207 protein-coding genes, 2 tRNA genes, 1 rRNA gene and 20 pseudogenes (2 of these 230 running past the window's edge) are annotated in these 224,233 nt (G+C 70.2%); 137 read left to right on the top strand and 93 right to left on the bottom strand.

The window, feature by feature from the left end; translation table 11 throughout:
• A protein-coding gene (locus MU852_RS05815; protein WP_249751398.1) for an HlyD family type I secretion periplasmic adaptor subunit crosses the window boundary here: on the top strand, positions 1-317 show its 3' end. The gene continues 1,015 nt to the left of window position 1, outside the view; the window shows 317 of its 1,332 coding nt (coding positions 1,016-1,332); its start codon lies off the left edge, out of view; its stop codon occupies positions 315-317.
• Between the two features lie 73 nt (positions 318-390).
• Here MU852_RS05815 and MU852_RS05810 read toward each other — a convergent pair whose 3' ends face one another.
• Positions 391-873, bottom strand: a complete 483-nt coding sequence (locus MU852_RS05810; protein WP_249751397.1) for an OmpA family protein — start codon at positions 871-873, stop codon at positions 391-393.
• 416 nt (positions 874-1,289) lie between these two features.
• Between MU852_RS05810 and MU852_RS05805 the strand changes: the two genes are divergently transcribed.
• The gene (locus tag MU852_RS05805) at positions 1,290-2,120 is read left to right on the top strand and encodes a hypothetical protein (RefSeq protein WP_249752012.1); all 831 of its coding nucleotides are present in this window, start codon (positions 1,290-1,292) and stop codon (positions 2,118-2,120) included.
• 22 nt (positions 2,121-2,142) lie between these two features.
• Here the strand turns inward: MU852_RS05805 and MU852_RS05800 are convergent, their stop codons facing one another.
• The 4 genes from MU852_RS05800 to MU852_RS05785 form a co-directional block, all read right to left on the bottom strand.
• Positions 2,143-2,466 carry a YnfA family protein gene (locus tag MU852_RS05800; protein WP_249751396.1) on the bottom strand — a complete coding sequence of 108 codons (324 nt, stop codon included), beginning with the start codon at positions 2,464-2,466 and terminating at the stop codon, positions 2,143-2,145.
• Between the two features lie 177 nt (positions 2,467-2,643).
• The gene (locus MU852_RS05795; RefSeq protein WP_249751395.1) at positions 2,644-2,955 is read right to left on the bottom strand and encodes a GIY-YIG nuclease family protein; all 312 of its coding nucleotides are present in this window, start codon (positions 2,953-2,955) and stop codon (positions 2,644-2,646) included.
• 87 nt (positions 2,956-3,042) lie between these two features.
• A complete protein-coding gene (locus tag MU852_RS05790) occupies positions 3,043-3,819 on the bottom strand; it encodes an RNA methyltransferase (RefSeq protein WP_249751394.1) in 777 nt (258 codons plus the stop codon).
• Positions 3,820-3,836: 17 nt separating this feature from the next.
• Positions 3,837-5,393: a carboxylesterase/lipase family protein gene (locus tag MU852_RS05785; RefSeq protein ID WP_249751393.1), complete on the bottom strand. Its 1,557-nt coding sequence runs from the start codon at positions 5,391-5,393 to the stop codon at positions 3,837-3,839.
• Positions 5,394-5,546: 153 nt separating this feature from the next.
• On the opposite strand from MU852_RS05785, the gene MU852_RS05780 reads away from it, so the two are divergent.
• Entirely contained in the window at positions 5,547-7,409 is a 1,863-nt protein-coding gene (locus MU852_RS05780) for a monovalent cation:proton antiporter-2 (CPA2) family protein (protein WP_249751392.1), read from the top strand.
• Between the two features lie 4 nt (positions 7,410-7,413).
• Here the strand turns inward: MU852_RS05780 and MU852_RS05775 are convergent, their stop codons facing one another.
• Positions 7,414-8,061, bottom strand: coding sequence for a DUF4168 domain-containing protein (locus MU852_RS05775; RefSeq protein WP_249751391.1), 648 nt, complete (start codon positions 8,059-8,061; stop codon positions 7,414-7,416).
• 220 nt (positions 8,062-8,281) lie between these two features.
• On the opposite strand from MU852_RS05775, the pseudogene MU852_RS05770 reads away from it, so the two are divergent.
• Together MU852_RS05770 and MU852_RS05765 are read left to right on the top strand one after the other, a co-directional pair.
• Positions 8,282-9,312: pseudogene (locus MU852_RS05770) on the top strand (phospholipase C/P1 nuclease family protein).
• Between the two features lie 136 nt (positions 9,313-9,448).
• Positions 9,449-9,976 carry a DUF1345 domain-containing protein gene (locus MU852_RS05765; RefSeq protein ID WP_249751390.1) on the top strand — a complete coding sequence of 176 codons (528 nt, stop codon included), beginning with the start codon at positions 9,449-9,451 and terminating at the stop codon, positions 9,974-9,976.
• A gap of 9 nt (positions 9,977-9,985) precedes the next feature.
• Here the strand turns inward: MU852_RS05765 and MU852_RS05760 are convergent, their stop codons facing one another.
• Positions 9,986-10,330 (bottom strand): DUF1491 family protein, encoded by a 345-nt coding sequence (locus MU852_RS05760; RefSeq protein ID WP_249751389.1) that lies wholly within the window; start codon positions 10,328-10,330, stop codon positions 9,986-9,988.
• 55 nt (positions 10,331-10,385) lie between these two features.
• Here MU852_RS05760 and MU852_RS05755 point away from each other — a divergent pair, with 55 nt between their 5' ends.
• Positions 10,386-11,258, top strand: a complete 873-nt coding sequence (locus MU852_RS05755) for a hypothetical protein (RefSeq protein WP_249751388.1) — start codon at positions 10,386-10,388, stop codon at positions 11,256-11,258.
• Between the two features lie 60 nt (positions 11,259-11,318).
• On the opposite strand, the gene MU852_RS05750 is transcribed toward MU852_RS05755, so the two are convergent.
• Positions 11,319-12,338 (bottom strand): sensor histidine kinase, encoded by a 1,020-nt coding sequence (locus tag MU852_RS05750; protein WP_249751387.1) that lies wholly within the window; start codon positions 12,336-12,338, stop codon positions 11,319-11,321.
• A 92-nt stretch (positions 12,339-12,430) separates the two neighbouring features.
• Between MU852_RS05750 and MU852_RS05745 the strand changes: the two genes are divergently transcribed.
• The 3 genes from MU852_RS05745 (at position 12,431) to MU852_RS05735 (ending at position 14,815) form a co-directional block, all read left to right on the top strand.
• Entirely contained in the window at positions 12,431-12,946 is a 516-nt protein-coding gene (locus MU852_RS05745; RefSeq protein ID WP_249751386.1) for a hypothetical protein, read from the top strand.
• A gap of 193 nt (positions 12,947-13,139) precedes the next feature.
• On the top strand, positions 13,140-13,580 hold the full coding sequence (locus tag MU852_RS05740) for a SufE family protein (RefSeq protein WP_249751872.1): 441 nt from the start codon (positions 13,140-13,142) through the stop codon (positions 13,578-13,580).
• Between the two features lie 566 nt (positions 13,581-14,146).
• Positions 14,147-14,815, top strand: coding sequence for a hypothetical protein (locus MU852_RS05735; protein ID WP_249751385.1), 669 nt, complete (start codon positions 14,147-14,149; stop codon positions 14,813-14,815).
• A gap of 3 nt (positions 14,816-14,818) precedes the next feature.
• Here MU852_RS05735 and MU852_RS05730 read toward each other — a convergent pair whose 3' ends face one another.
• The 3 genes from MU852_RS05730 to MU852_RS05720 form a co-directional block, all read right to left on the bottom strand.
• On the bottom strand, positions 14,819-15,565 hold the full coding sequence (locus tag MU852_RS05730) for a hypothetical protein (RefSeq protein WP_249751384.1): 747 nt from the start codon (positions 15,563-15,565) through the stop codon (positions 14,819-14,821).
• Between the two features lie 84 nt (positions 15,566-15,649).
• Complete coding sequence (locus tag MU852_RS05725; protein ID WP_249751383.1) at positions 15,650-16,381, bottom strand: DUF6456 domain-containing protein; 732 nt, start codon at positions 16,379-16,381, stop codon at positions 15,650-15,652.
• Entirely contained in the window at positions 16,378-16,716 is a 339-nt protein-coding gene (locus MU852_RS05720; protein WP_249751382.1) for a chromosomal replication initiator DnaA, read from the bottom strand. The genes MU852_RS05725 and MU852_RS05720 overlap by 4 nt, the downstream gene beginning before the upstream one ends.
• A 362-nt stretch (positions 16,717-17,078) precedes the next feature.
• On the opposite strand from MU852_RS05720, the gene ctrA reads away from it, so the two are divergent.
• Positions 17,079-17,780, top strand: coding sequence for a response regulator transcription factor CtrA (ctrA, locus tag MU852_RS05715; RefSeq protein ID WP_249751381.1), 702 nt, complete (start codon positions 17,079-17,081; stop codon positions 17,778-17,780).
• Positions 17,781-18,032: 252 nt separating this feature from the next.
• Here ctrA and MU852_RS05710 read toward each other — a convergent pair.
• The 4 genes and pseudogenes from MU852_RS05710 to fliI all read right to left on the bottom strand — a co-directional run.
• Positions 18,033-18,749 (bottom strand): annotated as a pseudogene (locus MU852_RS05710) (oxygenase MpaB family protein); the annotation flags it as partial.
• A 41-nt stretch (positions 18,750-18,790) separates the two neighbouring features.
• Positions 18,791-19,849 (bottom strand): endo-1,4-beta-xylanase, encoded by a 1,059-nt coding sequence (locus MU852_RS05705; RefSeq protein WP_249751380.1) that lies wholly within the window; start codon positions 19,847-19,849, stop codon positions 18,791-18,793.
• 165 nt (positions 19,850-20,014) lie between these two features.
• Entirely contained in the window at positions 20,015-20,425 is a 411-nt protein-coding gene (locus MU852_RS05700; RefSeq protein WP_249751379.1) for a flagellar export protein FliJ, read from the bottom strand.
• 6 nt (positions 20,426-20,431) lie between these two features.
• Positions 20,432-21,777: pseudogene (gene fliI / locus MU852_RS05695) on the bottom strand (flagellar protein export ATPase FliI).
• A 175-nt stretch (positions 21,778-21,952) separates the two neighbouring features.
• On the opposite strand from fliI, the gene MU852_RS05690 reads away from it, so the two are divergent.
• Positions 21,953-23,188 (top strand): methyl-accepting chemotaxis protein, encoded by a 1,236-nt coding sequence (locus MU852_RS05690; protein ID WP_347342352.1) that lies wholly within the window; start codon positions 21,953-21,955, stop codon positions 23,186-23,188.
• Positions 23,189-23,416 (top strand): hypothetical protein, encoded by a 228-nt coding sequence (locus MU852_RS17775; RefSeq protein WP_347342351.1) that lies wholly within the window; start codon positions 23,189-23,191, stop codon positions 23,414-23,416.
• A gap of 24 nt (positions 23,417-23,440) precedes the next feature.
• Here MU852_RS17775 and MU852_RS05685 read toward each other — a convergent pair whose 3' ends face one another.
• On the bottom strand, positions 23,441-24,328 hold the full coding sequence (locus MU852_RS05685; protein ID WP_249751378.1) for an EamA family transporter: 888 nt from the start codon (positions 24,326-24,328) through the stop codon (positions 23,441-23,443).
• Between the two features lie 85 nt (positions 24,329-24,413).
• On the opposite strand from MU852_RS05685, the gene MU852_RS05680 reads away from it, so the two are divergent.
• The 4 genes from MU852_RS05680 to MU852_RS05665 all read left to right on the top strand — a co-directional run bounded on the left by MU852_RS05680 (position 24,414) and on the right by MU852_RS05665 (position 27,847).
• A complete protein-coding gene (locus MU852_RS05680) occupies positions 24,414-24,896 on the top strand; it encodes an Lrp/AsnC family transcriptional regulator (protein ID WP_249751377.1) in 483 nt (160 codons plus the stop codon).
• A gap of 101 nt (positions 24,897-24,997) precedes the next feature.
• Complete coding sequence (cysK, locus tag MU852_RS05675) at positions 24,998-25,978, top strand: cysteine synthase A (protein ID WP_249751376.1); 981 nt, start codon at positions 24,998-25,000, stop codon at positions 25,976-25,978.
• Positions 25,979-26,033: 55 nt separating this feature from the next.
• Positions 26,034-27,254 carry a DUF2336 domain-containing protein gene (locus MU852_RS05670; protein WP_249751375.1) on the top strand — a complete coding sequence of 407 codons (1,221 nt, stop codon included), beginning with the start codon at positions 26,034-26,036 and terminating at the stop codon, positions 27,252-27,254.
• 161 nt (positions 27,255-27,415) lie between these two features.
• The gene (locus MU852_RS05665; RefSeq protein WP_249751374.1) at positions 27,416-27,847 is read left to right on the top strand and encodes a Ros/MucR family transcriptional regulator; all 432 of its coding nucleotides are present in this window, start codon (positions 27,416-27,418) and stop codon (positions 27,845-27,847) included.
• A 97-nt stretch (positions 27,848-27,944) separates the two neighbouring features.
• On the opposite strand, the gene MU852_RS05660 is transcribed toward MU852_RS05665, so the two are convergent.
• From MU852_RS05660 to MU852_RS05625, 9 genes and pseudogenes are all read right to left on the bottom strand, one after another.
• Positions 27,945-29,066: a DUF2336 domain-containing protein gene (locus tag MU852_RS05660; RefSeq protein WP_249751373.1), complete on the bottom strand. Its 1,122-nt coding sequence runs from the start codon at positions 29,064-29,066 to the stop codon at positions 27,945-27,947.
• Positions 29,063-29,896: a hypothetical protein gene (locus MU852_RS05655; RefSeq protein ID WP_249751372.1), complete on the bottom strand. Its 834-nt coding sequence runs from the start codon at positions 29,894-29,896 to the stop codon at positions 29,063-29,065. Before MU852_RS05655 ends, MU852_RS05660 begins: the two co-directional genes overlap by 4 nt.
• A gap of 78 nt (positions 29,897-29,974) precedes the next feature.
• Entirely contained in the window at positions 29,975-31,030 is a 1,056-nt protein-coding gene (locus tag MU852_RS05650) for an ABC transporter substrate-binding protein (protein ID WP_249751371.1), read from the bottom strand.
• A gap of 58 nt (positions 31,031-31,088) precedes the next feature.
• Positions 31,089-32,237, bottom strand: a complete 1,149-nt coding sequence (locus MU852_RS05645; RefSeq protein ID WP_249751370.1) for a TonB family protein — start codon at positions 32,235-32,237, stop codon at positions 31,089-31,091.
• A 621-nt stretch (positions 32,238-32,858) separates the two neighbouring features.
• Positions 32,859-34,165, bottom strand: a pseudogene (locus MU852_RS05640) (PQQ-dependent sugar dehydrogenase).
• Positions 34,162-34,416: a hypothetical protein gene (locus MU852_RS05635; RefSeq protein ID WP_249751369.1), complete on the bottom strand. Its 255-nt coding sequence runs from the start codon at positions 34,414-34,416 to the stop codon at positions 34,162-34,164. The pseudogene MU852_RS05640 and the gene MU852_RS05635 overlap by 4 nt, the downstream one beginning before the upstream one ends.
• Positions 34,417-34,483: 67 nt before the next feature.
• A pseudogene (locus MU852_RS17765) lies at positions 34,484-34,597 on the bottom strand (hypothetical protein); the annotation flags it as partial.
• A 139-nt stretch (positions 34,598-34,736) separates the two neighbouring features.
• The gene (locus MU852_RS05630; protein WP_249751368.1) at positions 34,737-35,720 is read right to left on the bottom strand and encodes an alpha/beta hydrolase; all 984 of its coding nucleotides are present in this window, start codon (positions 35,718-35,720) and stop codon (positions 34,737-34,739) included.
• A 6-nt stretch (positions 35,721-35,726) separates the two neighbouring features.
• Positions 35,727-35,867: a hypothetical protein gene (locus MU852_RS05625; protein WP_249751367.1), complete on the bottom strand. Its 141-nt coding sequence runs from the start codon at positions 35,865-35,867 to the stop codon at positions 35,727-35,729.
• 282 nt (positions 35,868-36,149) lie between these two features.
• Between MU852_RS05625 and MU852_RS05620 the strand changes: the two genes are divergently transcribed.
• Positions 36,150-36,326: a hypothetical protein gene (locus MU852_RS05620; protein ID WP_249751366.1), complete on the top strand. Its 177-nt coding sequence runs from the start codon at positions 36,150-36,152 to the stop codon at positions 36,324-36,326.
• Positions 36,327-36,329: 3 nt separating this feature from the next.
• Here MU852_RS05620 and MU852_RS05615 read toward each other — a convergent pair.
• A pseudogene (locus MU852_RS05615) lies at positions 36,330-37,288 on the bottom strand (ATP-binding cassette domain-containing protein); the annotation flags it as partial.
• Positions 37,289-37,350: 62 nt separating this feature from the next.
• Positions 37,351-38,313 (bottom strand): ATP-binding cassette domain-containing protein, encoded by a 963-nt coding sequence (locus MU852_RS05610; RefSeq protein ID WP_430641197.1) that lies wholly within the window; start codon positions 38,311-38,313, stop codon positions 37,351-37,353.
• A gap of 83 nt (positions 38,314-38,396) precedes the next feature.
• On the opposite strand from MU852_RS05610, the gene MU852_RS05605 reads away from it, so the two are divergent.
• Together MU852_RS05605 and MU852_RS05600 are read left to right on the top strand one after the other, a co-directional pair.
• The gene (locus tag MU852_RS05605) at positions 38,397-38,975 is read left to right on the top strand and encodes a TetR/AcrR family transcriptional regulator (protein WP_249751365.1); all 579 of its coding nucleotides are present in this window, start codon (positions 38,397-38,399) and stop codon (positions 38,973-38,975) included.
• On the top strand, positions 38,972-39,310 hold the full coding sequence (locus MU852_RS05600; protein WP_249751364.1) for a DMT family transporter: 339 nt from the start codon (positions 38,972-38,974) through the stop codon (positions 39,308-39,310). Before MU852_RS05605 ends, MU852_RS05600 begins: the two co-directional genes overlap by 4 nt.
• A gap of 181 nt (positions 39,311-39,491) precedes the next feature.
• On the opposite strand, the gene MU852_RS05595 is transcribed toward MU852_RS05600, so the two are convergent.
• Positions 39,492-39,806 carry an endonuclease domain-containing protein gene (locus MU852_RS05595; protein WP_283843797.1) on the bottom strand — a complete coding sequence of 105 codons (315 nt, stop codon included), beginning with the start codon at positions 39,804-39,806 and terminating at the stop codon, positions 39,492-39,494.
• A 118-nt stretch (positions 39,807-39,924) separates the two neighbouring features.
• On the opposite strand from MU852_RS05595, the gene MU852_RS05590 reads away from it, so the two are divergent.
• From MU852_RS05590 to MU852_RS05565, 7 genes are all read left to right on the top strand, one after another.
• Positions 39,925-40,365, top strand: a complete 441-nt coding sequence (locus MU852_RS05590; protein ID WP_283843852.1) for a YcgN family cysteine cluster protein — start codon at positions 39,925-39,927, stop codon at positions 40,363-40,365.
• Positions 40,366-40,489: 124 nt separating this feature from the next.
• The gene (locus MU852_RS05585) at positions 40,490-40,915 is read left to right on the top strand and encodes a hypothetical protein (protein ID WP_249751361.1); all 426 of its coding nucleotides are present in this window, start codon (positions 40,490-40,492) and stop codon (positions 40,913-40,915) included.
• The gene (locus MU852_RS05580) at positions 40,881-42,005 is read left to right on the top strand and encodes a DNA-packaging protein (protein ID WP_249751360.1); all 1,125 of its coding nucleotides are present in this window, start codon (positions 40,881-40,883) and stop codon (positions 42,003-42,005) included. Before MU852_RS05585 ends, MU852_RS05580 begins: the two co-directional genes overlap by 35 nt.
• 229 nt (positions 42,006-42,234) lie before the next feature.
• Positions 42,235-42,939 (top strand): phage portal protein, encoded by a 705-nt coding sequence (locus MU852_RS18150; RefSeq protein ID WP_430641196.1) that lies wholly within the window; start codon positions 42,235-42,237, stop codon positions 42,937-42,939.
• Positions 42,834-43,406 carry a phage portal protein gene (locus tag MU852_RS18145; protein WP_430641195.1) on the top strand — a complete coding sequence of 191 codons (573 nt, stop codon included), beginning with the start codon at positions 42,834-42,836 and terminating at the stop codon, positions 43,404-43,406. The genes MU852_RS18150 and MU852_RS18145 overlap by 106 nt, the downstream gene beginning before the upstream one ends.
• Positions 43,406-43,630, top strand: coding sequence for a hypothetical protein (locus MU852_RS05570; RefSeq protein ID WP_249751871.1), 225 nt, complete (start codon positions 43,406-43,408; stop codon positions 43,628-43,630). Before MU852_RS18145 ends, MU852_RS05570 begins: the two co-directional genes overlap by 1 nt.
• 184 nt (positions 43,631-43,814) lie before the next feature.
• On the top strand, positions 43,815-44,225 hold the full coding sequence (locus MU852_RS05565; RefSeq protein WP_249751359.1) for an HK97 family phage prohead protease: 411 nt from the start codon (positions 43,815-43,817) through the stop codon (positions 44,223-44,225).
• Here MU852_RS05565 and MU852_RS05560 read toward each other — a convergent pair.
• The gene (locus MU852_RS05560; protein WP_249751358.1) at positions 44,117-45,019 is read right to left on the bottom strand and encodes a hypothetical protein; all 903 of its coding nucleotides are present in this window, start codon (positions 45,017-45,019) and stop codon (positions 44,117-44,119) included. The genes MU852_RS05565 and MU852_RS05560 overlap by 109 nt on opposite strands.
• Before the next feature lie 71 nt (positions 45,020-45,090).
• On the opposite strand from MU852_RS05560, the gene MU852_RS05555 reads away from it, so the two are divergent.
• The 8 genes from MU852_RS05555 (at position 45,091) to MU852_RS05520 (ending at position 49,212) form a co-directional block, all read left to right on the top strand.
• The gene (locus tag MU852_RS05555) at positions 45,091-46,317 is read left to right on the top strand and encodes a phage major capsid protein (protein WP_249751357.1); all 1,227 of its coding nucleotides are present in this window, start codon (positions 45,091-45,093) and stop codon (positions 46,315-46,317) included.
• A gap of 242 nt (positions 46,318-46,559) precedes the next feature.
• Complete coding sequence (locus tag MU852_RS05550; RefSeq protein ID WP_249751356.1) at positions 46,560-46,826, top strand: head-tail connector protein; 267 nt, start codon at positions 46,560-46,562, stop codon at positions 46,824-46,826.
• Positions 46,823-47,119 (top strand): phage head-tail adapter protein, encoded by a 297-nt coding sequence (locus MU852_RS05545; protein WP_249751355.1) that lies wholly within the window; start codon positions 46,823-46,825, stop codon positions 47,117-47,119. Before MU852_RS05550 ends, MU852_RS05545 begins: the two co-directional genes overlap by 4 nt.
• A complete protein-coding gene (locus tag MU852_RS05540; protein ID WP_249751354.1) occupies positions 47,116-47,523 on the top strand; it encodes a DUF3168 domain-containing protein in 408 nt (135 codons plus the stop codon). Before MU852_RS05545 ends, MU852_RS05540 begins: the two co-directional genes overlap by 4 nt.
• 157 nt (positions 47,524-47,680) lie before the next feature.
• Entirely contained in the window at positions 47,681-48,091 is a 411-nt protein-coding gene (locus tag MU852_RS05535; RefSeq protein ID WP_249751353.1) for a phage major tail protein, TP901-1 family, read from the top strand.
• A gap of 155 nt (positions 48,092-48,246) precedes the next feature.
• A complete protein-coding gene (locus tag MU852_RS05530) occupies positions 48,247-48,528 on the top strand; it encodes a GTA-gp10 family protein (RefSeq protein ID WP_347342349.1) in 282 nt (93 codons plus the stop codon).
• Positions 48,525-48,701, top strand: a complete 177-nt coding sequence (locus MU852_RS05525) for a phage tail assembly chaperone (RefSeq protein ID WP_249751352.1) — start codon at positions 48,525-48,527, stop codon at positions 48,699-48,701. Before MU852_RS05530 ends, MU852_RS05525 begins: the two co-directional genes overlap by 4 nt.
• A complete protein-coding gene (locus MU852_RS05520; protein WP_249751351.1) occupies positions 48,691-49,212 on the top strand; it encodes a phage tail tape measure protein in 522 nt (173 codons plus the stop codon). The genes MU852_RS05525 and MU852_RS05520 overlap by 11 nt, the downstream gene beginning before the upstream one ends.
• A 161-nt stretch (positions 49,213-49,373) precedes the next feature.
• Here MU852_RS05520 and MU852_RS05515 read toward each other — a convergent pair whose 3' ends face one another.
• Complete coding sequence (locus MU852_RS05515; protein ID WP_249751350.1) at positions 49,374-50,069, bottom strand: DUF805 domain-containing protein; 696 nt, start codon at positions 50,067-50,069, stop codon at positions 49,374-49,376.
• Positions 50,070-50,164: 95 nt separating this feature from the next.
• On the opposite strand from MU852_RS05515, the gene MU852_RS05510 reads away from it, so the two are divergent.
• The 8 genes from MU852_RS05510 (at position 50,165) to MU852_RS05470 (ending at position 60,408) form a co-directional block, all read left to right on the top strand.
• Positions 50,165-50,782, top strand: a complete 618-nt coding sequence (locus MU852_RS05510) for a DUF2460 domain-containing protein (protein ID WP_249751349.1) — start codon at positions 50,165-50,167, stop codon at positions 50,780-50,782.
• Between the two features lie 173 nt (positions 50,783-50,955).
• Positions 50,956-51,999: a baseplate hub domain-containing protein gene (locus MU852_RS17760; RefSeq protein ID WP_347342348.1), complete on the top strand. Its 1,044-nt coding sequence runs from the start codon at positions 50,956-50,958 to the stop codon at positions 51,997-51,999.
• Complete coding sequence (locus MU852_RS05495) at positions 51,945-52,226, top strand: C40 family peptidase (RefSeq protein ID WP_249751348.1); 282 nt, start codon at positions 51,945-51,947, stop codon at positions 52,224-52,226. Before MU852_RS17760 ends, MU852_RS05495 begins: the two co-directional genes overlap by 55 nt.
• Entirely contained in the window at positions 52,127-55,822 is a 3,696-nt protein-coding gene (locus tag MU852_RS05490; protein ID WP_249751347.1) for a baseplate multidomain protein megatron, read from the top strand. The genes MU852_RS05495 and MU852_RS05490 overlap by 100 nt, the downstream gene beginning before the upstream one ends.
• A gap of 82 nt (positions 55,823-55,904) precedes the next feature.
• The gene (locus tag MU852_RS05485) at positions 55,905-56,849 is read left to right on the top strand and encodes a DnaJ C-terminal domain-containing protein (protein ID WP_249751346.1); all 945 of its coding nucleotides are present in this window, start codon (positions 55,905-55,907) and stop codon (positions 56,847-56,849) included.
• Between the two features lie 5 nt (positions 56,850-56,854).
• Complete coding sequence (locus MU852_RS05480; protein ID WP_249751345.1) at positions 56,855-58,021, top strand: phosphoserine transaminase; 1,167 nt, start codon at positions 56,855-56,857, stop codon at positions 58,019-58,021.
• A 222-nt stretch (positions 58,022-58,243) separates the two neighbouring features.
• Positions 58,244-59,539: an adenylosuccinate synthase gene (locus MU852_RS05475; RefSeq protein ID WP_249751344.1), complete on the top strand. Its 1,296-nt coding sequence runs from the start codon at positions 58,244-58,246 to the stop codon at positions 59,537-59,539.
• A gap of 65 nt (positions 59,540-59,604) precedes the next feature.
• A complete protein-coding gene (locus tag MU852_RS05470; RefSeq protein ID WP_249751343.1) occupies positions 59,605-60,408 on the top strand; it encodes a response regulator in 804 nt (267 codons plus the stop codon).
• A 25-nt stretch (positions 60,409-60,433) separates the two neighbouring features.
• Here the strand turns inward: MU852_RS05470 and rpoH are convergent.
• The 6 genes and pseudogenes from rpoH to gap all read right to left on the bottom strand — a co-directional run.
• Positions 60,434-61,306: pseudogene (gene rpoH, locus MU852_RS05465) on the bottom strand (RNA polymerase sigma factor RpoH); the annotation flags it as partial.
• 222 nt (positions 61,307-61,528) lie between these two features.
• Complete coding sequence (locus tag MU852_RS05460; RefSeq protein WP_249751342.1) at positions 61,529-61,834, bottom strand: GNAT family N-acetyltransferase; 306 nt, start codon at positions 61,832-61,834, stop codon at positions 61,529-61,531.
• Positions 61,835-61,844: 10 nt separating this feature from the next.
• Positions 61,845-62,832, bottom strand: a pseudogene (locus MU852_RS05455) (RluA family pseudouridine synthase).
• 67 nt (positions 62,833-62,899) lie between these two features.
• Positions 62,900-63,985, bottom strand: coding sequence for a class II fructose-bisphosphate aldolase (fba, locus tag MU852_RS05450; RefSeq protein WP_249751341.1), 1,086 nt, complete (start codon positions 63,983-63,985; stop codon positions 62,900-62,902).
• Positions 63,986-64,144: 159 nt separating this feature from the next.
• Entirely contained in the window at positions 64,145-65,341 is a 1,197-nt protein-coding gene (locus tag MU852_RS05445; RefSeq protein WP_249751340.1) for a phosphoglycerate kinase, read from the bottom strand.
• A gap of 153 nt (positions 65,342-65,494) precedes the next feature.
• Positions 65,495-66,502, bottom strand: a complete 1,008-nt coding sequence (gene gap / locus MU852_RS05440; RefSeq protein ID WP_249751339.1) for a type I glyceraldehyde-3-phosphate dehydrogenase — start codon at positions 66,500-66,502, stop codon at positions 65,495-65,497.
• Between the two features lie 234 nt (positions 66,503-66,736).
• Here gap and MU852_RS05435 point away from each other — a divergent pair, with 234 nt between their 5' ends.
• The 12 genes and pseudogenes from MU852_RS05435 to MU852_RS05380 all read left to right on the top strand — a co-directional run bounded on the left by MU852_RS05435 (position 66,737) and on the right by MU852_RS05380 (position 79,502).
• Positions 66,737-66,886: a hypothetical protein gene (locus tag MU852_RS05435; protein WP_249751338.1), complete on the top strand. Its 150-nt coding sequence runs from the start codon at positions 66,737-66,739 to the stop codon at positions 66,884-66,886.
• Between the two features lie 90 nt (positions 66,887-66,976).
• Entirely contained in the window at positions 66,977-68,716 is a 1,740-nt protein-coding gene (ilvD, locus tag MU852_RS05430) for a dihydroxy-acid dehydratase (RefSeq protein ID WP_249751337.1), read from the top strand.
• Between the two features lie 3 nt (positions 68,717-68,719).
• Positions 68,720-69,733, top strand: a complete 1,014-nt coding sequence (gene ilvC / locus MU852_RS05425) for a ketol-acid reductoisomerase (protein WP_249751336.1) — start codon at positions 68,720-68,722, stop codon at positions 69,731-69,733.
• A 3-nt stretch (positions 69,734-69,736) separates the two neighbouring features.
• A pseudogene (ilvG, locus tag MU852_RS05420) lies at positions 69,737-71,439 on the top strand (acetolactate synthase 2 catalytic subunit).
• A 1-nt stretch (position 71,440) separates the two neighbouring features.
• Complete coding sequence (locus MU852_RS05415) at positions 71,441-71,692, top strand: ACT domain-containing protein (RefSeq protein ID WP_249751335.1); 252 nt, start codon at positions 71,441-71,443, stop codon at positions 71,690-71,692.
• Entirely contained in the window at positions 71,692-72,939 is a 1,248-nt protein-coding gene (locus MU852_RS05410; RefSeq protein ID WP_249751334.1) for a 2-isopropylmalate synthase, read from the top strand. Before MU852_RS05415 ends, MU852_RS05410 begins: the two co-directional genes overlap by 1 nt.
• A complete protein-coding gene (locus tag MU852_RS05405) occupies positions 72,923-73,882 on the top strand; it encodes a branched-chain amino acid transaminase (RefSeq protein WP_249751333.1) in 960 nt (319 codons plus the stop codon). Before MU852_RS05410 ends, MU852_RS05405 begins: the two co-directional genes overlap by 17 nt.
• Positions 73,883-74,063: 181 nt before the next feature.
• Positions 74,064-75,470 carry a 3-isopropylmalate dehydratase large subunit gene (gene leuC / locus MU852_RS05400; protein WP_249751332.1) on the top strand — a complete coding sequence of 469 codons (1,407 nt, stop codon included), beginning with the start codon at positions 74,064-74,066 and terminating at the stop codon, positions 75,468-75,470.
• On the top strand, positions 75,463-76,047 hold the full coding sequence (leuD, locus tag MU852_RS05395) for a 3-isopropylmalate dehydratase small subunit (RefSeq protein WP_249751331.1): 585 nt from the start codon (positions 75,463-75,465) through the stop codon (positions 76,045-76,047). Before leuC ends, leuD begins: the two co-directional genes overlap by 8 nt.
• Positions 76,047-77,153, top strand: coding sequence for a 3-isopropylmalate dehydrogenase (gene leuB, locus MU852_RS05390; protein ID WP_249751330.1), 1,107 nt, complete (start codon positions 76,047-76,049; stop codon positions 77,151-77,153). Before leuD ends, leuB begins: the two co-directional genes overlap by 1 nt.
• Positions 77,154-77,369: 216 nt before the next feature.
• Positions 77,370-78,716 carry an ammonium transporter gene (locus MU852_RS05385; RefSeq protein WP_283843796.1) on the top strand — a complete coding sequence of 449 codons (1,347 nt, stop codon included), beginning with the start codon at positions 77,370-77,372 and terminating at the stop codon, positions 78,714-78,716.
• 93 nt (positions 78,717-78,809) lie between these two features.
• Positions 78,810-79,502, top strand: coding sequence for a TorF family putative porin (locus tag MU852_RS05380; RefSeq protein WP_249751329.1), 693 nt, complete (start codon positions 78,810-78,812; stop codon positions 79,500-79,502).
• A 58-nt stretch (positions 79,503-79,560) separates the two neighbouring features.
• Here the strand turns inward: MU852_RS05380 and MU852_RS05375 are convergent, their stop codons facing one another.
• From MU852_RS05375 to MU852_RS05360, 4 genes are all read right to left on the bottom strand, one after another.
• Complete coding sequence (locus MU852_RS05375; RefSeq protein WP_249751328.1) at positions 79,561-81,933, bottom strand: glucan 1,4-alpha-glucosidase; 2,373 nt, start codon at positions 81,931-81,933, stop codon at positions 79,561-79,563.
• Positions 81,926-82,879, bottom strand: coding sequence for an alpha/beta hydrolase (locus tag MU852_RS05370; RefSeq protein WP_249751327.1), 954 nt, complete (start codon positions 82,877-82,879; stop codon positions 81,926-81,928). Before MU852_RS05370 ends, MU852_RS05375 begins: the two co-directional genes overlap by 8 nt.
• A complete protein-coding gene (locus tag MU852_RS05365) occupies positions 82,876-84,408 on the bottom strand; it encodes an MFS transporter (RefSeq protein WP_249751326.1) in 1,533 nt (510 codons plus the stop codon). Before MU852_RS05365 ends, MU852_RS05370 begins: the two co-directional genes overlap by 4 nt.
• 148 nt (positions 84,409-84,556) lie before the next feature.
• On the bottom strand, positions 84,557-86,620 hold the full coding sequence (locus MU852_RS05360) for a glycoside hydrolase family 97 protein (protein WP_249751325.1): 2,064 nt from the start codon (positions 86,618-86,620) through the stop codon (positions 84,557-84,559).
• A 104-nt stretch (positions 86,621-86,724) separates the two neighbouring features.
• Between MU852_RS05360 and MU852_RS05355 the strand changes: the two genes are divergently transcribed.
• A complete protein-coding gene (locus tag MU852_RS05355; protein WP_249751324.1) occupies positions 86,725-87,738 on the top strand; it encodes a LacI family DNA-binding transcriptional regulator in 1,014 nt (337 codons plus the stop codon).
• Positions 87,739-87,746: 8 nt separating this feature from the next.
• On the opposite strand, the gene MU852_RS05350 is transcribed toward MU852_RS05355, so the two are convergent.
• Entirely contained in the window at positions 87,747-89,384 is a 1,638-nt protein-coding gene (locus MU852_RS05350; RefSeq protein ID WP_249751323.1) for an alpha-amylase family glycosyl hydrolase, read from the bottom strand.
• Positions 89,338-91,218: an alpha-amylase family glycosyl hydrolase gene (locus tag MU852_RS05345; protein WP_249751322.1), complete on the bottom strand. Its 1,881-nt coding sequence runs from the start codon at positions 91,216-91,218 to the stop codon at positions 89,338-89,340. The genes MU852_RS05350 and MU852_RS05345 overlap by 47 nt, the downstream gene beginning before the upstream one ends.
• Before the next feature lie 287 nt (positions 91,219-91,505).
• Between MU852_RS05345 and MU852_RS05340 the strand changes: the two are divergent.
• The 3 genes and pseudogenes from MU852_RS05340 to MU852_RS05330 all read left to right on the top strand — a co-directional run.
• Positions 91,506-91,970 (top strand): annotated as a pseudogene (locus MU852_RS05340) (TonB-dependent receptor plug domain-containing protein); the annotation flags it as partial.
• A gap of 979 nt (positions 91,971-92,949) precedes the next feature.
• Positions 92,950-94,359, top strand: coding sequence for a TonB-dependent receptor (locus MU852_RS05335; protein WP_249752011.1), 1,410 nt, complete (start codon positions 92,950-92,952; stop codon positions 94,357-94,359).
• A gap of 186 nt (positions 94,360-94,545) precedes the next feature.
• The gene (locus tag MU852_RS05330; RefSeq protein ID WP_249751321.1) at positions 94,546-95,754 is read left to right on the top strand and encodes a sugar MFS transporter; all 1,209 of its coding nucleotides are present in this window, start codon (positions 94,546-94,548) and stop codon (positions 95,752-95,754) included.
• Positions 95,755-95,897: 143 nt separating this feature from the next.
• On the opposite strand, the gene MU852_RS05325 is transcribed toward MU852_RS05330, so the two are convergent.
• Positions 95,898-96,464: a TetR/AcrR family transcriptional regulator gene (locus MU852_RS05325; RefSeq protein WP_283843851.1), complete on the bottom strand. Its 567-nt coding sequence runs from the start codon at positions 96,462-96,464 to the stop codon at positions 95,898-95,900.
• A gap of 173 nt (positions 96,465-96,637) precedes the next feature.
• Between MU852_RS05325 and MU852_RS05320 the strand changes: the two genes are divergently transcribed.
• From MU852_RS05320 to MU852_RS05310, 3 genes are read left to right on the top strand one after another with little or no spacing between them, the layout of a single operon-like run.
• Entirely contained in the window at positions 96,638-97,849 is a 1,212-nt protein-coding gene (locus tag MU852_RS05320; protein ID WP_249751319.1) for an efflux RND transporter periplasmic adaptor subunit, read from the top strand.
• A gap of 3 nt (positions 97,850-97,852) precedes the next feature.
• Entirely contained in the window at positions 97,853-101,116 is a 3,264-nt protein-coding gene (locus MU852_RS05315) for an efflux RND transporter permease subunit (RefSeq protein ID WP_249751318.1), read from the top strand.
• Complete coding sequence (locus MU852_RS05310; RefSeq protein WP_249751317.1) at positions 101,113-102,546, top strand: efflux transporter outer membrane subunit; 1,434 nt, start codon at positions 101,113-101,115, stop codon at positions 102,544-102,546. The genes MU852_RS05315 and MU852_RS05310 overlap by 4 nt, the downstream gene beginning before the upstream one ends.
• A gap of 28 nt (positions 102,547-102,574) precedes the next feature.
• Here MU852_RS05310 and MU852_RS05305 read toward each other — a convergent pair whose 3' ends face one another.
• The 4 genes from MU852_RS05305 to MU852_RS05290 all read right to left on the bottom strand — a co-directional run bounded on the left by MU852_RS05305 (position 102,575) and on the right by MU852_RS05290 (position 105,954).
• Positions 102,575-103,477 (bottom strand): cobalamin biosynthesis protein CbiG, encoded by a 903-nt coding sequence (locus MU852_RS05305; protein ID WP_249751316.1) that lies wholly within the window; start codon positions 103,475-103,477, stop codon positions 102,575-102,577.
• 91 nt (positions 103,478-103,568) lie between these two features.
• Positions 103,569-104,084 carry a hypothetical protein gene (locus MU852_RS05300; protein ID WP_249751315.1) on the bottom strand — a complete coding sequence of 172 codons (516 nt, stop codon included), beginning with the start codon at positions 104,082-104,084 and terminating at the stop codon, positions 103,569-103,571.
• A gap of 5 nt (positions 104,085-104,089) precedes the next feature.
• Positions 104,090-104,875 carry an exodeoxyribonuclease III gene (gene xth, locus MU852_RS05295; protein WP_249751314.1) on the bottom strand — a complete coding sequence of 262 codons (786 nt, stop codon included), beginning with the start codon at positions 104,873-104,875 and terminating at the stop codon, positions 104,090-104,092.
• Between the two features lie 104 nt (positions 104,876-104,979).
• Complete coding sequence (locus MU852_RS05290) at positions 104,980-105,954, bottom strand: hypothetical protein (RefSeq protein ID WP_249751313.1); 975 nt, start codon at positions 105,952-105,954, stop codon at positions 104,980-104,982.
• Positions 105,955-106,144: 190 nt separating this feature from the next.
• On the opposite strand from MU852_RS05290, the gene MU852_RS05285 reads away from it, so the two are divergent.
• From MU852_RS05285 to MU852_RS05255, 7 genes are all read left to right on the top strand, one after another.
• Positions 106,145-106,474 (top strand): MBL fold metallo-hydrolase, encoded by a 330-nt coding sequence (locus tag MU852_RS05285; protein WP_249751868.1) that lies wholly within the window; start codon positions 106,145-106,147, stop codon positions 106,472-106,474.
• Positions 106,453-107,178, top strand: coding sequence for an MBL fold metallo-hydrolase (locus MU852_RS05280; protein WP_249751312.1), 726 nt, complete (start codon positions 106,453-106,455; stop codon positions 107,176-107,178). Before MU852_RS05285 ends, MU852_RS05280 begins: the two co-directional genes overlap by 22 nt.
• Entirely contained in the window at positions 107,178-107,951 is a 774-nt protein-coding gene (locus MU852_RS05275; RefSeq protein ID WP_249751311.1) for an enoyl-CoA hydratase-related protein, read from the top strand. Before MU852_RS05280 ends, MU852_RS05275 begins: the two co-directional genes overlap by 1 nt.
• Positions 107,952-108,018: 67 nt before the next feature.
• Entirely contained in the window at positions 108,019-108,513 is a 495-nt protein-coding gene (locus MU852_RS05270; RefSeq protein ID WP_249751310.1) for a GNAT family N-acetyltransferase, read from the top strand.
• A gap of 43 nt (positions 108,514-108,556) precedes the next feature.
• Positions 108,557-109,114, top strand: a complete 558-nt coding sequence (locus MU852_RS05265) for a DUF1285 domain-containing protein (RefSeq protein ID WP_249751309.1) — start codon at positions 108,557-108,559, stop codon at positions 109,112-109,114.
• Entirely contained in the window at positions 109,111-109,773 is a 663-nt protein-coding gene (locus MU852_RS05260; protein ID WP_249751308.1) for a CoA pyrophosphatase, read from the top strand. Before MU852_RS05265 ends, MU852_RS05260 begins: the two co-directional genes overlap by 4 nt.
• Positions 109,770-110,978: a CCA tRNA nucleotidyltransferase gene (locus MU852_RS05255; RefSeq protein ID WP_249751307.1), complete on the top strand. Its 1,209-nt coding sequence runs from the start codon at positions 109,770-109,772 to the stop codon at positions 110,976-110,978. Before MU852_RS05260 ends, MU852_RS05255 begins: the two co-directional genes overlap by 4 nt.
• Here MU852_RS05255 and MU852_RS05250 read toward each other — a convergent pair.
• Together MU852_RS05250 and MU852_RS05245 are read right to left on the bottom strand one after the other, a co-directional pair.
• The gene (locus MU852_RS05250) at positions 110,959-111,666 is read right to left on the bottom strand and encodes an endonuclease/exonuclease/phosphatase family protein (RefSeq protein ID WP_249751306.1); all 708 of its coding nucleotides are present in this window, start codon (positions 111,664-111,666) and stop codon (positions 110,959-110,961) included. The two genes, MU852_RS05255 and MU852_RS05250, sit on opposite strands and share 20 nt — an antisense overlap.
• Positions 111,591-111,944, bottom strand: coding sequence for a hypothetical protein (locus tag MU852_RS05245; protein WP_249751305.1), 354 nt, complete (start codon positions 111,942-111,944; stop codon positions 111,591-111,593). Before MU852_RS05245 ends, MU852_RS05250 begins: the two co-directional genes overlap by 76 nt.
• Positions 111,945-111,976: 32 nt before the next feature.
• Here MU852_RS05245 and MU852_RS05240 point away from each other — a divergent pair, with 32 nt between their 5' ends.
• From MU852_RS05240 to ssb, 16 genes and pseudogenes are all read left to right on the top strand, one after another.
• Positions 111,977-112,438 (top strand): DUF4112 domain-containing protein, encoded by a 462-nt coding sequence (locus MU852_RS05240; protein WP_249751304.1) that lies wholly within the window; start codon positions 111,977-111,979, stop codon positions 112,436-112,438.
• Positions 112,439-112,580: 142 nt separating this feature from the next.
• Positions 112,581-114,086 (top strand): DUF2793 domain-containing protein, encoded by a 1,506-nt coding sequence (locus tag MU852_RS05235; RefSeq protein ID WP_249751303.1) that lies wholly within the window; start codon positions 112,581-112,583, stop codon positions 114,084-114,086.
• Between the two features lie 5 nt (positions 114,087-114,091).
• A complete protein-coding gene (locus tag MU852_RS05230) occupies positions 114,092-114,238 on the top strand; it encodes a hypothetical protein (RefSeq protein WP_249751302.1) in 147 nt (48 codons plus the stop codon).
• The gene (locus MU852_RS05225) at positions 114,232-114,513 is read left to right on the top strand and encodes a hypothetical protein (protein ID WP_249751301.1); all 282 of its coding nucleotides are present in this window, start codon (positions 114,232-114,234) and stop codon (positions 114,511-114,513) included. The genes MU852_RS05230 and MU852_RS05225 overlap by 7 nt, the downstream gene beginning before the upstream one ends.
• On the top strand, positions 114,510-114,893 hold the full coding sequence (locus tag MU852_RS05220) for a M15 family metallopeptidase (RefSeq protein ID WP_249751300.1): 384 nt from the start codon (positions 114,510-114,512) through the stop codon (positions 114,891-114,893). The genes MU852_RS05225 and MU852_RS05220 overlap by 4 nt, the downstream gene beginning before the upstream one ends.
• On the top strand, positions 114,890-115,348 hold the full coding sequence (locus MU852_RS05215) for a hypothetical protein (RefSeq protein WP_249751299.1): 459 nt from the start codon (positions 114,890-114,892) through the stop codon (positions 115,346-115,348). Before MU852_RS05220 ends, MU852_RS05215 begins: the two co-directional genes overlap by 4 nt.
• A 7-nt stretch (positions 115,349-115,355) precedes the next feature.
• On the top strand, positions 115,356-115,487 hold the full coding sequence (locus MU852_RS17280; protein ID WP_283843790.1) for a hypothetical protein: 132 nt from the start codon (positions 115,356-115,358) through the stop codon (positions 115,485-115,487).
• Between the two features lie 224 nt (positions 115,488-115,711).
• Positions 115,712-116,490: pseudogene (locus tag MU852_RS05210) on the top strand (flagellin).
• A 314-nt stretch (positions 116,491-116,804) separates the two neighbouring features.
• The gene (locus MU852_RS05205; RefSeq protein WP_249751298.1) at positions 116,805-117,572 is read left to right on the top strand and encodes a flagellin; all 768 of its coding nucleotides are present in this window, start codon (positions 116,805-116,807) and stop codon (positions 117,570-117,572) included.
• 83 nt (positions 117,573-117,655) lie between these two features.
• On the top strand, positions 117,656-117,943 hold the full coding sequence (locus tag MU852_RS05200) for a flagellar protein FlaG (protein WP_249751297.1): 288 nt from the start codon (positions 117,656-117,658) through the stop codon (positions 117,941-117,943).
• Positions 117,944-118,076: 133 nt separating this feature from the next.
• Positions 118,077-118,901: a flagellin gene (locus tag MU852_RS05195; protein ID WP_249751296.1), complete on the top strand. Its 825-nt coding sequence runs from the start codon at positions 118,077-118,079 to the stop codon at positions 118,899-118,901.
• A 57-nt stretch (positions 118,902-118,958) separates the two neighbouring features.
• A complete protein-coding gene (locus MU852_RS05190; RefSeq protein ID WP_249751295.1) occupies positions 118,959-120,500 on the top strand; it encodes an NHL repeat-containing protein in 1,542 nt (513 codons plus the stop codon).
• Positions 120,473-121,654 (top strand): hypothetical protein, encoded by a 1,182-nt coding sequence (locus MU852_RS05185; RefSeq protein WP_249751294.1) that lies wholly within the window; start codon positions 120,473-120,475, stop codon positions 121,652-121,654. Before MU852_RS05190 ends, MU852_RS05185 begins: the two co-directional genes overlap by 28 nt.
• 342 nt (positions 121,655-121,996) lie before the next feature.
• Positions 121,997-122,395, top strand: a complete 399-nt coding sequence (locus MU852_RS17755) for a hypothetical protein (RefSeq protein WP_347342347.1) — start codon at positions 121,997-121,999, stop codon at positions 122,393-122,395.
• Positions 122,395-122,820 (top strand): hypothetical protein, encoded by a 426-nt coding sequence (locus MU852_RS05175; protein ID WP_249751293.1) that lies wholly within the window; start codon positions 122,395-122,397, stop codon positions 122,818-122,820. The genes MU852_RS17755 and MU852_RS05175 overlap by 1 nt, the downstream gene beginning before the upstream one ends.
• Positions 122,821-122,983: 163 nt before the next feature.
• A pseudogene (gene ssb, locus MU852_RS05170) lies at positions 122,984-123,474 on the top strand (single-stranded DNA-binding protein).
• 29 nt (positions 123,475-123,503) lie between these two features.
• Here the strand turns inward: ssb and MU852_RS05165 are convergent.
• Positions 123,504-123,725, bottom strand: a complete 222-nt coding sequence (locus tag MU852_RS05165) for a hypothetical protein (protein ID WP_249752010.1) — start codon at positions 123,723-123,725, stop codon at positions 123,504-123,506.
• Here MU852_RS05165 and MU852_RS18370 point away from each other — a divergent pair.
• The 4 genes and pseudogenes from MU852_RS18370 to MU852_RS05155 all read left to right on the top strand — a co-directional run.
• Positions 123,673-123,780 (top strand): annotated as a pseudogene (locus MU852_RS18370) (DMT family transporter); the annotation flags it as partial. The gene MU852_RS05165 and the pseudogene MU852_RS18370 sit on opposite strands and share 53 nt — an antisense overlap.
• A gap of 124 nt (positions 123,781-123,904) precedes the next feature.
• Complete coding sequence (locus MU852_RS17745) at positions 123,905-124,081, top strand: hypothetical protein (protein WP_347342346.1); 177 nt, start codon at positions 123,905-123,907, stop codon at positions 124,079-124,081.
• 15 nt (positions 124,082-124,096) lie between these two features.
• The gene (locus MU852_RS17740; protein WP_347342345.1) at positions 124,097-124,462 is read left to right on the top strand and encodes an EamA family transporter; all 366 of its coding nucleotides are present in this window, start codon (positions 124,097-124,099) and stop codon (positions 124,460-124,462) included.
• Positions 124,463-124,491: 29 nt separating this feature from the next.
• Positions 124,492-125,043 carry a DUF1003 domain-containing protein gene (locus MU852_RS05155; RefSeq protein ID WP_249751292.1) on the top strand — a complete coding sequence of 184 codons (552 nt, stop codon included), beginning with the start codon at positions 124,492-124,494 and terminating at the stop codon, positions 125,041-125,043.
• A gap of 40 nt (positions 125,044-125,083) precedes the next feature.
• Here MU852_RS05155 and MU852_RS05150 read toward each other — a convergent pair whose 3' ends face one another.
• On the bottom strand, positions 125,084-125,659 hold the full coding sequence (locus MU852_RS05150) for a superoxide dismutase family protein (RefSeq protein WP_249751291.1): 576 nt from the start codon (positions 125,657-125,659) through the stop codon (positions 125,084-125,086).
• Positions 125,660-125,781: 122 nt separating this feature from the next.
• Here MU852_RS05150 and gyrA point away from each other — a divergent pair, with 122 nt between their 5' ends.
• Entirely contained in the window at positions 125,782-128,550 is a 2,769-nt protein-coding gene (gene gyrA / locus MU852_RS05145) for a DNA gyrase subunit A (protein WP_249751290.1), read from the top strand.
• A gap of 1 nt (position 128,551) precedes the next feature.
• Here the strand turns inward: gyrA and MU852_RS05140 are convergent, their stop codons facing one another.
• Both MU852_RS05140 and MU852_RS05135 read right to left on the bottom strand, forming a co-directional pair.
• Positions 128,552-128,971, bottom strand: a complete 420-nt coding sequence (locus tag MU852_RS05140) for a type II toxin-antitoxin system VapC family toxin (protein ID WP_249751289.1) — start codon at positions 128,969-128,971, stop codon at positions 128,552-128,554.
• The gene (locus MU852_RS05135; protein WP_249751288.1) at positions 128,961-129,464 is read right to left on the bottom strand and encodes a DUF7662 domain-containing protein; all 504 of its coding nucleotides are present in this window, start codon (positions 129,462-129,464) and stop codon (positions 128,961-128,963) included. Before MU852_RS05135 ends, MU852_RS05140 begins: the two co-directional genes overlap by 11 nt.
• Before the next feature lie 47 nt (positions 129,465-129,511).
• Between MU852_RS05135 and MU852_RS05130 the strand changes: the two genes are divergently transcribed.
• The 5 genes from MU852_RS05130 (at position 129,512) to MU852_RS05110 (ending at position 132,648) form a co-directional block, all read left to right on the top strand.
• On the top strand, positions 129,512-130,090 hold the full coding sequence (locus tag MU852_RS05130; protein ID WP_249751287.1) for an aminotransferase class IV: 579 nt from the start codon (positions 129,512-129,514) through the stop codon (positions 130,088-130,090).
• Positions 130,075-130,320: an aminotransferase class IV gene (locus tag MU852_RS05125; protein WP_249751286.1), complete on the top strand. Its 246-nt coding sequence runs from the start codon at positions 130,075-130,077 to the stop codon at positions 130,318-130,320. The genes MU852_RS05130 and MU852_RS05125 overlap by 16 nt, the downstream gene beginning before the upstream one ends.
• 81 nt (positions 130,321-130,401) lie before the next feature.
• Positions 130,402-130,890: a pantetheine-phosphate adenylyltransferase gene (gene coaD / locus MU852_RS05120; RefSeq protein ID WP_249751285.1), complete on the top strand. Its 489-nt coding sequence runs from the start codon at positions 130,402-130,404 to the stop codon at positions 130,888-130,890.
• Positions 130,887-131,732: a peptidylprolyl isomerase gene (locus MU852_RS05115; protein WP_283843789.1), complete on the top strand. Its 846-nt coding sequence runs from the start codon at positions 130,887-130,889 to the stop codon at positions 131,730-131,732. The genes coaD and MU852_RS05115 overlap by 4 nt, the downstream gene beginning before the upstream one ends.
• 19 nt (positions 131,733-131,751) lie before the next feature.
• A complete protein-coding gene (locus MU852_RS05110; RefSeq protein ID WP_249751284.1) occupies positions 131,752-132,648 on the top strand; it encodes a peptidylprolyl isomerase in 897 nt (298 codons plus the stop codon).
• On the opposite strand, the gene MU852_RS05105 is transcribed toward MU852_RS05110, so the two are convergent.
• Positions 132,617-133,726 carry a Ppx/GppA phosphatase family protein gene (locus tag MU852_RS05105; protein ID WP_249751283.1) on the bottom strand — a complete coding sequence of 370 codons (1,110 nt, stop codon included), beginning with the start codon at positions 133,724-133,726 and terminating at the stop codon, positions 132,617-132,619. The genes MU852_RS05110 and MU852_RS05105 overlap by 32 nt on opposite strands.
• A 146-nt stretch (positions 133,727-133,872) precedes the next feature.
• Here MU852_RS05105 and hspQ point away from each other — a divergent pair, with 146 nt between their 5' ends.
• Both hspQ and phhA read left to right on the top strand, forming a co-directional pair.
• Positions 133,873-134,181 (top strand): heat shock protein HspQ, encoded by a 309-nt coding sequence (hspQ, locus tag MU852_RS05100; RefSeq protein WP_249751282.1) that lies wholly within the window; start codon positions 133,873-133,875, stop codon positions 134,179-134,181.
• Between the two features lie 57 nt (positions 134,182-134,238).
• A pseudogene (gene phhA, locus MU852_RS05095) lies at positions 134,239-135,113 on the top strand (phenylalanine 4-monooxygenase).
• A gap of 102 nt (positions 135,114-135,215) precedes the next feature.
• Here the strand turns inward: phhA and katG are convergent.
• The 5 genes and pseudogenes from katG to MU852_RS05070 form a co-directional block, all read right to left on the bottom strand.
• Positions 135,216-137,441 (bottom strand): annotated as a pseudogene (katG, locus tag MU852_RS05090) (catalase/peroxidase HPI).
• Positions 137,442-137,567: 126 nt separating this feature from the next.
• Complete coding sequence (astB, locus tag MU852_RS05085; protein ID WP_249751281.1) at positions 137,568-138,902, bottom strand: N-succinylarginine dihydrolase; 1,335 nt, start codon at positions 138,900-138,902, stop codon at positions 137,568-137,570.
• A 180-nt stretch (positions 138,903-139,082) separates the two neighbouring features.
• Positions 139,083-140,501, bottom strand: a complete 1,419-nt coding sequence (gene astD, locus MU852_RS05080; RefSeq protein WP_249751280.1) for a succinylglutamate-semialdehyde dehydrogenase — start codon at positions 140,499-140,501, stop codon at positions 139,083-139,085.
• Between the two features lie 207 nt (positions 140,502-140,708).
• Positions 140,709-141,718, bottom strand: a pseudogene (locus MU852_RS05075) (arginine N-succinyltransferase).
• A gap of 173 nt (positions 141,719-141,891) precedes the next feature.
• Positions 141,892-143,145, bottom strand: coding sequence for a hydrolase (locus tag MU852_RS05070; protein WP_249751279.1), 1,254 nt, complete (start codon positions 143,143-143,145; stop codon positions 141,892-141,894).
• Between the two features lie 162 nt (positions 143,146-143,307).
• On the opposite strand from MU852_RS05070, the gene arsC reads away from it, so the two are divergent.
• Positions 143,308-143,649, top strand: coding sequence for an arsenate reductase (glutaredoxin) (gene arsC / locus MU852_RS05065; protein ID WP_249751278.1), 342 nt, complete (start codon positions 143,308-143,310; stop codon positions 143,647-143,649).
• On the opposite strand, the pseudogene MU852_RS05060 reads toward arsC, so the two are convergent.
• The 4 genes and pseudogenes from MU852_RS05060 to MU852_RS05045 all read right to left on the bottom strand — a co-directional run bounded on the left by MU852_RS05060 (position 143,646) and on the right by MU852_RS05045 (position 151,125).
• Positions 143,646-144,960 (bottom strand): annotated as a pseudogene (locus tag MU852_RS05060) (translocation/assembly module TamB domain-containing protein). The gene arsC and the pseudogene MU852_RS05060 overlap by 4 nt on opposite strands.
• 2,905 nt (positions 144,961-147,865) lie before the next feature.
• Positions 147,866-149,692, bottom strand: a complete 1,827-nt coding sequence (locus MU852_RS05055) for an autotransporter assembly complex protein TamA (RefSeq protein WP_249751277.1) — start codon at positions 149,690-149,692, stop codon at positions 147,866-147,868.
• A gap of 79 nt (positions 149,693-149,771) precedes the next feature.
• Positions 149,772-150,038, bottom strand: a complete 267-nt coding sequence (locus MU852_RS05050) for a hypothetical protein (RefSeq protein ID WP_249751276.1) — start codon at positions 150,036-150,038, stop codon at positions 149,772-149,774.
• 74 nt (positions 150,039-150,112) lie between these two features.
• Positions 150,113-151,125 (bottom strand): annotated as a pseudogene (locus tag MU852_RS05045) (CaiB/BaiF CoA transferase family protein).
• A 152-nt stretch (positions 151,126-151,277) separates the two neighbouring features.
• On the opposite strand from MU852_RS05045, the gene MU852_RS05040 reads away from it, so the two are divergent.
• The 3 genes from MU852_RS05040 to MU852_RS05030 all read left to right on the top strand — a co-directional run bounded on the left by MU852_RS05040 (position 151,278) and on the right by MU852_RS05030 (position 152,824).
• Positions 151,278-151,354: transfer RNA gene (locus MU852_RS05040), tRNA-Lys, on the top strand.
• Positions 151,355-151,377: 23 nt separating this feature from the next.
• Entirely contained in the window at positions 151,378-152,247 is an 870-nt protein-coding gene (locus MU852_RS05035) for an ROK family protein (RefSeq protein WP_249751275.1), read from the top strand.
• A gap of 31 nt (positions 152,248-152,278) precedes the next feature.
• Complete coding sequence (locus MU852_RS05030) at positions 152,279-152,824, top strand: hypothetical protein (RefSeq protein WP_249751274.1); 546 nt, start codon at positions 152,279-152,281, stop codon at positions 152,822-152,824.
• A gap of 689 nt (positions 152,825-153,513) precedes the next feature.
• Here the strand turns inward: MU852_RS05030 and tgt are convergent.
• Entirely contained in the window at positions 153,514-154,665 is a 1,152-nt protein-coding gene (gene tgt / locus MU852_RS05025) for a tRNA guanosine(34) transglycosylase Tgt (protein ID WP_430641193.1), read from the bottom strand.
• A 237-nt stretch (positions 154,666-154,902) separates the two neighbouring features.
• Here tgt and MU852_RS05020 point away from each other — a divergent pair, with 237 nt between their 5' ends.
• From MU852_RS05020 to MU852_RS05010, 3 genes are all read left to right on the top strand, one after another.
• Positions 154,903-156,957 (top strand): capsule polysaccharide biogenesis protein, encoded by a 2,055-nt coding sequence (locus MU852_RS05020; protein WP_249751272.1) that lies wholly within the window; start codon positions 154,903-154,905, stop codon positions 156,955-156,957.
• Between the two features lie 109 nt (positions 156,958-157,066).
• Complete coding sequence (locus tag MU852_RS05015; protein WP_249751271.1) at positions 157,067-158,218, top strand: beta-ketoacyl-ACP synthase III; 1,152 nt, start codon at positions 157,067-157,069, stop codon at positions 158,216-158,218.
• A gap of 247 nt (positions 158,219-158,465) precedes the next feature.
• Positions 158,466-158,633: a hypothetical protein gene (locus tag MU852_RS05010; protein WP_249751270.1), complete on the top strand. Its 168-nt coding sequence runs from the start codon at positions 158,466-158,468 to the stop codon at positions 158,631-158,633.
• A 71-nt stretch (positions 158,634-158,704) separates the two neighbouring features.
• Here MU852_RS05010 and MU852_RS05005 read toward each other — a convergent pair whose 3' ends face one another.
• The 4 genes from MU852_RS05005 to MU852_RS04990 all read right to left on the bottom strand — a co-directional run bounded on the left by MU852_RS05005 (position 158,705) and on the right by MU852_RS04990 (position 163,377).
• Positions 158,705-159,232, bottom strand: coding sequence for a porin family protein (locus MU852_RS05005; protein WP_249751269.1), 528 nt, complete (start codon positions 159,230-159,232; stop codon positions 158,705-158,707).
• Positions 159,233-159,365: 133 nt separating this feature from the next.
• Entirely contained in the window at positions 159,366-159,893 is a 528-nt protein-coding gene (locus MU852_RS05000) for a porin family protein (RefSeq protein ID WP_249751268.1), read from the bottom strand.
• Between the two features lie 220 nt (positions 159,894-160,113).
• A complete protein-coding gene (gene ppdK / locus MU852_RS04995; RefSeq protein ID WP_249751267.1) occupies positions 160,114-162,792 on the bottom strand; it encodes a pyruvate, phosphate dikinase in 2,679 nt (892 codons plus the stop codon).
• A 138-nt stretch (positions 162,793-162,930) separates the two neighbouring features.
• A complete protein-coding gene (locus MU852_RS04990) occupies positions 162,931-163,377 on the bottom strand; it encodes a DMT family transporter (protein ID WP_249751266.1) in 447 nt (148 codons plus the stop codon).
• 122 nt (positions 163,378-163,499) lie between these two features.
• Here MU852_RS04990 and MU852_RS04985 point away from each other — a divergent pair, with 122 nt between their 5' ends.
• The 9 genes from MU852_RS04985 to MU852_RS04950 all read left to right on the top strand — a co-directional run bounded on the left by MU852_RS04985 (position 163,500) and on the right by MU852_RS04950 (position 168,911).
• Complete coding sequence (locus MU852_RS04985; RefSeq protein WP_249751265.1) at positions 163,500-164,660, top strand: SGNH/GDSL hydrolase family protein; 1,161 nt, start codon at positions 163,500-163,502, stop codon at positions 164,658-164,660.
• On the top strand, positions 164,657-165,490 hold the full coding sequence (locus MU852_RS04980; RefSeq protein WP_283843784.1) for an NAD(P)H-dependent flavin oxidoreductase: 834 nt from the start codon (positions 164,657-164,659) through the stop codon (positions 165,488-165,490). The genes MU852_RS04985 and MU852_RS04980 overlap by 4 nt, the downstream gene beginning before the upstream one ends.
• Positions 165,382-165,705, top strand: coding sequence for a nitronate monooxygenase (locus MU852_RS17735; protein WP_347342371.1), 324 nt, complete (start codon positions 165,382-165,384; stop codon positions 165,703-165,705). The genes MU852_RS04980 and MU852_RS17735 overlap by 109 nt, the downstream gene beginning before the upstream one ends.
• A gap of 122 nt (positions 165,706-165,827) precedes the next feature.
• Entirely contained in the window at positions 165,828-166,607 is a 780-nt protein-coding gene (locus MU852_RS04975) for an SDR family oxidoreductase (protein ID WP_249751264.1), read from the top strand.
• A gap of 22 nt (positions 166,608-166,629) precedes the next feature.
• A complete protein-coding gene (gene folB / locus MU852_RS04970) occupies positions 166,630-167,010 on the top strand; it encodes a dihydroneopterin aldolase (protein ID WP_249751866.1) in 381 nt (126 codons plus the stop codon).
• Between the two features lie 93 nt (positions 167,011-167,103).
• The gene (locus tag MU852_RS04965; protein ID WP_249751263.1) at positions 167,104-167,706 is read left to right on the top strand and encodes a hypothetical protein; all 603 of its coding nucleotides are present in this window, start codon (positions 167,104-167,106) and stop codon (positions 167,704-167,706) included.
• 11 nt (positions 167,707-167,717) lie between these two features.
• Complete coding sequence (locus MU852_RS04960) at positions 167,718-168,098, top strand: hypothetical protein (protein WP_249751262.1); 381 nt, start codon at positions 167,718-167,720, stop codon at positions 168,096-168,098.
• A 65-nt stretch (positions 168,099-168,163) separates the two neighbouring features.
• Entirely contained in the window at positions 168,164-168,448 is a 285-nt protein-coding gene (locus MU852_RS04955) for a GNAT family N-acetyltransferase (protein WP_249751261.1), read from the top strand.
• A gap of 79 nt (positions 168,449-168,527) precedes the next feature.
• A complete protein-coding gene (locus MU852_RS04950; RefSeq protein ID WP_249751260.1) occupies positions 168,528-168,911 on the top strand; it encodes a hypothetical protein in 384 nt (127 codons plus the stop codon).
• Here MU852_RS04950 and MU852_RS04945 read toward each other — a convergent pair.
• From MU852_RS04945 to msrA, 6 genes are all read right to left on the bottom strand, one after another.
• The gene (locus MU852_RS04945; protein ID WP_249751259.1) at positions 168,889-169,905 is read right to left on the bottom strand and encodes an SDR family oxidoreductase; all 1,017 of its coding nucleotides are present in this window, start codon (positions 169,903-169,905) and stop codon (positions 168,889-168,891) included. The genes MU852_RS04950 and MU852_RS04945 overlap by 23 nt on opposite strands.
• 78 nt (positions 169,906-169,983) lie before the next feature.
• Entirely contained in the window at positions 169,984-170,301 is a 318-nt protein-coding gene (locus MU852_RS04940; RefSeq protein WP_249751258.1) for a hypothetical protein, read from the bottom strand.
• A 113-nt stretch (positions 170,302-170,414) separates the two neighbouring features.
• Complete coding sequence (gene mdoH, locus MU852_RS04935; protein WP_249751865.1) at positions 170,415-172,379, bottom strand: glucans biosynthesis glucosyltransferase MdoH; 1,965 nt, start codon at positions 172,377-172,379, stop codon at positions 170,415-170,417.
• A gap of 160 nt (positions 172,380-172,539) precedes the next feature.
• Positions 172,540-174,378, bottom strand: coding sequence for an acyltransferase family protein (locus tag MU852_RS04930; protein ID WP_249751257.1), 1,839 nt, complete (start codon positions 174,376-174,378; stop codon positions 172,540-172,542).
• 59 nt (positions 174,379-174,437) lie between these two features.
• Positions 174,438-175,766, bottom strand: coding sequence for a VOC family protein (locus tag MU852_RS04925; RefSeq protein WP_249751256.1), 1,329 nt, complete (start codon positions 175,764-175,766; stop codon positions 174,438-174,440).
• Positions 175,767-175,843: 77 nt separating this feature from the next.
• Complete coding sequence (gene msrA / locus MU852_RS04920; RefSeq protein WP_249751255.1) at positions 175,844-176,491, bottom strand: peptide-methionine (S)-S-oxide reductase MsrA; 648 nt, start codon at positions 176,489-176,491, stop codon at positions 175,844-175,846.
• Positions 176,492-176,628: 137 nt separating this feature from the next.
• On the opposite strand from msrA, the gene MU852_RS04915 reads away from it, so the two are divergent.
• Positions 176,629-176,718: transfer RNA gene (locus tag MU852_RS04915), tRNA-Ser, on the top strand.
• A gap of 2,113 nt (positions 176,719-178,831) precedes the next feature.
• Here MU852_RS04915 and MU852_RS04910 read toward each other — a convergent pair.
• The 6 genes and pseudogenes from MU852_RS04910 to MU852_RS04885 form a co-directional block, all read right to left on the bottom strand.
• Positions 178,832-179,236, bottom strand: a complete 405-nt coding sequence (locus MU852_RS04910) for a helix-turn-helix domain-containing protein (RefSeq protein WP_249751254.1) — start codon at positions 179,234-179,236, stop codon at positions 178,832-178,834.
• A 19-nt stretch (positions 179,237-179,255) separates the two neighbouring features.
• Positions 179,256-180,444, bottom strand: a protein-coding gene (locus MU852_RS04905) for an IS3 family transposase (RefSeq protein WP_430641187.1) whose coding sequence is annotated in 2 segments (ribosomal slippage) — positions 179,256-180,192 and positions 180,191-180,444 — 1,191 coding nt in all. Because the reading frame shifts where the segments join, the coding sequence is not laid out codon by codon here.
• 69 nt (positions 180,445-180,513) lie between these two features.
• Positions 180,514-182,439: a TonB-dependent receptor gene (locus MU852_RS04900; protein WP_249751253.1), complete on the bottom strand. Its 1,926-nt coding sequence runs from the start codon at positions 182,437-182,439 to the stop codon at positions 180,514-180,516.
• A 131-nt stretch (positions 182,440-182,570) separates the two neighbouring features.
• Complete coding sequence (locus tag MU852_RS04895; protein ID WP_249751864.1) at positions 182,571-184,163, bottom strand: Ca2+-dependent phosphoinositide-specific phospholipase C; 1,593 nt, start codon at positions 184,161-184,163, stop codon at positions 182,571-182,573.
• A complete protein-coding gene (locus MU852_RS04890; RefSeq protein WP_249752009.1) occupies positions 184,124-184,417 on the bottom strand; it encodes a phosphatidylinositol-specific phospholipase C1-like protein in 294 nt (97 codons plus the stop codon). The genes MU852_RS04895 and MU852_RS04890 overlap by 40 nt, the downstream gene beginning before the upstream one ends.
• Before the next feature lie 114 nt (positions 184,418-184,531).
• Positions 184,532-185,787: pseudogene (locus tag MU852_RS04885) on the bottom strand (DUF5690 family protein).
• Between the two features lie 184 nt (positions 185,788-185,971).
• Between MU852_RS04885 and MU852_RS04880 the strand changes: the two are divergent.
• Together MU852_RS04880 and phnX are read left to right on the top strand one after the other, a co-directional pair.
• Positions 185,972-187,105 carry a TIGR03364 family FAD-dependent oxidoreductase gene (locus MU852_RS04880; protein ID WP_249751252.1) on the top strand — a complete coding sequence of 378 codons (1,134 nt, stop codon included), beginning with the start codon at positions 185,972-185,974 and terminating at the stop codon, positions 187,103-187,105.
• Positions 187,102-187,902 (top strand): phosphonoacetaldehyde hydrolase, encoded by an 801-nt coding sequence (phnX, locus tag MU852_RS04875; RefSeq protein ID WP_249751251.1) that lies wholly within the window; start codon positions 187,102-187,104, stop codon positions 187,900-187,902. Before MU852_RS04880 ends, phnX begins: the two co-directional genes overlap by 4 nt.
• Here the strand turns inward: phnX and MU852_RS04870 are convergent, their stop codons facing one another.
• Together MU852_RS04870 and MU852_RS04865 are read right to left on the bottom strand one after the other, a co-directional pair.
• Positions 187,903-188,469 carry a phosphonate degradation HD-domain oxygenase gene (locus MU852_RS04870; RefSeq protein ID WP_249751250.1) on the bottom strand — a complete coding sequence of 189 codons (567 nt, stop codon included), beginning with the start codon at positions 188,467-188,469 and terminating at the stop codon, positions 187,903-187,905.
• Between the two features lie 32 nt (positions 188,470-188,501).
• On the bottom strand, positions 188,502-190,163 hold the full coding sequence (locus MU852_RS04865) for an alkaline phosphatase family protein (RefSeq protein WP_249751249.1): 1,662 nt from the start codon (positions 190,161-190,163) through the stop codon (positions 188,502-188,504).
• A gap of 173 nt (positions 190,164-190,336) precedes the next feature.
• Here MU852_RS04865 and MU852_RS04860 point away from each other — a divergent pair, with 173 nt between their 5' ends.
• Positions 190,337-191,074, top strand: a complete 738-nt coding sequence (locus tag MU852_RS04860; RefSeq protein WP_249751248.1) for a UTRA domain-containing protein — start codon at positions 190,337-190,339, stop codon at positions 191,072-191,074.
• Here MU852_RS04860 and MU852_RS17730 read toward each other — a convergent pair.
• From MU852_RS17730 to MU852_RS04840, 4 genes are read right to left on the bottom strand one after another with little or no spacing between them, the layout of a single operon-like run.
• Positions 191,071-192,051, bottom strand: a complete 981-nt coding sequence (locus tag MU852_RS17730; protein WP_347342344.1) for a phospholipase domain-containing protein — start codon at positions 192,049-192,051, stop codon at positions 191,071-191,073. The two genes, MU852_RS04860 and MU852_RS17730, sit on opposite strands and share 4 nt — an antisense overlap.
• Positions 192,048-193,163, bottom strand: a complete 1,116-nt coding sequence (locus tag MU852_RS17725) for an alkaline phosphatase family protein (RefSeq protein WP_347342343.1) — start codon at positions 193,161-193,163, stop codon at positions 192,048-192,050. Before MU852_RS17725 ends, MU852_RS17730 begins: the two co-directional genes overlap by 4 nt.
• Before the next feature lie 40 nt (positions 193,164-193,203).
• Positions 193,204-193,722 (bottom strand): DeoR/GlpR family DNA-binding transcription regulator, encoded by a 519-nt coding sequence (locus tag MU852_RS04845; RefSeq protein WP_249751247.1) that lies wholly within the window; start codon positions 193,720-193,722, stop codon positions 193,204-193,206.
• A complete protein-coding gene (locus MU852_RS04840; protein ID WP_249751246.1) occupies positions 193,719-194,006 on the bottom strand; it encodes a DeoR family transcriptional regulator in 288 nt (95 codons plus the stop codon). The genes MU852_RS04845 and MU852_RS04840 overlap by 4 nt, the downstream gene beginning before the upstream one ends.
• A gap of 276 nt (positions 194,007-194,282) precedes the next feature.
• Here MU852_RS04840 and MU852_RS04835 point away from each other — a divergent pair, with 276 nt between their 5' ends.
• The 10 genes from MU852_RS04835 to MU852_RS04790 all read left to right on the top strand — a co-directional run bounded on the left by MU852_RS04835 (position 194,283) and on the right by MU852_RS04790 (position 207,934).
• Positions 194,283-197,069 carry a TonB-dependent receptor gene (locus MU852_RS04835; protein WP_249751245.1) on the top strand — a complete coding sequence of 929 codons (2,787 nt, stop codon included), beginning with the start codon at positions 194,283-194,285 and terminating at the stop codon, positions 197,067-197,069.
• A 65-nt stretch (positions 197,070-197,134) separates the two neighbouring features.
• Positions 197,135-197,773: a sulfotransferase family 2 domain-containing protein gene (locus MU852_RS04830; protein ID WP_249751244.1), complete on the top strand. Its 639-nt coding sequence runs from the start codon at positions 197,135-197,137 to the stop codon at positions 197,771-197,773.
• Complete coding sequence (locus MU852_RS04825; protein WP_249751243.1) at positions 197,770-198,393, top strand: aspartyl/asparaginyl beta-hydroxylase domain-containing protein; 624 nt, start codon at positions 197,770-197,772, stop codon at positions 198,391-198,393. The genes MU852_RS04830 and MU852_RS04825 overlap by 4 nt, the downstream gene beginning before the upstream one ends.
• Positions 198,394-198,463: 70 nt before the next feature.
• Positions 198,464-200,308, top strand: coding sequence for a tetratricopeptide repeat-containing sulfotransferase family protein (locus MU852_RS04820; RefSeq protein WP_249751242.1), 1,845 nt, complete (start codon positions 198,464-198,466; stop codon positions 200,306-200,308).
• Between the two features lie 3 nt (positions 200,309-200,311).
• Positions 200,312-201,265 (top strand): aspartyl/asparaginyl beta-hydroxylase domain-containing protein, encoded by a 954-nt coding sequence (locus tag MU852_RS04815; RefSeq protein ID WP_249751241.1) that lies wholly within the window; start codon positions 200,312-200,314, stop codon positions 201,263-201,265.
• 129 nt (positions 201,266-201,394) lie between these two features.
• The gene (locus MU852_RS04810) at positions 201,395-202,477 is read left to right on the top strand and encodes an alkaline phosphatase (RefSeq protein WP_249751240.1); all 1,083 of its coding nucleotides are present in this window, start codon (positions 201,395-201,397) and stop codon (positions 202,475-202,477) included.
• 457 nt (positions 202,478-202,934) lie between these two features.
• Positions 202,935-203,099 carry an MFS transporter gene (locus MU852_RS04805; RefSeq protein WP_249751239.1) on the top strand — a complete coding sequence of 55 codons (165 nt, stop codon included), beginning with the start codon at positions 202,935-202,937 and terminating at the stop codon, positions 203,097-203,099.
• Positions 203,093-204,061, top strand: a complete 969-nt coding sequence (locus tag MU852_RS04800) for an MFS transporter (protein ID WP_249751238.1) — start codon at positions 203,093-203,095, stop codon at positions 204,059-204,061. Before MU852_RS04805 ends, MU852_RS04800 begins: the two co-directional genes overlap by 7 nt.
• Positions 204,062-204,114: 53 nt before the next feature.
• Entirely contained in the window at positions 204,115-205,194 is a 1,080-nt protein-coding gene (locus MU852_RS04795; RefSeq protein WP_249751237.1) for a LacI family DNA-binding transcriptional regulator, read from the top strand.
• Between the two features lie 196 nt (positions 205,195-205,390).
• Entirely contained in the window at positions 205,391-207,934 is a 2,544-nt protein-coding gene (locus tag MU852_RS04790) for a glycoside hydrolase family 3 protein (RefSeq protein ID WP_249751862.1), read from the top strand.
• Positions 207,935-208,057: 123 nt separating this feature from the next.
• Here MU852_RS04790 and MU852_RS04785 read toward each other — a convergent pair whose 3' ends face one another.
• Positions 208,058-208,537 (bottom strand): MarR family winged helix-turn-helix transcriptional regulator, encoded by a 480-nt coding sequence (locus tag MU852_RS04785; protein ID WP_249751236.1) that lies wholly within the window; start codon positions 208,535-208,537, stop codon positions 208,058-208,060.
• A gap of 64 nt (positions 208,538-208,601) precedes the next feature.
• Between MU852_RS04785 and MU852_RS04780 the strand changes: the two are divergent.
• The 3 genes and pseudogenes from MU852_RS04780 to MU852_RS04765 all read left to right on the top strand — a co-directional run bounded on the left by MU852_RS04780 (position 208,602) and on the right by MU852_RS04765 (position 213,306).
• Positions 208,602-210,376 (top strand): annotated as a pseudogene (locus MU852_RS04780) (N-acetylglutaminylglutamine amidotransferase).
• Positions 210,366-212,135 (top strand): N-acetylglutaminylglutamine synthetase, encoded by a 1,770-nt coding sequence (gene ngg, locus MU852_RS04770; RefSeq protein ID WP_249751235.1) that lies wholly within the window; start codon positions 210,366-210,368, stop codon positions 212,133-212,135. The pseudogene MU852_RS04780 and the gene ngg overlap by 11 nt, the downstream one beginning before the upstream one ends.
• 46 nt (positions 212,136-212,181) lie before the next feature.
• Positions 212,182-213,306 carry an osmoprotectant NAGGN system M42 family peptidase gene (locus tag MU852_RS04765; protein ID WP_249751234.1) on the top strand — a complete coding sequence of 375 codons (1,125 nt, stop codon included), beginning with the start codon at positions 212,182-212,184 and terminating at the stop codon, positions 213,304-213,306.
• Between the two features lie 4 nt (positions 213,307-213,310).
• Here MU852_RS04765 and MU852_RS04760 read toward each other — a convergent pair whose 3' ends face one another.
• A complete protein-coding gene (locus MU852_RS04760) occupies positions 213,311-213,709 on the bottom strand; it encodes a hypothetical protein (protein WP_249751233.1) in 399 nt (132 codons plus the stop codon).
• Positions 213,710-213,810: 101 nt separating this feature from the next.
• On the opposite strand from MU852_RS04760, the gene MU852_RS04755 reads away from it, so the two are divergent.
• Positions 213,811-213,981 (top strand): hypothetical protein, encoded by a 171-nt coding sequence (locus MU852_RS04755; protein WP_249751232.1) that lies wholly within the window; start codon positions 213,811-213,813, stop codon positions 213,979-213,981.
• Positions 213,982-214,007: 26 nt separating this feature from the next.
• Positions 214,008-214,544 carry a helix-turn-helix domain-containing protein gene (locus MU852_RS04750; RefSeq protein ID WP_249751231.1) on the top strand — a complete coding sequence of 179 codons (537 nt, stop codon included), beginning with the start codon at positions 214,008-214,010 and terminating at the stop codon, positions 214,542-214,544.
• Here the strand turns inward: MU852_RS04750 and MU852_RS04745 are convergent.
• From MU852_RS04745 to MU852_RS04735, 4 genes are all read right to left on the bottom strand, one after another.
• Positions 214,479-214,925, bottom strand: coding sequence for an ATP-binding cassette domain-containing protein (locus MU852_RS04745; RefSeq protein WP_249751230.1), 447 nt, complete (start codon positions 214,923-214,925; stop codon positions 214,479-214,481). The two genes, MU852_RS04750 and MU852_RS04745, sit on opposite strands and share 66 nt — an antisense overlap.
• A gap of 115 nt (positions 214,926-215,040) precedes the next feature.
• The gene (locus tag MU852_RS04740; RefSeq protein ID WP_249751229.1) at positions 215,041-216,015 is read right to left on the bottom strand and encodes a 6TM ABC transporter family protein; all 975 of its coding nucleotides are present in this window, start codon (positions 216,013-216,015) and stop codon (positions 215,041-215,043) included.
• 118 nt (positions 216,016-216,133) lie between these two features.
• The gene (locus tag MU852_RS17720; protein WP_347342342.1) at positions 216,134-216,646 is read right to left on the bottom strand and encodes an ATP-binding cassette domain-containing protein; all 513 of its coding nucleotides are present in this window, start codon (positions 216,644-216,646) and stop codon (positions 216,134-216,136) included.
• On the bottom strand, positions 216,538-217,743 hold the full coding sequence (locus tag MU852_RS04735) for an ABC transporter transmembrane domain-containing protein (RefSeq protein WP_347342341.1): 1,206 nt from the start codon (positions 217,741-217,743) through the stop codon (positions 216,538-216,540). Before MU852_RS04735 ends, MU852_RS17720 begins: the two co-directional genes overlap by 109 nt.
• A gap of 196 nt (positions 217,744-217,939) precedes the next feature.
• Here MU852_RS04735 and MU852_RS04730 point away from each other — a divergent pair, with 196 nt between their 5' ends.
• From MU852_RS04730 to MU852_RS04710, 5 genes are all read left to right on the top strand, one after another.
• Positions 217,940-219,532 (top strand): cytochrome ubiquinol oxidase subunit I, encoded by a 1,593-nt coding sequence (locus MU852_RS04730; RefSeq protein WP_249751860.1) that lies wholly within the window; start codon positions 217,940-217,942, stop codon positions 219,530-219,532.
• A gap of 23 nt (positions 219,533-219,555) precedes the next feature.
• Positions 219,556-220,704 (top strand): cytochrome d ubiquinol oxidase subunit II, encoded by a 1,149-nt coding sequence (gene cydB, locus MU852_RS04725; RefSeq protein WP_249751228.1) that lies wholly within the window; start codon positions 219,556-219,558, stop codon positions 220,702-220,704.
• A 20-nt stretch (positions 220,705-220,724) separates the two neighbouring features.
• Positions 220,725-220,874 carry a cytochrome bd-I oxidase subunit CydX gene (gene cydX, locus MU852_RS04720; protein ID WP_249751227.1) on the top strand — a complete coding sequence of 50 codons (150 nt, stop codon included), beginning with the start codon at positions 220,725-220,727 and terminating at the stop codon, positions 220,872-220,874.
• A gap of 90 nt (positions 220,875-220,964) precedes the next feature.
• Positions 220,965-222,344 carry an oxygen-independent coproporphyrinogen III oxidase gene (hemN, locus tag MU852_RS04715; protein WP_249751226.1) on the top strand — a complete coding sequence of 460 codons (1,380 nt, stop codon included), beginning with the start codon at positions 220,965-220,967 and terminating at the stop codon, positions 222,342-222,344.
• Between the two features lie 133 nt (positions 222,345-222,477).
• Positions 222,478-223,131 carry an OmpW/AlkL family protein gene (locus MU852_RS04710; protein WP_249751225.1) on the top strand — a complete coding sequence of 218 codons (654 nt, stop codon included), beginning with the start codon at positions 222,478-222,480 and terminating at the stop codon, positions 223,129-223,131.
• 332 nt (positions 223,132-223,463) lie between these two features.
• Here the strand turns inward: MU852_RS04710 and MU852_RS04705 are convergent, their stop codons facing one another.
• Positions 223,464-223,628 (bottom strand): hypothetical protein, encoded by a 165-nt coding sequence (locus MU852_RS04705; RefSeq protein WP_249751224.1) that lies wholly within the window; start codon positions 223,626-223,628, stop codon positions 223,464-223,466.
• A 203-nt stretch (positions 223,629-223,831) separates the two neighbouring features.
• Between MU852_RS04705 and MU852_RS04700 the strand changes: the two genes are divergently transcribed.
• Positions 223,832-224,233, top strand: a 16S ribosomal RNA gene (locus tag MU852_RS04700) (it continues 1,061 nt past the right edge of the window).

Below are 224,233 nucleotides of genomic sequence, written 5' to 3'. Positions count from 1 at the left end.
ACATCGACAACCTGCGCGTCGGCCTGACGTCGGAGATCAAATTCCCCGGCCTGCACGAGCGCAATCCGCCCCTGCTGCACGGGCGGGTGACGCTGATCTCGCCCGACGCCATCGCCGATCCCCAGACCGGCCGCACCCACTATCGCGTCGAGATCGTGGCGCCGCCGTCCGAACTGGCCAAGCTGGGGCCCGCCGCCGACCAGATCCGCGCGGGGATGCCGGCTGAGGTCGTGATCCTGACGCGCAAGCGCACCGCCCTGGCCTATCTGACCGAGCCGCTGACCCGCAGCCTGTGGCGCTCGGGCGCCGAGCAGTAGCGAAAACGGAAACGGCCGCCCCGGTGTCGGGGCGGCCGTCCTGGTCCGGTTCTGGTCCGGCGCCGGGGGTCGATTACGTCAGGACGACGATGGCGACCCGGCGGTTCTGCGCCCGACCCTCGCGGGTGTTGTTCGGGGCGACCGGCTGGGCCTCGCCATACGAGATGGTGGCCATCCGGTTCAGGGCGATGCCCTGCATGCTCATGTAGCGACGCACCGCCTCGGCGCGCTGGGCGCCCAGGTCCTCGTTGTACTTCTCGTCGCCTTCCGCATCGGTGTAGCCCTGGATTTCCAGATAGACGTTGCGGTTCTCGGCCTTCAGGCGCTGGGCCAGTTCGCCAAGACGCTGCTCGGCCTCGGGCGAGAGGGCCGAGGCGTCGGTCGGGAACTTCACCGAGTCGTCGGACAGCACGACCTGATAGAGGAACTTGCCTTCCGCCAGCTTGTGGGCGGCGTTGGCGCGCTCCAGCGCCTGGCCGGCCGTGCCTTCGACCTGGGTGACGCGGCCGTCGACCTCCATCACGCGGTTGTCCACCACCTCCACCTGATCACGCACGAAACGATGGCTGGCGCAGCCGCTGGCCGCAAAGCCGAGGGCGATGAGGGCCGCCGACGACCGCCGTCCTGAGTTTCGATTTGCTGCTCAAGTCCTGTCTCCTTCTTGCCGGGGCGCCACTCCCAGGATCGCGCCATTACAGCTACGAGGGCGGACGAGGCGGAGTAATGGCGTGCTTTGGGCGAGAATCGTTCAGCTTGGCCATATGATGACCGGCGCGGCCGCAAGAATATTGTTCTAGATGGAACCGTCCTGCGGACCCAGGCGTTGAGCCGCGCCAGAGGGCGTAGCTTGGCGCGGTCTCGCCTGATCTATCGCCGGTACGAAGTTCCTGAGGTTGCAGGCCGACATCGCCATTATACTGACGCGCAGCGCTGATTTTCATCACGACATCGAGATTCTTTTTCGGAGTCGGGATGCGGGAGCCTTCCACAGGGCGCGCGGGTCGGAAAACCGGCGCGGGCCGGGTCGCCGGATGGACGGCCGCCGGCGGTCTGGTCGTCGGGCTGGAGGCGGCGCTGATCCTGGGCCTGGCCTGGGTCCCGGCCGAGACCTTCGATCCGCCCGTCGACCCGCCCATTGTCGTCAGCCTGGTCGACCCGCCGCCGCCGCCGCCGCCGGCCCCGCAGCCCCAGCCGGCCGAGGCCCCCGCGCCCGCCGAGGCCGCGCCCCCGGCGCCGGCGCCGCGCGTCGCCCCGCCCGCGCGCCCGGCCTCGCCCCCGCGTCCGACGCGTCGCCCCCCGCCGCCCGAGGTCAAGCCCCTGCCGATCCCCGCGTCCGTCGCGCCGCCCGGACCGCCGCTGCCCCTGATCGGGGCGACGGCGCTGGCGGGGGCGACCCGCGTCGGCGCGGGGCCGGGCGGCGGGGGCGGCGGCCAGGGAACCGGCGGCGGCGGGGGCGGCGCGGGCGGCGGCTGCGACATGCTCAAGCGGCTGCAGGAGGCGCTGCGCGACGACGTCGAGGTGCGCGCGGCGATCCAGACCGCCCATCGCGAGATGAGCGCCCAGGGCAGGGCCATCCAGGTCTGGGACGGCGACTGGCTGCAGAGCCGGGGTCAGGAAGGCAAGGGCCTGGCCGGCGTGCGCCAGGCCATCTCGGTCGAGGTCGCCTTCGCCCCCGCCGAATGCCGCGCCCAGGCCATGCGCGGCCTGGCGGTCCTGGCCCTGGACGACCGGGCCGACGGCGCCAAGCTGGCGCTGGGCCGGGCCGCCTGGCGCTGGTCCGACCTGCTGGACCTGCGGCGCTAGGATAACCTTGGACGCCTGTCGATCAGCCTCTGGGGCCGAACAGGATCAAGGCCGCGCCCGCCAGGCAGACGGCGCCGCCGATCAGGTCCCAGCGGTCGGGAAGGGTTTTCTCGACCACCGCCATCCAGACCAGCGAGGCGCAGATATAGACCCCGCCATAGGCCGCGAACGCCCGGCCCGCCGCCTCGGTCGGAACCAGGGTCAGCAGCCAGGCGAAGGCGATCAGGCAGACCACGCCCGGCGCCAGCCATAACGGCGCCCGATCCAGCTTCAGCCACGCCCAGAAGGCGAAGCAGCCGGCGATCTCGGCCAGGGCGGCGAGGGGGTAGATGAGGAGAAGCTTCATTGCCCTTCGTATCCCGTTGCCGACGGCATCGTGAGCCCTGCAATAGACGTCACTCCGGGGCCGCGTAGCGGAACCCGGAGCCCAGGACGGCCCCCGGCCAGGTGATGCGGTCCTGGGTTCCGGGTTCTTCGCTGCGCGAAGCCCCGGAAGGACGAGCTTGAGGCTTTTTACCGCGACTCAGTCGACCGTCGCGCTGAACCAGTCCGCCCCCAAATCCTTCCACTGGGGATTGCCCCTTTCGATCAGGGCCAGCTTCCAGCCGCGCCGCCATTTCTTGATCGCCTTCTCGCGAACGATCGCCTCGATCATGCTTTCGTGTTGTTCGTACCAAACGAGTGCTTTGCAGCCATGCTCTTGGGCGAAGCCCGGCGTGACGCCCGTTCGATGCTGCCACACGCGCTGGAACAGATCACTGGTGACGCCGGTGTAGATCGTGCCGTTGCGGCCGTTGGCCATGATGTAGACGGCGATGACCGTGTCGGCTTTCATAGTGAAACAGGATCACGATGGCCGAATCCTTGCAACAGACGTCACTCCGGGCTGCACAGCGGAGCCCGGACCTGGAGCTCAGGACGGCTAGTCCTTCTTGCCCGCCCGCTCCGCCGCCAGCTTGGCCAGAACCCGGCCGCGGCCGCGGGCCAGGGCGTGGATGGCGCCGCGCATGGTGGCGACCTCCTGCTCGGTGAAGGCGGCGCGGCCCAGCATGACGCGCAGGTTCTGGCTCATCGAACGCTTCTTCTCGGGCGGATAGAAGAAGCCGCCGTTCTCCAGCTCCTCCTCCAGATGCTCGTACATCCCGACCAGCAGGGCGTTCGAGGCCGGCGGCTCGCCCTCGCGGAAGCGGGGCGGAGGGGCGTCCAGGATCAGGGTGCGCCATTCATAGGCGTTAATCGCCACCGCCTGGGCCAGGTTCAGCGAATGGTGCTTCGGGTCGATCGGAATGGTGACGATGCCGGCGCACAGGGCGATGTCGGTGGTCTCCAGCCCGGCCCGCTCGCCGCCGAACAGCAGGCCGGTCTTCAGGCCCGAGGCGGTGTCGTCGTACAGGACGCGCGTCGCCTCGCGCGGGGTGCGCACCGGCTGGCGCGTCTCGCGCGGGCGGGCGGTGGTGGCGAAGACGGTGTTCAGGTCGGCGATCGCCTCGGCCACGCTGTCGAAGACGCGCACGCCCTCCAGCACCCAGTCGGCGCCCGAGGCCGTGGCCCAGGCCCGGTCCTGGGGCCAGCCGTCGCGCGGACTGACCAGCCGCAGGTCCGTCAGGCCGAAATTGGCCATCACCCGCGCCACCGCGCCGATGTTGTCGGCCAGTTGCGGCTTGTCGAGGATGACGGCGGGCGGCGTGAGATCGGACATGGCGGTTGCTTAGAGCCTCAGGCGACGGGAGAGAAGCCGTCAGCCCTCCCCGCGATCCATGATCCACGGCATCGACCGCCACAGGTCGCAGCGGTGGGCCTGGGCCAGGCCTGGGTCGGCGCGACGGCGTCGCCCGTCGGCTGGAACACCAAGGCGGTCGGCGCCGCGTCCAGCGGACGCCAGTCCGCCAGCCCCGGCGCGTTCGGCGACAGGGTGCGAACGAAGGCGCCCCAGCGCCGCCGCATGCGCAGGGCCAGGGCCAGCTGATCCTCGTCGAACCGGGCGGACTGCCCGGCGAAGGCGCCGCCGTCGGGCCACAGATAGGCCAGTTCCGCGCTGTGGGCGGCCCCCAGCCGCCACGGCCCCGCGTCCCACATCGGGGGATCGACATCGGCGAACTCGTACAGCCATGTCGGGCCGTGCGCGGCGGCGGCCTGCGCCAGGGCCAGGGTCGCGCAGCCGCCGAAGCCGCGCATGCCGCTGTCGGTCAGGATGCGGCTGATCACCTCGGCGGCGGCCTGCGATCCGACCTCCGCCGGATAGGGATAGGCCGCCTCGATGCGGGCCGCCGACGCCTCGTCCACCAGCCGCCGCAGCCAGGCGCGATAGCCGGCGTGGTCGTAGCCCAGGAAGGCGGGGCCGCCGATGCGGCCTTCCTCGCGCGTCGCGCCGACGATGACGGGGATGGGCGCGCGGCCGCCGCGGACGATCCGGTCCAGCGCCGCCGCGTCGGGCGCGCCGCGGCCGCCGAAATGCGGCGCCGCGAACCCGCCGGCCGCCAGGATCGCCTCGACCGGCCGGTCGCGCAGGCAGGCGACGGGGTCCGCCGCGCCCTCGCAGCCCAGGGCGCGCGCCGTCTCCAGCCCCCGGCCGACGGCGGTCGTCAGGTCGTCGACATCGTGCAGGCAGTCGTCGCTGGACACGATGGCGGCCCGGAACAGCCGCCCGGCCTCCGGGCCCGCCAGCAGGGAGCAGATGACGGTGCCGCCGGCGGATTCGCCCGCCAGCGTCACCCTGGCCGGATCGCCGCCGAAGGCCGCGATGTTGTCGCGAACCCAGCCCAGGGCGGCGGCCACGTCCATCACGCCGTAGTTCCCCGCCCGACCGCCCGCGTCTTCCGCGGCGAAGGCGGGATGCGTCATGAAGCCCAGGGCGCCCAGGCGATAGTTGACGCTGACCACCACGATGTCGCCGTCGCGGGCCAGGGCGGCGCCGTCGTGGTCGTTGGCCGCGCCGCTGACCGCCGCGCCGCCATGGACATAGACCAGGACCGCGCGAGGCGCCGACGCCGGCGCCGAAGGCCGCGCGATGTTCAGGGTCAGGCAGTCCTCGGTCGTCGAGCGGGTGTCGGGCCGGCCGGTCTGGGGGCAGCGCGGCCCCGCGGCCGAGGCGTCGCGCACGCCGTCCCAGGCGACGGGCGGGGCCGGCGCGGCCCAGCGGCGGGCGCCGGTCGGCGGCGCGGCATAGGGCAGGCCCTGGAACCGATCGACGCCGTCGCGGCGGACGCCCCGCACGACGCCCTGCGCCGCCGCCGCCGTGGGCGCCTCGCCCGCCGACGCCTGCGCGGCGGGCAAAGACAGGGCGTTCAGCAGCAGGATCGTGAGGCGCGGGTCAGGCGTCGCATCATCGGTCGGGCATCGGCCAAACGCGCGCGGGGCGCAAGCGGGGCGCGATGGCAATTCGATCGCTTCGTCCCCACTATCGGGTCGAAGCTTGAGGGGACGCGGATGGCCGAGGCGGCGACGGGACTGGATCTGGGCGCCGCGGCGGCCTTGCTGGCGGCGGGCGTGTTCGCCGTGCCGATCTTTCGCAGGATCGGCCTGGGGTCGGTGCTGGGCTATCTGGCCGCCGGCCTGGCCATCGGCCCGTTCGGCCTGGGCCTGTTCCAGCAGCCCGAGACCATCCTGCACGTGGCCGAATTCGGCGTGGTCATCTTCCTGTTCATCATCGGGCTGGAGATGCGGCCCAAGCGATTGTGGGGGCTCAGGAAGGAGATCTTCGGCTTGGGCGCGGCCCAGGTCATGGCCTGCGGCCTGACGATGACCCTGGCGGCGATGGCGGTGGGCGTTTCGGCGCCGGTCGCCTTCGTCGGCGCGATGGGCTTCGTCCTGTCCTCCACCGCCGTCATCATGCAGATGCTGGAGGAGCGGGGCGAGATCGCCGGCGCCTCGGGCCAGCGGGCGGTGTCCATCCTGTTGCTGGAGGACCTGGCCATCGTGCCCCTGCTGGCCGTGGTGGCGATCCTGGCCTCGGTCACGGGCGTGGCCCAGGAGCACGCCCCGCCGCTGTGGCGGACCGTGGGCTTCGCCGTCCTGGCCGTGGCGGGGGTGCTGGCGGCCGGGCGCTGGGCGGTCAATCCGGTGTTCCGCCTGTTGGCGCGCTATGGCGGGCGCGAGGTGATGACCGCCGGCGCCCTGCTGGTGGTGGTCGGCGCCGCCTGGGCCATGTCGCTGGGCGGTCTGTCGATGGCGATGGGGGCCTTCCTGGCCGGGGTGCTGCTGTCGGAATCGACCTTCCGCCACCAGCTGGAGGCGGACGTGGAGCCGTTCCGCGCCATCCTGCTGGGCCTGTTCTTCCTCAGCGTCGGCATGTCGCTGGACGTGTCGGTGGTGATCGACCAGTGGCGCATCGTCCTGGGCGGGGTGGTCGGCTTCATGGTCGTCAAGGCGGTCGGCATCTATGTCGTGGCGCGCCTGTTCAAATCCACGCACCACGAGGCGATCGAGCGCGCGGCCCTGTTCGCGCAAGGGGGCGAGTTCGCCTTCGTCCTGTATGGCGCGGCGGTGGCGGCGGGCCTGTTCTCGCCGGTCGTGGCGGCCATGCTGACGGCCATCGTCATCCTGTCGATGGCGCTGACGCCCCTGACCACCCTGTTGCTGGGACGGTTCCTGCCCAAGGAAAGCCTTTCGGCCGAGGACGCCGAGGGCGTGGACTTCGCCAAGGACCTGCGCGGCCAGGTGTTGATCATCGGCTTCGGCCGCTTCGCCCAGGTGGTGTCCCAACCCCTGCTGGCGCGCGACGTCGACGTCTCTATCATCGAGAACGACGTGGAGATGATCCAGGCCGCCTCTCAGTTCGGGTTCAAGGTCTATTACGGCGACGGCGCGCAACTGCCGACGCTGCGCGCCTCGGGGGCCGAGGAGGCCGAACTGGTGCTGGTCTGCGTCGACAAGCCCGAGGCGACCGACCGCATCGTCGAACTGGTCAAGCACGAGTTCCCGACCACAAAGGTCATGGCCCGCGCCTTCGACCGGGGCCATTCGATGCGGCTGATCCAGGCGGGGGTCGACTATCAGATCCGCGAGACGTTCGAATCGGCGCTGAAGTTCGGCGAGCGCGCCCTGGTCGAACTGGGGCTTGAGGAGCACGAGGCCGCCGAGACCATCGGCGACGTGCGCCGCCGCGACGACGCGCGGCTGGACCTGCAGCTGACCGGCGGGCTGAAGGCGGGACGCCAGCTGATGCGCGGCAACCTGCCCACGCCGCAGCCGGCCCCCTACATCAAGCCCAAGCGCGAGGGCCGTCTGCTGAACGAGGACGAGGCGGGCCCGCTGGCGCCGGACGCCCGGAGCGAGCCCGCCGAGGCCTGACGCCTTACTGGCTGACGCCCTTTTCGGCGCGCGCGCCGATCAGCTGGGCCTTGGCCTGCAGATAGTCGTCCTGCGACACGACCTGGGCGATGGCGTTGAAGCGTTCGACCTCCAGGCCCGAACCCTGCACGGCGGCGGTCAGCTGGGCGCTCTGTTCGGGCGTGGCCCGGCCGTTCTCGACCTCGGCGGTGACCGCGCGGATCTGGGTCATGGCGGTGACGTAGCGGGTCAGCTCGTCATCGGTGACGCTGGCGGCGGGGGTGCCCGGCGCGGGCGGCGCGGTGTTCAGCACGGCGATGCGGGCCGCCAGTTCGGGGTCGGCGGAAACGGCGGTGGAGATGGCGTTGAAGCGCGTCACCTCCAGGCCCGAACCCTGGATGGCCGCCGCCATCTGGGCCTGCTGCTCCGGCGTCGGCTGGGCGCCGTTCAGGGTGTCGCTGACCGCGCGGACCTGGGCCATGGCGTCGTCGAACTTCTTCAGTTCCTGATCGGTGAAGCCGCCGGGGGCGGGGGTCATGGCGGCGCCGGGCGCGGCGGGAGACGCGGCCGGAGAGGCGGCCGGGGCCGGCGCGGGGGCGTCCTGGGCCTGGGCGGCGCCGGCGGCGACCAGCAGAGAGGCGGAAGCGAGAAGGGCGAGACGGGGGGCGCGCATGGGCGTGTCCTTTTCGGTCTAGCATCCACAGGGCGTCCGACGGACGCCGACGACGCAATCACGTCGTCGCTCCCCGCAGGATGTGGAGCCTTGGATGAACGAAAGAGGGCGGGGAACCCTTCTAACGTAGTTGGCCGAGACGAAATGGCAACGCCGGCGCTCTGGAGGGCGGATCACCTATGCGTTAGATCAGGGTGATCTTTTCCCGGGGTTGCCTTGCATGAAACGTCTCGCCCTCGCCGTCCTGGCGTCCGCCGCCGTGATCGTCGCCGTGGCGGCGCCGGCCGTCACCGTGACCGCCTGGGGCAATACGGGCCACCGGCTGATCGGGGTGGCGGCCATGCGCGCCCTGCCGGACGACCTGCCCGGCTTCCTGCGGACGCCCGGCGCCGTCGCCGACGTGGGCGAGCTGGCGCGCGAGCCCGACCGCTGGAAGGGTGCCGGCCAGCCGCATGACCGCGAGCGCGACACCGCCCACTTCGTCGACATGGACGACCAGGGTCGGGTGATGGACCAACGCGGCATGACCCTGGCCGAACTGCCCCGGCTGAAGTCCGAATACGACGCCGCACTGGCCAAGGCCGGGTTGGATGTGAACGACGCCGGCTGGCTGCCCTACGCCATGATGGACGCCTGGCAGAACCTGGAGCGCGACTTCGCCTACTGGCGCGTGCTGACCGCCGCCGAGGCGCGTGAGACCGACCTGGAGCGCCAGGCCTGGTACCGCGCCGACCGTCTTCGCCGCGAAGCCTTGATCCTGCGCGACATCGGCGTGATGGGCCACTACGTCGGCGACGGCTCCCAGCCGCATCACACCAGCATCCACTACAACGGCTGGGGCGATTATCCGAACCCGGAAGGCTCACCAACTCGCGCCGCACCCATGCGGTGTTCGAGGGCGAGTTCACCAGCCGGGTCGCGCGCCTGGACGCGGTGGAGGCGGCCATGCCGGCGGCGAACCTGGACGGCTTCGACGTCCGCGCCCGCACCACGGCCTATCTGACCACCACCCTGGGCACGGTTGTTCCCTTCTACCGCCTGGAGAAGGCCGGCGCCTTCGCCGAGGCCGACCCGCGCGGCGGCGCCTTCGTGACCGAGCGCCTGGCCGCCGGCGCGGCCGAACTGCGCGACTGGATCACCGCCGCCTGGCGCGCCTCGGCGTCGTCCTCGATCGGCTGGCCCGCCGTCAAGGTCGCCGAGGTCGAGGCCGGAACGGTCGATCCCTGGCTGTCGATGGTCGGCGAGGACTGACCCTGGTGGCCGGCCGCGCCGCCCTGCTGCGCCTCCACTGGCCGCTGGCGGCGCTGCTGGCCGTCGCCGTCTCCAGTCCGCTGTGGCCCGTGGGCGGCGACCTGCTGATGCGCTGGCGCTGGGGTGGGACGCGGGCGTGGCGGTCTTTCTGGCGGGGACGCTCGTCCACGTCGGGCGCCACAACACCGCCGCCCAAATCCGGGCGCGAGCGGCGTCGCTGGACCAGGCCGGGCCCGCCATCCTGCCGCTGGCGCTGCTCTCCGCCGGGGCCAGCCTGGCGGTGGTGGCCGGCGAGGGGGTCCGTTCCGGCGGCGCGGCGGGCGCGGCGCTGGCCCTTGCGACGGTGGCGCTGTCGTGGACCTTCGTTCAGGTGATCTTCGCCCTTCACTACGCGCACCGCTTCTACAGCGCCGATGCGAAGGGCGGGGATCGGAAAGGGCTGATGTTTCCCGGCGAACGGACGCCGGACTACTGGGATTTCCTGCACTTCGCCGTCATCATCGGCGTGGCCAACCAGACCGCCGACGTCCAGATCGCCGAGCGCGGGCTGCGGCGGCTGTCGACCCTGCACAGTCTGACGGCCTTCGTCTTCAACACCGTCATCCTGGCCCTGGCGGTCAATCTGGCGGTCAGCCTGCTCAGCGGATCGTCGTCGGCCGGATAGGCCGCCGCGCTAGGGGCGCGGGCCCTGATCGTCCACCTTCTCGGTGATGAAGTGGCGGCCCTGGCGGTCTTCGATCTCGACGACCCACAGGTCCGGATCGTAGCCGCGCTGGCGGGCGATGTAGGCGTCCAGCTCGCTCTCGCTGTCGCTGACGACCGGCTGGATCCACAGCCGGTCGCCGTCGGCGCCGAAGGCTTCGGTGAACAGGCGCGCGGTGCGGGCCGAGGTGTCGTAGGCCTTGACGATGACCGAGCCGGCGCGGTCGTCGCCCTTCTTCACCACGGTGGCGAAGGCGCCGCCGATCTCGGCGCGGCGGATCAGGGCGCTTACCCAAAGGTCGCTGTTCAGAAGCAATTCGCTAACCCTGCTCGGAAACGGAACCCACAGCAGGCGGCGCTAGGGTCGGGGCATGAGGATAGGCCTTTCCCCGCGCGGCGCCAGCCGCCTGATCGCCAGGATTCTGGTCGGCGCGCTGGCCGCGGCCGCGCCGGTCGCGGCCCAGGCCGCGCCGCAGGACCGCTATTACGAGCGCAGCTTCGTGCTGGCGGCCAACCAGCGCTGCGGCCTGTTCCAGCCCCAGGTCTCGGCCGCCCTGAACGCCGCCGCCTGGCAGGCGCGGGGCGCCGCCCTGCGCGCCGGCGCCAACGAGCGCGAACTGTCCGAGACCGCCCGTCGCGCCCGCGCGCGCGCCGCCTCGACCCCGTGCGATTCCGGCGACCTGAAACTGGTCGGCGGACGGGTCCAGCACGCCTTCGCCGGCTGGTCGCGCACCGCGCGCATGACCTTTCCGGGCGATCGGTCCGACTGGGTCGCCAACCGCGGCGCCTACGCCCGCCCGACCTGGCGGCTGATGCAGCAGTCCTCGGTCGGCGCCTCGCCGGTGCGGCTGGGCGTCGTAGGCGGCATGGACCGGGCGGACGTCATGACGGCGGTGGTGTCCTGGCACGGGCGGCCCCGTCCGACGGGCGCGCGCATCGTGCTGCGCGACGCCGCGGTGGCGCCCCAGCCCTGGCTGGCCCGCGACCTGCCGCCCGAGGTCCAGCGCAAGGCCGTCTGGGCCTCCAGCGTCGTCGCCGCCGAGACCGGTCTGCTGCCCGAGGGGCGCGAGGCGGGTCAGGCCTGGCGCTTCCCCGCCGCGGCCGCCGACGCCATCGGCCGGCTGGACCCGCGCGAGGCGGTGGCGGTGGAGTTCGTCTTCCGCGACGGCAGCGTGGCCCGTTCGGTGTTCGAGGCGGGCGACTTCGCCGCCGGCCGCGCCTTCCTGGCGATGGGGCCGGTGTAATTCTCCCTCCCCTTCATAGGGAGGATGATCGAGCCGAAGGCGAGACCGGGTGGGGCGGGGTCAGTCGGTTCGGGCGTTCGGCAGGCGCACGCTGATGGCCGTGCCCTCGCCCAGGGTGCTGTCGATCACGGTGCGGCCGCCGTGCAGTTCGGTCAGGGATCGCACCAGCGACAGCCCCAGGCCCGTCCCCTGCGCCCGCTGGTCGGCGCCGCCGGCCTGTTCGAACGGGCGGCCCAGCCGCTGCAGGTCCTCCGGCGCGATGCCGACGCCCGTGTCGGCCACCGACAGCTCCACCGCGTCGTCCAGCCCCTCCAAGGTGACCGTGACCGATCCGCCCGCGGGCGTGAACTTCACCGCATTGGACATCAGGTTCAGGGCGATCTGCTTGACCGCGCGCCGGTCGGCGACGACGGGCAGCGGCGCCTCGGGCAGGACGCCGGCCAGTTCCACCCCCTTGTCGGCCGCCTGCAGCCGCATCAGGGCGATGGCTTCCGACACCGGATCGCGGGCGTCGAACTCCTCAAGCGCCAGCTGGTAACGGGCGGCGTCGATCTTGGACAGGTCCAGCACGTCGTTGATCAGCGCCAGCAGGTGGCCGCCCGCCTGATGGATGGACTCGGCGTAGTCGGCGTATCGCTCGGGCAGGGGGCCGAACAGGCCCTGGCGCATGATGTCGGAAAAGCCGATCACGGCGTTCAGCGGCGTGCGCAGTTCGTGGCTCATGGTCGCCAGAAAGCGGGTCTTGCCGGCGTTCTGGGCTTCGGCCTCGGCGCGGGCGGCCTCCAGGCGCAGCTCGCGGGCGTATTGGGCGGCGGCGTCGAACGCCTGGGCGGCCAGGCGTGGCGGATCGCCGGGAAGGCGGCGCAGCACCAGGCCGACCCGCCGGTCCAGCGCCTGGCGCGGGGCGAACACCACCTCCGCGTCCTGGCCGCCGGCGGCGCGGGCCAGGGCGGCGGCGACGGCGGGCCGGTCCGGGCCGTGGACGGCCGCCACCAGCCCCTGTTCGACCAGGTCGCGCACCGACAGGGCGGGCGGCGCGGCGCCGTAGGCGGCCAGCACCCGGCCGTCGGCCTCGATCATCAGGGCCAGGCTGGGCTGGCCGTGCAGGAAGGCCTGGGTCTCGGCGGCGGCGGCCAGGGCCTGCCTCTCGCGCTCGGCGCGCGCGCCCGGCGATGCGCACCGCCGTGGCCAGGGCGACCAGCGACAGCAGCACCGACAGGGCGGTCAGCGCCGCCATCGGCGGCTGGGGCGGGTTCAGGCCGTTGGAGATCAGTCCGCACACCACCGCCAGGGCCGAGGCCAATCCGCCGACGTGCGTCAGCCGGTCCTCGCCGAAACGCGGATGGTCCAGCGCGATCCCCGCCGCCAGCGGCAGGGCGACCAGGCCGGGCGCGGCCCCGCCGACCCCGCCGGTCAGGCCGGCCGCCGCCCCCGTGGCCAGGGCCCAGAAGCACAGCAGGCCCAGCCGCACGGGCGGATCGTCGCGCCACATCAGCAGCAGGCCCGCCACCCCCGGCGCGGCCATGATCAGCAGGGCCGCCGGCGTCGCGCCTTCCGCCACGGGCTGGGCCCACTGGCTCAGCATGGCCAGAAGCGCCGACCCCACCGCCCAGGCCGCGTGCCACAGGGCCAGGGCCTGGGGCCCCGTCAGCCATCCGCCCCCGCGCGCGCGGGCGGCGCGGGCCTGAAGGTCGGTGGAAGGGCTGGCGACGTGGGTCAATCAGGAATCCGGCGCATGAGGTTCGGCCAGATTACGCCTGCGGGTGCGGCGAGGCGAGGGCGCTCGCCCGTGGGGCGACCACCCTGGGGTGCGGCCGGGGCGGAAAGCTGGGGATGGCCGGCCCGGTTGTCGTTAACGCGCGCCCGGCCTATCTGGCCCGGATGACCCAGAGCGCCCGCACCGTGCCGACCGATTCGCTGGATCAGGTCCTGTCCGATCTGGCTGAGGACTTCGACCTGCTGGGCGACTGGGAACAGCGGATCGAATACGTCATCGAACTGGGCAAGGGGCTGGCCCCCCTGCCCGAGGCCGCGCGGACCGAGGCCAACAAGGTGCCGGGCTGCGCCGCCCAGGTGTGGCTGGCCGCCACGCGCGATCAGGACCGGCTGTGGTTTGACGCCGATTCCGACAGCGCCCTGTCCAAGGGCAACATCGCCCTGCTGTTGAAACTCTATTCCGGCCGCACGCCCGCCGAGATCCTCGCCTTCGACGCCCGCGCCGCCCTGGACCGGCTAGGGCTGCCGTCCGCCCTGACGCGCCAGCGCGCCAACGGCCTGAACAGCATGGTCGGCCGCATCAGAGAGGCGGCGCTGGCGGGGTGAGGCGGCGATTAGACGGGCCGATTTCGATCCGTCGCGCGGGCCGCCCCCAAGCGTACCCGGTCACGCCCCCGCTGATGGCCCCTAGCAACCCGAGCCAATGACCGTGCGACACCTGCGTTAGAGCCAGGAGCAGTAAAGGAATGATAGCGCCAGCTGCCGCGCCGATCACGCTGTAGGCATTTTGGTTCTCCCACCCTAGCCGCCTAAGCAGCGCGGCGACTGGCAACCCAATGATAGTCGCCGAGACCAACACGATAAGAAGCGATACCAGGAAGGGCAGGACAATCAGGCTGGTCGCTTGCCACGGCCCGTAGGCGCCCTGCACCACCTCCGGAAGCATCATCGTTGCTAGCCCAATGGTGAAAAGCGAGGGGAGAGCCGCGCCTGCAAGCGCGCCGAGGAAAACTGCCTTCGCGAACCGTCGCATGTCCTAGCTAGATCACGGCGCTCCGGCCGCGGCAAGGCGGTGTTGCGTGCGGGCAGGCAGCACCTTGGCGGGGTGACCCGGCGTTGAAACCAGTGTGAAGGTCTGCGAGGCTGACGTCGCGCATCCGCCGGAGGACGCCTTGGACCTGCTCAAGATCCTGCGCTCCTTCGAGGAGTTCATCTTCGAGGCCACCAGCTGGCTGATCTTCTATCCGATGACGCTGTGGCGCGTGGTGCGCGATCCGCTGGCGGCCATGGAATATTCGGATCGCGAGCAGGGCGATCCCGAAGAGCGCCGCTACGACGACGCCCTCAGCCCGCCGTTGTTCCTGCTGGCGACCCTGGTGCTGGTCAACCTGGTCGCCCTGGCGGCCCATGTGCCGCCCCCGCCCGAAGCCTCCGAGGCGATGAAGGCGGTGGCGGCGTCGCCGCAGAATCTGATCCTGTTCCGCTCGCTGGCGTTCAGCCTGATCCCCCTGGTCGCCGCCGCCAGCCTGCTGCACCGGCAGGGGCGACGGATCAGCCGCGAAACCCTGCGCGCGCCCTTCTACGCCCAGTGCTACCTGGCGGCCCTGTGCGCCGCCAGCGTCTCGATCGGCACGGTGGTCTTCCAGAGGCCGGAACTGCCCAACGCCGTGGGCGCCGCCATCATCGCCGGCGGCTTCCTCTGGTTCCAGGCGGTCCAGACCGCCTGGTTCCGCAGGCGGCTGGCCGTCGGCTGGGTGAAGGCCGCCCTGCTGGGCCTGTGGGCGACGGTCCGGGCGCTGGCCTATCTGCTGGCGCTGCTGATCCCGATCGCGATGCTGTAGGCGTCAGTTGTAGGGGTTCATCTCCCGCACCTGGCCGGACGCCGAAACCGTGCACAGCGACCGGTATGAGCCCGTCGCCATGGTCAGTTCGAACTCGCCCCGGCCCAGGTCGCGCACGCCGATCGGCACGCTGGAGCCGTAGGGGCGGTTCTGGAACTCATCGGCGCGACGCGCGCAGGCCTGGCGGGCGGCGTCCGGGGCGCCCCGCACCCAGCTGCTGTTGGAATGGCGACGGTTGCTCGCCTCGGCCTCGCCCGCCAGATAGCCCTCGTGATAGCCCTCGGTCTCGTGACGATCGTCATAGTCGGCGCCGTAGAGGGCCGCCTGGTAGCCGCGCTCATATTCGCTGTCGTGCTGATCGCTGCGATCGTGGCGGCGGCTGTTGTGGGCGGCCAGGGCGGCGGCCAGGCCGACCAGGGCGACGCCCGCGACGACCGCGCCCGTGTTGGAACCGGAAGAGCGGCCGGACCCGCACTCGCCTCGTCCCGCCTGGTTGATCGAGGCGTAGCGGCCGTCGCGGGTCATGATGGCGACGCACTCGTCGCCGCGCCGCCAATAGGTCAGGCGGCCGCCCGCCACCACCTCCGATCGGTCCGTGGCCTGGTATCCGCGTCGGTTCAGCTCCGCCTCGGCCTGTCCCGCGCGGGCGTCGACCAGGTCGCTGAGCGCCGACGGGGTCTGGGCGACCGCGGGCAGGGCGGCGCACAAGGTGACGGCGGCGACGCCGGCGGTGAGGAAGCGCGAAGGCATGGCGAAGGCTCCGGGGCCGGTCCGGCCCCAGCGACCGGTCCTCAGGCGAACGCCGGCCAGCCTATTTGGTTTCGCAAAGCATTGTTAGGCTTCATCCTTCACCCCTCCGATCCCGTAATGCTCGGCCAGGGCCTGAAGGCCCTGCTTCAGCAGCGTCTTGCCCTGGCGGCGGCGCAGGCCCAGGCCCGTCTCGGCCAGCTTCAGGCTGTCGCCGTGGACGCAGATGCGGCTGACGATGGGGCGCAGGCGCGGGCCGACGGCGGTCAGGGCCTGGTCCACCCGGCGCGCCGCCGACAGGACCCGCTCGCCCGGCTCGATCCGCGCGGCCGTGCCCGAGGCGGCCCGGGGCAGGGCGTCCCAGCGCATGGTCAGCGAGGCGCCGCCCGCCGCCCGTTCGGCGTCCTGGCGCAGCCGCTCGCCGGCGGCCGCCTCGGCCGGGGTCAGCCACGGCCGCCCGGCCGCATCCTTCCTGCGGGCCAGCCAGGCGACGGGGCTTTCGCCCAGATTGGCGGGCAGGGACGCCAACCGGCCGTCGGCCTGGATCACCGCGCGCGTCCCCGCGATCACGCCGGGACGCCCCGGCGGGGGCGGGGCGGCGTCCGCTTCACCGGCGGGGCGCGCCGTCCAGCCGCCCTCGGGCCGGGCGCGCAGGCCGGGCCGATCGACCAGGGCGAGGAACTCGGCCTCGGTCAGGCTCAGATTGACCCGCGCGCGCCGGTCCGGCCCCAGCCGCAGGCCGTAGCCGGCGCCCTCCACGCCCAGCCAGGCGCCCGGCCGCGCCAGCAGGCGGCGCGCCCGCTCCACCGCGCGGCTCATTGCGCCAGCTCGCAGCGCGGGGCCTGGTAGAGCGCCTGGATGCAGGTCTCCAGTTCGTTCAGCAGGTCGTCGATGGCCAGGCTGTCGCGCGCGTCCTCGGCCCAGCGACAGGCCGCGCCCGCCGTCGCCCGGTTCAGGCCGAACACATGACCGACCCTCTCCAGCGTCCAGCCGAAGGCGACGTGCGACAGGTACATGGCCAGCCAGCGCGCCTTGGACGTGCGCGGATCCAGCCGCCCGCCGCCGATCATCCGGTCCGGTCGCGCCCCCGTGCGCGCCGCCACCAGATGCATGGCCACCCCGGCCCGCACCCGGTCCTCGGCGCTGACCGGCACCCTGTATTCCTCCATCGCAAAACGCCTCCGTCTCGAACATCCAGGGCGCCATCTTACCGGGGCCGGCGCCTGTAATAGGAAAATCATCCTATCTCGCGTCAATATCGGACGTGGAGCCTTGCGTGACTTGGGGTTGCGATCGGGGCGAAAGGCGGCCTGGGCGGCGGGGGTTCGAAATCATGGTTAATAAATTTCGAATCGTTGACTCGCGACTCTCGACGCCGATTCGCAAATCAGCCTAGGATTCGACTCAATCGGATGGCGTTAACCCTTCTTAAGGTTTTCCTATCTTAACCTGCGAACAAGGTTACCCGGCCGTTGGTGCGGGTGCTTAACGTCAAGCTTTGCCTGGAGGGGCACGAATGCGCGTCCTGTTGATTGAAGACGATCACGCGACGGCCCAGAGCATCGAGTTGATGCTGAAGTCGGAAGGCTTCAATGTCTACACGACCGATCTCGGCGAAGAAGGCATCGATCTGGGCAAGATCTACGACTACGACCTGATCCTGCTTGATCTGAACCTGCCGGACATGAGCGGCCTGGAGGTCCTGCGCCAGCTTCGGAACGGCAAGATCAACACCCCGGTCATGATCCTGTCGGGCAGCCACGAGATCGAGACCAAGGTCAAGACCTTCGGCGGCGGCGCCGACGACTATCTGACCAAGCCCTTCCACAAGGACGAGCTGATCGCCCGCACTCACGCCGTGGTCCGTCGCTCCAAGGGCCATGCCCAGGCGATCATCCACACCGGCGACATCGCCGTGAACCTGGACGCCAAGACGGTCGAGGTGAACGGGCACCGCGTGCACCTGACGGGCAAGGAATACCAGATGCTGGAGCTGCTCTCGCTCCGCAAGGGCACGACCCTGACCAAGGAAATGTTCCTGAACCACCTGTACGGCGGCATGGACGAGCCCGAGCTGAAGATCATCGACGTCTTCATCTGCAAGCTGCGCAAGAAGCTGGCCACCGCCGCCGACGGCAAGCATTACATCGAAACCGTCTGGGGCCGCGGCTACGTCCTGCGCGACCCGGCCGAGGGCTCGGCCAGCGCCGCCGCCTGATCCATCCGGGTCGAGACCACGAAGCGCCCGCCGGAAACGGCGGGCGTTTTCCTTTCCGCCGTCAGCGGTAGAGCCAGTCCGGCGGCAATCCCAGGCGGACACACGCCCGCGCGGGCGGCGCGTCGCGCAGCGGCAGCCGATCGGCGCGCGGGCGGCGGCGCGCACCGCGCCCGCCTGCCAGCCGTTCAGTCCGTGGCGCGCCTCCAGCCCCACGATCCGCGCGACCGGCGCAGGCGTCAGGTCCACGGCGGCCCGGATCAGCAGGTGCTGCAGCGGGCGGCCAAGGCGGGGCAGGGCCGGCGCGCGCCGCATGATGTCCAGGAATTCGAACACCACGGGCGAGGCGCTCAGGCGCGGCGTCATGGCCGCCAGCTGCGCCTGCCATTCGGCCTGCGATGTCGGGGCGCCGGTCGCGCCATACAGCCGGGCGGCCGGCGCGGCCTCGGCCCAGGCGCGGTCCCGCTCGGCCGGGCTCAGCGGGCGCACGAAGCGGTGATAGGCCTCGCCGAAGCCGTAGCCGGCGGTCGCCTGCACCCAGTCCAGAAGATCGGTGTCGTCGGCGGCGTAGGCGCGGCCGTCGTCGGCCTGGCCGGTGACGCGGGCGTGGCGGCGGTTGACGCCCGCGATCATCGCCTCGGCCTGGGACCGGGCGGCGTACACGGTGACCATGGCGGCCAGGCCGGTGCGTTGCAGGCGCGGAACCGGATCGGTGCGGAAGCTGGTGTGGTCCCAGACCCCGGCCCGCACGCGCGGCTCGGCCAGTTCCAGGATCACCGCCGCCACGCCGCCGATGAACAGGCTGACCGGGTTCTTGAACACCTGCCAGGAGACGGAGTCGGCCGGAACCAGCGCCGGTTCGCCAGCCGGCTGGGCGAAGTCGATCTCGGGCAGGCCTGCGGGCCGCAGGAAGGCGCCGGCGGCGGCCTCCACGCGGCGCTGGATCGGAGAGGGCAGGGCCAGGGCGGTCATGACGCCAAAGCGGGCGGGGGCGGCGGGCGGTTCCCGCTCCCTTAGGCGCCGAACCCCTGGACCAAGGCCGCCGCCATCGGGTTCGGCCGGCCGAAACTGTCGAACGGCAGGGGCTTGTCCTTGCCGTCGTCCTTCTCGCCCTGGCGGTACCAGCTGTCGGTGTCGCGCAGGCCCCAGACGGTGAAGGCGTAGCGCTGGGCCTCCGGCAGGGCGGCGAAGGCGGCGGCCAGTTCCGTCACCCGCGCCGTCTGGCGCGCGATCCGTTCGGACTGGGACCGCAGGTCCAGCCGCTTGTCGGTGCGCAGGGTGCAGTCCAGTTCGGACACGTGGAGCGGCAGGCCGAACCCCGCGACCTCGCCCATGAGGCGGGCGATGGCGCCCTCCTCGACGTCGATCCACAGGTGCGACTGCAGGCCCAGGCCGGTCAGCGGACAGCCCGCCTTCAGCAGCCGCTCGACCAGCCGCAGGAACTGCGCGCCCTTGGCCGGGATGCTTTCCTGGTTGTATTCGTTCAGGAACAGGACCGCCTCGGGGTCCGCCTCCCGCGCCTTCTCGAACGCCCGCAGGATGTAGCCGTCGTGGCCGTAGCGGGCCGACCAGTGGCAGTCGCGCAGGCCCGAACCGTCGTCCAGGATCGGCTCGTTGACCACGTCCCAGCCCCGCGCCCGGCCGCGATACCGGCCGGCGACCGAGGCGATATAGCCGTCGAAGGCGCGGTCGAAGGCGGCGCCGCTCAGTCCCGCGAACGCCTGCTCGCCCTGGGCGTACCAGATCAGGGCGTGGCCGTGCAGGGCCATGCCGTTGGCGGCGGCGAAGGCGGCGATGCGGTCGGACCGGTCGAAGTTCGGGCGCTTCAGGCCGTCGGCCAGGACGTATTCCATCTTCATCTCCCACTCGGGCGTCAGCTGGGAGACCTGCGTACGCGCCAGGGCGACCCAGTCGGGATCGTCCAGCAGATAGGCCTTCACCGCCGCGCCGAACGGGGCGGGGCAGGCGGACTTCAGCGGGGGGATTGCCACCGGCGCCGGCTCGGCCGAGGCGAACCGGTCGCAGGCGGCGAGGGCGAAGGTCGAGGCCAGAACGGTGCGGCGGTCGATCACAGGCTTTCTCCCTCCCCGTCCCGGGGAGGGTGGTCGCGCAGCGACCGGGTGGGGGCGGCCCGACGATGCGGGATGAACGGAGAACGCGGCGCGCGGCCCTCCCCACCCGGCTTCGCCTGGCGGCTCAGCCACCCTCCCCCGCAGGGGGAGGGAGAAATCGTGCGCCTACACCGCACGCCTTCTCAGGCCCATTTCGTCGAACGCCGCCGTCTCGCGCTTGGCCCGGGCGACCAGCCTCTCCAGCCGCGTCGCCTCGGCGACGTGCTCGAACTTCTTCAGCGCCTCGAAGGCGCCGGTCAGGGCGTCGCGGGCGCCGGCCTCTTCGGCCTCGATCTCGGTCAGGGCGCCCTCGGCGGCGGCGCGGCGGTTCTTCCAGCCGGCCAGATAGGCGCCCAGCATCATGCCGGCCTCGGCGTCGGCGCGGGCGCGGGCGCGTTCGCCCTCGGCCTCGGCGTCCAGCACGGCCAGCTTCATCTCGGCGCCGCCGCGGCGTTCGGCGATCTCGGCCAGGCGCTTCTGCAGCGTCTCGACCTCGTAGTTGGAGATTCGGATCAGGGATTGGGCCCAGGCGGTCATGTGTACTTACTCCCTGATCATGCCTTGGTTCAGGATTGCCTCCAGCCGGGTAAAGGAATCGGTAAGACGCGTGACGTCGTCCTTGTCCTGTCCCAGGAAATCCTCCAGCGCCGGGTTCAGCGCTATGGCGCGGTCGACGATGGGGTCGGCGCCGGCGCGATAGGCGCCGATCTTGATCAGCTCTTCCATGTTCGCATAGGCGCTCAGGCACTGGCGGGCGCGCTTGTTCAACTCGCGCTCGGGCGGCGTCTGACAACCCGGCAGGGTGCGGCTGACCGACTTCAGCACGTCGATGGCGGGAAAGCGCCCGCGCTCGGCGATCTTGCGGTCCATGACGATGTGGCCGTCCAGGATGCCGCGCACCGCGTCGGCGATCGGCTCGTCATGGTCGCCGCCGTCCACCAGCACGGTGAACAGGGCGGTGATCGGCCCGGCCGTCGTGCCGTCCGGCCGGATCGGCCCCGGCCCGGCCCGTTCCAGCAGCTTGGGCAGTTCGGTGGTGAAGACGGTGGGGGTGTAGCCCTTGGTCGTCGGCGGCTCGCCCGCCGCCAGGCCGATCTCGCGCTGGGCCATGGCGAAGCGGGTGACGCTGTCCATCAGGCACAGGACCTCCAGGTCCTGGTCGCGGAAGAACTCGGCCACGGCCATGGTCATATAGGCGGCCTGGCGCCGTTTCAGCGCCGGCTCGTCCGAGGTGGCGACCACCACCACGGCGCGTTTCAGCCCCTCTTCGCCCAGGGTCTCCTCGATGAACTCGCGCACCTCGCGGCCGCGTTCGCCGATCAGGCCGACCACCACCACGTCGCAGGTCGCCTGGCGCGCCAGCATCGACAGCAGCACCGACTTGCCCACGCCGGACCCGGCGAAGATGCCCAAGCGCTGGCCCCGGCAGGTGGTGGTGAAGACGTCCATCGAGCGCACGCCCAGATCCAGCCGTTCGCCCACCCGGCCGCGCGAATGGGCCGGCGGGGGCGGGGCCTTCAGCGGATAGGGCGCCGGCCCTGGGGCAGCGGACCCTTGCCGTCGATCGGTTCGCCGAAGGCGTCGACGATCCGGCCCAGCCAGGCGGTGGTGGGGCGCACGCTGGCGGCGGCGTCGATGATCTTGATGTCGGCGCCGGGGGCCACGCCCTCGACCGGGCCGAAGGGCATCAGCAGCGCCTTGGCGTCGCGGAAGCCCACGACCTCGGCGGGCAGGGGGGCGTGGCCGCGCCGGCCGATCTCGGCCCGGGCGCCGACGGCCAGGCGCGACAGGCCGCCGCGCGACTCGATCAGCAGGCCGTTCACGCCCGCGACCTTGCCGGTCACGACCAGCGGATCGATCGCTTCGACGGCGGCGACGAGATTGCGCAAACGGGACCCCACAACAGCCCCCGAGCGTTTGCGCCATCGTGGTTAATGCGCCGTGAAGATCGGCGCGGCCGACCGCGGGTACGCACATTCACCTGCAACCTGGGCGAGAAACGATTTGTCAAGGATTGGGTGCGACCATCCGTCGCTCATCATCCAACGGTCTGGGGAGGCCAGGATGTTCTCACGGCGTCGCGTACCGGGTCCCAACGACGGCCGGCTGGCCGATCTGGAAGGCAAGATGGCCGCCATCGAGCGGTCGCAGGCGGTGATCGAATTCAATCTCGACGGCACGATCATCGACGCCAACACCAATCTGCTGTCGACCCTGGGCTATACGCTGGACGAGATCCGCGGCGGCCACCACCGGATGTTCATGGACCCGGCCGAGGCGGCCTCGCCCGACTACGCCGCCTTCTGGCGCGAGCTGAACGAGGGGCGCTTCCTGGCCCGCAAGTTCCGCCGCCTGGCCAAGGGCGGGCGCGAGGTCTGGCTGCAGGCCTCCTACAATCCCGTGTTCGGCCCGGACGGACGCCCGACCAAGGTCATCAAGCTGGCCGTCGACATCACCGAGGCCGAGCAGCAGGCGGCGCGCAACGAGGCGGACCGCCTGGCCGCCGAACAGGCCCAGAGCTCCCTGGTGGAGGCCCTGGCCGGGGTGCTGGATCGACTGTCCCACGGCGACCTGACCGCGCGCATCGACCAGCCGATGGCCGGCGCCCACCAGCGCATCAAGGACGACTACAACGGCGCGGTCGACAGTCTGCGCCAGGCGCTGGACCAGGTGCTGCAGGCGGTCGCGGCCCTGCGCGGCGGGGCCGACGAAATCTCCAGCGCGTCGGACGACCTGTCGCGCCGCACCGAACAGCAGGCCGCCTCCCTGGAGGAAACGGCTGCGGCCCTGGACCAGATCACCGCCACGGTGGGCCGCAGCGCCGAGGGCGCGCGCCAGGCCTCGGCCGCCGCCGCCGGCGCGCGCCAGCAGGCCGATCGCTCCGGCGAGGTGGTGCGCCAGGCCGTGGCGGCGATGGACGGCGTGCGCCGGACGTCGGGCCAGATCGGCGAAATCATCGGCGTGATCGACGAGATCGCCTTCCAGACCAATCTTCTGGCCCTGAACGCGGGGGTCGAGGCGGCCCGCGCGGGCGAGGCCGGACGCGGCTTCGCCGTGGTGGCGTCCGAGGTCCGGGCCCTGGCCCAGCGCTCGGCCGAGGCGGCCAAGGAGATCAAGGCCCTGATCGGCGCCTCCACGACCGCCGTGGCCGACGGCGTTCGACTGGTCGACGAAACGGGGGCGGCGCTTCAGGACATCGTCGTCAAGGTGGCCGAGATGGACGCCCTGGTGTCCGAGATCGCCGCCTCGGCCCAGGAGCAGGCGACGGGCCTGGCCCAGGTCAACACCGCGGTCAACTAGATGGACCAGGTCACCCAGCAGAATGCGGCGATGGTCGAACAGACCACCGCCGCCTGCGCCAATCTGAAGGCCGAGGCCAGCCAGCTGGCCGATCAGGTCGGCCGGTTCCAGACGGGCGCGGCCGAGACGGCGCCCGTTCCGCGGCCGTCGCGCGAACCCGCCCGTCTTCGGGCCGTGGCCGGGGGCCGCGCCGCCGCCGCCGCGACATCCGACTGGGAAGAGTTCTAGGGCCCGATCGCCGGTCGTCGCCGGTCACTCCGGCAGGGCGGGCGGCGCCCGACGCGTGGTCAGGACCGCGCCGGCCGAGGCGGCGACGATGGCGGCGATGGCCAGGGCCTGCTGGCCGCTGAGATGTTCGTGCAGCAGCACCAGGCCGGCCAGGGCGCCGACCGCCGGCTCGGCGCTGAGCAGCACGCCGAAGGTCCGCCTGGGGATGTGGCGCATGGCGTACAGGTCCAGCGAATAGGGGATGGCGCTGGAGGCCACCGCCACGGCCAGTCCCGCCAGCAGGATCGACGGCGACAGCAGGGCCGCGCCGGCGTGCGCCACCCCGAACGGCAGCACGACCAGGGCCGCCACGCTCATCCCCATCGCCACCGACGGGCCAGGATGGATGTGCGACAGCCGCTTGCCGAAGACGATGTAGAGCGCCCAGAACACCCCGGCTACGGCCGCCAGGGCCACGCCGGTCGGGTCCAGCGCCTGGCCGGCGCCGGACAGGGGCAACAGCAGGCCCAGGCCCAGCACCGCCAGCCCCACCCAGACGAAATGGATCAGCTTGCGCGAAGAGATCAGCGCCAGGCTGAGGGGCCCGGCGAATTCGATGGCGAAGGCCACGCCCAGGGGGATGGTCTTCAAAGACAGGTAGAAGCACAGGTTCAGCCCGCCGATCGCCGCGCCGTAGAGCGCCAGGCCGACCAGGTCCGCGCGGCTGAAGCGCAGCCGCCAGGGCCGCCACACCGCCAGCAGCAGGATCGCCGCCAGGCCGACGCGATAGGCGGTGGCGCCCTCGGCCCCCACGGCCGGGAACAGACCCTTGGCGAAGGTGGTGCCGATGCTGAGCGACAGCATGCCGACGACCAGGGCGACATAGGGCAGGACGGGGGCGGGCGGGGACTGGCGCAGGGGCAGGGCGGTCATGCCCCGACAGGTAGCGGAATCCCGCTTGCGCTTCCCGGCGATTTCCGCTTCGTCAGCGACTGATTTCGTCACGAAAGGTCGCGAAATGACGGGTTTCGTCACCCTGGACGCGTTCGACCACCGGCTGATCGAACGGGTCCGCCGCAACAACCTGGAGCCGGCGCGGGTGACGGCCGAGGCGGTCGGCCTGTCGGAATCGGCGGTGCTGCGTCGCCTGCGCCGTTTGCGGGCCCAGGGCGTCATCGTCGCCGACGTGGCGGTGATCGACCCCGCGCGGGTCGAGCCGCGCATCGTGCTGCACGTCCAGGTCGAGATGAACACCCAGGAGCGCAAGACGGCCGAGGCCTTCAAACGCGCCCTCAAGGCCAGCCCGGAGATCCAGGCCGCCTGGGACGTGACCGGAGAGACCGACTATCTGCTGACCGTGGCCGTCCCCTCGATGGAGGATTACGAGGCCTTCTGCCTGCGCGAACTGACGACCGAGGCGGGGGTGCGGTCGTTCCAGAGCATGATCGTGATCCGCGAAGTGGTCGGCTTCGACCCCGCGCGCCGCGCCTTGCGGCGCTGAGCCCGGCTGAAAGGGCCGCGCAGAAATCATCGACGGCGCGCTCTTGCGCGTTACATCCAGGGCTTATCTGTATAGGCCGCCCAGATCACGGAGACCCGACCATGTCCGACTTCAGCTACGACGCCTCCCGCCACCTGAAGAAGGGGCGCGGCAAGGTCTATGAGTCCATCGTCGACACCCTGGGCGACACGCCCGTCGTTCGCCTGCCCAAGCTGTCGGCCGAATACGGCGCCAAGGCGACGGTCCTGGCCAAGCTGGAGTTCTTCAATCCCATCGCCTCGGTCAAGGACCGGATCGGCGTGGCCATGGTCGAGGCGCTGGAACAGGCGGGCAGGATCGACAAGGACACGGTCCTGATCGAGCCGACCAGCGGCAACACCGGCATCGCCCTGGCCTTCGTGGCCGCCGCCAAGGGGCTGAAGCTGATCCTGTGCATGCCCGAGAGCATGTCGATCGAACGCCGCAAGATGCTGGCCCTGCTGGGCGCGCAGCTGGAGCTGACCCCGGCCGAGAAGGGCATGAAGGGCGCCATCGCCCGCGCGGACGAGCTTCTGGCCTCGACGCCGAACGCCGTCAGCCCGTCGCAGTTCGAGAACCTGGCCAATCCGGCGATCCACCGGGTCACCACCGCCGAGGAGATCTGGAACGACACCGACGGCGCGGTCGACATCGTGGTGGCCGGCGTCGGCACCGGCGGCACCATCTCGGGCGTCGGCCAGGCGCTGAAGGCCAGGAAGCCCTCGGTCAGGATGATCGCGGTGGAGCCCGAGGCCTCTCCGGTCCTGTCGGGCGGCCAGCCCGGCCCGCACAAGATCCAGGGCATCGGCGCGGGCTTCGTGCCCGCCATCTACGACGCCTCGGTGGTGGACGGGGTGGAGCAGGTCTCCAACGACGACAGCTTCGACATGGCCCGCAAGGTCGCCCGCGTCGAAGGCATCCCCGTCGGCATCAGTTCGGGCGCGGCCCTGACCGCCGCCTTCCGCCTGGCGGCGCGGGAAGAGAACGCCGGCAAGACCATCGTGGTCATCATCCCCTCCTTCGCCGAACGCTATCTGTCGACCGCCCTGTTCGAGGGGCTCTGATCGCCCTTCTTCCGCTCTCACACCCGGTTAACGGTTCGCCTCTAGGTTGGAGGCGATGAGCGACGCTTCGGCCCTGTTCGGAGAGGAGACGGCCAGCCCCGCGCCGCTGCGGGCCCGCCATGCCCTGCTCAAGCGGCTGGCCGACGTCGTTTCGCTGCCGGCCAGCCGGGTCAACGCCTTCGAGCGCGCCGTCACCGGCGACCTGCTGGTCGAGATGCTGCGCCTGGCCACGCCCGAGGAGCGCCGCCGCGTGGCCGCGCGCCTGGCGCCCCTGGCCGAGCTGCCCAACAGCGTCAGCCGCCTGCTGCTGCGCGACGAGCCGGCCATCGCCGGCCTGCTGATCGAACAGTGCGCCTCGCTGACCGACGCGGATCTGATCGGCTGCGCGCGCGACGCCGGGCCCGAGCACCGGCTGATGATGGCCTCGCGCCGCGGCCTGTCGGAGATCGTCACCGAGACCCTGTTCAGCTTCGGCGAGATGGAGGTGATCGAGGCGGTGCTGCGCAACGCCACGGCGCGCCTGTCGCAGGTCGGGCTGGAGGCCGTGGTGGCCCTGACCCGCCAGCATCCGGCCCTCAGCGCGCCCCTGCTCAAGCGCCCCGAGCTGCGTCCTGCCGGCGCCTATGTGATGTTCTGGTGGTGCGGGCCCGAGGATCGGCGCACCATCCTGCAGCGGTTCGCCGTCTCGCGCGAAGTGATGCAGGAGGTGTCCGAGGACGTCTTCGCCCTGGCCGCGGAAGAGGGCTGGGCCGACCCGGTGGCGCGCAAGGCCCTGCAGTTCATCGAGCGCCGCCAGCGCAACCGCGCCGCGATCGGCAAGAGCCCGTTCGACGACCTGGAGCAGGCGGTCGCCGTGGCCGCGCGCGACGGCCTGTCGCGCCAGACCGCCACCGAGATCGCCTATCTGTCCGGCATCAAGCCTCTGTCCGGCGCCAAGATCCTGGGCGATCCGGGCGGCGAGCCCCTGGCCATATTGTGCAAGGCCACCGGCCTGTCGCGCACCGACCTGCACCACCTGTGGCGCTCGATGCGGCGGCCCGAGCGGCTGGCCGACGGCGCCGCCCACCCCGACTGGGAGCGGGTGCAGATCACCTATGAGATGCTGGCGGTGGATCGCGCCCAGACTGTATTGCGATACTGGAACTGGTCGCTGTCCTCGGCCCTGACGCCCGAACTGATGCGCGCCATACGCGAGGGCGAGGAGGATGCGGTCGACGAATATTCCGCACCCGAATGGGCCGCGATGATGATCCTGGGCGAAGACTTGGGACGATAAGGTTAGCGGCCGAAGACGCACTTTCTCGTCAGCAGCCTGTCAAATGACGCAGTCGATCCGGGCCCGCGATTGCTTTTGTCCGCAAACCTGCCTAAGCACCGCAAAGAAGTTCGACGGGGGCGGCCGGTCGAGCGCGTTGAATCACGGAAGAGATCGGACGAATGGAAGAAGAAAAGCCTGAACTGCTCGAAATGACGGCGGACATCGTGTCGGCCTATGTCGGCAACAACACCGTTTCGGCCGAGACCCTGCCGACCCTGATCGCCAGCATCCACGCCGCCCTGTCGGGCGTGTCGGCCGGCCCGGTCGAGCCGGAGCCCGAGCCCAAGGAACCGGCGGTGCCGATCCGCAAGTCGATCAACCCGGACTTCCTGATCTGCCTGGAAGACGGCCGCAAGTTCAAGTCGCTGAAGCGCCACCTGCGCACCAAGTACGACATGAGCCCGGAAGAGTATCGGGCCAAGTGGGGCCTGCCCAAGGACTATCCGATGGTCGCGCCGAACTACGCCAAGGCGCGCTCGGAACTGGCCAAGCAGATGGGCCTGGGCCAGGGCGGCCGCAAACCCGCCCGCGCCGCCCGCGTCAAGAAGTAAGTCGGAACATTTCCGGCGACGGACGCCCGCTTCCGCCAGGAGGCGGGCGTTTCCAATCGCCCTCACCTGCAGGGCGGCGAGGCGCATCCGGTTTGGTTCAGGCGGCCGCCTGGGCGCCGCGGCGCATGCGCCAGAAGCGCAGGGTGCGCAGGGCGGCGTCGCGGCTCAGTTCGCCATACAGCCGGCCGTAGGCGCCGGCCTTGCCCATCGGATTGTCCTCGGACCCCAGCAGCACGACGGCGTAGGTTAGGAAGATGGCCCGGTCCATGTCGGCCGCCTTGCAGATGACCGCCAGGGCGTCCAGCTCCTTGCGCTCGACGATGCGCCGGGCGGTGTGGAAGTCCACGTCGGCCAGCTGCGACAGGGCCACCAGGAAGGGGGTGCGGCCGTTCGAGCGCAGGAAGCGCGCCAGCACCTGGGGCGTCAGCTGGCCGGCGGCGCGCAGCTCGTTCACATAGGCGACGCTCTCGGCGTAGTCGGCCGGCAGGGCGCCGTCGTCGGTCGCGACCCGGGTGCGGCCGGCGGCCAGGGCGGCCTCCAGCAGGTCGGGATCCATGCGCGCGTTCTGCTCCAGGATATGCTGGCGCAGCCGGGCCTCGACGACGAAATACATCTCGTTCAGCAGGTCGGCGGGCAGGCTCTTGCGCTCGACCGTGGCGGCGTGAAGGGCCGGATTGACCTTGGCCCGCTCCACCGCCGTTTCGGACGCCGCGCGCGACAGCCGGGCGCCGTCGTTTCTCAGCAGGGCGCCCAGGGCCTCGTCGTCGCCGTGTTCGACGATGGCGTCCGACAGGGCCTCGGACACCTCGGCCCGGCCGGAGACGGCGCGGATATGGCCCTGGCCCCGGCTGCGGATGACGGTGATCAGGTCCGCGTCGGTCAGCACCGGCGAGGCGCGCAGGACCTTGTCGGCGACCTCGACCTCGTCATTGGCCAGGCGCTGGATCAGGCGATGGGGCGCATGGGGCGCCTCGGCGAAACGGCTGGCCAGTTCGGCGCGGACCGCCGTCTCCATCTCGTCGGACAGCTGGGCCAGGACGTCGCCGTACAGGGCGGTCTCGGCGGCGGTGTGGACCGGGGGTTCGCCGAAGAAGTGGTCGGTCAGCTCGCGCAGCAGCAGGCGGCGCTTGTCGCTGGACGTTTCCCCGGCCAGGGCGATCAGGTGCGGCAGGCGCGAGCCTTCGACGGCGGCCTCCGCGGCGGCGGCTGCAGCGGTCATGGCAGGTCGTCGGCCTGGGTCTGGGGCAGGGCGCGGACCGAGCCGTCGGTGTTGCGCACCAGAGCCGGCGGGCCGTCGGGCTGGGCCAGGTCTGCGCTGGTCGGCGTCTGGGCCATCTGCACCGGCAGGGCGTCCAGATAGACCGGCGCCGGGGTGCGGATGGCGTCCGGCTCGTGCCCCGCCTGGCGGTGGACCGAATAGTAGCGGGCGCTCTGGGCGGAAGGGGCGGCGCCGGCCTCGGGCGCGGCCGCCGTCGCGCCGTCGGGCCGCTGCAGGCGGAAGATCGGGGCGTCGCGGCGGGGCGCCATCGGGTCGGCGACGGCCGCCTGAACCGGGGCCGGTTCGGCGGGCGCGGGTTCGGGCGCGGGCTGGGGCTGGACGCGGGCCTGCGGCGCGGGGACGGGTGCGGACGGCGCGGCGGCCTCCGGCTGGCGGGGCGTCGGCTCGGCCAGGGCGTGAGGCTGGGTCTGAGGTTGCGGCTGGGGCTGGGGCTGGGGCTGGGGCTCGGGGGCGCGCGGCGCGGGCGCCAGCCAGGCGCTGGCCGGGGTCAGGCCGCGAGAGGTCGAGGTCGGGATCGGCGCGGGGGCGATCCGGGCCAGCGGCAGGGAGGCGGTCGATGCGGCGGCGCGGGTCGGAACCGGGCGGGCGCCCTCGGTCGCGGCGTCGAGGGCAGGGGCGGGGGCGGTCGCCGGCCGCGCGGCGACGGCCGCCTTGCCCGGCCAGGACAGATAGCGCAGGCCGGCGCCGTTGGTCGGCTGCTGCTGGGCCAGGGCGACGCCCGGCGCGAGGCCGGCGCCGAGCAGAACGGTGGTGAGCAGGATGCGGCGCAAGACGGCGCTCCGATTGAGGGTCGCATCCACCCCAGCCGGCAGCGCTTAATCGCGCGCTAACGCGCCGTGCTGCGGTTGTCAGCCGCGGCCGGGCAGGTAGGCGTTGGTGAAGGCGTCGCGCCAGTTCAGGCCCGTGTCATAGACATCGCCCCGGCTGGCGACCTCGAAGAAGGCGCGCCAGCGCTCCTCGGTCATGGCGCCCAGGCCGAACAGGGCCGCATCGCCGCCGTCGACCACGGCGTTGTCGCGAAGCCGCGCGCGGGCCTGGTCAAGCAGGGCCTGGCTCATCTCAGGGTTGTCGCGCCGGATCAGGGCGTCGGCCGCCGACGGGTCGCCCCGGATATAGTCGCGCCACCCCTCGGCGGAGGCGGCGATGAAGCTGCGCAGGGCGCCGGCGTTGTCGCGCGCGAAGGCGTTGGGCGCCAGCACCAGGCCGCCGTAGGAGGGATAGCCCGCGTCCGCCGGCAGGAAGACCTGGGGCGTGAAGTCCGCCGCCTGCTCCACCGCGTGGGGGTCCACGGTCAGGTCGCCTTCCAGCACGGCGCGCGGCTCGGCCAGGAAGGCGGCGGCGCGGTCGGGGACGACGCGCGCCTGGTCGTCGGCCAGGCCGTAGGTCGCCTTCAGCCAGACCCAGAGGCCGGCGGCCTGCGGCTCGGCCAGCAGGAAGCGGCGGCCCCGAAGCTGGGCCAGGGCGGCCAGGTCCTCGACCGCCGGCTCGGCGTGGGCGATCAGGACCCGCGGGTCCTTCTGGAAGAAGGCGGCGACGGCGCGCACGGGGGCGCCGGAGGCGACCAGGTTCATCGGCGTGAAGCTGCTGGCGCCCAGGCCCAGCTCGACCGCGCCCGAGGCCAGCAACTGGGGCACGTTCACCCCCGGTCCGCCCTGGACGATCTGGACGTTCAGCCCGCGCTTCTCATAGGCCCCGCCGGCCACGGCCTGATAGAAGCCGCCGTGTTCGGCCCCGGCGCGGGCGTCGGTGGCGAAGCGCAGCCGCACCCGCCCCTGGTCGTCCACCGGCGCCTCGGTCCGCCCGCAGGCGCGCAAGGCCAGCGCGCCCGCGCCGACGACGGCCGCGCCGCCCGCAAGCAGGGCGCGACGCCGGGTCAGGAGGGGGCGATTCCCGCGCTGGATCATGGCGCTGGTTTAGGGGCGGATGGCGGCGTTGGGAAGGCGGGCGTCAGAAGGGCGTGCGTCAGTCGGGGGCGGACGTGTCGTCTCCCGCCTCGATGCGGTAACGGACCGGAACGACGCAGCGGACGCCGGCCTCGAAGCCGGGCGTGGCCTGGCTGGCGCGGACCAGGCGAAGGGCGTCCTCGCCGAACAGGGCGGCCGGCTGGGCCTCGATCACGGCCGCATTGCCGATCGCGCCCCACGGCGCGACGTCGAACCGCACCAGCGCCCATCCCTCGATCGCCCGCTGTCGGAAGACCTCGGGAAAGACCAGGCGGGGTCGAACCCGGAACCGCTCGTCCATGGCCTCGGGGCAGGCGGCCAACGGGTCCGGCCGATCCTCTTGCGCCGGCATCGGCGGGGCGGGCAGGGTCTCGCCCGTCCGGTAGAAGTTATAGACGCAGCCGGTGCGCGCCGGTCCGGGGCGCATTCGGGTTTCCGACACCGCGCGCAGACCCTCGGCGTCCAGGTCGGCGTCGCCGGAGGAGCCCAGGATTTCGACCTGGGACGCCTGGCCGTCCGCCGCGATGTTCCAGCGCACCACCGTCCAGCTGCTGCCGCCGGGCGGCGGTCGGCGGCCGCGCAGGAAGTCGGGATAGGCCGCCACCGCCGGACGACGCCCGCCCCAGCGCTCGCCGCAGTCGGCGCCGTCCCCACCCAGCCGGCGGGCCACGGCGTCGCGCAGCCTTCCCGTTCGGCGGTCGACCGCGAAATAGTTGAGCAGGTCGGGGGTTTCCGCCTCGGCCAGGGCGACGGTGCGCCAGGTCACGGTCAGGCGGCAGTCGGCGCGCGCCCTGGGCTCGAACCGCCAGGCGGCGAAGGCGGCCTGAAGCTTGGCCTCCGTGGCGGGAGGGGCGCCGACGGGCCGCAAATCCGTCACCCGGCCATCGGGCGCGGTGGCGAAGGCCAGGACCAGGTCCGGGCCGGCCAGGCGCATCCCCTCCCGCGCGGGCAGGATCTCGCTGTAGGCGGGGGTCACGGCTTCGCCGTCGCAGGCGGCCTGGGCGTCGGGAACCTGGAAGGTCATGGGCTCGACCGGATCGGCGCCATCGGGGCCGGGCCCCGGGATGATGACGGGCGCGTGCTGCGGCGGCCGCTCTCCGCCGGCTTGCGCCCAGGCCGGGATCACGGCCGAAGCCGCCGTCAGGACGACCAGGGGGACGACACGCATGAAGACCTCCATCTGCCCGCCATGGCTGCAGAAGGAAGCGGCGGCTGTCTAGCGCCTTGTCGTGAAATCGCCGCCGGAATTGAGCGAGGGGACGAAGCGTCCGGGGCGAACCCGTGCTCTTCGTCCCCTCGCCAAGTCCGGGTTGGACTTGGCCGTTCGGGTCTGGACCTCGGCCTGGGCGCCGTCGCAGGCGAACCTGAAAGGGCGGTCGGCTGTATCCTGTCGCGCTCCTGGTCTCCGGCGTTTGCGCAAACCCTGGGGTCCGCGCCGTCCATCGATCCCGATCCGGTTCCCCGTCCTGTCCGATCCGAAGACCGGGAAGGTCGGAGCCTGGATCCCGCCTGTCACCCGTTACGGTCCGAAGACCGCCCGAAGCGCCAGGTCGGAGAGCCGGGCCGGTTCGCTTGATTTCCAAGGTCTCCCCTGGTTTTCCGCGCCGCCGTGTCCCTCTGGCCCGTTGACGTTCCGACGAAACCCGCTATGAGGCAAGCGCCCGATCCCGCCCCGATGTGCACCACTGGCCCGGCGGCGGGGACAACCCTGTGCATATCCGTGGACGGATCGAAATCGCTGTTTTCGATCAGCGGCTTGCGTTGTCCACAGAAAGCGAGGGCCGCGGCCTCACCCGCCCGGCGCGATGCGCCAGACGGTGTTCGACACGTCGTCGGCGACCAGCAGGACGCGCTTGGCGGGGTCGAAGGCGACGCCGACCGGGCGGCCGCGCGCCTTGCCGTCCTTCAGGAAGCCGGTGGCGAAGTCGACGGGCGGGCCCGACGGGCGGCCGTTGGCGAAGGGGACGAAGACCACCTTGTAGCCGGACGGATCCTGGCGGTTCCAGCTGCCGTGCATGCCCACGAAGGCGCCGGTCGAGAAGGCGCCGCCGAAGCCGCCGCCACGCGCGAAGTCCAGGCCCAGCGCCGCCACGTGCGAGCCCAGGGCGTAATCGGGGCGGATAGCGCGGGCGACCAGGTCGGGCTTCTGCGGATGGGCGCGCGGATCGGTGGTCTGGCCCCAGTAGCTGTAGGGCCAGCCGTAGAAGGCGCCGTCGCGCACCTGGGTCAGATAGTCGGGCACCAGCTGCGGGCCCAGTTCGTCGCGCTCGTTGACCACGGACCACAGCAGGTTGGTGGCCGGCTCGACAGCCAGGGCGGTGGGGTTGCGGATGCCCTCGGCGATGGTGCGGTGGGCGCCCGTCTGGCGATCGACCTCCCACACCACGGCGCGGTCCTGCTCGACCTCCATGCCGCGCTCGCCGACGTTGGAGTTGGAGCCGATGCCGACATAGAGGAAGCGGCCGTCGGCGCTGGCGGTCAGGGCCTTGGTCCAGTGGTGGTTGATGTGCGAGGGCAGGTCCGTGACCCGCTGGCCGGGCGCGGAGATGCCGGTCTGGCCCGGCTGGAACGGGAAGCGGGTCAGGGCGTCCTGTTCGGCGACGTAGAGGGCGCCGTCGACATAGGCCAGGCCGTAGGGGGCGTTCAGGTTCTGGACCAGGACGGCGCGCAGCTCGGGCCGGCCGTCGTTGTCGGCGTCGCGCAGCAGGGTGATGCGGTCGCCGCCCTTCACGCTGCTCTTGCCGCGGGCCTTGATGACGCCGGCGATGACGTCCTTGGGCCGCAGCTTGGGGGCCTCCTTGCCGCCCGATCCCTCGGCCACCAGCACGTCGCCGTTCGGCAGGACCAGCATCTGGCGCGGGATCTTCAGGTCGGTGGCGAAGGGGGTGACGGTGAAGCCGGCGGGCACGGTCGGCAGTTCGCCGTTCCAGGGACCGGGGGCGAGACCTTCATCGGCGGGATCAGGGTCTGGTCCTGGCGCGGCAGGTCGGGCTGGGCGCCCGTCTGGTTCAGCGACGGGTCGCTGGAGCCGCCGCAGGCGGCCAGGGCGAGAACCAGGGCCGAGGCGGCCGGAGCGGCGAGAAGACGACGGATCATCGGGCGATCTCCCGCACGGTCGGGGTGGAATAGGCGAACCAGCCGGCCGCCAGGGCCAGCAGGGCGGACAGGATCGACAGGGTCAGGCCGAAGGCGCCGACCGAGCTCCAGGCGTCCTGGCTGTGCTTGAAGGCGTTGACCAAGCCGACGACCCAGGCCAGCGCCAGGGCGCCGACATAGACGGCGCTGTCGCGCCGGGCGGGGCCGCGCCAGTCCAGCGCCAGCCGCACCAGGGCCCAGACGCCGATCACGCCGCCGAACCAGGGCGCCCACGATCAGCCAGGCCGAGAAGTTCGACCACTGCATCTCGGCGGTCTTCAGATAGGCGATGTCGGTGAAGACGGTGAAGACGAACAGCACGATCGGAAAGCCCAGCAGAATGTCGTGCAAGGGGCGAAGTCGGGCGCGTATGTCCCCTGTCGTGGAAAGCATGGGCTCTGTTCCTCCTCGATCCCGAACCTGTGAGCCAGGGTCCAATCCCCAGCGTGGCTTTTGGTTTCGCGAGATCGGCCGATGCGGCGGTTTCACGCGCCAGGCCGGGCCTCAGCCGGCGGAGGCGGCCAGCCGGGCCTCAGCCGGCGGAGCCGGCCAGCCGGGCTTCGAGCCAGCGCCGCACGGCGATGCGGGCGCCGCGCGCGGCCGGGCCGCCGAAATGCAGGAAGCCGTGCGGGGTCTCGGGCACGCGGATCAGGTCGACCTCCGCGTCCTGGGCCCACCCGCGCGCCATCAAGAGGCTGTCCTGGAACAGGGGATCGTACTCGCCCGCTAGGAACAGGGCCGGCGGCAGGCCCGACAGATCGGCGTAGAGGGGCGAGACGTCGGGCGCCCGAAGCGCCGCCTCGTCGCGGTCGGGCGCAAGCCGGGCCAGGTCCGCCCGCATCGTCGGGCCGTTGAACAGCAGCGTGTCGCGCCCGGCCGCGCGGACGCTCTCCGTGCCGGAAAGGTCATAGACGCCGTAGGCCAGGACGCAGCCCCGCACCAGGTCGACCAGCCCCCGGTCGCGCAACGCCAGCACGGTCAGGGCCGCCAGGTGGGCGCCGGCCGATTCCCCGGCGACGAACAGATCGGCGGCGCCCAGCTGGTCGACGTTGCCGACGGTCCAGTAGGCGGCCTGAAGACAGTCCTCTATGGCCGCCTCGATGAAGACGCCGCGCCGTTCCGACAGCAGGCGATAGTCGATCGAGACGACGCAGAAGCCGCGCCGCGCCAGATGGGCGTTCAGCCGGTCGTTCAGGCTGGCGCTGCCCAGCACCCAGCCGCCCCCGTGAATGTCCAGGACGACGGCGCGGGGCGGGCCCTCGGGCCGCAGGATGCGCAGGGGAACCGACAGGTCCTCGTCCGGGGCGCGGACCTCGACCGTGACGCCGCGCTTCTTCAGGCGGGGGCCGTGAAGCCGGCCGGCGGCCGCGTCCAGCCAGGTCGAGAGCCGCTGGCCCGCCTCGATCCGCCAGGGGTCGGTGCGCAGGCGCGGCGCGCGGGCCAGGACGGCGTTGATGCGCCGCTGGGCCGCCAACTGCGGCGGCGGGAAGTCGACGGTATGGACGCGCAGGGGCATGGGGGCCTAGCGGGCCTTGGCGTCGTGCTCTTCGATCTCGCGGGACAGGCGGTCGGAGCGCCGCTTCAACTGAACGGCCCAGGCGGTCAGCGGCGTCGTGATCGCCAGAATCGCGATCAGGCCAGCCAGAATGTCGCCGTCAGTCATCGTCGGGAGCCTCCGCTACGACAGGCGCAAGATAGATGGTCGCGGCGTGCAGCGCCAGTGCGACGACCAGTCCGACCCACGCCCAGATCGTGTCGTTCGGCCCCCGGGTCACGATCAGGGCGACAGCGCCTCCGCCCGCGGCGATGGCGTAGGTGTGAAGCGTCCGGCGCAGCTGGACGATCCGGGCGTCGGCGTCCCGCTTCGCCTCCCGGAGAGCATCCTAGGGTCGCGAAATCGATGTCGCTCTGGACGACTCGCGGCCTGTCGGCCTAGCCTGGCGGGATGAAACGCCTGACGCCCTTCGCCGTGCTCTTGATCTTCGGCCTGATCGGCCTGCTGACCGGCAAGTTCGGGCTGTGGTTCCCGTTCGGCCTGGTGGCGGCCATCGTCGTGGGCGTGGTGCAGGATCGGCGCGCCAGGGCGGCGGCCCCGAAGGACCCGGCGCCGACGGACGGCTGAGGCTCAGCCCGCCAGGGCCGCCTTCTTCTCTTCCAGCTCCAGCCATTCCAGTTCGGCGGATTCCAGCTCGGCGCGGGCCTTTTCGGCGGCCTTCATGGCGACGTCGAAGGCCTTGGGGTCGCGGGCGTACAGGTCGGGATCGGCCAGGGTCGCGTCGTGCCGGGCGATGGCCGCGGGCAGGGTTTCGAGCAGCTTCTCCAGCTCCTCCAGCCGGCGCGCGTCCTTGTAGGAGAGCTTCTTCCTGGGAGGGGCGAGGGGCGAGGGGCGGGGGCGACGGGTTCGTCGCTTGTCGCCGCCGCGCCCGACTTCTTCTTCTCGCTGCTCGCCACCCGCGACTCGCCGCTCAGGAACCCCGGGTTCTGGCGCAGGAAGTCGGTCCAGCCGCCGGGGGTCTCGACGATGTCGCCGCGGCCGTTCAGGGCCAGGGTCGAGGTGGCCAGGCGGTCGATGAAGTCGCGGTCGTGGGAGACCAGGATCAGGGTGCCGTCGTAGCCCTCCAGCAGCTCCTCCAGCTTGTCCAGCGTGTCCATGTCCAGGTCGTTGGTCGGCTCGTCCAGGACCAGCAGATTGGCCGGCTTGGCCAGGGCGCGGGCCAGCAGCAGGCGGTTGCGTTCGCCGCCCGACAGGGTCGAGATGGGCTGCTTCAGTTGGGCCTCCTGGAACAGGAAGTCCTTGGCGTAGGCGGCGACGTGCATCGAGCGGCCGCGCACCAGGATGCTGTCGCCGCCGCCCGGCGTCAGGGCGTCCCACAGGGTCATGTCGGACTTCAGCCCCTCGCGCGACTGGTCCAGATAGACGGGCTCCAGGTTGGCGCCCATGCGGACGGTTCCCTCGTCGGGGGCCAGTTCGCCCAGCAGCACCTTGACCAGGGTGGTCTTGCCCGCGCCGTTGGGGCCGACGATGCCCAGGCGGTCGCCGCGCAGGATGCGGGTGGTGAGGTTCTTGAACAGGGTGCGGCGTGATCCTCCCCGCTTGCGGGGAGGGGGACCCCGAAGGGGTGGAGGGGGCGGACGTCGCACCGGCGTCAGAAGCGTCGAGAGCGAGTCCGGTTCCGCCCCCTCCACCACGCTGCGCGCGGTCCCCCTCCCCGCGTCGCGGGGAGGATCGAGGTGGCGAACCCTTTGCTGACCCCCTTCACATCCGCCACCAGCTTGCCGGAGACGGCGCCGGAATCGACGCCGAGGTTCAGTTCGCGCGGCAGGTCGCGGACCCGTTCGGCGCGGTCGGCGCGCATGGCCTGAAGGGCGCGGGCGCGGCCTTCGTTCCTGGTGCGCTGGGCGGTGATGGAGCGGTAGAAGGTGTAGGTCTCGGCCTCGATCTTCTTGGTCAGGCGGCGCAGGGATTCGGCCTCCTCCTCCATGACCTTGGCGGACCAGTCGTCGAACTCGACGAAGCCCTTGTTCAGGGTGCGGACGCGGCGGCCCTCCAGCCAGTGGACGGTGTCGGTGACGCGGTTCAGGAAGGCGCGGTCGTGGCTGACGACCAGGACGGCGAAGCGGGCCTGGAGAAGCTCGGTCTCCAGCAGTTCGATGGCCAGGATGTCGAGGTGGTTGGTCGGTTCGTCCAGCAGCAGCAGGTCCGGCTCCTCGGCGAAGGCCTTGGCCAGGGCGGCGCGGCGGGTCTCGCCGCCGGACAGGCCTTGCGTGGACTTGGCGGGGTCCAGGCCGAAGGTGGTCAGCCAGGCCTCGGCCGTCCAGGGCTCGGCCTCGCCGGAGGCGGCGTAGTCGAGGAGCGTGTCGCCCACGATCAGGGGCTCCTGCGGCACATAGGCGAAGCGCGTGCCGGCCTGGACCGAGCGGTCGCCGCTGTCGGGCTCGATCAGGCCCATGACGACCTTCATCAGGGTGGACTTGCCGGCGCCGTTGCGGCCGACCAGGGCGGCGCGGCTGCGCGGTTCGACCGCGAGGTCGACGCCGTCGAACAGGGGGCGGGGTCCGTCCTGGAGACGGACGTCCTTGAGGGCGACTAAGGGGGGTCTGGCGGCCATTGGCGGCCATATAGAGGAGGGGGCGGCGAACCGCCACGGGCTTCGGAAATTGACTGTTACCGTCCGGCCGGTATGTAGGGCAAATGGACACCGCCACTCGCCGCCGCGCGCCCGACGACACCCGAACCGAGATCATCGACAAGGCCCTGGAGGTCGCGGCCGAACTGGGGGCGTCGGGCTTCACCCTGGATGCCGTGGCGGCGCGGACGACGGTCAGCAAGGGGGCGGTTCTGCACCACTTCCCGACCAAGATCGCCCTGCTGGAGGGGATGATCGACCATCTGGGCCAACTGCACACGGACGGCATCCTGGCCGAGGCGGCGCGGGACCCGGAACCCTATGGCCGCAATGCGCGCGCCTATCTGAGGGCGACGGTGACCGAGCCGGTGACGCCGCAGGACGTCAGCATCGGCCGGGTCGTCATGGCCGCCTGCGCCATAGAGCCGGCGCTGGCCCTGCGCTGGAAGGGCTGGATCGACCGGGTGAAGGCCGACGATCCCAGCGACCCCGTCGGGGCGGACGACGCCCTGATGCTGAGGCTGATCGCCGATGGGCTGTGGATGTCGGACCTGTTCGGCCTCCATCAGGTTTCGGCCGAGCAGCGGCAGGCGCTGCTGTCGCTGCTGACCCCCGGCCACCCGATCACGGGGAACGACGCATGAGCCCGGCGACATGGGCGGCGCTGCTGGGCGCCATCGGGCTGGAGGTGGCGGGCACGACCCTGCTGCAGAAGTCCGAGCAGTTCAGCCGGCTGTGGCCGACGCTGGGGATGGCGGCCTGCTATCTGGTCGCCTTCTACCTGCTGAGCCTGGCGCTGCGGCAGATGCCGGTGGGGATCGCCTATGCGATCTGGAGCGGGCTGGGCGTGGTGGCGATCTCGGCGATCGGCGTGGTGCTGTTCAGGCAGAGGCTGGACCCGCCGGCGGTGGTCGGCCTGGCGATGATCGTGGGCGGGGTGGTGGTCATCAACCTGTTCTCCAAGGCCGTTTCGCACTGATTGATCCTCCCCGTGGAGCGCAGCGGAACGGGGAGGGGGACCGCGCGAAGCGTGGTGGAGGGGGCGGACAGCGCGCTGATGTCGGGCGTTAGTTCTGCGAGTCTGATCATCGAATATCGAGTCCGCGTCCGCCCCCTCCACCACTTCGTGGTCCCCCTCCCCGCTTTGCGGGGGAGGATCTTTAGAGGGAGAGGATGAAGTCGGCGACGGCGTCGGGGTCGCGGAGGACGGCCGTGGCGGGGACGCGGAGGGTGCGGATGCCGGCGTCCGCGAAATAGGCGTCGCGGCGGGCGTCGTGGGCCGCGTCGTGCTGCTGGCCGTCGATCTCGATGCAGAGGCGGTCGCGCAAGCGATAGAAGTCGAGGATGTAGGGGCCGAGGGCGTGCTGGCGGCGGAAGCCGCGGCCGCGGATGCGCGCCCAGATCAGAACTTCGGGCAAAGACAGGGTTCGGCGGAGACTTCTGGCGCGTTTTTGGGTAAGGACCGGCGCTCTCATGGCACGCATCACAATCATAAGCTGCGCCGTTGGCAAGTCTGGTCCGGCAGGGTGCGTCGTCCGCCCCCTCCACCGCTTCGCGGTCCCCCTCCCCCGCGGGCGGGGAGGACCTGATGTTCTGCGGACCAAGACCCTGGCCGAGATGAACCCCGTGGAGTGGGAGAGCCTGTGCGACGGGTGCGGGCTGTGCTGCGTGGTGCGGTTCGAGGACGAGGACACCGGCGAGGTGATTCCGACGCGGGTGCACTGCAAGCTGTTCGATCCGGAGGCGTGCGCCTGTTCGGACTATGCGAACCGCAAGAAGCACGTGCCGGACTGCATCAAGCTGACGCCCGGAAACATCGAGGCGCTGGAGTGGATGCCGAAGTCCTGCGCCTATCGCCGGATCCACGAGGGGCGGGACCTGGCGTGGTGGCATCCGCTGGTGTCGGGCGACCGGGAGACGGTGCATGCGGCGGGGGTGTCGGTGCGGGGGCAGACGATCTCGGAACTGTCGCTGGCCGAGCCGGAGGACGCGCTGGACTTCGAGGCGCCGGAATGGGCGCTGGAGCGGGGCTGAGGGCGCCAGGTCGAGCCGGCGAACCATCATAATGACGCTGGTCTGAATTCAACGAAATCATGGGCTTGTGCTTTTCTCGAGGCGATCGACGCGCCTGAGGACGCTGGTGCGCTATGGTTGGTTCATGGCGAGACATGGGGACGAGACGGGGGCCGGGGGCGAGAGCGCCGGCTGGCTGGGGCATGTCTGCGCGCGGCTGAAGGCCAAGGTGGACGAGGCGCTGGACGCCGTCTGCGACGCGCCGAAGGTCGAGGGCGTGGCCGAGGCCGAGAAGCTGGCCCGCGCGGTCGGCGTGATCGCGCGGGCGGCCAGGGCGGTGGCCGCGCTGGAACCCCGTCTGGCCGCCGACAGCGAAGAGGACGAGATGGGTGGACGGATCTACGACCCCGAGGAAGACGAGCGGCTGCGACGCGAGTTGGCCGCTCACTGCGATCGGCTCGACGGCATCATCGAGGCAAAGCGAGCTCGAGACGCTGAAGGGAGCGCCGCTGAGGCGGGAGCTCCGCAAGGCGCGGGTGAACGATCACCAGGTTCCGCCGACGAGACCTGACTGGCGCACCTGGCTGCTGCTGGGCGGCCGGGGGTCGGGCAAGACGTTCGCCGGGGCGGTGTGGATCGACACCCTGGCGCGTCGGAGCCTGGTGAATCTGGCTCTGGTCGGGCCCGCCCTGCACGACGTGCGCGAGGTGATGGTCGAGGGGGCGTCGGGGATCAAGGCGCTGGCCGAGCCGGGCGATCGGCCGCGCTGGGAGGCGGGGCGGCGCCGGCTGCTGTGGAAGAACGGCTCGGCCGCCTACGCCTTTTCGGCGGAGGATCCGGACAGCCTGCGCGGGCCGCAGTTTCATGGGGCGTGGGCCGACGAGTTCTGCGCCTGGCGCGAGCCGGAGGCGGTGCTGTCCAACCTGAGGTTTGGGCTGAGGCTGGGGGACGATCCGAAGCTGGCGGTGACGACGACGCCCCGGCCGATCCCGGCGCTGAGGCGGCTGATGGCCGAGGCGGGGACGGTGACGGAGCGGGCGGGGACGGCGGCCAACGCCAAGAACCTGGCGCCGGGGTTCCTGGCGCATCTGACGGCGCTGTACGGCGGGACGCGGCTGGAGGCGCAGGAGTTGGAAGGCCTGGTGGTCGAGGGCGAGGGCGCCCTGTTCCGCATCGAGGACCTGAAGCGGGCGAAGGGCGCGCGGCCGGCCGAGCTGGACCGGGTGGTCGTGGCGGTCGATCCGCCGGCGACCGCGCACGGCGACGCCTGCGGCATTGTCGTGGTGGGACGGAAGGAGCGCCGGGCCTTCGTGCTGGCGGACCGGACGGTGCGGGGGATGTCGCCGCACGGGTGGGCCGGGGCGGTGGCGGAGGCGGTGGCGGATTTCGGCGCGCGGGAGATCGTGGCCGAGGGCAACCAGGGCGGCGAGATGGTGCGGTCGGTGCTGGCGCAGGCGGACTGCGCCGCGCCGGTGAAGCTGGTCCATGCGTCGCGGTCCAAGGCGGCGCGGGCCGAGCCGGTGGCGCTGCTGTACGAACAGGGGCGGGTGGTCCACTGCGGGGACTTTCCGGCGCTGGAAGAGAGATGCTGGCGCTGGGGTGCGGGGGCGGGAAGAGCCCGGACCGGGCCGACGCGCTGGTGTGGGGGATCACGCGGCTGATGCTGGAAGAACGGTCGGAAGGGCCGAGGATACGGGTGATCTGATCCTCCCCCGCAAAGCGGGGAGGGGGACCGCCCGAAGGGTGGGGGAGGGGGCGGATAGCGCACGAGCGTTGAACGTCTGCTCTCAGAATTTCCACGGTGAAGACCGAGTCTGCGTCCGCCCCCTCCACCACTTCGTGGTCCCCCTCCCCGCCTCGCGGGGGAGGATTGGTTTCAGGGAGATTTCGATGGTTTCGATGCGATGGCCGTTCGGCCAGCGGGGGCGGGCGGCTGCGCCCGAGGCGAAGGCCAGCCGGGCGGGGGCGGTGGCGGCCTTCTCGTCCGTGGGAAGGCCCAGGTGGACGCCGAACGACTACGCCAGCCTGGCGCGCGAGGGGTATCAGCGGAACGCGGTGGCCTATCGCTGCGTGCGGATGATCGCCGAGGCCGCCGCGTCCGCGCCGTTCGCGGTGTTCGTGGACGGGGCGCGGGACGACGCCCATCCGCTGGCGAAGCTGATCCGGCGGCCCAATCCCGAGCAATCGGGGGCCGAGCTGATGGAGGCGCTGTACGGGGCGCTGCAGGTGTCGGGCAACGCCTATGTCGAGGCGACCGGGGACGCGGACGGGGACGGGGCGCCGGACGAGCTGTGGGCGCTGCGGTCCGACCGGGTGAAGGTGGTGCCGGGGCGGTCAGGCTGGCCCGAGGCGTGGGACTATTGCGTCGATGGGCGGTCGGTGCGGATCGGCCGGGCGGCGGACGGCTGGGCGCCGGTGATGCACCTGAAGCTGTGGCACCCGCTGGACGACTGGTACGGGCTGTCGCCGCTGGAGGCGGCGGCGCGGGGGTGGACGCGCACAATGCGGCCGGGGCCTGGAACAAGGCCCTGCTGGACAATGCGGCGCGGCCCAGCGGCGCGCTGGTCTATGGCGCGCGCGACGGCGAGCGGCTGACGAACGACCAGTTCGAGGCGCTGAAGGCGCAGCTGGACGAGAACTATGCGGGCGCGGCGAACGCGGGGCGGCCGGTGCTGCTGGAAGGCGGCATGGACTGGAAGCCGCTGAGCCTGACGCCGGCGGAGATGGATTTCACGGCCGGCAAGCACGCCGCGGCGCGCGAGATCGCCCTGGCCTTCGGGGTTCCGCCGCAGCTGCTGGGGATACCGGGGGATGCGACCTACGCCAACTATCGCGAGGCGAACGCGGCGTTCTGGAGGCAGACGGTGATCCCGCTGGTCAGGAAGGCGGCGGGGGCGCTGACGGGGTGGCTGGGCGAGCGGTTCGCGGGCTGCGAGGTGCGGGCCGACCTGGACGCGGTGGCGGCGCTGCAGCCCGAGCGGGACGCGCTGTGGGCGCGGCTGGAGGGCGCGAGCTTCCTGACGGACGAGGAGCGGCGGCGAATGGCGGGGGTCGGGCAATGATGGAGCAGTTGAGGAAGGCGCCGGCGGCGCTGATCGCGGCGTTGGCGGTGCAGACGATCGCGGGTCTGCTGTGGGCCGGCGGGGCGGCGGCGCGGATCGCGACGCTGGAGCAGCGGGTGGGCGAGCAGAGGCTGGTGGCCGAGCGGCTGGCGCGGCTGGAGGCGCAGGGCGAGGCGACGGCGGCGGCCGTGGAGCGGATCGAACGGAGGCTGGAGGAGAAGTGAGGACGTCTGGAACGATCCTCCCTCGCGAAGCGGGGGAGGGGGACCGCCCGAAGGGTGGTGGAGGGGGCGAAAACGGGCTGGATCTTGGCCGCCAGGAAATGAAAGCGACCTGGGCCGGCGTTCGTGCGGCGTCCGCCCCCTCCACCACTTCGTGGTCCCCCTCCCCGCAGGCGGGGGAGGAGCTTTGGTCATCCAAGGCTACGCCTCCCTGTGGGGCGCGGCCGATCTGAACGGCGACGTGGTGCAGGCGGGGGCGTTCGCCGACAGCCTGGCCAAGACCGGCGCCGAGGGGGTGCGCATGCTGCACGGCCACGACGGCCGGGCGGTGGTCGGGGTGTGGGACGCGATCGCCGAGGACGCGCGCGGCCTGTTCGTGCGGGGGCGGATCATGGACTGGTCGCCCGAGGCGCGGCTGGCCCAGGCGCTGAGCCGGGCCGGGGCGCTGGACGGCCTGTCGATCGGCTATCGCACCGCGCGGGCGCGGCGTCAGGGCCGGCTGCGGGTCCTGAGCGGGGTCGATCTGTGGGAGGTGTCGCTGGTGACCTTCCCCATGCTGCCGGGGGCGCGGTTCAGCCTGTCGAGGACGCCGGCCTGACGCAGGCGCTCGGTCAGGTCGCGGACGGCGGCGCGGCCCTTCTTGCCGTTGATGGCGCGCACCGCCCACAGGCCGACGAGGAAGACGAAGACCAGGGAGAAGCGAAAGGCGAAGACCAGGATCAGGCCGACGACGACGAGCAGCAGGTGAAGGCCGGTCGTGACCAGGGCGACCGGGCCGGTGGCCACGGGCGGCGGCGTCGGTTCGTCGGGCGACGGCAGGCCGAAGGTCTTGGCGTTGGACTCCGGCGTCGGCTCCAACTGGACCCGCTGGAGGGCCGAGAGCTTTCGGTCGGGAACCGGGGCGACGGAGCCGTCGGCCGGGCCGGGCGGGACGATGTCCGGGTGGTCGTGCAGGCGGTGAAGCGGGCTTTCGCGGCGGTGGGCGGCGGGCTCGTAGAGGACGGACTCGCCGGTTTCGTCGATCGTGAAGACCTCGTCGAAGGGCGTAGTCGCAAAGTCGATGGCGCGGGTGTCTTGGCCGTAGCTCTGGCCGTGCAGGGCGATCAGCCGGCCCTGGCGCAGCTCGACCTGGAAGCCGATGGGATCCTCAAGGTCGCCGACCATGACGTGGACCGTGCCGAAAAGGCCGGTGATCCGGCGCTGGGCCTCGGCGCGGGGCGGCGGGCGATGGCGGTCGACGATCAGTTCCGAATAGAGGCCGGCGCCGGTGTTGCGGCGTCGGCCCGGCAGGCTTTCCTCCACCTGGCCGGCCAGGTCGGGGACGACATCGCGCAACTCCCACGCCAGGGCGTCCAGGACGGCGCTTTCGAGACGGGTGAGGCGGGCGGCCATCAGACGATTTCAAGAGGACGGTTCACGTCCCGACACTAGCCGCAAGACGCGGTTCTTCAACCGGAGACATCATGAAAGAGACCAAACAGGCCCCGGCTTCGCCGGAGGCGCGCGACGCCGTGCGCGAGGTGATGGCGGCGTTCCAGGCGTTCAAGGGGGCGAACGACGCCCGGCTGGACGAGATCGAGAGGAAGGCGGCGGCCGACGTGCTGCTGGAGGAGAAGGTGGCGCGCATCGACCAGGCGGTCGCGGCGGCTCAGGCGCGGCTGGACCGGGCGATGAGCCAGAACCGGCGGCCCGTCATCGGCGGGGAGGCGGCCGAGCCGGCGTCGGCGCCGGAGGCGAAGGCGGCGTGGGACGGCTATCTGAAGACCGGCCAATCCGTCGGCCTGGAGACCAAGGCGGGGCTGAGCACCGGCGCGACCTCGGGCGGCTATGTCGTGCCGTATGAGACCGAGCGGGCCATCGAGCGCCGGCTGATGGCGGTGTCGCCGATGCGCGAGATCGCCACGGTGCGCACGGTGGCGGCCGGCGTGTTCAGGAAGCCGGTGTCGACGGCGGGCGTGGCCTCGGGCTGGGTGGCCGAGACGGCGGCGCGGCCCGAGACGGACCCGGCGACGCTGGCGCTGCTGGAGTTTCCGTCGGCCGATCTGTACGCCAGTCCGGCGGCGACGCAGGCGTTGCTGGACGACGCCCTGGTGGACCTGGACGAATGGCTGGCGGGCGAGGTCGAGGACGCCTTCGCCGCCCAGGAGACCCAGGCCTTCGTCACCGGCGACGGGACGAACAAGCCCAAGGGGTTCCTGAGCTATGCCGCCGTGGCGGACGCGGACCAGGCGTGGGGCCAGATCGGCTATGTGGCGTCGGGCGCGGCGGGCGGTTTCGCCGCGACCAATCCGACCGACCGGCTGATCGACCTGATCTATGCGCCCAAGGCCCAGTACCGGCCGAACGGGCGGTTCGTGATGAACCGGCGCACGGTCTCGACGGTGCGCAAGTTCAAGGACGCGGACGGGAACTACATCTGGCAGCCGGCGGCGCGGCTGGGCGAGAACGCCAGCCTGCTGGGCTATCCGATCACCGAGATCGAGACCATGCCGGACGTGGCGGCGAACAGCCTGTCGATCGCGTTCGGCGACTTCCAGCGCGGCTATCTGATCGTGGACCGGGCGGGGGTCAGGGTGCTGCGCGACCCGTTCACGGCCAAGCCCTATGTGCTGTTCTACACCACCAAGCGCGTCGGCGGCGGGGTGCAGAACTTCGACGCGATCAAGGTGATGAAGTTCGCCGCGACGTAGTCGCCGAGAGGCAAGGTGATGAAGCTCGCGGCGAGCTGAGGCGATCCTTCCCCGTGAAGCGCAGCGGAACGGGGAGGGGGACCGCGCGCAGCGTGGTGGAGGGGAAGCGGACTCGGTTTTGGCCGGCATATTCGTGACTCCGGTTTCCAAGCCGGTGCGGCGTCCGCCCCCTCCACCGCTTCGCGGTCCCCCTCCCCGCCTTGCGGGGGAGGATCTGATTTTTCTGAACATTGGAGGTTTGCATGGCGCAGCCGGTGACGGTGGCGGAGGCGAAGCTGTTCCTGCGGGTCGAGCATGAGGCCGAGGACGGGCTGATCCAGACGCTGGTCGAGGCGGCCCAGGCGCGGGTGGAGGGGGACGTGGGCTTGAGCCTGACGTCGACCTCGCCGGCGCCGCTCAGGCTGGCGGTGCTGATGCTGGCGCTCAGGGCCTATGAGCGGGGCGAGGCGGAAATGAGCGTCGCGCCGGTCGAGGGGTGGATCGCGCCCTATCGCGTGGTGCGGCTGTGACGGTTCTGGCGGGGCTGTACCGGGCGGTGGAGGCGCAGACGCCGTATGGCGGGCGGAGCGTGACGTTCGAGCCCGCGGGCTCGGCCTGGCTGAAATGCGGGGCGCGACGGCGCCAGGAGCGCGGGTCCGGCGACGAGCGCCATGCGGTGGAGACGATGACGGCGGAGGCGCGGGCCGATGCGCGGCTGGCGGTCGGGCGACGCCTGCGCCTCGGCGGGGCGGACTGGGCCATCGTGACGGTCGAGCCGACGCGGCCAGGGCGGGCGAAGCTGGGGCTGGAGCGGGTGCGATGACCGATCACGAGAGCGCGCTGCAGAAGGCCCTGGTCGCGGCGATGAAGGCCGATGCGGCGGTGGACGCCCTGCTGGGCGGGCGGGTGTGGGATCAGGCGCCGGAGGGGGCGGGGTTTCCGCATCTGCTGGTCGGACGGTGCGAGAGCCGGCCGCTGGACGCCGACGGCGGCGGGGTCGAGCAGGCGCTGACCCTGACGGCGGTGTCGCGCTTCGCCGGGACCGAGGAAGCCAAGGCGATCTCGGCGGCGGTGCGGGCGCGGCTGCATGAGGCGACGCTGGAGGCGGACGGGGTGCGGACGGTGTCGCTGCGGGTCGTCTGGTCGGACGTGGCCCGTTCGGGCGACGGACGGCGGACCTGGGCGGTGGTGCGGCTGAGGGCGGTGACTGAGGGCGTGGCGGCGTGACTTCTCCCTCCCTGGCCGGGGAGGGACGCCGATGCGGAGCATCGGCGGGGTGGGAAGGGCCGGCGGCCGAGGCGTATCGCCTTGCCGCCCCCACCCGGTCGCTGCGCGACCACCCTCCCCGGACGGGGAGGGAGAATTCGGGGATGGAGAAACAGACATGACGGCACAAGCCGGCAAGGACATGCTGCTGAAGATCGAGGGCGCGCCGGGCGTGTTCACGACGGTGGCGGGGCTGAGGGCGCGGACGATCTCGCTGAATGCGCGCACGGTCGATGCGACCGACGGCGACAGCGCCGGGCGGTGGCGCGAGCTGCTGGCGGGGGCGGGGGTGAAGTCGGCGGCGGTGTCGGGGCAGGGCATCTTTCGCGACGCGGCGTCGGATGCGCTGGTCAGGGAGGCCTTCTTCGAGCAGGCGGCCAAGACCTGGCGGCTGGTGGTGCCGGACTTCGGCGTGCTGGAGGGGCCGTTCCTGGTGGCGGCGCTGGAATACGCCGGCGACCACGGCGGCGAGGCGACCTTCGCCATCAGCCTGGCCAGCGCCGGGGCGGTGGCGTTCAGCGCGATTTGATCCTCCCCCGCGTCAGCGGGGAGGGGGACCATGCGCAGCATGGTGGAGGGGGCGGAAGCGAGCTGGGTGTGGAATGTGGAGACCGAGTCTGCGTCCGCCCCCTCCACCGCTTCGCGGTCCCCCTCCCCCGTTACGCTGCGCTTCACGGGGAGGATTTGAATGAATGGCGTCAGGGGCGAGGTCGTCGTCAGGCTGGCGGGGGCGAGCGGAGGCTGTGCCTGACGCTGGGCTCTCTGGCGGAGATCGAGACGGGGCTGGGGGTCGAGGGGCTGGGCGGCGTCGCCGAGCGGATGCGGGCGCTGTCGGGCAGGGATCTGATGGTGGTGCTGGCGGCGCTGTTGCGGGGCGGGGGCGAGGATGGTTCGGCGGCAGAGGCGGTCCAGCCGCGCGAAGCGGCGGAGGCCGTCGCGCGGGCGTTCGCCGCCGCCGCCGGATGACGCCCTGGGCCGAGATGTTGCGGACGGCGGCGGCGCTGGGGATCGCGCCCGAGGCGTTCTGGCGGCTGTCGCTGCGGGAATGGCGGATGCTGGTCCAGGCGCCGGCGGGCGCGGGACCTCTGGGGCGGACGGCGCTGGAGCGGATGATGGAGGAGTGGCCGGATGGCGGATGAGTTCGAGCCGGGCGGGCTGGACGGCGTGCCGCGTCAGGCGGCCGAGGCGGCGGCCGCCCTGGAGGCGCTGAAGGCGCCGGCGCGGGAGGCGGCCGACGCCATCGAGGACGCCTTCGGACGCGCGGGCGACAGCCTGACGCGGTCGCTGGCGCGGGCGGCGGCGGACGGGGAGGTGAGCCTGGGCGAGCTGGCGCGGGCGGTGCTGAACGCGGTCAATGCGGCGGCGGCCGGGTCGGGCGGTCTGGGCGCGGCGGTTCAGGCGGCGCTGGGCGCGTTCGGCGGGGCGCGGGCGGACGGCGGGCCGGTGTCGGCCGGCGGCGCCTATCTGGTCGGCGAGCGCGGTCCGGAGGTGTTCCGGCCGGCGACGGGCGGCGTGGTCGAGCCGGTCCCGGGCGGCGGGGTGACGGTGAACGTGACGGTGGACGGCGGGGCGCCGGCGCTGCTGCGGTCCGAGGCGCAGATCGCCCAGATGCTGGCGCGGGCCGTCAGCCTGGGCGCGCGGCGGATTTGAGCGATCCTCCCCCGTGAAGCGTAGCGTAACGGGGGAGGGGGACCGCGCGAAGCGTGGTGGAGGGGGCGAAACGGACTGGGTTTGGACGGTTGGCGTCGTGCGGCGTCCGCCCCCTCCACCGCTACGCGGTCCCCCTCCCCGCAACGCGGGGAGGATCTAGGTCAGAGGCCCTTCGGATTGGGGCCGAAGCGGTTGTCGCCGGGCTGGCTGTCGGTCAGGCCGACCCACAGCAGGAAGGCGACGCCGACCAAGAAGGACAGGGCGAAGACGCCGAAGGCCGGGCCCATGACGGCCAGGGCCGCGGCCGGATTGTCCTCGTAGTAGTCCGAGGTCATGCCCGTGGCCGCCATGCCGCCGAACATGATGACCATGCCGGCGATCAGCAGGGCGAAGCCGATCAGATAGGGGGCGACGACCAGCCAGCCGGTCCGGCCCATGTCGTGCAGGCGCTTCACCGCGATCGCCAGGTTCGGCCAGATCAGGGCGAGCGAGATCAGCCAGCCGAGGATCGGGATCCAGCCCAGCACGACGTTGGCGCCGAAGATGATCAGGAAGCCGATCCAAAAGTGCGAGCGGCGCAGGCGGCCCTCGAAGGAGAACATGGCCGACTGGAAGTCGAAGCCCGAGCCCGCGGCGAGCGGCGCGGCGCCGGCGACGCCGACCGTCGAGGGCGAGCCGGCCAGGATCAGGATCTGGGTCGCCTGGTCGCCGTCGGCCACGAAATCGACCCGCACGCCCGGCGCAGGCGTGGCCGGGGACTGCAGGGCGGCGGCGTCGAAGCCGTAGCGCACGCCGTCGTCGCCGCTGATGAGGCCGGTTCCGGCCGTGCTGTCGTAGCTGAGGACTTCTCCGCGCACGCGTCTCGCTCCTGGGTGAAGCGGCCCCTCCGGCCGCGCGCGGAGCATGGACGAGCACGGATTTTCGAACAAGCGAAACGAGGGAAAGGTTGGGGATGGCCTTCCATGAGGTGCGCCTGCCGGCGCGGCTGGCGTTCGGCTCGACCGGCGGGGTGGAGCGACGGACCGAGATCGCGACCCTGGCGTCGGGACACGAGCGGCGATCGACGCCCTGGGCGATGGGGCGCAGGCGCTATCTGATCGGGGCCAATCTGCGGTCGCTGGACGACATGGCCGAGCTGGTCGCCTTCTTCGAGGCGCGGCGGGGGCGGCTGCACGGGTTCCGGTTCAAGGATTTCGCCGACCACAGGTCGTGCGCGCCGGGCGCGACGCCCGGGCCGCTGGACCAGATGTTGGGCGTCGGGACGGGGGCGCGGCGGACGTTTTCGCTGGTCAAGCTGTACGGCGACGTGGCGCGGCCGATCGCCAAGCCGGTCGAAGGGACGGTGCGGGCGGCGGTGGCGGGGGTGGAACTGGCCCCCGACGCCTTCGCGGTGGAGACGACGACGGGGGTGGTGACGCTGGAGGCGGCGCCGGGGGCGGGCCAGGCGGTGACGGCGGGGTTCCACTTCGACACGCCGGTGCGGTTCGACAGCGACCGGATCGAGGCGACGCTGGAGACCTTCGAGGCCGGGCGGATGGCGGCGGTCCCGCTGATCGAGGTGAGGGTCTGAGGATGGCGGCGTGTCGCCTGGCCCGCCCCACCCGGTCGCTGCGCGACCACCCTCCCCGGCGCGGGGAGGGAGAGGATTGAGATGAGAGACATATCCGAGGAACTGGCCGCCCGCATCGAAAGCGGGGCGGCGACGCTGTGCCATGCGGGGCGCTGGCGCGGGCGGACGGGGTCGTGACGGGGTTCACAGACCATGACCGCGACCTGACGATGGACGGGCTGACGTGCCGGGCGGCCAGCGGCTGGACGGCGGGGGCCGAGGAGACCGCGGTCGGGCTGGCGGCGGGGTCGATGACGGCGGCCGGGGTGCTGGACGACGCGGTCCTGAGCGAGGCGGACATCGAGGCGGGCCTGTACGACCAGGCGTCGGTCGAACTGTGGCGGGTCGACTGGAGCCGGCCGGACCTGAGGGTGCGGCTGTGGGCCGGGCGGCTGGCGCGGATCAGCCGCGAGGACGGTCGGTTCACCGCCGAGCTGGAAGGGCCGCTGGCGCAGCTGGAGCGGGTCGTGGGGCGGACCTACGGGCGGATGTGCGACGCGCGCCTGGGCGACGGGCGGTGCGGGGCGGACCGAGCGCTGTTCCCGGGCGCGACCTGCGACAAGCGCTGGGAGACCTGCGTGGAGACGTTCGGAAACGGGCGAAATTTCCGGGGCTTTCCCGACGTGCCCGGCGACGACTTCCTGACGGCCTATCCGGCGAGCGGCGGGCGCAACGACGGGGGAGCCGGCGATGAGGGACGCGGACGAGGTTTCTCCCTCCCCCGCGGGGGAGGGTCGTCGCGGAGCGACGGGGTGGGGACGGCAAGGCAAAGCCTCACGATTGGGTCAGGTCCGAAAGGGCGGAGGTGTGTCGCCTGGCCCTCCCCACCCGGTCTCGCTGCGCTCGACCCTCCCCCGCAGGGGGAGGGAGAGGGCTGTGCGGTCGTCGCCGCCGCGCGGGGGTGGCTGGGGACGCCGTATCGGCATCAGGCCAGCGTGAAGGGGGCGGGGGCGGACTGCCTGGGCCTGGTGCGGGGGGTGTGGCGCGAGGTGGTGGGCGAGGAGCCTGAGCGCGCGCCCGCCTATGCCGCCGACTGGGCCGAGGTCGGGGGCGAGGAGACGCTGCTGGCGGCGGCGGGGCGGTGGCTGGAGGCGGTTCCGGTCGGAGAGATGCGGCGGGGGACGTGCTGCTGTTCCGCATGGCGGAGGGGGCGGCGGTCAAGCACTGCGCGATCCTGAGCGATCTGGAAGGGCCGGAGCCGCGGATGATCCACGCCTATTGGGGCCGGTCGGTGGTCGAGAGCTGGATGGGGCCGTGGTGGCGGCGGCGTCTGGCGGCGGTGTTTCGGTTTCCGGGGAGTAGCGAATGGCGCAGGTGGTTCTGGGCGGGCTGGGGGGACTGGTCGGCGGCGGGCTCGGGCGGATCGTCGGCGGGGCGCTGGGGCGGGTCGTCGACAACGGCCTGATCGGCGCGCTGGAGCCGGCGCGAGAGGGGCCGAGGCTGGAGGGGCTGAAGGTCCAGGGGACGGCCGAGGGGGCGCCGATGGCCTGCGTCTTCGGCCGGGCGCGCGTGACGGGGCAGATCGTCTGGGCCGCGCGGTTCCTGGAGCGGAGAAACGAGAGCGGCGGGGGCAAGGGCGGGCCCAGGTCGGTCGACTACGACTATTCGCTGAGCTTCGCCGTGGCCCTGTGCGAGGGGCCGATCGACGGGATCGGGCGGGTGTGGGCCGACGGCAAGCCGCTGGCCACGGCCGGGATCGCCATGCGGCTGTATCGCGGGACCGAGGACCAGACGCCCGATCCGCTGATCGAGGCGGTGGAGGGTGCGGGCGCCGCGCCGGCTTATCGCGGGACGGCCTATGTGGTGTTCGAGGACCTGCCGCTGGGGCCGTTCGGGAACCGGCCGCCGCAGCTGAGCTTTGAGGTGTTCCGCCGCGCGCCGGGCCTGACGCCGGGGCTGGAGGAGCTGATGGAGGGGGTCTGCCTGATCCCTGGCGCCGGCGAGTTCGTACTGGCGACCGAGCCGGTGACGCGACGCGAGGGGCTGACGCGCACGGCCAGCGAGAACGTGCACCATTCGGAGGGGCGGCCGGACCTGGCGGTGTCGCTGGACCAGCTGCTGGCCCAAGCGCCGAACCTGAAGCGGGTCAGCCTGGTGGTCGGCTGGTTCGGGACCAGCCTGCGCGCCGGAGAGTGCGAGGTCAGGCCCGGTGTGGAGCGGCGCGACAAGCCGACCGAGCCGCTGAGCTGGTCGGTGGCGGGGCTGGACCGAAGCAACGCGCATCTGATCAGCACGGTGGACGGCCGGCCGGCCTATGGCGGCACGCCGTCGGACGAGACGGTGCGCCAGGCGATCCGACTGCTGAAGTCGCGGGGGCTGGAGGTGACGCTGTATCCGTTCGTCTTCATGGACGCGCCCGGCTATCCGTGGCGGGGGCGGATCGCGGGTGACGACGGGGCCGAGGCGGCCGGGCAGATCGAGGCCCTGTTCGGGGCGGCCGACGGCTGGGGCCTGAGGCGGATGGCGCGCCACTATGCGACGCTGGCGGCCCAGACGGGGGCGCACGGCCTGCTGATCGGATCGGAGATGCGGGGCGTGACCTGGACGCGCGATCAGGACGGCGGGTTTCCGGCGGTGGCGCAGTTCAAGGCGCTGGCGGGCGAGTGCCGGGGGATCGTCGGGCCGGGGGTCAAGCTGTCCTATGCGGCGGATTGGTCGGAATATTTCGGGCGACAGGCGGGCGGTGAGGCGATCTTCCACCTGGACCCGCTGTGGGCCGATGCGAACATCGATTACGTCGGCATCGACTGGTATCCGCCGCTGAGCGACTGGCGCGAGGGCGCGGGCGGGCTGGACGGCGAGACCTGGGCCGGGAAGAACGACCCCGCCTATCTGGCGGCCGGCGTCGCGGGCGGCGAAGGCTTCGACTGGTTCTACGCCGACGCGGCGGACCGGGCGGCGCAGGTCCGGACCCCCATCCTCGACACGGCGCACGGCGAGCACTGGCTGTTCCGGCCCAAGGACCTGTTCGGCTGGTGGTCCAATCCGCATCACGACCGGCCGGGCGGGGTGCGGGCGGCGACGCCGACGGCCTGGGTTCCCCGGATGAAGCCGATCCGGCTGACGGAAGTCGGCTGCGCGGCGGTGGACCGGGGGCCGAACGCGCCCAACCTGTTCCAGGACCCCAAGAGCAGCGAGAACGCCCTGCCGCCGCACTCGGACGGCGGGCGCGACGACACGGCCCAGCGGCGGGCGCTGGAGGCGATCCTGGGACACTACGCCCGGGCGGAGAACAATCCGGAGTCGGGCCTTTACGACGGGCGGATGCTGGAGGCGGCGGACCTGTGGTGCTGGGACGCGCGGCCCTATCCGGCGTTTCCGGCGCTGGACGCGGTGTGGGCCGACGCCTCGGCCTGGAATGCGGGCCACTGGCTGAACGGGCGGCTGGTCGGGGCGGGGGCGGACCTGATCGCGGCGGTGCTGAGGCGCGGCGGGGTGGAGGACTTCACCGTGACCGGCGTGGAGGGGGCGGCGTCAGGCTATGTCATCGACCGGCCCATGCGGGCGCGCGAGGCGCTGGCGCCCCTGCTGACCGCCTTCGATGTGATCGCGGCCGAGCGGGACGGGCGGGTGGCCGTGGTCGGGCGCGAGGCGGCGGGCGCGGAGATCGCGCTGGAGGACCTGGCCCTGCCTGACGACGGGGCGTCGATGCGGGCCGAGCGGCGGCTGGAGCCCCGGGCGACGGCGGCGCGGGTGCGCTTCATCGACGAGACGGCGGACTATCAGACCGGGACGGCGACCGTGCGGACCGACGACGACGGCGAGGAGGGCGGGCGCGACCTGGACCTGCCCGTCGTCTGCGCGGGGGATCTGGCGCAGGCGGTCGCGACGCGGCTGCTGCAGGCGGAAGGCGAGGACGCGCTGGCGCTGGCGCTGGACCCGCTGGGGCGGATGCGGCTGGAGCCGGGGGACGTGGTGGCGGTGGAGGGCCGCGCGGGCGTCTGGCGGGTGGAGCGGATCGGCGCCGACGAGACGCCGACCGCGCGGCTGGTCCGGCTGGGGGACGGCGCGGCGCCGGGCGGAGCGCCGGGAGGCTGGACGCCGGGCGAGCCGCCGGCCGTGGCGGGCGCGCCGTTCGTGCGCCTGCTGGACCTGCCGCCCCTGGTCGGGTTCGAGGACGACGACCGGCCGCTGGCCGCCGTGGCGGTCGAGCCTTGGCGGCCGATGCGGCTGCACGCGGGGCCCTCCGTCACGGCGCTGACGGTGCGGGCGACCGTGGAGACGCCGGTCGCGGTCGGGCGCCTGGTCGAGCCGCTGGCGCCGGGCGTGGTCTATCGCTGGGACGAGGCCAACAGCCTGCGGGTCGCGGTGGAGGGCGCGGCGCCCGAAAGCGCGGCGGAGGCTGCGGTCCTGGCCGGGGCGAACCTGGTCGCGGTCGAGGCGGGGGAAGGCTGGGAGCTGATCCAGTTCCGGCAGGCGACGCTGGAGGGCGCGACGCTGGAGGGGGCGGGGCTGTGGCGGCTGTGCGGCCTGCTGCGGGGGCAGCAGGGCACGGAGGCCGAGCGGGCGGCCGGCGCGGCGCGGGGCGCGATCGTGGTGTTTCTGAACGCCGGCGTCGCGCGGGCGCGGTTCGGCCGCGAGGAGCGGGGCCTGCCGCTGGTCTGCCGCACGGGGCCGAGCGGCCAGCCGCCGGGCGAGGCCGGGTTCGCACAGACCCTGTTCATGCCGCGTGGACTGCATCACCGGCCGTGGCGGCCCGCCGGCCTGACGGCGCGCGACGACGGGGCCGGCGGGCAGAGCCTGGCCTGGACGGCGCGGGCGAGACGCTATGGCGACAGCTGGGAGGGCGAGGTCGGGGCGCCGGACGCCGCGCGCTGGCGCGTCGACATCCTGAAGGCGGGCGAGACGGCCCGGTCGTTCGAGACGATGCAGCCGCAGGCGGCCTATACGGCGGCGATGCGGGCCGAGGATTTCGCGGGCGGCGGCGGGGCGCGCGCGCGGGTGCGCCAATGGGGCGAGGGCTTCGGCTGGGGCCAGCCCGCCGAAATCGCGCTGGACTGACGATTATGCCGGCGCCCGCCCTTTGCGCCGGGCGGTGCATGGACTAACTGAACAGGCGGATTTTCATGGAGCGGAAGACGACGTGGCGAGCGATCCCTACAAGGAACTGGGCGTTTCGAGAGGGGCGAGCGCGGACGAGATCAAGAAGGCCTTCCGCAAGCTGGCCAAGGAACTGCATCCCGACAAGAACCCCGGCGACAAGATCACCGAGGAAAAGTTCAAGCGGGTGACGGCGGCGTTCGACATCCTGGGCGACGCCGAGAAGCGCAAGAAGTTCGACGCGGGCCAGATCGACGCCGAGGGCAACGAACAGTTCCGCGGCTTCGGCGGCGGGCGCGGCGGCAATCCGTTCGGGCAAGGCATGGGCGGCGGCATGGGCGGGGGACCCGGCGGCTTCAGCCACACCGGCGGGCCGGGCGGGCGCGCCAACTTCGAGGGCATCGACCTGGACGAACTGTTCGGGATGTTCGGCGGGGCGGGGCGTCAGCGCGGGGCGCGCGACTTCACCGCGCGCGGGCAGGACGTGAAGGCCACGCTGGAGATCAGCCTGGAGGACGCCATCGCGGGCGCGACGCGGCGCATCCAGTTCTCGGACGGGCGGACGCTGGACGTGACCATCCCCAAGGGCGCGTCCGACGGGCAGGTGATCCGTCTGCGCGGCCAGGGCGCGCCGGGGCGCGGGGCCGAGAATGGCGACGCCCTGATCGAGCTGAAGATCGAGGCGCACCCCGTCTATCGGCGCGAGGGCGCCGACCTGACGATGGACCTGCCGGTGTCGGTCCCCGATGCGGTTCTGGGCGGCAAGGTCCGGGTGCCGACGCCCGAGGGCGTGGTGCAGATGACCGTGCCCAAGGGCTCGAACTCGGGCCAGGTGCTGCGGCTGAAGGGACGCGGGGCGTTCGCGGGCGGCAAGCGCGGCGACCTGCTGGCCAAGCTGGTGGTCACACTGCCGGACGAGCAGGACGAGACGCTGAGGGCCTTCGCCGAGGACTGGCGGGCCAAGCGGCCCTATACGCCCGGACGCTGAACCCCATGACGATCCAGAAACCCGATGTCCGGCCCCAGCGGCCGTGGTTCTCGTCCGGGCCGACGGCGAAGCGGCCGGGGTACAGCCTGGCGGGCCTGCCGCATGGGTTGCTGGGGCGCGGCATCCGCGCGCCGGAAGTGGTGGAGCGGTTCGCGCACGGGCTGCGGCTGACGCGCGAGGTGCTGGAAGTGCCTGAGAGCCATGTGATGCTCTATACGCCGGGGTCCGACACGGGGGCGGTCGAGGCGGCCCTGTGGGGGATGCTGGGCGCGCGGCCGGCGCAGGTGGTCGCGTTCGAGAACTTCGGCCTGACCTGGCTGGCGGACGTGAAGGACCACCTGGGGCTGGAGCCCGAGGCCCTGACGGCGCCGTGGGGCGAGCTGCCGGACCTGTCGAAGGTCGACTGGTCCAGGGACGTGGTGTTTCCGTGGAACGGCACGACCTCGGGCGTGCGCGTGCCGGACGGGGACTGGATCGCGGACGACCGTCAGGGGCTGGCGATCTGCGACGCGACCTCGGCGGCCTTCGCCATGCCGCTGCCGTGGGATAAGCTGGATGTCGTGACCTTCAGCTTCCAGAAGGCGCTGGGCGGCGAGGCGGGGATCGGGGTGATGGCGCTGTCGCCGCGCGCGGTGGAGCGGCTGGACAGCTACCGGCCCGAGCGGGCGATCCCCAAGGTGCTGCGGATCACCGACGGCAAGGGCCGGTTCGACCGGTCGCTGGCGGACGGCGCAGCGATCAACACCTTCTCGATCCTGACCATCGAGGACTGGATCGACGCGCTGGAGTGGGCGCGGTCGGTTGGAGGCTTGGCGGAATTGATCCGGCGGACGGACGCCAACTCCGCGGCGCTGGCCGAATGGGTGGAGAGGACCGACTGGATCGACTTCCTGCCCGAGCGTCCGGAAATCCGGTCGACGACGTCGGTGTGCCTGAAGTTCGTCGATCCGCGCCTGACGGCGCTGGACGAGAAGGCGCAGAAGGCCTTCGTGACGCGGTTCAAGGCCCTGCTGGAAGGCGAGGGGGCGGTGTTCGACATGGAGCCGCACCGCAACGCCCCGCCGGGCCTGAGGCTGTGGTGCGGATGCACGGTCGAGACGTCGGACGTGGTCGCCGCGACGCCCTGGCTGGAATGGGCGTTCGAGACGGCGCTTCAATCCTCCCCCGAGTAGCGGAGCGGAACGGGGAGGGGGACCGCCCGAAGGGTGGTGGAGGGGGCGGAACCGGACCCGGTTTGACCGACAGGTCCGTGACACCCATTCCGACGCCCGTGCGGCGTCCGCCCCCTCCACCACTTCGTGGTCCCCCTCCCCGCCTTGCGGGGGAGGATCTTACGGAGACACCGGACGATTCCCCGGCTATAGGCTGCGCCCGCATTCAGCGGAGAGACGGCTTTGGCGAACGTGGCGGTGGTCGGCGCCCAGTGGGGCGACGAGGGCAAGGGCAAGATCGTGGACTGGCTGTCCAACCGCGCCGACATGGTCGTGCGGTTCCAGGGCGGGCACAATGCGGGCCATACGCTGGTCGTGGACGGCAAGGTCTATAAGCTGGCGCTGCTGCCCAGCGGCGTCGTGCAGGGCAAGCCGTCGATCATCGGCAACGGGGTGGTGGTCGATCCCTGGCATCTGGTCGGCGAGATCGAGAAGATCGAGGCCCAGGGCGTGACGATCAGCCCCGACATCCTGACCGTCGCCGACAACGCCTGCCTGATCCTGCCCATTCATCCGGCGCTGGACGTGGCGCGCGAGGCCGCAGCCAGCGCGCCGGGCGCCAAGATCGGCACGACCGGGCGCGGCATCGGCCCGGCCTATGAGGACAAGGTGGGCCGCCGCGCCATCCGCGTCTGCGACCTGGCCAATGAAGACGATCTGAAGGTCAAGATCGAGCGGCTGCGCTCGCACCACGATCCGCTGCGCGCGGGGCTGGCGCTGGAGCCGATCGATCCGGAGGCGCTGCTGGCGTCGCTGCTGGAGATCGCGCCGAAGATCCTGCCCTATGTGAAGCCGGGCTGGCGGGTGCTGGATGAGGCGCAGAAGGCGGGCAAGCGCGTGCTGTTCGAGGGGGCGCAGGGCGCCTTCCTGGACGTGGACCACGGCACCTATCCGTATGTGACCAGCTCCAACACCGTGGCCGGTCAGGCGGCGGCGGGGTCGGGCGTCGGGCCCAAGGGCGTCGGCTACGTTCTGGGGATCGTCAAGGCCTATACGACCCGCGTGGGCGAGGGGCCGTTCGCCTGCGAACTGAACGACGCGGTGGGCGAGCATCTGGCGACGGTGGGTCGCGAGGTGGGGGTCAACACCGGGCGGGCGCGGCGCTGCGGCTGGTTCGACGCGGTGCTGGTGCGCCAGTCGGTGGCGATCAACGGCATCGACGGGATCGCCTTGACGAAACTGGACGTGCTGGACGGGCTGGAGACGCTGAAGATCTGCGTCGGCTATCGGGTCAACGGCGAGGTGCTGGACTATCTGCCGTCCAGCTTGAAGGACCAGGCGGCGGCCGAGCCGGTGTTCGAGGAGCTGGAGGGCTGGAGCGAAAGCACCGCAAGCTCGCGCAGCTTCAAGGACATCAACGCCAACGCCATCAAATACGTGCGGCGGATCGAGGAGCTGATCGGAGCGCCGGTCGCCCTGCTGTCGACCAGCCCGGAGCGGGACGACACCATCCTGATGCGCGACCCCTTCCAGGGGTAAGGGGCGTTCAACCGGTCTTAACGGTGTTGCGGTTAAGGAGAATCCCCTAGCCAGGGAGCCACACCGTGTTCACCGCCGACTCCAAGACCCTGAGTCGTATCGCGCCCGTCGTCCGGCGGGTGGTCGTCGTCGATCCCAACGCTTCGGCCGCGCGCCTGATGACCGACATCATCAAGGGCTTCGGCGCGCGCGAGGTCTATGTCGAGGGCGACGAGGACCTGGCGATGGAACTGATCCGCGACGTGGAGCCCGGCGTCATCTTCACCGAATATTCGGGCCAGACGCTGAGCGGTGAAAGCCTGGCGCGCAAGGTGCGCCGCTCGCACATGACGTGCCGCACCGCGCCGATCATCATGGTCACGGCCGAGGCCACCGCCGCGACGATCCGGGGCGCGCGCGATGCGGGCGTGCACGAGTTCCTGAGAAAGCCCTTCACGACCGGCGACCTGTTCAAGCGGGTCGAGAACGTCGCCCTGAAGCCGCGCCCGTGGGTGGAGGCGGTCGGCTACGTCGGGCCGGACCGGCGCCGGTTCAACTCGGGCGAATACAGCGGGGCCAAGAAGCGGCGGGGCGACACCGACGGCGGCAGCGTGGTGGACGTGCGCGACCAGGCGACGCGCATCCTGGTTGCGGCTATGACCCAGTTCGACCAGGACCCGATGCAGGCCGTCAGGGCCGTTCGCCAACAGGCGGCGACGCTGAAAGGCCTGGCGGTTCGGACCGCCGACGCCAAGCTGGCCATCGCCGCCGCGGCGCTGGAGAGCTATCTGGCGTCCGGAACGCCCAGCAAGGCCGGACTGGCCCAGCCCGTCGGCGCGATCCTGTCGCTGAATCCAAGCACGCAGGCGCCGGCCCAGCAGGCCGGCTGACCCGCGCGCCGTCAGGCGTCGACCAGTTCCGTTCCTCGGCCGCCGCGCGCATGGCCTTCTGCAGCTTTTCGAAGGCGCGGACCTCGATCTGACGCACGCGCTCGCGGCTGACGCCGTACTGGCCGGCCAGTTCCTCCAGCGTGACGGGGTCGTCCTTGAGGCGGCGCTCGGTCAGGATGTGCTTCTCGCGGTCGGTCAGTTCTTCCATGGCTTCCTGGAGCAGGCCCATGCGGATGCCCTTTTCCTCGTCCTCGGCGAGCTGGGTTTCCTGCGAGACGGCCGTGTCGTCGGCCAGCCAGTCCTGCCATTCGCTTTCGCCGTCGGCGCGCAGCGGCGCGTTCAGCGAGGCGTCGCCGCCCAGGCGGCGGTTCATGTCGGTGACCTCCTGCTCCGACACGCCCAGCTTGGTGGCGATGGCCGACAGGTGTTCGGGATGCAGGTCGCCTTCCTCGAAGGCCGAGATCTGGCTCTTGGCCTTGCGCAGGTTGAAGAACAGCTTCTTCTGCGCCGCCGTGGTGCCCATCTTCACCAGCGACCAGGAGCGAAGGATGTATTCCTGGATCGAGGCGCGGATCCACCACATGGCGTAGGTGGCCAGGCGGAAGCCCTTGTCCGGATCGAATTTCTTGACGGCCTGCATCAGGCCGACGTTGCCCTCGGAGATCACCTCGCCGATCGGCAGGCCGTAGCCGCGATAACCCATGGCGATCTTGGCCACCAGGCGCAGGTGGGAGGTGACGAGACGGTGGGCGGCCTCGGGGTCCTGATGCTCGGACCAGCGCTTGGCGAGCATGAACTCCTCGTCCTTGGTCAGCATCGGAAACTTGCGGATTTCCGTCAGATAGCGCGACAGGCCCTGTTCGGGCGACATGATCGCGAGCGTGTTGTTGGCAGCCATATGGTCCCTCCGACCGTCTTGAACGAGCGGGCGCTTCGCCGTCGACCACGCGCGTGCATCGACGCCTCTCCCCTCAACCGGACAAGTGGCGATGGGTTGCCGCCTTTTTTAGGGGCGGTTTGTCACGAAAGCGTGACCGTTGCCCGGGCGCCACTCGCGCCGGTCGACGCTGAATATAGAACTTCGACTGTTGCCGTTCAAGGCGGGCGGAGGAACGGCGGGTTAAAGCCCCAGGATGCCGCGGTAGGTGGGATGGACCACGTCGGCCTGGTCGGGGTGTTTCTGGAACCAGGCGGAGAAGAAGGGGCAGACCGGCAGGATCAGCAGGTCGCGCGCGCGGGCGTCGTCCACGACGTGGCGGGCCAGGCGGCTGGCGATGCCGCGCCCTTCCAGTCGCTGGGGCACCAGGGTCTCGGTGATCATCAGATTGGGCGGCGACAGGTTGTAGGTGACGACGGCCAGGTCACCATCGACGGGCAGTTCGTACTGGTGGCGGTCGGGGTTGTCGCGGATTTCCGGGTCTGTCATCGACGGCTCCTCAAAGCTCGGACAGCAGCTGCTCCAGCCGGATCATATCAGGGGGCGGCGCGGTTTCGAAGCGCAGCGGCTGGCCCGTGACCGGGTGAACGAAGCCGAGCACGGCGGCGTGCAGGGCCTGGCGCGTCAGACCCGCCGCAACGATGGCCGCGCGGACCGGGGCGGCGGGGCTGCCCGAGCCATACGTGGCGTCGCCCAGGATGGGCGACCCCTTGGACGACAGATGGACGCGGATCTGGTGGGTGCGTCCGGTGTGCAGGGTGCAGGCGACGCGGGCGGCCAGGGGCGCGCCGCCGGCGCGTGCCGGCTGGCCGAACGTGGTCTGGACAAGGTAGTCGGTGATCGCCTCGCGGCCGCCGGTCCGCAGCACGGCCATCTTCTTGCGGTCGCCGGAAGAGCGGCCGATGCGGGTCTCGATCCGGCCCTTGGAGGGGACGGCGCGCCGCGCGTCAGGGCGATGTAGGTGCGCTCGATGTCGTGGGTCGCGAACAGGGCCGACAGGCCGGCGTGGGCGCGGTCGGTCTTGGCGGCGACCATGACGCCCGAGGTGTCCTTGTCCAACCGGTGAACGATGCCGGGACGGGCACGCCGCCGATGCCGGACAGCCCGGCGCCGCAGTGGGCCAGCAGGGCGTTGACCAGGGTGCCGGTCTCGGATCCCGGCGCCGGGTGGGCGGCCATGCCCGCGGGCTTGTCGATGACGATCAGGTCGGCGTCCTCGTAGAGGACCGTCAGAGGGATGGCTTCCGGCTGCGGATCGGCGGGCGCGACGGGCGGCAGGGCGACCGCGTAGAGGCCGGGCCGGGCCTTCGATGCGCCGCCGGTCAGGGGCAGGCCGTCGCGGCTGACGGCGCCGGCCGCGAGCAGGGCCTGGAGGCGGGCGCGCGACAGGGTCGGGAAGGCTTCGGCCAGGGCCTTGTCGAGGCGGACGCCGGGCGTGTCGATGCGGGCTTCAAGCACCTCGGCGGGCGCGTCGTCGTCGTCTTCGATGGGGTTCGCGTGGGACAAGGGGCCTCCGCCGGCCGGTCTATCACGACCGGCGGATGACGCCACCGTCTCAGGCGGCCTTGACGGTCGCGCCGCGGAAGGACGGGTCCAGGTCGCCCGAGGCGTAGCGCTGGGCCATCTGGGCGGTGGAGAGGGGGCGGATCCGGGAGGCCTGGCCCTCGCAGCCGAACTGCTGGTAGCGTTCCATGCAGAGCTTCTTCATCGCCTCCTTGGCGGGCTTCAGATAGGCGCGGGGATCGAACTCGCCGGGCTTCTCGGCCAGGACCTTGCGGATGGCGCCGGTGATGGCCATGCGGTTGTCGGTGTCGATGTTGACCTTGCGCACGCCATGCTTGATGCCGCGCTGGATCTCCTCGACCGGCACGCCCCAGGTCTGGGGCATCTGGCCGCCGTACTGGTTGATGATGTCCTGAAGGTCCTGCGGAACGGACGAGCTGCCGTGCATCACCAGGTGGGTGTTGGGCAGGCGGCGGTGGATGTCCTCGATCACGTTCATGGCCAGGATGTCGCCGTCCGGCTTCTTGGTGAACTTGTAGGCGCCGTGGCTGGTGCCCATGGCGATGGCCAGGGCGTCGACCTTGGTGGCGGCGACGAATTCGACCGCCTGGTCCGGGTCGGTCAGCAGCTGCGAGTGATCCAGCTTGCCCTCGAAGCCGTGGCCGTCCTCGGCCTCGCCCATGCCGGTCTCCAGGCTGCCCAGCACGCCCAGCTCTCCCTCGACCGAGACGCCGCAGGCATGGGCCATCTCGACCACGCGGCGGGTGACGTCGAGATTGTACTCATAGCTGGCGGGGGTCTTGGCGTCCTCCTCCAGCGAGCCGTCCATCATGACGCTGGTGAAGCCGTACTGGATGGCGGTGGCGCAGGTGGCCGGGCCGTTGCCGTGGTCCTGGTGCATGCACACCGGGATGTCCGGATACAGTTCGGCCAGGGCGTCGATCAGCTTGGCCAGGACGATGTCGTTGGCGTAGTTCCGCGCGCCTCGGCTCGCTTGAATGATCACGGGAGCATTGACCGCGTGGGCCGCCTCCATGATCGCCAGACCCTGCTCCATGTTGTTGATGTTGTAGGCCGGCAGGCCGTAGTCGTTCTCCGCCGCATGGTCGAGCAGCTGTCGCAGCGTGATGCGCGCCATTGGGTAATCTCCTGAGCCGAATAGTCTTTTTGGTTGGCCGAATCTTAGCGCCGACCACGCCCCAAGTCACGCCGTGTTACAGGCGAGTCGGGACGCAGTCCTTATAGACCGATGGAAAGGCTCGGGTTGCGCAGGGGAAGCGAAAATCCCCCGGCTGCGTCAGGCGCGCAACGCTTCCACGCCGGGCAGGGCCTTGCCCTCCATCCATTCCAGGAAGGCGCCGCCGGCGGTGGAGACGAAGGTCATGTCGTCGGCCACGCCGGCATGGTTCAGGGCCGCGACCGTGTCGCCGCCGCCCGCGACGGCGACCAGGGCGCCCGACCGGGCCAGGTCGGCGGCGGCGACGGCGGCCTTGACGGTAGCGGCGTCGAAGGGCGGGACCTCGAACACGCCCAGCGGGCCGTTCCAGATCAGGGTCTTGGACAGGGCCATGGCCTTGAGCAGTTTCTCGACCGTCAGCGGGCCGGCGTCGAGAATCTTTTCCTCGTCGCCGATTTCCTCGCGGGCCAGGACGGTGCGGGTCTCGGCGCCCGGCTTGACCTCGGTGGCGACGACCACGTCGATCGGCAGCAGGATTTCGCAGCCTTTCGCCTCGGCCTCGGCCAGGATGTCGCGGGCCGTGTCAGCCATGTCCTTTTCCGCCAGCGAACCGCCGATGTCGACGCCCTGGGCGTAGAGGAAGGTGTTGGCCATGCCGCCGCCGATGGCCAGGCGGTCCAGCTTGCCGACCAGGTTCTTCAAAAGGTCCAGCTTGGTCGAGACCTTGGAGCCGCCTACGATGCCCAGAACCGGCTTCTGCGGATTGCCCAGGGCGGCGTCCAGCGCCTCCAGTTCGCGGCGCATGGACTCGCCGGCGTAGGCGGGAATGTGATGGGCGACGCCTTCGGTGGAGGCGTGGGCGCGGTGGGCGGCCGAGAAGGCGTCGTTGACGTAGAGGTCGCCCAGGTCGGCCAGCTTCTCGGCGAAGACCGGGTCGTTGGCCTCTTCCGCGGCGTGGAAGCGCACGTTCTCCAGCAGCAGCACGCCGCCCGGATCCAGGTCGCGGATGGCCTCGACCGCCGGGCCGCCGATGCAGTCGTCGGCGAAGCGGACCGGCGCGCCCAGGACGTTCTCCAGCGGCTCGACCACCGGCTTCAGGCTCATGGACGGGACGCGCTGGCCCTTGGGGCGGTCGAAATGGGCCAGGAGGACCACCTTGGCGCCCGCGTCGCGCAGGCGCTGGATCGTCGGCACGGCGACCCGCAGCCGGGTGTCGTCGGTGACCTTTCCGTTCTCCATAGGGACGTTGAAGTCCACCCGGACCAGGGCCGTCTTGCCGGCGAGGTCCTTGGCGTCGTCGAGGGTGCGGAAGGTCATGGTTTTCTCCTTCCGCTCATCCCGGCGAAAGCCGGGACCCAGTCCTTGTCGCGGGCGCGCCGACTGGGATCATGAGCGGTGCGAAACGGTCGGGCTGGATCGCCCAAAGGACTGGGTCCCGGCTTTCGCCGGGATGAGCGGGAAACGAAGACCTTACAGGAACTTCGCCATCTGGAGCGCGGTGTCGCTCATGCGCGTCGCGAAGCCCCATTCGTTGTCGTACCAGCTGAGCACGCGGGCCAGCTTGCCATCGACGACCTGGGTCTGGGGCAGGGCGGCGGTGGACGAGGCGGCGATGTGGTTCAGGTCGTGCGACACCAGCGGGTCGGTGGTGGTGAACAGCACGCCCTTCATCGGGCCGTCGGCGGCGGCCTGGAGCGCTTCGTTGATTTCGGCGACCGTGACCTCGCGGCCGGCGACGACCTTCAGGTCCACGACCGACACGTTCGGGGTCGGGACGCGGATGGACGATCCGTCCAGCTTGCCCTTCAGTTCCGGCAGGACCAGGCCCAGGGCCTTGGCGGCGCCGGTCGAGGTCGGGATCATCGACAGGGCGGCGGCGCGGGCGCGGTACAGGTCCTTGTGCATCGTATCCAGCGTCGGCTGGTCGCCGGTGTAGGAGTGGATGGTGGTCATGTAGCCGCGCTCGATGCCGAACAGGTCGTTCAGCACCTTGGCGACGGGCGCCAGGGCGTTGGTGGTGCACGAGCCGTTCGACACAACGATGTCGTCGGCGGTCAGGGTCTCATGGTTGACCTTGAAGACGATGGTCTTGTCGGCGCCGTCGGCGGGGGCCGAGACCAGGACGCGCTTGGCGCCGGCCTTCAGGTGGGCGCTGGCCTTGTCCTTGGAGGTGAAGATGCCGGTGCATTCCAGGGCGATGTCCACCTTCAGCTCGGCGTGGGGCAGGTTGGCGGGATCGCGCTCGGCCGTGACCTTGATCTTGCCTGCGCCGACGTCGATCCAGTCCTCGCCCGAGGTCACCGTGCCGGGAAAGCGGCCGTGGACCGAATCGTAGCGGAACAGGTGGGCGTTGGTCTCGACCGGGCCCAGGTCGTTGATCGCCACCACCTCGATGTCCTTGCGGCCATGTTCGACGATGGAGCGGAGGACAAGGCGGCCGATGCGGCCGAAGCCGTTGATGGCGACGCGAACGGTCATGGACGGAGTTCCTCTGAGCGGTTTGTTGATTGGGCGTTTCAATGAGCCCGGGCGCGGCGCGTTTCAACCCCGACCCCCTAAAATCGCGCGTTCGACCGCCACGCCTTGTCGTCCCTGGGCAAGAAACACCCTTTCAAGCGGCCTCAAATCGCTGTCGCGCAAAATTCTTGCGATGGCGGGTTGCTTCGCATGATGCGCTATGGTTTCTTGCCTTTCGAACAAGGGAGCCAGCCCGTGGCCACGATGATGCGCGACATGAAGGGACGCACCGCTGAAGCGGTCGCCGTCGCGCGCGCGCCGATCGGCCTGGAAGCCCCGGTTTTCCTCATTACGCTCGTACTCCTTGGCCTGCTTACGCAAGCGGCGTGGATGCACGCGACCTGACCTAGACGCACTCAGGATCGCCTCGCACCACCCCGCTCCCGAAAGGAAGCGGGGTTTTTCGTGCTTGGCGGTTCGAACCGAACTGGACCGATGACGCAAGATTCTACCTCTCAGCCTCGTAAGCCGAACGCGCGCAGCGCGGCGGTCACGCACGGCCCGAACCGGGCCGCGGCGCGCTCCTATCTGCGGGCCGCCGGAATGCGCGACGAGGATTTCGAAAAGCCGATGATCGGCATCGTCAACACCTGGTCGACGGTGACGCCGTGCAACATGCACCTGGACCGTCTGGCCAAGGACGTGCGCGCCGGCATCGTGGCGGCGGGCGGCTATCCGGTCGACTTCAACACCATCGTCGTCACCGACGGCATCTCGATGGGCACCGAGGGCATGAAGGCCTCGCTGATCAGCCGCGAGGTCGTGGCCGACAGCATCGAACTGGCCATCGAAGGCCACCAGCTGGACGGCGTGGTCTGCATCGTCGGCTGCGACAAGACGATCCCGGCGGCGGCGATGGCGCTGGCGCGGATGGATATCCCCGGTCTGGTCTATTACGGCGGCACCATCATGCCCGGCGTGATCGGAACCAAGGAAGTCTCGGTCCAGGAGGTGTTCGAGGCGATCGGCGCCCATTCGGCCGGGACGCTGGACGATGCGGGGCTGAAGGCGGTCGAGAGCGCGGTCTGCCCCGGCGCCGGCGCCTGCGGCGGCCAGTTCACCGCCAACACCATGGCCATGGCCCTGTCGGTCATGGGGATTTCGCCGATGGGCGCCAATGACGTGCCCGCCGTCGACCCGGCCAAGGGGGCCGAGGGCGAACGGTGCGGGCGCATCATCGTCGAGCGCGTCTTCGCCGGCGACACGGCGCGAAAGTACATCACCAAGGCCAGCCTGAAGAACGCCGCCGTCGCCGTCTCGGCCTCGGGCGGATCGACCAATGCGGTCATGCACCTGACCGCCATCGCGGCCGAGGCCGGGATCGAGTTCGGCGTCGAGGACTGCCACCAGGCCTGCGTCGAGGCGCCGGTCATCTGCGACCTGAAGCCGGGCGGGCGGTTCCTGGCCTCGCACCTGTACGCCGCCGGCGGGACGCGGCTGGTGGCCCAGCGGCTGGCCCAGGGCGGCAAGATCGTCAACACGCCGACCGTCAGCGGCCGCAGCCTGTTCGTGGAGGCCGGAGAGGCCGAGGAAGCTCCGGGCCAGCAGGTCGTGACCGACTTCGAGGCGCCCGTCATGGCGCGCGGCTCCTTCGCCGTCATCTATGGCGACGTGGCGCCCGAAGGGGCGGTCATCAAGCTGACGGGCCACAAGGTCGACCGGTTCGAAGGCCCGGCCTGCGTCTTCGACAGCGAGGAAGACGCCTTCCACGCGGTCCAGGACGGATCGGTCGGCGAGGGCGACGTCATCATCATCCGCTACGAAGGGCCCAAGGGCGGTCCCGGCATGCGCGAGATGCTGCAGGTCACCGCCGCCCTGAAGGGCCGCAAGATCGAGAACGTCGCCCTGCTGACCGATGGCCGGTTCTCGGGCGCCAGCTATGGCTTCGTCGCCGGCCACGTCTCGCCGGAAGCCGCCGTCGGCGGTCCGATCGCCCTCATTCGCGATGGTGACCGCATCACCATCGACGTCACCAACCGCCGGATCGACACCAACATCGATCTGGCGACGCGCCGGGCGGGCTTTACGCCCCACGTAGTCCGTCCGGCGCGAGGTGTCTTCGCCAAATACCGCGCCTCGGTCGCCTCGGCCGCCCAGGGCGCCGTCACCATCCCCAACCCGCCGCCGGCTCAAGTTCCGGCGTCTCACAAGACAACCGCTGCTCAGGACGCCTGACCCATGGCCATCACCATCTACATCAACGACGATATCCGCCCCGGTGCCATCGCCGGCCAGCGCATCGCCATCATCGGCTATGGATCGCAGGGCCGCGCCCATGCGCAGAACCTGAAGGACAGCGGCCATGACGTGGTCGTCGGCGTTCGCCACGGCGGCACGGGCTGGAAACACGCCACCGCCGACGGGGTGCCGACTGCCGAGCCGGCCGAGGCGGTCAAGGGCGCCGATATCATCGCCATCCTGACGCCGGACATGATCCAGGGCGAAGTCTATCGGGACATCATCGAGCCCAACGCCAAGCCCGGCTCGGCCCTGCTGTTCGCCCACGGCTTCTCGATCATCTACGAGCGCATCACGCCGCGCGACGACATGGACGTGATCCTGGTCGCGCCCAAGGGACCGGGCGACCTGGTCCGTCGCGAGTTCCAGCGCGGTCGCGGCGTCCCCAGCCTGTTCGCCATCGAGAAGGACGCGACCGGCAAGGCGCGCGACCGGGCCATGGGCTACGCCAAGGGCAACGGCGGCGCGACGGGCGGCCTGCTGGAGACCACCTTCCGCGAAGAGACCGAGACGGACCTGTTCGGCGAACAGGCCGTCCTGTGCGGCGGCGCCAAGGAGCTGGTGATGCAGGGCTTCAACACCCTGGTCGAGGCCGGTTACCAGCCCGAGATCGCCTATTTCGAATGCCTGCACGAGCTGAAGCTGATCGTGGACCTGTTCTACGAGGGCGGCATCTCGAAGATGCACCACTTCATCTCGGAAACGGCCAAGTACGGCGCCGTGGCCAGCGGCCCGCGCGTCGTCAACGACGAGACCAAGGCGCGGATGAAGACCATCCTGGACGAGATCCAGAGCGGGGCCTTCGCACGCAACTGGATCGCCGAGAACGACGCCGGCAAGCCGCAGTACGAAGCCTGGCTGAAGGCGGACCGCGAGAGCCAGATCGAACAGGTCGGCGCGCGCCTGCGCGAGCGCATGGCCTGGCTGAACACGCCCAAGTCCGAGGCCGCCTGAACCATGACCGCCGCCGCCTTCAAACCCCAAGCCGAGGCCGTCCCCCAGTCGGGGGCGCGGCTGCTGGTCTCCACCCTGGAGCGGCTGGGGGTGGAGGTGGTGTTCGGCTATCCGGGCGGCGCCATCATGCCCGTCTATGACGCGCTGGCCGGATCGAAGCTGAAGCACGTCCTGGTCCGCCACGAGCAGGGCGCCGCCTTCGCGCCGACGCCTATGCGCGGATGAGCGGCCGGGTCGGGGTCTGCATGGCGACCTCCGGGCCGGGCGCCACCAACCTGATCACCGGCATCGCCAACGCCATGATGGATTCGGTGCCGATGGTCTGCATCACCGGCAACGTTCCGCAGGGGGTGATGGGCACCGACGCCTTCCAGGAGATCGACATCCTGGGCGTCACCCTGCCGATCGTGAAACATTCGATCCTGGTCCGCGACGCCGCCGAAGTGCCGGCGGCGGTCGAGGAGGCCTTCCACATCGCCGCCTCCGGCCGGCCGGGGCCGGTGCTGGTCGACCTGCCCAAGGACGTGCAGTTCGCCCAGACGACCGAGGACTTCGGCTTCCACATTCCCAACGCGACGCCGACGGTCGATCACGACGCGATCGCGGCCGCCGAGGCCGCGATCCGCGCGGCTAGGAAGCCGCTGGTCTATATCGGCGGCGGGGTGAAGATCGGCGGCGCGACCCAGGCCGTGCGCGACTTCGTGCGGGCCACCAACATTCCGCAGGTCTCGACCCTGAACGCCCTGGGCACCGTGCCCACCGATGCCCCCGGAATGCTGGGCATGCTGGGGATGCACGGCACGCGGGCGGCCAACGAGGCGGTCCAGGAGGCGGATCTACTGATCGTCGTCGGCGCCCGCTTCGACGACCGCGCCACCGGCAAGCTGGCCGAGTTCGCGCCCAACGCCGGCGTCGTCCACTTCGACATCGACGCCTCGGAGGTCGGCAAGCTGCGCGCGGCCAACGTCGCCGTCGTCGGCGAGCTGAAGACGGGCGTCGAGGCCCTGACCCAGCGGATGCGCGCCGGCGCGGCCCTGGACATCCAGCCCTGGACGGTCGATTGCGCCCGCGCCGCGGCGGCCGGCGCCCATCGCTATGACGCGCCGGGCGAGGGGGTCTATGCGCCCGCCCTGCTGAAGGAAATCTCCGAGGCCGCCGGCGACGCCTTCGTGGCCGCCTGCGACGTGGGCCAGCACCAGATGTGGGCGGCCCAGCACTGCCGCTTCGCCAGCCCGGAAGCGCACATCACCTCGGGCGGCCTGGGGGCCATGGGCTTCGGCCTGCCGGCCGGCATCGGCGCCAAGATGGCCCGCCCCGAGGCGACCGTCGTGACCATCGCCGGCGACGGCGGCTTCATGATGAACATCCAGGAGCTGGCGACGCTGAAGCGCTACGGCGTGCCGCTGAAGATCGTGCTGATCGACAACTCCAGCCTGGGCCTGGTGCGCCAGTGGCAGGAGCTATTCTTCGCCGAGAACTATTCCGAGATCGACCTGTCCGACAACCCGGACTTCGTGAAAGTGGCCGAGGCCTTCGGCATCGAGGCCTTCCGCATCGATCGCCGCGATCAGGTGTCGGAGGGCGTCCAGCGCCTGCTGGCCGCCGACGGCCCTTGCCTGGCCCATGTGGTCATCGATCCCCGAGACAATGTTTGGCCGCTGGTTCCGCCAGGCAAGAGCAATGCTGAAATGATGGAGGGCTCCTGAGATGAGCGACACGATCCACATCCAGATCGACCGCGCGGACGGTTCGCTTCAGCGTCTCATCGGCCTGGTGGAGCGCCGGGGCTTCCACATCGACGGCATCAACATGGCCGACGAAGGGTCGTTCCGTAAAATCGCCCTGACCGTGCGCGGCCGCGACGCCGGGCGCTGCATGGACAATCTGGGCCGCCAGATCGACCGGCTGTTCGGCGTGCGCCGCATCGGCAACGACATTATCCAATCCGAGGCTGCGTGATGGACCGAGTATCCGGCGTATCGCGCACCGCACAGATCGCGGCCGACCCCAACCGCGTCATCATCTTCGACACGACGATGCGCGACGGGGAACAGGCGCCCGGCTTCTCCATGTCCGCCCAGGCCAAGGTGAAGATGGCCCAGGTCCTGCGCGACCTGGGCGTCGACGTCATCGAGGCGGGGTTCGCCGCCGCCTCTCCGGGTGACGAGGACTGCATTCGCCGCGTGGCCGGCGAGGTGGAGGGGCCGATCTTCTGCTCGCTGTCGCGGGCCAACGAGAAGGACATCGACGCCAGCTTCCGCGCCCTGCAACCGGCGCCGAGGGCCAACCGCCGCTGCCACGTCTTTCTGGCCACCAGCCCGATCCACCGGGCGGCCAAGCTGAAGATGTCGACGAACGAGGTGCTGTCCACGGCCGTGCGGTCGGTGGAATATGCGGCCAGCCTGTTCGACGACGTGGAGTTCTCGGCCGAGGACGCCTTCCGCACCGAGCCGGAGTTCCTGGCCGACGTGCTGGAGGCCGCCGCCGACGCCGGCGCCCGGACGCTGAACGTGCCCGACACCGTCGGCTATGCGACGCCGGAAGAGGTGCGCGAGCGCTATCGCTATCTGGCGGCGCGCATCCACAGGCGCCATCCGCAGGTGATCTTCTCGGCGCATTGCCACGACGACCTGGGCATGGCGGTCGCCAACTCCCTGGCCGCCGTCGAGGGCGGGGCGCGGCAGATCGAGGGGGCGATCAACGGCATCGGCGAGCGGGCCGGCAACGCCTCGATCGAGGAGGTCGTCATGGCGCTGAAGGTCCGCCAGGACCGCTATGGCGTCACCACCGGCGCCGACAGCCGCCACCTGGTGCGGGCCTCCAAGATCTTGTGCGAGATCACCGAGACGGTCATCGCCCGCAACAAGTCGGTGGTGGGGATCAACGCCTTCGCCCACGAGGCCGGGATCCACCAGCACGGCATGCTGGCCGACAGCCGCACCTACGAGATCATGAGCCCCCAGGACGTGGGCTTCGAGGGCAGCTGGTTCGTGCTGGGCAAGCACTCGGGCCGCCACGCCATCGCCAAGCGCGCCGAGACCATCGGCCGTCCCATCGAGGGCGAGCGCCTGGCCGCGGTGGTCGCCGGCTTCAAGCAGCGCGCCGACCAGATCGGCGAGATCAACGATGCGGAACTGATCGCCATCATCGACCGGGTCGACGGCGTCTCCGCAGAACAGGAAGAAGTCTATGCAGCCGCTGGCTGAGAACATCTGGATCAACGGCGAACTGACGCCGTGGGCCGACGCCAAGATCCACGTCATGAGCCACGCGCTCCACTACGGCACCTCGGTGTTCGAGGGCATCCGCGTCTATGACACCCCGAACGGCCCGTGCGGCTTTCGCCTGCGCGAGCACGTGCGCCGCCTGTTCGACAGCGCCCGCATCTATCATATCCAGCTGCCCTACACCGAGGACGAGCTGGTCGCGGCCTGCCATGCGGTGGTGCGCTCCGAGGGGCTGCGCTCAGCCTATGTCCGGCCCATCGCCTTCCTGGGCCAGTGCGGCATGGGCGTGACCCCGGCGCCGCAGAACATGAACGTGGACATCGCCATCGCGGCGTTCCCGTGGGGCGCGTATCTGGGCGAGGAGGCGCTGGAGAAGGGTGTGGACGCCTGCGTGTCCAGCTGGAACCGCACGGCGCCGAACACCACGCCCTCGGCGGCCAAGGCGGGCGGCAACTATCTGTCGTCCTATCTGATCGGGCGCGAGGCCCGTGTCGGCGGATTCGGCGAGGGCATCGCCCTGGGCGTCGACGGCCGTCTGTCGGAAGGGGCGGGCGAGAACCTGTTCGTGGTCAAGGACGGCCGGGTGATGACGCCGCCGGCGGCCAACTCCATCCTGATGGGCATCACCCGCGACAGCGTCATCAAGCTGGCCAAGGCGCAAGGGTTTGAGGTGGTCGAGCAGGCCATGCCGCGCGAGGCCCTGTATCTGGCCGACGAAATCTTCATGACCGGCACGGCGGCGGAGATCACCCCGGTGCGTTCGGTGGACGGGATCACGACCCGGGCCGCCGGGCCGGGTCCGGTGACCAGGGTGGTCAACGCCGCGTTCCGGGGCCTGTTCACCGGCGAAACCCCGGATGCGTTTGGCTGGCTGGAACCGATCGGCGCGGCGGTGACCAAACGGGAGCCTGAGTATGCGTGAACGATCCTCCCCGAGGAGCGCAGCGTAACGGGGGAGGGGGACCGCCCCCGGGTCTCGCCAGAGGCGAGCCCGAGGACAGGCTACACGGTGGAGGGGGCGACCCCACGCGCCGAGTCCGGGTTCGCCCCCACCACCATGCTGCGCATGGTCCCCCTCCCCGCTTCGCAGGGGAGGATCGCTGATGGCCCGCACCCTGTTCGACAAGGTCTGGGACGCCCATGTCGTGCGCCAGGAGACGGCCGAGACGCCCGGCGTGCTGTATATCGACCTGCATCTGGTGCACGAGGTCACCAGCCCGCAGGCCTTCAGCGAGATCGAGGCGCGCGGGCTGAAGGTCCGCCGCCCGGACCGCACCTACGCCACCCTGGACCATTCCACCCCGACCCTGCCGGCCGGGCCGGACGGCGCCAAGCCCTATGTCACCGCCCAGGCCGAGGCCCAGGTCCATACGCTGGAGCGGAACTGCGCCGCCCACGGCGTGCCCTTGGCGGGCTGGGGCTCGGACGATCGGGGCGTAGTCCATGTCATGGGGCCGGAGCTGGGCCTGACCCAGCCGGGCATGACGGTGGTCTGCGGCGACAGCCATACGGCGACGCACGGCGCCTTCGGGGCCCTGGCTTTCGGCATCGGCACCTCGGAAGTCGGCCATGTGCTGGCGACCCAGTGCCTGCTGCAGCGCAAGGCCAAGGCCATGCGGGTGACGGTGGGCGGCGAACTGCAGCCGGGCGTGTCGGGCAAGGACGTCGCCCTGGCCGTCATCGCCGCCATCGGCTTTGGCGGCGGCACCGGATACGTCATCGAATACGCCGGCGAGGCGGTGCGGTCGCTGGACATGGAAGGGCGAATGACCCTGTGCAACATGTCCATCGAGGCGGGCGCCCGCGCGGGCATGATCGCCCCGGACCAGACCACCATCGACTGGCTGCGCGGCCGCAAGCACGTCCCGACCGACTATGAGGCGGCCGCGGACGAATGGCTGAAGCTGGCGACCGATCCGGGCGCCGTCTTCGACAAGGAGGTCGTCATCGACGGCGCGGCCATCCGGCCGATGGCGACCTGGGGCACGACCCCGGACGCCGGGGCGCCGATCGGTTCGCCGGTGCCGCAGCCGCAGTCGGACAGCGACCGCAAGGCCATCGCCTATATGGGCTTCACCGCAGGCGAGGCGACGACCAGCCAGCCGGTGGACGTCGTCTTCATAGGTTCTTGCACCAACGGCCGCCTGCCCGATCTGCGCGCCGCCGCCGAGGTGCTGCGTGGGCGCAAGGTCAAGCCGGGCGTCCGGATGCTGGTGGTGCCGGGCTCCGAAGCCGTGCGTCGCGACGCCGAGGCGGAAGGGCTGGACCAGGTCTTCATCGCCGCCGGGGCCGAATGGCGCATTCCCGGCTGTTCGATGTGCATCGCCATGAACGGCGATTTCGTCGCGCCGGGGCAACTGGCGGTGTCGACCTCCAACCGCAATTTCGAGGGCCGCCAGGGCAAGGACGCCCGCACCATCCTGGCCAGCCCGGCGACGGCGGCGGCGACGGCGGTGGCCGGGGTGCTGACCGATCCGCGCGTCTATCTGAGCGAGGTGGAGCATGTCTGAACCGTTCCAGGTCCTGACGTCGAAGACGGTCACCCTCAGCCAGGCCAATATCGACACCGACCAGATCATTCCCGCGCGCTTCCTGACCACGACGACGCGCGAGGGGCTGGGCAAGGCCGCCTTCTACGACTGGCGCTACGAGGCGGACGGATCGGAAAAGCCCGAGGCGATCCTGAACCGCATCGACCCGACGGAGCACCGCATCCTGCTGGCGGGCCGCAACTTCGCCTGCGGATCGTCGCGCGAGCACGCACCCTGGGCGTTGCTGGACTATGGGTTTCGGGCGGTGATCTCGACCGAAATCGCTGACATTTTTACATCGAACGCGCTGAAAAACGGCCTTCTGCCCATCGTCGTCAGCCAGGCCGTGTGGGACGATCTGGCGTCGCAGCCGGACCAGCCGGTGACGATCGACCTCCAGGCGAACGAGATCCGGCGGGGCAATGCCCATCCCGTGCCGTTCGGGGTCGAATCCTTCGCCCGCCAATGCCTGCTGGACGGGGTGGACACCCTGGGCTGGCTGCAATCAAACCTGCCCGAGATCGAAGCCTTCGAGCGATCGAGAGAGACCGTCTGATGCCCCACGCCGCCCCCAAGACCTACACCATCGTCCTGCTGCCCGGCGACGGGGTCGGGCCCGAGGTGACGCGCGCCGCGCGCGATGTCCTGTCGGTCATCGGCGACTTCTACGGGCACGACTTCCAGTTCACCGAACACCTGATCGGCGGCGCCGCCATCGACGAGACGGGCGAGCCCCTGCCTGAGGCGACGCGGGCGGCCTGCGTGGCCGCCGACGCGGTGCTGCTGGGCGCGGTGGGCGGGCCGAAGTGGGACGGCGGCAAGGCGCGGCCCGAACAGGGGCTGCTGGCGATCCGCAAGGCCATGGGCCTGTTCGCCAACCTGCGGCCGCTGCAGGTCTCGCCGGTGCTGGCGCATCGGTCGCCGCTGAAGAAGGAGATCGTCGAGGGCGTCGATCTGATCGTCTTCCGCGAACTGACGGGCGGCGTCTATTTCGGTGAGAAGACCCGCGACGACAAGGGCGCGACCGACCTGTGCGAATATACGGTGGTCGAGATCGAGCGCGTCGCCCGCGCCGCCTTCCACACCGCCCGCCAGCGGCGCGGCAAGGTCACGTCCGTCGACAAGGCCAATGTGATGGAGACCAGCCGTCTGTGGCGCGAGGTGGTGACCCGCATCCACGCCGAGGAATTCCCCGAAATCCAGCTGGAGCACGCCCTGGTCGATTCCATGGCGATGCACCTGATCCGCAAGCCCCGCGAATACGACGTCATCCTGACCGAAAACATGTTCGGCGACATCCTGTCCGACGAGATTTCGGTGCTGGGCGGCTCCATCGGCCTGCTGCCTTCCGCCTCGCTGGGCGCGGAGGGCCCGGGCCTGTTCGAGCCGATCCACGGCTCGGCGCCGGACATCGCGGGCCAGGATCTGGCCAATCCGGTCGGGACCATCCTGTCGGCGGCCCTGCTGTTGCGTCACAGCCTGAAGCTGGAAGACGAGGCGGATTCCATCGAGGCGGCCGTCGCGGCGGTCCTGGCGGCGGGCGCGGTCACGGCCGACCTGGGCGGCGAACTGGGAACCCGCGCGGCGACCGAGGCCGTCATCGACGCCATCCGCGCCATCCACTGGGCAGCGGCGCACCGGGTGCAGATGCACTGGGCCTGACGCCCGATTCAGGCGCTGAATATCCTTTCGCGGAACGCCGATCCGCAGGGAAGGCCTTTCGGCCAAATCCCCTTTTCGCGCAAACATTATTCCGGCTTTAACTTTTGAGCCGTGAACGTTGCAAGAAAGTTGCACCGTTCACGGTCAAGCCTCTTGCGCGTTTCGCGAATGCGGTAAAAGTTCGCATCTGCGAGATTGCATAGGGGGTACTAGCTTATGTCGCAGGTCGGAAATCGACTCCTCGGGGCCGCGGGGCTCCTTCTTCCCACACTTTGTCTCTTCGGCGCGGGAGCGGCCGCCGCCCAGGACGCCGCGCCGGCTCTGCTGGGCCACCAGGCGGCGCTTGAGCTGGACGGCGCGGGCACCGCCTGGCTGGGCACGTCCACGGCGTTGGTGCTGCTGATGACCCTGCCGGGCCTGGCGCTGTTCTACGGCGGCATGGTGCGGCGCAAGAACGTGATCGCCACCATCACCCAGTCCGTCGGCGTCTTCGCCGTGGTGTCGCTGGTGTGGTTCATCGCCGGCTACAGCCTGGCCTTCGGCGCCAATCCGTCGGAGGGGCTTCAGCCCTTCATCGGCAGCCTGGACATGCTGTTCCTGAACAATGTGTCGCTGCAGACGGCCAACGGCCTGCTGCCGGGAATCCCCGAGTTCCTGTTCATCTCCTTCCAGATGACTTTCGCCATCATCACCCCGGCCCTAGTCACCGGCGCCTTCGCCGAGCGGATGAAGTATTCGGCGCTGCTGCTGTTCACGGCGCTCTGGTCGCTGCTGGTCTATGCGCCGATCTGCCACTGGGTCTGGGGCGGCGGCTTCCTGGGTTCGGCCGGCGTGCTGGACTTCGCCGGCGGTGCGGTCGTTCACGTCAACTCGGGCGTCGCGGGTCTGGTCTGCGCGATCTTCCTGGGCCGCCGCAAGGGCTACGGGGTCGAGCCGATCCTGGCGCACAACCCGGTCCTGACCATGATCGGAGCCTCGTTGCTGCTGGTCGGCTGGATCGGCTTCAACGCGGGCTCGGCCGGCGCCGCCAACGACCTGATGGGCGTGGCGCTGCTGAACACCATCCTGGCCGCCGCGGCCGCCGCCCTGACCTGGAAGGTCGTCGAATACATCGAGAAGAAGAAGGTCTCGCTGATCGGCATGCTGTCGGGCGTGGTGGCGGGCCTGGTCGCCATCACCCCGGCCGCCGGCTTCGTCGATCCGAAGGGCGCGGTCATCATCGGCCTGATCGCCGGCCCGGTCTGCTACGCCTCGTCGGTGTGGATCAAGAAGCTGCTGCGCTACGACGACTCGCTGGACGCCTTCGGCATCCACGGCGCGGGCGGCCTGATCGGCGCCCTGCTGACCGGCGTGTTCGCCTCGACCGCGATCAACAGCCTGTCGGAAGGCGCCAACATCGGCGCCCAGGCCTATGGCCTGATCGGCACCATCATCTACAGCGCCGTGGGCACCCTGGTGATCCTGTTCATCTGCAAGTTCACCACCGGCCTGCGCGTCAGCGAGGCGGAAGAGACCGCCGGCCTTGACACCTCGCTGCACGGCGAGGCGCTGGAGAGCGTCTGACGCCCTCAATCCCGGGGCGCGGCTCTCCCCGCGTCCCGGATCCCGCCACGCGCGGGCTCTCTCGACAACAATCATAAACAAGGGGATTCTGTAATGAGCGTAGCTAAGTTCCGCATGGCCGCCCTGGCGATCGCCGCCGGCCTGGTCTCGCTGGCGGCGCCGGCCTCGGCCCAGACGGACGTGGATGTCGCCTTCAACGTCGGCGTGGTCAGCGACTATGTCTTCCGCGGCGCCAGCCAGACCGACGAGGAGCCGGCCATCCAGGGCGGTATCGACCTCACCGCCGGCGGCTTCTACGCCGGCGTCTGGGGCTCCAACGTCGACTTCTTCGACGACACCGACGCCGAGGTCGACGTCTACGGCGGCTTCCGGGGCGAGGCGGGCGGCTTCGCCCTGGACGGCGGCGTCATCTACTACGCCTACGTCAACGAGCCGGGCGCCGCCGACTACAGCTACACCGAGTTCAAGCTGGCGGCGTCGCGCGCGGTCGGTCCCGCCAGCGTCGGCGCGGCGGTCTATTATTCACCGGACTTCTTCGGCGTGGACGAGACCGCGACCTATTACGAGGTCAACGGCAGCTTCGCGCCGATGGACAAGCTGACGGTCTCGGGCGCGGTGGGCCAGCAGACGCTGGACGTGTCGGACGACTATGTGACCTGGAACATCGGGGCGACCTACGCCCTGACGGACAATCTGGCGATCGACGTCCGCTATCACGACACGGACGTGGACGGCGTCGCAGCCTATGAGGACCGCATCGTCGGCGGCCTGAAGGTCGTCTTCTGACGACCGATCCCGTCGGATCGAAAGGGGCCCCGGAGAGCGATCTCCGGGGCCCTTGTCGTTACCGGGCGTAGCGATCCTCGACCGCCTTGTAGCGGTCCCAGACCTTGCCGTCGGCCAGCGACCGAAGCAGCTTCAGATACTCCGCATGGGTCCAGGCCAGGGGCGTGGCCGAGTCGTTGTTCTGGCCCAGCACGTAGTCGTTCTCGGTCGGGTTTCCGACGCCGTCCCACACCTGCTCCGACAGCATCAGGCCGTCGTTGGCGAACCGCTCCATGCCGCGCACATAGGTCTGGCGGATGGCGTCGATATCGGATTGCGAAGGGGTTCCGTTCACGCTGGCGCGCGCCAGCTCATAGTGACCGCGCTCGCCGGTGAAGAAGGGCCAGACGCGGCCGCGCTGGCCGGGGCTCATCTCGCCGCCGACGCCGTAGTTGGCCCCGGTCCGCCAGTCCTCGCCATAGCCGTCGACGCCATAGCGGCGCCAGCCGGGCGTGGTGTCGCCCTCGGGGCCGAAGTCGTAGCGGACGCGGTACAGGTCTTCGAGGCTCTGGTCGTCATAGACGGGCAGGGTCTCGACGATGTGGGGGTCGTCGGCCTTGCGGACCCCATAGCGCACCAGTTCCAGGAAGCCGCCGTCGACGACGCGGTCCTCCTGCGGGGCGATCTGGCCGTTGGCGGCGCCGATGGCGGCCTTGTCGTTCGGGTTCTCGTTCTGGGTGATGCGGATGAAATAGCGCCCGTCGCCGAAGTCGCCGTTGGTGGTGAACATCCGCGCTTCGATCTTGGCGGCGTAGTCGTCGGCGGCGGCCTGGTAGCGGTTCGCATCGGCAGCGTCGCCCGCGGCCCGCGCCATCTCGGCGGCGACGGTCAGGCCCGCGACCACGGCGGCGGTGGTGGAGGGGGAATAGCCCTGCTGCTCCTCCCAGCGTTCCTGCTGGGTGAAGGGCGGCCTGATCTCGGCGTCGTTCCAGAGCAGACCCACCTTGCCGCCGTCGACCAGGAAGTCGGCGGCCGGCTTCAGCATGGACCGGAAGTGGTCGGCCATCTCGGCGTCCGACAGCCAGCCCAGCTTCCACAGGCGATAGCCCAGCATGATCGGCATGGCCGTCTGGTCCAGCTGGACCGCGACCCATTCCAGTTCGCCGTCGACATGGGTCTTCTGCAGGAACCAGCCGCCGACGCCGGTGTTGCCCGGCGTGTCCGCGCCCACCTGCACCTGGGGCAGATAGTTGAAGGCCGCCAGCGGCGTCTCCCTGTCGCCCAGCGCCGCCAGGGCCATGGCCACCTGGTAGAAGTCGCGCGGCCAGACGGCCTTGTAGCCGGTCGAGGACTTGGAGGCGTCGACCGTGTCGCCCCACGGGTTCGACAGGCTGGCGATCAGGGCGCCGGCGTGGGTGCGATCCTCCTGAACCTTCAGCATCAGGGCCGAGGCGTAGGCCAGCTTGCCGCCGTCGGTCGCCTGCTGCGCAATGCGCGGCAGTTCGGTCAGCGAGGCCACGTAGTCGCGCCAGCCCACGCGGTCGCCTTCGCCGACGAAGCGGGCCAGAACCTCGTCCAGGCCGGTCTGGAACGATCCGTCCGCCGCCGCCTGGGCCGCCTCGGCGCTGTCGCCGAAGCCGATGACGAAGTCGCGCGTCAGGGTCTGGCCCATGCGCAGCGTCGGCAAGGCGCCGGTCATCAGGGTGTTTCCGGTCGCGTCGCCGGTGGAGGCGTAGGTCCAGTCCAGCTTGCCGTCGCGCAGGTCGGTCAGGCCGTCCGAGACGCCGACGAAGCCGACGCTGGCCGCCTCGAAGGCGTCGGACGGCTTCAGGACAAGGTGCGTGTCGCCCTCCCAGGCGTGGAAGGCGTCGCGCGTGACGCGGCCCTGGTCGTCCACGCCGGTGTTGGCGATGTGCGGCTCCAGCAGCAGATAGGGGGTGATCTCGCCGCTGAGCGCCTTGATCTCGACGCGCAGGACCAGGGCGTTGCGGTCCGGGTCGCTGTAGATGCGCTTGACGATCTCGTAGCGGCCGGACGTGTCGCGGGTGGTGATCCGATAGGCCGGGGCCAGCGGGCGGCCCTGATCGTCGACGTCGATGTATTCGGTGCGGGCGGTGGTGTCGTCGCCTTCCAGCGACAGGCCTTCCGGCGTGACCAGGGCGAAGCGCAGCGCCTTGATCTGCGCCTCGTGGATCAGGCCGTACATGGTCTCGGTCAGGACGCCGTCGGCGATGGAATACCAGACCTTGGACACCGCGCCGGTCGGGCCGCCGTCGCGGTACTGGCCGTCGACATAGGCTTCGTAGGACGATCCTGCGCCGGTCTTGGCGGCGCTGGACCAGACGGGCGCGTCGCCCGGCGCGCCCGGGGCGACGCCCGATTGGGCCGCGGCGGCCGAGGCGAGGGCCAGTCCGGCGGCGCCGGCCAGGCAGAAAGTCTTGAGATTACGCATGCAGGTCCTCACGAGGTTTGCGTGGGGCGGGGGAAAGAAGGAAGGTCAGCGGCACGTCCAGCCGGCCGTTCCACGAGGCTTCATTGTGCTGGGCGCCGGGGAACAGCAGGCTCTGGAAGCGGCCCGGGCCATAGCCGGCGTCGCGGAAGACGCGGTCGATCCGCGTCTGGAACTGGCCGTAGAACTGATCCAGCGTCTCGTCGCCGCGATCGAAGTAGAAGCGGTGCGCGCCGGCGGGCGGCAGGCCGGCGGCGATGACGCCGGTCCAGGCCGTGACCAGCCGTTCGCGCCAGGCGTCCAGCGCCGGGCCGGGCTCCAGTCCCTGGACCTTCAGCGGCCAGTGGGTCGACAGGCAGGCGGCGGCCGAGAAGACGTCGGGCCGCTTCATCACCGCCTGCATCGAGATCAGCCCGCCCATGCTGGAGCCGCTGATCGTCGTGTCCTGCGGTCCGGTCAGGGTGCGATAGGTCCGGTCGACGAAGGGTTTCAGCTCGTCGGTCAGGAAGCGCAGATAGCCGTCCGACAGCGGCGGGCCGCCGTAGATGGCCTGGACCTCGTCGCGCATGTCGGCGGGCAGGGCCGCGATCAGGTCGCTGGGCAGGTATTCGCGCAGGCGCAGGTCGGTGTTCCAGACGCCGACGACGATGGGGGCGCGCACCTGGCCGCCGGCGATCAGCCGGTCCAGATGCTCGTCCACGCCCCATTCGCCGAAGTTGGCGGTCGCCGCGTCGAACAGGTTCTGGCCGTCGTGCATGTAGAGCACGGGATAGCGGTCGTCGGACGCATCGTAGCCGGGCGGCAGCCAGACCGAGACGTTGCGGGCCTTGGCGTGTGCGGAGGCCATCGCCTCGTGCAGCACCAGCCGGCCGGCCGTCGGCGTCTCGGCCCGCGCCGCGCCGGCGAAGGGCAGGGCGGCGGTCAGGGCCAGCAGGGTGCGGCGGTTCATGCGCGGTGCTCCCTGACCAGAAGCGCGCTGATGGCGGCCAACACGAAGGAGACGGCGCCCAGCACCAGGGCCCAGATGGCCTGGCCGTCGAACAGGCTGCGCAGGATCAGGCCCAGGACGGTCGCCGCCAGCAGCTGGGGCACGACGATGAAGATGTTGAAGACGCCCATATAGACGCCCATCTTCCGGTCCGGCACCGCCGCCGACAGGATGGCGTAGGGCATGGAGACGATCGAGGCCCAGGCGAAGCCGACGCCGATCATCGGCAGCCACAGCAGGCCCGGATCGCGAATGGCGAAGACGCCGAACAGGCCGACGGCCCCCAGCAGCAGCATGACCGCGTGGGTCGCCTTTCGGCCGATGCGTTTGGCGACGACCGGCAGGGCGAAGGCGGCCAGCGCCGCGACGCCGTTATAGACGCCCATCAGCACCCCGACCCAGTCCGCGCCCTCGGCATAGGCGGCCGAAGTGGTGTCGGTGGTTCCGTAATGGACGCTGGTCACGGCGGCGGTGGCGTAGATCCACATCGCGAACAGGGCGAACCAGCTGAAGAACTGGACCACGGCCAGGCCGCGCATGGTCGCCGGCATGCGGAAGATGTCGTTCAGGATCTCGGTGGCGGCGTTGGTCATGCCGCGCCGCTGCATCATGCCGACCGCGATCATCAGCAGGCCGAAGCCGGCGACGAAGCCGGCCAGGATCAGCAGCTCCTTCTCCAGATCCAGCGCGCCGATCAGGACGAAACCCAGCAGGCCGGCGACGGCGCAGCCCAGGCCCGCGCCCAGCCAGCCGCGCACCGACTTGGCGGGCGGTTCGGCGACATCGTCGACGGGCGCGGCGCCGCCAAGGCGGGCGCGCTCGAAGGCGGCGATCTGTTCGGGGCTGTATTCCCGCGTGCTCAGCACCGTCCACAGCACGGCGGCGAACAGGCCGATCGCCCCGACGTAGAAGGCGATCTTGACCGACAGCGGCACGACGCCCGCCTCGGCCGTGGAGACCACCCCGAAGACGTTCGACAGCAGCCACGGCAGGACCGAGGCGAACACCGCCCCCGCGCCGATGAAGAAGCTCTGCATCGCATAGCCGGCGGTGCGCTGTTCCTCCGGCAGGTTGTCGCCGACGAAGGCGCGGAACGGCTCCATGGTGATGTTGATCGAGGCGTCCATGATCCACAGCATGGCCGCGGCGAACCACAGGCTGGGGCTGTTGGGCATGGCGATCAGCGCCAGGGTGGTCAGGATCGCTCCGACCATGAAATAGGGGCGGCGACGCCCGAACCGCGTCCATGTCCGGTCGCTGAAATGGCCGATGATCGGCTGGACCAGCAGGCCCGTCAGGGGCGCGGCGATCCACAGGATCGCCAGCGCGTCGACCTCGGCGCCCAGGGTCTGGAAGATGCGGCTGGTGTTGGCGTTCTGCAGGCCGAAGCCGATCTGAATGCCGAAGAAGCCGACGCACATGTTCCAGATCGCCAGGCCGGACAGGCGCGGGCGATGGGCGTGGATCAGTTCGGGCGTCGCGCTGCTCATGCCGAAATGACCCTCGTCATTCCGGGGCGGGCGAAGCCCGAACCCGGAAGCCAGGAGGACATCACCACTCTGTCCCTCCCATCAGGGACGCAGTTCTGGGTGCCGGGTTCTTCGCTGCGCAAAGCCCTGGAATGACGGAGGAGGCGGTTCATCGACGGCGACGCCCCACCGGCACGAAGCGGATGGCCTGGCCGCCGCCGGGGGCCAGGGCCAGGGTGAGCGTGTCAGCCGAGGTGACTTCGCGCTGTTCGATGACGATGTCCTCGCGCTTGCCCTTGTAGTCGGCGTCCGGGCCGTCGCGGTAGATTTCGGCGCGGTAGCGGCGGCCGGCGTCCAGGAAGTCCAGGTCCGCCGTCAGGACGCGGGGGTTCTCGTCGGTGATGGCGCCCAGGGCCCAGATGTCCGAGCCGCGTTCCTTGCGGGCGATGACGACGTAGTCGCCCATCTCGGCGGCCAGGGTGCGGCTCTCTTCCCAGTCCACCGGCACGTCCTTGATGAACTGGAACGGGCCGGGATTGGCCTCGTAGTTGACCAGCAGGTCGGCGGCCATCTGGATCGGGCTGTAGATGACGACGTAATAGGCCAGCTGCTTGGCCCAGGTCGTCTGGATGCCCTGCGGACTGCGCGTCTCCATGCCGAAGATGCCGGGCGTGTAGTCCATCGGCCCGGCCAGCAGGCGGGTGAAGACCAGGTTCGGGACGTGCTCGGGCGGGTTCGACGGATTGCCCCAGGCCGAATATTCCATGCCGCGCTGCCCCTCGCGGCTGATGATGTTCGGATAGGTCCGGCGCAGGCCCGTGTCCTTGAACGGCTCGTGGGCGTTGATCGCCACCTTGTGCCGGGCGCCGACCTCGACGACCTTCATGTGGTGCTGGGCCATCGCCTGGCTCTCGTGCCAGGCCATGACCATCCGGCCGTCGGGCCCGGCGACACGGGCGCCCTGCGCGTCCGCGACATAGCCGGTCTTCACCGAATGGACGCCCAGCCGCTCGTACAGCGCCATCGCCGGTTCCAGCTGCTGCTCGTAGTGGAAGGCGTTGCCGCCGGTCTCGTGGTGGCCGATCAGCTGCACGCCCTTGGCGCGGGCGTGGGCGCAGACCGCCTCGATGTCGAAGTCGGGATAGGGTTCGGTGAAGCTGAAGTCCGCGCCGTTGGCGAACCACTGGCCGTCCCAGCCCTTGTTCCAGCCTTCCACCAGCACCCCGCCGAAGCCGTGCTCGGCCGCGAAGTCGATGTGCTTGATCGTGTTCTCGGTGGTGGCGCCGTGCTTGGGGCCGGAACCCCAGGTCTTCAACTCCAGGTGCATCTCCCACCAGACGCCGACGTATTTCATCGGCTTGAACCAAGACACGTCGCCCAGCTTGTTGGGCTCGTTCAGGTTCAGGATCAGGCTGGAATCGATCAGGCCCGCGCCGGTGTCGGCGATCTGCAGCGTGCGCCACGGGGTGTTGAACGGCGCCTGGCGAACCACGGCCGCATTGGTCAGGCCGGGCGTCAGCTGGGCGCGGAAGTTCGTGCCCTCCGACCGGCGCAGGTTCATGCCGGCGTAGTCGACGCAGGCGGCCTCGTGGATCGAGACGTGCAGGCCGGACCGGCCCTTGACCGTCATCGGGGTCTGGGCGCTGCCGATCGCGTCGACCGGCGTGCGGTTGTAGAGGTATTCCTCGCGGTTCCACTCCCAGGCCGGACACCACAGGGCCTCGCCGTTTTCGGCCAGGTTGAACTCGGTGATCTCGGAACCGATGCGGACGGTCTTCAACGCCGGCTGGTCCGGGAATTCATAGCGGAAGCCCAGGCCGTCGTCATAAAGGCGGAAGACCACGTCCACGCGGCGCTGCAGGCCGCCGGCCTCGGCATAGGTCACGCGCCATTCGTTGTAGTGGTTGCGGATGACGCGGCGCTCGCCCCAGGGCTGCTCCCAGGTCTCGTCCACCGTGACCGGCTGGCCGGCGGTGATCGCCAGGCCGCGCTCGATGGCGGGGGCGTCGGTCAACAGGAAGCCCAGCTTGGACGGCGCGACGACCGGACGGCCCTGGCGCATCACCGAATACATCGGGCGGCCGTCGTTGTCGGTGAAGGCCTCGACCGTCAGCATCCCGCCGGGCGAGCTGGCGCGGGCGTGGGCGGGCGTGGTCTGGGCCCGGACGCCGGTGGCGCCGAAGGCCAGGATCGAGACGCCGCCAAGGGCCAGGAAGGATCTGCGCTTCATCATGGGAATCTCCGTTACGCCGCCTCTTGCCAACCGTCGCGAACGGTGGCTGAAATATTTGCAGAAAAATTTGCAGCGCCGAAACGCTGTCGTGAGGATCCGCGACCTTGAGCCGCAAGACGACCCGCCTGGAAGACATCGCGCGCCTGGCCGGCGTGTCCATCGCCACGGCTTCCAGGGCGCTGAACGACAATCCCGCCGTCAACGACCGCACCAAGCAGCTGATCTGGAAACTGGCCAAGGAGCACGACTACCCCTTCCGCCGCCATATGCCGGCCGGCCCGATCGGGGCGCAGGGGACCATCGCCCTGGTGACGCCGCGTCCTCAGGGGCGGGAAGGGCGCCTCTCGGATCCCTTCTTCCTGGAGCTTCTGGCCGGGGTGGGCGAGGCGGCGCGCGAACGCGGCTGCGACCTGCTGATGAGCCATATCTCGCCGGCCAACTACGAGGAGCTGTCGGCGGCGCTGAACACCAGCCGGGCGGACGGCGTGATCTTCCTGGGTCAGTCCAGCCTGCATTCGGCCTTCAACCGGCTGGTGGACGCCGACCATCGCTTCGTCGTCTGGGGCGCCGAACTGCCGGAACAGGACTACTGCTCCATCGGCTCGGACAACATCTCGGGCGGCCGGCGCGCGACCCTGCATCTGGCGCGACTGGGCCGCGAACGCATCGTCTTCCTGGGCGACCTGGACCCGCCCGAGGCCATGCAGCGCCACCGGGGCTATCTGGACGCAATGGGCCAGGCGGGGCTGTCGGTCGACGCCGAGCTGATCGTGCCCGCCCACTTCGAGGTGGAGTCGGCCGAGGCGTCGGTCGACGCCCTGATCCGGCGCGGCGTCGCCTTCGACGGCGTGGTCGCCGCCTCCGACCAGATCGCCCTGGGCGCCGTGCGCGCCCTGCTGCACGCGGGGATCGACGTGCCCGGCCAGGTGTCGGTCATCGGCTTCGACAATGTGCCGTTCAGCCGCTATTCGCGCCCGGCCCTGTCCACCATCGCCCAGGACACGATGAAGGCCGGACGGCTGATGGTCTCCAAGCTGCTGGATCATGGCGGCGCGACCGCCGGCCGTTCCGAGCGCGTTCCGACCGAACTGATCGTTCGCGAGACCTGCGGCGGCTGATCCGGCCATCAGACCGCGAACAACAGGCCGGCTAGAGGCGCCAGCCTCGATCCGTCGGCCTCGCTCCAGTTGACCGCCTCGATGCGGCGCGCGCCCGCGGGCGGGGTCCAATCGACAGGCTGATGGCCCAGGTTGAAGACGCACAGCAGCCGCTCGCCGCCGTCCGCGCGCTCGAACCGTTCGAACACCAGCACATCGGCGGCCTGGATCAGGTCCAGCCCGCCGTAGCGCAGGGCCGGATGGGCGTGGCGCAGGGCGATCAGACGGCGCGCCACGTGCAGGGTCGCCTCGGGATCGGCCTCCTGCGCGTCGACGGCCATCTTCAGGTGCCGAGGGTCGACCGGCAACCAGGGCTCGACGGCGGAGAAGCCGGCGTTGGGCGCTGATGCGGTCCAGGGGATCGGCGTGCGGGCGCCGTCCCGGCCCAGGGTCTGGGGCCAGTTGGCGATGGCCTCCGGATCGACCAGCCGCTCGAACGGCACCTCGGCCTGGGGCAGGCCCAGCTCCTCGCCCTGATAGACGAAGACATTGCCGCGCAGGCACATCAGCAGCAGCAGGGCCATCTCGGCGAAGGCCTTTTCGTCGCGGCCTTGCGCCCAACGCGACACCGCGCGCGGGGCGTCGTGATTGGAGAAGGTCCAGGACGGCCAGCCCTCGCCCTGCCGATCCGGCCACATGCCGTCGCCCAGGCCGATCAGTTTGCTGCGCAGCGTGTCGGCGTAGAGGTACAGGAAGCCGTAGGCGGAATGCAGCCGGTCGGACCCGGCGGTGTATTCCTTCATCTCGCGATCGGCGTGGTCGCCGCCGACCTCGGCCACGGTGAAGCGGCCGTCATAGCTGTCGGTCAGGGCCCGGATGCGGTTCAGGAAGCCGATGATCTCCGGCTGGCTCTGGTTGTGGATCTTGTCTTGGAAGTCGAAGGGCCGGGTGCGCTTCTTGCCGTCGTTGATCGGCGGATTGTCGGTCAGCTTCGGGTCGTGGATGGCGAAGTTGATGGCGTCTAGGCGGAAGCCGTCCACGCCCCGATCCAGCCAGAAGCGGGCGGCGGCGATCAGGGCGTCCTGGACCTCGGGGTTGCGCACGTTCAGCTGGGGCTGCGAAGCCAGGAAGTTGTGCATGTAGTACTGGCCGCGCCGCGCATCCCACGTCCAGGCCGGGCCGCCGAACACCGACTGCCAGTTCGACGGCGGCGAGCCGTCCGGCTTGGCGTCGGCCCAGACGTACCAGTCGGCGTGCCTGGCCGTCTTCGACGCGCGGCTGTCGATGAACCACGGGTGTTCGTCCGACGTATGCGAGAACACCTGATCGATGACGACCTTCAGGCCCAGCGCGTGGGCGCGGGCGACCAGGGCGTCGAAATCGGCCAGGGTCCCGAAGATCGGATCGACGTCGCAATAGTCCGAGACGTCGTAGCCGAAGTCCTTCATCGGCGACTTGAAGAAGGGCGACAGCCAGACGCCGTCGACGCCCAGGGACGCGACGTGATCCAGATGGTCGGCGACGCCCTTCAGGTCGCCGACGCCGTCGTCGTTCGAATCGGCGAAGCTGCGCGGATAGATCTGGTACAGGACCGCGCCCCGCCACCATTCGTGCGCTAGGTCAGGCGCGGCGGCGGCCGTGGACAAATCGAGGGGCTGGGCGGTCACGGCACGCTCTTGCAGACGAGGTAATCGAGGGGGGGACGCTGACGGAGACGCTGGCCGGCGCCGAGGATTCGGGCGCGCAGTCGCCGCGCAGAGCCTGCCACCGAAGCGAGGTCGGCTCCACCTCGACCTGGGCCGTGACGGGCGCGGTCGAACTGTTGAACAGGACCAGGATCTCGGCGCCGGCGTCGTCCAGGCGCGACAGGGCGAACAGGCCGGGCGCGTCGCCGTAGGCGCGCACCACCTGGCGGCCGCGTCGCAGGGCGGGTTCGGCGGCGCGGATGCGGGCCATCTCGGCGATGGCGCGGTACAGCGGCGCCTGGGTGGAATAGGCGGGCTGGCGACCGCCGATGGGCGTCGTGTCGCGATAGACCGGCGTCTGGCTGTCCCACATGTCCTGGCGCGAATTGCCGTACCCGCCCGCGCCGGCGAAGCCCTGCTCGTCGCCATAATAGAGGGTCGGCACGCCCCGGCTGAACATCATCAGGGCATGGGCCAGCTTGATCCGCGCCAGCAGTTCGGCGTCGTCGGCGTCCGGATTGGCCTGTTTCACTAAGAAGCCGACGCGGCCCATGTCGTGATTGCCCAGGAAGGTCGGCAGGATGGCGGCGGTGTCGGCCCCCTTGGCGTAGAGGGCGTCTGCGTCGAACAGCTTGGCCAGGGCGTCGCCGCCCGTCTTGCCGGCGGCGAAGTCGGTCGCCTGCTTCTGGAAGGGGAAGTCCAGCACGGCGGGATAGTCGTCGACCCGCGTGAACCGGGCCGTCACCGCCGGATCGGGATCATAGACCTCGCCGAAGATGTGGAAGTTGGGAATGCCCTTCGCCTCGGCCCGCGCCAGCATGGCGGGAATGAAGGCCTGCCAGAACTCCGGGTTCACGTGGCGGGCGGTGTCGATGCGGAAGCCGTCGACGCCGTATTTGTCGATCCAGCCGCCGAAGACGTCGATCATGCCCTGGACGACCACGGGATCCTCGGTCAGCAGGTCGTCCAGGCCGGCGAAGTCGCCGTCCAGGCCGCTCTCGCCCGCGAAGGTGCTTTCGCCCCGGTTATGGTAGTGGATCGGGTCGTTCAGCCAAGCCGGAACCTTGGCGTTCTCCTCGCCCGCCGGGACGTAGGGGGTGTAGGCGTAGTCCGGGCGGGTCAGGCGCGAGAAGTCGCGGCCGTCGAAGCCCTCGTTGATCGGCGCCCCGTCCACGCCGCCCCGTCGGGTGTAGGGATAGTCGGCGCGGCTGCGATAGGCGCAGCGGCCCTCGGGGCATTCGCGATACTGGATGACGTCGGCGGTGTGGTTGGCGACGATGTCCAGATAGACCTTCATGCCTCGCGCATGGGCGGCGTCGACCAGGGCGCGCATCGCCGCCTCGTCGCCGAAGTGCGGATCGACCGCGGTGAAGTCCGTGATCCAATAGCCGTGGTGCGCCGCGCCGGTGTAGTTTCCGTGGCTCTGCACCGGCTTGTTCTTGAAGATCGGGGCCAGCCAGACGGCGGTCGCGCCCAGGCCCTGGATGTAGTCCAGCCGTCGGGTCAGGCCGGCCAGATCGCCGCCGTGGTAGAAGTCGGTGTCCGAGGGGTCGAAGCCGCTGACCAGTCGCTCGGGCGCATAGCCGCCGTGGTCGTTGGACGGATCGCCATTGGCGAAACGGTCGGGCAGGAGAAAATAGATCACCTCGTCCTGCGGCGGACGCTGGCGAAGGGCGGCGACCGGGTCGCCGACGGCCTGGGCCTGAACGGGCGCGCGAGGCTGAGCGGGAACCTGAGCCTGGGTCGCCGTCGCGCCGCAGGCCGTCGCCAGGGCCGCCAGCGCGCATAGTCCGCTGTTCAATCGATTGCGCCGCATCGGTTTTCCTCCTGCCTGGTCAGTGCAAAGCCTTCCAAGTCGATTTGCAAGATTTTGCAGTCCTGCCGCCGCCTGTCAACGCGCGTAAAAAATGCTGCAACGCACACATAGCGTGGCAATGCGTCGCAACATCCCGAAGAAACGGGGTGCGGACGCCCGGGCGAACATGACGAATTTCCAGCAGCAAGATTACCGGCTTGCAATGTGCAATCAGATTTGCATATTTTTTGCGACGGCTTCCGGTTGCGACATTCAGAATCGCGACCAGCCCTCAGGGAGGATGATCCATGTCTCAACGTCTCAACCGGCGTGCGCGCCTGCTGTCGGGCGCCGCTTTCGGCGCCGTGGCCCTGATGGCCGTCAGCAGCGCCCAGGCTCAAACCGCCGACGCCGCCGTCCAGGCCGCCGAGGCTCAGCCCGCCGACGCGCAGCCGACCGAAGTCGGTGAAATCGTCGTCACCGGCATCCGCCGCGCCATCGAGGCGTCGATCTCGGCCAAGGCCAACAACACCTCGATCGTCGAGGTGATCTCCGCGGAAGACATCGGCAAGCTGCCGGACGTCTCCATCGCCGAATCCCTGGCCCGCCTGCCGGGCGTGACCTCGCAGCGCCTCGATGGCCGCAGCCAGGCCATCTCGATCCGCGGCCTGGGCCCGGACTTCACCACCGCGCTGCTGAACGGCCGCGAGCTGGTCACCACCGGCGACAACCGCGGCGTCGAGTTCGACCAGTTCCCGTCGGAACTGCTGGGCAGCGTCGTCGTCTACAAGACCCCCGACGCGGCCCTGGTCGGCCAGGGCCTGGCCGGCACCGTCGACCTGCGCACCGTTCGGCCGCTGGCCTATGGCCGTCAGGCGATGGCCGTGAACTATCGCCACGAGTGGAACGACATCGGCGCCCTGAACTCGGGCACGACCGACAGCGGCGACCGCTACACCCTGTCCTATATCGACCAGTTCGCCGACGACACCATCGGCGTGGCGCTGGGCTACGCCCACATGAGCTCGCCCTACCAGTCCGAGCGCTTCAACAGCTGGGGCTATCCGAACTACAGCGACGGCAATCTGCTGACCGGCGGCGTCAAGCCCTACGTCATGTCGTCGGAGCTGGAGCGCGACGGCTACATGGGCGTGCTGGAATGGCGCCCGAACGACCGTTTCCACTCGACGATCGACGCCTTCTATTCCGAATTCAAGAACACCCAGGTCCTGCGCGGCATCGAGTTCCCGCTGGCGTGGGGAGGGCTGGCCGAAAGCCCGGGCCGTAGCGATACTGTGCTTGGCGGTTGCCAGATCACCAACAACGTTCCCACGCCGAACGTCTGCCGTCCTGGTCCGTCGCTGCGTCCCGGCTACACCGTCGAGGACGGCCTGATCGTCGCCGGCACCTGGGACAACATCAAGGGCGTGGTCCGCAACGACCTGAACAAGCGCGACAGCAACATCACCGCCATCGGCTGGAACACCGAGTTCGTCGCCAATGACGACTGGACCCTGGGCCTGGACGTCAACTACTCCAAGGTCGAGCGCGAAGACCTGATCCTGGAAACCAACGCCGGCACCGGCCGCAACATCAACGGCGCCCTGGACACCCTGGGCTTCGAGCTGACCGACGACGGCGTGACGCGCTTCACCAGCCAGCTGAACTACGCCGATCCGTCGCTGATCCTGCTGACCAGCCCGCAGGGCTGGGGCGGCGACGTGATCCCGGAAGGCCAGGCCGGCTACATACATGAACACCCCGTCCATCACGGACGAGATCAAGGCGGTGCGCCTGACGGCCAACCGCGCCCTGCACCAGAGCCCGTTCAGCTCGATCGACTTCGGCTTCAACTATTCGGAACGCACGAAGGAGTTCATCAACGACCAGTACTACCTGGGCGTCCCCGGCGGCGGCGACCTGGCCGTGCCGTCGGAGTTCCTGCTGGAGCCGACCGACCTGGGCTACTTGGGCATTTCGGAAGTGCTGAGCTACGACGCCCTGGCCCTGGTCAACAGCGGCGCGCTGAACCTGATCCGCAACCCGAACGCCGACGTGGCGGCCGGCAACTGGGACGTGACCGAAAAGGTCTCGACCGCCTACATCCGCGCCAACATCGACCACACCCTGTTCGGCCTGCCGCTGACCGGCAACGTCGGCATGCAGTTCGTTTACACCGACCAGCAGGGCCACGGCTTCGAGGCCCAGCAGATCGGCGTCGGCGTCGCGGCGGTCGAGGAGATCACGGGCGGCAAGGAATATCTGGAAATCCTGCCCAGCTCGAACTTCATCCTGGAAGTCGGCGACGACATGTTCGCGCGCTTCTCGCTGTCGCGCACCCTAGCGCGGCCGCGGATGGACGACATGCGCGCCGGCCGGAACTTCTCGTTCAACCCCGGCAACAACAACGAGAACGCCACGCCCGAGCAGAACTCGCCCTGGGGCGGCGGCGGCGGCAATCCCGAACTGATGCCGTACATCGCCAATGTGGCCGACCTGTCGTTCGAGAAGTATTTCGCCAACCGTCGCGGCTATGTCTCGCTGGCGGGCTTCTACCGCGACCTGGAAAGCTACGTTTACACCTACAACCGCATCTTCGACTTCAGCGGCTATCCGACCGGCGGCGTCACGCCCGTGATCAACGAGGGCATCATCTCGACGCCCGAGAATGGCAACGGCGGCTGGATCCGCGGCGTGGAATTCTCGGTCTCGGCGCCGTTCGAGATCTTCCATCCGGTGCTTGAAGGCTTCGGCGGCCTGTTCAGCGCCTCGCAGACCGAAAGCGAGGTCCAGCCGGATCCCGCCAACCCGCCCACGCCCATGCCGGGCCTGTCGGAAACGGTCGTGAACGGCACGCTGTACTATGAGCGCTTCGGCTTCTCGTCGCGCATCTCGGCCCGCTATCGCTCCGACTACCTGGGCGAAGTGGCCGGCTTCGGCAACGGCCGCACTCTGCGCTCGGTCGCGGCGGAAACCGTCGTCGACGCCCAGATCGGCTACGAGTTCCAGTCGGGTCCGCTGGAAGGCCTGTCGGTCCTGGCCCAGGTCAACAACCTGACGGACGAGCCCTTCAAGACCTTCGAGAACGGCGATGAGCGTCGGACCATCGACTACCAGTCCTATGGTCGCACCTTCGCGGTGGGCGTGAACTACCGCTTCTGATCCTCCCCTGCTGAGCAGACTGGGCCGCCCTGGCGACGGGGCGGCCCTTTTTTCGCCCGGCCGGGCGAAAAGTTTGGTTACAGCGGACGGTTTCGGCTGGACGGCCCGGCTTCGATATCGGAACCAGAGGGACAAGAACCGCGCGCCACGGCGCGGCGCCGATCCATCGCAGGGGGACCCATCCGCATGACCACGACAGACGCCGCCCGCCCCAAGGGCGCGGGCCTGGCCTTCGCCTATGTCACCACGCTGTTCTTCGCCTGGGGCTTCGCCACCTCGCTGATCGATCCGCTGATCGCGGCGGTGAAGCGGGTGTTCGACCTGAACAACGCCGAGGCCTTCCTGACGACCTTCGCCTGGTTCATCGCCTACGGGCTGATGTCGCTGCCGGCCGCGTCGGTGCTGGGCAAGCTGGGCTACAGCCGTTCGATCATCGGGGCGCTGATCGTCATGGTCGCCGGCTGCCTGATCGTGCCGGCCGCGACGGCCGCCGACTGGTATCCCGGCGTCCTTCTGGCGCTGTTCGTCATCGCCTCGGGCGTGACGCTTCTGCAGGTCGCGGCCAATCCGCTGGTGGCGGAGCTGGGCACGCGCAAGGGGTCGCACATGCGGCTGAACCTGTCGCAGGCCTTCAATTCCCTGGGCACGACGATCGGCCCGTGGCTGGGGTCGCACGTGCTGCTGACCGGCGGCGTCTTCGCGGCGGGCGCGGTGGTGACGGCGGCGACGCGGTCGCAGTCGCTGCGCAGCATCGACATGGCCTTCCTGGGCATGGGCGCCTTCTTCGCCCTGATCGCCGTCTTCATCTTCACCGCCCGCAAGAAGATCAACGCCGCCGCCCCGGCCGCGACGGAAGCCGTGTCCCCGCTGAAGGCGCTGTCGTCGCCCTGGGCGGTGTTCGGCGCCCTGGCCATCTTCCTCTACGTCGGGTCGGAAGTCGCCATCGGCGGCATGCTGACCAACTTCCTGGAAAGCCCGGACGTGCTGAACGCGCCGATCGAGACGGCGGGCAAGATGGTCGCCCTGTACTGGGGCGGGGCGATGGTGGGCCGCTTCATCGGCTCGGCGGTGCTGACGCGCGTGCCGGCGGGGATCGTGCTGGCGGTCTGCACCGTGGTGGCGGCGCTGCTGTGCCTGGTCGTCAGCCAGGTGGGCGGTCCGACGGCGGCCTACGCCGCCCTGTCGATCGGCCTGTTCAACTCCATCATGTTCCCGACCATCTTCACCCTGACGCTGGAGCGGTCGACGGCGCCGACCTCGGCCACCTCGGGCCTGCTGGTGTTCGGCATCATCGGCGGGGCCCTGCTGCCGCAGGTGGCGGCGCGGATCGCCGATGCGGCCGGCGCGCTGCAACCGGCCTTCATCGTGCCGCTGCTGGGGGCTATGTGGGCCTGACCGTCTTCGCCATCGCGGCGGCCCGGACCAAGGTGCGCGACGCCGACGTGGTCAGGGCGCCGTCGCCGCACTGACGCGCACGGCCAGGAAAGCAGAAGGGGCGCGGACCGAAGTCCGCGCCCCTTTCTAATTGCGTCACGGTTTCAGTTGTCGATCAGCGCCTGCAGGATCACCGCCAGGCGGTCGCGCATCCGCTCGCATTCGGCGGGCTCCAGGTCGAAACTGCCGCCGCCCAGTTCGCGGCTGATCGACATGCCCATGATGAAGCCGGCCAGCAGACGGGCGCGAACGGTCGCGTCCGGGCCGCCCAGCCAGTCCTGCAACGGGCCGAAGAACTGGGCGGAACAGGTCGTCTGCACCATCTCCGAGGCGCGGTTGGAGCCGATGGAGCGCAGCATGATGGACATGCCCTTCAGCTGGTCGGCCTTCTTGGGTTCGAACACGACCTCGTGCGCCACCCGCTTGCCGAACTCGGCCTTGTCGCCCTGCATCAGGGCGCTGCCGTCGCCGCAGCTTTCCAGCGCCGCCAGGAACAGGTCGTCCTTGGAGCCGAAGTAGCGGCTGATCAGGGCGGCGTCGACGCCGACGTCCCGGGCGATGTCGCGCATGCCGACGTCGTCGTAGCTCTCCGCAGCGAACCGCTCGCGCGCAGCGTCGAGAATGGCCGTGCGGGTCGCTGCGGCGTTTCTCGGGCGGGGACCGGGGCACAACAAGGGGGCGAAACTCCTGGGAACAATAACCGTAAATCACATATGGCTTTGTCAACGCCTGTTGACAAGCGTCGCGGCCCTGACCATTAAGTCACCATGCGTTGACACGGCCGACTCCCCATCGGTCGGTGTCCGCTCGACAGGGATTTACCTCCGACAGGGAGAATGCGCCGATGCGCGGGCTTAAGATCGCGGCCGTGTCCGTTTTGGTGACGGGCGCGCTTTATGGATGTTCGCCGAAAGCCGAGGACCAGGCGCCGGGCGCGCCTCCGGTGACGGTGGCCACGCCGCTGCGTCAGCAGGTGGTGGATTGGGACGAGTTCACCGGCCGCTTCGAGGCGGTGGAGGCGGTCGACGTGCGCGCACGCGTCGGCGGCTACATCCAGGGGGTGCACTTCCGCGACGGTCAGATGGTCCAGAAGGGCCAACTGCTGTTCACCCTGGATCCGCGTCCCGCCCAGGCGGCCCTGGCCCAGGCCCGCGCCCAGGTCGCCCAGGCCCAGTCGCAACTGAGCCTGGCGCGCGCCAATCTGGCCCGCAGCGAGTCCCTGCTGGCCTCGCAGGCGGTCTCGCAGGCCGAATACGATTCCAACAAGGCGGCGGTGCAGGCCGCCGAGGCCAATCTGGAGGCGGCGAACGCCGCGACCCGCACGGCCCAGCTGAACCTGGACTACACCCGCGTCACCGCGCCGGTGTCGGGCCGCGTGTCCGACCGCCGGGTCGACCCGGGCAATCTGGTCGCCGGCGGATCGTCGGCCGGCGACGTGCTGACGACCATCGTTTCCGGCGGTCCGATCCACTTCGTGTTCGACGGCTCCGAGGCGATCGCGCTTAAGTACATGCGCGAAGGCGGCTCCGAACAGGGCGCGCCGGTGCGGATCCGCCTGCAGGACGAGACCGAGTACAACCGCACCGGTCGCCTGGACTTCTCGGACAATTCGATCGACACGGCCTCGGGCGTGATCCGTCTGCGCGCCATCGTGCCCAACGCCGACGGCTTCCTGCGTCCGGGCATGTTCGGCCGCGCCCAGGTCGCGGGCGCCGAGGCCTATGACGCCCTGCTGGTGCCCGACACCGCGATCAACACCGACCAGTCGCGCCGCACCGTCTATGTCGTGGCCGCGGACGGCTCGGTCACGCCCAAGGCGGTCCAACTGGGACCAGTGGTCCAGGGTCTGCGCGTGATCAAGTCCGGCCTGGCGCCGACCGACCGCGTGATCATCTCGGGCCTGCAGCGCGCCGCCCAGCCGGGCTCCAAGGTGACCCCGCAGAACGGCCGCATCCAGCCGGTCCAGCAGCAGAACCAGGCCCCCGCCGGTCCCGTGACCCAGGCCGCGCCGGCCTCCAGCGCCTCCTTCGCCAACAGCCTTTCCAGCGGCGACTGATCCATGAACATCTCCCGTTTCTTCATCGACCGGCCCATCTTCGCGATGGTGCTGTCGGTGGTGATCACCATCATCGGCGTGTTCGCCTATCCGCTGCTGCCGCTGTCGCAGTATCCGGAGATCGCGCCGCCCACGATCACCATCAACGCCGCCTATCCCGGCGCCTCGGCCGAGACCCTGGCCGAGACCGTCGCCGCCCCCATCGAGCAGGAGGTGAACGGCGTCGAGAACATGCTCTACATCTCCTCGTCCTCGACATCGGACGGGGCGGTGGCGATCACCGTGACCTTCAATCCGGGCACCGACCTGGACGACGCCCAGGTGCTGGTCCAGAACCGCGTGGCCCTGGCCGAGCCCCGTCTGCCCGAGGCGGTGCGTCAGACCGGCATCACGGTCAACAAGGCCGAGAGCGGCTTCCTGATGATCCTGGGGCTGACCTCGCCGGACGGCACGCTGGATAACGACTACGTCGGCAACTACGCCAACTCGACCCTGCGCGACCGACTGCTGCGCCTCGAGGGGGTCGGCACCGTCCAGGTGTTCGGCGGCGGCAACTATTCGATGCGGGTCTGGATCGACCCGGCCAAGGCGGCCGAGCGCGGTCTGACGGGGCCGGACATCGTCGCCGCCCTGCGCGCGCAGAACGTTCAGGCCGCCGCCGGCTCCATCGGCCAGCCGCCTTTCCCGAACAACGCTTCCGCCTTCCAGCTGCCCGTCCAGGTCCAGGGGCGTCTGACCGACCCTGACCAGTTCGCCAACGTCGTGCTGAAGACCGACGCCCAGGGCCGCGTCACCTATCTGCGCGACGTGGCGCGGATCGAACTGGGCGCGCAGGATTACGGCATCCGCGGCTTCTTCGACGGCGAGCGCGGCGTGGGCCTGGCCATCGTGCAGCAGCCGGGCGCCAACGCCCTGGGCACCGCCGAGCGGGTCCTGGCCGAGGTCGAGGCGGTGAAGTCGGAACTGCCGCAAGGCATGGCCATCTCCGTGCCCTACAACCCGACCGAATTCGTCGCCGCCTCGGTGGAGTCCGTCGAGCACACCCTGGTCGAGGCCGTCATCCTGGTCGTGATCGTGGTGCTGGTCTTCCTTCAGACCTGGCGCGCGGCGATCATCCCGATCGTGGCCATCCCGATCGCGTTGGTGGGCACCTTCGCGGTGCAGCTGGCGCTGGGATATTCGATCAACTCCCTGTCGCTGTTCGCCCTGGTCCTGGCCGTCGGCATCGTCGTCGATGACGCCATCGTGGTGGTGGAGAACGTCGAGCGCGCGATCAGCGAGGGGCTCAGTCCCAAGGAGGCCGCATACCGATCCATGCAGGAGGTCTCCGGCGCCCTGATCGCCATCGGCCTGGTGCTGGTGTCGGTGTTCGTGCCGACGATGTTCGTGCCCGGCATTCCCGGCATCTTCTACCGCCAGTTCGCCGTGGTCATCGCCTCGGCCGCCGTGATCTCGCTGTTCGTGTCGCTGACGCTGTCGCCCGCCATGGCCGCGCTGCTGCTCAAGCCGCACAAGGACCACGACGCGCACGCCCGCAAGCCGGGTCTGTGGGGCTCGGTCGTCTATTACGTCGGCTGGGGCGGACGGAAGTTCAACGAGGGCTTCGACTGGCTGTCCGACCGCTACGGCCGTTTGACCGCGCGTCTGGTGCGCACCGTGACCATCGTGCTGATCGTCTATGTCGGCTTGCTGGGCGTCACCGCCTGGCGCCTGATGGACACGCCCACCGGCTTCATCCCGGAGCAGGACCAGGGCTTCCTGATCGGCGTCATCCAGCTGCCCGCCGGCGCCTCTCTGGACCGGACCCAGGACGTGATGATGCGCGCCCGCGGAATCATCCAGGGCACCGACGGGGTGGACGGCACCGTCGCCTTCGCCGGGCTGGACGGATCCAGCTTCAGCTTCGGCTCGAACGCCGCGACCATCTTCGTCCGCCTGAAGCCGCACGCCGAACGCTCGCGCGAGGAAGCGGCCGCGGCCCTGGCCGGGGCCATCACCCAGGCCACGGGATCGATCTCCGACGCCAACATCTTCGTCATCGCGCCGCCCGCGGTTCAGGGGCTGGGCAACGGCAACGGCTTCAAGATGATGATCCAGGACACCTCGGGCGCGGGCTACGGCGCGCTGGAGGGGGCGACCTTCGCCATGATGGGCGCGGCCGCCCAGGCGCCGGATCAGGTCAACCAGGTCTTCTCGACCTACAACACCGGCTCGCCGCGGATCGAGGCCGACGTCGACCGCGACAAGGCCCTGATGCTGGGCGTGCAGCCGTCCGCGGTGTTCGACACCCTGGGCGTCTATCTGGGCTCGTCCTACGTCAACGACTTCAACTATCTGGGGCGCACCTTCCGGGTGACGGCCCAGGCGGAGCCGACGGCGCGCGACGACATCGCCGACATCGCCAATCTGAAGACGCGTTCCGACAGCGGCGCCATGGTTCCGATCGGGTCGGTGGCGAACCTGAGGGACGATTCCGGTCCCTCGCGGATCGTGCGCTACAACCTGTACCCGGCGTCCGAGCTTCAGGGGCAGCCGGCGGCGGGCGTGTCCTCCGGCCAGGCGCTGGACATCATGGAGCAGATGGCCGGCCAGACCCTGCCGCAGGGCTTCTCCTACGAATGGACCGAGCTGGCGCTGCAGCAGAAGGCCGCGGGATCGGGCGCGACCCTGATCTTCATGATGGCCGTGGTGTTCGTCTTCCTGGTGCTGGCCGCTCAATACGAGGCCTTCACCCTGCCGATGGCGGTCATCCTGATCGTGCCGATGTGTCTTCTGGCGGCCATGCTGGGCGTCAACATCCGGGGCCTGGACAACAACATCCTGGTCCAGATCGGCCTGGTGGTTCTGATCGCCCTGGCGGCCAAGAACGCCATCCTGATCGTGGAGTTCGCCAAGCAGGCCGAGGAGGAGGGCATGAACCGCTTCGATGCGGCCGTGTCCGCCGCCAAGACCCGTCTGCGGCCGATCCTGATGACGTCCTTCGCCTTCATCCTGGGCGTCGTGCCCCTGATGCTGGCGTCGGGGCCGGGCGCCGAGATGCGCCAGGCGCTGGGCACGTCGGTGTTCTCCGGAATGCTGGGCGTGACCTTCTTCGGCCTGTTGTTCACGCCGGTCTTCTACGTCGTCATGCGCTGGGTGTCGGGCAAGCTGCCGGCGTCCCACAAGCCGACCCCGAAGGCCGAACCGGTCCGCTACGACCAACCTTCCGACCTGACCGATCCCGACGCGCCGGCGCCCGCGACCGGCCTGGGAGGGGATATCCGATGATCCGATCCAAGACCCAGACCGTCCTGACCGCCGCAGCCGCCAGCGCCCTGCTCGCCGCCTGCGCGGTCGGGCCCAAGGCGCCCGTCGCCGACCTTCCGGTCGCGGGGACCGGCGCTCTGATCGGCTCGGCCAATCCGGCCGTGTCGACCGCCCAGGCGCGCGACGACTGGTGGCGGCTGTACGACGATCCGACGCTGGACGGCCTGATCCAGCAGGCGTTCGCCGAGAACAACCAGCTGGAAGCCGCCTTCGCCAATCTGCGCGCCGTGCGGGCCTCTCTGTCCGAGGCGCGCACCGGCCGGCTGCCGACGACCTCGACCAGCGCCTCCTACCAGCGCAGCCGGGCCTCGGCCGCGACGGTCCAGGGCCTGCCGGCGGGCGAGGACGCGCCCGAGGTCGACAGCTATGACGTCGGCCTGGACGCCTCCTACGAGATCGACCTGTTCGGCCGGGTGGAATCGACCATCCGCGCCGCGCGGGCCGACGTACGCGCCGCCGAGGCCGCCTTCGCGACCGTTCAGGTCACGGTCGCGGCCGAGACGGCGCGGGCCTATGCCGACACCTGTTCGGCCAATGCTCAGATCGCCGTGGCCGAACGGACTCTGGGCCTGCAGCGGGACACGCTGCGCCTGACCGAGCGCCTGCTGGAAGGCGGCGCGGGCACCGGTCTGGACGTCGCCAGCGCGCGCGCGGCCGTCGCCCAGACGTCGGCGACCCTGCCGACCCTGCGCGCCAGCCGCAACGAGGCCCTGTTCCGCCTCGCCACCCTGACCGGCGTGACGCCGGGCGAGGCCAGCGCGGCGGCCGCCGCCTGCGTGCGTCCGCCCCAGCTCGGCCAGCCCATTCCCGTCGGCGACGGCGCCCAGCTGCTGGCCCGCCGGCCCGACGTGCGCCAGGCCGAGGCCGACCTGGCGGCGGCGGCGGCGCGGGTCAATGTGGCGACCGCGGACCTGTTCCCCTCGATCAGCCTGGGGGGCTCCATCGGGTCCACGGCGCTGGAGTCCGACGGCCTGGGCGACAGCGAGAACTTCCGCTTCAGCTTCGGCCCCCTGATCAGTTGGTCCTTCCCCAACGTCTTCGCCGCACGGGCGCGGATCCAGCAGGCGGGCGCCCTGTCCGACGCCGCCCTGGCCACCTTCGACCAGACGGTGCTGGGCGCGCTGCAGGAAACCGAGACGGCGCTGTCGAACTACGCCAACGAACTGGACCGCCGCGCGGCCCTGACCGAGGCGCGCGACCAGGCGGCCCGTGCGGCCGGCCTATCGCGCCAGCGGTTCAACGCGGGCGCCGACAGCTTCCTGCTGGTGCTGGACGCCGAACGCACCCAGGCGGCGGCCGAGGCGGCGCTGGCGCAGTCCGACGCCCTGGTCTCGACCTACCAGATCGCCCTGTTCAAGGCGCTGGCGGGCGGCTGGACGCCCCAAGCCTGACGCCGGGCGAGGAAGGGCCGGGCGGGCGTCAGACGCCCAGGATCCAGCCTTCTTCCTGCTCGACCCGGTCGATCAGTTCCGGGGCGGCCGACTTGGGCGGGGCGAAGGCGCCGGCCAGGTCGCCCGCGTCGTCAAGCCGCGCCAGGGCCTCGGCCGTGGCGCGGACCTGGGCCTGATCCTTGTATTCGCCTTCGGCCGGCCGGGCGTCGAACATCGACGGCCACACCTCGACCACCAGGGCTGAGAGCGGCGCGACGTCCTCCGGGGTCAGGGCGCGCCAACCCGTGCCGAACGGCCAGACGGCGCCCGAAGGCCCCAGGGCCTCCAGCAGGCGGCGCACGGCGGGAATCCCGACCAGGGTCTGGCCGCCGACGGCGCCGGCGCCGTGCATCTGCCAGACGCTCTTGGGCTGAAGCCGCCCCTTGCGCGCCGCGTCCTCCGTGGCGCGGAACTCGGGGATGTCGCCCGTGCCCTGCGGCGGCTTGGTGGTGGTCAGCCAGCGCTGCGCCTGCTTGGCCGGCGCGCCCCACAGCGGCCAGGCCTCGTCGGTCATCAGCCGGTTCATCTTGGCCGCCACCTGATAGCGGTTGTTGGTGTTGTCGGCCTTGTCGACCACGTTGGCGGCGATGAACTTCCACATCGCCTGCCAGGGCGCGCCGGACAACTTCAGCCGCGCGGCCGTGCCCGCCGGATAGCCCAGGTTGAAGTCGAAGCCGACCAGCACCCGATCGCCGCGCTTTCGGTGATCGGCCAGCAGGCTGTTCAGCAGGGCCTCGCCCTCGGCGCGGGTCGCGACATTGTGCGTCTCCGTGTACAGACGGAAGCGCACGTCGCGCTTGGCCACGCCGATCCACAACGAGTTGTCGCCCAGCTTCCTGGTCTCGGCGGCGGTCCAGTCGGCCACGATGTAGGCGTCGAAAAGGCGGGCCACGGCGGGCTCCTTCAGGGGATGCGAGAAGGGGGAACGAGCCGCCGCTTCTAGCGCTCCCGCGCGGGGATCGAAAGCCCCCGAACGCCGGCGCTCACCCCTTCAGCAGGGCTTCCAGATGAGACAGCCAGCGCCGGCCCAGCCGCAGGGCTTCGCCCGGCGATCCCGTCGGGGCGGGCGCGGCGGCGTCCCACAGCGCCAGTTCGAACTCCGGGTTCCGGGCGTCCGCGAACATCAGCCGCAGCACCACCTGTTCGGCGTCCGGCGCCATGACGTCCAGCGCCTTGCGCGCCTCGCCGCGGCGGACCCGCGCGACGACATGGCCGTCGACGATGATCTCGCCCCCGTCCACCTCCTGGAAATGGTAGGCCAGGCCGTGGGCGCCGTTGGCCCACAGCACGACGACCTGCTCGACATCGAAGTTCAGGGCGCAGGCCCGGCCTTCGCCGACCGCCATGGCCTCGACCTCCGGGGCGCCGCCCAGCGCCTTCAGCAGGGCGCGCCGCATCCGCCGGGACGGCTCCATCCACCAGGACAGACCCAGCGCCAGCGTCGTCAACAGCGCGGCCGCCAGGGCGACCAGCAGGACCACCCTGAAGGCGTCGGCCATGACGCTCAGCCCTCCAGGTCGAGGTCGATCACCACCGGCACGTGGTCGCTGGGCTTTTCCATGTCCCGGGCCTCGCGGTGGGTCTCGACGCCGCGAAGGCGGTCCGCCGCCTGCGGAGACAGCAGGGCGAAGTCGATGCGGATGCCGTGGTCGCGCTGCCAGGCGCCGGCCTGATAGTCCCAGAAGGTATAGGTCCCGGCCGGTTCGTCGCCGATCTCATGCGCATCGGCCAGGCCCAGGTTCTTCAGCGCGCGAAAGGCGCGGCGGCTTTGGGGCTGGAACAGGGCGTCGTCGGTCCAGGCGGCGGGATTGCGGGCGTCCTCGGGCTCGGGGATGACGTTGTAGTCTCCGCACAGCGCCAACGGCTCCTCATGGGCAAGGAGGCGACGCGCATGGGCGTTCAGCCGGTCGAACCAGGCGAGCTTGTAGTCGAACTTCTCGGTCCCGATCGGATTGCCGTTGGGCAGATAGATCGCCCCGACCCGGATCGGGCGGGGGGCTTCGATCAGGGCTTCCAGATACCGGGCCTGTTCGTCCGCCTCGTCGTCCGGCAGGCCGCGCCGGACATCGGACATCGGGTGTTTCGAGAGCAGGGCGACGCCGTTGTAGGACTTCTGGCCGTGGGTCTCGATGTTGTAGCCCAGGCTTTCGAACGCCTCGCGCGGGAACTTCTCGTCCACGCACTTGATCTCCTGGAAGCAGGCGACGTCGGGATTGGCCTGCTCCATCCACGCCAGCACCGTGGGCAGGCGGGCGTTGATCGAATTCACGTTCCAGGTGGCGATGCGCATGGCGGGGACGCTAGGCCGCGTCTCGGTTCGGGGAAAGAGGGCGACAGAAACAAAGACGCCGCCGTTGCGATCCGGCGGCGTCTGGGAAGTGATGCGGCGACGGCTTACTGTTCGGTCGCGTCGGCTTCCGGCGTAGTGGTCAATGTGCAGCCGCCGCCGATCGTCGGCGCCGGGCAGCCGTAAACCTGGGCAACCGCACCATCCTTGATGCGGGCGATGTAACCTGTGCCGGCCGCTTCGCATTTGGCCTCAATGAACTGGCCATTCGCATTCTGCCCCATCAGCTTGATCTGCTGAACGGTGCAATCCGAGGCGTCCGTACCAGTAAACAGCTTTTGCAAATCCGAGACCTGTTCGGCGACGGTCGTAAAGCGGCACGCCTTGCCTTGGCTCATGATCTGCAGGCAGGGGGTCTTGGTCCAGCCGGAGGCTGTCTTTTCGAGCCAGTAGCCGTCGGAGTTGGAGCAGCCGATTTCATACACGGTTTCACCGGTCGAGGTTTGCCCAATCGCCAAACCTTCGTCCACGTCGCAAGAAATGCCGGCTTCGCGCGCATAACCGGAGAAGACGGATGCGATATTCTGGTTCGCCGGAAGCGTGCAGAGCGTTCCCACGTCCGCAGCGGGATCCGCTGCACGCGCCGTTTCGGCCTGGCTCGCCAGCAGAGCGCAATCCACGGCCTGAGGCGGTGTCGAAGCGACGACGATATAGCCAGGGCCGGTAGCGCAGACCGCCTCGAAGAGATCGACCCGTTCGGCCGTTTGGCCCAGCAACTTAGCCTCGGTCACCGAGCATGACGAGCCGGTGGCGGTTAGAGCTGTCTGGGCATCCGCCTTGGCTTTCTCGGGATCGGCAGGCGCTGCCTCTTGCTGCCGCTCCTGACGTCCCTCGCGCTGTTGGCGACGCGATTCGCGTTGCTGCTCACGCTGATCCTGATATTCGTTGGAGCGACCACCGCGGAGCAGGGTGGACTGTCCGGACATCTCCGCGAACGCCGTAGTCGGCGTCAAAAAGACGGGCGTGCCAACCAAAAGAGCAGCAGCGACGCCGCACATGGCGGCCAACGATTTTTTCAACACCGGACAATCCTCATTACAAGCCGGAAAGGTCTTGCGGGAGCCTTGTCTCCTGAAGATAGCGTCGTCAAGGTTGACCATAAGGCGGCGTGCCTGGACGTGAACGCCTGACCGGCCTAACCATAGCGTTTCGAATGGAGACGCACTTGGACGGTTCAAGCCCTGCATCCGCCCACCGAGACCGGCTTTGAACGTGGCATATCTGGATCATGCCGCGCCCTTGCCGGGTCAAGCGCACGACATCGCGCCAGGCGTGCTGTGGGCGCGCTTTCCGTTGCCGTTCCAACTCGACCACGTGAATATCCATGTCCTGGACGACGGGGCTGGATGGGCCGTGATCGACGCGGGGCTGAACACGCCGGCTTCGATCGAGGCCTGGACGGCCCTGCTTGCCGGTCCGCTGCAGGGGCGGCCGATCACGCGGGTCATCTGCACCCATATGCATCCCGACCACATCGGCCTGGCCGGCTGGCTGTGTCGGCGGACGGGCGCGCCGCTTCGATGTCGCGGACGGAATATCTGACCGGACGGACGCTGGCGGCCGAGAGCGCGGGGGACGCGCCGCCGGAGGGCGAGGTCTTCTATCGCGCCGCCGGGTGGAGCGATCAGCAGATCGCCGCCTGGCGCGAAGGCTACGGCATGTTCGGCAAGGGGGTCAGCCCCCTGCCGCGCGCCTTCACGCGGTTGCAGGACGGCGAGGCGCTGACGATCGGCGGCGAGGAATGGCGGGTGGTGGTCGGGGCCGGGCACAGCCCCGAGCACGTCTGCCTGTGGCGGACGTCCGACGACGTCTTCATCGCCGGGGACCAGATCCTGCCGCGCATCTCCTCCAACGTCTCCGTCTGGCCGACCGAGCCGGACGCCGATCCCCTGGGCGACTGGATGGACTCCCTGGCCAGGCTGCGCGCCCTGTTGCCGGCGCACGCCTTGATCCTGCCCTCGCACGGAGAGCCGTTCCGAGGCGTTCACGAACGGCTGGCCGCCTTGAGGCGCGGGCACGAAACCGCGCTGAAACGACTTGAACGGACGCTGCGGAAACCGACTAGGGTGCTGGACGCCTTTCCGGCCGTGTTCGGCCGGGCGGTGGGGGATGCGATGCTGGGCATGGCCACGGGCGAGGCCCAGGCGCACCTCAACTATCTGGAAAGGCGCGGCCGCGCACGGCGGACGCGCGACACGAACGGCGTCGACTGGTGGTCGAACGTCGAAAGGGACGAGGAAGCCTGATGAGCGAACACATCCGCACCGATCTCGACGACGGCGTGCTCAGCATCGTGATGGCGCGCCCCGACAAGAAGAACGCCATCACCCAGGCCATGTACGCCGCCCTGTCGGAGGCGACCGAGCGCGCGCGCGCCGACGCCGCCGTCCGGGCGGTGCTGCTGAAGGCCGAGGGCGACAGTTTCTCGGCCGGCAACGACATCGGCGACTTCATCGCCATCGGTTCGCAGACGGAGCAGCCCTTCGACATGGCGGTGTTCCGTTTCCTGAAGGCCCTGGCGGATCTGGACAAGCCGTTGGTGGCGGCCGTCAGGGGGCGGGCCGTCGGCATCGGCCTGACCATGCTGCTTCATTGCGACATGGTGGTCGTTGCCGAGGACGCCCTGCTGTCGGTCCCGTTCGTCAATCTGGCCCTGGCGCCGGAGGCGGCGTCCAGCCTGCTGCTGCCGGCGGCGATCGGTCACCAGCGCGCCTTTGAACTGTTCGCCCTGGGCGAGGCGATCGACGGCCGCACGGCCCTGGCCTGGGGCCTGGCCAACCGGGCGGTTCCGGCCAGCCAGGTCGAAGAGACGGCCGCCGCCCTGGCCGCCGCCCTGGCGGCGCGCGCGCCCAATTCGATCCGCAAGACCAAGCGCCTGATGCGCGACGCCGAGGCCTTGTGGACGCGGATGCAGCGCGAGGGCGAGGCCTTCGGATCGCAGATGAAGAGCCCGGAGGCGATGGAGGCCTTCATGGCCTTCACCCAGAAGCGGGCGCCGGACTTCTCCAAGGCGGGCTGAGGCGAACCGCGCGCCTTGATTTGGCGCCGCTTTGGTCCTAGGTGCGCGCGCCCGCACCGGAGCGCCCATGTCGCACGCCCTCGTCCAGCCCTCGGCCGCCAGCCGCATCGACGCCGAGACCCCGGCCGACGCCGAAGGCGTGGAGGCGCTGGTCCTGGCCGCGTTTGGGCCGGGCCGTTTCGCCAAGACGGCCGAGCGGCTGCGAGAGGGCTCGACCCCAAGCGCCGGTTTCGTGGCGCGCCAGGACGACCGGGTGATCGGTTCGGTCCGGCTGTGGCCCATCCTGGTCGGCGAAACGCGCGCGCTGTTTCTGGGCCCGATCGCCGTGGACCAGGCCGCGCGCAGCGACGGGCTGGGCGCCGAACTGGTGCAGGCCTGCGTCGACCAGGCGCGCCGAATGGGCGTCGGCGGCGTGCTTCTGGTCGGCGACCGGCCCTATTTCGAGCGTTTCGGCTTCCAGCCCGCGCCGGGCGCGGCGTTGCCGGGGCCGGTGGACCGGCGGCGGATCCTTTGGCTGGGCGCGGGGGTCGAGCGCGTCGAGGGCCCTGTCCGTATCGGCTGACGCCTTTTCGAGACCGCGCGAGCGGCCTAAGTCATGTTCGCACATGACGACGATCACGCCCAAAGCCAGCGCCGGCCTTGAAGCCGTCACCGAGGCCGCCCGCCAGGCGCCGGGGCGCGGCCTGCCGCCGGTGCATCTGTGGAATCCGCCGCATTGCGGCGAGATCGACATCGTCATCCGCGCCGACGGCGTATGGATGCACGAGGGGTCGCCCATCGGGCGCGAGGCGCTGGTGCGGCTGTTCTCCACCGTCCTGCGCAAGGATCCGGACGGCTACCATCTGGTCACGCCGGTCGAGAAACTGCGGATCGGGGTGGAGGATCTGCCGTTCCGCGCGGTGGCCATGCGCCGCGAGCGCGACGCGCTGATCTTCACGACCGACGTCGGCGACGAGGTTCGCGTCGATGCGGCCAATCCCATCGTCGTCGAGACCGACGCGGCGACGGGCGAGCCGCGCCCGCGCCTCCATGTGCGGCGGGACTTGTGGGCGCGGATCGTGCGGCCGGTCTTCTACGACATGGTCGAGGCGGCCGAGGCGGTCGACGGGCGACTGGTGCTGCGCTCGGCCGGCCAGGCGTTCGATCTGGGGGCGCTGTCGTGAGCCTGGAGACGCTGAGGACGCGGCTGGTCGAGCGGCTGGCGCCGGTCGACAGTTGGCGGCCGGGCTTCCAGGCTGCGCGGTCCGACTTCGACCTGAACCCGACGATGAACCGGGTGAAGGCCGAGCTGAGGCCTGCGGCGGTGCTGGTGCCCGTGGTGGCGCGCGCGGAAGGGGCGACGGTGCTGTTGACCCGCCGGGCCGACACCCTGGCCAGCCACACCGGCCAGATCGCCTTTCCGGGCGGGCGGCTGGACCCCGGCGAGGACGCCGTGACCGCCGCCCTGCGCGAAGCGGACGAGGAGGTGGCGTTGGCCCCGGCGGCGGTGGAGGTCCTGGGCCTGTCGGACGCCTATGAGACCGGCACGGGCTTCCTGGTGACGCCGGTGGTCGGCTGGCTGCGCGAGCCGCCGCGCGTCACGCCGTCGCCGGACGAGGTGGCCGAGGTGTTCGAGACGCCCTGGGACTTCCTGATGGACGCGGCCAACCACCGCCAGGACTTCTACGATGTCGACGCGGGTCTGCGGCGCTGGTTCTGGGCCATGCCGTGGGGAGAGCGCTACATCTGGGGGGCGACCGCGGGCATACTGAAGGGGCTGCACGCGCGCCTCTATGGCGACGAGGCCGCGCCCGGCGCCGCCGCCGGCGAGGACGCGGCGTGACGGCCTCGATGGCGGACCAGCCGTGGCTGCGCGCGGCCTCGACGCGGGCGGTGATGGCGGCGTTGGCGGCGGCGGGCGGGACAGACTGCGCCCGCTTCGTCGGCGGCTGCGTTCGCAACAGCCTGATGGGCCAACCGGTCGACGACATCGACATCGCCACCCGCCTGAGGCCCGAACAGACGATCCAGGCGCTGAAGGCGGCGGGCCTGAAGGCCGTGCCCACGGGCGTCGAGCATGGAACGGTCACGGGCGTCTCGGGGCGCCGGCCCTATGAGATCACCACCCTGCGGCGCGACGTGGAGACGGACGGGAGGCGCGCGGTCGTGGCCTTCACCGAGGACTGGGCCGAGGACGCGGCGCGGCGGGACTTCCGGCTGAACGCCCTCTACGCCGATGCGCAGGGTACGGTGTTCGATCCGATGGGGGGCGGGTTGGCGGATGCGGCTGCCGGGCGGGTCGTCTTCGTGGGCGAGGCCGAGACCCGGATCCGCGAGGACTATCTGCGCATCCTGCGCTTCTTCCGCTTCTACGCCTGGTACGGCCGGGGCGCGCCCGACGCGGCGGGTCTGGCGGCGTGCACGCGGCTGAAGGACGGCATGGCGCGCCTGTCGGCCGAGCGGGTGTCGAAGGAACTGCTGAAACTGCTGGCCGCGCCCGATCCGCGCCCGGCCCTGCGCGCCATGACGGACAGCGGCGTGCTGGCGCAGATCCTGCCCGAAGCCGAACCGCCGGCGATGTTCGAGGCCATGTGCGCCCTCAGCCCCGATCCTGCGCTGAGGCTGTCGGCCCTGTTGCCGGAAGACGAGGCGGCGGTGAGGGCGGCGGCCCGGCGTTTGCGCCTGTCGAACGCGCTGCGGGATCGGCTGGCCGTCATGGTCGCGGACGGACCGCCGGTCGCGCCGGGCGCGGCGCCGGCGGCGGCGCGCGCGGCCCTCTATCGGCTAGGCCGGGCGGCGTTCGAGGATCGTCTGGCGCGGGCCGAGGCGAAGGGCGGCGGCGACGGCGCGCCGCTGCGCGTCCTGGCCGAAACCTGGACGCCGCCGCGGATGCCGGTGGGCGGACACGACCTGGCGCGGCTGGGCGTTGCGCCCGGGCCCGAGACGGGGCGCCTGCTCAAGGCGTTCGAGGCGGACTGGATCGCCGCCGACTTTCCGTCCGACGGGCACGAGGCGCGGCTGCGGGCGCTTATTCGGCCGCGCGGGTGAATTCGGTGACGACCGGGCGGTGGTCTGATCCGGTCGGCTCTCCCAGGCGGCGCGACAGCAGGGCCAGGTCGGGCGAACGCCAGACCTGGTCGATCGTGATGCCCAGGAAGGCGGGCAGTCGGCTGGGCCAGGTGCCGGGCCAGCCGGGCGCGGGGACCAGGCCCAGGTCGGTCTTCATCTGCCGGCCGATGCGCGCGGTCGAGACGCTGTTGAAATCGCCGGCGGCGATGACCGGATGGTCGGGCGCGGCGCGCCGGCGCGCGTCCAGGGCCATGACCTGGGTGATCTGGCCCCACTGATACTGGAACGGCCACGGGCGGGTCAGGTGGACGCCGAAGACGGTGATCGGACCCAGGGCCGTATCGACGACGGCGCCCACGGTGCTGAGGCCGTCCGGCGGATCGGGCAGCTGGCGCAGGATCGGACGGCGAGACGCGATCACCGACCGGGCCGGGCCGCCGGGTCGGTCGATCCGCCCCAGCAGGGCGCGATGCGGATAGCCGGCCAGCACCTGGTCGATGCGGGCGGCCGGGGCGTCGCCGAACTCCACCAGGATCACCACGTCGGCGTCGGCGGCGGCGATGGACCGGGCCATGGCCGCGACATCGGTGTTCAGGGCCCAGACGTTGGCGGAATAGACCCGCACGATCGGCGCGCCCGCCTGGGGCCGGCCCTTGGGGGCGTCCACTGCGGCCAGACCGCGACGGCCAGCACCAGGCAGGCCAGGCCGCCCGCGACGGCGGCCGGCCAAAGGCGCAGGATCAGGCAGGCCAGGGCGGCGATCAGGGCCGCCATCAGCACCGGCGCGGTGAACTGGGCCAGGATGTCGACCCAGCGGTGGCCGATCCCGCTGAGCGCCGCCAGGCCGAAGCTCGCCGCGCCCAGGAAGCCGCAGATCGCGACCGCATTGGCCGCCCATCTCAGGATCAGCGGCAGCGACAGGCTTTGCGGTTGAACGAGGGGCATGATCGGGCGTTGATCGTCGGCAGGAGGGGACAATGGCCGGGCGGACCATCGCGGATATCGAGAAGATCTGGGCCAATGTCGAGGGCGTGAAGAAGCTTTCGGACCGGGTCATCGGCATCGGTCCCGTCGGCTTCGGCATGGACGCCCTGCTGACCTGGGTTCCGGTGGTGGGCACGGCCTATACCGTCGGCACGGCGGGGTGGCTGATGTGGCAGGCGACGCGGGCGCGGGCCACGCCGGCGGTGCTGGCGCGCATGGCCGCCTACATGGCCGTCGACACGGCCACGGGAACCGTCCCCCTGGCGGGCGATCTGGTGGACACCTTCTTTCCCGGGCAGCTGCTGGCCGCCCGCGCCCTGCAGAAACATATCGAGGCGACCCACTGGGTCGAGGACAACGAGGCGGCGGCGCGCGCCAGCGGCGATCACGAGCGGCACCTGGCCACGGTGCGAGACGACCCCAAGCTGAAGCGCATCGTCTATCTGCACGACTGATTGCGCGCGCCGGACGCCGCCAGCCATCCCAATTCCGAAGAAAGTCGCGTTCGCGATCAACGGCTTGACGGGTCGAAACGACGAGCGGCGCGCCTGGGTCGGCGGCTGAGTCAGGCTGATCTCCACACCGATGGAGATTGCGATGAGCGACGACTTCAGCGCCCGCCTGGCGCTGCCCTATCTGGCCGCGGGCCAGATGCAGAAGCACGTGACCCTGAACACCGCCCTGACGCGGCTGGACGCCCTGCTGCAGACCGCCGTGATCAGCCGCACGACCGCCGAGGCTCCCGCCGCGCCGGGCGAGGGCGACCTCTACATCCTGCCCGACGATCCGACCGGCGCCGGCTGGAGCGGCCGGGCGGCGGGCGACCTGATGCGTTACGAGGCGGGCGGCTGGGCGGTCGTTCCGGCGCCGCGGGGCCTGCTGGCCGTGGTGCTGGACGCCGAGGAGGTGGTGACGCGAACGGACGCCGGCTGGACGTCGTTGGCGGACTGGATCGGCGGGGCGAGCGGCGACGCGCTGAGCGTGCTGCGGCTGGGGATCAACACCACGGCGGACGCGGCCAATCCCTTCGCGGCCAAGGTCAACAAGCTGCTGTTCACGGCCCTGGGCGCCGGAGAAAGCGGCGACGGCGACCTGCGGATGACGCTGAACAAGGAGGCGGCGGGCGACGTGCTGTCGCTGTTGTTCCAGAGCGGCTACGGCGGCCGAGCCGAGCTGGGGCTGGTCGGAAACGACGACCTGAGCCTGAAGGTCAGCGCGGACGGCGGAACCTGGCGCACCGCCTGGTCGGTGGACCGCGCCACCGGCCGGGTGTCGTTCGACCAGGGGGCCGCGCGGGTCGAAAGCGTCCTGTTCACCGCCGACGCCGCCTATTCGCCGCCCGCCTGGGCGCGGTGGATCGAGGTCGTGGCCATCGGCGGCGGCGGCGGCGGCGGGTCCGGCATGGCCGGGGCGGCGGGCACGGTCCGTTACGGCGGCGGGGGCGGCGGCGCGGGCGGCGTGTCCGAAGCGCGCTGGCCCGCGGCCGTCCTGGACGGCGACATCCTGATCGACGTCGGACCGGGCGGCGCGGGCGGGGCGGCCGTCAGCGGAGCGGGACAGGCCGGGGCCGCCGGCGGCGTCAGCGGCGTCCGGCTGAACGGCGAGACGATCCTCCAGGCCCACGGCGGCCTGGGCGGCGGCGGGGGACTGGCCGCCTCGGGCGCGGCGGGCGCGGGCGGCGGCGGCGTGCAGCCGGCCAACGGCGGCGGGGCGTCCTCCATCTCCGGCACGGCGGGAGCGGGCGCCGCGTCGGCCCTGCCGTCCGGACCAGGCGGGGGCGGCGCGGGTGGGGGCTTGAGCGCCTCCAACGCGGCGCGCCAGGGCGGGGCCGGCGGCGCGGGCGCGGTGATCCTGAGACCCGGCCAAGGCGGGACGGGCGGCGCCAGTTCCGGCGGCGCGGGAGGCGATGCGCCATCGGCGGCCCTGTCGATGGCGGGCGGCGGCGGCGGCGGAGCCGGCGCCCTGGCCTCGGGGTCGGGACAGCCGGGCGGCGCGGGCGGCCTTTACGGCGGCGGCGGAGGCGGCGGCGGCGCGGGCCAGAGCCTGTCCGGCGCGGGCGGGGCGGGCGCGCCGGGCGCCGTGCGCGTCACGGCGATCGGGTGACCGCGATGAGACGCTTGCGCGCGCCCGAGGCGGTCGAGGTGCTGGACGAGGAGACCTGGGAGGTTCCCGCCAGCCTGAGCGAGGACGACTGGCGCGGCATGGCCGACGGCCGCCGCGACGGTCCTCTGGAGGGGGAGGAGGAGACATGGTGAAGCGGCTGGGGACGAGACGACCGGCGCGGCCGTTGGCCGAGGGGCGCTGGTTCTGGCGCAGGCTCTACGCCTTCACGGTGACGGCCGCCCTGTTCTGGCTGCTGCGGGGCGCGGTGCGGGCGACGCCGCCCGAACGCCTGCCAGAGACGGCGAACGGACTGATGACGCTGATGGCGCTGATCCTGGTCCTGTACCTGGTGGCGCCGACGGCCCAGCAACTGGCCGCGGTGGCGGCCAATCTGCGCCTGCGCCTGGCGGTTCGGGGGCGGCCATGAGCTACAGACTCTCGACCCGCTCTCTCGCGCGGCTTCAGGGCGTTCATCCGGCCCTGGTCGCGGTGGTGGAGGCTGCGATCCTGATCACGCCGGTCGACTTCATGGTCACCGAGGGGCTGCGCTCGCCCGCGCGGCAGGCGGCCCTGGTGCGCGCCGGGGCCAGCCGGACGCTGAGCTCGCGCCACCTGACCGGACACGCGGTGGACGTCGCCGCCCTGGTGGAGGGGCGCGTGCGCTGGGACTGGCCGCTGTACGGCCGGATCGCCGAGGCCTTCCGCGCCGCCGCGGCCGCGCGGGGCACGCCCATCGTCTGGGGCGGGGACTGGCCCACCCTGCGCGACGGCCCTCATTTCGAACTGGACCGGAAGGCGTTTGCATGAGCCCCCGCGTCCTTATGCGCGCGGCCGCCTGGATCGCCGGCGGCGTGACGGCGCTGGTCCTGCTGTCGGCGCTGCTGGGCGGCCTGGGCCTGCGCTGGGATCCGCTGGGGTTCGATCGGCGGCGGCTGGAGCGGGCCGAGGCGGGCGCCGCCCTGGGCCGGGCCGAGGCCGACGCGCGCCGCCTGGAGGCCCAGGGCGCCGCCGACCAGATGCGCCGCCTCGACCAATTCCATCAACGCGAGGCGACGGTCGGCCAGGTCACGGCCGCCGCCCTCGACCAGGCCAGGAGCGCCGCCGATGCCCATCAGCCCCTTGAAACCGATCGCGCCGATCGCCTGCGTCGTCATGACGGCGAGCTGTGCGGGATCGCCCCCGACCTTGACGGCTGCGCCGGTGCGGCTGGTCCTGCCGGAAGCGGCGACGCGGCCGTGCGCCCTGGCGACCCTGCCCGCTGACCCCGCCGTGGGCGACCTGGAGGCGGCCTATGCGGCGCGCGGCGGCCAGATCGTGGCCTGCGACGCCGCGCGCCGGCTGGCGGTCCAGACCCTGCTGGCCGAGCGGGCCCTGCAGGACCGGGCGCGCGGGGCCGACTGAACCCTCGCCCGGCAGCTTCGACCCGGCAACTTCTGCCGTGAGGCGGACAAGCTTGCCCGGCGTCACCGCCAGCCTTGCAATGAGATGTAATAGTTTCAATGGGTTAGCGGGCGGCCGGCGCGCCTGACGCCTGGCCTCGACCTTGCTCCTGGAAGACCGAGCAAAATGCTCCCGGCCGCCAAAATGGCGTCGGACATCACACGAAGTGAAAAAGGACAGCCAAAATGGCTAACAACAGCATCAATGTGAACGCGGGCGCCCTGGTGGCCCTGCAGAACCTCAACGCGACCAACCGTTCGTTGGCCGTGACGCAGAACCGTGTCAGCACGGGACTGGCCGTGGCGACGGCCAAGGATAATGGCGCCATCTTCGCCATCGCCACCAATCAACGCGCCGAACTGGGCGCCCTGAATTCGGTGCGCCAGTCGCTGCAACGCGGCCAATCGATCGTGGACGTGGCCCTACGGCCGGCGACACCGTGGTGTCCGCCCTGACCGAAATGAAGGCGCTGGCCGTCGCGATCGAGGCCGGCGGCTCGACCGCCACCACCGACGCGCTCCAGGCCGACTACGACGCCCTGCAGGACGAGATCGACGCGGCGCTGGCCGGCGCCAACTTCGACGGCGTCAACCTGTGGACCGACGGCGCGGTGAACAGCGTGATCACCGACACGGGCGGCACGACCTACGACATCGGCTTCGCCGCCGCCGTGGACCCGACGCCCGCCACCGCCACCGCCGCGGCCGTGCAGACGACGATCGAATCCTTCACCGCCAGCCTGGCCACGATCGGCACCCAGTCCAAGTCGCTGGAACGCCAGACGACCTTCAACAGCAAGATGCAGGATGCGGTGGAAGCCGGCATCGGCAACCTGGTGGACGCCGACCTGGCCAAGGAAAGCGCCCGCCTGACGGCCCTGCAAACCAAGCAGCAACTGGGCGTGCAGGCCCTGTCGATCGCCAACTCGTCCAGCCAGATCCTGCTGGGCCTGTTCCAGGGCTAAGCCCTCGCGCCGCAAGGCGCCTGACCTCGCAAAGGCGGCCGAACCCGGGTTCGGCCGCCTTTTTGCTTGTCCGGCAGTTCGTGCCGGGCAGATTTTGCCGGGCGCCCGGCAGACCTTGCCGCCGACCCGGCATTTCCTGCCGCAGCCTTAACGTAAACGGCGATATAACTCAGCAAAATCAATAATATGAGCGGGTCTTGCGTTGGCCCGTTAATCTTCGCTCTGGCCCGGCATTTGCTTCCATCCAGGTGGGCAAAAGGCCCCCGGCCGTCAAAACGACGCCGGACACCACGAAGTGAAGAAGGACAGCCAAAATGGCTAACAGCATCAACACGAACTACGGCGCCAACGTCGCGCTGCAGTCCCTGAACGCCACCAGCCGGGCGCTCGCCACCACCCAGAACCGCGTCAGCACCGGTCAGGCCGTCTCCTCGGCCAAGGACAACGGCGCGATCTTCGCCATCGCCACCAACCAGCGCGCCGAACTGGGCTCGCTGACCTCGGTCAAGCAGTCGCTGCAACGCGGCCAATCGATCGTCGACGTGGCCCTGGCGGCCGGCGACACCGTCATCTCGGCCCTGACCGAAATGAAGTCCCTGGCGGTGGCCATCGAAGCCGGCGGCTCGACCGCCACGACCACGGCTCTGCAAGCCGACTATGACGCCCTGCAGACCGAAATCGACAACGCCCTGGCCGGCGCCAACTTCGACGGCGAGAACCTGTGGACCGCCTCGGTCGACGTGATCTCCGACACCAGCGGCACGACCTACACCGTGGGCATGGCCGCTCCGGCCGACGCGACGCCCGCGGGCGCCACGGCCGCCGAAGTCCAGACCGCCATCGAGGCCTTCACGGCCGACCTGGCGACCCTGGGCACCCAGTCGAAGTCGCTGGAGCGTCAGACCACCTTCACCAGCAAGATGGAAGACGCCCTGGAAGCCGGCGTCGGCAACCTGGTGGACGCTGACCTGGCCAAGGAAAGCGCCCGCCTGACGGCCCTGCAGACCAAGCAACAGCTGGGCGTGCAGGCCCTGTCGATCGCCAACTCGTCGAGCTCGATCCTGCTCGGCCTGTTCCGCTAAGACGACCGGCCGGGACGATCCGCGTGATCGTTCCGGCCGACCTCTTGCGCTAGAGGAGCGCGGTCGAGGCCGCGCCTGGAGCCATGTCCAACCATGTCGCGAGTGTAGCCAGCGTATCCCCAGCCGTCGAAGTCGCCGCCGCCGTCCCCGCGCCCCCGCCCGCCGTCCCGGCGACGGACGCGCGAAACGACAACGCCGACATCAGTCGAATGCGGCTGACCATAGAGGCGACCCCGGAAGGCCGCTTCATCTACAAGGTCCTGGATCGGGTCACCGGAGAGGTGATCCGTCAGCTGCCCCGCGAGGAGGTGGAACGGCTGAACGCCGACCCGACCTACCGAGGCGGCAAGGTGGTCGACACGACCATCTGAAGGGTCCGGACCCACGTCTTGCCCCGTCGCCGGCGTCCGCCGCGCGGCGCGATCGGCGTCGCCCGCGCGTTAACCATACGCTCACGACTCATGGTTAATCCTGCTTCGAACAGAAGTTCCGAGGCTCGAAGCCATGACCACCAGCATCCATACCAACGCCTCGGCGCTCGTGGCGCTGCAGAACCTGAACCGCACGAACGACCAGCTCGCGGCGACGCAGAGCCGTGTCAACACCGGGCTGAAGGTTCAGGGCGCCAAGGACAATGCGGCGGTCTGGGCCGTGGCCCAGGGCCAACGCGCGGACAAGGGGTCGCTGGAGGCGGTGACCACCAGCCTGAACCGCGCCACCTCCATCGCCGACGTCTCTCTGGCCGCCGGCGAGCAGATCTCCGACCTGCTGATCGAGTTGAAGCAGAAGGCGACGGCCGCCTCCGAACCCAGCGCCACCCAGGCCACGCGGGATTCCTACAACGCCGAGTTCCAGTCGCTGCTGGAATCCATCCAGTCGTTCGCCGACAACGCCATCTTCGACGGCGCCAACATCTTCGACGGGTCGATCACCGCGCCGCTGGACTTCTTGGCCAATGCGAACGCGAGCGAGACCATCTCGCTGGATCCGCAGGACATGACGCTGACCGGCCTGGGCCTGGACGGCCTGGACCTGACCAGCGAGGCCAACGCCACGGCCGCCCTGACGGCGGTGACGGCCGCCATCACGACCAGCAGCGCGCGTCTGGCGGACCTGGGCGCGCAGGCCAAGCAGATCGAACGCCACACGGTCTTCGTCAGCAAGCTGTCGGATTCGCTGGAGACCGGCATCGGCAATCTGGTCGACGCCGACCTAGCCAAGGAAAGCGCGCGGTTGCAGGCCCTGCAGGTTCAGCAGCAGCTGGGCGTCCAGGCCCTGTCGATCGCCAACCAGGCGCCGCAGGTGATCCTGTCGCTGTTCCAGGGCTGAGGCCTCGCTTAACCCCGCGTTATCCCGGCTTGGCGCAAGAGTGAGGCGCGGAGCCGCATGATGATCGACAACAGCTACCTGCTGGGCCTGTTCGGGACGTCGACCACCACGACGTCGAGCACGACCTCGGCCGCCACGACCGCAACCAAGAAGACCCAGCCGACCGCGCCCTGGTCCAGCACCGAGACCGCCTCGAAGCCCAGCGACCTGGTGCGCTCGGCCCTGGCCGGCCGCCGGCTGATCAACGAAAGCGCCGTGGACCTGGATCTGGCCGGAGCCTCGGCCGACTACACGCGCCTTTTCGCCCTCTACAAGGGTCTGGAGACCCTCAGCGCCCTTGCCGACCGCGCGGGGGAGCGGGGGTTGAGCGCGATCGAACTGGCCCAGACGCAGAAGCGCTTCGCCAGCGGCCTGGAGGAGGTCGGCGACTGGCTGTCGACCACGAAGTTCGAGGGCGTCGACCTGGTGCAGGGCGTGTCTTCGACCAAGGTCAAGACGACGGCGGGGATCGAGAAGTCGTCGACCACCTTCGTCTCCCAGCCGGTGCACATGGGCGCCATAAGCGAACCGGTGGCGGCCTTCGAGGGCGACGTTCGCTTCACCATGACCGTGGGATCGCGGGCGATCCAGATCGACCTGGCCGACATGGGCGACACGCCGCGCACCTTCGGCGCGGTGGTGCAGCACATCAACGCCAAGCTGGGCGACGCCGGCGTCTCCACGCGGGTCAGCTACGAGCAGATTCCCGGCGAGGCCAAGACGGTCAAGAGCGGCGACAAGACCATCACCCTGCCGGCGGGCCCCGACCAGTGGGCCTTCGAGATCCAGGGCGCGGTGGGCGAGACCGTGTCCTTCTCGGCCGACGCCGTCTCCGACGCGGTCTATGTGACGCAAGGGGTGGGGACCAAGGGCGTCGATCAGCTGTTGAAGTTCCAGGCCGACGGCGGGTCGGCTCCCGCCGCCGCGGCGCGCGTGGGGGACGCCTTCGCGGTCGACGGGCAGGTGGGGCAGACGGCGCTGCCGGAAGGCGTCGGGACCGTGCGGGCCAGCGCGACGGCGGCCGACGGTTCGCTGTGGGTCGTGGCGGACCTGACCGCGGGCGACGCCAACCAACCGATCAAGGGCAAGAGCGACGTCGCCCTGATGAAGTTCGATTCCGCGGGCAACCTGGTCTCGACCCGGCTGCTGGGCGCCGCCAGCGAAGCCAGCGGCTTCGCCATCGCCGTGGGCGACGACGGCCGCGTCGCCGTCGCGGGATCGGTCACGGGCGCCCTGGAGCCGGGCAAGAGCGGCGCCGACCAGACCGTGGCCGACAGCTTCGTCACCGTCTTCGACGCGACGGGGGCCGAGATGTGGACCCAGAGGCGCGGAGCCAAGGCCGAGGACGAGGCGACCGCGGTCAGCTTCGGCCCGGACGGCCAGGTCTATGTCGCCGGCCGCGCGCGTTCGGCCATGCCGGGCGCCACGGCCCTGGGCGGCTGGGACGGCTATGTGCAGGCCTTCTCGGAGCATCAGACGACGCCGATCGCGCCGGTCCAGGGCCTGGGGGCGCGGTGGCGCAGTTCGGGGGCGTGGGCGATGATTTCGTCCAGGCCATGACGGTCTCGGGCTCGGACCTCTACACCGCCGGGGTGGAGAACGGCCGCATGGTGGTGCGCCAGTTCACCCTGGGCGAAGACGGCGCGCCCGTGCTGTCGGCGACCCGCGACCTGGGGCTGGCGCAAGGGAGCATCGCCGGGATCGCGATCGACAACGGGCGCGTCATCCTGACGGGCCAGACCGAGAACGCCGCGCTGGACCTGGGCGCGCCGACCACGGCGCACGGGGGCGGTTCGGACGCCTTCATCGCCGTGATGTCGGCTGACCTGCAGCCGGCCGCCAGCGACCGCCTGACCTATATAGGCGGGGAGGGCGACGACACCGCCGCCGACGTGGTGGTCAAGGACGGCAAGGTCTGGATCACCGGCGCCAACCGGGCGGCCGGCGCTTCCGACGCCGATCCCAGCCAAGGCTATCTGTCGCGCCTGGACCCCGAGACGGGCGCGGTGGAGTGGAGCCGGACCTGGACCGCCGACAACGCCCAGGCCCGTCCCGCGACGATCGCGGTCGCCTCGGGCGGCGCCAGCGTCCTGGACCGGCTGGGCCTGCCGCAGGGCGAGATCACCCAGACCAACGCCAAGCTGCTGACCCAGGCCACCGCATTGCGGGTCGGCGACCAGTTCACCGTCACGCCCGGCAACGGCGCGCGCGCGGTCACGGTGGAGATCACGGCCAAGGACACGCTGGACACCCTGGCCAAGAAGATCGTCAACGCCTCCAGCCGCCAGCTGAAGGCGACCGTCGTCACCGACAAGACCGCCCCCTTCATGCAGCGGCTGGAGATCACCGCCGAGAGCAACAAGGCCGGCGCCGTCATCTCCTCCGGCGCGCCAGGCAAGGACGCGCTGGGCGCGCTGGGCCTGACGCCGGGGCTGATCTCAACGACCGCGGGCGCTGAATCGAAGGACAGGAAGGCCTATGGGCTGAGCCTGCCCAACACCCTGACGCTGAACGGCAAGGAGGCGATCAAGGCCTCCATCGAGGCCCTGGCCAGCGCGATCTCCACCGTCCGGTCGGCCTACAAGGGCCTAGGCCCGCAAACCGCCGGAACCCTGACCAACAGCCTGACCGGCAAGGGCGGCTCGACGGCCTATTACGACACCCAGGCGGCCAACTTCCAGGCGGCGCTGGCGCGGCTCAGCACGACGGCCTGAGCGCCTGTTGACGGTTGACGCCCGGCGTCGGGTCGGGGTTATTGACGCTCCCCCTCCGTGAAAGCCGTCGCATGGCCCTTCCCAAAGACAATCGCGTGATCATCGGCGTGGGCGCGGCCGTCGTGGTTGTCGCCGCCGTGGCGCTGGCCCTGGTCTTCACCGGCGGGGATCAGCCCGACGAGGCGCCCCCGCGTCCAAGGGCGGGCTGGTCGTGGACCTGGCCGAGGCGCCGTCGCTGGAGCCGACGCGCGAACTGCGCTGCTTCGTCGACGGCCAGTTCGTGGGCATGGCCACCTGGCCGACTGCGCCCAGCGCAACGGGCTGGCGACCGACGCCCTGGACGTGGGCCTGGACGAGACCGGCGCCCTGGCGGCCGCGCCCACGGCGGCCTTCGCGCCGCCGCCCGAGGCGCCGCCGATCGAGATGGCCGAGGCCGCGCCGGCGCCGTCGCCCGACGCCGCCGCGCCGCGACCGTCTCCGTCGCCCGCGCCGTCCGCCACGCCCTGCCTGCGTTACAGCGGCTCCGACTGGCGGGTGCTGTCGACGGGCATGGGGCTGAACGCCTGCGTTCAGGCGCTGTACGCCGGGACCTGCGTTCGTCCCGGAGAGGCCCAGTACGGGCGCTGGGGCGACACCACCCTGCGCCTGGTGCCGCGCCGGGTTGAACAATCGGCCGACAATACGCGTTTCCGCACCCTGGCCGAACAGGATCGCAACTGCCAATTCCCGGGTCTGAACTGATGCGCGCCGCCGTCACCCTCGCCGCCTTCGCAGCCGCCGCTCTCGTCGGGGCGTGCAGCCAGGGCCCCGATTTCGATTTCGAACCCGGCGTCTGCTATTTCGTCGCCCGCCCAGACGGCGAGCCGCCGCGCCTGGAGGTGGTGGCGCGCGACCAGGCCCAGATCGAGTTCTGCGCCGCGCGGCTGGAAGAGATGCGGCTGCGCTTCCTGCGGATGGGGGGATCGAACCAGGAGATCGTGGGGGCCTATCAGGGCCGGTTCGTCTTCATCGACCGCGAAGGGGTCAAGATCGGCCAGAGCCTGGACGGCAGCCGCTTCTTCGCGATGGCGCGCACCGGCGACGGCCGCCTGGCCATTCCCGGCGCCATCGCCCGCGACGACACGGGCCGCCCGGTCGCCGTCGCCCCGGCACCCGAGGGGCGATAGGCCAGGCTTGCGCCGATCGAACAAAGGTGGAACATTCGTTAATCCACCGGTTTGACGCGCGCGATGTCGAATGCGGGGTGGCGGCCGGTCTCCCGGCGCCTAAGACATCGGCTGAATTGCGGGCCGGCGACCGAGTCGCCACCCATACGAGAAGGAAGTTTCCATGGCGGGCAGCGTCAACAAGGTCATTCTGGTCGGCAACCTGGGCCGCGATCCCGAGATCCGGTCGATGCCGAACGGCGACCGCATCGCCAACCTGTCGATCGCCACTTCCGAGACCTGGCGCGACAAGTCGAGCGGCGAGCGCAAGGAAAAGACCGAGTGGCACCGCGTCGTCATCTTCAACGACAACATCGTCAAGGTGGTCGAGAACTATGTGAAGAAGGGCTCGACCGTCTACATCGAAGGCGCGCTGCAGACCCGCAAGTGGACCGACCAGCAGGGCGTCGAGAAGTACACGACCGAGATCGTGGTCAGCCGGTTCAAGGGCGAACTGACCATGCTGGGCGGCCGGTCCGACGGCGCCTCGCAGGGCGGCGGCTATGGCGGCGGCCGCGGCGACGACGACTATTCCTCGGGCTTCTCGACGGGCGGCGCCAACAAGCCTTCCGGTCCCAAGGAAAGCACGACCTGAACGACGACATCCCCTTCTGAGACGCCGACGTTTCGACCGAAACGTCGGGTCATCCGATGTGAGCGGACGGGGGCGCCGCGGCGTGCCATAGCGCGATCATGACCGCGCCCGCCCCGTCCGCTCCCGCCGCCTCCAGGCCGCATCCCCTGACCGCGCTGGAGATCGCCGCCATCCTGGCGATCATCGTCACCTGGGGCGTCAACAACGCGGCGGGCAAGCTGGCGACCGAGACGATGCCGCCGCTGCTGGTCGGGGCGTTGCGCTTCGCCATCGCCACCGTCTGCCTGGTCCCCTTCGTCCGCCCGCCCTTTCCGGATTGGCGCAGCCTGGTGCTGATCGTCGTGGTCGGCGGGGCGCTGCAGTACGGACTGCTCTACGTCGCCTATTCCCTGGCTGCGGACATCACGCCGGTGACGGTGGCGAACCAGCTGTGGATTCCGCGCCTTCCTGTTGCTGAAGGAGCGGCTGGGCAAGGCGGCCCTGGGCGGGATGGTCGTGGCCTTCGTCGGCGTGGCCTGGATGATGCTGGACGCCCACGCCGTCCAGGACTGGCGCGCCATCCTGGTGGGTATAGCCGCCGGCGCGGCCTGGGCGCTGACGACGGTGGTGGCGCGGCGCACGACCTAGATCCCGCCGCTGAAGATGCAGGGCCTGCTGGCGGCCGGCACCCTGCCGATCCTGGCCTTCGGCTCGGCGGTGTTCGAGCGCGGCCAGGTCGAGGCGGTGCGACACGCCGGGCCCCTGGTCTGGGCGGCCCTGCTGTGGGCGGGGATCGTGTCGTCGGTCATGGCCACCACCTTGCTGTTCTGGCTGGTTCAGAGGCGCGAGGCCGGCCGCGTCACCCCCTATCTGCTGGCCACGCCCGTGGTCACCATCCTGATCGGCTGGGCCTTCATGGGCGACGTGCTGACGCCGCAGATCCTGACCGGCGCCGCCATCGCCATGGGCGGGGTCGCGGTGGTGGCCCTGGCCGAACGGGGCTTGCGCGCGGGCGCCGCCAAGGCTTGATCTAGACGCTTCCCAACAGGAGCCTGGCCATGCGCAATTCCCTGGACGCCGACCGCCTGTCCCACCGCTGGTTCGGGCGCCCGCACGCCGAACTGGACGAGGAAGAACGGCAGGTGCTGGACCGGACCGCCGCCCGGCGCCCCATCACGCGCGACACCAACGAGGCCTTCGCCGGCAAGCTGTCGTTCGGCGACCGGATGGCGGACCGCGTGGCCAGCTTCGGCGGCTCCTGGACCTTCATCAGCGCTTTCGGCGTGTTCCTGGCTGTGTGGGCGGGGCTGAACCTGGCCTTGGGACGGGGGGCGTTCGATCCGTACCCCTTCATCTTCCTGAACCTGATGCTGTCGACGCTGGCGGCGATCCAGGCGCCCATCATCATGATGAGCCAGAACCGGCAGTCGGAGAAGGACCGGCTGGACGCGGCCAACGACTACCAGGTCAACCTCAAGGCCGAGATCGAGATCATGGCGCTGCACGAGAAGCTGGACGAACTGCGCGACCGCCAACTGGGCGCGATGATCCTGAAACAGCAGGAGCAGATCGACATGCTGACGCGGCTGCTGACGGAAAAGGGCCGCTGACGACGCCAGCGGCCCTTAGTCGCGCGAAGGAGGCGGGAGGTCAGCTTGCGCTGAGGGCCGCGCAGGCCACCCGGTCGCCTGCGCCGCCGATGGGCTGGGTGCTGTGGTCGTCGGCGTTGGCGTGAATGATGACGGCCGAGCCGTCCTGATCCCACAGCCATTGGCCGGGCCCCTCTGCTGAGATGCGGGCGCGGGTGGTGAACAGTTCGGCGTTCACCTTGCCGTCGGCGCCGGCGTAGATGTTGGGCAGGTCGCCGTCGTCCGGGCCGTTCGGGTTCAGCAGGCCGTGCGGGGCCTTGGGCTCGGCGTGATTGATGTGGGCGCCGGACGAGGTGAAGGGCGCCTCGCAGGTTCCCGTGGCGTGGATGTGGATGCCGTGCCAGCCGGGCGTCAGGCCCGACGCCTCGACCTTGATCAACAGGCCGGTCGCGCCCTGGCGCAGCTCGACGCGGCCGATCTGGGCGCCTTCGGCGTTGACCAGGACCGCCTGTCCGCCGGCGCCGACCGGCGCGCGGTTCATCGTCAGTTGCGCCTCTTCGACGGTCGAGGCGCAGGCGGCGACGAGGCCGAGCGGAGCCGCGATCAGCAGGGCGGCGGCGAGGGTCTTGGCGTGCATGCGGAAAGTCCTTTCAGAGACGGGCTTTCACGGCGGCGTCGCTTTGCCACCCGAGCCCCTGAATGCTAGAAACCGGAACAGCGGATCACGTTCCGATTCCGGCCGCATAAAGCCACGCTTCCTTGACCGACGACAGCTACGAAAACGCCGCAACCCCGATCAATGGCGGAGGCGGCGGCTCCGACATCTCAACGATCACGATCGAGGACGAACTGAAGCGTTCGTACCTCGACTACGCCATGAGCGTGATCGTCAGCCGCGCCCTGCCGGACGCGCGCGACGGCCTGAAGCCGGTGCATCGGCGCATCCTGTATTCGATGCACGACCTGAACATGACGCCTGAGCGCGCCTATTCGAAGTGCGCGCGCGTGGTGGGCGACGTGCTGGGCCGGTTCCACCCGCACGGCGACGCCTCGGTCTATATGGCGCTGGTGCGGATGGCGCAGCCGTTCTCGATGGGGCTGATGCTGGTCGACGGCCAGGGCAACTTCGGTTCGGTCGACGGCGATATGCCCGCCTCGATGCGTTACACCGAGTGCCGGATGGCGCCGGCGGCCGTGGCCCTGATGGCCGACATCGACAAGGACACGGTCGATTTCCAGCCGAACTACGACGAGAAGGAACTGGAGCCGGCGGTCCTGCCGTCGCGGATTCCGAACCTGCTGGTCAACGGCGCGGGCGGCATCGCTGTCGGCATGGCCACCAACATCCCGCCGCATAATCTGGGCGAGGTGATCGACGCGGCGGTGGTCCTGCTGGACGACCCGGACGTGTCGGACGAGGCGCTGCTGGACATCGTGCCGGGTCCGGACTTCCCGACCGGCGGCGAGATCATGGGCCGCACGGCGCCGCGCAACGCCCTGCGCGAGGGCCGCGGCTCGGTCATCGTGCGCGGCAAGGCCTCGATCGAGGAAATCCGCAAGGACCGCGAGGCGATCGTCGTCACCGAACTGCCCTATCAGGTCAACAAGCAGACCCTGATCGAGCGCATCGCCGAAATGGTGCGCGAGAAGCGCCTGGAAGGCATCGCCGACGTCCGCGACGAATCCGACCGTCACGGCATGCGGATCGTCATCGAGCTGAAGCGCGACGCCTCGGGCGACGTGATCCTGAACCAGCTGTGGCGCTACACCGCCATGCAGTCCTCGTTCGGCGTCAACATGCTGGCGCTGAACCACGGCCGCCCCGAGCAGATGGGCCTGCGCGCCCTGCTGGCGGCCTTCCTGGACTTCCGCGAGGAGGTGGTGGTCCGCCGCGTCAAGTTCGAGCTGAACAAGGCGCGCGACCGCGGCCACGTCCTGGTCGGTCTGGCCGTCGCCGTCGCCAACATCGACGAGGTGATCCACATCATCCGCTCGTCGGCCGATCCGACCGAGGCGCGCGAGCGGCTGCAGGCCAAGCCCTGGCCCGTGGGCGACATGATGGCCCTGGTCGAGCTGATCGCCGATCCGCGCACGGTCATCGTGGAAGGCGACAAGATCCGCCTGACCGACGAGCAGGCCCGCGCCATCCTGGCCCTGACCCTGTCGCGGCTGACGGGCCTGGGCCGCGACGACATCTTCGGCGAGGCGCATGGCCTGGCCGGGACCATCCAGGGCCATCTGACCATCCTGTCGGACCGCAAGAACGTCCTGGCCATCATCCGCGAGGACCTGCTGGCGGTGAAGGCGGACTTCGCCGTTCCGCGTCGCACCCTGATCGGGGAAGGCGACGGCGAGATGGAGGACGAGGACCTGATCCCGCGCGAGGACATGGTCGTCACCGTCACCCACGGCGGCTACGTCAAGCGCGTGGCCCTGAACGCCTATCGGACCCAGCATCGCGGCGGCAAGGGCCGCAGCGGCATGGCGATGAAGGACGAGGATGCGGTGGTCGGCGTGTTCAGCGCCTCGACCCACACGCCGGTGCTGTTCTTCGCCACCAACGGCAAGGCCTACAAGCTGAAGACCTGGCGCCTGCCGCTGGGCAATCCGCAGTCGCGCGGCAAGGCCTTCGTCAACCTGCTGCCGATCGAGCCGGGCGACAGCATCATGAACGTGCTGCCCCTGCCCGAGGACGAGGCGACCTGGGGCGACTACGACATCATGTTCGCCACCCGCTCGGGCGACGTGCGGCGCAACAAGCTCAGCGACTTCGCCACCGTCAACCGCGCCGGCAAGATCGCCATGAAGCTGGAAGGCGACGACCGGATGGTGGGCGTGGGCCTGTGCACGGCCGACGACGACGTCATGCTGACGACCGCCATGGGCCGGGCCATCCGCTTCAAGGCCGACGACGTGCGCGTGTTCAAGGGCCGCGACTCCACCGGCGTGCGGGGCATCCGCCTGCAGGACGGCGACCAGGTCATCTCCATGGCCGTGCTGGGCCGCGTCGACGCGACGCCGGAAGAGCGCGCCGCCTATGTCAAACACGCCAACGCCATGCGCCGCGCCGCCGGCGACGAGACCGACGACACGCCGGTCGAGGTCGATGAGGAGGCCGCTCAGGACCTGGGGGCCGAGGCCAGCCTGTCGGTCGAGCGCATCGCCGAACTGGGCGCGGCCGAACAGTTCATCCTGACGGTCACCGAAACCGGCTTCGGCAAGCGGTCCTCGGCCTATGAGTATCGCCGCACCGGCCGGGGCGGGCAGGGGCTGACGGCCCACGGGCTGGGCGGTCGCGCGGGCGCACGCCTGGCCGCGGCCTTCCCGGTGGAGGACACGGACGATCTGCTGCTGGTCACCTCCGGCGGCCAGATGATCCGCACCCGCATGGACCAGGTCCGCATCGTCGGCCGCTCCAGCCAGGGCGTCACCATCTTCCGCACCGCCGACGGCGAAAAGGTCGTCTCGGTCGAACGCCTGCCCGAAAGCGGGGGCGACGGCGCGGTCGATGAGGGTGAAGAGGGCTAAATTAACCTCTGGGGCGTCTCGCCAGACGCCCCAGACCCGCATCCCGCGTCCGAGCGATAAGCTTGTCGTCTAACGTAACCAACGGCGCCTTCTCGATTTCGGCCAAGGCTAGGTATGCGGCATCGTACGCGGAAAAGTGGTGATCGGCAGCCAAGCTAAAAGCTCGCATCGCCAAGCTGGCGCTTGATCGGGTGTTTGCAACAAAGTCGTCTATAGTGCGGACTGCTTCCGCTGAGACGGCCAAGCGCGTCTCACCTCGCCATACCTTTTTTGCAGCAATGCTGGCGATCTCGAGTCGGAGAATATCTGGCGCTATCAATATCGGCCCCTGCCGAAGATAGGCGCGCGCTTCTTCGGAGTGCGCTTCGTTAAAGAATGCGGCGGCGATCACCGAGGCGTCGACGACGGCGTCAACGGCCATCTCGATCCGCCCGAATGAGATCAACGCTCGACGTCTTTGAGATGGCAGTGTTCGCCGCGAACCAATCAAGCGTTGCCGCCCTTCGCTTTAATGCAGATTGGTTGATCAAGGTCACGGCTGCATCCTCGGGCGACACGCCCTTCTCTTCCGCAATATCCTCAAGCATCCTTTTGGCGGCGGAGTTCAGGCCCTTCAGGTGCAGTTCCGCCATGCCGTCGATTGGTCTAACGGCGGGAGGCGCCAGGCTCGCCAAAACGCTGGTAAAGGTCACGCGGTCATGGTTGACGTCGAGGCGTGCCTTTCTTTTCGCTCGCAGCCAAGCCAAGGCTTGGCTGTGGGTTTCCGTGTTGGCCCACCACTGGCGCTTGTGCACGCCATAAGCCGTCGGAGGAAGCTTTCGACCCAACAGCGCTTCTATCTCCTTATAGGTCATGACGACGGATATTTCCTCCCTCTCGGCGAGGTAGCTTTGAAGCGGCGCATACACGTTCATGAAAAGCTCCATTAAGATATATAAAGTTATATAAAGGTCTTGCTGCGGTGTCAAATGCTCGGGACATCCTGATCGACGGAGGTCCCGCCTCTCTCGACGATCTGGCCCATCAGGCCGTCGTAAACTACGGCGCCTACACATCCTTTCGCGTGGAGGGCGGGGGCGTGCGGGGGCTGGATCTGCATCTGGCGCGGCTGGAGGCTTCGGCGGTCGAACTGTTCGGCGAAAGCCCCGGAGAGGCGGCGCTGCGGCGCCATATGACGTCGGCGGTCGGCGATCGGACCGACGGCTGGCTGCGCGTCAGCCTGTTCTCGCCCGAGATCGGTCATCGCGCGCCGACCTTCGTCGGCCCGCCGCGGGTGATGACGCGCTTCTCGCCGCCTCCGCCGCCGCTGGCCGACCGCGTGCGGGTTACGGCCGTGGTCCATGTGCGCGAGGCGCCGCACCTGAAACACCTTGCGACCTTCGGCCTGGTGCGCGCGCGAAGGGCGGCCCGGACGGCCGGGTTCGACGATGCGCTGTTCACCGATGCGGACGGATGGATTTCCGAGGGAACGCTGTGGAACGTCGGCTTCCTGGCGGGGGGAGGATCGTCTGGCCCCAGGGGCCCATGCTGGCCGGCGTGACCCAGGCGCTGATCGGCCGCGGCCTGGCCCAGGCCGGGCTGGGCGCCGAGACGCGGCCCGTGCACAGGGACGACCTGCCCGGCTTCGACGGCGCCTTCCTTTGCAACAGCGCCACGCCCGCCTGCACGATCACGGCCGTCGACGACGTGACCTTCGCCGGCGATCCCGACGCCCTGCAAAAGATCGTCCGGGCCTGGTCGATGCAGCCGCTGCAACCGCTCGGTCGATGACGATGGCGTCAGGCGGCTAGGCCGCTGATTTCGCACCTGCTAAACGACCCCCACAAGCAGGCGACAGTGGGGAGACACGCCATGCGCATCGGGCTTTATCCGGGCACCTTCGACCCGGTGACCAACGGCCATACCGACATCATCAAGCGCGCGCTGAAGCTTGTCGACCGCGTCGTGATCGGCGTGGCGCAGAACGACGACAAGGGCCCGCTGTTCACGACCGACGAACGGGTCGAGATGGTGCGGGCCGAGGTGGCGGGGCTGGGCGGCGACATCGTCGTGCGGCCCTTTTCGACCCTGCTGATGCATTTCGCCGAGGCGGTGGAGGCCAGCGTCATCATCCGGGGTTTGCGCGCGGTGGCGGACTTCGAATACGAGTTCCAGATGACGGCCATGAACCAGCGCCTCAATCAGGACATCGAGACGGTATTCCTGATGGCCGATCCGCGGCATCAGGCCATCGCCTCGCGGCTGGTCAAGGAAATCGCCCGTCTGGACGGGAATATCGACAGCTTCGTCAGCGCCAACGTCGCCGAACAGGTGCGGGCGAAGGTCAAGATCAAGGGATGATCTCGCGTATGGGATTCAAGCTTCTGGCCGCGATGGCGGTTGTTCTGGCCGGCGCCCTTCCGGCGCTGGCGCCGCCGCCGGCGGTCGCCCAGGCCGCGTCCGAATGGCGCACGGTGGCGCCGGAGAACCTGCTGGTCATCGACACCGCCAAGGGCCGCGTGCTGGTGGAGCTGTCGCCCGTGGCCGCGCCAAACCATGTCGAACGCATCCGCACCCTGGCCGACCAGGGCTTTTACGACGGCCTGAAGTTCCATCGCGTCATCCCCAATTTCATGGCCCAGACCGGCGATCCGCAAGGCACGGGGCAGGGCGGCAGCGAACTGCCGGATCTGAAGGCCGAGTTCACCTTCCGACGCGGGGCGGATGCGGGCTTCGCGGCCGTGCCCACGACCGGCGGGACCGTGACGGGTCTGATGGGAACCCTGCCGATCCAGACCCAGCCCGACGCCCAGATGATGGTCACGGCGGACTTCAAGGTGACCGCCGGGGGGCTGTTCTGCACCGGCGTGCTGGGCATGGCGCGCGCGGGCTCGCCCGACAGCGCCAACAGCCAGTTCTTCCTGATGACCGGAGAGCGCGACATCCTGAACGGCCAATACACCGCCTTCGGCCGCGTCCTGTCCGGCCAGGAGGCGCTGCGCGCGCTGAAGGCCGGCTCCGAGGCCGACGACGGCAAGGTGACCGACCCCGACGTCATGACGCGGGTGCGCATGGCCTCGGCGATGCCGGAGGGCGAGCGGCCGACCGTGCGGGTCCAGACGGCGGCCGCGGCGATCGCCCAGGCCGGCAACACGACCAATGTCTGCAGCATCCAGCCGACCGTGGAGGTCCGAGGCGGCTGATCCGCGCGAAGGGGGAAAGATGAAGGCTCTGAAGAGGCTGGCGGCGGCGCTGACGCCGGCTCTGGCGGCGGTGACCGCAGGCGCGACGCCGACGCTGGCCCAGGAAGCGGCTCCGCCTGCGCCCCCGCCCGCGGAATGGCGCGCCGTGGCGCCGGAGAACCTGCTGGTCATCGACACCAGCCGCGGCCGGGTGCTGGTCGAGATGGCGCCGGAGATCGCGCCCGGCCACGTCGAGCGCATCCGCCTGCTGGCCTCGCGCGGCTTCTACGACAACCTGGCCTGGCACCGGGTCATCGACTGGTTCATGGCCCAGACCGGCGATCCCCTGGGCACCGGCGACGGCCAGAGCTGGTATCCCGACCTGAAGGCGGAGTTCACCTTCCGCCGCGGCCCGGACATGGCGTTCACGCCGGTGTCGGCGCCGGCGGGCTCCCTGCGCGGCTTTATCGGATCGGTTCCGGTCGAGACCCAGCCCGACGCCCTGATGGCCGGCACGCCCGACCACAAGGTTCACGGCTGGGGCGTCTATTGCCCCGGCGTGGCCGGCATGGCCCGCGACGAGGGCGCCGACACGGCCAACAGCCAGTTCTTCCTGATGCGCCAGCCGTATCCGTCGCTGGACAAGCGCTACACCGTCTGGGGGCGGGTGGTGTCGGGCCTGGAGGTGGTCCGGTCGCTGAAGGCCGGCGGCACGCCCGACGGCATCGTGCCCGATCCGGACCGGATGACGCGGGTGCGCGTCGCGTCCGACCTGCCGCAGGGCGAACGCCCGTCCGTCACGGTCCTCAACACCGCCTCGCCGACGTTCCAGACGTTGGCGCAGCGCGCGCGTCAGGCGCGCGGTGCGGACTTTTCCATCTGCGACATCGACCTGCCCGTTCAGGTCACGCCGGCGTCGACGGCGCCGAGCCCCTAGAGCGTCCCCGTCGGCGGCGGCGACGCCCCGCCGGCTTCCTGGCCTCGCGCATCATCTGCAGCAGCAGGCCCTCGCGCAGGCCGCGGTCGGCGACGCGAACCCGTTCCGACGGCCAAGCGCGCTGGACCGCCTCCAGGATGGCCGCGCCCGCCAGCACCAGGTCGGCGCGGTCGGGTCCGATGCAGGCCTCGCGCGCCCGGCCCGAAGGCCCCAGCGCCTTCAGATGGTCCGCCGCCGCCTCGCAGTCGGCGCGGGTCATCCACAGGCCGTCGACCCGATCGCGGTTGTAGCGCGGCAGTTTCAGGTGGATGCCCGCCAGGCTGGTGATCGCGCCCGAGGTGCCGACCAGATGGCCCCGGTCCTGGGCGAAGAGGTCCCGCAGCTCGTCCTGGCGGACGCCGCCGGCGGCGATGGCGGCGCCCATGTCGGCGACCATGGCCTCGTACCACGCCTCGCCCGAGTTCGGCGGTTCCGGGTGACGTTCGGCCAGGGTGACCACCCCCAGCGGGGCGGACATCCAGGCGACGGTGTCGTAGCGTTCGCCGCTCTTGCGCAGCCAGGACATCTCGGTCGACCCGCCGCCGACGTCGATGACCAGGGCGGCCTGCGCCGCCGGATCGATCAGGTTGACGCAGCCCTCGACCGACAGGCGGGCCTCTTCGGACGGATCGATGATCCGCAGGTTCAGGCCGGCGCCCTGGCGCACCCGCTCCACGAAGGCCGGGCCGTTCTCGGCGGCGCGGCAGGCCTGGGTCGCGACGGCGCTGAGACGCGCGGCCGGCACCCCCCGGCGCGCCAGCCGCTCGGCGCACAGGGCCAGCGCCTCATAGGCCCGGTCCATGGCGCGTTCGTCCAGCCGCCCCGTTCGCGACAGCCCTTCGCCCAGCCGGACGATGCGGCTGAAACTGTCCACCACCCGAAAGCCGTCGCGCGTCGGGCGCGCGATCAACAGGCGGCAATTGTTGGTCCCCAGATCGAGCGCGCCGTACAGCGGCGCGTCCCGACCCGACGCATCCCGTCCCCGGGAAGGCTGGGACCGCTCGTCGCGCCGTTTGGGCGCGCCGCGGGTCTCCGGCATGGGCCGTATCCAATGTGGGCGGTCCGATGCGGCGCCCGTCCCGCGCAACCTAGCGCGCCGGAATCGTCCGCGCCAAGCCATTCTGTCAGGAAGATGAACGACGCTGTGGGCGTCCGCTTCAGCCGCGGGCGCGTAACAGAAGGGCCATGTCCCTTGTTCACACCGCCCGTTTCAGCATCGGCCAGATCGTTCGTCACCGCGACGACGCCTTTCGCGGCGTGGTGATGGACGTGGATCCGGCCTACGACGGACCCGCCTCGGAGACCGGCGGGATATCGCCCGCCCAGCCCTTCTATCGGGTGTTCGCCACCGGCGAGGACGGCGGCTTTATCGCCTACGCCGCCGAGGACGTGCTGGAGGGCGACGACGCGCGCCTGGCGCCCGCGGACGAAAGGCGCTGGTTCACCATCGACGCCCACGGCCACCATGCGCCGCTGGACATGCGGCTTCACTGACGGTTGGAACCGCCGGTCGGTCGGGCCTATATGCGGACAAAAGAGGAAACGCTCTCCATGTCCGATTTCGAGCACGTCTTCGAAAAGCCGCCGGAAGGCGCCGCCGCCGACTGGACCATTCCGCAGAACTGGTCCGCCTATACCGAGGTCGAACATCAGACCTGGGACACGCTGTACGCCCGCCAGATGAAGATCCTGCCCGGACGCGCGTGCGAGGCCTTTCTGAACGGACTCAAGGCGCTGGACCTGAACGCCGGCGGGATTCCCGATTTCGACGTCATCAATCCCAAGCTCCAGGCCCTGACCGGGTGGACGGTGGTGTGCGTACCCGGCCTGGTGCCCGACGAGGTCTTCTTCGACCACCTGGCCAACCGTCGCTTTGTCTCGGGCCAGTTCATCAGGAAGCCGGACCAGCTGGACTATCTGCAGGAGCCGGACATCTTCCACGACGTCTTCGGCCATGTGCCCATGCTGACCGACCCCGACTTCGCCGCCTATATGGAGGCCTACGGCAAGGGGGGCAGCGGGCGGCGTCGATGGGGATGCTGCCGAACCTGGCGCGGCTTTATTGGTATACGGTCGAGTTCGGCCTGATGAAGGAGGCCGGAGCCCTGCGCATCTACGGCGCCGGCATCGTGTCCTCGGCGACCGAAAGCGTCTTCGCCCTGGACGACCCGTCGCCGAACCGCATCGGCTTCGACCTGGAGCGGGTGATGCGCACCCTGTACCGGATCGACGATTTCCAGCAGGTCTATTTCGTCATCGACGGCCTGGAAGCCCTGAAGAACGAGACGCTGAAGGATTTCGGGCCGGTCTATGAGCGGCTGAAGGGGCAGGACGACATCGCCATCGACGCCGTCCTGCCGACGGATCAGGTCCATACGCGCGGGACCCAGGCCTACGCCGCCAAGGGCGGGCGCTTCGCCGCCTGAATCCTCGACGACAGCAGGCGCGGCTGTGGTCGCCGCGCCTGAATCCTTGACGACAGCGGGCGCGGCGATGTCGCCGCGCCCATCGTTCTTGGCGTCAGGCCGTCACTTCAGCAGGTCGAAGCGGTCCAGGTTCATCACCTTGGTCCAGGCGCGGGCGAAGTCGCGCACGAACTTCTTCTGCGCGTCGGCCGCCGCATAGGCCTCGGCGATGGCGCGCAGCTGGGAGTTGGAGCCGAAGATCAGGTCGGCGCGCGTGCCGGTCCACTTCAGCTCGCCCGAGACCCGGTCGTGGCCCTCGAACACCGTCTCGGTTTCGTCCCTGGCCTTCCAGACGGTGTGCATCTCCAGCAGGTTGACGAAGAAGTCGTTGGTCAGCACGCCCGGCCGGTCGGTGAAGACGCCCAGGGTCGTCCGCCCGTGGGTGGCTCCCAGCGCGCGCAGGCCGCCGACCAGCACCGTCATCTCGGGCGCCGTCAGGGTCAGCAACTGGGCGCGGTCGACCAGCAGCTCCTCCTGGGTCAGGCGGAAGCGGCGGCCGTGATAGTTGCGGAAGCCGTCGTCCAGCGGCTCCAGCACGGCGAAGCTTTCGACGTCGGTGTCCGCCTGGGCGGCGTCGGTGCGGCCGGGGGTGAAGACGACCTCGACCGGATGGCCGGCGTCGATGGCGGCCTTCTCGACCGCCGCCGTGCCGCCCAGCACGATCAGGTCGGCCAGGGACACCGCCTTGCCCCCGTTTGCGCGGGCGTTGAAGGCGGACTGCACGCCTTCCAGCGCCTTCAGCACCCTGGCCAGGGTCTCGGGCTCGTTGGCGGCCCAATCCTTGGAGGCGACAGGCGGATGCGAGCGCCGTTGGCGCCGCCGCGCTTGTCCGAGCCCCGGAAGGTGGAGGCGGAGGCCCAGGCGACGCTGACCAGATCCGCCACCGACAGGCCGGTCGCCAGGATGTCGGTCTTCAGCGCATCGATGTCGCCGGCGTCGATCAGGGCGTGATCCGCCGCCGGGATCGGGTCCTGCCACAGCAGCACCTCGGCCGGCGCCTCTTCGCCCAGGTAGCGGCTGACCGGCCCCATGTCGCGGTGGGTCAGCTTGAACCAGGCGCGGGCGAAGGCGTCGGCGAACTCGGCGGGGTTCTGGTGGAAGCGACGCGAGATCTTCTCGTAGATCGGGTCGACCCTCAGCGCCATGTCCGCCGTCGTCATCATCGGCGGATTGCGCTTGGCGGCGTCATGGGCGTCGGGAACCAGGGTCTGGGCCTCGGGCTCCTTGGGCTGCCACTGGTGCGCGCCGGCGGGGCTCTTGACCAGTTCCCACTCGTGGCCGAACAGGTGTCGAAATAGCTCATGTCCCACTGGGTGGGGGTAGGGGTCCAGGCGCCCTCGATGCCAGAGGTGATGGTGTGTCCGCCCATGCCCGTGCCGTGGGTCGAGTGCCAGCCCAACCCTTGCGCGGCGATATCGGCGCCCTCGGGCTCGGCCCCGATCAGGCGTGCGTCGCCGGCCCCGTGGCATTTGCCGAAGGTGTGGCCGCCCGCGACCAGGGCCACCGTCTCCTCGTCGTTCATGGCCATGCGGCCGAAGGTGTCGCGGATGTCGCGGCCCGAGGCGGCCGGGTCGGGATTGCCGTCCGGTCCTTCGGGATTGACGTAGATCAGGCCCATCTGGACCGCCGCCAGCGGGTTTTCCAGGTCGCGCTCGCCGGAATAGCGGCTGGAGGCGTGCTTGCTGTCGGCCAGCCAGACGTCCTCGGACCCCCAATAGACGTCCTCTTCCGGCTCCCACACGTCCTCGCGCCCGCCGGCGAAGCCGAAGGTCTTGAAGCCCATCGACTCCAGGGCGACGTTGCCGGTCAGGATCATCAGGTCGGCCCAGGAGATGCGGTTGCCGTACTTCTGCTTGATCGGCCACAGCAGGCGGCGCGCCTTGTCCAGGTTGGTGTTGTCCGGCCAGCTGTTCAGCGGCGCGAACCGCTGGGTGCCCGACGAGGAACCGCCGCGCCCGTCGGCGGTGCGATAGGTGCCGGCGCTGTGCCAGGCCATGCGGATGAAGAAGGGGCCGTAATGGCCCCAGTCGGCCGGCCACCACGGCTGGCTGTCGGTCATCAGGGCGGTCAGGTCGGCCTTGATCGCCTTCAGGTCCAGCTTGCGGAACTCGTCGCGGTAATCGAAGTCGGGCCCCATCGGATTGGCGGGGTCGACGTTCTGGTGCAGAACCTTGACGTTCAGGGCGTTGGGCCACCAGTCGCGATTGGTGCGGCCGCGCGATACGGGGGCTTGGCGCCCGCGCCCGTCACTGGGCAACCGCCGGCAGGTTTCTCGTCGCTTCCGTCCATTTCGCTCTCCCAAGGGCTCCGGCGCGCGGAAAGACCCCGACGCCTGTAGGGAGGAACGGTATCAAAGGCCGGGCGATAGTCTAAACGTTATATTCTTTTCGTTGGCATAGGCTAAGCTTATGAGGTCTAGGCGCGCTGGAACGGGTAGAAGCCTCCGCCCAGCCCCAGGATCTGCGTCAGTTCGTCCAGCGCGCCCCGGCTTTCGACCAGCAGCTGCGGGTCCGCCAGGTCGGCGGGGGCCAGCCGGTCGCGGTACCAGGTCGCGCCCCAGACGCTGAGCGCGCCGTGCAGTTCTTCCGTCAGCCGCATTCCGGGATTGGTCGCCGCCAGTTCGGCCTCGGTGAGGACGACGCGCAGGCGCAGGCAGGCGGGGCCGCCGCCGTTCCGCATCGACTGTCGCACATCGACGTATTCGACCCGGCCGATGGGGCCGTTGGAAGCGGCCAGGCCCTGGGCGACCGCATGGCTGCGGGCGTTGTCGCGGGTCTCGGTCGGGCAGATCAGGGTCAGGCGATCCTCGCCCGGAACCTGGATCAGCATCGAGTTGAAGAGATAGGAACCGATCGCGTCGGCCAGCGGCAGGTCGGCGGAGGAGACCTCGACGAAGACCGGCTCGAACCCCTCGGCGGCGCAGCGGATGGCGTCCTGGGTCGCGGCCGTGTCCTGGAACGCCAGGTCGTGGAAGAACAGGGTGTCCAGGGCGCCGACGCAGACCACGTCGTTGTGGAAGGTCCCGCCGTCGATGGCGGCGCGCGACTGCTGGGCCAGGACGACGCCGGACGCGCCGTGACGGCGGGCGACGGCTTCGCAGGCCTCGCGGGTCTGGCGGGCGGGAAAGCGGCCGTCCCACGGCTCATAGGCCTCGCGGCCCCAGACCAGCAGGTTGACGCCCGGCGCCCCATGCTCGGCGCACAGGCGGACGTGGTTGGCGGCGCCCTCGTCGGCCAGATGGGCGACGGACGGCAGGGCGTCGTGGACGGCGAACCGGTCGGCGTTGGGGAACAGGGCGTCCAGCGCCCGCTTGGTCTGCTGATGCTCCAGCGACCGATGCAGGTTGGTGACCAGGTTGGCGGGGGTGAAGTGGACCCGGCCGTCGGCGGCGTCGGCGCTGGGCGTCACCGTCGCGGCGTTGGCGGCCCACATGGGGGAGGCCGAACAGGCGGCGGCGGCGAAGCTGGGCGCGGCTTTCCAGGCGCGCTCCAGCACCTGGGCGTCGGAGCCCCAAAAGCCCAGCGAGCGCAGGAAGGGGATGTTCGGCCGCTCGTGCGGCGGCAGGACGAACTGGGGCAGGCCCAGGTCCGCCAGCGCCTTCATCTTGTCGAGCCCCTGAAGCACCGCCGCGCGCGGATTCGACGCCTCGCCCTTGTTCAGGCTGGAGGCGAGGTTGCCCGGCGACAGGCCGGCGTAGGAGTGCGTCGGCCCGATCAGGCCGTCGGCGTTGGCTTCGACGGCGGGGGTCACCAAATTCTCCCTCCCCTTTATGGGGAGGGTGGCTGAGCGAAGCGAAGCCGGGTGGGGAAGGCCAGGCGATACTCCGCAGGTCCGTTTCGTATCCAGCAGCGCGGCCTTGCCAGGCCGCCCCCACCCCGTCGCTGCGCGACGACCCTCCCCATAAAGGGGAGGGAGAAATCGAGAGCGCCTTCACGCCCTCAGCCCCTTGATCTCGCCCTCGATGTTGGCGACCGTGTCGGCCTCGAAGCTCGCCACCGGATAGGCGCAGTAGTCGGCGGCGTAATAGGCGCTGGGGCGGTGGTTGCCGCTGGCGCCCAGGCCGCCGAAGGGCATGTCGCCGGCGGCGCCCGTGGTCGGGCGGTTGAAGTTGACCACGCCGGCGCGGATGCGGCGGATGAAACGGTCCCAGTTCTTCGGATCGTCGCTGACCAGACCGGCCGATAGCCCATAGCGGGTGGCGTTGGCGGCCTGGATCGCCGCGTCGAAGGTCGGGACGCGGATGACCTGCAGGAAGGGGGCGAACATCTCCTCGTCCAGCACGTTCAGGCCGGTCACGTCGATGATGGCGGGTCGGACGAAGGCGCCGGGCAGGTTGTCGACCGGCCCCGAGGCGCGGATTACCTTGGCGCCCAGGTCGATGCGCTGCTGCAGCGCCTGAAGTGCGGCCTGCGCCGCCTTCTCCGAGATCAGCGGCCCGGCGTAGGGCTCGGGATCGCTGTCCCAAGGGCCAAAGGTCAGGCGGTCGGACAGGGCGGCGACAGCCTCGACGACGGCGTCGCCTTGTGCGCCCTCCGGCACGATCAGGCGGCGCGCGCACGAGCAGCGCTGGCCGGTGGTGATGAAGGCGGACTGGACGACGACGCCGGCGACCGCTTCGGCGTCCTGCGCGTCCCAGACGACCAGCGGATTGTTGCCGCCCAACTCCAGCGCCAGGATGACGTGCGGGTCGTCGGCGAACTTCCTGCGGAAATAAGCGCCCGCCGCGCCCGAGCCGGTGAACATCAGGGCGTCGATGCCGGCGTCCAGCAGGGCCGCGCCGGTTTCGCGCGCGCCCTGGACGACATTGACGACGCCGTGGGGCAGGTCGGCGGCGGCGAAGGCTTCGGCCATGACCTGCCCGACCAGGGGCGTCTCTTCCGACGGCTTGAAGACGACCGTGTCGCCCGCCAGCAGGGCCGGGACGATATGGCCGTTGGGCAGGTGGCCGGGGAAGTTGAACGGGCCCAGCACCGCCGCCACGCCGTGCGGTCGGTGACGCAGGGTCGCGCGGCCGAAGGCGGTGTCGTTGCTGCGTTCACCGGTGCGCTCGTCATAGGCGCGGATGGAGATGTCGACCTTGCCGATCATGGCGGCGGCTTCGGTCCTGGTCTCCCACAGCGGTTTGCCGGTCTCGCGGCTGATGGCCTCGGCGATCTGGGGCGCGCGATCCTTCAGCACGGCCTGATAGCGCTTCACCGCGTCGATCCGGTCCTGGCGCGGACGGTCGGCCCAGTCGGGGAAGGCGGCGCGGGCGGCGTCCACGGCGGCCTGGACCTGGGCCGGGCTGGCGGCCTGGCCCTGCCAGTTGACGGCGCCGGTGGCGGGATCGGTGGAGGTGAAGCTGGTCATGTGAGTTTTTTCCGTTCCGCCGAAGGCGGGTCATCACAACGTGCACAGCGGGATCACAACGAACACAACGAGGGTGGAGCGTGGTGCGACTTCGTTGTGTCCTTTGTGCAAGTCGTTGTGCCCGTTGTGACGAACCTTTCAAGCCGCCGAGCGCGGGACCAAGGGACTGGGTCCCGGCTATCGCCGGGATGGGCCGGAAGGTGCGGGTCATGTCTTCACTCGCACGCTCGCGCCGGCCTTGACCTTGAGCGCGGCCGCCGTCTCGGCGGTCAGGCGCACGGCGTCGCCCTCGATGTCGGCCTTGGCGCGCACGGCGCGGAATCCGGCGACGCTGTCGGTCGAGATCAGGGCGGGCAGTTCGGCCTCGATCTCTGTCGCGATCTCGACGGTCAGGGCGCGGGCGTCGCGAACGGTGCGGATCATGTCGCGCGGGCACGACACGGTCGGCCCCGCGTCGAAGATGTCGACCAGGCCGTTCGGGCGGAAGCCCTCGCTCTCCAGCAGGGCCATGGCGGGCACCCCTTGCGGGTGCACCTTGCCGATCACGGCGCGGGCGGGCTCGGGCAGCAGTTCGACGTAGATCGGGTGGCGCGGGGCCAGGTCCAGGATGAACTGCTTGTCGGTGGAGCCCGTCATCCGGTCGGCGTCGTCGAACTCCATCGGGAAGAATTTGTGCGCCACATGGTCCCAGAAGGGGCAGGCGCCGTCCGGGGTGAAGACGCCGCGCAATTCGGCCAGCACGGTGTCGGCGAACAGGTCCGGCTGGGCGCCGATCAGCATGTAGCGCGACTGGCTGAGCAGGCGACCGGCGCCGCCCTTCCGGCGGTCCGCCTTGAGGAACAGCGAGCCGACCTCGGTCCAGCCCGTGCATTCATTGACCAGCACCAGGGTCTGGTGATCCAGCTTCACCCCCAGCGAGGGCGACTGGACGGTGTGTTGTTGACGACGCGGAACGAGAAGAAGGGCCGCTTCAAGCCCACCGTCGCCTTGACCGAGCCGACGCCGTCGATGTCGGCGGTGGAGGCGTCCTCCAGCATCAGGGTGTACCAGGCCTCCTGCGGGGCGACCTCGCCGCGGAAGCTGGCCTGGCTCAGGTCCAGCCGTTCGGACAGGACGTCGGGATCCTCAGGCAGGCTGGTGAAGCCGGGGCCGGACAGGATGGCCAGCTCCAGCAGGCTGTCGAGATCGGCGGGGCCGGCGGGGCGGACGACGAGCATTCAGAGAGTTCCTTGATCCTCCCCCGTGGAGCGTAGCGCAACGGGGGGGGGACCACGAAGTGGTGGAGGGGGCGGACCAGACGTCGGGCGTCGGAGGCGTGGTCGCCCCCTCCACCACGCTGCGCGCGGTCCTCCTCCCCGCGACGCGGGGGAGGATCGGTCGGCGGCGTTGATCAAGTCAGGGTCTCCATCCGCAGGGACTTCAGCTTGGCCGCGTCGATTTCCCCCGACGCGACCTTGCACAGGATCAGGGCGCTGAGCTGGGCGCGCTCGACGAAGCTGTCGGGCCAGGCGAACTCCTGATCCGAATGAATGTCGCCGCCGCGGACGCCCAGGGTGTCGATGTTGGGCAGGCCGGCGGCGTGCAGATTGTTGCCCTCGCACACCCCGCCCGACGCTTTCCAGGCGATGTCCTGGCCCAGCAGGGCGCCCGCTTGCCTGACCGCCTCGAACAGGGCGGTCTGGGCGGCGTCCATCGGCTTGGGCGGGCGGGTGAAGCCGCCGTGCAGGTCCAGCGTCAATCCCTCGAACGGCGGCGCAGCGGCGATGCGGCGGACCTGGGCGTCGATCCAGTCGGCGGCGGCCCTGTCCGGCACGCGCACGTTGAAGCGGACCACGGCGTTGTCGGCGACGACGTTCAGCGGCCCGCCGCCCGAAATCTTGGCGACATTGACGGTGACGCCCTCGCGCCCGCCGTTCAGCCCGTGCAGTTCGGCGGCGATCATGGCGGCGCCGGCCACCGCGTTGCGCCCCTCGTCGAAGGCGCGGCCGGCGTGGGCGGCCCGGCCCGTGACGATCAGGTGGTAGTTGCCGCTGCCCTTCCTGGCCCCCGCCAGGGTTCCGTCCGCCAGGGCCGGTTCGTAGGTCAGGCCCAGATGGCCGCGTGCGCCCAGTTCGGCCAGCAGCGGCGCCGAGGCGGGCGAGCCGATCTCTTCATCCGGGCTAAGCAGCACGGTCCAGCCGACGCCGTGACGGCCGGGGTGGGTCTCGAACGCCTCCAGCGCCGCCAGCAGCACGCTGATCCCGCCCTTCATGTCGGCCACGCCCGGCCCGTTCAGGGCGCCGTCGGCGCGGGTGCTGACGGTCTGGAAGCCGCTGTCGGCGGCGAAGACCGTGTCGTAGTGGCCGGTCAGCACGACCTGGATCGGCGCGCTGGGCCGGGCGGTGATCTTCAGGGCGTCGGCGTGCGCCTCGGTTCGCACAGAGCCGTCGTCGGCGACGGTGGCGGAGCCTTGGGTGGGGATGCGTTCGACCTGGGCGGGCAGGCGCCGGGCCTCGGCCTCCAGCGCGTCCAGCACGGCGTTCAGCCCGGCGGCGTTGCGGCTGCCCGAGTTGATGTCGGCCCAGTCGATGGTGCGGCCGATGATGGCCTGACGCCGCGCCGCGACATGATCGAGGACGGCTTGGTCGGTCGGAAGGATGCGCATGCGCGGCGAACCTAGACGCCCGCGCCGCAAAGGTGAAGGCGAGCGAAAATCGGCCTCGGGCGGCGGCGTCCCTTCGGCGATCTTGGACGAAACGTGCGCAGCGAGGCGGTCGTGCGGGAATCGCGGGGCGAATGCTAAAGGGCGACGCAGAAGGAGCCGCCGATGACCGTCACCCTGTATCACAATCCCAAGTGCGGCACGTCGCGCAACGCCCTGGCGCTGCTGCGCGACAACGGCGTCGAGCCGGTCGTGGTCGAGTATCTAAAGACCGGATGGGACCGGTCCACGCTGGAACGGCTGGCGACGAAGACCGGCCTGGGCCTGGCCGGCCTGCTGCGGCGCAAGGAGGCCGAGGCCAAGGCGCTGCTGGACGCCCAGGCCGACGACGAGGCCGTCATGGCCGCCGTGTTGGCCAGCCCCGTGCTGATCGAACGCCCGATCGTCGAGGCCGACGAGAGGGCGGCGATCGGGCGTCCGGTCGAGCGGGTGCTCGACGTCCTCTAGCGCCGGTTCGGGCGACGGTCGCGGCGTTCCCCGGCCTCGCGGCTCTCGCGGCGCCAGCGGATCGACAGGCTGGTGTCGCCCTGGCCGCCGAACTGGGACGAGACGGCGATGTTGCGACGCGGCTGCCATTCGACCTTGACCGCCGCCCCGCCTTCGCCGCCGCCGATGACCTCCAGATAGACGTCATCGGTGATGTAGCGCCCGCCGGCCACGGTGACGGCCGAGGCTTCGCCGCCGAAGGACAGTCGGTCCAGGCCGGCCAGTTCGCGCAGGTTGCCGATCACGTCGAAGCCGCCTCCGCCCGCCAGGGCCGCGACGCCCGCCGCCAGCTGGGCGGCCTCGAAGGCCGACAGCTGCGAGGCGGACCGGCCGAACAGCACCTGCGACAGGATTTCGTCCTGAGGCAGCGAGGGGGTCGAGGTCAGGGCGATCTTGGGCTCGGCCGCGGTGCCGGTGACGTCGATCGAGGCGGTCAGGGCCGGGTCCTCGCGCACCGCCGAGAGATCGAGGCGGATCTGCCTGGGATCGGTCGACAGGGTGACGCGGCCGTTCTCGTCGAAGACGAAGCGCTTGCCCGCGAACTCGTAGTCGCCGCGCACCACATTGGCCGCGCCGGTCAGCTGGGGCTGGGCCACCGTGCCGCGCACCCGGGCGTTGACGTCCAGGATCACGTTCAGGCCGCGGCCGGTCACGCGCACCTTGCCGCCGGTCGAGCGCAGGGCGATGTCCAGGCCGATCTGCGGCCCGCGCGACGTCTGTTCGGGCTCGACCGGGTCGCCGCCGGGGCGGTTTGATCTCGACCACGTCCATCGAGACGATGCCGGTCTCGCCGGGCACTTCGGGCTCGATCCGGGCCTCGTCGACATTGATCTGTCCGGTCAGCTGGATGTTGCCGTCCTGGCCGCGCACGATGGTGATCGGGCCCGAGGCGCGAGCCTCGGCGATGTCGTTGTCGATGACGCGGAACCGCCGCAGGTCCAGACGGGCGGTGGAGCCCGAACCCTGGCGCAGGCCGACGCGCCCCTGGCCCGACACCGTGCCGCCCGCGCCGTCGTTGGCCGAGAAGGTCTCGATCACCGCGGTGGTGTCGTCGAAGGCGGTCCGCAGGGTCAGGTCGCCCAGCACCAGGCCGACCGCGTTCTCGCGATAGCTGCCCTGCGCCAGGTCGAAACGGCCGTTGATGCGCGGGGCGTTCAGAGTGCCCGCCAGGGTCGCCTGTCCGTCCACCTGACCCGACAGGCTGCGCTCGCCGCCCAGGAACAGGTCCCAGATGGGCTGGATCTGGCCGTTGATGGAGACCTGGCCCGACATCTCGCGCGTCCGGGCGATGGCCAGGCGCAGCGGCGCGGCCGAGGTCTCGACCGGCAGGACGACGTTGGCCGAGGCGCGCACGGCGCCCTCGTCCACGGCCTGGGCGCGGATGGTCAGGCTGTCGCCGACCAGGGTGGCGTCGACCTGGCCGTCGACCGACAGGCCGCGCGGCGCGTCGATGCTGCGCAGGCCCTGGAGGGTGACGTTGGCCGAGCCCGAAAGGTCGTCGCCGGCGCCGCGCAGCGACAGCCGGCCCGTGGCGCGGCCGCGCAGATCCGGCGAGATGGAGGCCAGGTCGACGCTGGTCAGGTCGGCCTGGATCACGGCCGTGCGGGCGTCCTGGCGCAGGTCCGCCATCAGAACGCCGCCGCCGACGCCCAGATCGATGCGGGTCGAACGGTTGGCTCCGTCCAGGGTGACGGTCGCGGGATTTCGGGTGGTGAAGGCCACTTCGCGGACGCGCCCGCCGCCGCGCAGAGTCAGGGTCTGGGCCTCGCCCCGGCGCGAATAGACGCCCGAGCCGTTGAACTGGACCGGCGTGCCGCCGCCGACGTCCAGCGCCAGGGTGAAGGGCAGGTTGTTCAACGTGCCGCGTCCGTCCAGGTCCAGGGTGCGGATGATGAAGTCCTGGCCGGCCAGGCGGACGTTGCGCCCGCTGACGTCGACGACGGCGCTGTCCGAGCCGCCGCCGTCGGTCAGGCGGATGCGGCCGTTCGCCTCGCCCGACGCCAGGAAGGCGCCGGTGCGCGCGGTGAAGGTCAGGTCGGCGCTGGAGGGGATGTTGTTCGACAGGGCGATCGCGCCCTGGGCGGCGACGCCCCCCGCGTTGATGTCCAGGTCCGACAGGCGGATGCGGTCGCCGCCCAGGAAGAAGTTCCCCTGCGCCCGCGCCGGGCCGTAGTTCGAGCCGCTGGTGACGGTGATGCGGCCGTCCGAGGCGTCGGCCCCCTTGCGGAAGCTCAGGATCAGGTCGGCGTCGGTCAGGGTCAGGGCGCCGGCGGTCACGCTCTGGAAGCCGGCGGTCAGGTCGACGCGTGGCTGGGCCAGGGTGCCGGTCAGGGCGCCGCGCCCGTTCATGTCGCCGCCGATCTCGGCCGGGCCGGCCGCGAACGGGCCGCGCGCGTTCCAGTCCAGCGCCAGCCGCAGACGGCCGGCCGTCTCGATCAGGCCCTTGGCGCCGGCGCGGCCGTTGGCGCCGGTCAGTTCGCCCTTGTCGACCTCGATGCGGCCCTGGTTGAACTTGCCGGCCAGCTGCAGGCGCGGGGTGCGGCCCAGCAGTCGGTCCAGCTCGGACATGCCGACCGTCAGGTCGCGGCCCCGGCCGTCGAAGCTGAGAACCCAGGGCGCGCCGGTGCGGGCCGAGGCGGCGCGGATCGGACCGCCGAAGGATCCCTTGGCGTCCGGCAGGATGCGCGAGGCGTCGGTGATCCGGGCGTCGCCGCGGAAGCTGAGCCCGCCCAGCAGATTGCGCGAGCCCGAGCCGGTCAGGGTCAGCCCCTGGCCCCGAGCGTCGATCTTCTCCAGCAGGATGGCGCCGTCCTTCATCCGCGCCGCCTCCATCTGGACGCGCGGCGCGGCGCCCAGCAGGCCGCCGATGACGCCCTCGCCGGAGCCGCCGTTGGCGCGGACGTCGGCGTCCACGTCCATGCGGCCGTCGCGGACCTGGATGTTGATCGGGCCGGCGATGCGGGTGGCGCGGTAGCTGGCGAGGTTGGCGTTCAGCAGGCTGGCCTGGCCCTGGAGCGTCCAGGTCTGGGCGTCGCCCTTGAACACGCCCGAATAGGCCGTCGGCCCCGCGACGTCCGAGCCGACCAGGCGGCTGAGCGACGGGGTCTCGATCTCCAGGCGCACGCCCTGGGGCGAGCTGCGGTCCGACAGGCGGATCAGGCCCTGCGCCTGGGACATGACATTGTCGGACACCAGCTTCCAGCCCACGCCCTGGAAGCCGTCGTCGTCGGCGTCGGGCACGGTGGCGAAGCCGAAGCGGGCGGTGCGGCCCACCCGCTCGACGAACGGCGCCAGCAGGTCCGAGCCGCTGAAGTCGAAATAGCCCGAGACGCGCGAGCCCTTCTTGCCGAACCGTCCGTCCACCGTCAGAGGCGTGAACTGGCCGGTGCGGACCACGGCGTGGACGACGTCGGCGTTCAGCACGGCGACGGCGGTGAAGGGCTGGTCGGGCGAATAGCCCAGGGCGCCCGCCAAAGGACCGCCCTGCGCCTCGTTGGCGCGCAGGTTCAGGCGGGTGTCCTCCAGCTTGCCGCCGAAGGTCGCCGCCAGACGCAGGAAATCGCCGGGGCGGTTCAGGCTGGCGGCGTTCACGCTGGCGGACTTGGCGCCGCGGCGCGGGATGTCGGCGTCGCCCGACAGGCTCCAGCGGCCGTATTCCTTGGAGAAGCCCTCCATCAGTTCGACATTGGCCGAGAAGCGGTCGATGTCGATGGAAAGGGCCTGGGGACTGGGCGGCTCGCCGCTGGGCGGATCCAGCACGGGCTGGCGGATCAGCCGGATGACGTCGGCGCTGATGTCGGTGGCGTGGAAACGGCGCGTCAGCAGCGGCCAGTAGGACCAGTCCACGCGCACGTTGCGCGCCTCCAGCCAGACGCCGTCGCGGTCGGTGACGGTGACGCGCGACAGAGTGAAGTGGTCGAACAGGTCGCCCTTCAGCCCCTCGACGTTGATGCGGCCGTAGCGGCTGATCTTCTGGCCCTGGACGAAGCCGGCCACCAGCTCGCGCCCGGCGTCCGAAACGATGTACAGCCGGCCGCCGAACAGGGCCGCGGCCACCAGCAGGACCAGGCCGCCCAGCACGCACCCCAGCACCAGCAGGGCCAGTTGCAGGCGCGTGCGGCGCTTCTTCGCCTGCTTCGGCGTTTCGACGACTTCGGGCTCGGGCGGGGAGTGTCGGTCAAAACGCCTGGCCGATGCTGATGTAGATCTGGAAGCCCGGATCGCTCTCGCGCTTGTTCAGCGGCAGGGCGATGTCGGCGCGGATCGGGCCGAAGGGCAGCTTGTAGCGCACGCCCAGGCCGGCGGCGTAGCGCATGTTGCTGAGGTTCGGCGTCTCCTGGAAGCCGACGGCGCCGCCGTCGACGAAGGCCACGCCCTGGAATTCGCCGAACAGCGTGCGCCGGACCTCCAGCGAGGTCTCGAACAGGCTGAGGCCGCCGCGCGGGGTGTTGTCGGGCAGGCGCGGGCCGACGCCCTGGTATTCGTAGCCGCGCACCGAACCGCCGCCGCCGGCGTAGAACAGGCGGTCGGACGGAACGGTCAGCTCCTCGCCGCCGATGATGCTGCCGATCTTGACCCGGCCGGCCAGGACGGTGCGGGCGTCGTCCTGGAGAGGCAGGTAGGCGGTCGCCTGACCCTCGCTGCGCAGGAACAGCACCGTGTCCTCGCCCGCGACCGCCGTGGGCTGGACCGAGGCGGTCAGGCGGAATCCGGACGTGGGATCCAGCGGATCGTTGGACCGGTCCATGTAGAAGCCGCCGCGGCCCGTCACGATGGCCAGGTCGCGGTTCAGGGTGAGCGGCGTCTGGGTCACGGGGTCGTAGCGGCGCTCGTCGTAGTGGCCGACGTCCAGCCCCAGGCCGTAGCTGTACCAGGACGACTTGCCCACGCGCTGGCGGATGTCGGCGTAGAGGACGCCCGCGAAGCGGCTGTAGGCGTCGGTGTCCTCGTTGACCAGGGCGGCGCCCAGGGCCAGCGTCCGGGCCGGCCGCCGCCAGTGGGGCAGCTTGAGGTCGACGCCCAGCCGGCTGTCGACGTCCGCCAGGCGCGCCTGGAAGGCCAGGGTGTCGGCGCGGCCGAAGCGGTTGTAGTAGGTCCACAGACCTTCGATGGCGGATCCCCCCGTGCTGGAGGCCGCGCGGCCGGTCGTGACCGTGGCCTGGGCGGTGGACAGGGTCACGCCCGCCTCCTGGACCCAGCGGGGGCGGTCGGTCAGGGCGACCAGGATCGGGCGAAGACCGTCGTCGGTGGTCTGGTCCAGCGGCGACAGGGCCACCGTCACGCCGTCATAGACGCCGGTGTCCAGCAGGCGACGCTCCAGCTCCGCCACCTGCTCCGGGTCGTAGCGGTCGCCCTGGGTCCAGGGCGCCAGGCCGGCGACCCATTCGGGGTTCGTGCGCCCCCCCGTGCGCAGCCGCACGCCGTCCAGCCGGACCAGCCGGCCGGAATTGATCCGGTATTCGGGCGCCACGGTGAAGGTCGCGTGGTCGACCACCACGCGGCGCGGCTCGGCCTTGGCGTCGGCGTAGCCGTCGCGGCTCAGTCGCGCCACCAGCCGCCCTTCGCCCGCGATCACGTCGACCGCGCGGCCCGGATCGCCGGCCTCCAGGTCGATGGCGGCCTTGGCGGCGGCGGCGGATTGGGCGTCGGGCGCCGGGTCGATCCAGGCGATGGTCGGGTCGGTCAGCAGGAAACGGCGGCCGGGATCGACCGAGACGATGGCGACGGGCGCGTCGTCGCCTTCCACCACGTCTTCGAGCACCGACTGGTAATAGCCTTCCGAGCGCAGCAGGGCCTCGGCCGACTCCGTGGCCGAGCGGGCGTTGCGCCGCGCCTCGAACCGGCTTTCGGGCGCGTCGTCGACCTCGCCGACCGCGCGCTCCAGCATCTCGCGGAGGTCGGAATCGATATCGCCGCGAATTTGGGCGCGGGGCGCGGCCGAGGCGTCCGAAGCGGCCGCCGCTGCGGCGAGGGCGGCGACGATGAGGGCAGGCCTGAAGCTCAAGCGGGAACCTTGGTCAAAGCGCGGGACGGGCCGCGAACGGGCGGGGCGGGGCCGCAACCGTGCGGCCGCCCGGGGCGGATCAATAGAAGAGCGTCTCGCTCTCGGGCTGGACCGTCTGCTCTGACGAGCGTTCCTCCGGCGGCAGGGTGTCGACCGGCGGCGCGGTGGGCGCGGGGTCCTGGACGTCGGGGGCGACGACGGGCGCGGCGGCGTCCTCGGCCGAGGGGGCGACCTCCAGCGGCGGCGCGGCCTCGGGGGCTTCGGCGGCGTCCTGGCGATAGTCGTCGCAGCCCGCCAACGACAGCGCGCCGAGCGCGGCGGCGAGAACGAGAGTTGAGCGTATCATCAGAAATTCCCCGGCTTTCCGGCTTGCAACGCTTCGGCGGCGTCGCTGTTCCATAGCGTCGAACCGTGTCGAGGTCATCCCGGAACGGACCATGCGGCCAGGGCCTGGGGCAGCGAAAGGTCGGCCCCGGCGGCCTGGGCGGCGGGCGGGACGCCGTCGAAGCGGGGCGCCGGGGCCGGCAGGCCGTCCTGGAAGGTTCGTCTGGCCCGGTTGTGCGGATGGTCCGGCGCCTCCGCCAAGCTCAGCACCGGGGTGACGCAGGCCTCGGTCCCGGAGAAGAGGCTCGCCCAGGCGTCGCGGTCGCGGGTCAGGAAGGCGGCCTCGAACCGCGCGGCCAGGGCGGGCCAGGCGGCGACGTCGTGCTGGGGCGCCTCGGCCGGGTCGATCGCAAGTCCGGCCAGCAGGGCGGCGTAGAAGCGGGGCTCCAGCGCGCCGACGGCCACGAAGCCGCCGTCGCGGCAGGCGTAGCAGCGGTAGAAGGGCGCGCCGCCGTCCAGCAGGTTTACGCCACGCCGATCGCTCCACAGGCCCTGGGCGCGCAGGGCGTGGAACAGGCCGCCCAGCAGGGCCGAGCCGTCGGTCATGGCGGCGTCGACGACGCGGCCCCGACCGGTGGCGCGCGCCTCGACCAGGGCGGCCAGGACGCCGACGACCAGCAGCATGGCCCCGCCGCCATAGTCGCCGACCAGGTTCAGCGGCGGCGCCGGCGGCCGGTCGCCCGGCCCCATGGCGTGCAGCACGCCGCTGAGGCCGATGTAGTTCAGGTCGTGGCCGACCTGATCCGCCAGCGGCCCCTGCTGGCCCCAGCCGGTGACGCGGCCGAAGACCAGGCGGGGGTTGGCGGCCTGCAGCGCCTCGGGGCCGTAGCCCAGCCGCTCCATCACGCCGGGGCGGAAGCCTTCGATCACGCATCGGCCGAGGCGGCCAGGGCCAGGACGCCGTCGCGGTCCGCCGCGGATTTCAGGTCGACCGGAACCGCCGAACGGCCGCGGTGCAGGACCGCCCCGCCCACCTGGTCGAACACCGCCGGCCCGGCCGAGGCCGAACGGGTCAGGCGCAGCACCTCGGCGCCCAGGTCGGCCAGCATCATGCCGGCGAAGGTGACGGGGCCCAGACCGTCGAATTCCAGGATGCGCAGGCCGGCGAGGGGTTGCATCCCGTTTGACTACCGACCGGCGGCCTTGACCGGAAGGGCGGATTGCAACAGAAGGCGCCCTTCGGCCGTTTCGGCCCGCCGGCGCGTCCCTAGCTCAGCTGGTTAGAGCACCTGACTTTTAATCAGGGGGTCCTGGGTTCGAGTCCCAGGGGACGTACCATTCCTCCCGTCATCGGAGCGCCCATGAGCCAGCCTGTCTTCCTCGCGGTCGAGACGGGCGGGACCAAGATCGTCTGGCGCATCGCCGATGCGTCGGGCGTCGCGCTGGACGAGGGACGCTTTCCCACCGGCCGGCCCGAGGACGCGGCGGAGCAGCTGGTCGCCGCCGTGGCCGATCGCGAGGTCGCGGCGCTGGGCGTGGCCAGTTTCGGGCCGGTGATCGCGGACCCGGCGTCGGACGATTACGGCCGGATGCTGCCGACGCCCAAGCCGGGATGGGCCGGCTTCAACCTGGCGCGCGCCCTGTCCGAACGGCTGGACGCGCCCTATGCGGTCGACACCGACGTCAATGCGGCGGCGCGGGCCGAGGCGGCGCTGGGCGCAGGCCGAGGCGCGCGGGCGGTCGCCTATGTGACGGTCGGAACCGGCGTCGGCGGCGGGCTGGTCGTGGACGGCCGTACGCTGAAGGGGGCGCTGCACCCCGAGATCGGCCATCTGTCCGTGCGCCGGGCGCCCGGCGACGCCCAGGCCAGCGCCTGCCCCTTTCACGACGATTGCGTCGAAGGCCTGGCCGCGGGACCGGCGGTCCAGGCGCGGCTGGCCGGACGGCGGCTGGAAGCGGCGCCCGGGGTGCGGGGTTTCGTGGCCGACTATCTGGGCCAGCTGGTGGCGGCGCTGGTCTTCGCCTGGGCGCCGGACCGGATCGTGTTCGGCGGCGGGGTCATGTCGACGCCGGGCCTGCTGGCCGAGGTCGAGACCGCCGCGCGACGGGCCGTGGCCGGCTACGGCTCGGCCGTGGTGATGGGGGCGGCGGGCTATCTGGTCCCGGCGGCGCTGGAGCACGCCGGGCTGGAGGGCGCCCTGCTGATGGCGCGCGACGTCAAGCGCCTTTGAACGGCCTCCAAGGCATGGTCCAAGTCCCGGCATGAAGCGCCTTCTGTGTCTGTTGGCCGCGCCGCTGGCGCTGGCGGGTTGCAACGCCGGCCGGTCCGCCATTGGCGGGGTCGAGCAGGTCGGCGCGGGGTTCGGCGCGGCGGTCTCGGCCCCGTTAGAGGACCTGAACCTGCGCCAGCAGCCGATCCCGATCGTGCTGCTGCAGGCTCAGGCGAACCCCTACGACCTGCGCAATCTGAACCAGTGCACGACCGTCGGCGCCGAGGTGGCGCGCCTGGACGAGGCGCTGGGGCCGGACACGGACGAGCCGCCCCGCCAGGACGGCTCCTACCTCAGCGAGCGCGCCGCCGATGCGGCCGCCAAGGCGACGCTGGACGCCATTCGCGACACCACGACCGACTTCATTCCGGGCCGAAGCTGGATCCGACGCCTGAGCGGCGCCGAGCAGCACAGCCGCCAGGTCCAGGCCGCCATCCAGGCGGGCCGGATGCGCCGGGCCTTTCTGAAAGGCGTCGGGATGCAGCGCAACTGCGCCCCGCCGGCCGCGCCCAGCTGGTTCCGGCCGAGGCCGCACTGACGCCCGGGCGCGACGACGCGCGCCGCGACGGAGCCGGGGCGTTGAGAAGGAGGGCTGGGCGGAGCGCCGGGCCTTCGCCCGGAGTTCTGAGATGTGAGTACCGTTTCGACGAAGGCTGGACGCTCCGCGCGAAGGATTGGCCTGCAAGCTCGGGGCGCCGAGTGGTGGCGGTCTTATCGCCTAACCCCATAAGCCTGCGGCGGGCCGGCGGGGTCTGCGAAACCCCGTCCGGGTGCGGCCGAGTATCCCCCTCGACCCTCCGCCTCGCGCGTCCGGTGCGCCGGCCGGCGAGGCGGCGCGGGTCGTTGCAGACCCGCCCCCGCTTCCTCCGCTCCCGCCGCCGCAAGGTCGCAGGCCTTACGAGCCCTCCGGTGCGACGGGACGAGAAAAGCATGGCACGGTTTGCAGCTCAGGCGGGCTGGAGGGGGCGAGAATCCGGCAAGCCGTTGGAATCGTTGCGGTCGAGGCAGCGGCAATAGGATACTTAGCGGATTCAATCTCGCATTCCCGCCGTCCTCCAAACCCGTCATCCCAGGGCTTGTCCCTGGGATCCAGACTCCCGGTTTCGCCGCAGCGCGCCCAATCGTTGGACACCGGGAGTCTGGATCCTCGCCACGAGGGCGAGGATGACGAAAGGGGCGGTTCGCCGTCTCCTCTCGTCGTTGCGCGACGGGGAGACAGACGCGACGTCACCCGTTCGAGGCGTGCCGGGCGTGGAAGTCGCGGCGGAAGGCTTCGAACCGGCTCTCGGCGATGGCGGCGCGCATGGCGGCGGTGAGGGCCTGGTAGAAGGCGATGTTGTGCCAGCTGAGCAGCACCTTGCCGAGGATCTCGTCGGCGCGGATCAGGTGGTGCAGATAGGCCTTGGAATAGCCGGACGAAGCCGGGCAGGGCAGGGTCGGGTCCAGCGGGTCCTGGTCCTCGGCGAAGCGGGCGTTCTTCAGGTTCAGCGGGCCGTCCCAGGTCCAGGCCTGGCCGTGGCGGCCGGCGCGGGTGGGCAGGACGCAGTCGAACATGTCGACGCCGCGATATACCGCCTCGACCAGGTCGACCGGCTTGCCGACGCCCATCAGATAGCGGGGCCGGTCGGCGGGCAGGAATTCGGGGGCGTAGTCCAGCACCTCGCACATGGCCTGGTGGCCCTCGCCCACGGCCAGGCCGCCGATGGCGTAGCCGTCGAAGCCGATCTCCTGAAGCTGTTCTGAGGACTGGCGGCGCAGGTCCTCGAAGGTGGAGCCCTGCTGGATGCCGAACAGGGCCTGGGTCGCGCGCTGGCCGAAGCGGGCCTTGGAGCGCGCGCCCCAGCGGATCGACAGCTCCATCGCCTTCTTCGCCGCGTCCTTCTCGGCGGGATAGGCGACGCACTGGTCCAGCTGCATGGAGATGTCGGCGCCGATGCGGTCGGCCTGGATCTCGATGGAGCGTTCGGGCGTCAGCTCGTGCTTGGAGCCGTCGATGTGGCTGGAGAAGGTGACGGCGTTCTCGGTCAGCTTGGAGATGCCGGCCAGGGACATGACCTGGAAGCCGCCCGAGTCGGTCAGGATCGGCTTGTCCCAGCCCATGAAGGTGTGAAGGCCGCCCAGCCGCTCCATCCGCTCCGGACCGGGGCGCAGCATCAGGTGGTGATAGGTGTTGCCCAACAGGATGTCGGCGCCGGTCGCCTTGACCTGATCGACGGTCAGGGCCTTGACCGTGGCGGCGGTGCCGACCGGCATGAAGGCGGGGGTGCGGATGTCGCCGCGCGGGGTCTGCAGCACGCCGGTGCGGGCGCGGCCCTCGACGGCGGCGATCTCGAACGGGAAGGGCATCGGAAGGGTCTCGGAAAAGCGAGCGGGGGACATGACCGATTACGGCGGCCGTGTCACGCCCCGACCAATACCCGTCATTCCGGGGCTGAGCGAAGCGAGGAACCCGGAACCCAGGGCCGCATTCGCGATGTTGGAGCTTCCGGCGCCGCAAATATCCTCCTGGGTTCCGGGTTCGTCCTTCGGACGCCCCGGAATGACGATAAGGAAGGGATGCTGGCGGAGGACTTGCAACCGTCCTAAGGATCGCCGCTTCGCCGATCGGGACACGCCTTGCCGCAGGACGCCGCCAATCCGTATCTGACGCCCGCCTGGGTGTGCGCGCCGGGGGTGCTGAGGGTTCCTTTCCTGAAGGCCTTCCTGCCCGAATACGACCTGCGCCGGACGCCCGGCGGAGACGTGAAGGCCGTGCTGGGCTGGGGCATGAAGCCGACGGCGGCGGCGGGGCGGCGCTGGGCGGCCAAGACCGGCCGGCCCTATGTGGCGCTGGAGGACGGCTTTCTGCGCTCGGTCGGCATCGGCGAGGCGGGGGCGACGAGCCTGAGCCTGATCGTCGACGACCTGGGGGTCTATTACGATGCGACGCGGCCCAGCCGGCTGGAGCGGCTGATCGTCGAGGCCGACGCCTGGTGCGACGCAGGCGTGCGGGCGCGGGCGCGACGGCTGATCGACCGGATCGTCGAGACCGGGCTGTCCAAGACCAACATGGGCGGACCGCTGGATGCGGCGCTGCTGAAGCCTGGACGGCGGGTGCTGATCGTGGACCAGACGCTGGGCGACGCCTCGATCGGCTATGGGCTGGCCTCGACCGAAAGCTTCGCCGAGATGATGCGGGCGGCGCGGCGGGACGAGCCGGACGCGCAGCTGATCGTCAAGCGGCATCCGGCCGTGGCGGCGGGGCGCAAACAGGGCTGCATCATGGATCTGGAAGGCGTCACGCTGATCGACGCCGACGTGCGGCCGGCGGAGATGCTGGCGGCGGTGGACGCCGTCTATTGCGTGACCTCGGCCCTGGGGTTCGAGGCGCTGATGCGCGGGCTGCCGGTCAGGTGCTTCGGCGCGCCCTTCTATTCGGGATGGGGGCTGACGACGGATGCGGTCGACACCGGACGGCGCGGCGCGGCGCGGGACCTGGAGACGGTCGCGGCCGCGGCCCTGATCGCCTACAGCCGCTATGTCGATCCGACGACGGGGCGGCGCTGCGAGGCGGAAGAGGCGCTGGAGCGGCTGGTCGCCTTGAGGGACCGGGCGGATCGGCTGGCGGGGGACTGGGCGGCGGTCGGCTTCGCCCCGGCCAAGCGGCCGCCGGTGCGGCGGCTGCTGAACGCGCCCAAGGCGCGGATGCGCTATTTCTGGCGGGCGAAGGCGGCGGCGGCGCACGCCCGGCGCACGGGCGGCCGGCTGATCTGGTGGGCCGGCAAGGAGAGCGAGGCGATCCGGCGGGCGGCCGAGAACTTCGACGGGCCGACGGTGCGGATGGAGGACGGCTTCATCCGCTCGCGCGGGCTGGGGTCGGATTTCGTCGGCGCGCTGTCGGTCGCCCTGGACGACCAGGGGGTCTATTACGACCCGAGCCGGCCGTCGCGGCTGGAGACGCTGATCGAGACGACGCAGTTGAGCCCGGCGCAGCGGGCGCGGGCGGCGGCGCTGGGGCGCAGCGTGGTCGAGGCGGGACTGTCGAAATACAATCTGACGGGCCGGGCGCCGGAGGGCTGGCCCAGCGACCGCGAGGTGGTGCTGGTCGTCGGCCAGGTCGAGAACGACAAGTCGATCCTGAAGGGCTGCGCGCCGGACCTGAACACCAACTCGGCCCTGGTGGCGGCGGCGCGGGCGGATCATCCGGACGCCTTCCTGGTCTATCGCAACCATCCCGACGTGCTGGCGGGCAACCGGCCCGGAAGGCTGGAGGCGGGGGCGCTGGCGGCGGTGGACGCGACGGCGGACGGGCTGGACATCATCGACTGCCTGGCGGCCTGCACGCGGGTGGCGACGCTGACCTCGCTGACGGGGTTCGAGGCGTTGATGCGGGGCAAGGCCGTGTCGGTTTACGGGCGGCCGTTCTATGCCGGCTGGGGGCTGACGGAGGACCGGCTGGGGTTCGAGCGGCGCACGCGCCGGGCGTCGGTCGAGGATCTGATCCATGCGGCGCTGATCGCCTATCCGGTCTATGTCACGCCCCAGGGCTGGCCGTGCGAGGCCGAGGATCTGGTCGCCGCCCTGATCGCCGCGCGCGACCAGCCGGCCCCGGCGGCGCCGCGCGGGCGGGTGCGTCGATGGGCGACCGGCGTGATGGCCAGTCTCGACCGGACGCCGCCGCCGTCCTATTGACGCGTTCGGATAGGAAACGCACTTCTGAAGCGGGCGCCGCGCGCCGCGCGATAGGAAGCCGTTTCCTCAAGCAGCGAGGCGCCGCGCGCCGAGCGATAGGAAAAGAACAGTGTCTCACGCCGTCATCGCCGCCACCGGCCTCTTCACCCCCGAACAGTCGGTGTCCAACGCCGAACTGGTCACGGCCTACAACGCCTGGGCCGACGGCTGGAACGCCGAGCACGCCGAGGCCGTCGCCGCCGGCGAGCTGGAGCCCAAGACCCATTCCTCGGTCGAGTTCATCGAGAAGGCCTCGGGCATCAAGAGCCGCTATGTGCTGGACAAGTCCGGGATCATCGACCCCGCGCGCATGGCGCCGAACCTGGCCGAGCGGTCGAACGACGAACTGTCGATCCTGGCCGAGATGGCGGTCAAGGCCGCGCGCCAGGCGATCGAGGCCTGGGGCAAGCCGGTCAGCGAGATCGGGGCGGTGCTGTGCGCGGCGTCCAACATGCAGCGCCCCTATCCGGCCATGGCCATCGAGGTGCAGCAGGCGCTGGGCATCGAGGGCTTCGCCTTCGACATGAACGTGGCCTGTTCGTCGGCGACCTTCGGCGTCAAGACGGCGGCGGACTTCATCGCCGGCGGATCGGTCAAGGCCGTGCTGATGGTCAATCCGGAAATCTGTTCGGCGCACCTGAACTTCACCGACCGGGACAGCCACTTCATTTTCGGCGACGTGGCGACGGCGGTGATCGTGGAATCGTCGGAGACGGCCGGGCCGGGCGGCTGGGACGTGCTGGGGACGCGGCTGAAGACGGTGTTCTCGAACAACATCCGCAACAACTTCGGCTTCCTGAACCGCAACGCGCGCGACACCGCCCACCTGGATACGCCGGCGTTCGACGGCGCGGTGCAGAACGACAAGCTGTTCGTCCAGCAGGGCCGCAAGGTGTTCAAGGACGTGGTGCCGATGGTGTCGGACATGATCGTCGATCACGCCGGCGAGCTGGGGCTGGAGCCGCAGGGCCTGAAGCGGCTGTGGCTGCACCAGGCCAACATCAACATGAACACCCTGATCGGCAAGAAGGTGCTGGGCCGCGAGCCGTCGCCGGAAGAGAACGTCATCATCCTGGACGACTACGCCAACACCTCCTCGGCCGGGTCGATCATCGCCTTCCACCTGCACAACGACGGCTTCGCGCCGGGCGAGACGGGCCTGATCTGCAGCTTCGGCGCGGGCTATTCGGCGGGCACGGTGTTCGTCAGGAAGCGGGGCTGAGGCGCGGCGCGGGGGTTAACGGGCCGGAAAGCCTGATCGCCAAGGGAGTCTCAACGGACTCCGTGGTGACGATCACAAAATCGCGGCTCCGCTTGAACTTCATGCGAGTTTTTGCGAGGCGTTTCATATCGAGAACGATGGGGAGTTCCCGAATGACCCAGAAGACCCCGAGGCATGTGCTGGACAGCCTGGCGCAGGACATCGCCCTGGTCCTTAAGAGCATGGGCGGCTCCGCGCCCACCAGACGATGATCGTCGACTGCGTCGCCGCCATGAAGCGTCAGCGCGGCGAACCGGTCGTTCCGTCCGACCTTCGCCAAAAGATCGTCGAGGTGTTCGAACACTATCGCGACCTGTTCTTCCGCCCCTTCGGCGAAGGCTCGCAGCGGTGGGCCCTGGCGGACGCCGCGGCCTGACATCGACGACATGAAGAAAGGGCGCGCTCCTGGCGGAGCGCGCCCTTCTCATGTCCGACCCGATCGCGGGATCAGAAGCGGCGCACGTAGCTGAGCGTGTAGCTGTCCAGCTCGTTGCTGTCGCCGTCGAAGTCGCGGCGGGTCCAGTCGGCGCGCACGCCGTTGGCGCCGTCAAGATTGTAGGTCGCGCCGGCGCCGTAGCTCCAGTGGTCGCCGCCGACATCGGTGGTCTGGCCGGCGATCTCCTGCTTCAGCTCGGTGTGGCCGTAGCCGCCGCGCGCGAACAGCTCCATGCGGTCGCCGATCGGATATTTGCCGACCACATAGCCGGCGGCGTCCCATTCGTGCTTCAGCGTGCCGTCCGCGCCGGCCAGCTCATAGTCATGGTCGCGCACGCCGACGGAGGCCTCGGTCTCGACAGCCAGATAGCGGTTCAGGTTCACGCCCAGGCGGCCGGTCACGGCGCCGGTGTAGGCGTCGTCCAGATAGGTGTAGCCCAGCGAGCCGTAGCCGCGCGGCGCCTCGGGGGCGGCGGATTGGGCGAAGGCCGGCGCGGCCAGGGCGGACACGGCGGCGGCGGTCAGGAGGATGTTGCGCATCGAAAGGCTCCTTGGGTTGGGGCGGCCCCATCGGGACGGCCGGAATGGCTCCGCGCCGGGGAGGGCGCGGAAGCGGAGGGGAGGGGGGAGGCCGCCGGGGCGGCGGCCTCGCAACGTCGGGGGAAGGGCCGGGTTAGAAGCGGCGCACGTAGCTGAGCGAATAGACGTCGGCCTCGCCGGCGTCGTCGCGGAAATCACGGCGCGTCCAATCGGCGCGCAGGCCGTTCTGGCCGTCCAGATAGTAGTTGGCGCCGGCGCCGTAGTTCCAGCTTTCGCCGTCGACCTCGCCGTCGAAGCCGGCCAGCTCGGTCTTGATCTTGGTGGTGCCGTAACCGCCGCGCGCGAACAGTTCGAAGTTCGGGGTCACGGGCAGGGTGCCGACCACATAGGCGGCGGCGTCGTAGTCGTGCTCGATCTTGCCGTCGACGCCGGCGAAGGTGAAGTCGTCGTCCTTCACGCCGATGGAGGCTTCGCCCTCGACGCCCAGGTAGGGATTAAACTTGGCGCCGACGCGGCCCGTGACGGCGCCCAGATCGCCGTCCGAGTGGTCAAGTTGAGAATAGCCCAGAGTACCGTAATAGGTCGGTCCTTGCATCGTTTGAGCAAAGGCCGGCGCGGCGATGACGGAAACGGCGGCGGCGGCGAGAAGAATGTTACGCATTGTTTCTATAGACTCCTAGATGCGATGGTCTTGAAGCCATCGGCCCCATCCAGCGAGTGCTTAAATAGGTCGGCGAAACAGTCGTTCCATAGGGGGGATGAACTTGCGAACTGCTGTGAGCCCCATGACACAGTCATCGTTCTTTCAAGAATGGCGGGAATGCGCACGAAAAAGGGCGGCCCGCCGGGCCGCCCCTTGAACCGTCGTCTTGCAGGCAGGCTCAGCGATCCTTTTCGCGCTCTCCGTCCAGGGCGGCCTGGGCGGCCGCCAGCCGGGCGATCGGCACGCGGTAGGGCGAGCAGGAGACGTAGTTCAGGCCCGCCTTCTCGCAGAAGGCGATGGAGGCGGGGTCGCCGCCGTGCTCGCCGCAGATGCCCAGCTTGACGTCCGGCCGCACGGCCTTGCCGCGCTCGGCGGCGATCTGGATCAGGTCGCCCACGCCGTCCTGGTCCAGGCGGACGAAGGGATCGGTCTCGAAGATGCCCTTGTCCAGATAGGCCTGGAGGAAGCGGCCCGAGTCGTCGCGGCTGATGCCGAAGGTGGTCTGGGTCAGGTCGTTGGTGCCGAAGCTGAAGAACTGGGCGTATTCCGCCAGGTCGCCGGCGCGGATGGCGGCGCGGGGCAGTTCGATCATGGTGCCGACCAGATAGTCGACGCTGTCGCCGGCCTCGTCGAACACGGCCTTGGCCGTGCGGTCGGTCAGTTCGCGCAGGTATTTCATCTCCAGGCCCAGGGCGACCAGCGGGTGCATGATCTCGGGCAGGGGGGCCTGGCCGGACCGGGCCTTCACCTCCAGCGCGGCCTCCAGGATGGCGCGGACCTGCATCTCGTAGATTTCGGGATAGGCCACGCCCAGGCGGCAGCCGCGATGGCCCAGCATGGGGTTGGTCTCGTGCAGTTCGCGCGCCCGGCGCTTCAGCTTCTCGGCGTCGATGCCGGAAGAGGCGGCCAGGGCGTCGATGTCCTCGTCCGTGTGGGGGATGAACTCGTGCAGCGGCGGGTCCAGCAGGCGCACGGTGACGGGCAGGCCGGCCATGATGTCGAACAGCTCCACGAAGTCCGACTTCTGGAACGGCGCGATCTTGGCCAGGGCCGTGCGGCGGCCGGCCTCGTCGTCGGCCAGGATCATCTCGCGCACGGCGGCGATGCGGGCGTCGTCGAAGAACATGTGCTCGGTGCGGCACAGGCCGATGCCCTCGGCGCCGAAGCCGCGCGCGGTCTTGGCGTCCAGCGGGGTCTCGGCGTTGGCGCGGACCTTGAGGCGGCGCACCTGGTCGGCCCAGCCCATCAGGGTCTGGAAGTCGCCGGTCAGCTCGGGCTCGATCATCTTGACCGCGCCCTCCAGCACCTCGCCCTTGGAGCCGTCGATGGTGATGACGTCGCCGGCCTTGAAGGTGCGGCCGCGCACGGTGAAGACGCCCTTGTCCTCGTCGATGTCGATCTCGCCGGCGCCGGAGACGCAGGCCCGGCCCATGCCGCGCGCCACCACGGCGGCGTGGCTGGTCATGCCGCCGCGGGCCGTGACGATGCCGCGCGCGGCGTGCATGCCGTGGATGTCCTCAGGCGAGGTTTCCTCGCGCACCAGGATGACCGCCTCGCCCAGACCCGACAGCCGCTCGGCCTCGTCGGCGTCGAACACGATCTTGCCCGTCGCCGCGCCCGGCGAGGCGGGCAGGCCGGCGGCGATGACGGTGCGCGGGGCGTCCGGGTCCAGGGTCGGGTGCAGCAGCTGGTCAAGCGCCGAGGGCTCGACGCGGCTGATGGCCTCTTCCTGGGAGATCACGCCCTCGGCGGCCAGGTCGACGGCGACCTTCAGCGCCGACTTGGCCGTGCGCTTGCCGTTGCGGGTCTGCAGCATCCAGAGCCGGCCCTGTTCGACCGTGAACTCGATGTCCTGCATGTCGCGGTAGTGGCTCTCCAGCGTGTTCACCACCTCGACGAACTGGGCGAAGACCTCGGGCATGGCCTCTTCCATCGAGGGGGCGGTCTCGCCCATCTCCTCGCGGCCGACCTTGGTCAGGGACTGGGGCGTGCGGATGCCGGCGACCACGTCCTCGCCCTGGGCGTTGATCAGGAACTCGCCGTACAGGCGCGCCTCGCCGGTCGAGGGGTTGCGGGTGAAGGCGACGCCGGTGGCCGAGGTCTCGCCCATGTTGCCGAACACCATCGACTGGACGTTGACGGCCGTGCCCCAGCTTTCGGGGATGTCGTGCATGCGGCGATAGAATTTCGCCCGGTCGTTCATCCAGCTTTCGAACACGGCGCCGACCGCGCCCCACAGCTGGTCCTTGGGATCCTGCGGGAAGGCGTGGCCCAGCTCGCGTTCGACCACCTGCTTGTAGTCGGCGACGACCTTTTCCCAGTCGGCGGCGGTCAGGTCGGTGTCGACGGTGACGCCCAGCCGGTCCTTGTGCTGGTCCAGCACCTCCTCGAAGTCGTCGTGGCTGAGGCCCAGGACGACGTTGGAATACATGGTGATGAAGCGGCGGTAGCTGTCGAAGGCGAAGCGGCGGTCGCCGGACAGCCTGGCCAGGCCCTCGACCGTCTGGTCGTTCAGGCCCAGGTTCAGCACCGTGTCCATCATGCCGGGCATGGAGGCGCGGGCGCCCGAACGCACGGACACCAGCAGCGGATTGTCCACGTCGCCGAAGGTCTTGCCGACCACGCCCTCGACCTTGGCCAGGGCGGCCTGGACCTGGGCCTCCAGGTCGGCGGGATAGGTCTCGCCATTGGCGTAGTACCAGGTGCAGACCTCGGTGGTGATGGTGAAGCCGGGGGGGACCGGCAGGCCCAGCGACGACATCTCGGCCAGATTGGCCCCCTTGCCGCCGAGCAGGTTCTTCATCGACGCATCGCCGTCGGCGGAGCCCCCGCCGAAGCCGTACACCCACTGAGTCATCATGTATCCCTGAGCTTGGTCATTCGATCGGCAGGGTTGGCCCTGCTCGCGATGGCGGCATGACTAGCGCGCGCCGCGCGGCTTGGCCATGCCGCTTGTTACAAAGCGTGAAGGCTAGGGGGCGGTTCCGGCGAAATCTCAGGAACGGCGCACCAGCAGCACGCCGCCCAGGACCAGCGCCACGCCGGCGATGCGGCCGATGTTCAGCGGCTGGCGCGGCACGCCCAGCGCGCCGAAGTGGTCCAGGATCAGGCTGATCAGCAGCTGGCCGCCGACCATCAGGGTGATGGTCATGGCCACGCCGAGGCGCGGCACGCCCCAGGCGGCGGCGACCACGAAACAGGCGCCGTACGCCCCGCCCAGCCAGGCGTACCAGGGCAGGGCGCGGGTGGCGGCCATGTCGGGCCGGGTGTGCAGCGCCGCCGCGACCACGCCCAGCACCACGGTCCCGACCGCGAAGGAGATGAAGGCGGCGTTGACCGGAGAGGCGACCGCCCCGGCCAGCCGCGCGTTGGTCGGGGCCTGCAGGGCGGTGGCGCCGCCGGCCAGGACGACGATGAGCATGGCGATCAGCGACGGGTTCATCCGTCCTGGCTAGCACGGTCGGGCGGCGCGGGGCAGATGGGCGTCGCCGGGCGCCCGCGCCGGGGTTGCCGTCGGCGGCGGCGCGGGCGATGCTAGATGACGCCCCTTTGGAGAGACGGCCCGTGCAGACTTCCCCCAGCAGCAGAACGAGCGGCCCGCCGCGTCCGGATCGGCGCGCCGTGGCGTTCGGCGGCCTGGCCGCGACCTGCTGGGCCGCCCTGGCCGGGCCCGCGGTCGCGCAGGCGCGGGTGGAGCGGGCGCCGGCGGCCGACGCGCCGACGCCTCTGCCCTTCGCCGTGGGCGGGCGGGTGATCTCGGACGGGGAGGACCTGACCTACCAGTGGCCGGGCGTCTATTTCGAGGCGGCGTTCACCGGCGTGTCGGTCTTCTTTCGCGTCGGCGCCGGCGACCAGATCCTGCATCTGCTGATCGACGGCCGGCGCGTCGGCGAGATGATCCGGCCCGCCGCCGGCCTTTACCGGATCACGGGGCTGGAGCCGGCGGCGCACCGCGTCCGGATCGAGGTCGTGTCCGAACACCAGGCGGGACCGGCGCGCTTCGGCGGCTTCGCGCTGGGCGCCGACGGTGTGGCGGGCGCCCGCCCCCGACGCCGGCGCCAGATCGAATTCATCGGCGATTCCCACACCGTCGGCTATGGGGTCGGGCGGGACCAGCGCGACTGCACGACCGAGGAGGTGTGGGCCTCGACCGACAATTCGTCGGCGTTCGGGCCGCTGACCGCCCGGCGCCGCCAAGCGGACTATCAGACCAACGCCATCTCGGGGCGGGGCGTGGTGCGGAACTACGCCGGTGCGGCCGCGCCGACCTTGCCGCAGGCCTATCCGTACGCCCTGTTCGACGGGGCGACGCGGTATGACGCGACGGACTGGTCGCCGCAGGTGGTGGTGATCGATCTGGGGACCAACGACTTCTCGACGCCGCTGGCGGCCGGCGAACCCTGGACGTCGCGGGAAGCGCTGAGGGCGGATTTCGAGGCGACCTATGCGCGCTTCGTCCAGACCCTGCGCGCCCGCAATGGCGGCGCCTTTCTGATCCTGCTGACCCCGCCCAGCGCCGAGGACGAGATCGCCGTCGCGGTCGGCCGCGTCGCCGAGCGGCTGAAGGCGGCGGGCGAGGACCGGCTGGCGGTGCTGGCGACCGGCCCGCTGGCGTTCACCGCCTGCGACTGGCACCCGTCGCGGCGGGATCAGGAACAGATCGCGGGCGTGCTGTCGGCCTTTCTGGACGCCCACCCCGAGGTCTGGGACGGGAGGCGGCCATGACGGTTCTGGCGCGGCTGGGGCTGAGCGTCCCCGTGATCCAGGCGCCGATGGCGGGCGTGTCGACGCCGGAGATGGCGGCGGCGGTCTCGAACGCGGGCGGCCTGGGCTCCATCGCCGTGGGCGCGACCGACGCGGACGGGGCGAGGGCGATGGCGGCGGCGACACGGGCGCGGACCGACCGGCCGTTCAACGTCAATCTGTTCGCCCACGCGCCGGCGCGCGCCGATCCCCGGCGCGAGGCCGGCTGGCTGGCCGCGCTGGCCCCGACCTTCGCCGCGTTCGGGGCCGAGGCGCCGGTCGCCCTGGGGGAGATCTATCGCAGCTTCGTCGAGGACGACGCCATGCTGGCGGCGCTGCTGGAGGCGCCGCCGGCGGTGGTCGGCTTCCACTTCGGCCTGCCGGGCGCCGACCGCATCCGCGCGCTGAAGGATGCGGGCTGCGTTCTGCTGGCGACGGCCACCTGCCTGTCCGAGGCCGAGGCGGCGCGGGAGGCGGGGATCGACGCGGTTGTGGCGCAGGGCTGGGAAGCGGGCGGGCATCGGGGCGTATTCGATCCCGCGGCGCCGGACGACCGTCTGGGGACGATGGCGCTGACCCGGCTGCTGGCGGCGCGCGCCGGCCTGCCTGTGATCGCGGCGGGCGGGATCATGGACGGGCGCGGCGTGCGCGCGGCCCTGGACCTGGGCGCGGTTGCGGCGCAGCTGGGCACGGCCTTCGTCGCCTGTCCCGAAAGCGCGGCCGACGCCGCCTACAAGGCCGCCCTGCTGGACGGCGACGGACGCACGGCGATGACCGACGCGCCGTCTCGGGCCGCCCGGCGCGGTGCCTGAGAAACCGCTTCGTCGAACTGGGCGAGACCCTGGCGGCGGCGCGGCCGGACTATCCCATCGCCTATGACGCCGGAAAGGCGCTGAACGCGGCGGCCAAGGCGCGGGGGGAGGCCGGCTTCGGCGCCCAATGGACCGGCCAGGGCGCGGCGCTGGCCCGGTCGCTGCCGGCGGGCGAACTGGTCGCCGTGCTGGCCCAGGAGATGGGGCGCGCTTGAACCCAGGCGCGGGGCGCTTTATGCGGGCAAGGCAACCGGAGCGGATTCCATGCTGGCGCTTTTCATCATCCTCGGCTTCGTCGCCGTCCTGGCCCTGATCAACTACGTCGAGTTCGGCCGGGTTGACTGATCGCGTCCCCGAGGCGGGGCGCGGCGCCGCCCTGGTCACGGGGGGCGCCCGGCGGATCGGGCGGGCCGTCTGCCTGACGCTGGCGTCGGCCGGTTTCGACGTGGCCGTCCATCACCACGCCTCCGAAGACGAGGCGCGCGCCCTGGCCGCCCAGATCGAGGCGCTGGGCCGGCGCGCGGTCGCGCTGAAGGCGGACCTGACCGACGAGGCGGCGGTGCGCGACCTGATCCCGCGCGCGGTCGCGGCGCTGGGGCCGGTGACGGCGCTGGTCAACAACGCCTCGGTGTTCGAGGACGACCGCGTCGGGGAGCTGAGCCGCGACAGCTGGGACCGGCATATCGAGACCAATCTGCGCGCGCCCATCGTGCTGGCCGAGGCCTTCGCCGCCCAATTTCGCGAAGGCTGGGGACACGAGGGGGCGATCGTCAATCTGCTGGATCAGAAGGTGTTGAAGCCGGACCCGCGCTTCTTCTCCTACAGCCTGTCCCGGAACGGCCTGTGGTGGGCGACGCGCACCCTGGCCCAGGCGCTGGCGCCGCGCATCCGGGTCAACGGCGTCGGGCCGGGGCCCACGCTGCCGTCCATTCACCAGACCGAGGCCGAGTTCCAGGCCGAGGCCGAGGGCACGCTGCTGCAACGTCCCGGCGCGCCCGAGGCGGTGGCTCAGGCGGTGCTGTGGCTGATTGACGCCGGCCTGGTGACGGGTCAGATGATCGCGGTCGACGGGGGCCAGCATCTGGCCTGGCGCACCCCCGACATCGTGCAGGAGTAAGCGCGTGGGACTTTCCTCCCCGGTGTCGTCCTTTCCGGGCGAGGAGCCGCTGCGGCGCGAGGCGCTGCGGGTGTTCGTGCGCGGGCTGGAGGTCGAGGCCGGCATCGGCGTCTATGACCACGAGCACGGACGGCTGCAGCGGCTGGTGATCGACGTCATGCTGGAGCTGGAGCCCAACGCCATCGAACGGCTGGGCGACACCGTCAACTACGAGACCGTGGCGGAGGCGGCGCGCGCCATCGCCGCCGAGGGGCACATCGGCCTGGTCGAGACCTTCGCCGAGCGGCTGGCCCGGGCCTGCCTTGACGACCGCCGGGTTGTGCGGGCCGCCGTCCGCGTCGAGAAGCCGGGCGCCCTGGCGGCGGCGGCCGCGCCAGGATGCGAGATCGTGCTGGCGCGCTGACCGGTCGAGGTTGCGCGCGGGCGGGCGCCCCGCCATTGTCCGCCCACGTGTCGCCGCCGAACCGGGCGGCTCAATAGGAATCATCTGAACCGCATGGCCGAACCCGTCGATCCCAAGGCCCCCTCCGGCGACGACGCGCACGACCACGACGACGCGGTCGGATTCGCCTCGGCCGCCTCGCTGTCCGGCCGCCGGGTCGAGCCGGCCGAGCGCGACCTGTTCGAGGAGCCCGAGCCCTCGTACGATCCGTTCCGGGCCAGCGAGCCGACGCCGCTGCGGCAGATGCGGCCGGGCGACGCGGCCGCGCGCGCCGTGCGCGAGCGGCGCGAATCGATCCGCACGGACGCCACGCCCGAGCCGACCCCGATCGATGCGCCGTCGACCCTGTACGCCGTCTATGTGCTGATCCTGCTGGCGGTGCCGACGCTGGGCGTGGCGGCGGCGGTCGCGCTGCTGGCGGTGTGGAAGCGCCGCGCGCCGCAGGGCGAGGTGGCGGCCAGCCACTATGTCTTCCAGCAGCGCACGGTCTGGGCGGCGGCCATCGGCGCCGTGGCCGGGGCGGTGCTGATCATCGTCAACGTCGGCGTCTTCATCCTGTTCGCCGCGGCGGTGTGGACCCTGGCGCGCGGGGCGTATGGCGTGATGAAACTGAGGGCGGGGCGGCGCATTCCGCATCCGAACGCCTGGCTGTTCTGAGGAGACGCCGCATGACGACGCCGAACTTCACCTCCGGCCAGGAGGCCGAGGGCAAGGTCCCCGCCCTGATCGCCTGGGCCCTGTTCATCCTGTCGATCCCCAGCGCGAACCTGCTGGTGCTGGTCGGGCTGATCGTGTCCTACGTCTCGCGCGGGACGGCGACCGGCGTGCCGCGCCAGCATATCGACGCGCAGATCCGGCTGTTCTGGTCGGTCTTCTGGTGGACCATCGCCGCCTGGATCGGCATCGCCGTCAGCGCGGTCGCCTCTTTGGTCCTGATCGGCGTTCCGTTCCTGCTGCTGTTCCTGCTGATCTGGTTCCTGCTCAGCGTCTGGTTCACGGTGAAGAGCGTGCTGGGCCTGATCCAGCTGCTGCAGGATCGGCCGATCTGAGCGCCTGACCGGCGAGCGGGAACGCGGCGGCCCTCCAAGCTGTTGAAGCGGCGAAGGAGTGACGCATGGGCCAGTTCAGAGACGACGCGGGCGAGAACCGCTTCGAACAGGAGTTCGACACCGAGACGGGGGGCGGCCAGGTCTGGGCCGACTACGCCGTGCGCGGCGGGGCGCGGGTGATCCTGCACGTGGAGGCCGAGCCCGGCCTGCGCGGCTCGGGCGCCGGCGGACGTTTCATGCAGTCGATGGCCGAACACGCGCGCGAGAACGGCCTGAGACTGTTTCCCCGCTGCAGCTATGCGGTGACCTGGCACAAGCGGCACCCGGATTACGACGACGTCCTGGCCTGAAACCGGCGATAGGGACCGGCGATAGGGACCGGCGGATAGGTCGCAGGACGGCCGGGTCCCGGGCCGCTAGAACAGGGCAATGCAACTGATCGGCCAGGGCTGGATCTATCGTGTCGGCAACTCGCTCATTCGGGTGGAGAACGCCTTCGCCTGGCTGGGCTGGGCGCAGGAACGGCTGGTGGTCAACGACGAGCCGGTGCGCAGCGCGGGGGCCTGGTACGGCCTGTCGCGCGATTTCAAGGAAGACTGGCTGACGCCGACGGGCGAGGGCGAGCTGCTGGTCCGGCTGACGTCGCGGCTGAATGGAATCAGCTGCGACGCCTGGCTGGACGGCGTCGAGATCGAACCGGAGGCCCTGCGCGTCGCGCGCTGGCGGGGCGATCGCAACAGCTGGGCGCCGGCGGAGGCATGGGCCCCCGCCGGCAAGCACGCCTGGATCGTCAGGAAACCGTCAGCCGCCTGAATAGCCGCCGATGATCGGCAGGATCTCGCCGGTGATGAAGCTGGACATCTCTGGGCGAGGCCAGGAAGACGTAGGCGGGCGCGATCTCCTCGGGCTGAGCCGGGCGTTTCATCACCGTGTCGGCGCCGAACTTCGCGGTCTTGTCCGCGTCCTTGTCGGCGGGGTTCAGCGGGGTCCAGACCGGGCCGGGCGCGACCACGTTCACCCGGATGCCGCGCGGCGCCAGATGCGTGCCCAGCGACCGCGCATAGGCGTGGATGCCGCCCTTGGTCAGGGAGTAATCCAGCAGGTCCTTGTTGCCCTGAAGCCCCGTCACCGAGCCGGTCATGACGATGGCGCCGCCGGACTTCATGTGCGGGACCGCCGCCTTGGTCATGTTGAAATAGCCGTAGAGGTTGGTCTTCAGCGTGCGGTCGAAATGCTCGAACGTCAGGTCCTCGAAGGCGTTGACGTGCTCCTGGAAGGCGGCGTTGGGGACCAACACGTCCAGCCGCCCGAAGGCGTCCAGCGTGGCCTTGACCGCGGTCTCGGCGAAGGCGGGGTCGGAGACGTCCCCCTTCAGCACCACGGCGCGACGGCCCTCGGCCTCGACCGCGGCCTTGGTGGTCTCGGCGTCGTCGTCCTCGTCCAGGTGGCAGACGACCACGTCGCAGCCTTCGCGCGCGAACAGGACAGCGACCGCGCGACCGATGCCGGAATCGGCCCCGGTGATCAGGGCGGCGAAGCCGTCTAGCTTGCCCGAGCCCTTCCAGAAGGGGGCGTCGTACATCGGCGCGGGGTCCAGGGCCGATTCGTCGCCCGGCTTGACTTGGTGCTGCTTGGGGAAGGGCGGCTCGGGATAGCGACGCGCGCCGGCCTGGACCGCGCCGCCGTCTTCGCCGCCGTCGGCCTGGGTCTTGTCGGCCTGGGCCTGGTCGGTCTGGTCGATGTCGCGCTGGATCGCGCGCTCGTGGTCGGCGACGTCCTCGGCGCGGGCTTCGAAACGGTCGTCCATGTCTGATTCTCCTGAAGGCTCTTGTCCCTCAGGAAGCGGGCGAGGCGGCCCGCCGTTCCATCGCCGTGCAGCCGGGCGTCAGCTGACGCGGTGGACGATGGTCTTGATGGTCTCGGCCTTGGTGGGCAGGTCGGCGGCCAGGCGCGACGCCATCTCGCGCGCGCCGACGGGATAGGCGTCGCCGCCGTTGGCGATCTCCTTGGCCTTGGCCGCCGCTTCGAGCAGCAGCTTCTCCAGCGCCTCGATCTCTTCCAGCGCCAGGGCGTGCGCCTCGAGCTGGAGGCGTTTCACGCGTTCGGCGGTGGTTTCGGGCGCGCGCATCAGGTCATAGACCTCGGCCTCGGCCGCGACGAGCCGCAGGTCGGGCTTGGCGTCGGAACCGTTCTTGCTGGCCATGGACTCGGACCCCCTTCGTCTGATGCCGGACCAAGGTGATGCGGAATCACCGGCGCGTCGAGCTTGACCGTAGCGGTTCCTGGCCCGGTGTGGCCGGCGCGCATCGGTGAGGGTTACAGTTCCGGCGCCCGGGCGGGGACCATGGCCGGCGCCACGACCGGCGCCAGCACGCCGCCGGCGACCGCGCGCAGCGGCGAGCGCGGCGCGTGCAGCACGGCCGGATTGACGCTGACGCCGTCCTGGGCCGGGGTCACCAGGAAGCCCTTGGCCGCCAGGGCGTCGCCGGCGCGCACCCGCGAGGTCCACACCGCGATCGGCGCGGCGAACAGCAGGGGCAGGACGATCGGGGCGAACCAGGTCGCCAGGTCGGGGCGCACGCACAGCGGGGCCAGGAAGGCGACGCCGGCGATCATCTGCCAGCGCATGGCGCGCAGGGCGTCGGACCAGGCCAGGCCGTCGGCCTCGCGCTGCTGGGTCGTCCAGCCCGTGTCGTGGCCGGACAGGATCTGGATGAAGGCCTTGGTGTTGGCCACCATCAGCAGGGGCGCCAGGATGGCCGACAGGGCGATCTCGGCGGCCATGCCGCGGGCCACGCCGCGACGCCCGCCGAAGGCGCGCAGTTCGGCGGGACGGCTCAGCACCAGGGCCGCGCCCATGAACTTGGGACCGATCAGCAGCACGCCCGCCAGCAGCGACGCCAGCATGAAGGGCGTGAACTGCGGGTTCAGGATGTAGAAGAAGCTGGCCCAGTCGACCGGATAGAACATCTGGATGAACAGGCCGACCATCAGCGAGGCCAGCCAGAGGGGCGACGACAGATAGGCCATGCAGCCCATCAGCAGCTGCAGGCGGCTCATGGCCGACAGGCCCTTGGCGCCGATCAGGCCCAGGTGCTGCAGATTGCCCTGGAACCAGCGGTGGTCGCGGCGGATGAAGTCGGTGATCGACGGCGGGGTCTCTTCCCACGAGCCGTCCAGGGCGGCGGTGACGTGCACGGCCCAGCCGGCGCGGCGCAGCAGGGCGGCCTCGACCACGTCGTGGCTCAGGATATGGCCGCCGAAGGGCTTCCTGCCCGGCAGGCTGGGCAGGCCGCAGCAGCCGGCGAAGGCGCGCGTGCGGATGATGGCGTTGTGGCCCCAGTAGCTGGACTCCGAGCCGGTCCAATAGGCCAGGCCCGCCGCGGCGACGCGGCCGTACAGGCGCACCGAATACTGCGACACGCGGGCGAAGACGGTGCGCGCCTTGACGATCACCGGCGCGGTCTGGATCAGGCCCACGCCCGGATTGCGCTCCATGGCGTCGATCATGCGCAGCAGGGTCTCGCCGGCCATGGTGCTGTCGGCGTCCAGCACGATCATGGTCTCATAGGCGCCGCCGAAGCGACGGACCCATTCGGCCAGGTTGCCGGCCTTGCGCTCCGCGTTGTCGGTGCGGCGGCGGTAGTAGGCCTTGGAGTTGGCGGCCAGGCGGAAGGCCTGGAACACCGACCGTTCGTCGGCGGCGGCCTCGTCCTTGGTCGAGTCGCTCAGCACGAAGATGTCGAAGGCCGAGGAGGCGCCCAGCCGCGCCAGCGAGGCGTCGATCTGGGCCAGGCGCGCGAACGAGGCGCGGGCGTCCTCGTTGTACAGCGGCATCAGCAGGGCGGTGCGGGTGCGCGGCGAGCCGGGATGGGCGGCGAAGCGCAGGTCCGCCTGGTCGCGGCCGCGCAGCATGACGATCAGGCCCATCAGGCCGCTGACGAACCAGCAGGAGATGGCGGTGATCAGCACCATGAAGATGCCGAAGGCCAGCATCTCGGTCGGATCCCAGCCCTTGCGGGCGTACAGGTAGAAGGGCGCGATCGCCGACAGCCCGGCCAGGGCCACGGTGCCCGCCAGCAGCGTCAGGCGGCGCATCAGCACGGTGCGCGGGGAGGTGGCCGGGGTCACGTCGCGCGCGGCGACGGCCGCGTCCAGCGACTGACGCGGCATGGCCAGCGGCGCCTCCTCGGGCAGCCACGACCAGTCCGGCTCACGCGGGGCCGGAGAAAGGTTCTGGATGTCAGCCCGTTCGACAGGCCGGATCGCCAGCTTGTTCATGCCGCTCAAGACGCCCCCTGATGACCCGTCGTCGTCCGGCGGGCGGAGACGACGCGGCATGCTGCATTGCAGCACCGCGCCTATACTCGATCACATTCGCGCGATTTTCAATCACGCAATGTTGATAAGCCGAAAAATATCGGGGGATCGGCCCGGCCGCCTATTCCGCCGGCCGCGAGGCGGCGACGCCGGAGGCCGCGTGGGCGGCGTCGGGCCTGAGCTTGCGCTCCAGCACCCAGGCCGCCACCCCGACCCAGCAGACCAGGACGATGGCGTAGGCGCGCTCCCACCAGCCGACATTCGCGGGATTCACGGTTCCCGGAAAGACCAGGTGTTTGGTGAACAGCGTCAGCACCGCCATGACCGCGAAGGTGACCGCCAGGAATATCTTGAGCCCGGGCAGGTCGCGCCGCGACGACAGGCCCCAGAACAGCAGCAGGGGCGCCAGCTGGATGCCCAGGCCCAGGTTGATGACCATGTGGCGCGGATCGGGCCAGGGATAGAGGGTCGACAGCGACAGCCCCGCGCCCGCCAGGACGAAGACCACGGCCGTCACCGCCCCGGCCGCGCGCGCGCCGCTGAGGGCGTAGAGGGCCAGGCCGAAGCCGATCCCGGCCAGGCCCGCCATGACGCCGGCGGCGAAGACCCCGGCGTTGAAGATGATCGGGGCCCGGGCGGTCGCCCCGCCCAGTTCGCTGAGGAACTGGGTGGCGTTGTCGAAACCGGGATAGGCGGCGCTGGCGACCAGCACCACGATCAGGGCCAGCACGGGCGCCGCGACCCCCACCGCCAGCAGGGCGCGGCGGCGGCGATAGCGCGCGCCCTCGCCGCGCCAGGCGGCGAGGTCCAGCGGCCACGGCCTTCCGTCGCGCGGCTTCAGTCCCCACAGCGGCCGGATCGGGTCGATGCGGCGCACGATCTCGTAGATCAGCAGGCTGCCCAGGAAGGTGGCGGCGATCAGCGACAGGGCCTCCAGCCCCGCCGGCAGGCGCGCCGGCCGGATGATCCACACGGCGACCACCAGCACCGTCTGGTGCGCCAGATACAGGGGAAAGGTCGCCTCGGTCAGATAGGTCAGCACGGGGCTGGACCGGTCGCGCAGCCAACGGCTGCCGAAACCCAGGATGGCGGCGATGACGGCCCACTGATCGACGCCGTACACGATGGCCTTGGGCACGCCGAAGAAGGCGCGGCCGCCGGGGTGCCAGACCTGCAGCATCATGATCGGCAGGGCCACGACCGCCAGTCCGACCGCGACCCAGCGCCAGCGCTCGAACCCCCGCCAGATCGACTCCCGCCCGACCACGGCGAAGCCGAACAGGAAGGCGCCCAGCGACAGGGCGTGGTTGTACCAGTCGAAGGGCAGGTTGTTGGTCAGGCCGAAGATCGGAAACAGGGCGATGCGGATGGCGACCAGATAGAGGATCGGCACGACCAGCAGGCGCGGGCCGCGCAGCATCCGCTCCAGCGCGTCGCCCAGGCGGTCGATCAGCCCCGCCCGGCGCCACAGCAGGATGGCCACGGCGCTGTAGGCGGCGATATAGACGACGAACCACAGGTGGTTGACCGGCACGCCGTCGGCCAGGCCGCTCCAGCCGAACTCCCGCTGCATCCAGGCCAGGTAGCCGTCCAGGCCGCCCGGCCAGTCGGCCTTGTCGCGCGCCTCGATCCACGACTGGATGGGGACCAGGACCGCCGCCCCGAACAGCAGCGGCGGCGCCAGCCGCGCAAACCGGGCGCGGGCCACCTCGCGCGGCGTGCGCCGCAGGGTCATGAACCGCAGCGCCGCCCCCGACACCAGGAACAGCAGCGTCAGCCGCCACGGATTGGTGACCAGCACCGCCTCGCGCATCCACTCGAAGGTGTGGACGCTGTGCACGTGCCAGTCATAGACGCCGTAAACCAGGCCCACGTGATACAGGATCAGCAGGCCGAAGGCGGCGACCCGAATCCAGTCCAGGTCATAACGGCGGATCGACGGGGCGGCTTGCGGGGTCACGGCGCGGTCTATGAGACCAGCGGGGTCGTCAGGCAAGCGGGCGGATCGTCTCGGCAGGTTCAGACCGCGACGGGCCGCGACACGCCCAGCGCCGTCAGCGTGTCGGCGATCGAAGCGTCCTGCTCGGCCTGGTACAGCGCCATCTCGTCCTGCACCGCGCAGCCCAGGGCGGCCTCGAATTCGGCGCGGGCCGGATCGGCCGCATAGCCGCCGTCGCGCGCCTCCGCCCCCAGGTTGGACTGGAAGATGCCCGCCGCGCTGACGGGCAGGAAGTCCTCGTATGTGATGGGCCGGGCCGCCACGTCGCCATCGGCGATCAGGGCCTCCAGGTCGCCCGACAGCCGCCCGGCGCGCGACAGGCCCTGTTCGGTCGGGACGTAGCGGAACCAGGCCAGCCCCTGGCGACGCAGGGCGGTCCAGTCGTCGGGCAGGGCCGAGAAGTCCTTGCGGGCCAGCGCCGCGTCATAAAGGGCGCGGCCGACCGGGGTCAGGGCGCAGCCGCGCTGCTCGATCTCGCCGAAGCGGGCGGTGTGGGCGCCCTCCACGGCGCCGGTCTCGCCCGGGAAGACGATCTTCTCCTGCAGCGCCTTGAAGCTGGTCTGACGCAGCAGGACGGGGCAGGCGCGGGCCGGCGGGCCCTCGATCGTCTCCTTGGGGGCGATGCCGCGGCGGGGCATTTCCGCCTGGGCCGCGTCGATGTCCAGGGTGCGCGGCGTCAGGTGGTTGATGTGCGGACCCTTGAAGCTGACCACGTCGGCGATCAGGCGATGGGCCGCGACCAGCCGGTCATAGGTCTGGGCGCTGACGGTCGCCTGGGCGTGCCAGCGGAAGGTCTCCAACAGTTCGGACACGAAACGGTCGGCCTGGTCCTCGTCCAGGCCGCCCTGGGTCTCGGCCGTGTCGATCAGGGCGCGCGCGCCCGGGGTGAAGATGTCGCGACGGGCCAGGGTCGTCTCGGCTTCCGCGCGCAGGGCGTCGTCCTCAATCAGCTCCATCCGCAACAGCGAGCAGAAGACGCGGAACGGATTGCGCCGCAGCGCCTCGGGATCGACAGGCCGGAAGGCGGTCGAATGCACCGGCACGCCGGCGGGCGCCAGGTTGTAATAGCTGACCGGCCGCATTCCCATGACGGCGAAGGCCCGCGCGATGGTCGACAGCTCCGCGGCCGTGCCGACGCGGATGGCGCCGTGCCGTTCCTCGGACAGGCGGGCCAGGTCGCCGGCCTGGTCCAGCCGCTCGGCCAGGGCCGGATCGGCCCTCAGCGCCGCCGCGTTGATGTCGGCCACCAGCGTCAGCAGTTCGCCGTACTGCGGCACCTCGGCCCGGTACATGGCCGACAGGGCCGCCGAAAAGCGGCTGCGGATTTCATCGGCGTGCACGAAGGACATGGACGGCTCCCTGATCTTTCGGGTCGTCCTACGCCTGTCGGCGGCCGGGGTGAAGCCGGCCGCCCCGGAAGCGGGCGTCAGGCGTCGACGCCGACGCCGATCGGGCAGGTCACGCCGGTGCCGCCGATGCCGCAATAGCCGTTGGGATTCTTGGCCAGATAGCCCTGGTGATAATCCTCGGCGAAATAGAAGGCGGCGGGGGCGATCTCGGTGGTGATCGCGCCGCGACCGGCGGCGCTCAGCGCCGCCTGATAGGCGTCGCGCGACGCTTCGGCCTGGCGCTGCTGGTCGTCGTTCAGGGTGTAGATGGCCGAGCGGTAGGTGGTGCCGATGTCGTTGCCCTGGCGCATGCCCTGGGTCGGGTCGTGGTTTTCCCAGAAGGCCTTCAGCAGTTCGGCGTAGCTGATCTCGTTCGGATTGAACACGACCTGGACCACCTCGGCGTGACCGGTGCGGCCGGTGCAGGTCTCCTCATAGGTCGGGTTGGGCGTGATCCCGCCGGCATAGCCGACCGCGGTGACCCACACCCCCGGCAGGTTCCAGAAGATCCGCTCCACGCCCCAGAAGCAGCCCATGCCGAAGATCGCCGTCTGGAACCCCTCCGGATGCGGGCCCTTCAGCGGGCGGCCGTTGACGTAATGGACCTCGTCGGTGCGCAGGGGCTCGGCCCGGCCGGGCAGGGCGGTCTCGGCCGTGGGCAGTTCGGCGCTTTTCTGAAACAGCATGGGCTCCTCGGGAGAAGTAATGGCTCTGGCGCCCATATGGGGACTAATGAGGCGCTTGCCGAGGGGGCCGTCGTGTTCTATCAGGCCCGCCTCCCGCCGGATCGACCGTCCGGCGGCGCGCACGACGTGGCGTGAACGGACAGGTGGCGGAGTGGTCGATCGCGCACGCTTGGAAAGCGTGTGTACGTGAAAGCGTACCGAGGGTTCGAATCCCTCTCTGTCCGCCACTTCCTTATGTATCTATCTGAATTTGCTCATTTAAACGCAGTGACATAGATGGGGCCCCAACACATGCCCCAACACCTACGTTTGCTTGAATTGCAGAGCCTTGAGACTGACGGTGATTCTAGGGGCGGGCAACGGCGGGTTCATCGCCGCATCTACCCGGGTCCCCGCCTGAGCGGGCTAACTTCGCGCAAGACTGCAGCGACCCACACTTACGCTCAAACTGTCCTTCATCCCGTCTCTAGCTCGCCCTCTGTCTGAGACGTCGGAATGAACATTCGCCATCTGAAAGCGACCTCTGGGATCAAATGTCCCGTGAATGTTCGAACCGTTGCACGTTATCGACGTCTCCCATTCAGTGTCTCGATAAAGGTAATATTCCGTGCACCAGTCTGACGAGTGGGGGTAATAGCGGCTCCCAACGCGTCTCTCGTTAAGGCACACGTCTCGAGCAATGAATGTGGCCGAGAATAGGTCCCCGTTCTCGGGTCGGGGATCTGTGCAATTGTTCGCGGGTGACTTAGTGATTACGACTTGTTCCGGGAGAAACTCGCTCGTGGTCCATTCGCCAGAGCGCCAGTTGAACCCCCTACTCTGTTCCTGAGTGCAAAAGAGCTGAAACTCTATAGACAGGAGAGGAGCTTGCGTGGCGGGCTCCGCCGACTGGGCAAACGCCGTAAGTGCTAGATAGAACAACTGGAAAACCCCGATTCTGCGCCGGTCGACTTAGGCGATTTAGGGGTATCGATCGGTCAATATCGTCCACATTTGTTGACATTATGTGAGAGGCACCGTCACCCGCGCGGTCTCGAGCTACCCAGACCTAAAATAGGTGGCCAAACCGGCGTATGGCTTCCGTGGAAAACAGGTTCTCAAAGTCCTCAGAGGCCTCGATCCAGGCCCGCGTTAATCGCTGCCGATTGCGACCTCGCCGGGGCTTTTCGTGGAGGCGTTTCTCGCATCGATCCATCCTCTCCCGGGCCCGGCCTAACAGATCCATGGATTGGGATGCGTAGGTCAGCCGGTGCGCCTGGCGACAAGCCACCACGCCGCCGACCACCGGGAGAACCTGACACCGTCGAAGGGTCCGTGGACATAGGGCGTAGTAGCGAAAGCCGCCGAACCGCATAGGGATAGCCTCAAGCTGAACGTTGACCGTCCGGGCCTCGCCGTTCGTGCTGTAGGCGAGGATCAGGCGGCGGTCGTCCGGGTCCATGATCACCGTGTAGCCCATGCTTCCGACGGCTCTCCGCGACGGGTCCAGCGCAACGTGCCGCTGGTCGTGAAACCCTCTTTCAAAGCCCCCTGCTTTCGGAGGAAGCGCAGGTCTACCCGACAGGCGGCATCGACTGTTCCCCGGTTCCGAGTCCGGTGTCGTCCCGAGTTGCTACCGCCCATGATGGCCTCTCAGATTTTCCGAACGCCTTTGCGTTAAGCTGTCATTTTATCAAATAGCCGCCATCTGGCGCCTACTGATTGATGGTCAAGGGGCAGAGCGAAACCGCTGACTGAGTGACCGCCCTCGCAGAGCCCAGGCAATCGTAATAGCAAACCTTGTTCATCCCGCTCGTTTCTTCACCTCGCGCGAAACAGGTCACCTGGCCACCTCTGGGCGGCGTCGGCGCGCGAGGGGTCTGCATCGGTGAGAAGGTCGGCGCATTGATAGAAAGGGCGCATAGGGACACCGCAGACTGTGTGACGGTGCGAGTCGATCCCAGGCAGTCATAGTAGCAAATCTTGTTGAGCCCCGACGTTCGCTCCCCCGCCGCCATGCACATTGTCTGACTGGCGGATGGCCCCGGCTCGGCAAATGATAGCGCCATTGGGGCCAATCGCCCGAACGAGAAGATTAGCGAGAGCGACAGGACCAATCCGCGCCCGATGGTTTTTCGTGACCACGCCATTGCTCGTTCCCCCTGACGGCCGCCGCGAAAGGTAACACGAAAGCCAGTGTTTTCACTGCGTGCGGGCCGGGATCGCCCCAGCCCCTTGATGGGCGGGCGCTCCCTACTCAAACCACCGCACATGGCTAGATGTATATGTGTCCGAAACGAGGGGACCGTCACTGGCTACCCCAGCCTGCCACGGTCCGAAACGAGGGGACCGGCAGACGGCTCAAGCGGCCTTTTCAACGTCATCGGTCCCAATCGAGGGCACCGAAACGACCCTCAAAGGGGACCGTTGATTTCCTTTGGTCGGTGGTTGGGGCCGCCATCGCATGAAAGCCTTTGAGGGCAGCTCGCCGGTTCGGTCGCACGTCTCGACTGTCAGACGCCATTCGCTCGCGTGGCGCATCTTGCGGCTGAAGCCACCGGGGGTGACGCAATCGAGGAAGCCGGTGGTTCTCAGGGCGTCGAAGGCGCGCCCAGCGGTGTCTTTGTTGATCCGGCATCGTTCGGCTGCATCTCGCACCGACAAGGCCAGGAGGCCGTTGTTTCGGCCGTTGTAGAGCAGAGCAACTTCCAGATAGACCGCCCGCGCCGCCGGGTTTAGATCGCGCCAAGCCTCGCTTTCCAGCATGTGACGTGACCCCCGTTTCTCATCCAGCCATAACGAGAGTCCTAGGTTGATCTGAGCTGTGATCGGCTGGGTTGGCAAGAGGCCGGTCTGCGCAGCCATCAACCAGCGCAGCAGGCCGGCCGATGTGTCCGGTGAGCGCTTCTGCATAAGCCTGCGGCGTCAGCCACCCGAGCTTCGAGTGCGGACGCTGCTCGTTGTAATCGCGTCGCCACGCCTCCAGCACGGCGCGAGCGTGCGGCAGCGAGCGGAACAGCGTCTCGTTCAGCAGCTCGTCACGCAGCCGCCCGTTGAAGCTTTCGTTGAAGCCGTTCTGCTGGGGCTTGCCCGGCGCGATGTAGTGCCAGCCGACGCCGGTGTCGTCGGCCCAGGCCAGGACCGCGTTCGAGGTGTACTCCGTGCCGTTGTCGCTGACGATGGTGTCGGGCCGCCCTCGCTGCCGGATGACGGCGTCCAACTCCCGCACGACCCGCGCGCCCGACAGCGAGGTGTCGGCCACCAGCGCCAGGCACTCGCGCGTACAGTTATCGATCACCGTCAGGATGCGGAAGCGCCGCCCGTCCGTCAGCTGGTCTGCGACGAAGTCCAGCGACCAGCGCTGGTTGGGCGCCAGCGGCAGGTCCAGCGGTCGCCGCGTGCCCATCGCTCGCTTCCGGCCGCCGCGCCGGCGCACCGTCAGTTGCTCGTCGCGATAGATCCGCTGGACCCGTTTCCTGTTGACCGCATGGCCCTCGCGCCGCAGCAGCACGTGCAGGCGACGATAGCCGAACCGTCGACGTTCCTGGGCCAGGGCCTTCAGCCGGTCGCGCAGAGCGCCGTCGTCCGGGCGCGTCGCCTGATAGCGCACGCTCGTCCGATCGACGCCCAGAACACGGCACGCCCGCCTTTCGCTCATCTCGTAGGCGGCCTGCAGATGGCCAGCCGCCTCGCGATAGCCGGCGGGCGTCACCACTTTTTCCCAGCAGGTCCTTCAGGGCCACGTTGTCCAGCATCGCGTCCGCCAGCATCCGCTTCAGCCGGGCGTTCTCATCCTCGAGCGCCTTGAGCCGCCGAGCCTCCGACACGTCGAGCCCGCCAAACTTGGCCTTCCATTTGTAAAAGGTCGCCGAGCTGACCCCGTGGCGTCGGCACACCTCCGCCGTCGCTACACCGGCCTCCTGCTCCCGCAGGATCCTGATGATCTGCTCTTCCGTGAACCTCGATCGCTTCATTCTGTCCGTCCTTCGTTGGGCGGACTCTAGCTATTCCTGGAGGAGTTTCAGGGGGTCACGTCAGTCACGTCAAACCTTGTCGTAACCGCCGTCGCTGGACACGGGCTCGCGGGTGTAGCCGGTCGATCCGTTCGGGTTCTGAACCTGGTGATAGCCCGAGGAGGTGATCGAGGTGTCGACGTAGCGCGCGCCGCCGTTGACCGACACCGGCACCGAGGCGATCTCGAAGTTCAGGTCGGCCATGGCGTACAGGCTGGCGACCTGTTCGGACACCTCATAGTACTGGCCCGGATCGAAAGGCGTGGAGAAGCCGGCGTAGCGGAAGGTGCGGCGGGCGTAGTCGTTGGAGACCTGGCTCCAGGTCAGGTCCTTGACCCTGTAGTCGCCGCCGGGAACCAGATCGCCGATCGGCGTCAGCTCGCTGTCGGCCAGGGTGCGGGTGTTGACGTAGGAGGAGTCGCCCGGCCCGGGGCCCTGGATGTTCAGTTGGCCGTACTGGCGCTCCTTGTTCTTGTCGGTGTAGCGCGCGCCGAACTGGACGCTGGTCAGGGCCGGCAGGAAGTCCAGGCTCAGGTATTTGGTGTAGTCGACCTGGGCGGCGTACTTGTCGTCGTTGATGGCCTCGTAGGTGGTCTCGTAGGCCTCGAACAGATAGCGGTCCGGCGCGTCGTACATGTCGATCGTCGCGGGATTGTCGCTGGGGATCGTCTCGCCGCCCCGTTCCGTCCAGCGCGTGCGCGACGGCGCATAGGCCACGTGCTTCAGGTTGGCGTAGTCCAGCGTCTTCTCGGCGCCGGAATAGCCGGCCAGGGCGTGCAGCTTCCAGTCGTCGCCGCGCCAGTTCAGCTCCGTGCCGAACTGCGAATACTGCGTCTCGTTGATCCGTTCCTTGCTCAGCATCTCGTGCTGGGTGGCGGTGTAGGACACGTCGCGCAGCACCACCATGCCGAAGTCGGCCAGGGTGGTGTCGTCGTACTCGTGGATGGTTTCCAGCGTCGAACGGCTGGAGGCGGAATAGGCGGCGGCGTCGTATTCGTCCTCGGTGGTGTCATAGCCGCCCAGCATGGCGTCGAACGACAGATCGAAGGTGGACGAAGGCTTGTACTGCAGCGACAGGGTCGCGCCCCACTGGTCCTGGGTGTTCAGATAGGCGCGGTCGCCGACCTTGTCCTGGAAGATCAGCCGGCCGGTCTCGTTGCGGTCGTTCGGATCTTGGACGATGACGCCCGCGTCGCGCTCCAGCACGTCGATCGCCTGCTGCTCGCGCGTGCCGCCGGCTTCCAGGAAGCGGAACAGCGGACGGAAGTTGATGCCGGAGTTGGAGTCGGTCCGGTTGGTCCGGCGCGCCGTGGAGAAGGACGCCAGCGCCCCCCAGTCGCCCCAGGTGTTGCTGGCCAGGAACGACACCTTCGGGTCGATCTCCTCGGAGATCGAATTGTAGGCGCCCTCGACCGAACCGACCAGTTCCTGGCCCGCGTAGTCGAACGGGCGCGCCGTGGAGATGTCGACCGAGCCGGCGATGCCGCCCTCTTCATCCGAGGCGCGGGGCGACTTCTGCACCGTCACCTGCTGGATGATTTCCGAGGCGAAGATGTCCAGCTCGACATCGCGGCCGCCGCTGCCCGAGGCCGTGGCCAGGTCGTTGATGGTGACGAAGGTGAACTCGCTCGGCAGGCCGCGAACGCTGACCCGGCCGCCCAGGCCCTTGTTGCGCTCGATGGTCACGCCGGGGATGCGCTGCAGCGCCTCGGCCAGGTTCTGCTCGGGGAAGTTGGCCACGTCCGTGGCGACGATGGAGTCGGAAAAGCCGATCGTCTTGCGCTTGATGTCCACGGCCTCTTCCAGGCTGCGACGATAGCTGCCGGTGACGATGATCTCGTCGACCTGAGCCACGTCGGCCTGCGCCGAGACGGGATCCGCCGTTTGCGCCAAGGCGGCGAACGGTGAGACGGCCGCGGCGACCAGCGCCGTCGTGCCGAGAATACGGTTCTTCATTTGGACTACCCCCAGAGAGCTCTGACGCGTCTCACCCGCGAAACACGTCGATCGGCCCCAGGCGTCACGCCGGCCGATCTACCGCCCTCAACGACGTCGTCACCCCGCCCCTCAGCACGTGACAGCCGATTTCATTCAATGTTCACGGCGCTGTCGCTTTCGGCCCCTGCGCCCTGTCCGGCGGCCACTCTGGCGAGTGCGGCCTGAACCTCCGCGCGCGCCGCCTCCATGTCCCGGCGGAAGGTCTCCGAGCGCTGCTCGGCGCCGTAGATGACCGCCCCCGACAGGATGCCGGCCTCGGCGGCGCTATAGCTGTGCGAACCGCAGACGAAGCGGCTCTCGGCGAACTCGCGGCCGCGCGCATAAAGGGCGTCGGCGCGCTGGGGCGCCAGTTCGGCCAGGATCATGGCGATGTGCATGCCGTGGGCCGAATGGCCTGACGGATAGTCGGGATTGCCCGCCAGGTGGTCGGTCTTGGCCTCGCAGATCGGCAGGTCCGCGGCCAGGTAGGGCCGTTTCGTGCCCCAGTGCTCCTTGGCGACGCCGACCACCGAACGGTCCTGGCCCGAGCGGTCCAGCAGGGCGGTCAGCACCGGCGCCTGTTCCGGCGTCAGCCGCACGCCCAGCGCCTGGGCGAAATGGTCGTATTTGTCGCCCGTGACGTCGGCGGTCGCCAGGTCCCAGCGCGGCGTGCCCTGAAGGGCGCGGGTTTCGCGGAACACCCCGGCGTCGGCGATGGCGCGGGGCGAACCCGGCTCGGGCGGCGGCGCCAGGACCGTGGTCAGGTCGGGCCGGGCCTCCGGCGACAGATAGCCGCGAACCGGCGCGTCGCCGACCATCTCGACCGCCAGGCCGTCGCAGCGGGCTGCGGCGCGCACGGGGTTGCAGATCGCCGCCTGGGCGCCCGGCAGCCGGACCTCATAGGCCGGGAAGCGCGGATCGGCCCAGTAGTAGTCGGTCGAGACATACTGCGCCCCGCTGGCGAAGGCGGCGGAGCGGCGGCCGACGTCGGCGCGCCTGGCCTCGACCGTGTCGGCGTCGGCTCGGGTGCGCACGATGAAGCCCTGGCGCACGGCGGCGCGAATGCGATCCTGCTGAACCTCCGGGTCGTTCAGCGTCAGATAGGCGGCGGCGGGGCTGGCCTCGTCGGTGTTGACGAACATCGCCCGGCCCTGCAGCGACGGCCGTCCGGCGGCATAGGCCGCGACCTTTTCCGGGCCTTCGTCCAGGGCGAAGAAGACCTTGCCGCGCGCGTCGCCCAGGGCCGGCCAGCCGCCGGCCAGCACGCCTTCGCGCAGGGTCGCACGATCGCCGCGCACCTGGTCCGGCGTGATCAGCCGCCCCGCGTCGAACACGGATCGGATCTCGGCGTCCAGCGCATCCCAGGCCTGCGCGTCGAAGGCCAGCGGCGCCGCTCCGCCCGGCAGGGAGGCCGCGCCGGTCTTGGCGTTCAGCATGATCAGGATCGGCGCGTGATCGGGGTGGGCGGCCGACCAGTCGCGGACCAGCGTCAGACAGGCGACGAAGGTCAGGCAGGAGGAACGGAAATCGACGTCGGGCATGTGCAACACCTTCATCCCCGGCCGCGCCATCGCCGTTCGAAAGGCCGCGCTGGTCGGGGCGGACCGGCCGGGTCGTCCCAGCGCCGAGGCGGGGCGGGCGTAGCGGCCGCCCGCCGGATCGTTCAGGACGTCGATCTCCAGTTGGCGCGCGCCGGCGTCCAGCTGTTGGACCAGCGGCCGATGGGCGTAATCCAGCCCCTGGCGCCGGGATCGACCGCCGTCATCGCCGCCAGTTCCGCCTCGGGAATGGCCTGCTTGTAGCTGTTGTGGGTGCCGACGGCGGCGATGTCGTTCATCCGCAGGGAGCGGTCCATCCAGGCCCGGGCGCAGGCGTCGCCGCCCGCAGCGTTCACATCGGCGGCGGCCAGGTCGCAGGGCGCGGCGCCCAGGATCAGGGCGAGGACGAGGGCGGACATGGCGAATCTCCCGGGGAACGACGCCGAAAGTCGCGCGTCCTTCAGACAACGACCATGGACCACGCTTCCTCAACAGCGGCGTGACAGGCGGGGCCGCGCTCGGCCGGCAGCCGCCTACGTCGTTTTCGGATCGGTTCGGTCAGCCGGCGCGGCCGCGCCGTCGCGCGAGGTCGTCTGACCCGAGGGCGAACGATCCTTGCGCACCCTCAGAAGCAGGATCGCCGCCCCGGAGACAAAGACCAGGCCCGCCGCGCTGGTGGCGTAGGCGGCGGCGACGAAGAAGGGCAGCCAAGGCAGGTCGACGGCGCCGAAGTTCCGGAACAGCAGCAGCACGACGCTGCCCAGATAGCCGGTCGCATCCGCGACATAGATCAGGAAGCCGGCGGTCGCGATGGTGCCGGAATAGGCGATCATCCGGTCGAAAAGCATGGCGTTGAAGGGCGTATAGGCCAGATACAGGCCGCCGCCGGCGGCGATCATCCAGGCGATCGGCGACAGGAGCCCCTGCTGGAAGGCCAGGGTCGAGGCGCCCAGGATGGCGAAGCCCGCCAGGATGACGCCATGCATGAACAACAGCGCCCGGCCGTTGTTCTTGACCGCGATCAACACGCCCATCGCCACCAGCGACAAAACGGCCACCGGGCCTTCGCTGGCGGTGAACACCGAGGCGGCGTCGCCATAGCCGAGCGCCTGCCAGATTTCAGCGGCGAAGTTGTCGCGCAGGTCGCGGAAGGCCGTCAGCAGCACATAGGCGGCGACCAGCGCCGCCAGCACCGGCCAGTGCGCGGCCAGGAAGGCGGCGCGTTCCTCGCCATCATCGGCCGGCGCGCCACGCGCTCGGCCTCGTCCGCCGGACTGGGCGGGGGCAGGGCGGCGAGGGCCAGCACCGAGACGGCCAGCAGGGGCATGAAGATCGCGCCGACGGCCGCCGGCATCCAGAACGCGCTGACCTGCCAGCCTTCCATCAGCGTCTTGCCGACGGACTTCACCACCCCCGACGACAGGATGAAGCTGGCGCACAGGATCGCCCCCAGCACCTCGCTGGTGCGCCGGCCCTCCATGAAGCCGAACACAAGGCCCCAGATCAGGCCGAGCGGCAGGCCGTTCAGGAACAGGGCGGCCACGTTCCAGGGCGCGGGCGTGACCGCGAACAGCACCAGGGCGATCCAGGAGAAGCCGATCAGAAGGACGATCGCGATCGCCCTTCGCTCGGGCCGCATTTCGGAAACCACCTTGACGCCGATCAGCTTGGACAGGGCGTAGCCGGCGACCTGGGCGATCACGAGGGCGATCTTGTAGTCCAGCGCGAAATCCCATCCCGCCACGACGTCGAAGGTCGCGGCCGTGAACGGCTTGCGGAAGGCGTACATCGAAAAATAGGCGCAGAAGCCCGCCAGGCCCGCGAACATGACGAAGACTATGGGGTTGGCCTCGCCCAGCCAGCGCCGCATCCGGTTCATCGCTTGACATCATCCCGTTGCATGGATGTGGTCTAGACCACATGCGCGACGCTTGGATGACGGAGACGGTGCGAAGTGGGACAGGCGGTCTGACATGAGCCAAGGCTACGACGTCGCGGTGGTGGGGGCCGGAATCGTCGGCCTGGCCTGCGCCCTGGCCGCCGCGCGGCGCGGCCTTTCGGTGGTGGTGATCGATCGCGACGCCCAGGCGAACGGCGCCTCGATCCGGAACTTCGGCTTCGTCACCGTGACCGGCCAGCCGCGGGGCGCGGTGTGGCGCCGCGCGCATCGCAGCCGCGCCGTCTGGGACGAGATCGCGGGCGAGGCGAACATCGACATTCTTCAGCGCGGGCTGTGGCTGCCCGTGCGCCGGCCCGAGGCCCAGGCCGTGCTGGAAGCCTTCATGGCCACCGAGATGGCCGACGGCTGCCGGCTGATGACGCCGGACGAAGCGCGCGCGCGGGCTCCGGAAGCGACGGGGCCCGACACGGTCGCGGCGCTGTGGAGCCCGCATGACCTGCGGGTGGATTCGCGCACGGCCGTCCCGCGCCTGGCGGCCTGGCTGGCGGCGCGGTTCGGCGTCGACTTCATGCGCCAGACCGCCGTCCATGCCGTGGATCCGCCGCGCATCGTCACGGCCAGGGGCGTGATCGCGGCGGAACGGGCGGTGGTCTGTCCCGGCGACGACCTGGTCAGCCTGTTTCCCGAGCGGTTGAGCGACGCCGGGCTGGTCCGCTGCAAGCTGCAGATGATGCGATTGGCCCCGCCCGGTTTCGACCTGCCGGCGCCGGTCATGTCCGATCTGGGCCTGGCGCGCTACGGCGGTTACGCCGACCTGCCGGAAACCGCCGCCCTGCGCGCGCGGCTGGAGGCGGAGCAGGGCCAGGCTCTGGCCAACGGCGTCCACCTGATCGCGGTGCAGGACGCCGACGGCGCCCTGGTCGTGGGCGACAGTCATCATGACGCCGCCACCCCGGATCCCTTCGCCCATGAGGCGGTGGACCGGTTGATCCTGGACGAGTGGCGCGCCGCCACCGGCCGGCCCGCGCCGCCGGTGCTGCAGCGCTGGACCGGCGTCTATGCCCGCGGCCCCCACGCCGATCTGATCGCCAGGCCGCATCCGCGCGTCCGGCTCGCGCTCATCACCGCCGGCAACGGCGCCTCCACCGGCTTCGCCTTTGGCGAAGAGGTGATTTCAGACCTGATCGAGGAGACTTCCGACCCATGACCTCCATCCAGAACGCCTTCGACATGGTCGTGTTCGACTGGGCCGGCACCACGGTCGATTTCGGCAGCCGGGCGCCGGTGCTGGCGCTGATGGAGGCCTTCGCCGCCCTGGGCGCGCCGGTGTCGGAAGCCGAGGCGCGCCGCGACATGGGCCGCGCCAAGGCCGACCACGTCCGCGCCCTGTTCGAACAGCCCAGGGTCGCCGAGGCCTGGCGGGCGGCCCAGGGCGCCGCGCCGGATGCGGCGGCGGTCGACCGGGTGATGGCCGAGCTGCAGGCGCCGATGATCCGGTTGGCCGAAGAGACCGCGGACCTGATCCCCGGCGCCGCCGAAACCGCGACGCACCTGCGCCGGCTGGGGCTGAAGATCGCCTCCTGCACCGGTTACACGCGCGAGATGATGCAGGCGGTCCTGCCGCGCGCCGCCGCCCAGGGTTACGCCCCCGACCTGGTGGTCTGCGCCCACGAGACGCCGCAGGGACGGCCTTCGCCGCTGATGATCTACAAGGCCTGCGCCGAGCTGGGCGTCTGGCCGCTGTCGCGCGTGGTCAAGGTGGACGACGCGGAGGTGGGCGTCGCCGAGGGGCGCAACGCGGGCTGTTTCACCGTCGGCGTGGCCGCCTCGGGCAACATGGCCGGGCTGACGGCGCAGGCCTTGGCCGACCTCGACGCCGGCGCGCGCGCCGTGCTGCTGGAGGGCGCCGCCGATCGGCTGCGGGCCGCCGGCGCCGATCTGGTCATCGACACGGTCGCCGATCTGATCCCCGCGCTGGAGGCCGAGGCCGCCCGGCGGGGCTGATCAATCGCGCGAAGCCAGGGCGATCAGCATGTCGCGGTAGTCGGCCATGGGCGCAAGCGTCACGCCCTCGACCTTGCCCAGTTCATCGTAGCGCCGCAGGCTGACGGCGGCGGCGAACGCCGGGAACGTCTCGAAGGCGTCGGCCTCGGCCTGGCTCATCGGACCGCCCTGCAGCGCCAGGCTCTGGCGGGACGCGCCGCTCAGGGCCTCGGCATAGCCGGGCTCGCGGGTCGTCAGATAGCGCTTGGCCTCGACGTGCAGGCGGATCGGCTCGGTGACCTCGGGGCCGAAGCCCTGGGCCAGCCAGGCGGCGCCGATCCTTTCGTGCATCGTATCCACGCCCCGGTCGGCGGCGTCCTCGCCCTGCTTCTGCAGCAGATGGCCGATGTCGTGCAGCAGGGCCGCGGCCACCACGGCGTCCGTCTCGCCGCCGGCGCGCGCATGGTGGGCGGTCTGCAGCGCGTGCTCCGTCTGGGTCACCGCCTCGCCGTAGGTCGAGCCGCCAAGGCGGTCGAACAGGGCCAGGACGTCGTCGACAAAGGCGGAGGCGGAGCGGAAGCGGGTCATGTTCTGGACTATACCAGATGTGCGGCTCCGGGTCACTCCGGCGTCAGCAGGTTCGGATCGATGAACTGGCGCGGAACGCCGGGGCCTTCGAAATAGGCCCCCAGCCAGCTGCCGCCGCCGCCGTTGAAATATTCGACGCGGATGGCGTGCTTGCCGGGCTGCAGGTCGATGCTGCCGGCGGCGGTGATCACGCCGTGGTCGCCGTCGTTGTCCACCACGGTCTTGCCGTCGATGTACAGTTTGCTGCCGTCGTCCGACGCCAGGGCGAAGCCGTACGTCCCGGCCGTGGCGATGGCGAGGGCGCCCTCGAAGACCACGGCGACGGCGTCCTCGCGCGGCAGGGTCAGGCCGTCGATGCTCAGCTCATGCGTCCGGCCGGTCGCCGCGGGCGTCAGCCGCGAGAAATCCGGAAGCCGCACCGGGCCTTCCTCGAGCAGATAGACGCTGTAGGTCACGCCGCGCGGACCGGCGCTGTCGTCGAGAATGCGGAAATAGCCGGTGGAGGGCACGCTGGCGGGGCGCCCGTCCACGAACAGGCCGGCGCGGACGATGGTGCTGCGCGTGATCTGGACCGGTCCGGCGTACAGCGGCGACGCGGCGGTGGGGATGGTGTTGTCCAGGGTGTAGCGCACCTCGCCCACGGCGTTCGGATTGCGCAGGGTAATGCGCGCCGGCTGGCCGACGAACAGGCCGCCCGACGGCGCATTGCCGTCGCCCACGGGCTCGATGACGGGCGAGGCGTAGAAGCTGCTGGTGCGATAGGTCTGCGCGGGCATGGGCTCGCCCTGCATGGCCGGCCGGATCGGGCGGCCCAGCCAGGCGTAGGGAATCTCCGCGCCCAGCAGCCAGGCCGCGGTCGCCGGCGTGTCGAAGGTGTTGATCGGCAGGTCCAGTTCGACGCCCTTGTTGACCCCTTCGCCATAGGCGATCCACGGGATCTCCAGTTCGGCCAGGGTCTCTCCGCCATGCCCCTTGCCCACGCCGCCGTGGTCGGAGGTGATCAGGATCACGGTGTCGTCGGCGATGCCGGCCTCCACCGTGGCCCGCCGGATGCCGGCGATCAGGGTGTCGGCCTTGGTCACGGCCTCATAGTACTGGGGCGTGCCGTGCCCGTATTCGTGGCCGGCATGATCGACGTGGTCGAAGTGGACGAACAGGAAGGCGGGGCGTTCAGCCTTGATGTAGGCCTCGGCCAGGGCGGCCGTTTCGTCCTCGCTCCGGCCGTGGACGTCGTAGTCCACGAAGCGGTGGTCATACAGGTTGCCGAAACCCTCCCAGTGATAGACCGAACCCACCTCCCACTCGGGATGCTGGTCCGTCAGGATCTGGAAGATCGACGGGAAGAAGCCGCCGGATCCGGTGACTGAGGTCGGGAAGTTGAACTCGCCCACCTGCCAGTCATTGCTGGTCACGCCATGCTGTTCGGGCCCGACGCCGTCCAGGATCGAGGCCCAGTTGGCGCCGCTGGTGGTCGGCAGCACGCCGCGCGCGTGCAGGCTCCAGCTGCCGTTGGCCATCATGTCGTCCAGGGTCGGCGTCGCGGCGTGGATGACGCCGTCGGGGCTGAGACCATCCACGCCGATGATGATGACGTGACCGGTCTTGGCGGCGTCGGCGTCGGCGGCGGACGAGACGCCCGTCGTCGCCGCAAGGAAGGCCGTGGCCAGCGCGACGGCCTGGATCGACTTGTTCATGGCGCAGCTCCGCAGGAAGGGCAGGCCGAAGACGTTTCGGCGATACTGGTCTATACCAATAAGTCCGCGCTTTATCGGCGAAGCTTTCGTGAAAGACTGTTGGCGATTGCGTGGCGCCTTGACGCGGGAGGCGGACGGCCGGATCGAAGGCGGGGTTCAACCTCAGGATTCCCATGACCCACGTCGTCTCCGCGCCCAAGTCAGATGGACTGCACTATCTGGTCATGCGCGACGACATCGCGGCGCGCATCGCGGCGGGCGATCTGCAGCCTGGCGACAGGTTGCCGTCGGAGCGACGCCTGCAGGACGAGACGGGACTGGCGCGCGGCACGGTCCGGGCCGGCCTGTTCCAACTGGAGGCCGAGGGCGTCATCTATCGCCGAGATCGCAGCGGATGGTACGTCTCGCCGCCGCCGGTCATCTATGATCCGACCCGGTGGGACGGCTTCATGTCCTATGTCGAGGCGCAGGGGCGCCGGCCGACGACCGAGACCCTGTCGGCGGAGCCCGTGACGGCCGACGCCTTGCTGGCCCAGGTATTCTCGCGGCCGCCGGGGGCACCGCTGTTCATGATCCGCCGCCGCCGCCATGTGGACGGCCGCGCCGTGCTGGTGGAGAGCATCGTGGTCGACGCCGCCCTGGCGCCGGACCTGCTGCGGTTCTCCTTCGACCAGTCGCTGACCAGCATCCTGAAAAGCGAGTACGGCCTTTCCGTCGCCCGCAACGCGGTCCGGATGCAGCCCTGCGCCCTGACCGGCCACGAGGCCGAGGCGCTGCGGCTGAAACCCGGTCTGCCGGGACTGGCCGTTCAGCGGACCAGCTACGATGCGCAGGGCCGCGTCGTAGAGTTCGACCACGAACACTGGCGTCACGACGCCGTGCGGATCAGCGTCGATACGCGCGTTCGCTAGGCCAGGCGCAACGGTCCCGGGCCGCCGTTGGCGGGATCGGAAAACGAGGGGCGGCCCGTCTCGACATGGCCGGCCGCGCGAAGGGTCTGGCCCCCCGCCTCGACCTGCAGATCGTACCAGCCGTGGCTCTTCGCCAGGTCCAGCGGCAGGGTGCGCGCGGCGCCGGCGCCCAAGGCGACCTCTGCGGGGGCGGCGCCGTAGGCCCTGTCCGCGATCGTCAGGGTCAGGGGATCGGCCGTATGATTTTCGAGAACGAGGGCGGCGGGCGTCGCGCCGTCTTCGACGTGGACGGAAAACCGGTCGCATCGGCCGGTCAGGCGACGATGGAAGCCGTTGGGGCCGATGACGAACAGATCGACGGCCGCGCCGGCGGGCGGCAGGGCGTGCGCCAGCGTCTGTCCCGCGCCCACGGTGTAGCGGGCCGGAACGTCGTCCAGCCGGGCCACGTCATAGACATGGAAGACGGCTGCGCGCTCGGCCGACCCATTGGCCAGAACCAGGGCGCGCCCGGCGTCCGAGACGGCAAGTCGGGCGCCCAGTCGATACGGCGTCGCGCGCCGGGGCCTCATTCCCGTTTCCTGCATCGGCGGGGTCGCCTGACCCGGCAGGGGCGGGGACACCTCTTCGAGGCGGGCGGCGCGCTGGGAAAGGGCGGCGGTCGCCGGCAGCGCCGCCATGAAGTCCACCGTATCGGGCGCGGCGAAGTCGAAACAGGACGTCAGGTCCCCGCACACCGCGCGTCGCCAGGCGCTGATGTTCGGTTCGTGGACGCCGAAACGCGCCTCCAGGAAGCGCAGGATGCTGGTGTGGTCGAACACCTCCGACGCCACATGACCGCCCTTGCTCCACGGCGAGATCACATAGAGCGGCACCCGCATCCCCAGGCCGTAGGGGTGATCCAGATAGGCCGCGTCGGCGGCCGCCTCGGCATGGAGGTGATATTCGTCGTCCGCCGGAATGGTGGTCGCCCCGATCATCCGGCCCGAGGCCTTGGCCGGCGGCGCGGGCGGGGGACGTGGTCGAACAGGCCGTCGTTCTCGTCGAAGTTGACCAGCAGCACCGTGCGGGCCCAGACGGCCGGATCGGCCGTCAGGGCGTCCAGCACCCTGGCCGTATAGTCGGCGCCCTGCAGCGGGGTGGAGACGCTGGGATGCTCCGAAGCGGCGGCGTCGGCGATGATCCACGATACCTGCGGCAGGCGCCCGGCCAGGACGTCTTCCTTGAGATCATCCAGCGTCCGCGTGGTCATGGTCCGGCGGGCGAGAAGCGCCTGGGCCGCCGCCGTCGCCCCGTGCGCCCGGCGATAGGTCTGGAAACCGACCAGGGGGTTGTCGGTGAAGTTGTCGGCCATGTCCTGATAGATCTGGAAGCCGATCCCGGCCTGCATCAGGCGTTCGGGATAGGTGGCCCACAGATAGCCGCCGTGCGACCGGGGATCGGCGTCCAGGGTGTCATAGCCGTTGTTGATGGCCGGGCCGCCGGCCTTGCCCAGCGGATCGTGGGTGCCGGTCCAGATGTAGAGCCGGTTCGGATTGGTGCTGGTGTGCAGGGCGCAGTGATAGGCGTCGCACAGGGTGAAGGCCTCGGCGAGCACGAACTGGAACGGCAGGTCCGCGCGGGCGAAATGGGCCATGGCCTGGTTCTGCTTGTGACGCGGCCAGGCGCCCATCCGTCCATTGTCCCAAGCGGCCTGGCTGTCGGCGAAGCCGTGCGGCGTGCCCAGGGGACGGTAGAGGCGGAAGTCCACGCCGGTGTCCAGCCGGAACGGCGCGATCAGGGCCGGTTCGGCGTCGGGGTCTTCGTTGGGCTGGACCAGAACGGTGCGATCCGGCGCGGTCGGCAAGGCCGGCGCCGGAATGGCGAACCGGTCGCCGAAGCCCCGCACGCCCCGCATCGTGCCGAAATAGTGGTCGAAGGCGCGGTTCTCCTGGGTCAGGATCACGACGTGGGCCACGTCCATCAACGTCCCTGTCCGGCGATCGGCGGGGATCTCCAGGGCCCGGGCGATGGCGGGCGTGAAGGCCCCGGCCGCGCCGGCCGAGGCCATCATGGCGGCGATGAACCCCCGGCGATCCTGCATCGCGACCATGCTCTGCTCCTCGACGGCGCGCCGTCCGAACCTGTTGGGCCTAGACCAGGCGGATGTGTCGCTCGCCGCCGGCCGGCGGGGCGACGTGAACGCGGGTGTTCCATTCCGCCGCCACGCGAAGGACGTCCGCCGGTGGCTCCTGGTCCGTCACCAGTTCCTGGACGTCGGCGAAGGCGGCCACCTGAATGAAGCCCGAGCGGGCGAATTTGGAATGGTCCGCCAGGACGACGATGTTGCGCGCCTGTTCCAGCAAGGTCTGCTTGAAGGCCGCCTCGTCGGCGTCGAAATCCAGAAAACCCCGGTCCGCGTCCACCGCGCCCATCGAGAGGATCGTCAGATCGGGCGCAAACCGGCGGCAGAAGGCCTTGGCCTCCGCGCCGAAGGCGGCGTGATAGTCCGCATTGACCGGGCCGCCCGCCAGCAACAGCCGCTGGCCGGGATTGCCCAGAACCTCGTAGGCGATCTCGACGCTGTTGGTGACGATCGTCAGATTGCGGACATGCGACAGGCTGCGCGCCAGCCAATGGCAGGTGGTGCCGGAGTCCAGCAGCAGGGTCATGCCGTCGCTGACCAGGGCGGCGGCGGCCTGGGCGATGCGCTGCTTGGCCTCGGCGTTCTCGCGCAGACGCAGACGATAGGGGGCCTCGATCCGGTTGCTGGTGGCCGAAAGCCCCCGTGCACCTTCTGGATGACGCCGCTCTGCTCCAGCTGTTTGGCGTCGCGACGGATGGTCTCCTCGGACACGTCGAAACGGTCAGCCAGGTCCGACACCGTCCAGAAGGCCTGTTCTTCAAGGAGTTGGACGATGGCCGCCAATCTGGCGCCCTGGGTCAGCTGCTTCATCTGTTCGGGGGACTCAGTGGGTACGAAAGCCGATGGGCGTCAATCCCACACGTCACCACACATATCAACACACGGAATGCCGCGTTCGGCCGAAATCCACCTGTTCGACCTCAAAACCCACACTGAACCACACGTTTCAACATAATTCCCTCAAAACGTCACACGACTGCAATCCGCCGGTCCTATCGATCGCCCGGTCTCGGCTGCGCGGTTCGGTTTCAGGCCGGTCTGCGTCCGATCGAGCATTGGATTCAGGCCAGTTGAGGGGGCTCACACATGTTCAAGCGCTATTCGGATCAGGCCGCGCGCCTGGATTTCAAGACCGTGCTTTTGGCCACCGCCTCCGCGGTCGTCGTCAGCACCGCGACGGTTCCGGCCTTCGCCCAGGAGGCGGGGACCAGCGAACTCGACGAGGTCGTCGTCACGGGCTTCCGTCGCTCGCTGGGCGACGCGCGCGACATCAAGCAGGACTCGGTCATCGCCGTGGACGCCATCGTCGCCGAGGACATGGCCAAGTTCCCGGACCTCAATCTGGCGGAATCGCTGCAGCGTCTGCCGGGCGTGCAGATCACCCGCGAGGCCGGCGAGGGACGTCGCATCTCGCTGCGCGGCCTCGGCGCCGACTTCAGCCGCGTCCAGCTGAACGGCATGGAAGTGCTGGGCAACGTCGATTCGGCCCAGGACAGCCGGGGTCAGCGCTCGCGGGACCGCGCCTTCGACTTCAACATCTTCGCCTCTGAACTGTTCTCGCGCGTCGAGGTCGAAAAGACCTTCCAGGCGTCGCAGAAGGAGGGCGGCATGGCGGGCACCGTCGGCCTGTTCACGGGACATCCGTTCGACAGCGGCGACGGCTTGCGTGGGGCGCTGACGGCCAAGGTCGGCACCAACGAATACACCGACGACGCCCAGCCGCGCATCGCCGCCCTGGTCAGCCAGAACTGGGACAATGTCTTCGGCGTCGCCTTCTCGGCCGCCTACAGCCGCCGCCGCACGACGGAGCAGGGCCACAACACCTACAACTACGTCCACGAGGACGCGGCGACCTGGCAGGAACTGGTCGACAACGGCCTGGACATCTCCCGACTGACGCCCGAGCAGCAGGCCAAATTCCTGTCGGGCGACCTCTATTACGCCGACGGCAACCGCATCTCGTCCTGGAACGCCGAGCAGGAACGGCTGGGTCTGACCGGTTCGGTGCAATGGCGGCCGACCGCGAACATGGAGCTGACGCTCGACGTGCTGCACGGGCAGTTCACCACCGAGCGGGATGAACTTCACCTGGCCACGCGTCCGCTGAACGCGGCCGGCTCGGTCGCTTTCGACACCCCGGCCGGCGGCGTCTGGCCAGCCTCGTTCCAGACGGCGTCGATCATCAACGACCTGCGCTGGGACGACAGCGACTATGTCACCTACACCGACGTGACCGGCACGACCTTCGGCAGCGAGCATCGCCGGTCGCGCAACGAAAACGAGTTCAACCAGATCGTCCTGACGGGCAAATGGGACCTGACCGACCGGCTGACGATCGACGGTCACGTCGGCTATGAGAAGTCGACCTACGAGACGCCGTATGACGACAAGCTGTACATGCGCGCCAAGGGCAACATGATCGCCGACTATGGCGCGGACGGCCGCTCGGCCAGCTTCACCTATCCGGGCTTCGACGCCACCGATCCCGACAACTACGTGATGGACTCGTTCTACTATCGCGGGTTCCACAATGAATCGGAACTGCACGAGGGCGAGCTGAACGCGCGGTTCGAACTGAACGACACCTGGACGCTCAGCGCCGGCGTGGCCTACCACAAGTTCCGTCAGGACGGCATCGACACCTTCTACGACGACAACGTCAACGGCACGCGCAGCAAGACCCGCGGCACCTCGGTGGACGACATCGCCGACGTCTTCACCAACGAGTTCGGCTCGTGGCTGGTCGGCAACTACGACCGCGCCTTCGAGAAATACGACGAGTACCACCGCTTCGGCCCGAACGTCGACGGCACGGGCGGGGCGCTGCAGGATATCGAAAACGTCTTCGAGACCACCGAGGAGACCGTCTCCGGCTTCGTTCAGGCGGACTGGGACAGCGAACTGATGGGGCGCCGGTTCCGGGGCAACGTCGGCCTGCGCGGCTACAGCACCGACACCCGCAGCGTCGGCTGGATCCAGGGCGACAGCTACGCCTACCTGGGCACGTCCGACGTCGAGGGCGGCTACGAAGGTGTCCTGCCGGCCCTGAACACCGTGCTGGAACTGACGCCCGAGGCCCTGCTGCGCTTCTCGGCGACGCAGAACCTGAACCGTCCGGGTCTCGGCTCGATGGCGGCGGAGGGCAGCGCCTTCCAGGACGAGGACTCGGGCGAGATCACCGCCTCGCGCGGCAACCCCAACCTGGAGCCCTACAAGGTCAACGCCTACGATCTGGGCCTGGAATACTACTTCGGCGACGTGGGCCTGGTGGCGGTCAGCCTGTTCCAGAAGGACATCACCAACTACATCGGCTCGATTCTGCTGGAAGACGTGCCCTTCAGCGAGACGGGCGTTCCGTTCGGCACCATCCCCGGCGCCACGGCGGACACGATCGTCAGCGAGTTTTCCATGCCCGTGAACATCGAGGGCACGAATACGCTGAAGGGCGTGGAGCTGACGGTGCAGGCGCAACTGACCTTCCTGCCGGCGCCCTTCGACGGCTTCGGCGTGTCGGGCAACTACACCAAGGTGGACGCCGATGAGGACCTGACGGGCTTCTCGCCGGAGAGCTACAACGCCACCGTGTACTATGAGACCAGCCGCTGGGGCGCGCGCGCCTCAATGAGCCATCGCGACACCTGGTTCAGCGGTTACAACGACGATCCGATGAGCGCCGGCACGCGGGGCTTCGAGGCCTCGACCTATGTCGACGCCGCCGCCTTCTTCAACATCAGCGACGATCTCCAGCTCACCCTGGACGCCGTCAACCTGACCAACGAGAAGGACACCCAGTTCTGGGGTCGCAACCAGTATCTCTACAACCAGAACCAGAGCGGCACGACCTACATGGTCGGGGTCAGCTACAAGTTCTGACATGATCGCCGACTAGACTGGGCGCCCCGCCTCGCAGGCGGGGCGCCTGTTCGCGGCCCGGGTCCATGATCGTTTCACACCGCCACCGCTTCATCTTCGCGGCCGTGCCCAAGACCGGCACCCACGCCGTGCGCCAGGCCCTGCGCGAGCAGATGGGCGCGGAGGACGTCGAACAGGTGGGCCTGTTCGTCGATAAGCGTTTTCCCTGGCGGGATCTGGCCGCCATCCGCCACGGCCACCTGTCCCTGGCGCAGGTGCGGCCCTACCTCGGCGACGACGCCTTCGCGGGCTATTTCAAGTTCGCCTTCGTGCGCAATCCGTTCGATCGCTTCGTCTCCTACTGCGCCTTCATGCTGCGGGGCGGCGAAGTGTTCGAGCGGCGGCGGCGCGACGTGATGCGCCATTTCCTGTTCGAGCAACCGCCCGAACAGCACATCCTCTTCCAGCCCCAGGCCTCGTTGCTGGTCGCCGAGGACGGCGCGACCCTGCTCACCGATGCGATCGGGCGCGTCGAGGACATGCAGGGGTCGTACGATGCGATCTGCGGGCGCATCGGCATTGCGTCCCGGCCGCTTGACCGGGTCAACAGCACGAAGCGCGGCGACTACCGCTGCTATTATGATCCGCCCCTGATCGAGGCGGTCGCCGCCCGTTACGCACGGGATCTGGAGCTGTTCGGCTACACCTTCGAGGGACCGCAATGAGCGCGGCCCAACCGATCGCCAACCCGCGCAAGACCCGGAGTGTTCGCGCCCTGGGGGCCGTCGACGTCGCCGCCCTCCAGGCGGCGGTTCGGGCCGTTCCCGAGGCGGAGTGGGACGCCGAGGACGCGGCCAAGCCCAACAAGCTGGACGCCCTCGATGCGACCCGCCACATCGTCTTTCGATTCATCGACAGCGGCCGTGACTGGCGCGCCTCGCACGATCGCCCCGCCTGGCCCAAGTGGCGAGACGTCGTGGAGCCCGTGATGGCGCAGGCCGTGCGCGACTACGGCTATGCACGGGGCGTCTTTCCGCGCGTCATGCTGGCCCGGATGCGCCCCGGCGGCGTGATCCATCCCCATGTCGACGCCAATCCCGCCGCCAAATGGCCGCACAAGATTCACGTGCCGCTGTTCACCAATCCCGGCGTGGTCGCCTTCTTCGGCGGCAGAGAGCATCACTTCCCGGCGGGCCAGGCGGTGGAGGTCGACAACCTGGGTCCCCATTGGGTGCGCAACGACGGCGACAGCGACCGCATCCACCTGATCTTCGAATACTATGACGCCGACCAGCCGGACCCGGCCTGGCTGGAGCCCTTTCTGCTGACCGGCGCGGCGCGGTGACGGCCGCAGCGGGTCATCAGGAGCGCGAGCTTCTGCTGCAGCAGGCCCGGGACCTTCGCGCCGCCAGCGCGTGCGCGAGGCTCTGACGGTGCTGGAGCGGCTTCAACAGATGCATCCCCGATTCAGCCGCCTCTATCAGGAGCGCGGCCGCTGCCATGTGCTCCTTCGCGACGCGGCGCAGGCCGTCGACGCCCTTCAGCAGGCGGTGCGGCTGAACCCCGCCCTGCCGGCCAGCTGGGACATGTTGGAACACCTGCATCGGATGCGGGGTGACGCCGTCCAGGCGGCGACGGCGGCCGAGCGCCTGGCGGTGCTCAAGCAACTGCCGGACGAGATCGTGGCGGCCAACTCCCTGTACGCCGACGGCGATCTGGCGCCGGCCGAAGACATCGTCCGCGGCCATCTTCGCAGGCAGGGCGACGACGCCGGCGCGCTGCGGCTGCTGGCGCGGATACGCCAGGCCCAGGGCGCGCTGGACGAGGCGGCAGCCCTGCTGGAGGCGCTGCTCCAGCGCGCGCCCGATTATCACGCCGCGCGGCTCGACTATGCGATGGTCCTGCTGACCCAACAGAAGCCGCTGCAGGCGCGCGACGAGGCCGAACGCCTCCTCCGACACGATCCGGATGATCGCGACCACCTTAAACTCTTCGCCGCGGCCTGCGTCGCGCTCGGCGACCATGAGCCGGTGGTCGATCTGTACGCGCGATTGCTGGAAGGCCGGCCCGCGTCGGGCGCCGAGGTCGCGGACCTGCGTCTGTGGCGGGCCAACGCCCTGAAGGTTACGGGGCGACAGGAGGAGGCTGTCGCCGACTATCGCGCCTCCCTGGCCGCGCGTCCGGACAACGGCGTCGCCTGGTTCAGTCTGGCCAACCTCAAGACCTACCGGTTCACCGACGACGACGTGGCCGAAATGCGCAGGGCCGAAGGACGACCCGGTCTGCACCAGATGGACCGCATCTATCTGTCCTTCGCCCTGGGCAAGGCGCTGGAGGATCGCGCCGACCACGCGGCCTCCTGGCGTCACTACGAGCGCGGCAACGCCTTGCGCCGGGCCGCCGGCCGCTGGCGACCCGAGGTCGCGGAGGCCTGCGCCGCGCGGCTGAAGTCGGTGTTCACGGCGGCGTTCTTCGCCGCCCGCGCGGGGTGGGGCGCGCCGGACGCCGCGCCGGTCTTCATCGTCGGCCTGCCGCGTTCGGGCTCGACCCTGATCGAACAGATCCTGGCCTCCCATTCCCAGGTGGAAGGCACGCAGGAACTGACCGTGATCGACCGCTACGTCGGCGAACTGTGCGGTCGCGATTCCGACTGCGGCCTGCCGCTGGACCCCGACGCTCTGACGGGACTGACGGCCGAGCAGGCCGGCGCGCTGGGGCGACGATTCCTGGCCGACACCGCCGTCCACCGCCGCCTGGGCCGGCCCTTCTTCATCGACAAGATGCCGAACAACTTCTGGCATATCGGCCTGATCCAGCTGATCCTGCCGCGATCCGTCGTCATCGACGTCCGGCGCGAGCCCATGGCCTGCGGCTTCAGCAACCTGAAGCAGCTGTTCGGCACCACCAACCAGGAGTTCGCCTATGGCGCCGACGACCTCGGCCGCTATTACCGGACCTACCTGGACCTGATGCGGCATTGGGACCAGGGGCTGCCGGGCCGTGTGGCGCGCGTGTCCTACGAGGACATGGTCGACGATCTCGAAGGCGGCGTGAAACGGATGCTGGATCGCTGCGGCCTGCCGTTCGAGCCGGCCTGCCTGAGCTTCCACCAAACCGCGCGCAGCATTCGCACCCCCAGCTCCGAACAGGTGCGACGGCCGCTTGGGCGTGACGGGCTCGACCAGTGGCGCAACTACGCCCCCTGGCTGGGGCCGCTGCGCGACGCGCTGGGCGATGCGCTGTCGGATTACAGGACCTGATCGATGCGCCTGGCCGAACCCTTCTACCAACTGCCTGTGCTGTTCGACATCGAGCGTCTTCAGGCGGAGGTGGCGGCCTTGCCGGCCGAAGCCTGGGGGTCGCATCCGGACAAGCTGTCCGGCAACAGCGCGGCGCGCCTGATCAGCGCCGGCGGCGCCGAGACAGACTCCGTGCACGGCCAGATGCTGGCGACGCGCTGGCTGGCCGCCATGCCCTACGCCCGTCAGGTGCTGGCCGGCTTCGGCGTGGTGTGGAGCCGGTCGCGCCTGATGCGCCTCGCGCCCGGCGCCCGCGTGCCCGAACACGCCGACATCAACTATCACTGGCATACGCGCGTTCGTCTGCACATCCCGATCCAGACCCGGCCGCAGGTGCGGTTTCACTGTGACGGACAGAGCGTCCACATGGCGGCGGGCGAGGCGTGGATCTTCGACAACTGGCGCCGTCACCACGTGGTGAACGGCTCGGATGCGGATCGCATCCATCTGGTCGCGGACACCACCGGCACCGCCGCCTTCTGGCGGTTCGCGTGCGACCGCCCGCCGCCGCGCGCGCAGTGGCGGGTCATGCCCTGGAACCCTGACCCCGCCCCGCGCCTGCTCACCGAAAGCGACCAGCGCTTTCCGGTCATGCCCGCGGCCGAGGTTCAGTTGCTGATCGACGACTTGCGCGCAGAGCTGACGACGGCGGTCGATACGTCGGACGCCCGGCTCCGCATGAGCCGATTTGATCTGTTGCTGGAAAGCTTCGTCCAGGATTGGCGCCAGCTCTGCGCGCTGCACGGCGTCGGCGGGCGCGCCCGATCCGATTTCGTCCGCCTGGCCGAAGCCGTGCGCCAGGCCGCCGCGCCCCTCGCCGCCGGGCTGGTGATGCGCACCAACAACGCCGGCGCCCTGCTGGTGCTCGAAAAGCGGGTCCTGCAGCATCTGGTCGTCGCGGACGAGGCGCGCGCATGATCCGCCCTGGGTCGACCGAGAGGCGCCGAGCGCGCAAATTTCACAGAGCCGCCATAGTCGGCCGCGACGGCCGTTCGGTAAGGCAGGGCGCCGTGTCGGTCATCATCCGCGACCGCCTCGGACATGGTGATGCTGAACAGGAACGACGTCGATGACGCCAGCCGCCCCCGCCTTCTGATGTCGTCTCTCGCCCTGGCGATCACGGTGTCCGCCGGCGTGTTCCTCTCTCCGGTCCAAGCCCAGACGCGGCCTGACGCGGCCGGCGTCGCCTCGGCCGCCGCCGTCGCAGCGTCGGCTGAAGCGACGCAGGGCAGGGCCCGCAACGTCATCCTGTTCCTGGCGGACGCCGGCGGCGTGGCGTCCATCAACGCCGCCAGCCTGGCCGCCTATGGCGAGCCGCTGAGGCTGCACATCCAGCAGTGGCCGAACCTCGGGCTCAGCGAGACCTCGCCGGTCGACGACTTCGTCTCGGATTCTGCCAACGGCATGTCGGCGATCGTCACCGGGGTGAAGACGAGGAACGGGGTGATCAGCCAGTCGCCGGACGCCGTGCGCGGCCAGCGGGACGGAACCCCGACCAAGACGCTGCTCGAATACGCCGAGGAGCATGGCCTTCTCACGGGCGTCGTGACCAACATGCCGATCACGGACGCCACCCCGGCGGCGACCTATGCGCACGCCAACGATCGCGGCCGATGGGGCGAGATCTTCCCTCAGGCCTTTTCGCCACGGTTCGGCGACGGGGTCGACGTGCTGATCGGCGCCGGGCGTCGCCAGATCGGCGAACAGATGGCGGCGAGGGGCGCGAGCTTCGAGGCGTTGAGCCGGACCCACCGCCGCCCCATCTACGCCGCGCTCGACCAGGTTCCGGCCGCCAATCCGCGTCCCGTGGTGGTCGCCGACCAGATCGACGTCCGCGCCGCCGCCCTGAAGGCCCTCGATCTGCTGCAGGGGTCGCCCAAGGGCTATCTGCTGGTGATCGAATGGGACGCCCATACCGACGATCCGCGCCAGGGGCTGCGCAACATCGCCGACCTGGACCGGCTGATCGCCGAGATCCAGGGCCGCGTCGATCTTGGCGATACGCTGATGCTGTTCACCGCCGACCACTCCTTCGGCCTTCAGGTCGATGGCGGGACGCGCGGCCAGGACGTGCTGGAAGGCTATGACGCCTGGAAGGCGTCGCGGCCGATGATGAGGTCGTTCGCCTGAAGAACGTCCTGGTCAATCGCACGCATACGGCCGAGGAAGTCCCGGCCCTGGCCATCGGGCCAGGCGCCGATCGGGTGCGCGGCTACTTCCCCAATACCCATCTGTTCGATGTGATGATGGGCGCCTGGGGCTGGACGTCCGACGCCGATCGGGCGGACTGAGGACCCGGACGAGCGCCCTCGGTTCGCCACCAGCAAGACACGCAAGGCGACGATCGACCAAGCGGCGGCGCGGTGCGGGCGGCGGAAGCGCCATGAGGGCGCGTCGCGTCGTCCCCTCTGTTCGGGGGCGCGGGATCGGCCATTGTGGGCGGGTGTCGGGAGGCGGACGATGAGCGTGGGCGGGCGGGAGCCCGGATCAGGCGCAGGGGAGACGCTCTTCCTTGCAGCCTACGTCCTGGTGTTCGTTTCGGCCTTCGTCGCTCTGACGCCGATCCTGCAGATCGTGACGCCCCTTCATGCCGATGCGATCGATCCCCGACAAGACGCGCGTGCTCAGCCAGGCGATGTTCTGGGGCGCGGTCACGGCGGCGATCTCCAACGTCGTCGTCGGCGCGCTGAGCGACCGGACGCGCTCGCGTTTCGGTCGACGTCGGCCGTGGATCGCGGCGGGGGCGTGCTGATCGTCCTGGCCTATGTCGGAATTTGGCGATCCCAGACGCCGCTGCAACTGACCTGGGCCGTGGTGGGGTTCCAGGCCGCGTTCAACGTGCTGATGGCGCCGCTTCTGGCGCTGTTCGCCGAGCGCGTCAGCCTGGCGCGGCGCACCACGATGTCGGCGATCCTGGGGGTCTGCTATCCGCTGGCGGTGGCGCTGGGGTCCGGCCTGATGGCCCTGGGACCGCAAGGGGAGGCGGGACGGCTGGTGCTGCTGGCGCTGGTGATCCTGACGACCACCTGGAGCTTCGTGCTGCTGTTCGCGGAGCCGGCGTCGCCTGTCGCCATGCGCCGCCCCGCGCCCGCGTCCCCGGCGCCGTGGGCCCTGCTGAGGCCCTTCCGGTCGCGAAACTTCGTCCTGGTCTGGAGCGGGCGGTTGCTGCTGTCGACAGGCTATGCGCTGGTCGGAGCCTATCTGCTCTATTTCATCGTGGAGGCCTTTTCGTCGGCGGGCCGCACGCCGGAGGTGTCGCATTCGATCCTGACCGCGGTGGCGTTGGCGGGGGTGTTCGCGGTGGCCATGACCGTCGCGTTCGCCGGGCGTCGGATACGGTCCAGGAAGCCGGTCGCCCTGTGCGGCGCGGTTCTGCTGTGCGGCGCGTCGGCGGCGGTCGCGGCGTCCCAGGACTGGGCGCCGGTGGTGGGCGCCTTCGTCATCTACGGCCTGGGGCAGGGCGCCTATGGGTCGGTCGAGATGGGGCTGATGGCCGACGTCCTGCCGACCGAGGAGGATCGGGGCAAGGACATGGGCCTGATCAATCTGGCGGCGGCGCTGCCCCAGGCCATCGCGCCGCTGATCGCGGTCTGGCTGCAGTCTCATGACGGCGGCATCCGCCCGCTGTTCGGGGTAGCGGCCCTGTGCTTCGGATCGGCGGCGCTGCTGCTCGCGGGGCTGAAGGCGATGAAGCCGTCGGGGGGCGAGGCCTGAGGTTGCGGACCCGAGGCGGGGCGGACTAGGACGAAGGGACTGGGGAGCCGCGGATGTCGAGCGCAACGATCTATGATGTCGCCGCCGCCGCCGGCGCCTCGATCAAGTCCGTGTCCCGGGTGCTGAACGGCGAGGCCAATGTCAGCGCCGCCTTGCGCGAACGGGTGATGGCGGCGGTCGAGGCCCTGGGCTATCGCCGCAGCATCTCGGCGCGGGCGCTGGCCGGCGCCGCATCCTCCATCATCGCCGCCCTGGTCGACGCCGAACTGACGATCGAGCACTGGCGCAGCGGTCGCGGCAACGACTATCTGAGCCGGCTGGAGATGGGCGCGCTGATGGAGGTGCGCCGCGCGGACCATCACCTGATGGTGGAACTGGTCGACCACGCCTCGCCTGGTCTGAAGCGCGACCTGTCCGCCCTGCTGGCGTCGATCCGCCCGCGGGGGGTGATCCTGACCCCGCCGAACTCGGACAATGCGGTGGTGCTGGATGCCCTGGACGAGGCGGGGATCGCCTATGCGCGGATCGGGCCGGAACGCGACCTGCATCGCGGCGTCTGCGTCGCCATGGACGAGCGGCGCGCGGCCTATGACATGACCGCCTATCTGATCGAACAAGGCCATCGGCGCATCGGCTTCGTCACCGGACCGGCCGCCTATGCGGCCAGCCGACGGCGGCTGGAGGGATACCGCGCGGCGATGGCGGAGCACGGGCTGGAGACGCCCGAGGATTTCGTCGCGCAGGGCGACTTCACCTTCCAGTCGGGGGTCGCGGCGATCGCGGGTTTCATCGACCGAAGGACGCGACTGACGGCGGTGTTCGCCAGCAACGACGACACCGCGCTGGGGGTGTTGCAGGGCGCGGCGGCGCGGGGACTGCGCACGCCGCAGGATCTTTCGGTGGCGGGTTTCGACGACACGCCCGGGGCCATGTTCGCCACGCCCGCCCTGACGACGATCCGCCAGCCGGTCGCCGAAATGGCCGCCCTGGCCGCCCGCCATCTTGTCCCCGGCCTGCTGACCGAGGCGGAGGCGGCGGCGGCCCCGCCGTCAGGCGGTTGCCTGCTGGCGCCCTACGAACTGATGGTGCGCGATTCCGCGGCCGCTTTGACCCCGCGACGATCGCGGAGTTGACAGCGCTGTCAGCAAGGTTACGGTTGCGCTTCAGACGGCCGAAGAGCCGAGGAAGCGCCCTTGACGTTTCATCCCCTCTCGCGCGAGGTCGGGGCCGGGGCGTTTTCATGACGCACTGAGGAACGTCCGACCGATCATTCCTGCGGCGGGGCGAACACCCATGTTCGCGGCCGTCCGCGATCCTTGTGGGGCCGCCATGCGCAACGCCGTTTCCCTGATCGCCCTCGCCTTGGCGGTTTCCGTGACAGGCTGCGCGGCGACGCCGCCCTCCGCCGTTCGTGTTCATCAGGCCCCCGTTTCCGCGGTGTCGCCCTCGTCTTCGATCGTGACGGAGGCGGGGCGGGCGCATCCTGCGGCTTGGCCGCATGCCGCGTCTCCGGCGGCGATGAGCGATGCGGCGACCGAGGCCTTCGTCACCGAACTGATGAGCAGGATGACGCTGGAGGAGAAGGTCGGCCAGACGATCCAGGCCGACATCGCCTCGATCACGCCGGAGGACCTGCTGACCTATCCGCTGGGCTCGATCCTGGCGGGCGGCAACTCCTCGCCGGGCGGAGACGAGCGCGCCTCGGCGCGGAAATGGGTCGAACTGGCCCAGGCCTTCCGGGCCGCGGCGGCCCGGCGGGCGGGGGCGAAGATCCCGCTGATCTACGGCATCGACGCGGTGCACGGTCACAACAACATCGTCGGCGCGACCATCTTCCCGCATAACAGCGGCCTGGGCGCGATGCGCGACCCCGACGTCATCCGCCGCATCGGCGAGGCGACCGCGCTGGAGGTGGCCGTCACCGGCGCCGACTGGACCTTCGGCCCGACCCTGGCCGTGCCGCAGGACGACCGCTGGGGCCGCGCCTACGAAGGCTATGCCGAGAACCCCGAAGTGGCCCGCAGCTACGCCGGGCCGATGACCCTGGGGCTGCAGGGCGAGTTGTCCGCCGATCATCCGCTGGCGTCCGGCCACATCGCCGGGTCGGCCAAGCACTTCCTGGCCGACGGCGGCACCACGGGCGGCAAGGACCAGGGCGACTTCGCCGGGACCGAGCGCGAACTGATCGACGTGCACCTGTCGGGCTATCCGCAGGCGATCGACGCGGGCGTGCTGTCGATCATGGCCAGCTTCTCCAGCTGGAACGGGGTCAAGCATTCGGGCAACGAGACCATCCTGACGGACGTGCTGCGCGGGCCGCTGGGCTTCGACGGCTTCGTGGTGTCGGACTGGAACGCCCACGGCCAGCTGCCGGGCTGTTCCAACGAGAGCTGCGCCCTGGCCTTCAACGCCGGCATCGACATGTTCATGGCGCCCGACAGCTGGAAGCCGCTCTACGAGAACACCCTGGCCCAGGCGCGTTCGGGCGAGATCCCGATGGCGCGTCTGGACGAGGCGGTGCGCCGCATCCTGCGGGTCAAGGTCAAGACCGGCCTGTTCCAGGACGCCCGGCCGGTCGAGGGGCGTCTGGAGGAGCTGGGCTCGCCGGCGCACCGGGCCCTGGCGCGCGAGGCGGTGCGCAAGTCGCTGGTGCTGCTGAAGAACGAGGGGGTGCTGCCGATCCGGTCGAACGCGCGGGTGCTGGTGGCCGGAACGGCCGCCGACGACATCGGCCAGGCCTCGGGCGGCTGGACGCTGACGTGGCAGGGGACGGGCAACAGCAACGCCGACTTCCCCAACGGCCAGTCGATCTGGAGCGGCGTCGAGGAGGCGGTGAGGGCCGGCGGCGGCGCGGCGACGCTGAGCGCCGACGGCGCCTACAGCCAGAAGCCCGACGTCGCCATCGTCGTGTTCGGCGAGACGCCCTATGCCGAGTTCCAGGGCGACGTGGACACGCTGGACTTCCTGCCGAGCGAACCGCTGGAGACGCTGAGGCGGCTGAAGGCGGCGGGGATCCCCACCGTCTCGGTCTTCCTGTCGGGCCGACCGATGTGGACCAATCCGGAGATCAACGCCTCGGACGCCTTCGTCGCCGCCTGGCTGCCGGGCACCGAGGGCGGCGGCGTCGCCGATGTCCTGATCGGCGATGCGGCGGGCAAGGCGCGCCACGACTTCCACGGCAAGCTGTCGTTCAGCTGGCCCAGGGACGCCAGGGGCGAACCGCTGAACGTGGGCCAGCCGGGCTATGATCCCCAGTTCGCCTATGGCTACGGCCTGAGCTACGCCCGGCCGGGACGGGTCGGGACGCTGTCGGAAGAGAGCGGGGTCCAGGGCGCGACGGGCAGCATCGACCGCTACTTCGTGGACGGCCGGTTCGTCTCTCCGTGGGGCCTGGCGTTGCGCGACGCGGGCGGCGAACGGCGGCTGGGCATGGAGACGTCCGGCGCCAGCCCGCGCGGCGGGGTCGCGGCGCGTCCGGCGGACGGATCGACCCAGGAATCGGCGCGGTCGCTGATCTTTGCGGCGGGCGGGGGCGACGCCCTGGTCAGCGGCGGGGCGGTGGACCTGACGCGCCAGTCGAACGGCGAGATGGCGATCAGCTTCCGCTATCGCGTGGACGCCGCGCCGCAGGGGCCGGTGCGGCTGACGCTGGGCGCGGGATCGGTGGACGTCACCCGCCTGCTGACCGCCCGGCCCGTCGGCGAATGGGCGACGCTGAAGGTGCGCCTGTCCTGCTTGGCCGACCACGGCGCCGACATCGCCGCCGTCGATCAGCCCTGGGGCCTCAGAACCGACGCCCCCTTCGCCGTCACCGTCGAAACCATCCGACTGACCCCCAACGAGGGCGACGCCGTCTGCCCGACCGGGGAATAGGGACCGGCCTCAAGCCGCCGCCGAGGCCGTCGCCGGGGCGAAGCGCAACCTCGGCCGCCCTTCCCAATTGGGTCAGCGGATCATCCCGCGCCGCCATCACCGCCTTGCCGACGCCGGGTGAGGTCAGGCGCGGTCGTCGTCCGTTCGTTCGGGCGGCGGCGCGATCAGGTCGGAGGCCAGCGCCAGGGCCTGGGCCATCGCCTCGCGTCGTTCTTTCGGCCAGGCGTCCAAGCGGGCCAGGGCGTCAGGGCGCAACAGGCCGGGCGCGGTCGACAGCGCCGACTGGCCCGCATCGGTCAGACGCACATGGACGATCCGGCGGTCCGAGGTGGAGCGATAGCGCTCCACAAGGCCGCGGGCCTCCAGCCGGTCAAGGATGGCCACCACGGTCGGCGGCGACATGGACGCCTCGCGCGACAGGGCGCTGGTGCTGACCTGGCCCAGGGCGCGGGCGGCCTGGAGCACCAGCAGCTGCGGCAGGGTCAGACCGGTGACGCGGGCGATCTCGCGCGACCGGACATCGATCGCCTGGGCGATGCGGCGCACCGACCGGACCAGGGAGTCGGTGGGATCGGCGTCGGATTGCGGAGAAAATGCGTCCATCGGGTTGAACTCTTTCGTGCACTAACCATTTGTACGCGCTGCATCCACAATTCAAGGAGGGCCCATGTGCGGTCTTAGCGGCGAGATCAATTTCGACGGACGGCCGGCCGACGCCGGCGCCGTGCAGCGGATGACCGATGCGCTCTCGCCCCGTGGACCGGATGGGTCCGGCATCGTCATGCGCGGCCCGGTGGGGCTGGGCCATCGCCGGCTGAAGATCATCGACCTGTCGGAGGCCGCGCAGCAGCCGATGGTCGACGCCGACCTGGGCGTGACGCTGGCGTTCAACGGCTGCATCTACAACTATCCCGAACTGCGCGAAGAACTGCAGGGGATGGGCTTCCGCTTCTTCTCGCACGGCGACACCGAGGTCATCATCAAGGCCTGGAAGGCCTGGGGCGAGGCCTGCGTCGAGCGGTTCAAGGGCATGTTCGCCTTCGTCCTGCACGAACGCGACACCGGCCGCACGGTGATCGCGCGCGACCGGTTCGGCATCAAGCCGCTGTATCTGGCCGAACAGGGCAAGCGCCTGCGCTTCGCCTCGACCCTGCCGGCGCTGCTGGCGGCGGGCGACGTGGACAAGACGATCGATCCGGTCGGCCTGCACCACTACATGACCTTTCACGCCGTCGTGCCGCCGCCGCACACCATACTGAAGGGCGTGAAGAAGTTTCCGCCGGCGACGATCCGCGTGATCGAAGCGGACGGGACGGCCAGGGACACCCTGTACTGGCAGCCGGACATGACCCGCCACGCCGAGGACGCGTCGCTGAGCGCCGAGGACTGGCGCGACCGGGTGCTGGACGGTCTGCGCGAGGCCGTGAAGCGGCGCATGGTCGCCGACGTGCCGGTCGGCGTGCTGCTGTCGGGCGGGGTGGATTCCAGCCTGATCGTCGGCCTGCTGGCGGAACTGGGCCAGAAGGACCTGATGACCTTCTCGGTCGGTTTCGAGGAAGCGAACGGCGAGAAGGGCGACGAGTTCGTCTATTCCGACCTGATCGCCAAACACTATGGCACCAAGCACCACCAGATCTTCGTGCCGCACCAGCGGCTGATGGAGGCGCTGCCGGGCACCATCGGCGCGATGTCGGAGCCGATGGTCAGTTACGACAACGTCGGCTTCTACCTGCTGAGCCAGGAGGTCTCTAAACACATCAAGGTGGTGCAGTCGGGCCAAGGCGCGGACGAGGTGTTCGCCGGCTATCACTGGTACCCGCCGATGCTGGACGCGACCGATCCGGTCGAGACCTACGCCAAGGCCTTCTTCGACCGCAGCCACGCGACGCTGAAGACGCAGCTGAACGGCGCCTATATGGCCGACACCGACGTCAGCCGCGCCCTGGTCGAGGCCCATTTCGCGCAAGGCGCGCCGCCACGCCGGTCGATCAGGCCCTGCGCCTGGACAGCCAGGTGATGCTGGTCGACGACCCGGTGAAGCGGGTCGACAACATGACCATGGCCTGGGGCCTGGAGGCGCGCGTGCCCTTCCTGGACCACGAACTGGTCGAACTGGCCGGCCGCATTCCGCCCGAGCACAAGCTGGCCCAGGGCGGCAAGGGCGTGCTGAAGGAAGCCGCGCGACTGGTGATCCCATCCGAGGTCATCGACCGCAAGAAGGGCTATTTCCCGGTGCCGGCGCTGAAATACATCCAGGGCCCGTATCTGGACATGGTGCGCGAGACGCTGACCAATCAGGCGGCGCGCGACCGGGGGCTGTTCGACACGGCCTATCTGGACAGGCTGTTCGCCAATCCGACCGAGCACATCACTCCGTTGCGCGGATCGGAACTGTGGCAGGTCGCCGTGCTCGAGATGTGGATGCAGCAGCATGGCGTCTGACGTCCGCCCCGCGCGCCCCAAGGCGCACCGGCTGAAGCGGTTGCGCCACGAGGGGCTGAAGCCGCCGGTGCAGGCGGGCGAGGGGCCGGCCCCCAACGCCGTGCTGGACTGCGGCTGGGGCCGGCTGCTGTTCGCCCAGACCTTCGAGACGGCCGAGCCGCTGGTCGAGGCGTTGCGGGCCGAGGGGCCGGACCGGCGCGACATCGCCTTCTATGTTCGCAACCCGCACGTCCTGCTGGCCTCGGCGCCGCAGGAGGTGTTCCTGGATCCGTCGCACACCTATCGGCTGGACCTGGCCACCTATCGCGCCAGCCGCCGGCAGCCGCGCGGCTTCACCGTGCGCCGCCTGACGTCCGAGATGGACGCCCAGGCGGTCAACGACATCTACGCCAAGCGCAAGATGGTGCAGGTGCCGCCCGCCTTCTTCTGGTCGCGGCGAGACGACCGGACGATCACCTATTTCGTGGCGGAGGACACGGCGACCGGCGCGGTGATCGGCACGGTGACGGGCGTGAACCATGTCCGCGCCTTCGACGATCCGGAGTGCGGCTCGTCCCTGTGGTGCCTGGCGGTCGACCCCCAGGCGACCCAGCCCGGCGTCGGCGAGGCCCTGGTCCGCCGGCTGGCCGAACACTTCAAGACGCAGGGTCTGGCCTACATGGACCTGTCGGTCATGCACGACAACGACCAGGCCATCGCCCTCTACGAAAAGCTGGGTTTTCGCCGCGTCCACTTCTTCGGGGTCAAGCGCAAGAATCCGATCAACGAGGCCCTGTTCGTCGGGCCCAGCGACGACCAGGACCTGAACCCCTACGCCCGGATCATCGTGGACGAGGCGCGTCGGCGGGGCATTCACGCCGAGATCATCGACGGCGAGGGCGGGCTGTTCCGCCTCAGCTGGGGCGGGCGGTCGGTGCGCTGCCGCGAGAGCCTGTCGGAACTGACCTCGGCCGTGGCGCTGAGCATCTGCGACGACAAGCGGATGACCCGGCGCATCGTCGAGGCCGCCGGCGTACGCGTGCCCGAAAGGATCGATCCCGAGAACCCGTCGGCCATCGATGCGGCGCTGGAGAAATACGGCAGCCTTGTCGTCAAGCCGGCCAGGGGCGAGCAGGGACAGGGCGTCGCCGTCGGCCTGACCACCATGAACGAGGTGCAGACGGCCCTGACCCGCGCGCGCCGCCTCTGTTCCGAGGTGCTGATCGAGGAGCAGGTGCAGGGCGAGGACCTGCGGCTGGTGGTCATCGACTACAAGGTCGTCGCCTGCGCCCTGCGCCGTCCGCCGCGCGTCATCGGCGACGGCCGCTCGACCCTGCGCGCCCTGATCGAGCACCAGAGCCGTCGCCGCGCCGCGGCCACCGGTGGGGAATCGACCATTCCCATCGACGCCGAGACCGAGCGGACCCTGGCGGAGGCTGGCTACCGCCTGGACGACGTCGCGCGGGACGGCGAGGAAATCCTGGTCCGCAAGGCCGCCAACCTGCACCTGGGCGGCACCATCCACGACGTGACCGAAGAGGTGCACCCCGCCCTGATCCGCGCCGCCGTCGCCGCCGCGCGCGCCATCGATATTCCGGTCACCGGCATCGACCTGATGGTGAAGTCGCCGCGCGAGGCCGACTACGCCTTCATCGAGGCGAACGAGCGTCCTGGCCTGGCCAATCACGAACCGCAGCCCACGGCCGAGCGTTTCATCGACCTGCTGTTTCCGCTGTCGGCCCCGGCGGCGGCGCGCATCGCCGCCCGTCCAGACGTCTGAAATCGACGCCTGATCCGAAGACCTCCCTGAAGCTCAAGGAGCGCCCGTGTCCCGCCCCGCCATCGACCTGGACTATCTGACCGACCGCCTGGCCCGGTTGCTGAACATGCCCAGCCCCACCGGCTACACCGACGAGGCGGTGTGGGAGCTGTGCCGCGAGCTGGGCCGGCTGGGCCTGGACTATGAGCTGACGCGGCGCGGCGCGATCCGCGCCCGCTTGCCGGGACGAGAGTCCAAGCCGGCGCGCGCCATCGTCGCCCACGTCGACACCCTGGGCGCCCAGGTCAAGGCGGTGAAGGACAACGGCCGGCTGGAGCTGGTTCCGATCGGTCACTGGTCCTCCCGCTTCGCCGAGGGCGCGCGCTGCACCCTGTTCTGCGAGGGGCAGCCGTTGCGCGGCACCATCCTGCCCCTGAAGGCGTCGGGCCACACCTTCAACGAGGAGGTCGACACTCAACCGGTCAGCTGGCGCCAGGTCGAACTGCGGATCGACGCCGTGACCCACGGGCGCGACGACACGCTGGCGCTTGGCGTGGACGTCGGGGACATCGTCGCCATCGACGCCCAGCCCGAGTTCATGGACACCGGCTTCATCGTCTCGCGCCACCTGGACGACAAGGCGGGCGTGGCGACCATGCTGGCGGCGATGGAATGCATGGTGCGCGAGGAGCGCACGCCCACGGTCGACACCTGGTGGCTGTTCACCATCGCCGAGGAGGTCGGGCTGGGCGCCTCTTCCGTGCTGATCCCCGACGTGGCCGCCATGGTCACGGTCGATAACGGCACCACGGCGCCCGGACAGAACTCGTCCGAATTCGGCGTCACCATCGCCATGGCCGATCAGACGGGGCCGTTCGACTGGCACCTGTCGCGAAAGCTGGTGCAGCTGGCGCGCGATCACGAGATTCCGCACCAGAAGGACGTGTTCCGCTACTACCGCTCCGATTCCGCCTCGGCGCTGGAGGCGGGGGCCGATATCCGGACCGCGCTGGTCACCTTCGGCATCGACGCCAGCCACGGCTATGAGCGCATCCATGAAAGCGCTCTGGTCGACCTGGCCCGGCTGTTGATCGCCTACGCCGAGAGCGACGTCGAGATCGAACGGGACGCCCGGCCTTTGAGCGGGGTCAAGGGGTTCACCCACCAGCCGGTGGACGACGGCGGCCAATAGGGGACTACAGCACCGAATGCAGCGACCCGGCGCGGGCCACGGCCCGGTCGAAGGTCGAGGCGGGCGGCTTGGGGCACCAGGCGACACGGGCCGGCCCCGAGGCATGGAGCTCGCGAAAGGCGCCGATCAGGCTTTCGGCGACCCTATCGGGCGACAGCAGATCGAACGCCGCAATCCAGTCGACCACGAAAAGGTCGGTCCCATCGTGCGCGATGGCGCGACTGTAGCTGAGCAGCGCGCAGGGGGCGTCAGCTTCGAACAGGGCGTACAATCCGCCGCATCCTTCATCCTGGGCCAGCCGAGCCTCCCAGTCGGACAGGGCGAGGTCCGGCGTCGCCAGCCGGGCCAGGGCGTAGCTCAGCAAGGCGTCGTCCGGTTCGAGGCGGCGGATGCGAGGGGCCATGACGCCACGCCTAGCGGACCGGCGCCAGTCTGGCCTTGACCTGCGTCAAACCCGTTTGCGCGCGCCCGGCTTCCTGACATAGGTTGGTCGAGAGAGCCCTGATGCTGGAACTTCGCACCCTTCCCGCCGCCTGCGCCCAGCGCAGAAGCGACGCCGCCTGCACCAGCTGCGGCGCGCGCGCCTTTTCCGTCTGCGGCCGGCTGGGCGACGAGGACCTGGCGAAACTGGACTCCATCGCCGAACACACCGCGCTGAAAGCGGGGAGGGGCTGATCCGCCAGGGCGATCCGGCCGGGCACGTGTTCAACATCACCTCGGGTTCGGTGCGGGTGTACAAGCTGCTGCCGGATGGTCGGCGTCAGATCACGGGCTTCCTGTTCGCCGGGGATTTCGTCGGCCTGGCCACGGGCGAGGACTACGCCTTTTCGGCCGAGGCGATCGAGGACGCGACCCTGTGCCGGTTCCGCAAGAGCGACTATCGCGCCCTGATCCGCCAGGCGCCGGCGCTGGAGTCCGCCCTGCTGGAGCGGGCCACCCACGAACTGGCGGCCGCGCAGAACCAGATGCTGCTGCTGGGTCGCAAGACGGCGCTGGAGCGGGTGGCGTCCTTCCTGCTGAACCTGCCCGAGGATCCGGTCCGGCCCGCGAGCGACGGACTGGTGCGCCTGCCGATGACGCGCGCGGAGATCGCCGACTATCTGGGATTGACGATCGAGACGGTCAGCCGGGTGTTCAGCCGGCTGAAGACGACCGGCGTGATCCGTCTGGTCTCACTGCACGAGCTGCGGATCGAACAGCCCGACCGGTTGGCCGCCCTGGCCGAGGGCGAGGGCTGACCGTTCGTCAGCAAGCCGCACGACGGCGTCGCACAGGTCCGTCGGCGCGAGACGGTGGCTGACCAGGATCAGGCCCTGGCCGCGGCTCGAAAGCCGTCGATCCAGCGCCGCCAGGACCCGCGCCTCGGTTGCGGCGTCCAGGCCCTCGGTCGGCTCGTCCAGCACCAGCCAGGGCGCGCTCCGCAGATAGGCCCGCGCCAGGGCGAGACGCCGCCGCTCGCCGCCGGACAGACGCGCGCCGTCGGGGCCTATGGGCGCGTCCAGGCCCTTGGGGTCGCGGCGAAAGCGGTCGCCCAGGTCGGCGTCGTCCAGCGCCTCCCACAGAGTTTCGTCGTCGAACGCGCCCGCCAAGCCCAGATTATCCCGGACGCTGGCGTCCATCAGCCGCACGTCCTGGGCGGCGTAGGCGAAAGGGCGCGGCGGCGGGCCGGATCGAGATCGGCCGCATCGACGCCTCCCAGACTGAACCGTCCAGCCGGGGCGTCGCGCAGACCGATCAGGCGTTCGAGCGCAGTGGTCTTGCCGACGCCGGAGGCGCCGACCACCGCCAGGCGGAAGGGCGGCGAGACGCTGCGGCCCAGCAGCGCCACCGTGTCCGAAGACGGCGCGGCCTGTTCCGCCCCGTCTTCGAAGGCGAGGCGGCGAGCGCGTCCAGACGGTCGGCCGCCTGGGCGGCGGCTCCGTTCTGATGCAGGGCGGACGCCAGGCCGGCGGTGGAGTCCATGCCCATCAGGGCGGCCAGGATCGCCAAGGCCGCCAGCGGCGCGGGCGCGGAAACGACCGCCAGGGTCACGAGCACCACCGCGCCGGCGGCGGCGGCGGTCTGCCAAACGGTCAGCCACCCTGCAGCCAGGGTCAGCGTGATCCGGCTCCGGTCCAGATCGCGCGCACGGTCGGCGCAATCCTCCACGGCCCAGGTTTCGAGGCCGTAGGCGCGCAGTTCGGGGGCGGCCGATTCCAGGGCCGACAGGCGCGTTTTCAGAGAACCGACGGCGATCTGGGCGGCGCGACCGGCGGGATCGCTGAGCCGCCGCGCCAGCAGAAGCGACCCCGCCGCCGAGGCGCCCATGCAGAGCGCCAGCAGCAGGGCCGCCGTCGCATTCGCCAGCGCCGTCAGCCCGATGGCGGCGGCGGCCCCGGCCAGCGCGCCCCACGGGGCGGACAGCCTCACGAACAGCGTCTGCACGGCGTTGACGTCCTGGACCAGGCGGGCCGACGCCTCGCCCGACGACAGCGCCAGGGCGCGCCCCGGGGAACCGGACGCCAGGGCGGCGAACAACTGGGGCCGCAGGCGAGCCAAGGCGCGCAGGGCGGCCTCGTGCCCCGCCACGCGCTCCGCATAGCGCGCGCCCGTGCGCAGGATGGCCAGAAGGCGGATCACGGCGCTGGGCATCAGATAGTTGAAGGCCTGGACGGCGGCCAGACCGCCCAAGCCGGCCAGCGCGGCGCCGGTGATGAACCAGCCTGACAAGCCCAGCAGGCCGACGGCCGCGACGGTGACCGCCGCCGCCGCCGCCGCCGCGATCCGCAGACGAAGGCGCTCGGCCCGGCGCTGGGCGGCGACCAGGGCGCCGATCCTTGACGGGGGCTCACAGCCGCACCACGCGGTCGGCCAGGGCCGCGACCGCCGCGGAATGGGTGGCGATCAGGGTGGTCCGGCCCTGAGCCGCCTGCCGCACGATCTCCAGGATCGCGGTTTCGGACGCGGGATCCAGGTTGGCGGTGGGCTCGTCCAGCAGCAGCAGGGGCGCGCGTTTCAGGAAGGCGCGCGCCAGTCCCAGGCGCCGCCGTTCGCCGCCCGACAGTCCGCCGCCGCGCTCGTCCAGCAGGCGGTCCAGATCGCCGGATAGGCCCGCCTGGCCGGCGGCGGCCAGCACGCGCCCTGGGCAGGCCGAGGGGTCGGCGATGCGGATGTTGTCGGCCAGGGTTCCCGGCACGACCACGGGGTTCTGGCTGGCCCAGGCGATTCGTCCGGCGAAGCCGCCGGTAAGGCTCAACGGCAGATCGCCGACCTCCACCTCGCCGCCCGACAGCGGCGCCAAGCCGAGCAGAAGATGCAGCAGGCTGGATTTTCCCGTGCCGCTGGCTCCGACCAGGGCCACCCTCTGTCCCGGCCGCACCTCGAGGTCGAACCCGTCGAGAACGGGGGCGCGCCGTCGTAGGCGATGCGGACCTGGCGGAAGCGCACCGAGGGCGCCGTGTCGGGCAGGACGTAGCGTTCGGTCGCCCGCGGTTCAGGCCGCATGAGGGCGGGCGCCGCCGCTTCCGCGGCCTGCCGGTCATGATAGGCGGCGGCCAGGCGACGCAGGGGCTGATACGTCTCGGGCGCCAGGGCCAGCACGAAGAAGGCGCGCGGCAGGTCCAGCGTCTCGGGCGCGGGAAACGGCAACAGCCTGAGCAGGTTGAATCCGCAATAGACGGCGATCAGCGCCACGGACAGGGCCGAAAAGAACTCCAGCACGCCGGACGAGACGAAGGCGATGCGCATGACCCGGGCCGTGCGTCGGCCCAGTTCGTCGGAGGCCGATGCGACCTCGCTCGTGGTCCTCGGCGCCGCGTCGAAGGCCAGGATGGCGGGAAGGGCCCGGACCCGATCGACGAACAGGCCCGACAGCCGCTCCAGGGCCTGAAACTGGCGACGGCTCTCGCCCGCCGCCGCCGTTCCCGCCAGGGCCATGCCGAGAATGAAGGGAAGGAGGGTGAACAGCAGGATGCCGGCCGAGACCGGACTGGCCACCGCGGCCAGGGCTATGATCAGCAGGGGCGACACCGCCGCGCCGATCCGCAGCGGCAGGAAGCGGGCGAAGTAGCCGTCCAGGGCGTCCACCCCCTCCACGACCGCGGTCAGATGCGCCGGCGAGCGGCCGCCGCCGGCGAACAGCTCCGCCAGCAGCCGGCGGCGCCGATCCGTCTTCACGGCCCGGGCCAGCCGGGCGCCCAGCGACGTCGCGCCTTGTCCGATCAGCCCGCGCGCCAGCAGGCTGGCGGCCGCCAGGGCCAGCCAGGGCGCGATGGCGGCCACGCCCTGGTCGATCCGCGCCACGGTCATCGCCACGCCCAGGGCGAAGCCGGCGGCCGGCGCCGTGTCGGCGACGACCAGGGCGCTGGCCAGCAGGGTCAGGCGCCGCCAAGGCCGCGCAACGGTTTTCAGCCATCCGGCGGGCGTGGTGGCGGACGGGGCGGGGGGCGCAAGGCTCATCGACACACTCCGGCGCCGGATCATCGCGGACGCCAGCGGACATTACGCCCTCGGACCGAATGTCCAAGGGCGAAGGGTCCACTACGGCCGGTTGATGTTTGCGGCTTTGATCAGGATCAAGGCGGGCGCATAGTGACCGCCGTACGGCAACGGAAACGTCGGTCGTCGGGGCCGGCGGGCTTGGAGCATCGCCATGATCGACCTAGCGGTCGTCGACCTGTCCCGGCTGCAGTTCGCGCTGACGGCCCTCTACCACTTCCTGTTCGTGCCCCTGACGCTGGGGCTGTCGTTCATGCTGGTCATCATGGAGTCGATCTATGTGATGACCCGCCGCCCGATCTGGCGGACGATCACCCGTTTCTGGGGCGTGCTGTTCGGCATCAACTTCGTGCTGGGCGTCGCGACCGGGATCACGATGGAGTTCCAGTTCGGCATGAACTGGAGCTATTACAGCCACTACGTCGGCGACATCTTCGGCGCGCCGCTGGCGATCGAAGGGCTGATGGCCTTCTTCCTGGAGGCGACCTTCGTCGGTTTGATGTTCTTCGGCTGGGACAAGCTGAAGCCGCACGCCCACCTGTTCGTCACCTTCATGGTGGCGCTGGGCACCAACCTGTCGGCGCTGTGGATCCTGATCGCCAACGGCTGGATGCAGAATCCGGTCGGCGCGGCCTTCAATCCCGACACCATGCGGATGGAGGTCACGGACTTCATGGCCGTGCTGTTCAATCCGGTGGCCCAGGCCAAGTTCGTCCACACCGTGTCCGCCGGCTATGTCTGCGCCTCGGTCTTCGTGCTGGGCGTCTCGGCCTTCTATCTGCTGCGCGGCAGGCACGTCGGTTTCGCCAAGCGGTCGATGACGGTGGCCTCGGCCTTCGGTCTGGCGGCGTCGCTGTCGGTCGTCGTGCTGGGCGACCAGTCGGGCTATGCGCTGACCGATAACCAGAAGATGAAGCTGGCGGCGCTGGAGGCCATGTGGCGCACCGAGCCCGCGCCGGCCGGCCTGACGCTGATCGGCATTCCCTCGATGAAGGACCGCGAGACGCACTTCGGCGTCCATGTGCCCTGGGTGATGGGCCTGATCGCAACCCGCACCATCGACAAGCCCGTCGAAGGCATCTTCGAACTGGTGGCCACGGCCGAGGACCGCATCGAATCCGGCGTCATCGCCTATGACGCGCTGGAGAAGGTCAAGGCCGATCCGGCCGATCCCGTCGCGCGCGGCGTGTTCGAAACCCATCGCCGCGACCTGGGCTACGGCCTGCTGCTCAAGCGCCACGTCGCCGACCCGCGCCAGGCCTCGCCCGCGCTGATCCAGCAGACCGCCTGGGAGACGGTGCCGAACGTGCCGGCCCTGTTCTGGAGCTTCCGCATCATGGCGGGCGTGGGGATGTTCATGATCGCCCTGTTCGCCACCGCCTTCGTGCTGTGCACCCTGCGCAAGCACCAGACGCGCTGGTTCCTGCGCCTGGCCGTCCTGTCCATCCCGCTGCCCTGGATCGCCATCGAGTTCGGCTGGATCCTGGCCGAGTTCGGTCGCCAGCCCTGGGCCGTGGAAGGCGTCCTGCCGACCTTCCTGGGCGCATCGTCCCTGACCGTGGCGCAGCTGTGGGCCACCATCGTGGGGTTCACCCTGCTGTACGGCGCCCTGGCGGTGGTCGAGGTGCGGCTGATGCTGCACGCCATCAAGAAGGGGCCGTTCCACGAGCAGCAGACCTTCGAGACCGCCCCCGACACGCCCTCCGACCCGTCCGCTGGCGCGCGCGCGCCCGCCGCGGCCGTCGCCTGACCCCTTAGATCGGACATCCGACCATGGATCTTCCTCTCGACTTCGCCACGCTTCGCCTGATCTGGTGGGGCCTCCTGGGGGTGCTGCTAATCGCCTTCGCCCTGACCGACGGGTTCGACCTGGGCGTCGGCGCCCTGTTGCCCTTCGTCGCCCGCACGGACGAAGAGCGCCGCATGGTGATCAACACCGTCGGCGCCACCTGGGAAGGCAACCAGGTCTGGTTCATCCTGGGCGGCGGCGCCATCTTCGCCGCCTGGCCCTTCGTCTATGCGGTCAGCTTCTCGGGCTTCTACCTGGCCATGTTCCTGGTGCTGTCGGCGCTGATCCTGCGGCCTGTTTCGTTCAAGTATCGGTCCAAGCGTCCGTCGCGGACCTGGCGGTCGTTGTGGGACTGGGGCCTGTTCATCGGCGGCTTCGTGCCGGCGCTGGTCTTCGGCGTGGCGGTCGGCAACGTCCTGCTGGGCGCGCCCTTCCGCCTGGATGGCGACCTGCGCTCCTTCTACGAAGGCCACCTGATCGGCCTGTTCACGCCCTTCAGCCTGCTGGCCGGCCTGCTGTCGGTCGCCATGCTGGTGCTGCACGGCGCGGCCTGGCTGAGCGTCAAGGCGGAAGAAGGCCCGGTGCTGGATCGCGCCCGCCGCTTCGGCACCATCGCGGCCGTCGCGGCCCTGGTCCTGTTCGCGGCCGGCGGCCTCTATGTCGCCTACGGCGGCCTGGGCTACCGGATCACCAGCCCCATCGACGTCAACGGCTTCTCCAACCCGCTGCGGTCGACGGTGGAGGCGGCGCCTGGGGCCTGGCTGGACAACTACGGCCGCTATCCCTGGATGCTGATCGCCCCGGCCCTGGGTTTCCTCGGCGCGGCCGTCGCCCTGGTCGGCTTGTGGCGGCGGTCGGCGGCCCTGGCCTTCGGCGGCTCGTCGGGCTCGACGGTGGGGATCATCTCGACCGTGGGCCTGTCGATGTTCCCCTTCATCCTGCCCAGTTCGATCAATCCGGTCAGCAGCCTGACGGTGTGGAACGCCTCGTCCAGCCACCTGACCCTGTTCATCATGTTGCTGTGCACGGTGGTCTTCCTGCCGCTGGTCCTTCTCTACACGGCGTGGGTCTACAAGGTTCTGTGGGGCCGCAGCTCCACCGGCGCCCTGAAGACCAACCCCGATCTTTACTGAAGCCTTAGGAGCCTCTTCCCATGTGGTATTTCTCCTGGATCCTGGGCCTGGGACTGGCCGTCGCCTTCGGCGTCCTGAACGGCCTGTGGCACGAGTTCCATCTGTTCGACGAAGGCGATGAGGGCCTTTCGACGCCCGACGCCTCCAAGGAGGTCGACGTTCCGCTCTAGCGCGCGGGCCGTCTCCCGGCCGCCCTTCCGGTCTTTCCGCCTCTGCTCGGGAAGCTGGGAGGCGGCGCATCTCTCTTCAAGGCTGCAGCCATGTTCGTCCGCACGCCGGACCGCGCGCTCGACGCGACGGACCTCATCGCCCGCTACGACGCCCACGCGCCCCGATACACCTCCTATCCGACGGCCGCGCAGTTCACCGCCGACGTCGACGCCGCGACCTGGGGCGACTGGCTGGAGGCGGCGCCGACCCAGCCGGCGATCTCGCTCTATCTGCACATCCCGTTCTGCAAGCGGCTGTGCTGGTACTGCGGGTGCAACACCCGGGCGATGAACCGCGTCGCGGTGATGGACAGCTACATCGACCTGCTGCTGGCCGAGGCGGATCTTGTCCTGGCCAGGATGGGGCGTCGCGTGCGCGTCGGCTCGATCCACCTGGGCGGGGGCACGCCCAACATGCTGCCGCCCGAGGCGCTGGAGCGCCTGTTCGCCGGCTTGGCCGCCCGGTTCGATCTAAGCGACTGTTTCGAGATCGCCGCCGAACTGGACTCCGAGGTCCTGACCGAGGACTGGGTCCGCGCCGCCGGCCGCATCGGCCTGACGCGCGCCAGCCTGGGGGTGCAGGACCTGTCGCCGCAGGTCCAGGCGGCGGTGAACCGGCCCGAATCGTTCGAGACCATCCGTTGGGCGGCCGGAGCGCTGCGCGACCAGGGCGTGGTCTCGGTGAACCTGGACCTGATGTACGGCCTGCCGCTGCAGACGGTCGAGCATGTCGTCACCACCCTGGGCCAGGTGACGACGCTGAAGCCCGAGCGCATCGCCCTGTTCGGCTACGCCCATGTGCCGTGGATGAAGCCGCATCAGAAGCTGATCCGCGACGCGGACCTGCCGGGCGCGCAGGCGCGGTTCGTCCAGAGCCAGGCGGCCGCCCGTTATCTGACCGGCAAGGGCTGGCGGGCGATCGGCCTGGACCATTTCGCCCTGCCGCACGACTCCCTGGCCGCGGCCCAGAGGGCGGGCCGGCTGCGTCGCAACTTCCAGGGCTATACGACCGACGAGGCCCCCGTCCTGATCGGGCTGGGCGCCTCGTCCATCAGCCGCACGCCGCAAGGCTATGTCCAGAACCTGGCGCAGGAACGCGAGTGGCGCGCGGCGGTGGGGCAGGGGCGGCTGCCCATCGCGCGCGGCGTCGCGCTGAGCCCCCAGGACCACTTCACCGCCGAGCTGATCGAGCGGTTGATGTGCGACTTCCGCGTCGATGTGACCGCCGTCGCCCGCCGTCACAGCCGCGACATGGCCGGCGTGGGCGAGGTCTGGCCGCGCCTGGCGGCGTTCCAGGCCGATGGACTGGTGGACGTCGAGGCGGGGCGGGTGGATGTGACGCCGCAGGGACGGCCGTTCGTGCGGGCGGTCTGCGCCGCCTTCGACCCCGGCGCGCGTGATTTCCACCAGCGCCACGCGCGGGTCGTCTGAAGCGGACAGATTGTCCAAGGCGTCCGCGGTTTGCGCTGAATCAAGGTCGGGCGCCGCCGGGCGGACCATCGTCCCCGTCAAGACGCCGGAACGGCCCGCATCACGCGGCCGGCGGCGTCGGGGATTTCACCAGATGCACCTCAAGACCCTGATTCTCTCCGCCGTGGCCGCCGCCGCCGTCGCCGCCCCCGCCCTGGCGCAGACGACCGCCTGGGACGCGCCTAGGAAGGGCGACTGGATCGTGACCGGCCGCGTCACCGACGTCTTCTCCCAGGCCGACGACGCCGTCGTCACTGCGGCCGGCGCCGACACCGGCCTGCACGTCGACGTGGGCGACAGCGTCATGCCGACCCTGGGCTTCACCTATTTCCTGACCGACCACATCGCGGTGGAGGCGATCCTGGGCACGACCCAGCACGAAATCCGGGCTCAGGGCGGGACCACCGACGTCGCCGTTCACGAGACCTGGGTCCTGCCGCCCGTCGTCACGCTGCAGTACCGCCCGCTCAGCAGCGGCCGCGTCAGCCCCTATGTCGGCGCGGGGGTCAACTACATGCTGTTCTACAGCGGCAAGGACAAGAACGACTTCACCGTCGATCTGGACGACGGCTTCGGCTACGCGCTGCAGGCCGGCGCCGACATCGGCGTGCAGGGACCTTGGAGCCTGAACGTCGACGTCAAGAAGGTGTGGTTCGACACCGATGCGACCATCAACGACGGCGCGCTCAGGAGCGACGTGGCCCTGGACCCGTGGGTGGTCTCCGTCGGTTTCGGCCGCCGCTTCTAGGTCGAGGGCGCGCGCCATCCTGTGGATAGTCTGGCGGTGAGGCGATAACCGGCTTGCGACCCGCAAGGGGCCTGCGTATAGCGGCGCCTCGCCTGCGGGACGGGCGGCCGCCGAGGGGCTTGACGGAAACGTCGGGACGCTTGGACGGGGAGGCGGGGATTTCCCCCTTGCCTTTCCCGGGTCGCCTCACTAGGTTCCGCGGTTCCGATCGAATCGAAGGGTTCAGCGCCGCCTCCGGGCGGACAACGCTTCGGTTTTTCCCGGTTCAGAGGGTTCGCTCTCCGGTCCGGGAAATCTTCGAAAGAAGCGGTTGACACGAGGTTCGGCGGTCTTTAGATCGCCGCCTCCCGCCGCTCCTCGGAGCGGCGCTGGTGAAAAGAAAGTTTCTTGAAAAAGAAACGCTTGACACCGGAAAGCGAGGCGACTAAATCGCCGCCTCCGCCGCGAACGGGCGTTAAACGGTTTGGGTCGCTTTGGCGGTTCTTGGTCTTTGACATTGTTGATTTGGAAAGAGAAACGCAGGCGGCGGCGTCCTAGCGATCTTCAGAGATGAAGGTCATTCGACGCTGACACTCTGCGGTCTTTTTGAAGATACCATGCGCTGAGCTTTAGGGCTTAGCGGGTGGGAACTCGTCAAGAATACGTAGAACTAATGCCAGGTCCACTTAGGGTGGTCCGAAGCTTAGGTCAGTGCTCAACTCAACCTGAGAGTTTGATCCTGGCTCAGAGCGAACGCTGGCGGCAGGCCTAACACATGCAAGTCGAACGAAGTCTTCGGACTTAGTGGCGGACGGGTGAGTAACACGTGGGAACGTGCCCTTTGGTACGGAATAACTCAGGGAAACTTGAGCTAATACCGTATGTGCCCTTCGGGGGAAAGATTTATCGCCATTGGAGCGGCCCGCGTCTGATTAGCTAGTTGGTGGTGTAATGGACCACCAAGGCGACGATCAGTAGCTGGTCTGAGAGGATGATCAGCCACATTGGGACTGAGACACGGCCCAAACTCCTACGGGAGGCAGCAGTGGGGAATCTTGCGCAATGGGCGAAAGCCTGACGCAGCCATGCCGCGTGAATGATGAAGGTCTTAGGATTGTAAAAT

This window comes from Brevundimonas albigilva (genome assembly GCF_023503965.1).
GTDB lineage: Bacteria > Pseudomonadota > Alphaproteobacteria > Caulobacterales > Caulobacteraceae > Brevundimonas > Brevundimonas albigilva.
This window is presented reverse-complemented; position numbering and strand designations above follow the sequence as displayed.

Bases quoted from the DNA above. Each gene is read 5' to 3' on its own strand.
- MU852_RS05190 (WP_249751295.1), top strand. From the start codon at position 118,959: ATGATGATCGACAACAGCTACCTGCTGGGCCTGTTCGGGACGTCGACC.
- MU852_RS05110 (WP_249751284.1), top strand. From the start codon at position 131,752: ATGAAGGCTCTGAAGAGGCTGGCGGCGGCGCTGACGCCGGCTCTGGCG.
- MU852_RS05595 (WP_283843797.1), bottom strand. From the start codon at position 39,806: ATGAGAGCGCCGGTCCTTACCCAAAAACGCGCCAGAAGTCTCCGCCGA.
- MU852_RS05245 (WP_249751305.1), bottom strand. From the start codon at position 111,944: ATGCCCCTCGTTCAACCGCAAAGCCTGTCGCTGCCGCTGATCCTGAGA.
- MU852_RS05280 (WP_249751312.1), top strand. From the start codon at position 106,453: ATGTCGCGGACGGAATATCTGACCGGACGGACGCTGGCGGCCGAGAGC.
- MU852_RS04705 (WP_249751224.1), bottom strand. From the start codon at position 223,628: ATGTCAAAGACCAAGAACCGCCAAAGCGACCCAAACCGTTTAACGCCC.
- MU852_RS05685 (WP_249751378.1), bottom strand. From the start codon at position 24,328: ATGACCGCCCTGCCCCTGCGCCAGTCCCCGCCCGCCCCCGTCCTGCCC.
- arsC (WP_249751278.1), top strand. From the start codon at position 143,308: ATGACCGTCACCCTGTATCACAATCCCAAGTGCGGCACGTCGCGCAAC.
- MU852_RS04870 (WP_249751250.1), bottom strand. From the start codon at position 188,469: ATGACCCGCTTCCGCTCCGCCTCCGCCTTTGTCGACGACGTCCTGGCC.
- MU852_RS05375 (WP_249751328.1), bottom strand. From the start codon at position 81,933: ATGCGTAATCTCAAGACTTTCTGCCTGGCCGGCGCCGCCGGACTGGCC.
- MU852_RS05165 (WP_249752010.1), bottom strand. From the start codon at position 123,725: ATGGCGAAGCGCAACGCCCCGACCAGCAGCGGCGGCATCGTCTCGGTC.
- MU852_RS05775 (WP_249751391.1), bottom strand. From the start codon at position 8,061: ATGCGCGCCCCCCGTCTCGCCCTTCTCGCTTCCGCCTCTCTGCTGGTC.
- MU852_RS05140 (WP_249751289.1), bottom strand. From the start codon at position 128,971: ATGGCCGTTGACGCCGTCGTCGACGCCTCGGTGATCGCCGCCGCATTC.
- MU852_RS05625 (WP_249751367.1), bottom strand. From the start codon at position 35,867: ATGACTGACGGCGACATTCTGGCTGGCCTGATCGCGATTCTGGCGATC.
- leuB (WP_249751330.1), top strand. From the start codon at position 76,047: ATGCCCCACGCCGCCCCCAAGACCTACACCATCGTCCTGCTGCCCGGC.
- MU852_RS05650 (WP_249751371.1), bottom strand. From the start codon at position 31,030: ATGATCCAGCGCGGGAATCGCCCCCTCCTGACCCGGCGTCGCGCCCTG.
- MU852_RS05360 (WP_249751325.1), bottom strand. From the start codon at position 86,620: ATGATGAAGCGCAGATCCTTCCTGGCCCTTGGCGGCGTCTCGATCCTG.
- MU852_RS05645 (WP_249751370.1), bottom strand. From the start codon at position 32,237: ATGCGTGTCGTCCCCCTGGTCGTCCTGACGGCGGCTTCGGCCGTGATC.
- cysK (WP_249751376.1), top strand. From the start codon at position 24,998: ATGTCCGACTTCAGCTACGACGCCTCCCGCCACCTGAAGAAGGGGCGC.
- MU852_RS04825 (WP_249751243.1), top strand. From the start codon at position 197,770: ATGAGCGCGGCCCAACCGATCGCCAACCCGCGCAAGACCCGGAGTGTT.
- MU852_RS05560 (WP_249751358.1), bottom strand. From the start codon at position 45,019: ATGGCCGCCCGCCTCACCCGTCTCGAAAGCGCCGTCCTGGACGCCCTG.
- MU852_RS04710 (WP_249751225.1), top strand. From the start codon at position 222,478: ATGCACCTCAAGACCCTGATTCTCTCCGCCGTGGCCGCCGCCGCCGTC.
- MU852_RS05795 (WP_249751395.1), bottom strand. From the start codon at position 2,955: ATGAAAGCCGACACGGTCATCGCCGTCTACATCATGGCCAACGGCCGC.
- MU852_RS05200 (WP_249751297.1), top strand. From the start codon at position 117,656: ATGTCCAACCATGTCGCGAGTGTAGCCAGCGTATCCCCAGCCGTCGAA.
- MU852_RS04980 (WP_283843784.1), top strand. From the start codon at position 164,657: ATGACGGTTCTGGCGCGGCTGGGGCTGAGCGTCCCCGTGATCCAGGCG.
- MU852_RS05215 (WP_249751299.1), top strand. From the start codon at position 114,890: ATGAGCCCCCGCGTCCTTATGCGCGCGGCCGCCTGGATCGCCGGCGGC.
- MU852_RS05480 (WP_249751345.1), top strand. From the start codon at position 56,855: ATGACGATCCAGAAACCCGATGTCCGGCCCCAGCGGCCGTGGTTCTCG.
- MU852_RS05510 (WP_249751349.1), top strand. From the start codon at position 50,165: ATGGCCTTCCATGAGGTGCGCCTGCCGGCGCGGCTGGCGTTCGGCTCG.
- MU852_RS05555 (WP_249751357.1), top strand. From the start codon at position 45,091: ATGAAAGAGACCAAACAGGCCCCGGCTTCGCCGGAGGCGCGCGACGCC.
- MU852_RS05105 (WP_249751283.1), bottom strand. From the start codon at position 133,726: ATGCCGGAGACCCGCGGCGCGCCCAAACGGCGCGACGAGCGGTCCCAG.
- gap (WP_249751339.1), bottom strand. From the start codon at position 66,502: ATGACCGTTCGCGTCGCCATCAACGGCTTCGGCCGCATCGGCCGCCTT.
- MU852_RS05235 (WP_249751303.1), top strand. From the start codon at position 112,581: ATGAGCGACGACTTCAGCGCCCGCCTGGCGCTGCCCTATCTGGCCGCG.
- MU852_RS17730 (WP_347342344.1), bottom strand. From the start codon at position 192,051: ATGATCGGGGCGACCACCATTCCGGCGGACGACGAATATCACCTCCAT.
- MU852_RS05460 (WP_249751342.1), bottom strand. From the start codon at position 61,834: ATGACAGACCCGGAAATCCGCGACAACCCCGACCGCCACCAGTACGAA.
- ngg (WP_249751235.1), top strand. From the start codon at position 210,366: ATGGCGTCTGACGTCCGCCCCGCGCGCCCCAAGGCGCACCGGCTGAAG.
- ilvD (WP_249751337.1), top strand. From the start codon at position 66,977: ATGACGCAAGATTCTACCTCTCAGCCTCGTAAGCCGAACGCGCGCAGC.
- MU852_RS05300 (WP_249751315.1), bottom strand. From the start codon at position 104,084: ATGGCCGACGCCTTCAGGGTGGTCCTGCTGGTCGCCCTGGCGGCCGCG.
- MU852_RS04910 (WP_249751254.1), bottom strand. From the start codon at position 179,236: ATGCTGGAAAGCGAGGCTTGGCGCGATCTAAACCCGGCGGCGCGGGCG.
- MU852_RS04925 (WP_249751256.1), bottom strand. From the start codon at position 175,766: ATGTCCTTCGTGCACGCCGATGAAATCCGCAGCCGCTTTTCGGCGGCC.
- MU852_RS05380 (WP_249751329.1), top strand. From the start codon at position 78,810: ATGAGCGTAGCTAAGTTCCGCATGGCCGCCCTGGCGATCGCCGCCGGC.
- MU852_RS04945 (WP_249751259.1), bottom strand. From the start codon at position 169,905: ATGGACGACCGTTTCGAAGCCCGCGCCGAGGACGTCGCCGACCACGAG.
- leuC (WP_249751332.1), top strand. From the start codon at position 74,064: ATGGCCCGCACCCTGTTCGACAAGGTCTGGGACGCCCATGTCGTGCGC.
- MU852_RS05630 (WP_249751368.1), bottom strand. From the start codon at position 35,720: ATGCCCCTGCGCGTCCATACCGTCGACTTCCCGCCGCCGCAGTTGGCG.
- ilvC (WP_249751336.1), top strand. From the start codon at position 68,720: ATGGCCATCACCATCTACATCAACGACGATATCCGCCCCGGTGCCATC.
- MU852_RS04950 (WP_249751260.1), top strand. From the start codon at position 168,528: ATGCAACTGATCGGCCAGGGCTGGATCTATCGTGTCGGCAACTCGCTC.
- MU852_RS05550 (WP_249751356.1), top strand. From the start codon at position 46,560: ATGGCGCAGCCGGTGACGGTGGCGGAGGCGAAGCTGTTCCTGCGGGTC.
- MU852_RS05745 (WP_249751386.1), top strand. From the start codon at position 12,431: ATGCGCACCGCCGTGGCCAGGGCGACCAGCGACAGCAGCACCGACAGG.
- MU852_RS04845 (WP_249751247.1), bottom strand. From the start codon at position 193,722: ATGACCCTGCTGCTGGACTCCGGCACCACCTGCCATTGGCTGGCGCGC.
- MU852_RS05730 (WP_249751384.1), bottom strand. From the start codon at position 15,565: ATGCCTTCGCGCTTCCTCACCGCCGGCGTCGCCGCCGTCACCTTGTGC.
- MU852_RS05335 (WP_249752011.1), top strand. From the start codon at position 92,950: ATGAACACCCCGTCCATCACGGACGAGATCAAGGCGGTGCGCCTGACG.
- MU852_RS05690 (WP_347342352.1), top strand. From the start codon at position 21,953: ATGTTCTCACGGCGTCGCGTACCGGGTCCCAACGACGGCCGGCTGGCC.
- hemN (WP_249751226.1), top strand. From the start codon at position 220,965: ATGTTCGTCCGCACGCCGGACCGCGCGCTCGACGCGACGGACCTCATC.
- MU852_RS04965 (WP_249751263.1), top strand. From the start codon at position 167,104: ATGGCCGAACCCGTCGATCCCAAGGCCCCCTCCGGCGACGACGCGCAC.
- MU852_RS05030 (WP_249751274.1), top strand. From the start codon at position 152,279: ATGAAGCGCCTTCTGTGTCTGTTGGCCGCGCCGCTGGCGCTGGCGGGT.
- MU852_RS05570 (WP_249751871.1), top strand. From the start codon at position 43,406: ATGGAGCAGTTGAGGAAGGCGCCGGCGGCGCTGATCGCGGCGTTGGCG.
- MU852_RS05540 (WP_249751354.1), top strand. From the start codon at position 47,116: ATGACCGATCACGAGAGCGCGCTGCAGAAGGCCCTGGTCGCGGCGATG.
- MU852_RS05125 (WP_249751286.1), top strand. From the start codon at position 130,075: ATGCTGGCCGGCGTGACCCAGGCGCTGATCGGCCGCGGCCTGGCCCAG.
- MU852_RS05585 (WP_249751361.1), top strand. From the start codon at position 40,490: ATGGCGAGACATGGGGACGAGACGGGGGCCGGGGGCGAGAGCGCCGGC.
- MU852_RS17740 (WP_347342345.1), top strand. From the start codon at position 124,097: ATGCAGGGCCTGCTGGCGGCCGGCACCCTGCCGATCCTGGCCTTCGGC.
- MU852_RS17775 (WP_347342351.1), top strand. From the start codon at position 23,189: ATGGACCAGGTCACCCAGCAGAATGCGGCGATGGTCGAACAGACCACC.
- xth (WP_249751314.1), bottom strand. From the start codon at position 104,875: ATGCGCATCGCCACCTGGAACGTGAATTCGATCAACGCCCGCCTGCCC.
- MU852_RS05205 (WP_249751298.1), top strand. From the start codon at position 116,805: ATGGCTAACAGCATCAACACGAACTACGGCGCCAACGTCGCGCTGCAG.
- MU852_RS04940 (WP_249751258.1), bottom strand. From the start codon at position 170,301: ATGGCCAGCAAGAACGGTTCCGACGCCAAGCCCGACCTGCGGCTCGTC.
- MU852_RS05370 (WP_249751327.1), bottom strand. From the start codon at position 82,879: ATGAACCGCCGCACCCTGCTGGCCCTGACCGCCGCCCTGCCCTTCGCC.
- MU852_RS05050 (WP_249751276.1), bottom strand. From the start codon at position 150,038: ATGATACGCTCAACTCTCGTTCTCGCCGCCGCGCTCGGCGCGCTGTCG.
- MU852_RS04755 (WP_249751232.1), top strand. From the start codon at position 213,811: ATGCTGGAACTTCGCACCCTTCCCGCCGCCTGCGCCCAGCGCAGAAGC.
- MU852_RS05410 (WP_249751334.1), top strand. From the start codon at position 71,692: ATGGACCGAGTATCCGGCGTATCGCGCACCGCACAGATCGCGGCCGAC.
- MU852_RS17725 (WP_347342343.1), bottom strand. From the start codon at position 193,163: ATGGTCGCGATGCAGGATCGCCGGGGGTTCATCGCCGCCATGATGGCC.
- phnX (WP_249751251.1), top strand. From the start codon at position 187,102: ATGACCTCCATCCAGAACGCCTTCGACATGGTCGTGTTCGACTGGGCC.
- MU852_RS05220 (WP_249751300.1), top strand. From the start codon at position 114,510: ATGAGCTACAGACTCTCGACCCGCTCTCTCGCGCGGCTTCAGGGCGTT.
- MU852_RS04840 (WP_249751246.1), bottom strand. From the start codon at position 194,006: ATGAAGCAGCTGACCCAGGGCGCCAGATTGGCGGCCATCGTCCAACTC.
- MU852_RS05665 (WP_249751374.1), top strand. From the start codon at position 27,416: ATGGAAGAAGAAAAGCCTGAACTGCTCGAAATGACGGCGGACATCGTG.
- MU852_RS05535 (WP_249751353.1), top strand. From the start codon at position 47,681: ATGACGGCACAAGCCGGCAAGGACATGCTGCTGAAGATCGAGGGCGCG.
- MU852_RS05800 (WP_249751396.1), bottom strand. From the start codon at position 2,466: ATGAAGCTTCTCCTCATCTACCCCCTCGCCGCCCTGGCCGAGATCGCC.
- msrA (WP_249751255.1), bottom strand. From the start codon at position 176,491: ATGCTGTTTCAGAAAAGCGCCGAACTGCCCACGGCCGAGACCGCCCTG.
- MU852_RS05320 (WP_249751319.1), top strand. From the start codon at position 96,638: ATGCGCGGGCTTAAGATCGCGGCCGTGTCCGTTTTGGTGACGGGCGCG.
- MU852_RS04900 (WP_249751253.1), bottom strand. From the start codon at position 182,439: ATGAAGAACCGTATTCTCGGCACGACGGCGCTGGTCGCCGCGGCCGTC.
- MU852_RS05490 (WP_249751347.1), top strand. From the start codon at position 52,127: ATGGCGCAGGTGGTTCTGGGCGGGCTGGGGGGACTGGTCGGCGGCGGG.
- coaD (WP_249751285.1), top strand. From the start codon at position 130,402: ATGCGCATCGGGCTTTATCCGGGCACCTTCGACCCGGTGACCAACGGC.
- MU852_RS05610 (WP_430641197.1), bottom strand. From the start codon at position 38,313: ATGGCCGCCAGACCCCCCTTAGTCGCCCTCAAGGACGTCCGTCTCCAG.
- MU852_RS05405 (WP_249751333.1), top strand. From the start codon at position 72,923: ATGCAGCCGCTGGCTGAGAACATCTGGATCAACGGCGAACTGACGCCG.
- MU852_RS04745 (WP_249751230.1), bottom strand. From the start codon at position 214,925: ATGGACGCCAGCGTCCGGGATAATCTGGGCTTGGCGGGCGCGTTCGAC.
- MU852_RS05345 (WP_249751322.1), bottom strand. From the start codon at position 91,218: ATGCGGCGCAATCGATTGAACAGCGGACTATGCGCGCTGGCGGCCCTG.
- MU852_RS04830 (WP_249751244.1), top strand. From the start codon at position 197,135: ATGATCGTTTCACACCGCCACCGCTTCATCTTCGCGGCCGTGCCCAAG.
- MU852_RS05010 (WP_249751270.1), top strand. From the start codon at position 158,466: ATGATCGTCGACTGCGTCGCCGCCATGAAGCGTCAGCGCGGCGAACCG.
- leuD (WP_249751331.1), top strand. From the start codon at position 75,463: ATGTCTGAACCGTTCCAGGTCCTGACGTCGAAGACGGTCACCCTCAGC.
- MU852_RS05725 (WP_249751383.1), bottom strand. From the start codon at position 16,381: ATGAGCCGCGCGGTGGAGCGGGCGCGCCGCCTGCTGGCGCGGCCGGGC.
- MU852_RS05135 (WP_249751288.1), bottom strand. From the start codon at position 129,464: ATGAACGTGTATGCGCCGCTTCAAAGCTACCTCGCCGAGAGGGAGGAA.
- MU852_RS05000 (WP_249751268.1), bottom strand. From the start codon at position 159,893: ATGCGTAACATTCTTCTCGCCGCCGCCGCCGTTTCCGTCATCGCCGCG.
- cydX (WP_249751227.1), top strand. From the start codon at position 220,725: ATGTGGTATTTCTCCTGGATCCTGGGCCTGGGACTGGCCGTCGCCTTC.
- MU852_RS05070 (WP_249751279.1), bottom strand. From the start codon at position 143,145: ATGCGCATCCTTCCGACCGACCAAGCCGTCCTCGATCATGTCGCGGCG.
- hspQ (WP_249751282.1), top strand. From the start codon at position 133,873: ATGTCCCTTGTTCACACCGCCCGTTTCAGCATCGGCCAGATCGTTCGT.
- MU852_RS04795 (WP_249751237.1), top strand. From the start codon at position 204,115: ATGTCGAGCGCAACGATCTATGATGTCGCCGCCGCCGCCGGCGCCTCG.
- MU852_RS04865 (WP_249751249.1), bottom strand. From the start codon at position 190,163: ATGAACAAGTCGATCCAGGCCGTCGCGCTGGCCACGGCCTTCCTTGCG.
- tgt (WP_430641193.1), bottom strand. From the start codon at position 154,665: ATGTCCCCCGCTCGCTTTTCCGAGACCCTTCCGATGCCCTTCCCGTTC.
- MU852_RS05365 (WP_249751326.1), bottom strand. From the start codon at position 84,408: ATGAGCAGCGCGACGCCCGAACTGATCCACGCCCATCGCCCGCGCCTG.
- MU852_RS04860 (WP_249751248.1), top strand. From the start codon at position 190,337: ATGACCCACGTCGTCTCCGCGCCCAAGTCAGATGGACTGCACTATCTG.
- MU852_RS05740 (WP_249751872.1), top strand. From the start codon at position 13,140: ATGACCCAGAGCGCCCGCACCGTGCCGACCGATTCGCTGGATCAGGTC.
- MU852_RS05385 (WP_283843796.1), top strand. From the start codon at position 77,370: ATGTCGCAGGTCGGAAATCGACTCCTCGGGGCCGCGGGGCTCCTTCTT.
- MU852_RS05780 (WP_249751392.1), top strand. From the start codon at position 5,547: ATGGCCGAGGCGGCGACGGGACTGGATCTGGGCGCCGCGGCGGCCTTG.
- MU852_RS05230 (WP_249751302.1), top strand. From the start codon at position 114,092: ATGAGACGCTTGCGCGCGCCCGAGGCGGTCGAGGTGCTGGACGAGGAG.
- MU852_RS04805 (WP_249751239.1), top strand. From the start codon at position 202,935: ATGCCGATGCGATCGATCCCCGACAAGACGCGCGTGCTCAGCCAGGCG.
- MU852_RS04815 (WP_249751241.1), top strand. From the start codon at position 200,312: ATGCGCCTGGCCGAACCCTTCTACCAACTGCCTGTGCTGTTCGACATC.
- MU852_RS05330 (WP_249751321.1), top strand. From the start codon at position 94,546: ATGACCACGACAGACGCCGCCCGCCCCAAGGGCGCGGGCCTGGCCTTC.
- MU852_RS05150 (WP_249751291.1), bottom strand. From the start codon at position 125,659: ATGCACGCCAAGACCCTCGCCGCCGCCCTGCTGATCGCGGCTCCGCTC.
- MU852_RS04760 (WP_249751233.1), bottom strand. From the start codon at position 213,709: ATGGCCCCTCGCATCCGCCGCCTCGAACCGGACGACGCCTTGCTGAGC.
- MU852_RS05175 (WP_249751293.1), top strand. From the start codon at position 122,395: ATGCGCGCCGCCGTCACCCTCGCCGCCTTCGCAGCCGCCGCTCTCGTC.
- MU852_RS05155 (WP_249751292.1), top strand. From the start codon at position 124,492: ATGCGCAATTCCCTGGACGCCGACCGCCTGTCCCACCGCTGGTTCGGG.
- MU852_RS18150 (WP_430641196.1), top strand. From the start codon at position 42,235: ATGGTTTCGATGCGATGGCCGTTCGGCCAGCGGGGGCGGGCGGCTGCG.
- mdoH (WP_249751865.1), bottom strand. From the start codon at position 172,379: ATGAACAAGCTGGCGATCCGGCCTGTCGAACGGGCTGACATCCAGAAC.
- MU852_RS05445 (WP_249751340.1), bottom strand. From the start codon at position 65,341: ATGACCTTCCGCACCCTCGACGACGCCAAGGACCTCGCCGGCAAGACG.
- MU852_RS05605 (WP_249751365.1), top strand. From the start codon at position 38,397: ATGGACACCGCCACTCGCCGCCGCGCGCCCGACGACACCCGAACCGAG.
- MU852_RS05315 (WP_249751318.1), top strand. From the start codon at position 97,853: ATGAACATCTCCCGTTTCTTCATCGACCGGCCCATCTTCGCGATGGTG.
- MU852_RS05195 (WP_249751296.1), top strand. From the start codon at position 118,077: ATGACCACCAGCATCCATACCAACGCCTCGGCGCTCGTGGCGCTGCAG.
- ctrA (WP_249751381.1), top strand. From the start codon at position 17,079: ATGCGCGTCCTGTTGATTGAAGACGATCACGCGACGGCCCAGAGCATC.
- MU852_RS04790 (WP_249751862.1), top strand. From the start codon at position 205,391: ATGCGCAACGCCGTTTCCCTGATCGCCCTCGCCTTGGCGGTTTCCGTG.
- MU852_RS05755 (WP_249751388.1), top strand. From the start codon at position 10,386: ATGAGGATAGGCCTTTCCCCGCGCGGCGCCAGCCGCCTGATCGCCAGG.
- MU852_RS05275 (WP_249751311.1), top strand. From the start codon at position 107,178: ATGAGCGAACACATCCGCACCGATCTCGACGACGGCGTGCTCAGCATC.
- MU852_RS04810 (WP_249751240.1), top strand. From the start codon at position 201,395: ATGCTGAACAGGAACGACGTCGATGACGCCAGCCGCCCCCGCCTTCTG.
- MU852_RS05750 (WP_249751387.1), bottom strand. From the start codon at position 12,338: ATGATCGAGGCCGACGGCCGGGTGCTGGCCGCCTACGGCGCCGCGCCG.
- MU852_RS05620 (WP_249751366.1), top strand. From the start codon at position 36,150: ATGAAACGCCTGACGCCCTTCGCCGTGCTCTTGATCTTCGGCCTGATC.
- MU852_RS05115 (WP_283843789.1), top strand. From the start codon at position 130,887: ATGATCTCGCGTATGGGATTCAAGCTTCTGGCCGCGATGGCGGTTGTT.
- MU852_RS05035 (WP_249751275.1), top strand. From the start codon at position 151,378: ATGAGCCAGCCTGTCTTCCTCGCGGTCGAGACGGGCGGGACCAAGATC.
- MU852_RS04880 (WP_249751252.1), top strand. From the start codon at position 185,972: ATGAGCCAAGGCTACGACGTCGCGGTGGTGGGGGCCGGAATCGTCGGC.
- MU852_RS05525 (WP_249751352.1), top strand. From the start codon at position 48,525: ATGACGCCCTGGGCCGAGATGTTGCGGACGGCGGCGGCGCTGGGGATC.
- MU852_RS05670 (WP_249751375.1), top strand. From the start codon at position 26,034: ATGAGCGACGCTTCGGCCCTGTTCGGAGAGGAGACGGCCAGCCCCGCG.
- MU852_RS04785 (WP_249751236.1), bottom strand. From the start codon at position 208,537: ATGGACGCATTTTCTCCGCAATCCGACGCCGATCCCACCGACTCCCTG.
- MU852_RS05680 (WP_249751377.1), top strand. From the start codon at position 24,414: ATGACGGGTTTCGTCACCCTGGACGCGTTCGACCACCGGCTGATCGAA.
- MU852_RS04960 (WP_249751262.1), top strand. From the start codon at position 167,718: ATGACGACGCCGAACTTCACCTCCGGCCAGGAGGCCGAGGGCAAGGTC.
- MU852_RS05700 (WP_249751379.1), bottom strand. From the start codon at position 20,425: ATGACCGCCTGGGCCCAATCCCTGATCCGAATCTCCAACTACGAGGTC.
- MU852_RS04890 (WP_249752009.1), bottom strand. From the start codon at position 184,417: ATGTCCGCCCTCGTCCTCGCCCTGATCCTGGGCGCCGCGCCCTGCGAC.
- MU852_RS05805 (WP_249752012.1), top strand. From the start codon at position 1,290: ATGCGGGAGCCTTCCACAGGGCGCGCGGGTCGGAAAACCGGCGCGGGC.
- MU852_RS05005 (WP_249751269.1), bottom strand. From the start codon at position 159,232: ATGCGCAACATCCTCCTGACCGCCGCCGCCGTGTCCGCCCTGGCCGCG.
- MU852_RS05265 (WP_249751309.1), top strand. From the start codon at position 108,557: ATGACGACGATCACGCCCAAAGCCAGCGCCGGCCTTGAAGCCGTCACC.
- cydB (WP_249751228.1), top strand. From the start codon at position 219,556: ATGGATCTTCCTCTCGACTTCGCCACGCTTCGCCTGATCTGGTGGGGC.
- MU852_RS05225 (WP_249751301.1), top strand. From the start codon at position 114,232: ATGGTGAAGCGGCTGGGGACGAGACGACCGGCGCGGCCGTTGGCCGAG.
- MU852_RS05520 (WP_249751351.1), top strand. From the start codon at position 48,691: ATGGCGGATGAGTTCGAGCCGGGCGGGCTGGACGGCGTGCCGCGTCAG.
- MU852_RS05310 (WP_249751317.1), top strand. From the start codon at position 101,113: ATGATCCGATCCAAGACCCAGACCGTCCTGACCGCCGCAGCCGCCAGC.
- astD (WP_249751280.1), bottom strand. From the start codon at position 140,501: ATGACCAGCTTCACCTCCACCGATCCCGCCACCGGCGCCGTCAACTGG.
- MU852_RS05415 (WP_249751335.1), top strand. From the start codon at position 71,441: ATGAGCGACACGATCCACATCCAGATCGACCGCGCGGACGGTTCGCTT.
- MU852_RS04990 (WP_249751266.1), bottom strand. From the start codon at position 163,377: ATGAACCCGTCGCTGATCGCCATGCTCATCGTCGTCCTGGCCGGCGGC.
- MU852_RS04735 (WP_347342341.1), bottom strand. From the start codon at position 217,743: ATGAGCCTTGCGCCCCCCGCCCCGTCCGCCACCACGCCCGCCGGATGG.
- fba (WP_249751341.1), bottom strand. From the start codon at position 63,985: ATGGCGCGCATCACGCTGCGACAGCTGCTCGACCATGCGGCGGAGAAC.
- MU852_RS05270 (WP_249751310.1), top strand. From the start codon at position 108,019: ATGTCGCACGCCCTCGTCCAGCCCTCGGCCGCCAGCCGCATCGACGCC.
- MU852_RS05660 (WP_249751373.1), bottom strand. From the start codon at position 29,066: ATGACCGCTGCAGCCGCCGCCGCGGAGGCCGCCGTCGAAGGCTCGCGC.
- MU852_RS04835 (WP_249751245.1), top strand. From the start codon at position 194,283: ATGTTCAAGCGCTATTCGGATCAGGCCGCGCGCCTGGATTTCAAGACC.
- MU852_RS04955 (WP_249751261.1), top strand. From the start codon at position 168,164: ATGGGCCAGTTCAGAGACGACGCGGGCGAGAACCGCTTCGAACAGGAG.
- MU852_RS05240 (WP_249751304.1), top strand. From the start codon at position 111,977: ATGGCCGGGCGGACCATCGCGGATATCGAGAAGATCTGGGCCAATGTC.
- MU852_RS05790 (WP_249751394.1), bottom strand. From the start codon at position 3,819: ATGTCCGATCTCACGCCGCCCGCCGTCATCCTCGACAAGCCGCAACTG.
- MU852_RS05600 (WP_249751364.1), top strand. From the start codon at position 38,972: ATGAGCCCGGCGACATGGGCGGCGCTGCTGGGCGCCATCGGGCTGGAG.
- ppdK (WP_249751267.1), bottom strand. From the start codon at position 162,792: ATGACTCAGTGGGTGTACGGCTTCGGCGGGGGCTCCGCCGACGGCGAT.